The sequence below is a fragment of the Burkholderiales bacterium genome (genome assembly GCA_036262035.1).
Classification (GTDB): domain Bacteria; phylum Pseudomonadota; class Gammaproteobacteria; order Burkholderiales; family SG8-41; genus JAQGMV01.
In genome coordinates this window covers 1-210,433 of sequence record DATAJS010000027.1, presented here as the reverse complement: position 1 = coordinate 210,433, position 210,433 = coordinate 1, and the positions used below count along the sequence as shown (strand labels likewise).

Here is a 210,433-nt window from a genome sequence, read left to right as displayed (position 1 = left end):
GGTGGTCGAGCCGCCGTACTGCGCGCCGTAGTAGATGCCCGCGAGCATGATGAGCGCGGAGACCGGCGGCACGTTGAAGGTGATCGGCAGCAGCATCGCGATGGTCGCGAGCGGTCCGATGCCGGGCAGCACGCCGATCAGCGTTCCGAGGAAGCAGCCCACGAAGCAGAACCACAGGTTCTGCAGCGAGAACGCGACGGTAAACCCGAGATAGAGGTTGCTGAATAGTTCCATGGCTTAGTACCCCACGAACAACGGATACGGGAGGCCGAGGCCCCAGATGAAGAGCGCCCACGACGCGATGGTGAGGCCGACCGCGAGGATGAGCACCTCGACGAACTTGAACTCCTTGCCGGCGTACGCCGACACCAGCACGAGCGCGATCAGCGCCGGGACGAATCCCGCGTGCTCCATCAGCAGGCCGAAGATGATCGTGGCGATCGGCAGGATGGTGAGCGCGCGCACCGACCAGTTGCCGGGCAGCGGTTCGGGTTTGAGAAGGCCCTGGATCAGGCAGTAGATGCCGAACAGGATGATCATGCTCGACAGCACGATGGGGAAATAACCCGGCCCCATGCGCAGCGCGGTTCCCATCGGATAGTCCTGCGCCATGAACAGGCCGAGTGCGCCGGTGCCTATGAAGAACAGGCCCGACATGAAGTTCTTGTTGTCATGTAGCGCGACCTTCGTCCGCGCTTCCGCATGACTGGACATGAGTACCCTCCACTTGTGTGAAATAGTGACGCCGCTGAGCGACGGAACGCGATATTAGGTGGCCCGTCGGTCGAACGGCCATTAGGAAAAACCCTGTACAAGGGATAAAACTCCACGGTGCGGCGCAGCGGAAAAGTCCACCCCGCTCCTTCGCGGCGCCGCAGCATGCTGCGGCCGGGCCAGGGGCGCAAAGGCGCGCTTAGGCGCCTGCCGGCGCTACGTGTAATCGGTTAGATCGCCTTGGATTCGAGGCGCTTAGGCGCGGGACTTCGCGTCGAGCGTCGCTTTCACCAGCTCCGCGACGCTGCTGACTTCCATCTTCTCCATGGCCCGCGCGCGGTGCGCTTCGACGGTCTTGACGCTGATGCGGAGCTGTTCGGCGATCTGCTTGTTTTTCAAGCCTCCGACGACCAGATCCATGACCTCGCGCTCGCGCTGGGTCAGCGTCGACAGCCGTGCTGCGGCGCAACGGCCGCGGACGCCGGCGGTCGCAGCGGGTTCGCGCATCACGGCCGCCTGCTCGATCAGTCCGAGCAGCTGCTCGTCCTTGAACGGCTTTTCGAGGAAGTGGAAGGCGCCGTTCTTCACCGCGCTCACCGCCATCGGCACGTCGCCGTGGCCGGTGATGAAGATGATCGGCAAGGGCTCGCCGCGGCGGTTGAGCTCCTGCTGGAGCTCGAGTCCCGACAGTCCCGGCATGCGCACGTCGAGCACCACGCACGCCGCCATGCCCGGCTTGTATGCCGAGAGGAAGCGTTCGGCGGTCGAGTACGCGCTCACGCGATAGCCGGTCGATTCGAGCAGCCAGCGAAGCGAATCACGCATCGCTTCGTCATCGTCGACGACATACACCAGAGTGGCGGGAGCGGGCGCGTTCATGCGTACACCGATTTGAGAGAGAAGTGGAAAGTGACGCCGGGATCGCGGCCGTTGTGCGTGACCCACACATGGCCGCCGTGCGCTTCGACGATCGAGCGGCAGATGTGCAGGCCGAGACCGGTGCCCTGCGGTTTGGTCGAGAAGAACGGAGTGAAGAGATTCGCTTCCTGCTGCGGGTCGATGCCGCGGCCGCGATCGACGATCTCGATCTCGACCGTCTCGTCTTCGTACGCGCGCGTGCGTATCGTGAGCCGGCGCTCCTCCGACGGGTTGTCGTCCATCGCTTCGATTCCGTTGCGCGCGAGGTTGAGGATCACCTGCTCCATCAGCACCGGGTCGGCGTGCACGTACGGAATCACGTCGGAGAGATCGAGCGAGACCGTCGCGAAGAGTTGGCGCGCCTCCACCGACAGCATCGACGCGACGCCGGAGATCACCTCGTTGATGTCGCACGGCACGAGGTTCGGCGCGCGGCGCGCGACGAACGAGCGCACGCGCTGGATGACCTTGCTCGCGCGCTCGGCCTGCGCCGCGCCCTTCTCCATCGCTTCGAGGATCTCGGCTTCCTGCCAGTTGCCCGAGCGCAAGCGGCGCACGCAGCCCATGCTGTAGTTGGTGATCGCCGCCAGCGGCTGGTTGAGCTCGTGCGCGAGCGTCGTCGCCATCTCGCCGACGGTCACCAGCCGCGCGGTCATCTGCATCTTCTCCTGCTGCTGGCGGAACAGCGCTTCGCCGCGGCGGCGCTCGGTGATGTCGGTGGCGAGCTGCAATCGCACCATGCGCCCGTCGATCCAGCGCAATGGACGCGAGTGCACCAGATACCACTTGCCGCGCGCGGGGTCGTGGAACTCGCCCTGGTTCACGTCGCGCGGGATCGCGGGCACGTTGCTCGCGGGCGGGAACGCGCGGCGGAACTGCTCGTTCGCATAGACGACTTCGCCGGTCTCGAGGTCGGACACGTAGACCGCCGCGTCCAGGCCTTCGAGCACCGTGGCGAACCGCTCGTCGGCGTGGCCGAGCGCGGCTTTGAGCTTCGCGATCACGACGCCGAAGATGACGAACATCGCGAACTGGATCCCGCCGTCCCAGATGTGCAGCCACGGCTGGGAGTAGTTGTAGTGCATGTGCAGGATCGACAGGTACCACGCGGTGGTCGCGATGATCGACATCACGATCGCGGCGTGCGTGCCGAGCGCCCACGCGGTGATGAAGATCGGCGCGAGATAGACCATCGCGAAGTTCATCTCGTAGCCGGTGAAGAAATCGACCACGCCGATGATGCTCACCAGCAGCAGGCACGCGGCGAGCAGCCGCGAAGGCGGCACGGTCGAGAGATAGGCGTCTATACGGTTCACTGCGTGAACGAGTGTTGAGTGTTAAGTGTTGAGTGTTGAGTGAAAAGCGTGGGTGCCTGCCGCCACCAACTCAACACTAAACACTTAACACTGCTCGTTCTCGATCAGCGTAAGCGTCGATCGAGAAAGAGCTTGATCGTGCGAACGAGCTCGGCTTCGTGTCCGCCGAAGAAATGGTCCGCGCCGGCGACTTCGACCTGCGCCGAACCCTTCACGCGCGCGAGGACGGCGGCGCGCTCCCGCGCATTATCGCGCACCGCGGGGTAATCGCGCTCGCCGTACACGTCCAGGACCGGCACTTTGAAGCGCTCGCCGCCGCTGTAGGGCGCGGTGATCCCGATCGCGACCCAGGCGTCCAGGCCGTCGCCGCGCTCGACGTAGTGGTTCGCCATCCGAGCTCCGAGGCTGTGCGCCACGGCGGCGACCTTCGGATGGCCTTTCGCGCGCAGGAAGCGCACCGCCGCAGCGATGCGCTGGGCGGCTTCCGGAAAGACCGGCGGGTACTGATCCGCCTTGGCGTCGGCCGCCAGCACCGGCATCTGGATCGACAGCGTCGCGTAGCCTTCGTCCGAGAGCCGGCTGCGCAGCGCGTTGATCAGGTTCCAGTCGGGATGCACGCCCAGCCCGTGAATGACGATGACACCGGGGGCAGCCGGCTTGGACGGCGCGTAGATGCCGAGAAACTTGCGGCCCGACGGGAGCTCGAGCTGCACCGGATCCCCGACGATGATGGCCGGCGTGATCTCGTCGGCCCAGCGCTTCTCGCGCGCGTAGTCGGCCTGGGCGTAGGCGGTCGAGGCCGCCAAAAGCAACATCAAAAGCTTGAACACGGAGGACACGGAGGAAGGCACGGAGGACACGGAGGTTTTATGCGGCGTGGCGCCTTGCATGCGGCGAAAGGCAACGTTCGGAATTGTAGGTATTTGTTTTCCTCCGTGTCCTCCGTGGAGCTCCGTGCCCTCCGTGTCGATGCTTTTTATTTGCCTTTGAACGCAGGCGTGCGCTTGGCGAGGAACGCCGCGACGCCTTCGCGGTAGTCCTCGGTGTCGAAGCACGCGTAGCCTTCGTTCCACTCTTCCGGGGGAATGTCGACGCGGGGGAAGAGGCGCTCGACGAACTGCTTGTGCCAGCGCGCGACCAGCGGCGCGCCGGCGGCGATGCGCCCGGCGGTCGCGTACGCTTCGCGCTCGACGTCGGCGTCTTCGACGACGCGGTTCACGAGCCCCTTGCGGAACGCTTCGTCCGCGCCGAACACACGGCCTTCGAGCAGGATCTCGAGCGCGACGGCGCGGCCGACGAGCGAGAGCAGGCCCTCGAGCTCGCCGTAACCCATGGTGAGGCCGAGGCGCGCGATCGGCACGCCGAAGCGGCTCGATCGACCGCAGATGCGAAGGTCGCACATCGCCGCGATCTCGAGCCCGCCCCCAATGCACGCGCCTTCGATCAGCGCGACCGTCGGGTGCCGGCAATGCCCGACCGACTGCATCGCTTCGTGGATCAGCTCGCCGTAACCGCTCGCCTGCCGCGCGTTCGCGCGCTCGGTCGCGAATTCGGCGATGTCGGCGCCCGCGGCGAACGCCTTGCCGCCCGCGCCGCGCAGCACGATGCAGCGCAGGCCGTCTTCGGCGGACAGCGCGCGCATCGTGTCGCGAAGCGCTTGCCACATGCCGCGGTCGAGCGCGTTGAGCCGATCGGGCTTGTTCAGGGTCACGGTCGCGATCGCACCGTCGCGCGAGAGGAGCAGGGAGTTGTTCGTCACCGCCTTAGCCGTCACTTCTATTCCGCCTTGGCACCCGTCGCCTTCACGACCTTCGCCCATTTCGCCGTCTCGGATTTCAGATACGCCGAAAACTCGGCGGGCGTATTCCACAGCGCATCGACGCCCTGCGCTTCGAACTTCTGTTTCAGGTCGTCGCGCGCGAGAACCTGCTTCGCCACGGCGTTGAGCTTCTGCACGGTGTCCTTGCGCACGCCGGCCGGCGCGAGCAGCCCGTACCACGTGCTGTATTCGAATCCCGCCACACCCGATTCGATCAGCGTCGGCACCTCGGGCGCGGCATTGGAGCGCTTCGCCGTCGTCACCGCGAGCGCGCGCAGCCGCCCGCTCTTCGCGTGCGGCAGGGCGGAGGCGAACGTCGAGACCATCATGTGCACCTGGCCGCCGATCAGATCGTTGAGCGCCGGGCCGGTGCCTTTGTAGGGCACGTGCACGAGGTCGGTCTTCGTCAGCATCTTCAGTAGCTCCGCCGCGAGGTGCGTGCCGGAGCCGACACCCGCCGATGCATAGGTGTACTTGCCCGGGTTCGCGCGCGCGACCGCCACGAAATCCTTGAACGTCTTCGCCGGCACCGACGGATGGATCACCAGGATGTTCGGCTGCACCGCGACCAGCGTCACCGGCGCGAGATCGCGCAGCGCGTCGTACGAGAGCTTTTGATAGAGCGTCGCGTTGAACGCGAGGCTGATGTTGCCCAGGAGCAGCGTATAACCGTCCGCCGGCGCCTTTGCGACGATCTCGGTGCCGAGCGTGCTGCCCGCACCGCCGCGGTTGTCGGCGACGACGGGCTGGCCGAGCGCTTCGCCGAGCTGCTGCGAGATGAGGCGCGCGATGATGTCGGTGCCGCCGCCGGGGGCGAACGGCACGACGAGCCGGATCGGCTTGACCGGATAGCTCTGCGACTGCGCGGCCGTAGGGAGCGCGAACAGCGCCCCGATCACCCACAGCGTGCGGATCACGCGGCCTGTCTCTGCTCGGCCTGGCTGGCGCCGCTGAGATAGTCCATCGCCGCGGCCGCGCCGCCTTTGCGATGCGGCACGCCCGCGAGCTCGAGGCCCATCTCGACCCCGCACAGCGTGCCCATCAGCATGAGATCGTTGAAGTCGCCGAGATGGCCGATCCGGAAGACCTTGTCGGCGATCTTGCCGAGGCCGCTGCCGAGCGACATGTCGAAGCGGTCGAGCACGACCTTGCGGAAAGCGATCTCGCTGTGGCCGGCGGGCATCAACACCGCGGTGAGAGAGCTCGAATACTCTTCCGGGTTCTGGCACAGGATCTCGAGACCCCATGCGCGCACCGCGCGCCGCGTCGCTTCGGCGTGGCGGTCGTGCCGCTTGAACACGTTCGCGAGACCCTCTTCCTCGACCAGCATCTTCAGCGCTTCGCGCAGCCCGTAGAGCAGGTTGGTCGAAGGTGTGTACGGGAAGAAGCCGTTCTTGTTCGGTCCGAGCATCTCTTCCCACGACCAGTACGAGCGCGGGAGCTGCGCGGTCCTGCCCGCGGCGAGCGCTTTGTCGCTCACGGCATTGAACGAGAGTCCGGGCGGCAGCATGAGGCCTTTCTGCGAGCCGGCGACGGTCACGTCCACGCCCCATTCGTCGTGGCGGTAGTCGATGGAAGCGAGCGACGAGATCGTATCGACCATGAAGAGCGCGGGATGGCCGGCGCGGTCGATCGCCTTGCGCACTTCGCCGATGCGGCTGGTGGCGCCGGTCGACGTCTCGTTGTGCACCACGCAGACCGCTTTGATGGTGTGCGACTTGTCTTCCGCCAGGCGAGCTTCGATCGCCGCGGCATCGGCGCCGTGCCGCCAGTCGCCGGCGATGAACTCGGGAACGATGCCCAGACGCTTCGCCATGCCGTTCCAGAGCGTCGCGAAGTGGCCGGTCTCGTACATGAGCACGCGGTCGCCGGGGGAGAGCGTATTCACCAGCGCGGCTTCCCACGCCCCGGTGCCGGAAGCGGGGAAGATGACGACCGGGCTCTTCGTTTTGAAGACCGCTTTCAGGCCTTCGAGCACTTCCTGGCCGAGCTTCTGGAACTCGGGCCCGCGGTGATCGATCGTGGTGTGGTCGATCGCACGCAGGATGCGGTCCGGAACGTTGGTGGGTCCCGGAATCTGCAGGAAGTGGCGGCCGGCGTTGTGGCCCATGGCGGAGGTCCTCGCGGGGTGAGAGTGGCGGTCATGTTAACGCCGTACGAAGAGCGGCCGCAAGCCAATTTTGTATGCAAAGAAAGGTGTGAGCACACGCTCACATTCCTGCAGCACAGCAAGCTCAGGGCGTTACACCGGTTTGCGGCAGGCGTCGCGAGCGACTATTATGCATACAAAACTGCCATGACACCCGACCTCCACACGTCCTCCGCAACCGGTGCCGCGACCGAGCCCGCGCCGCGCCTGCTGCACGAAACGGTGCTCGACCGCCTGCGCGACATGATCGTGCACGGTGCGCTCGAAGCCGGCACCAAGCTGAACGAGCGCGTGCTGACCGAGACGCTCGGCACTTCGCGCACACCGCTGCGCGAGGCGCTCAAGTACCTTGCGTCCGAAGGCCTGGTGCGGCTGCTGCCCAATCGCGGCGCGATCGTCGCGCCGCTCGAACCCGAGCGCGTGAAACAGACCTTCGCGGTGATGGGCGCGCTCGAGGCGCTCGCCGGCGAGCTCGCGTGCCGCAACGCCACCGACGACGAGATCAACGAGATCCGCGCGCTGCACTACCAGATGCTCGCGCACCACGCGCGCGGCGAGCTCGCCGAGTACTTCCGCTGCAACCAGGACATCCACATGAAGCTGGTGGAGGCGAGCGGCAACGCGCCGCTGGCCGAGGTCTATCGCAGCCTCAACGCCAACGTGCGCCGCGCGCGCTACATCGCCAACTACTCGCGCGAGCGCTGGGACGAGGCGGTGGCCGAGCACGAAGAGATGCTGCGCGCGCTGGTCGCGCGCGACGGGATCGCGCTCCAGCGCATACTGCGAGAGCATCTCGCGAACAAGCTGGTGCTCGTCATGGAATCGCTCGAAGGGAGCAGGCAATGAACGACGCCGTGATACCGATCCGTCCGGTCAGGGCTACGCCCGATCGCACCGCGCTCGCTTCGAAGCTGAAGCGCGAGATCAGGGGCGAGGTCCTGTTCGACGCCGGCTCGCGCGGGCGCTATTCCACCGACGCCTCGATCTACCAGATCGAGCCGGTCGGCGTGGTGGTGCCGGTGAGCGACGAAGACGCCCTGACCGCGTTCCGCATCGCCATCGACGCCGGCGTGCCGGTGCTGCCGCGCGGCGGCGGCACCTCGCAGTGCGGCCAGACCGTCGGCGAAGCGCTGGTCATCGACGTCTCCCGGCACCTCAACAAGGTCGTGTCGTTCGACAAGGCCGCGCGGACCGTCACGGTGCAGCCCGGGATCGTGCTCGACCACCTCAACGCGTATCTCAAGCCGCACGGTCTGTGGTACCCGGTGGACGTGTCGACGAGCGCGCAGGCGACGATCGGCGGCATGGCGGGCAACAACTCGTGCGGCTCGCGCTCGATCCGCTACGGCAACATGGTGCACAACGTGCGCGCGGTCGAAGCGGTGATGGCCGACGGCGCGGCGTATCGCTTCGGTCACGTGCCCGAGGACCTGTCGAAGCTCGAAGGGGCGCAAGGCTATCGCGACCTCGTGCGCAAGATCCGCGACATCGCGATCCGCGAGTCCGAGGAGATCGAGCACCGCTATCCGAAGCTCCTGCGGCGCGTCGGCGGCTACAACCTCGACATGATGCTGCCGTCGTCGGCAGAAGCGCGGCGGGCAAGTTACTTGCCCCCCGCGCTAAATATGGCGCACCTGCTGGTCGGCTCCGAAGGGACGCTCGCCTATTCGCGCGCGCTGGAGCTCGATCTGTCGCCGCTCCCGAAACACAAGACGCTCGGGGTGTGCCACTTCCCGTCGTTCTACAAAGCGATGGAAGCCCCGAAGCACATCGTCAAGCTCGGTCCGGTCGCGGTCGAGCTCGTCGACCGCACGATGATCGGCCTCGCCCGCGACAACGCCGCGTTCCGGCCGATCGTCGAGCAGTTCATCCTTGGAGAGCCCGACGCGATCCTGCTGGTCGAGTTCGCAGGAGACGACCGCGACGAACAGTCGAGGAAGCTCAAACAGCTCGTCGAGCTGATGGGCGATCTCGGTTTCCCCGGCGGCGTCGTCGAGATCACCGACGCCAATCTCCAGCGCGACGTGTGGGAAGTGCGCAAGGCGGGTCTCAACATCATGATGTCGATGAAAGGCGACGGCAAACCGGTCTCGTTCATCGAGGACTGCGCGGTGCCGCTCGAGCACCTCGCCGAATACACCGACCGGCTCACCCAGGTCTTTCACAAGCACGGCACCGAAGGCACGTGGTACGCGCACGCCTCGGTCGGCACGCTGCACGTGCGGCCCATCCTCGACATGCGGCGCGACGGCGCGCACAAGATGCGCGCGATCGCGGAGGAAGCCGCCGAGCTCGTGAAGCAATACAAAGGCTCGTATTCGGGCGAGCACGGCGACGGTCTCGTGCGCTCGGAGTGGATCGAGCCGTTCTTCGGGCCGAAGCTCACCCGCACCTTCGAAGAGATCAAAGGCCTGTTCGATCCGAAAGGCTTGCTGAATCCCGGCAAGATCGTGAAGCCTTCGAAGCAGGACGACCGCACGCTGTTCCGCTTCAAGCCCGGCTACAAGGCCCGGCCGCCGCGCACCGTGCTCGACTGGAGCGAGTGGGGCGGTTTCGACAAGGCCGTCGAGATGTGCAACAACAACGGCCACTGCCGCAAGTTCGACGCCGGGACGATGTGCCCGTCGTACCGCGCGACGCTCGACGAGCAGCACCTCACGCGCGGCCGCGCGAACACGCTGCGGCTCGCGCTCTCGGGCCAGCTCGGTCCGGACGCGCTCACCTCGCAGGAAGTCTTCGACACGCTCGACCTGTGCGTCTCGTGCAAAGGCTGCCGCCGCGAATGTCCCACCGGCGTCGACATGGCGAAGATGAAAGTCGAGTTCCTGCACCACTACCATCAGCGCCACGGGCTTACGTTCAAGGACCGGCTGGTCGCCTACATGCCGCGCTACGCGCCGTGGGCGGCGAAGCTCGCGCCGCTGACCAATGCGCTGTCGGCCGTCGCGAAGAGCTTCGTCGGTTTCGCGCCGCAGCGCGCGCTGCCGAAGTGGCGGGGCGACCGTTTCAAAGACCGGCCGGCGCAGACGGGAACGCAGGAAGTGGTCCTCTTCGTCGATACGTTCAACCGCTACTTCGAGCCCGGGAACGCGCGCGCGGCCATCAAAGTGCTGGAAGCGGCCGGCTACACGGTCCACACGCCTGCGCCGAAAGACGGTTCGCGCCCGCTCTGCTGCGGCCGCACTTTCCTCGCATCCGGCCTCGTGACCGAAGCGCAACGCGAAGCGCAGCGCATGCTGGAGACGCTCAAACCCTATGTCGATCGCGGCGTCGCGGTGGTCGGGCTCGAGCCTTCGTGCCTCTTCGGGCTGCGCGACGAGTTCCTCTACATGCATCCGGACGGCGAGATGGCCGAGCTCGCGCTGAACGCCTATCTCTTCGAAGAGTTCGTCGCGCGCGAGATCGACGCGGGGCGCTTCACGCTCGATCTCAAGGCGGTTCCGCAGAAGAAAGCGCTGCTGCACGGCCACTGCCACCAGAAATCGTTCGGCGCGATGGGTGCGGTCGAGCGCGTGCTGAAGCTCGTGCCGGGTCTGCAAGTGGAAACGGTGCAGTCGAGCTGCTGCGGCATGGCGGGCAGCTTCGGCTACGACGCGAAGCACTACGACGTGTCGATGAAGATGGGCGAGCTCGCGCTCCTGCCCGCGGTGCGCAAGGCCGACGCCGACACGCTCGTCGTCGCCGACGGCACGAGCTGCCGGCACCAGATCCACGACGGGGCGCAACGCGAAGCGCTGCACGTGGCGCGCGTGCTGGAGGCGGCGCTGCCTTGACGTCATTCCCGACCGCGCGCGAGCGCGAAATGATCGGGAATCCATTTTGAATTTCAACGTCAAAATGGGTCCCCGCCTTCGCGGGGATGACGCTTACCGCGTCACCTTCGCGGGAATGACGATCCACTAGATGCCGCCGCTCCTCGAAGTCCAGGATCTCGACGTGCGCTTCGTCACCTCGCGCGGCGTGGTGCGCGCAGTCGAAGGCATCTCCTACGACGTCAACCCCGGCGAGATCGTCGCGCTGGTCGGCGAGTCGGGCTGCGGCAAGTCGGTCTCTTCGCTCGCGATCATGCGCCTGCTCGCGCCGACCGCGCGGGTGAGCGGCCGCGTGCTGTTCGAAGGCCGCGATCTCCTCGAGCTTCCGCAGGAAGCCATGCGAGCGATCCGCGGCCGCGAGATCGCGATGATCTTCCAGGAGCCGATGACCTCGCTCAATCCGGTGCTGACGGTCGGCTTCCAGCTCATGGAGCCGCTGCGCCTGCATCTGAAGATGGACGAGGCCGCCGCGCGTGCGCGCGCGGCCGAGCTCCTGAGGATGGTCGGCATCCCCGACGTCGAGCGCCGCCTCGACCAGTATCCGCACCAGTTCTCGGGCGGGATGCGCCAGCGCGCGATGATCGCGATCGCGCTCGCCTGCAATCCGAAGCTCGTCATCGCCGACGAGCCGACGACCGCGCTCGATGTGACGATACAGGCGCAGATCCTGCGGCTGATGAAAGACCTCTCGCGCGATCTCGGTGTCGCGCTCGTCGTCATTACGCACAACCTCGGCATCGTCGCGCGTTACGCCGATCGCGTGAACGTGATGTACGCGGCGAAGCTCTCGGAGCGGGCGGACGCGCGCGCGCTCTTCGCGAAGCCGCTGCATCCGTATACCGCCGGCCTGCTGCGCTCGGTGCCGCGGCTGGACCGGCCGCGCGGGCTCAAGCTCGAGACGATCGAAGGCATGCCGCCGAATCTTCTCGACCCGCCGCAGGGCTGTCGCTTCGCGCCGCGCTGCGCCGCGCAGGTGCCCGAGTCGCTGTGCGCGCAGCCGCCGCTCGTCGAAGCGGAGCCCGCGCACTGGTCGGCCTGCGTGCGCGCGCTGGAGATGGCGCAGGTCGGCGCCGAAGGGCTCGGCCTCGTGCAGCGTTCTTCAGCGGCCGCCGGGACCAAGACGATCGACCGGGGCGCACCGCTGCTCTCGGTTCGAAATCTCAAGACGCACTTCGAAGTGGCGACGGGACTGAAAGCGCTGTCCGGCGGCAAGACCGTCGTGCGCGCGGTCGACGGCCTCTCGTTCGACGTGTTCCGCGGCGAGACGCTCGGCCTCGTCGGCGAATCGGGCTGCGGCAAGACCACGGTCGGGCGCACGCTGCTCAGGCTCGACGATCCGACCGCGGGCGAGATGCGGTACGCCGGCGAGGACGTCACGCGCGCGCATGGCGCCGCGCTGAGACGCTACCGCCGGCAGATCCAGGTCATCTTCCAGGACCCTTATTCGTCGCTCAACCCGCGCATGACGATCGGCGACATCGTCGCCGAGCCCCTGCTCGTGTACAAGCTGCAGCCCGATCGCGAAGCCGCGCGGCGTCGAGTGACCGAGCTCCTGACTCAGGTGGGGCTCTTCGAATACATGGCGCAGCGCTATCCGCACGAGCTTTCGGGCGGGCAGCGCCAGCGCGTCGGCATCGCCCGCGCGCTCGCGATGGAGCCTTCGTTCATCGTGTGCGACGAGCCGGTCTCGGCGCTCGACGTGTCGATACAGGCGCAGATCATCAACCTGCTCGAAGACCTGCAGAAACGGCTCGGGCTCACGTATCTTTTCATCGCGCACGATCTGGCGGTAGTGCGCCACATCTCCGACCGCATCGTGGTGATGTACCTCGGCCGCGCGATGGAAATCGCCGACCGCGACGCGCTGTACGAGAACCCGCTGCATCCGTATACCAGGGCGCTGCTCGACGCGGTGCCGATCCCCGATCCGGCGGTCGAAGCGACGCGCGAGCATCGCGTCCTGGGCGGAGAAGTGCCGAGCCCGTTGAATCCGCCGCAGGGCTGCGTGTTCCACACGCGCTGTCCCCTCGCGAGCGAAGAATGCAAACAGGTCGTACCCGAGCTGCGTGAGGCGCAGCCGGGACACTACGTCGCCTGCATCAAAGTTTAAGGGCGTTATTTACCGCAGAGGACGCAGAGGACGCAGAGGAAGACCGGCGGTCACTTTCGACGAAGACGTCTTGCTCAAGAATGGTTTTGGTTTTCCTCCGCGTCCTCTGCGTCCTCTGCGGTTCATTTTTCAGCGCAGAGCGAACCGGCGCACCCGATCTACGTCGACTTCGATCCCGAGCCCCACGCCCGACGGTACGATCGCGTGACCGCGCTCGAACGTGAGCGGCTTCGCGAGCACGTCTTCGGCGAGATACGGGCTGGTCGGGCTCACCGCCCAGTCGACCGACGGAACTGCTGCGGCGATGTGCAGCACCGCGGCGGTGGCGATGCCCGACTCCGACATCTTGCCCGCGAGGTTCACTTTCATGCCGAGCTCGTGCATGAGCGCCGCCGCGCGGCAGACTTGGCGCATGCCGCCGAGCTTGATGGTCTTGAGGCTCGCGCCCGCGCCGGCGTGTGCCGAGTGATGCCGCTTCACGTCCGCGAGGCCGTGCAGCCCTTCGTCGAAGCCGATCGCGATCTTCGTCGCAGCCGCGATGCGCGCCATGCCTTCGATGTCGTGGCCCATGATCGGCTGCTCGAAGAAGTCGAGGCCGGCGCCTTCGAGCGCACGCACGTACTCCAGCGCTTCTTCGACCGACCAGCCCTGGTTCGCGTCCGAGCACACGAGCACGTCGCGCCCGAGCGCTTCGCGGACGAGCCGGGTGCGCTCGGCGTCGCGTGACGGCGCGCCGGTGCCGACTTTCACCTTGAACGCGACGTAGCCTTCGGCCTTGCAGCGCTTCGCTTCCTCGACATCGGCCTTGGGATCGCTCGCCGCGATCATGCGCAGCATCGGCACGCGCTCGCGGCGCTTGCCGCCGAGGAGCTCGTATGCAGGCTTGGCCGAAGCTTTGCCGAGGGCGTCCATCAGCGCGATCTCGACCGCCGATTTCGCCGCCTTGTTGCCGTAGAGCGCGCGGTCGACGCGCTCGTCGATGCCGTCGAGGTCGGCGAGCTCCGACCCTTCGACGTAGGGCGCGAGGTAACGGATCGCCGCGACCATGCTCTCCACCGTCTCGCCGGTCATGCTCGGCGCCGACGCGGCTTCGCCCCAGCCGACGATCCCGCCGTCGGTCGTGAGCTTCACGAGCACGTTCTCGGCCGAGGTGAGCACCACGCCCGCCATCTTGATCGGGTTGGCCAGCGGCAGGCTGACCGCGATCGGTTCGACGCTTTTAATCTTCATTTTTTCTCTTCTTTCGCGAGCTTCTCGACCGACGGCCCGAGACGCTTGTAATCGGCCTGGAAGAACTTCATGAAGTCGGGCGTGTCGCGGTAATCCACTTCGACGCTGGCTTTCTCCATCGCCTGCCTGTACAGCGGATCGGTCATGGTGCGGCGGATCAGGTCGCGCATCGCTTTCAGCGTCGGCTCGGGCACGCCGGCGGTCGTGAAGAGACCGACCCACAGGTACGCCTCGAGGTCGTAGCCGAGCTCCTTGAACGTGGCGACGTCGGGGAGGCTCGAATGGCGCTTCGCGCCCCAGGACGCGAGCGCACGCAGCTTGCCGCCCTTGATGTGCGGCGCGACCGCGGCGAGCCCTTGTCCGGTCGCCTGCACATGGCCGCCGAGGAGCTGCGTCACCGCCGGGCCGCCGCCCGTGGTCGGGACATGCCGCATGCGCAAGCCCGCGAGATCGAGGAACTGCGCGAAAGGCACGTGGGTGACCCCGTACGGACCCGAGCTCGAGAACGCGAGCTGGCCGTCCTTCGCCTTGGCTTCGGCGATGAACTCCTTCGCCGTCTTCCACGGGCTCTCGGTCTGCACCGTGAGGACCAGCGGATCGGCGCTGGTGAGCGCGAGCGGCTGGATCTGCTCGAGCTTGTAGGGCGCGTCGACGTGCTGCGCCTTGTTCTTCTCGACGACGAGATAGATGTTCGGCGTCGTCACGAGGATGGTGTAGCCGTCGGGCTTTTGCTGCGCGACGTAAGCGGTGCCGACCGCGGCGGTGGCGCCGGGTTTGTTCACGACCGGCGCGGGCTGCTTGGTGAGCTTCTCGATGACCGCCGACATCGGCTGCGCGGTGATCTGGTTCATGCCGCCCGGCGGGTTGGGCACGATGATCGTGATCGCGCGCGAAGGGTAGCTTTCCTGGCCGAAGGCGGCGGTGACTGCAAGGCCGAGCGCGACAGCAGACAGCAGGCGAATCATGTTTCCTCCAGTGTGTGATTGGACCGGCGATCGAGCGCCGCCGCCACGGCTTTGTTATGCGTGAACGCTAGCGTCCGCCCCGATGCGTGTCAACGCACCGTGGGCTAGAATCCAAAGCCTTTCCCGCCATGCCCGAAATCCTCGTCTCGCGCGACGGCGCCATCGCGACCGTAGCGCTGCACAACCCGGCCAGGCTCAACGCGCTGACCGTGGACATGTGGCGCGCGCTGAAGGTCGAGGTCGACAAGCTCTCGGCGGACGAGAGCTTGCGCTGCATCGTGATCCGCGGCAGCGGGCGCGACGCGTTCGCCGCGGGCGCGGACATCGCGGAGTTCGCGACCGCGCGCGACAACGAAGCGCAGGGCCGCGTGTATCACGAGGAATACGTCTACGGCGCGCTCAACGCGGTCGGGGAATGCAGGCATCCGACGATTGCGATGATCCACGGTCCGTGCGTCGGCGGCGGCCTCGAGATCGCTTCGCAGTGCGACTTGCGTATTTCGGGAGAATCGGGCCGCTTCGGGGTGCCGATCAACCGCCTCGGTTTCGCGATCGCGTACAGCGAGCTGCAGGCGATCCTGCCGGTGACGGGCCGCGCCGCCGCGCTCGAGATCCTCGTCGAAGGCCGCGTGTGGAATGCCGACGAAGCGCTCGCGAAAGGATTGCTCACGCGCGTCGTGTCCGACGACAGGCTGGAGGAAGAAACGCACGCGAGCGCAAAACGCATCGCCGAAGGCGCGCCGCTCGTCGCGCGCTGGCACAAGCAGTTCGTGCGCCGTCTTACGCCTCGGGCGGCACCGCTCGGCGAGGACGAGCGCCGCGAGAACTTCGCTTATTTCAGGACCGAGGACTATCGCATCGGCTACGATGCCTTTCTCGCTAAACGTAAACCTAAGTTCGTAGGACGTTAAGTTCAAAAGCTTCGACACGGAGGACACGGAGGTTCACGGAGGACACGGAGGAAAACAACGCGGGTGCGAGTGTCCTGACCCATCACGCGATACGACCTGATTGTTTTTTCTCCGTGCCCTCCGTGCCCTCCGTGCCTTCCTCCGTGTCCTCCGTGTTAACGCTTTAATCTAGGACCAGACCCATGCCCGGACCTCTCTCGCATATCCGTGTGCTCGACCTCTCGCGCGTGCTCGCCGCGCCGTGGACCGGGCAGAACCTTGCCGATCTCGGCGCCGAAGTGATCAAGGTCGAGCGCCCGGTGAAGGGCGACGACTCGCGCGCGTTCGCGCCGCCTTATCTCAAGGACGCGAGCGGCAAGGACACCAAGGAATCGGCGTACTTCTGTGCCGCCAATCGCGGCAAGAAGTCGATCACGCTCGACCTCACCAAGCCCGAAGCCCAGCAGATCGTGCGCGATCTCGCCGCCAAGTGCGACGTGCTGCTCGAGAACTACAAGGTCGGCGACCTCGCGCGCTACGGCCTGGGCTACGAGGATCTGAAGAAGATCAATCCGCGCATCATCTACTGCTCGGTCACGGGCTTCGGCCAGACCGGGCCGTACAAGGACCGCCCCGGCTACGACTTCATGGCGCAGGGCATGGGCGGCATCATGAGCATCACCGGCGAGCGCGACGATCTGCCCGGCGGCGGGCCGCAGCGGGTCGGTATTCCTATCGTCGACATCATGACCGGCATGTATGCGTCGATCGCGGTGTGCGCGGCGATCGCGCATCGTGCCGAGACGGGTATCGGGCAGTACATCGATATGGCGCTGCTCGACACGCAGGTCGCCATCCTCGCCAACCAGGCGATGAACTATCTCGCGACCGGCGAGGTGCCGGGGCGCATCGGCAACGCGCACCCGAACATCGTTCCCTATCAGACCTTCAAGACGAGCGACGGCGACATCATCCTCGCGTGCGGCAACGACAACCTGTTCAACAAGTTCTGCGATACGGCAGGTTGCCAGGACCTTGCGAAAGACCCGCGCTTTTCGACCAACGCGAAACGCGTGGAGAACCGCGAGGAGATCACGAAGCTCCTCAACGAAGTCTTCAGTAAGCGCACGACCAAAGACTGGGTCAATGCGCTGGAAGAGGCCGGCGTCGCGAACGGCCCGATCAACAACATCAAGCAGGTGTTCGAGGAGCCGCAGGTGATCGCGCGCGGCATGCGCATCGACCTGCCGCACCCGACCGCGGGCACCGTGCCGCTGGTGGCGAGCCCGATGAAGTTCTCGGCGACCCCGATCGAGCCCAAGCTGCCGCCGCCGACGCTCGGCCAGCACACCGACGAGATCCTGCGCGAGTTCCTCGGGATGGACGAGGCGAAGATCGCGAAGCTGCGCGAATCGAAGGTGGTGTAAGGCGGCCGTATCTCCGCCGCGTGGATCTCAACCGACTCACCGCTACCGAAGCTGCGCGGCTGATCGCCGCGCGCCGCATCAGCGCCGAAGAGCTCGTCGTTGCGTGTCTCGCGCGAATCGAGGAGCGGGAACCGGTCGTCCGCGCATGGGCGTTCATCGACGCGGACCGGGCCGTGCGGGAGGCGCGGCGCCTCGACAGGCTGAAGCGGCCGCGCGGGCCGCTCCACGGCATTCCCGTGGGCTTGAAGGACATCATCGATACGCGCGGCATGCCGACCGAGTACAACTCGCCGATCTACCGCGATCACCGGCCGCGGCGCGACGCGGAAGTCGTTTCGCGTCTTCGTGCGGCGGGCGCCGTGATATTCGGCAAGACGAAGACGAGCGAGTTCGCCTATCTCGAGCCCGCGAATACCCGAAACCCGCACAATCCGCGGCACACGCCGGGTGGGTCCTCGAGCGGCTCGGTAGCCGGCGTCGCCGATTTCATGATGCCGCTGGCCCTCGGCACGCAGACGGGCGGTTCGACGATCAGACCGGCGTCTTATTGCGGCGTGTTTGCGTTCAAGCCCACTTACCAGCGCGTGCCGGTCACAGGTATCAAGGCGCTGGCGCCCACGTTCGACACCGTCGGCGAGATCGCGCGATCGGTCGAAGATCTGGCGCTCCTCGACTCGGTGCTGTGCGCCCGCGCTGAACCGCGCAACACAACCCGGCGCGGCATCCGCATCGGCTTCTGCCGCACGCCTTTCTGGACACAGACCGAGCGCTCGACGCGAAACGTGCTCGCGAAAACCGCGCGCGCGCTCGCCGCTGCCGGATTCGACATTCAGGATGTCGCTCTGCCGCCCGAGGTCGAGCTCGTGAGCGACGGATTCTATGTCGTCACCGGTGCGGAGGCCGCGTGGGCGCTCGCCCGCGAATTCCGCGACCACCGCGAGCAGCTGAGCCCCGTCGCACGCAGGTTGATCGAGCACGGAGGCAGACTCGACGCCGACGAGGTGCAGCGCGTCCGCGCCGCGACCATGCATTGCGCCCTCGCGGTCGACCGGCTCTTCGACGGCTACGACGCGCTGCTCACACCGGCTGCGCCGGGCGAAGCGGAAAAGGGCAACGCCCTCGGCAACAATGTCTTCAACCGCCTGTGGACCGCGATGCACCTGCCGTGTCTCACGATCCCTGCCGGAACCGGCCCCGCCGGGTTGCCCGTGGGCATCCAGCTCGTCGCGCGCCGCGGCGCCGATCGCACGCTCCTCGGGCTCGGGCAGCGCGTCGCAGCGCTTATTTCGGAACGAGCTTCGGCGGGTCGGCCCCGAACAGCAGATCGGGCAGATAGGTGATGAGCGGCGGAAAGATCGCGCAGATGACGAGGACGAGCACGAGCGCCCCGACCATCGGCCAGATGAAGCGGTTCACCGAAGAGAGCGAGGTCTGTGCGATGCCCAGCGTCACGTAGAGCGTCACGCCGACCGGCGGCGTCACCGCACCGATCGCCATCGTCATCATGATGAGCACGGCGAAATAGGTCGAATCGAAGCCGAAGTGGTTCGCAATCGGGTACAGCACCGGGATCATGATGATGCCCGCCGCGACAATCTCCATCACGCAACCGATCAATAGCATGAGCGCGAGGATCAGGAAGAGGATCACGTGCGGGTTGTCGCTGACGCCGAGCAGGAACTCCCGCGTGAGCTGCGGCACGTTCTCGTTCGCGAGCAGCCAGCTGAAAACGCCGGCCGCGGCGATGACGAGCATCACCATCGCGGTCGTGAGCGCCGAATCGAGCAGCGCCTTGCCGAGCTGACGAAACGAGAGCTCGCGGTAGATGAACATCGAGACGATCAGCGCGTACACGATCGCGATCGCACCCGACTCGGTCGCCGTGAAAACGCCGCTGATGATGCCGCCGAGGATGATGACGGGCGCCATGAGCGCCCACGAGGCTTCGCGAACGGCAATCCAGGTTTCCTTCAGCGTGGCTTTCTTCTCGACCGGAAAGCCATACTTGATCGCGTAGAAGTGCGACATGATGATCAGCGAAATGCCGATCATCACACCCGGCACGATTCCGCCGACGAAGAGCTTTCCGATGGAAACGTTGGCGATGACCGCATAGATGATCGCGAGGTTGCTCGGCGGAATCATCGGGCCCATCGTCGCGGCGGCCGCCTGTATGGATGCCGCGAACGGCTTGCCGTAGCCGCGCGCGATCATCGCCGGGATCAGGATGGCGCCGATCGCCGACGCGTCCGCCGCCGAGGCGCCGGACACGCCCGAGATGATCATGCTGCTCAGCACGCATGCCATCGCGAGGCCGCCGCGGTAATGGCCTACGAGACAGTTCGCGAACGCGACGAGCCGCGAGGAAATGCCGCCGAGCTCCATGATCGTCCCGGCGAAGATGAACAGCGGCACGGCGAGCAGCGTGAAGCTGTCGACCTGCGCCACCATGCGCTGCGCGACCAGCATGAGCGGGAGGTCGCTCGCGAACGTGAGAGCGAGAATGCTCGAGCCCGCGAGCGCGAACAGCACCGGCATCCCAACCAGCAGGAAGACGACGAAGCTGGCGACGGCGATCGTCAGCAGCATCAGGCGGGTTTCCGTTCGACGAGCGTCCGCACGTGCCGCGCGAGGTTCAGCAGCACGTTGGCCAGCATGACGACGCCGCCCGCCGGCACCGCCATGTACACGTGCCCCATCTTGATCGGAAGCAGCAAGGCGTCCGATCTCATGCCGAACATCATGAACTGCCACCCGACCCAGATCAGGACCCCCGTGAACACGACGATCAGGAGCTCCACGGCGATCTGCACGACGAGCTTCGGCCGGGCCGGCAGGAGCTCGACGAGCGAATCCACGCCGACGTGGATGTTGGTGCCTACGCCGAGTCCTCCGCCCAGGAACGAGATCCAGACGAAGAGATAGCGCGAGAGCTCCTCGGCCCACACGATCGAGTCGTTCAGGACGTAGCGCCAGAAGACCGCCGCCGCGACGACGGCCACGAGCACGGCGAATTGCGCGATCACCACGTATTGCACGAGGAGATTGACGCGTCGAACGAGGCGTTCTGCGGTGGGCATCGTGACGCTCGTGTTCTTATGGACGTAACACGGCCGCGGCCTGCGGGCGCCGCGGCTCACAACCGGTGTCGGGAGCTACAGCTTGCCGGCGGCTTCGATCAACTGCATGCCGCCGATCGTCTTGGCGTAGTCCTGATAAACGGGCATGACGGCCTTCTGCATCGGACCGGTGTCGACCTTCTGCACCTTGACGCCGGCCTTCTGCAGCGATTCGATCATCTCGTTCTGCGCCTTGGCCGTGTACGCGCGCTGCCATGCAGTCGCCTCGCGGCCGGCCTCCAGGAGCGCCGCGCGCTCCTTCTCGTTCAGCCGCTGCCAGGCCTTATCGCTGATCAGCATGAACTGGCCGGTGTACATGTGATTCGTGAGCGACATCACCTTCGCGATCTCGAAGAGCTTGATGTCGTTCAGCGCCGCGGGAGGCGCCTCGCCGGCGTCGACCACGCGCGTCTGGAGCGCGGTATAGAGCTCACCCCAGGGAATCGGCGTCGGATTCGCGCCGAGCGACTTGAAGGTCGAGATCATCACCGGCGACTCCGGCACCCGGATCTTGAGCCCTTTGAAATCCGCGATCGTGGCGATCGGCTTGCTGGCCGTCGCGACCACCCGAATGCCGGTCGTGCTGTAACCGATCACTCGCGCGCCGGTCTTCGACAGCAGGCGTTTCTCGATTTCCTTGCCGACGGCGCCGTCCTCGATCCTGAACGCGTGGTCGAAGTCGCGCACGAGATACGGCAGCGCGGTGATCCCCGCGGAGGGCTCGAATGACTGGCACACGTTGGCGGTGCAGTTGCCCATGTCGACCGTGCCGACCATCATCTGTTCCATGATCTGGCGTTCGCTGCCGAGCTGTCCGCTCGGCAGGATGCGGATCTCGACCGATCCGCCCGTGCGCTTCTTGACGCCGTCCGCAATCAGCTGCGCGGCCTTGTGGACCGAAAATTCCTGGCTGTAGATGTGCGCGAAGCGCAGCACCTTCGTCTGCTCCGCGGCGTGCGTCGCGGGTACCGAAACCGGCAGCACGAGCGCAAAAGCAGCCGCGAGCCGCAGCCAACGAGTTCCTCCCGTCGTTCTCATAACGAAGCTCCTCCTTCGTGCAACAGTCATTCGATCTGGGACGTGCCTCCTCGACAACTTCTCGTTACGGTGATGATAAGGCGTTCTCGGGAACGTTACAGCCTAGACGAACTTCACGACCATCCCGGTGGCCAGCGCGAGCAGGAAGACCGCGAAGATCTTCCGCAGCGTCGCCCCCGGCAGGCGGTGCGCGACCGCCGCGCCGAGCGGCGCGGTCGCCACGCTGGCGGTCACGACGAAAAACAGACCGGGCAGGTACACGTAGCCCACGCTGTACGGCGGCAAGCCCGGCGCGCCCCATCCGCTGATCGCGTAACCGACCGCACCGGCCGCCGCGATTACCCCGCCGACCGCCGCGGCCGAGCCGATGCCTTCGTGGATCGGCACGCGGCGCTTCGCCAGGAACGGCACGACGATCGCCGCACCCCCGGTCGCGGACAGGCTCGATATGAATCCCACGACTGCGCCGAACGCAGACATCGCGGTGGCTGAAGGTAGCTCGCCGGTCGGCTGCGGCACGTGCGGCCTGATCATCTGGGTCGCGGCGTAGACGATGACCGCGGTGAACGCGATGCTCAGGAGCCGAGCATTGAGCGCTCCCGCGACGAACGCGCCCGCAAGAGTGCCGATCAGCACGCCGGTCACCATGAAGCGCACCACGCGCCAGTTCACCGAGTGGCGCAGATGGTGGCTGCGCACGCTCGACGCGGCGCTGAAGAGCATCGCGGCGACCGCGGTGCCGAGCGCCATATGAACCACGTGACCGGCCGGAAAACCCTTGGCCGCGAAGATGAACGCGAGCACCGGGACGGTGGCCGAGCCGCCGCCGATGCCGAGCAGCCCGCTGAAAAAGCCGACGAACGCGCCGACGCCGAGATAAGCCCACCACCAGTCGAACATTGTTTTGAAAGGCTTTGAAAAGCGATTGAACCGCAAAGGACGCAAAGGACGCCAAGGAAAAGCAAACCAAAATGGATTCCCGCTTTCGAGGGAATGACGGGCGTTATCGACCCGATTCGGCCTTCCTTGGCGTCCTTTGCGTCCTTGGCGGTAAATCACGCCTTCGAACCTGCGGAGCGCTCGCGTTGGCTTAAACTTGGCTCCTCCGAAGTGTACCCGTGAAGCAGGGCGAGGAATGAGATTAGGTGTGCTGTTGCCGCATCGCGCGGTGGTGATCCAGTCGACGCGGCGGCCGCCGCTGGAGGAGTGCTGGACCGTCGCGCGCGCGTGCGACGACGCGGGCATGGACATCTGGGTCGGCGACAGCATCGTCGCCAAGCCGCGCGTCGAGCCGCTGACCACGCTCGCGTACTGCGCGGCGATCACCAAGCGCGCGCGGCTCGGCACCGCGATCCTGCTGCCGGCGCTGCGACAGCCGACGGTGCTCGCGCACGCGCTGGCGAGCCTCGACCAGCTCTCCGGCGGCCGTCTCGTGCTGGGGCTCGGCGCGGGCTGGGGACTGCCCGAGATCGTGCGCGAATGGGAAGCCTGCGGCCGCACCCACAAGCGGCGCGGCAAGGACCTCGAAGAGCACGTCGCGACGTGGCGCAAGCTGTGGAGCGGGAAGCCGGTGAGCTACGAAGGCAGCGATTTCAGATTGACCGGGCACACCATCGGCCCGCTGCCGTGGACCGAAGCCGGCCCGCCGGTCCTGATCACCGCGGGCAACCGCGGCGAGATCATCCCGGCGCAGATCGACCGCGTCGGCCGTCTCGGCGACGGCGTGATCACCACCTATTGCACCGACGACGACGTGAGGAAGCTGCGCGAGTCGTGTAACGCCGCGTTCGAAAAGCACGGCCGGCCGCGTCCCGGGTTTCCGCTGTGCGTATACACGACGGTGCGCATCGAAAAGGATGTGGCGAAAGCCGAGGAAGTCACCGCCGACTTCCTGAAGAAATACTACGGCGGCGGCGTCAACTTCCGCGGCCTGATGGGGCTCGGCGCCCCAGCCGCGGTGATCGACACGCTGAAGCGTTACGAAGCCGCCGGCGTCACCGATCTCTGCATCCGCTTCGCCGGCACCGATCAGCTCGACCAGCTCGAGAAGTTCGCGCGCGATGTCCTGCCTGCCTTCGCCTGAGCTCCTGAGCCTGGCGGTCGCCGAGCTGACGCCGGAAGCGGCGCGCCTGCGCGATTCCGCGCACGGCGACGTCGTGAGCTATTCGCGCAAGGTCTTCATCCCGCTGACCAAGCTCTGCCGCGACGTGTGCAGCTACTGCACGTTCGCCGAGCGTCCGCGCGCGGGCCGCGGCGCGTATCTCACGCCGGACGAAGTGCTCGCGATCGCGCGCGCGGGCCGTGACGCAGGCTGCACCGAAGCGCTTTTCACGCTGGGCGACAAGCCCGAGCTGCGTTACAAGGCTGCGCGCGACGCGCTGAAGGCGCTGGGCGCGGAGAGCACGATCGACTATCTCGCGCGCATGTGTGAGCTCGTGCTGAAAGAGACGGGCCTGCTGCCGCACGCCAATCCGGGTGTGCTCGACCGTGAAGACCTCGTGCGCTTGCGCGAAGTCAGCGCATCGCAGGGGTTAATGCTCGAGAGCGCGTCCGAGCGCTTGTGCGAGCGCGGCGGTCCGCACTTCGGCTCGCCGGACAAGCATCCGCGTGCGCGCCTTGAAACGATCGCTCTGGCCGGCGAGCTCGCGATTCCTTACACGACGGGCATCCTCATCGGCATCGGCGAGACGCGCGCGGAGCGCATCGAGTCGTTGCTCGCCATTCGCGACCTGCACCAGCGTTACGGCCATATCCAGGAAGTCATCGTCCAGAACTTCCGCGCCAAGCCGGACACGCGCATGGCGGACGCCGCGCACGCGCCGCACGAAGAGCTGCTGTGGACGATCGCGGCGGCGCGCCTCGTCCTCGGCGCGGATATGAACATACAGGCGCCGCCGAATCTCTCGGCCGACGCATGCGGCGACCTCATCGACGCCGGCATCAACGACTGGGGCGGCGTGTCGCCGGTGACGCCGGACCACGTGAATCCCGAAGCGCCGTGGCCCGAGCTGGCACGGCTGCGTGCGGTGACGCAGGCCAAAGGCAAAGTGCTCGTCGAGCGCCTGCCGAGCTATCCGACGTACGTGCACGACGCCGCGCGCTGGCACGCGACCAGAATCGCCACCGCGGTGGTGCGTGCGGGCGATTCCGAAGGTTACGCGCGCATGGACGCATGGTCGCCGGGACTCTCCGGCATCGCGCCGGTCGCGCCGCGTCGAAGCCCGAAGCCTTCCATAGGACGCGGGCTCGAAACGATCGTGGCGAGCGCGCGCGAAGGCCGCGCGCTCGATGAAGACTCGATCGTCCGTCTCTTTGCGGCGCGCGACGACGAATTCCATTACGTCTGCGAGCATGCCGACGCGCTGCGCCGCGAGGCGGTGGGTGACATCGTGCGTTACGTCGTCAACCGCAACATCAACTACACCAACATCTGCGCTTACAGGTGCACTTTCTGCGCGTTCTCCAAAGGCCGGCGCGCGCATTCGCTGCGCGGCGATCCGTACGACCTGCCGCTGGAAGAGATCGAGCGTCGCGTGGCCGAAGCGTGGCAGCGCGGCGCGACCGAAGTGTGCATGCAGGGCGGCATCCATCCGCATTACGACGGCCGCACGTACCTCTCGATACTCGCAGCGGTGAAGCGCGCGGCGCCCGCCATCCACGTGCACGCGTTCACGCCGCTCGAAGTGACTCATGGGGCGTCGACGCTCGGCATGAGCATCCGCGATTTCCTCGGGGAATTAATCGGGGCGGGCCTCAACACGCTGCCCGGCACCGCCGCGGAGATCCTCGACGACGAAGTGCGCGCGCGGATCTGCCCCGACAAGGTGAACACCGCCGAGTGGCTCGGCGTGATGGAGACCGCGCACGCGCTCGGCCTGCGATCGACCGCGACGATCATGTTCGGCCACGTCGAGACGCCGCGGCACTGGGCGCGGCACCTGATACGCGTGCGCGAGCTGCAAAGCCGCACCGGCGGCTTCACCGAGTTCATCCCGTTGCCGTTCGTGCACATGTCGTCGCCGGTCTATCTCAAGGGCGAAGCGCGTAAAGGGCCGACGTTCCGCGAAGCGGTGCTGATGCACGCGGTCGCGCGTCTCGCGCTGCATCCGGCGATATCGAACGTGCAGGTGTCGTGGGTGAAGATGGGCGAGGAGGGCGTGCGCGCGTGTCTCGCGGCCGGTGCGAACGATCTCGGCGGCACGCTGATGAACGAGAGCATCTCGCGCGCGGCCGGCACCGAGCACGGCCAGGAAGCGACGCCCGAACGAATGGAAGGCATGATCCGCGCAGCCGGCCGGCAGCCGGAGCAGCGCACGACGCTCTATGGAACGCCGGCTGCCACTCAGGCGCAGCGTTCGTACGGCGCGGCCGCGCTCGAGCCGGTGCGCTTCACGGTGGGCGCATGAGCGGGAAAGCGACGATCGCGGTGCTCGGCGGCACCGGCGCCGAAGGCAGCGGTCTCGCGTTTCGGTGGGCTCTCGCCGGGCACGAGGTCATCGTCGGCTCGCGCAGCGCGGAGAAAGCGTCAGCCGCTGCAGCGGAGCTCAACACGCTGCTGGCGGGCAAAGGCGGGGTGCGCGGTGCGACGAATACAGACGCTGCGCGTGCGGCGCAAATCGTCGTGCTTACAGTACCGTATGCCGCTCAGCGGGCAACGGCCATCGAAGTCCGCGCCGAGCTCGAAGGCAAGATCCTCGTCGACGTCACGGTGCCGCTCGCGCCGCCGGTCGACCGCGTGCAGCTCCCGAACGGCGAATCGGCGGTGCTCGCGCTCCAGCGCGAGCTCGGCCCAGACGTCCAAGTCGTCTCCGCTTTCCAGAACGTCTCCGCGACCCATCTCAAGGACCCGGCGCATGAGATCGACTGCGACGTGCTCGTCTGCGGGGACGATCGCGACGCACGCGAGCGCGTGGTGGTGCTGGCGCAGGACGCGGGCCTGCGCGCGGTGCACGCGGGGGCGCTGGCGAACTCCGCCGCGGTCGAAGCGATGACCTCGGTCCTGATCGCGATCAACAAGCACTACAAGGTGCGGGCGTCGGGGATCCGCGTGACGGGCGTGCCGGCGGAGAAGCTGGCGCGTTCGTGAAGCGTGGAACGGGAAACGTGAAACGTAACCTGTCGCTCTTCGGCCTGGACGCTATTCCGGAAATCGAACGCGGCGCGCCGCTCGCGCGGCTGCTCCTCGACGCGATCGTGCGAGCGGAGCTGCGGCTCGAAACCGGCGACGTGCTGGTCGTCGCGCAGAAGATCGTCTCCAAGGCCGAAGGCCGCACCGTGAGCCTGTCTTCGGTCACGCCGTCGACGCAGGCGCTGGAGCTCGCGGCGACCACTCACAAGGACCCGCGCCTGGTCGAGCTCATGCTGCGCGAATCGCGCGAGGTGCTGCGCGCCAAGCCCAACGTGATGATCGTCGAGCACAAGCTCGGCTTCGTGATGGCGAGCGCGGGCATCGATCAGTCGAACGTGCCCGGCGCCGAAGATCGCGCGCTGCTGCTGCCCGAAGACCCCGATGCCTCCGCGCAGCGCCTGCGCACCGAGCTTATAGAGAGCGCCGGCGTCGATTGCGGCGTGGTCATCAACGACAGCTTCGGCCGCGCGTGGCGCAACGGTGTCGCGGGAATCGCGATCGGCGTCGCCGGCATACCTGCGCTCGTCGATATGCGCGGGCAGCCCGACCGAGAAGGCCGCGCGATGCAGGTGACGCAGATCGCGGTCGCCGACGAGATCGCGGCCGCCGCTTCGCTCGTGATGGGGCAGGCGCGCGAAGGCGTGCCCGCGGTGCTCGTGCGCGGCTTTCCGTACGCGAAGCGCGAAGGCAGCGTGCGCGAGCTGATCCGTCCGCGCGCCGAGGACCTGTTCCGATGATCGTCGCGCTCGCGGGCGGCGTCGGCGGCGCGCGCCTCGCGGTCGGCCTCGCGGCCGTTCTGCCGCCCGAGCGACTGACGATCGTCGTCAACACCGGCGACGACTTCGAGCACCTCGGCTTCACCATCTGTCCCGACCTCGACACGGTCACCTATACGCTCGCCGGCCTCAACAATCGCGAGCTCGGCTGGGGCCGCGCCGACGAGACGTGGAGCTTCATGGAGACCCTGGGCGCGCTCGGCGGGGAGACGTGGTTCAGGCTCGGCGACCGCGATCTGGCGCTGCACGTCGCGCGCACCCGGGCGCTCGGCGCCGGCGCGACGCTGTCGCAGGTCACGCTCGAAGTCGCAGGGCGGCTGGGCGTGCGTCACGCCGTCACGCCGATGAGCGACGACCCGGTGCGCACGAGGGTCTCGACCGACGCCGGCGAGCTTTCGTTCCAGGATTACTTCGTGAAGCGCCGCTGCGAGCCTCGAGTCACCGGCTTTCGCTTCGCGGGCGCGGAAGACGCGAGACCGTCGCCCGGCGTGCGCGCGCTGTTCGACGCCGACATCGCAGCGCTGATCGTCTGTCCGTCGAACCCGTTCGTGAGCATCGCGCCGATGCTGGCGATCCCGTCGATCTGCGAATGGATCGGGCGCCGGCGATTCCCGGTAATCGCGGTTTCGCCCATCGTCGGCGGCGACGCGGTCAAAGGACCTGCTGCGAAGATGATGCGCGAGCTCGGTCTCGCCGTCAGCGCGAGCGCGGTCGCGAAGCACTACGGGGCGCTCGTCGACGGATGGATCGTCGACGAGCGCGATGCCTCCGAAGCGCGCACGATCGAAGCCGCAGGCAAGCGCGTGTGCGTGACCGACACGATGATGACCGACGTCGCCAGGAGTGCGGCGCTCGCCCGCGCCGCGACCGATTTCGCCGGCACGCTGCGCCGATGAACACTTGCGTGGTCGTGCCGGTGCGCGGCATCGCCACCGGCAAGTCGCGGCTCGCCGGCGTGCTCGACGCTTCGGCGCGCGCGCAGTTCACGACCTGGCTGCTCGAGCACACGCTCGGCGCGATCGGCGCGTGGCGCGGCACGCTCGCGTCGTGCATCGTGGTGAGCACGTGCGCGCGCGTGGCCGAGCTATGCCGCATGCGCGGCACGAGGGTGCTGGACGAGGAGGGCGCCGGCGGCCTCAATGCCGCGGCGGCGCTGGGCGTGCGGCGCGCGTGCGCGCTCGACGCGTCGTCGGTGCTGGTGCTCGCGTGCGATCTCCCGCTGCTCGACGCGGCTGCGCTCGAGCGCTTTGCGGCCGCCGCGGCCGGCAGCGACATCGCGATCGCACCGGACCGCACCGGCCGCGGCACCAACGCGATCATGGTCCGATGCGGCGCGTCGTTCGATTTCCAATTCGGCGAGGACAGCTTCGCGCGCCATTCCGAGGCCGCGGCGGCGCGCAACCTCGCGCTGGCGGTGCATCGCGACGAGGCGCTCGCTTTCGACGTCGATACGCCCGACGACTACGCGCGCTGGCTCGACCTCGACGGACATGGGCCGAGGAGGCCGATGGTATAGTTCGCCACCTTCGGGCGGGCCCACAATAAACGAGGAGACATCATGAAGATCATGCCCATGGCCGTCTGCGCGATCGCGCTCGCGGCATCCGGCGCCGCGGCGCTCGCGCAGGACGCCAACTACCCGACGCGACCGATCCGCATGATCGCGCCTTCGTCCGCGGGCGGTCCGGTCGACGTCATCGCGCGGCTGGTCTCCGGAGGGCTTACCGAAGTGCTGGGCCAGCAGGTGGTGGTGGACAACCGCGCCGGCGCGGCGGGACTGATCGGCGCCGAAACCGTCGCGAATGCATCACCCGACGGCTACACCCTGCTGTTCGGTTTCTCCGGGCCGCTCGTCATCGTTCCCAACCTCGGGACCAAGACGCCGTACGACACGCTCAAGGACTTCGCGCCGGTGACGCTCGCGGCGCAGGCGCCTTACGTGCTGGTCGTGCACCCGTCGCTGCCGGTCTCCAATGTGAAGGAGCTGATCGCGCTCGCGAAGTCGCGCCCGGGCAAGCTCAACTTCGGCTCGGGCGGCAACGGCACCGGCATCCATCTCGCGGGCGAGCTGCTCAAGCTCACCGCCGGCATCAACATCGTCCACGTGCCTTACAAAGGCGCGGGGCCGGCGCAGACCGCGCTGCTCGCGCACGAGGTCGACATGCTGTTCAACGGCGCCGCGCCGGCGCTGCCTCACATCAAGGCGGGCAGGTTGAAGGCGCTCGCGGTCGGCGGGTCGAAGCGCACGCCGCTGCTGCCGGAGGTGCCGACGATCGCCGAGAGCGGGCTCGATTTCAACACGAGCGGCTGGTACGGCATCCTTGCGCCGCGGGGGACACCGCGGGCGATCGTCAACAAGGTCCAGGCCGCGACGGCCAAGGCGATCAGCACGCCGGCGCTCAGGGAGCAGCTCACCAAGCAGGCGTTCGAAGGCGTCGCCTCCTCGCCGGACGAGTTCAGCAAGATGATCCGCGCAGAGTGGACGAAGTGGGAGCGCGTGATCAAGGCGGCGGGACTGAAAGGACATCAGGGTTGAAATTCGAGACCGTCGAGGTTCCGATGCGCGGCGGCGGCGCGATGGGCGCCTACGTCGCGATTCCCGACAGCACTCCGGCGGGCGCGATCATCGCGATCATGGAGATCTGGGGCGTGAACGACACCATGCGTGAGCACGCGCGCGAGTTTGCCGAAGCGGGCTTTGTCACGCTGGTCCCCGATCTCTTCTGGCGCCAGGAGCCGGGGGTCGAGCTCTCCGACAAGAACCCCGAGCACGTGAGGAAGGCGTTCGACCTGTACTATGACTTCGACTACGACCTCGGAGTGCAGGACATGGTCGACACGTGGCAGTATCTCGAGAAGCGCCCCGAGTGCAACGGCAAGGTCGGCGCGGTGGGCTACTGCCTCGGCGGCAAGCTCTGCTATCTCATGTGCTGCCGCACCGACATCGACTGCGCGGTGGCCTATTACGGCACCTACATCGAGCACAACATCCGCGAGGTCGGTAACCTGCACCGGCCTTTCATGCTGCACATGGCGATGAAGGACCGCTGGGTGCAGGCGGAAGTGAACGACCTGCTCGAGCGCAGGCTGTCGCCGAACCCGCTGGTGACGATCCACAAGTATCCCGGCGCCGACCACGCGTTCGCGCGGCACGGCGGCAGGACTTACAGCAAGCCCGAAGCGGACCGCGCGCTCGGGCTTTCGATCGACTTCTTCAAGCAGCACCTGGGATAGAACGATGCGCTACTGGCTCATCAAGTCCGAACCGACGACCTACGGCATCGACCACATGCAGAAGGACAAGAAGACGTCGTGGACCGGGATCCGCAACTACCAGGCGCGCAACTTCATGCGCGACCAGATGAAGGTCGGCGACCAGGCGTTCTTCTATCACTCCAACACCGAAGAGCCCGGCATCGTCGGCATCGTCGAAGTGAGCGCGCCCGCGCATCCCGACGAGACCCAGTTCGACAGGAAGAGTCATTACTACGACCCGGCGTCGAAGCGCGAAGAGCCGCGCTGGCTCAACGTTCAATTCAAGTTCGTGAAGAAGACGCCGCTCGTCACGCTCGACGAGATGAAGAAGCACAAGAAGCTGGAGAAGATGCGGGTGCTGCAGAAGGGCAATCGATTGTCGATCACGCCGGTGGATCCGGACGAGTGGGAATACATCACCAAGAAACTGATGTAAGGCGACAAAGGGAAGGGAGGTTCACGGAGGGAAACCGCAGGTTTCCCTCCGTGTCGTTTACCGCCGCGTAGCGGGGGGCCCGTTTAGATGGGCCAAACAAAAAAGCGGCTCACGCCGCTTTTTTGGCCCATCTAAACGGGCCCCCCGCCTGTGCCGTCAGGTCTGGACTCTTGAACCAGGGGTCCAAGATGGTCGCCTTCCGAGCCCTTCAGGCGCTTCCCAGTAGGACGCGCACACCAGGCAACTGTAGTCGGCAACGCGAATTACCGCTATTGGTTCAGAGAATTTAGACCTATTACGAACACCGCAGGGGAAACTTGCGAGCGTCGAGCTTCAGAAGATGCCGAGGAAAACTAGAAGAGCTTCGTCTGATCGGACATCGCCTGATCGATCACCGCTTCCATGCGATTCATTCTACGCTTGATCTCACCCATGTCAAAACCGCCGCCGACCTTCGTCGTAAGCAGTTCATGTGCGATGTTGAGCGCAGCCATGATCGCGATGCGCTCGAGCCCGATGACTTTGCCGGCATCGCGGATCTCGAGCATCTTGCGATTGAGATAGTCGACGGCTTCGAGCAGACCGGCCTGCTCTTCTTCGGGACACGCGACACGAAACTCGCGGCCCATGATGGTGACCTGCAGGCTCTTGCTTTCGCTCACGCGTCGTCCTGGGCGGGGATTTGCGCGAGCAGCGATTCGAGACGCGCGGTGGCGGTGTTCACTTTCTCTTCGAGGCGTTTCACCTGATTCGAAGCGGAGGCGAGCTGCTGGCGCAGCTGCTGGTTGTCGGCGCGCAGTCGCTGGCACAGCTCGACGAACTGCGCAATCTTGCCCTCCAGCGATTTGAGGTCCGCATCCACCCTCGCACTATAGTTTCAAAAATTCATTACGGTCAACTGTTAACGCCCGAGTTTGAAAGTTGTTTGGAGCATTGTTACCTGGACGTGGGTGGGTGCTCACGTAGAGACGTTCGGTGGTACCATCGCGACGCTGCCGGCGCGGCTTTCCGCGAGATCGACGCCGGCGCACCGAGCCGGGTGCTCGCGTCGCAGCCAGCGACGCGGTTAAACGGGAAACAGGTGTAACGCCTGTGCTGCCCCCGCAACGGTAAGCGAGCGGCGGTCTTCGACCGCCAGGACGTGCGCATATGCCACTGGATTGCCGTGCAATCCGGGAAGGCGCGCCGCCCCGCCTCGCGAGCCCGTATACCGGCCCGCTCGGAACGTGGTGATGGGCCGCGGGTGGCTGGCCTCGATGCTTCGACCTTGCGGTCCCATCGCCTTGATCCGGACGGCGCGCGGCGGGCGCGCCACAGGCGAAGGACCTTTCATGACATACCGAACTGCGGCCCTGTCTGCGCTGGGCGCGCTCGCATGCGCCGCTCATTCAGCTGACCTGCCGCCCACGCTGCTCGAACCCGTCGTCGTCACCGACACCCGATTCGAGACGCGCGCGGTCGACCGGCCGGTCAACGTGACCGTCATCACCGAGGACGCGATACGCCAGAGCACCGCGCGCACGGTTCCCGATCTGCTCGCCGAGCAGGCGGGCATCATCGTTCGCGACCTCTTCGGCAACAACGCGGCGAACGCCACGGTCGACCTGCGCGGCTTCGGCGTCACCGGCGGCCAGAACACGCTGATCCTCGTCGACGGCCGGCGTGTCACCGATATCGATCTTTCGGGCGTGCAGTGGTCCGCGGTGCCGCTGCCCGCGATCGAGCGCATCGAGATCGTGCGCGGCGGCGCGAGCGTGCTGTACGGCGACGGCGCGACCGCCGGCGTGATCAACATCATCACCAAGTCTCCGATCGGGCGCGCCGACTCGCTGGCGCTGCGCGGCGCGGCCGGCTCGTACCAGACGCGCGAGGGCGTGATCGAAGGCAACTTCGCGCGCGGCTCATTCGGCATGAACGTGATCGGCACGCAATTCGAATCGGACGGCTATCGCCGCAACAACCAGCAGCGGCAGACGAACGCGATGGCCGACTTGCGCTGGTCGGGCGCATCGGACGATCTCTCGCTGAAGCTCGCCACCGACAATCAGGGGCTGCGCCTGCCCGGCGCGCGTACGGTCCAGCCGAGCATCGGCCAGAACCAGCTCGAAACCGACCGTCGCGGCACCAACACGCCGTTGGACTGGGGCCAGCGCGAAGGCAATCGCGCGAGCCTGGACTGGCGCAGGACGTTCGGTTTCGGCGAGCTCGATATCGGGGCGGGCTATCGCGACAAGGCGCAGCGCGCGTTCTTCGATTTCGGCGGTTTTCCCGATTACCGCGCCACGCGCCTCGACGTGTGGTCGCTCACGCCGCGCGTGAGGATCGACACGCCGCTCTTCGGCCGCGCCAACTCGCTGATCGTCGGCTTCGACTGGTATCGCTGGGACTACGAGCAGCGCCGCTCGAACTCGACCCTCAACATCGTTCAGCCGGTCAATGCGGTCGACGCGAAGCAGGACAATACCGCGGTGTACGTGCTCAACACGACGAGCGTCACCGACGCGCTCGCCGTGAGAGCGGGCGCACGCCGCGAGCGCCTGCGCATACGAGCGACCGACCGGTTCGATCCGTCGGCGCCGTGCAATTTCCCGGGCTTTTGCGGCTCCGGCGCGTCTCCCGGCTCGCGGCGCCTTTATCAGACCGCGTACGAGCTCGGCGCGCGCTACCAGGTCGTCCCTGCCGCCGCGCTGATCGCGAAGACCGCGCGCAGCTATCGCTTCGCGAACATCGACGAGCTCTACGAGACCTCGACCGCGTTCACCAACGAGTTCCAGTTCCTCCAGCCGCAGACCGTGCGCTCGCACGAAGCCGGCATCGAGCTTCGCCGCGGAACGACGACCGGGCGCGCGACGGTCTTCGTGATGGACGTGTCGAACGAGATCCACCTCGATCCTTTCACCACCGGCGTGGGCAACCGCAATCTGCCGCCTTCGCGCCGCCGCGGGATCGAGCTCGAGGCCGGCGCGCGGCCGCTGCCCGCGCTGGGCATTACCGCCAACTACATGTACATCGACGCGGAATTCCGCGAGGGTGTGCTCGCCGGCGGCTTCTTCACCCTGCAGAACGTGGCGATCGCCGGCAAGACGGTACCGCTGGTGCCGCGGCACAAGGCGAACGTCAGGGCGTCGTGGGATTTCACGTCCGCGACGCGGCTGAATGCGCTCGTCACGTATGTGTCCGATCAATTCATGGACAACGACGAGCCGAACAGCCTCGGGGCCAGGATCCCTTCGTATACCCTGGTCGACCTGAAGCTCGTCCATCAGCGCGGGCCGTGGACCATCACCGCCGGCGTGAACAACCTGTTCGACCGCAAGTACTACAACTATGCGGTGCGCAGCCAGTTCGTGCTCGACCGCTACAACGCCTACCCGCTGCCGCAGCGTAACGGCATGGTGAGCGTCGAGTACCGGTTGTAGCTTCGAAAAAAACCGGGGTCAGACCCCAAAAAGGCCGGGGTCAGACCCCGAAGTTTGCGAGGTGCGACCCCGAAGAGGCCGGGGTCGCACCTCGAACAAGTACAATGCTCGACGTGCAGACGATCACCAGCACCCAGCTCTATCTCCGCCTCATCGGCTACGTCAAACCGTATCGCGGAGTCTTCGCGCTGGCGATCCTCGGCATGATGCTCGTCGCCGCGACCGAGGCGGCGCTGCCCGCGGTGTTGAAGCCGCTGCTCGACGGCACGTTCGTCGACAAGGACCCGACGGTGATGCACCTGATGCCGTTCGTGGTCGTCGCGATCATCGTGGCTCGCGGCATCTCGGAGTTCATCGCGCAGTACTCGATCAACTGGGTCGGCAGCCGCGTCGTCATGGACCTGCGCGAAGCGATGTTCGCCAAGCTCGTCCAGCTCCCGACGCCCTATTACGACAACAACGCCGCGGGCAACCTGATCTCGAAAGTCACGTTCGACGTGACCCAGGTGACGAACGCGGCGACCAGCGTGCTGACGGCGATCTTCAAGGACGGCCTGTCGGCGATCGCGCTGGTGGGGTGGATGCTCTGGCTCAACTGGAAGCTCACGCTGCTCTCGCTCGTGCTGTCGCCGCTCATCGTGGTGGTCGTGAAGCTGATCAGCGTGCGCCTGCGCCGTTCGAGCCGCGACGTTCAGCGCTCGATGGGCGAGCTCACGCAGGTGCTGCAGGAGGCGATCGAAGGCCACAAGGTCGTCAAGCTCCACGGCGGCGCGTCGTACGAGACGTCGCGCTTCAGGGACGAGGCGAACCGCGTGCGCCGCTTCCTCATGAAGCAGTCGAGCGCGTCGGCGGTCAGCGTGCCGATCGTGCAGCTCATCGTCGCGATCGCGCTGGCGCTGATCGTCTCGCTCGCGACGATGCAGTCGAGCGCCGACCAGATTACCGTCGGGGGCTTCGCTTCGTTCGTGACGGCGATGCTGATGCTCAACGCGCCGCTGAAGCGCGTCACCAGCCTCAACGAGCCGCTGCAGCGCGGCCTCGCTGCGGCGGAGAGCGTCTTCGCGCTGGTCGACGAGGCCGGCGAGCCCGATAGCGGCACGATCGAGATCGCGCGCGCGAAAGGCGCGATCGCCTTCGAGCACGTGAGCTTCGCGTACCCGACCACCGAGCGCAGCGCGCTGCACGACATCGACCTCAGGATACGCGCGGGCGAGACGGTGGCGCTGGTCGGGCCTTCCGGCAGCGGCAAGACGACGCTGGTGAACCTCGTGCCGCGCTTCTATCACCCCAGCGCGGGCCGGATCACGCTCGACGGCATCGACCTCGAGCAGCTCAAGCTCGAGAGCCTGCGCTGCAATATCGCGCTGGTGAGCCAGGACGTGGTGCTGTTCAACGACACCGTCGCGGCGAACATCGCGTACGGCAGCATGAAAGGCGCGAGCGAGGCGGACATCGTCGCCGCGGCGCGCGCGGCGCACGCGCTCGATTTCATCGAAGCGATGCCGCAGGGCTTGCAGACGCTCGTCGGCGAGAACGGCGTGCGGCTGTCGGGCGGCCAGCGCCAAAGGCTCGCGATCGCGCGCGCGCTGCTGCGCAACGCGCCGATCCTCATCCTCGACGAAGCGACGTCGGCGCTCGATTCCGAAGCCGAGCGCTACATCCAGGCCGCGCTCGAAACCCTGATGCAGAACCGCACGACGATCGTCATCGCCCACCGCCTCTCGACGGTCGAGCGCGCCGACCGCATCCTCGTGCTCGAGCACGGCCGCATCATCGAGAGCGGCACCCACGACGAGCTGCTCGCCTCAGGCGGCTTGTATGCGCGGCTCTATCGGACGCAGTTCAATATCGTCGAGGCTTGAAGAGAGCAATCAACCGCCAAGGACGCAAAGGACGCAAAGGAAACCAACGCGGCGGGTGGTGCCCGTCATTCCCGCGACGGCGGGAATCCATTTTCATTTGCTTTCCTTGGCGTCCTTTGCGCCCTTTGCGGTTCAGGTTTTTTCAGCTCCAAGAACATCCTCCACCGCCTCGATGACCGTTTGCGCAGTCATCGTGGTCAAACACCGGCTCTCGCTCTCGAGGTGTTTGTCGCAACCTTCGTTGCGGCAGGGAACGCACGGGCTGACGCCCTGCACGAGGCGCACGTTGCCGCGCGACTGCGAGCCGACGAGCTGCCACGGGTTCGCATCGGCCGGCTGGCCGGCGGGCCACGGGCCCCATTTCACCGGGTTGCTGGGACCGAACAGCGCGACCGTCGGCACGCCCAGCGCCGCGGCGGCATGGGTGATCGCGGTGTCGGGGCCGACGAAGACGCCCGCGCGCGACACCACGTAAGCGACCGCGCCCAGCGAGAGCCTGCCGGAGAGATCGATCGCGTGCGGCGCGCGCGCCGCGACGGCCGCGACGTACTCGCGCTCGGCGGCTTCGGGGCCGCCGGTGAGCACGACCGCAAACCCGCGCTGGTGCAGCCACCGCGCGAGCTCGCCCCACGCCTCGATCGTCCACATCTTGTAGCGGAACTTGGGATACGGATGCATCACCGCGTAGCGCTGCGTCACGACGTCGCCGAGCGCAGCATGCGCCTCCCGCTCGTGCTCCGCATTCCACGACGGCCGGACTTCTCCCACCCGCGGCACGTCGATCGCGTCGAGCAGCGCGAGATGCATGCGCACCGTGTGGGTCGAGTCGTTGTCGAACGGCACCCACGCGTGTAGCAGGCGGCGCTTCCAGCTCTCCTTGCGAGAATCGACCAGCAGCCCCACACGGCGGCGTCCGGCGAGATAGGCGTATAGCGTCGGCCGGTCGCCGGGCACCAGGCTCAACGCCAGGTCGTAACGCCGCACGATGCTCGCGGCGAGCGCCAGGTGCTCGGATAAGCGCGGCCGTTCGGGCACGGTGATGACGCGGTTCACGTCCGGGTTGGACGCGATGAAACCCTGCGTGCCGGCGAAGACCAGCACGTCGAGCCTCAAAGCGGGCCACGCGCGCTTGAGCGAGCGCAGCACCGGGGTCGCGAGCAGCACGTCGCCGATGCGGCGCGTGACGACCACGAGCACGCTCGCGGGCGCGGCCGGCAGGGTGAGTCCCGCGCTCATGCGTAGCGGTCCAGCCCGACCATGGCTTCGGTCCTCTGCGACGCGAGGATCTCGTCGAGCTTGCGGCGATTATCAAGGAGCCGCGAGCGGTCGTTCTCGCGATGCCAGAGATGGAAGACCGGCGCGGCGAAGCGCGCGCTCTTGTGCTTCACCCCCGCGTGAAGAAGGCGGATCACGAGGTCGGAATCTTCGAGGCCCCACCCGGAATAGCGCTCGTCGAAGCCGTTCACACGCGCAAGGTCGCTGCGCCACGCCGAGAGGTTGCACGTCTTCACGCCTTCCCAGCGCGCGGGCTGCTTCACCCTGAACGCCCAGTCGGGCAGATGCGCGAGCGGCAGCGCGCGGTTGACGTCGCGCTTCGCCCACGCCGCGAGCCACTGCGGCGCGCCCCAGCGATGGATCGGCATGCGCCGCGCCAGCACTTCCCGCGTGAACGCTTCGGACAGCAGCAGGCGATTCGCGGCGAGGAAATAGCCCGGCTGCGCGAGCTCGAGATGGCGGCTCACGAAGAACGGCGGCGGCACGCAGTCGCCGTCGGTGAAGATGACGTAGCCGGCGTTCGTCTGCGCGAGCGCCCGGTTGCGCGCCGCTCCGGCACGAAAGCCTTCGTCTTCCTGCCAGACGTGGCGCACAGGGTGCGGCGCGCCGCGCGCGCAGGCTTCGACGACGTGCCGCGTCTCGTCGGTCGACCCGTCGTCCGCGACGAGCAGCTCGAAGTCGTGCGTATCCTGCTCGCGAAACCCTTCGAGCACCGCCTGCAACGCGTCGGGCCGGTTGTACGTCGTGACAATGACCGCGGCACGCTTCCCCGTCACCGCTTCATCCGTCACCGCCTTATCCGTCACCGCCTCACCCGTCACTTCTTTTCGAGCATCGCAAGCTTTACGTACCGGTAATACGACCCCTCCGCATTCGCCACCGCCAGCAGGAACCCCGCGCGCCCGTCGAGAAAGCCGAGCCGCAGCACGTACGTCCTCAGGAACGCCCAGAGCCCGTGGGCGATCCCGCGCAACACCCCGCCGCGGCCGCCGGCATCGCGCCTCATATGCGCCGAAGCGGTGGAGTACGCGTTCATCTTGCGCAGCATCTGGTCGAGGTCGACGATCGCCTCGTGCATGAGCGGCGCTTTCATCCTGCCGATGCTTCCCTGCACCACCAGCCGCTCGTGGGTGTGGTCGTCGGTGAAGCGGCCCGAATCGCGCCGGAAGAGGCGCACGACGTAATCGGGCCACCAGCCCGAGTGCTTCATCTCGCGGCCGCAGAAGCTGGAGCAGCGAGGCATCGCGTAACCGCGGCGTTCACCCGGCGAGCGCAGCACCGCGGCGATCTCGTCGCGCAGCCTCGGCGTCACCCATTCGTCCGAATCCACCGACAGCACCCAGTCACCGCTGGCGAGGTCCAGCGCGCGATTCTTCTGCGGCCCATGGCCCGGCCAGTCGTCGGTGACGTGCACGCGGGCGCCCAGCGAACGGCAGATCTCCGGTGTCGCGTCGGAGCTGCCGGAATCGACCACGACGATCTCGTCGCAGAATGCGAGCGATTCGACGCAGCGCCGGATCGTGCGCTCGTTGTCCCTGGCGATGACGATCGCGGACAGCGTCATGCGGCTTTGCGCGGCCCGAGCCCGCCGTACAGCAGCGCGCTCAGCCACGCGAAGAACAGGCCTTCGGTGTGATCGAGCAGCAGCGAGTTGAAGAGGCAGCCGATGGCGAAGGCGATGACGAGCGCGCGCGCGAGGTGGGTCTCGAGCGGGGTCGCGAGCCGCGAAGCGGCGTGCCATTGCACGGCGAACAGCGCCAGCAGCGCCGCCAGACCGACGAGCCCGATCTGCACGCCGACGTGGAGATACTCGTTATGTGGATTGACCGTCGTCTTGAGCGCGCTCCCGCTCGTGCGCTCGGCATACGCCCTGGGAAACGAGCCGGTGCCCGATCCGACGACCGGGTGCGCGGCGATGATGGCGAGCGAATTGCGATACCACTCGAGGCGCATCGTGATCGACTCCTCGTGCCTGACGCGATTCTCCTGCCACTGCCTCGCTTCGTTCAAGGTGCGCTCGACGCGCGCGGAGAACATGTTCGGCGTGAGCAGCAGCGCGGTCACGCCGAGCGCGCCCGCCACGCACAGCGCCGCGAGGCCGCGCCAGCCTTTCCACGCATAGCCCGCGTACACCAGCAGCGCGAACAGCACGACATACCCGGTGCGTCCGCGCACGAGGAGCAGCACGTCGGCCGCGGCGAGCGCGGCGCAGGCCCACCACGCGATGCGCGCGCGCACGCCGCGGGCGGCGAAACCGAGCTGAAGGAACAGGAATGCGCCGAACGCCATCAGGAAGTTGTGGGTGAGGTCGTTCTTGAAGACCGCGGCATTGTCGGGCTTGCCGGCGAACGGCCGGCCTTCGGGCACGAGGCCGAGCTTGAGCGCGAACGACAGCCCGAGCGTAACCACGAGCGACGCGGCCAGCGCATACAGGCCGAGCCTGCGCGAGCGCGCGTCCATGAACGGGACCAGCAGCAGCGGCAGCAGCGCGAGGTCGAGGTACTTCCCGAGGTAGCGTCCCGCGTCGCCGGCATAGCGCTCCCCGTACAGCGTGCCCAGCGCCAGCAGCGCAAAGAGCGCGAGCGCGCAGCGCACGACCGGATTCGAAAAAACCGCGGCGCGGGTTTCGCGGTCGGCGAGCGCAACCGCGGCTCCGAGCGCGGCGAGGGCGAGCAGGATGTTGTCGGCGGCGATCGAGATCGGAACGCTGAACCCGATCAGTATCGCGGGCCAGCGCGCGGCTCGCGCGATCGTCGCCGCCCGGTCAGCGGCCGCCATCGGGATCGCCTGCGGTCCTCAAGCCGGCTGCGCCGCGCCGTGCGGGTTGGCGCGGTATTCGGGGACCCAGCGCGCGAGGTCGCTGCGCACGGTGTGCTCGTCGGGGACGTCGGTGCGGTCGAGCCAGCTCGCAAGCCGGTCGAGCCACTCGCGGGTCTCGCGCTGCGCGCGCGCGATGCGCAGCTTGGGGTGGGGCGTCGGCAGCGAGGTCTCTTCGTCGGCGAGCACTTCCTCGTAGAGCTTCTCGCCGGGACGCAAGCCGGTGTACACGATCTGCACGTCGTGCTCGGCGAGGCCCGAGAGGCGGATCATGTCGCGCGCGAGGTCGGCGATCTTCACCGCCTCGCCCATGTCGAGCACGAAGATCTCGCCGCCCGTGCCCATCAGGCCGGCCTGCACCACGAGCTGCGCGGCCTCGGGGATCGACATGAAGAAGCGGCGGATCTCGGGATGGGTGACGGTGATCGGGCCGCCTTTGGCGATCTGCTCGCGGAAGCGCGGCACGACGCTGCCGGTCGACCCGAGCACGTTGCCGAAGCGCACGACGATGAAGCGCGTGCCGCCTTCGCCCTGCAGCGCCTGGCACACGAGCTCCGCGAGGCGCTTGCTCGCGCCCATCACGTTGGTCGGATTGACCGCCTTGTCGGTCGAGATCAGCACGAACTTCTCGACGGCGTGCGCGATCGAGGCTTCGGCCACGACTTGCGTGCCGCGCACGTTGTTGAGGATCGCCTGCCACGCATTCTCGTTCTCCATGAGCGGCACGTGCTTGTATGCCGCGGCGTGGAAGACGAGCGAAGGGTTGTACAGCGACATCACCTGGTCGACCCGCACCGCGTCCTTCACGTCGCCGATCGCGCAGTTGATGCGCAACGACGGGAAGCGCTCGACGAATTCCTGCTCCACTTGGTACAGCCCGAACTCGCTCGCTTCGAAGAGCACGAGGCGGCTCGGACCGTATTGGGCGATCTGGCGGCAGAGCTCGCGGCCGATCGAGCCCGCGGCGCCGGTGACCATCACGACGCGGCCCGAGATCCATTCGGAGAGCCCGTGCACGTCGAGCACCACCGGGTCGCGGCCGAGCAGGTCGTCGAGCTCGACGTGGCGCACCTGCGAGACCGTGACCCGGCCGCTGACGAGGTCCTCGAAGGAAGGCACCGTCAGGGTGTTGAGGCTCGCGGCGCGGCACGCTTCGACCGCCCTGCGCCGTGTCGAGTGGTCGGCCTCGGGCATCGCGATGATCGCGTTGGTGACGCCGAGGCGCTCCGCGTGCTGCTCGAGATCGGTGAACGCGCCGAGCACGCGCACGCCGTGAACCTGCCGCCCGCGCTTGCCGCCGTCTTCGTCGAACAGGCCGACCGGAAGCCACTGGGCGCGGCGCACCAATTCCTTGACCAGCGCCGCCGCGGCGTCACCGGTGCCGATGACGAAGACCGGCTCGCGCTCGGTCGGGATGAGGCTGTCGAGCCGGCGCTCTTTCCATGCCCGATACGCAATGCGGCCGCCCGCCATGATGCCGGCAAGGAAGAGGGGATACATGATCAGCACCGAGCGCGGCACGCTCTCGCGCGCCATCAGGAATCCCGCCGCCGTGACGATCGCGACGACGCCCACCGCGGTGACGATGCGCTTCAGGTCGTGCAGGCTCGCGAAGCGCCAGATGCCCCGGTACAGCCCGAACGCGAGGAAGATCGCCGCGTTCAGCGGCACGATCCACGGCACCCGGCTCGCGGCGCGCTGCAGGTGCTCCTCGGGAATGTCGAGGTTGAAGCGCAGCCAGTATGCGAGGTACCACGCCGCGACACACGCGAGCACGTCGTGCAGCAGCGCCAGAGCGATTCGCCAGTTGCGCTTCATGGCTCGCGCGACATCAGGCGGCCGCGCCAGGCGTGCTCGACGGCGAGCGCGAGCAGCGCGTAGCCGCACGCGAGCGCCAGCAGCAGGGCGGCGCATGCCCACTTCGGCAGCGCCAGCGCGAGCAGTGCGAGCGCGCCCGTCGTCGCCATGAGCGCGTACTCGGCCCACGCGGTGCGCGCGTGGCCCCAGCCGATCTGCACCAGCCGCTGGTAGTAGTGATCGCGGTGGGGAATCCAGAAGCGCTCGCGCCTGCTCACGCGCCGCGCGAGGGTGACGCTCGCGTCCACGATGAACGCCGAGAAGACGACCGCCGGAAACCACAGCGGCCAGATCCCTTTGCTCCATCCGAGCACGCCGAGCGTGCCGGCGAGGAAGCCGAGCGGCACCGAGCCCACGTCGCCGAGGAAGATACGCGCGGGATAGAAGTTGAGCGCCAGGAAGCCCGCGGCCGCGGCTGCGACGATGAGATTGGTGCGCGCGAAAGTGAGATCTCCCGCCGCAGCTGCGGCCGCGCCATAGATGCCGAAGCCGATGAGCGCCATGCCGCCGGCGAGCCCGTCGGAGCCGTCCATGAAGTTATACAGGTTGCACAGCCATGCGATCGCGACCGCGAGCACCGCCTGCGCCGCAAGCGGGATGTCCGGCGTTGCGACCGAGTGCACGAAGAAGCCCGCCGCGCCGATATGGACCGCGAGGCGCAGGCCCGCGGGGATGTGGCGGATGTCGTCGATGAGCGAGACCGCGGCGACCACCGCGAGCGCGCCGATCAGCGCCGCCGGCGCGGCAGGGCCGAACACCATGGATGCGACCCCTGCGGCGGTGAGCACCGCGATGCCGCCCGTTCTCGGTACGGGTGTGACGTGCAGCGAGCGCTCGTTGGGACGGTCGAGCGCGAGCCTCGCGGCTTTCCCGCGGGAGAGGAAGAAGGCGACGGCAAGGGAGACGACGAACGCGAGCGAGGGTGCGCCCGCGAGCGCTGTCAGGGTTTCAGACATGGTCGGTGTAGGCGCAGCCGAGGGCGAGCATAATACATCGGCCGCGCGGCGGCGCGCCGCGCCGGTCGCTACCGGAGCGGCTTTTGCAGGGCGCTCCCGGTGGAAAGCCCCGGTCAAACAAGGTAACCTACGCCGCTTTGTCCGTATCCCCCATGTCCACGACGCAAATCAGCGTGAGGGACCTCGACCTCATCGTCTACGACTTCGACGGCGTCATGACGGACAACCGCGTGTACGTCTCGCAGGGCGGTGAGGAAGCGGTGTCGTGCAACCGTTCGGACGGCCTCGCCGTCGGGATGTTGAGACAGGTCGGCGTTCCCCAGCTCATCATCAGCACCGAAGTCAACGAGGTGGTCGCCGCGCGCGCGAAGAAGCTCGGCCTCGACGTCATCCAGGCGTGCGAGGACAAGGCGCAGGCGCTGGCGCAGTTCTGCACGACCCACGGTTACGACGTTAAGCGCGTGCTCTACGTCGGCAACGACGTGAACGATCTGGCGGCGATGTGCCTCACCGGTTATCCCGTGAGTCCGGCGGACGGCCACGCTTCCATCCGGTCGATCGCGAAGCTCGTCGTCGGCGCCAAAGGCGGTGCGGGCGTGATCCGCGAGCTCGCCGACAAGCTGCTCGCCGACGGTGTCCAGCCGGCGCCTGCCGCCGCGGCCAGGATCGACGCGAACCTCGTCGAGCACGTGCGCGCCGAATTCGCCGACGCGATTCGCTTACGCGAGACGCTGATGCGCGACGACGCCCTGCTGTCCTCGCTGTGCGAGCTTGCGCACGCCATCGCGCGTGCGATCCGGGGCGGCGGCAAGGTGATCTTCGCCGGCAACGGCGGCAGCTTCGCCGATGCGCAGCACCTCGCCGCGGAGTTCGTCGGCCGCTTCATGCGCGAGCGCTCGCCGCTCGCCGGCGTCGCGCTGGGGACGAACAGCTCGACCGTGACCGCGATCGGCAACGACTACCGCTTCGACGACATCTTCGTGCGCGAGCTGCAGGCGGTGGCGAAGCGCGGCGACGTCTTTATCCCGATCTCGACGAGCGGCAACTCGGGCAACCTCGTCGAGGCGATACGCGCGGCGGAAGGAATGGGCGTGACGACGTGGGCGCTGCTCGGCAAGGGCGGCGGCAGGATCGCGGCGATGTGCCGCTCGATCGTCGTGCCTTCGAAGCACACCGCGCGCATCCAGGAAATTCACATCACGCTCGGACACATCGTATGCGGCCTCGTCGACGACCTGCTCGACGCCGCGAAAGCCTGAGGGAGGCAGCACTTGATATTCATCATCGCCGAGATCGGCATCAACCACAACGGGGACCTCGGGATCGCCAAGCAACTGATCGACGTCGCCGCCGACGCCGGCGCGAACGCGGTCAAGTTCCAGAAGCGCACGATCGACAAGGTCTATACGAAAGAAATGCTCGATTCGCCGCGCGAGAGCCCGTGGGGCAAGACCCAGCGCGAGCAGAAGGAAGGGCTGGAGTTCGACGCCGACGACTACGCCGAGATCGACCGCTACTGCAAAGAGAAGAAGATCGCGTGGTTCGCTTCCGCGTGGGACATCGACAGCCAGAAGTTCCTGCGCAAGTTCGACCTGCCGTACAACAAGGTCGCCTCGGCGATGATCGTGTACGAAGACCTGCTGAAAGAAGTCGCGTCGGAGAAGCGCCACACCTTCATCTCGACCGGCATGAGCACCGCCAAGGAGATCGACCGCGCGGTCGAGATCTTCAAGCAGGCGGGCTGCCCGTTCGAGCTCATGCACTGCGTGTCGACCTACCCGATGAACGACAGCGACGCGAACCTCTCGCGCATCAATACGCTGCGCGACCGCTACAAGGTGAACGTCGGCTACAGCGGGCACGAGGTCGGCCTGACGGTGTCGATCGCGGCGGCCGCGCTCGGCGTGACCTCGCTCGAGCGCCACATCACGCTGGACCGCGCGATGTACGGCTCGGACCAGGCGGCCTCGGTCGAGCCCGACGGTTTCCGGCGGCTGGTGCGCGCGGTGCGCACCACCGAAAAAGCCCTGGGCGACGGCGGCATCGACATGCAGCAGAAGGAAGTGCCGATCGCGGTCAAGCTGCGCAGCCACGTGCCGTGGCAGTCGAGCAACCCGTAGAGCGGTGGGCGTAACCGCGGCGATCATACCGGCACGCGCGGGCTCCAAAGGCATCCCCGCCAAGAACCTCGCGCCGGTCTGCGGCCATCCGCTGATCGCGTGGTCGATCCGCCAGGCGATCGAAGCGGAAGGTGTCGACAGCGTCTGGGTGAGCTCCGACGGCGACGAGATCCTCGCCGTCGCCGAGAAATACGGCGCGCGGCCGATCAGGCGCCCGCCGGACATCTCCGGGGACACCGCGACATCGGAATCGGCGTGGCTGCACGCGCTCGACGCGATCGAAGGCCAGGGCGTGCAAGTCGACTGGATCGTCGGCATGCAGGCGACCTCCCCGATCCGGGAGCCGAGCGACATCGCCGATGCGCTGCGCAAAGTGAAGCACGACAAGCTCGATTCGCTGCTGACGGTCGTCGAGGTCGAAGACTTCTTCATGTGGCGTGCAGGCGACGCCGGACCGGAATCGGTCAACTACGACTACCGCACCCGCAAGCGGCGGCAGGCGATCGAGAAGCGCTACCTGGAGAACGGGTCGTTCTACGTGTTTCCGCCGCGCGTCCTGCGCGGGGAGAACAACCGGCTCGGCGGGAAGATCGGCATGCACGTCATGGACAGGCATAAGATGTTCCAGATCGACAACGCCGGCGACGTCGCGCTGTGCGAAGCGATCATGCGCGGCTACGGGCTGGACCGGATGTGAGCGACTACCTCGAGCGCCTCTTCTCGCTCGCCGGCAAGGCGGCGATCGTCACCGGCGGCACGCGCGGCATCGGCGCGGCGATCGCCGAGGCGCTGGACGGCGCGGGCGCGCGCGTCCTCGCCGTGGGGCGTAACGCGCCCGCACACGCGATCGAAGGGGTGTCCTACGCGCAGTGCGACGTGCGCCACGACGATGCGTTCGCCCGAGCCTGCGACGCGTTTGCGAAGGAGCACGGCAGGCTCGACATCCTCGTGAACGCGGCGGGCATCACGCTGCCCGCGGCGCAGACGGATGACCCGATTGCCGCTTTCGCGGCGTTCGACCTCACGCTCGACGGCAACCTGCGTGCGGTCTACCGCTGCTGCGCGGCCGCGATCCCGCACCTGAAGCGTGCCGGCGGCGGCTGCATCATCAACGTGACCAGCATCAACTCGGTGCTGGGGTTCCCCGACAATCCGGGCTACGTCGCGGCGAAAGGCGGTTTGCGCATGCTGACCAAGGCGCTGGCGCTCGATCTCGCGGCGAGCGATATCCGCGTCAACAACATCGCGCCGGGCTATATCCGCACGGCGATGACCGAAGCGAGCTATGCCGATCCCGAGAAGAACGCCGAGCGCTGCGCGCGCATGATGATCCCGCGCTACGGCGAGCCGCACGAGGTCGGCGGGGCGGCGGTGTATCTCGCTTCGCCCGCCGCGAGCTATGTAACCGGGATCGATCTGTTCGTCGACGGCGGCTGGACCGCCAAGGGACTGTAGATGGCGCGCATCGGCTTCATGCAGGGCCGCCTCTCGCCGATGGTCGACGGCAGGATCCAGGCGTTTCCGTGGCGGCACTGGGAAGGAGAGTTCGACGCGGCGCAGGCGATCGGCATCCCGCTGATGGAGTGGACGCTCGACCAGGAGCGGCTGCGTGAGAACCCTCTGCTGACGAGCGCAGGCCGCGCGCGCATCGCGGAGCTTACACGCAGGACGGGACTCCGCGTGGAATCGGTGACCGGCGACTGCTTCATGCAGGCGCCGTTCTACAAGGCCGATGGGCCTGTGCGCGCGGCGCTCATGGACGACTTCACCGCGGTGATCGATGCGACCGCCGCGGTCGGCGCGAAGCTCATCGTTTTTCCGCTCGTGGACAACGGCAGCCTCGAGACCGCCGCGCACGAAGCGGCGCTGCGCGAGGGACTCGCCCACGTCGAGCCGCGGCTGCGCGGCAAGAACGTGCGCATCGCGTTCGAATCCGATTTCGGACCCGAGCGCCTCGCGCAATTCATCTCGACCTTTCCCGCCGACGTCTTCGGTATCAATTACGACATCGGCAACAGCGCTTCGCTCGGCTTCGATCCGGACGAGGAGATCGGGGCGTACGGCGAGCGCGTCACGCACGTCCACGTGAAAGACCGCGTTCGCGGCGGGACGACGGTGCCGCTCGGCACGGGCTCTGCGCGGTTCGAGCGCGTGTTTGCGGGACTGCGCCGCGCGGGCTACCGCGGAGATTTCGTGCTCCAGACGGCGCGCGCGGCCGACGGCAAACACGCCGAAGCGCTCGCGCGCTATCGCGACATGACCGAAACCTGGTGGGAGGCGAGTGGATCTCGGACTTGAAGGGCGCGTTGCGCTCGTCACCGGCTCGACGCGCGGCATCGGGCGAGCGATCGCGCAGCGTCTCGTGCGCGAAGGCGCGCAGGTGGTCGTGAACGGCCGCAGCGAAGACGGACTGCACGAAGCGCAGCGCGAGATCGGCGCGGCCGCGGCCGTCGCCGCCGACGTGAGCGACGCTAAAGCGTGCGCGAAGCTCGTCAAGGAGGTCGAGCGCTCGCTCGGCCGCCTCGACGTGCTGGTGTGCAACGTCGGCAGCGGCGCCTCGGTGCCGCCGGGCCAGGAAGACCCCGCCGAGTGGCAGCGCATGCTGTCGATCAATCTCTTTTCCGCGACGAACGCGATCGCCGCCGCGAAGCCGCTGCTCGGCGCGAACGGCGGCGCGATCGTCTGCATCTCGTCGATCTGCGGCCTCGAAGCGCTCGGCTGCCCGCTCGCGTACTCGGCGGCGAAGTCGGCGCTGATGAGTTACGTGCGCGGCGCCGCGCGCGAGCTGGGAAGATCGAACGTGCGCATCAACGCGGTCGCCCCGGGCAACATCGTCTTCCCCGGCTCGGTGTGGGAAAAGAAGCTCACCGACGACGGCGCGGCGGTGCAGGGCATGCTCGAGCGCGAGGTCGCGCTGCGGCGGCTCGGCACGCCCGAGGAGATCGCGGACATGACCGCGTTCCTCGTATCGAAGCGTTCGGCGTTCACCACCGGAGCGGTCTTCGTCGTCGACGGCGGACAGGTGCGCTCGTGAGCGTGCCGAAAGCATTCGACCTCACGGGCAAGACCGCGATCGTCACCGGCGGCGCGGGCCTGCTCGGCGTGCAACATGCGCGCGCGCTCGCCGAGATCGGCGCACGCGTCGCGATCGCCGACCTGAACGAAGCCGCGGCGACGCGCGAGGCGTCGCGCATCAACGAGGAAATGGCGCGCGAATGCGCGCTCGGCGTCGCGCTCGACGTGACGAGCGTCGAGTCGGCGCGCACCGCATTGGCGCGCATCGGCACGGTACACGTGCTCGTCAACAACGCCGCGATCGATCCCAAGGTCGGCGGCGAAGGCTTGATCGAAGCCTCGCGGCTGGAGAACTTCGCGCTCGAGCAATGGCGTTTCCAGGTCGACGTCGGTCTCACCGGCGCGTTCATCTGCAGCCAGGTGTTCGGCGCGTGCATGGCGGGGAACGGCGGCGGCGTCATCCTCAACATCGCGTCCGACCTCGCGGTGTTCGCGCCCGACCAGCGCATTTACCGCAAGCCGGGCTTGCCCGAAGAGCGGCAGCCGGTGAAGCCGGTCACGTACTCGGTGATCAAGAGCGGGTTGCTCGGGCTCACGCGCTACCTCGCCACGTACTGGCACGAGCAGGGCGTGCGCGCCAACGCGCTCTCGCCGGGCGGCGTGTACAACGATCAGCCCGACGAATTCGTCGCGAAGCTGTCCAACCTGATACCGCTCGGGCGCATGGCGCGCGCCGACGAATACCGCGCCGCGGTGCAGTTCCTGTGCTCCGATGCGTCGAGCTACATGACAGGACAGAACATCGTGATGGACGGCGGAAGGAGCGCCTGGTGACCGTAACGTCGGGCATCGTGATCGGCTACGGATCGATCGGCGCGCGGCACGCGGACAACCTGCTCGCGATCGCACCGGGCCTCGATCTCACGATCGTGACGCGCCGCGGGGACCTGCGCACCAACCGCATGCGCGTCGAGCGCGACCTCGCGCGAGCGCTGGCCGCCAAACCCGATTTCGCGGTGGTCGCCAGCGAATCGCACCGCCATGCGGAGCACATCGTCGCGCTCCTGCAGGCGGGTGTGCCGTGTTACGTCGAAAAGCCCGCGGTGACCGATTTCGGCCAGCTCGAGCGGGTGCGCGCCGAGATCGCGAAGCTCGGCCGCGCGCCGGTGACGCTCGCCGGCTGCAACATGCGCTACCTGGCGTCGTTGCAGCGCTTGCGCGCTCTCCTGCGCGAAGGCGCGATCGGCACCGTGGTGCGCGCGGTGCTGCAGGCGGGCGCCTGGCTGCCCGACTGGCGGCCGGAGCGCGATTACCGCACCGGCTACGGGGCGTCGGCGACCGGCGGCGGCGTCGTGCTCGATCTCGTGCACGAACTCGACCAGTCGCGCTGGCTGTTCGGCGAGTTCGACGAGGTCGCGGCGATGACCGGCAAGCTCTCCTCGCTCGAAGTGCAGGCCGAGGATTCGGCGTGCGTGCTCCTGCGCGCGCGCACGCACGGCCCTCTGGTGATGGTCGGTCTCGACTACGTCGCGCGCGCACCGGTGCGGCGTTACGAGCTCGTCGGCGAGAAAGGCACGCTCACGTGGGATTTGCATGCGAAGCTTCTCACGCACGCCGGTCCCGGCGGCCGCAGCGCGCACGATTGCGGTCCCGGCGCTTACGACATGGCCGAGACCTACGTCTCGGCGATGCGCGAGTTCCTGCAGTGCGTGGGCGCGGGCGCCCCGACGTCGCAGCCGCTCGAAGACGGCCTGAAATCGGCCGAGCTCGCGCTGCGCGCGAAAGCCTCGGCGCAGAGATGAGGACGATCGCGACGATCTGCGCGCGCGGCGGCTCGCAGGGCGTGCCGGGCAAGAACATCCGCGCGCTGTGCGGCAAGCCCCTCATCGTCCACACCATCGAGCAGGCGCTCGAGAGCCGGCGCCTCGACGCGGTGTACGTCTCGACCGATTCGGAAGCGATCGCCGAGGTGGCGAGAACCGCCGGTGCGGCCGTGCCTTTCCTGCGGCCTGCGGCGTTGGCGACCGCCACCGCGCCCAAGATCCCGGTGATCGAGCACCTCGTGGGCGAGGTGGAGAGAGCCGGCGAGCGCGTCGACCGCATCGTCGACCTCGATCCGACGTCGCCGCTGCGCGATCTCGCCGACATCGATGCGTGCATCGAGCTGCTGGACGACGCGACCGACGTCGTGATCACCGCGTACGAATCGGACAAGAATCCGTACTTCAACATGGTCGAGCGGCGTCCGGACGGCAGCGTCGGGCTCGTCAAACCGCCGGCGAGCGAGATCGCCGGGCGGCAGGCGGCGCCCAAGGTGTACTCGATGAACGCGTCGATCTACGTGTGGCACCGGCACACGCTGTGCCGCGGCCTCTGGAACGGCCGCACCAGGCTGCACGTGATGCCGCGCGAGCGCTCGATCGATATCGATTCGGAGATCGATTTCAGGCTGGTCGAGCTTCTGATGCAAAACAGGCGATGAAAGACGAATTCGATCTCACCGGTGAAGTGGCCGTGCTGACCGGCGGCGGAGGCATCCTCGGATCGCGCTTCGCCGATGCGCTCGCGCGCCGCGGCGCGAGCGTCGCGGTGCTCGACCGCGAGGCGGCCAAGGCGCAGGCAGTCGCGAACGATGTCGCGCGCGCGCACGGCGTGAAAGCGCTGGGGCTCGCCACCGACGTGGGCAGCCGCGACGCGCTGCGCGATGCGCGGCGCGAGATCGAAGGCGCGCTCGGCGCCGCCACAGTGCTGATCAACGCCGCCGCCACCAAGACCGACGGCTTCTTCGATCCTTTCGAGGAGTTCAAGGCCGGCGACTGGGACGAAGTCATGCGCACCAACGTCACCGGCGCCATGTATGCCGCGCAGGAGTTCGGCGGCGGGATGGCGAAGCGCGGCGGCGGCAGCATCGTCAACATCCTGTCGATCTACGGCGTGGTCGCGCCCGACCAGCGCATCTACGAAGGCTCGATGTACGAAGGCCGCCCGATCAACACGCCCGCCGTCTACAGCGTGAGCAAGGCGGCGCTGTGGGGCCTCACGCAATACCTCTCGGCGTACTGGGGCCACGCGAAAGTGCGCGTGAACGCGGTCTCGCCCGGCGGCGTCTTCAGCGGCCAGAACGAAACCTTCGTCGCTCGCTACAGCGCGCGAGTCCCTTTCGGGCGCATGGCGGAAGGCGACGAGATCAGCGGCGCGGTCGTCTTTCTCGCCTCGCGCGCCGCGTCCTACGTGACCGGCCAGAACATCGTCGTCGACGGCGGTCTCTCGGTATGGTGAGCCGCTGCTTCGTCATCGCCGAAGCGGGCGTGAACCACAACGGCTCGGCCGAGCTCGCGCTGCAGCTCGTCGATGCGGCGGCGCAGGCCGGGGCGGACGCGGTCAAGTTCCAGACGTTCAAGCCCGAGCGCCTCGTCGCACGCGGCACCCCGACGGCGGAATACCAGGCCGAGAATTGCGGCGCGGCCGATCAGCTCGAGATGCTGCGCGCGCTGGAGCTTCCGGACGATGCGTATCCCGATCTCATCCGGCGCTGCGGGGAGCGCGGCATCGAGTTCATGTCGACGCCGTTCGACGTCGAGTCGGCGCACATGCTGGCGAGGCTCGGCGTCGCACGCATCAAGGTCGGGTCGGGGGATCTGACGAGCCTGCCTTTCCTCGAAGCGCTCGCGGCGCTCGAGGTTCCGCTCATCGTCTCGACCGGCATGGCGACGCTGGACGAAGCGCGCGAAGCGATCGCCGCGGTGCGCGCGGTGTGGGGCGACGGCGCGCTCGCCGCTAAGACCGATGCCCTGACGCTGCTCCACTGCACGTCGAACTACCCGGCCAAGCCGTGGGACGTGAACCTTGCCGCGATGACCACCATGATGCGCACGCTCGACGTGCCGGTCGGCTATTCCGATCACACCGAAGGGGTCGCGGTCGCGATCGCCGCCGCGGCGCTCGGCGCGGCGGTGGTCGAGAAGCATCTCACGCTCGACAAGTCGCTGCCGGGTCCGGACCATCGCGCTTCGCTGGCACCGGACGAGTTCGCCGCGATGGTCGAAGGGATACGCACGGTCGGCGCCGCGATGGGCTCGCCCGACAAGGCGCCGACCGCGTCCGAGCTTCCGGTGCGCGATCTGGTCAGGCGCAGCGTCGCGCTCGCCAGGCCGCTCGCCAAGGGCGAGACGATCGCGCGCGACCATCTCACGCTGCTCAGGCCCGGCACCGGTATACCGCCGCGCGAGATGCGCAGCGTCGTCGGGCGCAGCGCCGCGCGCGCGCTCGAAGCGGGGACGCTGCTCGCATGGAGCGACGTGCTGCCGTGAGGCGCGTCGCCTACGTCAGCGGAACGCGCGCCGATTTCGGGCTGATGCGGCGCACGCTCGCCCTCGCGCAGGCGAGCGGCGAGATCGACGTGTCGGTCTTGGCCACCGGCATGCACCTGTCGCGCACCTACGGCTGCACCGTCGAAGACATCGAAGCGAGCGGCTTGCGCATCGCTGCGCGCGTTCCGGCGCGCCTCGAGGAAGGCACCGGCGCCGAGATGGCGCGCGCGATCGGTCACGAGATCGTCGGCTTTACCGACGCCGTCGCCGCGGAAGATCCCGACGCGGTGCTCGTCCTCGGCGACCGCGGCGAGATGCTCGCTGGCGCGGTCGCGGCGATGCACCTCATGAAACCGGTGATCCACGTGCACGGCGGCGAGCGCTCGGGCACGATCGACGAGCCGGTCCGCCACGCGATCTCCAAGCTCGCGCACTACCACTTCGTCGCGACCGCGGGCGCGCGCGAGCGCCTGGTGAAGATGGGCGAGCGCGCGGCGAACGTCTTCGTCACCGGCGCGCCGGGGCTCGACGGCATCGCCGAGAGCGCGACGTCCGGCCGTGCCGAGCTTTGCGCGAAAAACGGCTTCGATCCCGCGAAGCCGATCGCGCTCGTGGTGTTCCATCCGGTGGTGCAGGAGGCGGACGACGCCGGTGCGCAGGTGCGCGACGTCGTCGAAGCGGCGCTCGGCCGCGGGCTGCAGTGCCTCGCGCTGATGCCGAACAGCGACGCGGGCTCGCCCGCGGTGCGGGCGGTGCTGGACAGCTATCGAGGGCGCGACGACGTGCGCCTCGAGATGCACCTCGTGCGCGAGGCGTATGCGTCGTGGATGGCCGCCGCCGACGTCATGGTCGGCAACTCGAGCTCCGGCATCATCGAAGCGGCGAGCCTCGGACTGCCGGTGGTGAACGTCGGCTCGCGGCAAAGCGGGCGCGAGCGATCGGGCAACGTCATCGACGTGCCCGCCGAACGCGTCGCGATCGCCGGCGGTCTCGCCGAAGCGCTGAAGCGCGGACGCCGCGATTACGTCAACGTCTACGGCGACGGCCACGCGTCCGAGCGCATCGTGAAGCTGCTGGCGACGCTGCCGCTCGACGTCTCACTGCTCGCGAAGACCAATGCGTATTGAGCGCCTCTTCCTGATGGGCGCGGGCGGACAGGGCAAAGTCGCGCTCGACGCGTTCCGATTGGTACATCCGGACGCGGCCGTGGAGGTTCGCGACGACGACGTTGCTAAGGAAGGCGCGGACTTTCTCGGCCTTGCGGTGCGCACGCCGATCGCGGGCTTCGACGCACGCGGGGCGTCGTGCCACGTCTCCATCGGCGATAATCCGACGCGTGCGCGCATCGCGCTGGAGCTCGAGCGCGCGGGGTGCGGGCTCGTGACGATCGTGCACCCGCGCGGGATCGTCGCAGCCGGTGCGAGGATCGACCGCGGCGCGTTCGTCGCGGCGGGCGCGGTGATCGCGCCGGACGCGCGCGTCGGCGCGGGCGCGATCGTCAATCATCTCGCGATCGTGGATCACGACTGTGTGGTCGGCGACTGGTGCCACATCGCGCCGGGCGTGGTGCTCGGCGGCGAGGTCACGATCGGTGCGGGCTGTCTGCTCGGGAGCGGCGCGGTGGTGCTGCCCGGCGTGCGCATCGGCGACGCTGCGGTGATCGGCGCGGGCGCCGTGGTCACGCGCGACGTGGCCGACGGTGCGAAGCTCGCGGGCATACCCGCGAAAGACCTGAATGAGCGACGTTAACGATCTCCTGATAAAAGGCTCGGCCTCGGTGCGCGACGCCTTCGAGCAGCTCCAGCGCAGCGCGCTGGGGCTGCTGCTCCTCGTCGACGACGGGGGCAGGCTCCTGCGCACCGTCACCGACGGCGATCTGCGCCGCCTCATCCTCGCCGGCCACGACCTGCAGGCGACGCTTGCGCTGCTGCCGCAGCGGCAACCGATCGTCGTGCCGGACGATGCCGACGACGTGCAGGCGCTCGAGGCGATGAACCAGGGCGAGGTCGACGAGCTTCCGGTCGTCGACGCCGCCGGGCGGCCGGTGCGCGTGCTCTTCCGCCGCGAGCTCGACGCCAAGATCCTGCTCTCGACGCCGCACCTCGGCGAGCTCGAGATGGAGTACGTCGAGGAGGCCTTCCGCACCAACTGGGTCGCGCCACTGGGACCCAACGTCGACGCGTTCGAGCGCGAGCTCGCGGAATACGTCGGTGTCGGGCACGCGGCGGCGCTCTCGTCGGGCACCGCCGCGATCCATCTCGCGCTGGTGATGCTCGGCGTGGGCCGTGACGACGTCGTCTTCTGCTCGTCGCTGACGTTCGTCGCGAGCGCGAACCCGATCCTCTACCAGGGCGCAGCGCCGGTCTTCATCGATTCGGAGCCGGGAAGCTGGAACATGTCGCCGCCCGCACTGGAACGGGCGCTCGCCGACGCCGAGCGCGACGGGCGATTGCCCAAGGCGGTCGTCGTCACCAATCTCTACGGCCAGAACGCGGACATCGACCCGATCGCGAAGCTGTGCGACCGCTACGGCGTCGCGCTGGTCGAGGACGCGGCCGAATCGCTGGGCGCGACGTACAAGGGACGCCACAGCGGCACCTTCGGGCGCTTCGGCATCTACTCGTTCAACGGCAACAAGATCATCACCACCTCCGGCGGCGGCATGCTGGTGTCGAGCGACGGCGAGGCGATCGAGCGCGCCAAGTTCCTGTCGACCCAGGCGCGCGACCCCGCCGCGTGGTACCAGCACAGCGCGGTCGGCTACAACTACCGCATGAGCAACGTCCTGGCGGGCATCGGCCGCGGCCAGCTCAAGGTGCTCGACGACCGGATCCGGAAGCGGCGCGCGGTGTTCGAAGGTTACGTCCAGGGTTTGCGCGACGTGGACGCGCTCGGCTGGATGCCCGAGCCCGAGTTCGGCACGAGCACGCGCTGGCTGTCGGTGTGCACGCTCGACCCGCGCGCGACCGCGCTGACCCCGTCGTCGTTCATCGGCAAGCTCGCCGCGGAAGGGATCGAAGCGCGGCACGTGTGGAAGCCGCTGCACCTGCAGCCGCTGTTCGCGGGGTGCGGATACTACCCGCACGAGGACGGCCGGAGCTTTGCGGACGAGGCCTTTTCGACCGGCGTCTGCCTGCCGTCGGGATCGAACCTCACGCCCGCGCAGCAGCAGCGCATCGTGGATGCGATCCGCAGGCTGTTCGAAGCCGAAGCGCGGCATCAGCGCGCGGCGCGAAAAACCGGGGTTTGACCCCAAAAAGGCCGGGGTCAGACCCCGGCTTGGTATAATCCATTGTTTGCAGTGAACTTTCTTCCCCCGCCGTCCCCCCGCCACGGAGTCGAACACGCGTGAGCCTCATCCATCCGCGTCCCGGTCCCATCGAGTACGAGCCGTACACGCGTTCCAACGACGCCGAGCTGCCGACCAAGTACGGCCTGCCGCGCGACGTGCGCTTCTGTAAGAAGTGCGTCATCTCGAACCAGCGTCCCAATTCGGCGGTCGAGTTCGCCCATACCGCCGAGAGCAAGAAGTCGACGATCAACTTCGACGAGAACGGCGTGTGCGATGCGTGCCGGCTCGCCGAGCAGAAGCACGAGCAGATCGACTGGACCGAGCGCGAGAAGCGGCTCTGCGCGCTGTGCGACCGCTATCGCCGCCACGACGGCCAGTACGACTGCGTCGTGCCGGGTTCGGGCGGCAAGGACAGCTTCTACGCGGCGCACGTGCTCAAGTACCAGTACGGCATGCACCCGCTCACGGTGACGTGGGCGCCGCACGTCTACACCGAGTGGGGCTGGAAGAACCACCAGGCGTGGATCAACGCGGGCTTCGACAACATCCTCTTCACGCCGAACGGGCGCGTGCATCGGCTGCTGACGCGCCTCGCGGTCGAGAACCTGCTGCACCCCTTCCAGCCGTTCATCCTCGGGCAGAAGAACTTGGCACCCAAGCTCGCGCTCACCTTCAACATCCCGCTGGTGTTCTTCGGCGAGAACGAAGCGGAATACGGCAACCCGATCGCCGATACGACGAGCGCGAAACGCGACTTCTCGTACTTCTCCGCCGCGGACAAGTCCAAGGTCTTCTTCGGCGGCACTTCGGTCGCCGACCTGACCGCGCATTACGGCGTGGACGAGAACGACCTCATCGCCTACATGCCCGCCGATCCCGCGGAGCTGGAGAAGAAAAAGGTCGAGGTGCACTACCTCGGCTATTACCTCAAGTGGCACCCTCAGAGCTGCTACTACTACTCGGTGGAGCACGGCGGCTTCCAGGCGTCGCCCGAGCGCACGCCGGGCACCTACAGCAAGTACAACAGCATCGACGACCGCATCGACGACTTCCACTACTACACCACGCACATCAAGTTCGGCATCGGCCGCGCCACGTACGACGCCGCGCAGGAGATCCGCTCGCGCGACATCACCCGCGACGAAGGCGTCGCGCTGGTGCGTCGCTTCGACGGCGAATGGCCGGAGCGCTTCGCCGAGGAGATCTTCCGCTATCTCTCGCTGCCCGAGACCGAGTTCCCGCAGGCCTCGAAGATGTTCGAGCAGCCGATCATGAACCGCGCGTACTTCGACGCGCTCGCCGACCGCTTCCGCTCGCCGCACCTGTGGCGCCGCGACGACGACGGCACGTGGCGCCTGCGGCACGCGGTGTGGCACGAGACCGCCGCCTGACGCATCCATGCCGTCGGCACGGTTGATCGCGCGGCTCGACATCAAGGGCCCCAACCTCATCAAAGGCGTGCACCTCGAAGGCTTGCGCGTCGTCGGCTCGCCCGAGGAGTACGCTCGGCGCTATTACGAGGAAGGCGCCGACGAGCTCATCTACATGGACACCGTCGCGAGCCTCTACGGCCGCAACAATCTCACCGACATCGTGCGGTCGGCCGCGCGGCACATCTTCGTGCCGCTCACCGTCGGCGGCGGCGTACGCTCGGTCGACGACGCCAAGACGCTCTTGCGCGCGGGCGCCGACAAGGTCGCGGTGAACACCGCCGCGGTCGCGCGGCCCGAGCTCGTCACCGAGCTCGCGCAGCGCTTCGGCGCGCAGTGCGTGGTGCTGTCGATCGAAGCCAAGCGCGTGCGCGACGGCGCGTGGGAGGCGTACACCGACAACGGCCGCGAGAAGACCGGGCTCGACGTGGTCGAGTGGGCGCAGCGCGGCCAGGACCTGGGCGCGGGCGAGATCCTGCTCACCTCGGTCGACCGCGAAGGCACGCGCAAGGGCTTCGACGTCGAGCTCGTCCAGGCGGTCTCGCCGCGCGTGTCGGTGCCGGTGATCGCGAGCGGGGGCATGGGCAGGCCCGACGATCTCGTCGACGTGGTGCTGCGCGGCGGCGCGGATGCGGTCGCGATGGCCGACGTGCTGCACTACAGGCGCCACGCGCTGAAAGACATTCGCGCGCGGGCGCGCGAAGCCGGCATCACGGTGAGGGCGTGATGTCGGCGGTCACCGTCATCGACTATGGCATGGGCAACCTGCACAGCGTCTGCCGCGCGCTGGAACACGTCGGTGCGGAGCCCGCGCTCACCGAGAATCCCGATGACGTGCGCGCCGCGGAGCTTCTGGTGCTGCCCGGTGTGGGCGCGTTCAGGGACGGCATGGCCGAGCTCGGCAGGCGCGGGCTGGTCGAAGCGCTGCGCGCTTACGCGAAGACCGGACAGCCGCTGCTGGGCATCTGCCTCGGCATGCAGATGCTGTTCGAGGAGAGCGAAGAGTTCGGACGGCACGAAGGCCTGGGGTTGTTGAAAGGCGCGGTGCGGGCGATACCGAAGCAAGGCGCGGACGGCAAACCGCACAAGATCCCGCACGTCGGCTGGCGCGCGGTGCAGCCGGCGTGGGAAGGCGCGTGGAACGACACGCTGATGGCCGAGACCCCGCACGGCGCCGAGTTCTATTTCGTGCACTCGTATACCGCGATGCCTGTGCTGCGCGAAGACCGCCTCGCCGACGCCGATTACGACGGCTGCACGATCAGCGCGGCGGTGCGCCGGGGCAACGTCTACGGTTTCCAGTTCCATCCCGAGAAGAGCGGCCCCGCGGGCCTCGCGCTGCTGGAGCGTTTCGTCCGGACATGAGCGCCGAGACCTCGCTTCGTTTCATTGCGTGCGGCAGCGCGGGCGACGGGAGCTCAGCGCTGATCGCGCGCCTGATCTCCAACGCCAAGCGGCGTTATCTCATCGTCGATACGCCTTGGCACGAGCAGCACGTGCGCGACACGGCGACCGCCGCTCCGACCGCGCGGGTGGCGGTGATCCTGGTCGACGCCCGCGAAGGCCTGCTCGCGCAGACGCGCCGCGAAACCCGCATCGCGTCGCTACTCGGCGTGAAGCACGTCGTGCTCGCGGTCGACAGGATGGACGCGCTCGGCGGGGACCGCGAACCGTTCGAGCGGATCGAAAGCGAGTACGGCGCATTCGCACGCGACGTGGGCTTCGCGAGCGTGAAAGCGATACCGGTTTCGTCGCTGACCGGGGCGAACGTCACCGCGCGCGCCGCCGAGATGCCCTGGTACTCCGGCCCTGCGCTCGTCGAGCACCTCGACACGATCGACGTGCAGGAGCCGGCGATGGCGCGCGTCGCCTTCCGCTTGCCGGTGGAGGACGTGAGCCGCGGGCAACAGGATGTCCGCAGCTATCGCGGACGCGTGGCGCAGGGCACCGTGCGCGTCGGCGACCCGATTCGCGTCGTGCCGAGCGGCCGGCAGTCGCGCGTCGCATCCATCGCGCGCGGCTCCGGCGACGTGCCGTCCGCGAGCTTCGGCGAATCCATTGCGGTGACGCTGGCCGACGGTATCGACGTCGCACGCGGCGATGTGCTGTGCGCGGCCGCCGAGCCCGCGGCGGCCACCGACCAGTTCGAAGCGAAGCTCATCTGGATGGACGCGCACGCGCTCGTTGCCGGCCGCCGCTATCGCTTCAAGCTGCACGCGCGCGAAGTGGACGGCGCGGTCACGCTCATCAAGTACCACGTCGACGTGGACACCGGCGCGCATCTCGCCGCGAGGCAGCTCAAGCTCGACGAGATCGGCGTGGTGAACGTCGGCATCGACGAGCCCGTCGCTTTCGCGCCGTACGAGGAAAACGAGCGCCTCGGCTCGTTCATCGTGATCGATCGCGAAACCGGCCGCACGGTCGGCGCGGGCACGATCGATTTCCTGCTGCGCCGCGCGGCGAACATCCACTGGCTGCGGACGAGCGTCGACAAAAGCGCGCGCGCCGACATGAAGCAGCAGGCCGCGCGCTGCGTATGGCTCACGGGCCTTTCCGGCTCGGGGAAGTCGACCATCGCCAACCTGCTGGAGAAGCAGCTCCATAGCGAAGGACTGCACACCTTCCTGCTGGACGGCGACAACGTGCGCCACGGCCTCAACCGCGACCTCGGCTTCACCGAAGCCGACCGCGTGGAGAACCTGCGCCGCATCGGCGAAGTCGCCAAGCTGATGGTCGAGGCAGGCCTCGTCGTCATCGTCTCGTTCATCTCGCCGTTTCGCGCCGAGCGCGCGACGGCGCGCGCGCTCTTCGCCGAAGGCGAGTTCGTCGAGGTGTTCGTCGACACGCCGCTGGAGGAGTGCGAACGGCGCGATCCCAAAGGCCTGTACGCCAAGGCGCGTGCGGGATCGCTGGTCAACTTCACCGGCATCGACAGCCCGTACGAAGCGCCCGAGGATCCGGAGATCCGCGTGGCGACGACCGGCCGCTCGCCGGTCGAGTGCGTCGAAGAGCTGCGCGCCGTCCTGCGCAAGCTGACCGATCGGACATGAGCGCGCGTAAACCGTTCATCGTCTGCCCCGGGTCGGCCAAAGCGGGCACGACCAGCCTGCACGCGCTGATGGCCCAGCATCCGTCGGTCGCGGTGACGCGGGTCAAGGAAAGCGATTTCTTCGTCGATCCGAAGCTCTACGGCCGCGGCTGCGCGCACTACTGGGACAACTTCTTCGAAGACAAGCCCGATGCACGGATGTGCTTCGAAGCCGACCCGATCTACATGTACGCGCACGGCTGCATGCGGCGCATCGCCGAATGCGCACCGGAAGCGCGCGTCGTGGTGATGCTGAGGAATCCGGTCGATCGCGCGTATTCGCAGTATCTCTATCGCCAGACCTACGCGCGCTACGACGAGAGCTTCGAAGACATGTGCGCGCGCGAGGACGAGCGGATCGCCAAGAGCGTGGATGCCCGGCTCGAGTACGGCTGCCTGGACCGCAGCCGTTACGCGCCGCAGGTCCGCGAGATCCTCGCGCATTTTCCGCGCGAGCAGCTGTACGTGATCGTCTTCGAACGCTTCATCAAGGACCAGTCGGGGGAGTTCAACCGTCTCCTGTCGTGGCTCGGCCTGCCGGCGCTCGAAGTCGAGCCCGCACGCGAGAACGTCGGCGGCTCGGCGCGCAGCGTCGGCCTCGCGCGCCTGCTCTACCACCCCGGCTACCGCGGCTTGCGCGGCATGGTGGGCAGCCTCCTGCCGGACGGCGTGAGGCAGCGCGTCTTCGGCGCCGTCGCCGCGGCGAACGCGCGCGAGTCGACCCCGGAGGAGCGCGTGCCGCTGGACCGCGCGCTGCGCCGGCGCCTGCTCGACGCGCTCGCACCCGACATCCGAGAGGTCGAGGCGCTGACCGGCGCCGATCTCGGGCTGTGGCTCGACTGAACCCGTGTACGGCTCCTTAAGCGTCGCCCAGCTCTTCGGCCGCTTCTCCTCGAACGCCGCGGTGTACGGCGTCAGCCTCGTCATTACCCGCGCAGGCTGGATACTGCTGCTGCCGATCTACTGGACGCGGCTCTCGCCGGAGGACTACGGCATCATCGGGATCGCCGCGGCGATCCAGATGTTCCTGAACCCGGTCCTCAGCCTCGGCCTCTACGATGCGGTGCAGCGCTTCTATTTCGACTGGGCCGAAAACGAACGGCGGCGTCGCGTAGCCGCGCTGTGGATCATCGCGCTCGCGTGGAGCGCCGTCGTCTGCGGGACGTTGCTCGCCGCGGGCGACGCCCTCTTCGGCCGCATCTACACCCAGGTGCCGTTCTTCCCGTATCTCGCCGCGACGGTCGCGACCGCGTTCTTCGCGAACTTCATGCAGTTCCCGCTGGCGACCTTACGCATGCGCGAGCGCGCCGGGCTGTACGGGATCCTCAACGTCGCGTCGTTCGCGTCGCAGGCGGCGATCACGATCGCGCTCGTCATCGTCTACGACCAGGGTGTCGCCGGCTATCTGTGGGGCGTGGCTGCGAACGCCGCGGTCTGGGCGATCGTCGCCGTCGCGCTGATGGCGAAAGAGACGACGCTCTCCTTCCGCCTTTCCGACGCGCGCGAGCCGCTGCGTTACGCGCTGCCGACCGTGCCGCTCGCAATACTCGACGGGCTGAGCAGCCTGCTCGACCGCTACTTCCTGGACAAGCACGTTGGGCTGCGCGACATCGGCCTGTACAATCTCGGCAACCAGTTCGGAACCGCCTTCAGCATGTTCAACGTGATGATGAAGACGTCCTGGATGCCGTTCCTGTACCGCGTGGTGGCCGAGCGCAGCGACGCGCCGAGCATCGTGTCGCGCTTCGCGGTGTACTACCTCACCGTCCTTGCCGTCGTCGCGCTCGGCGTCGCCCTGCTCGCCAAAGACCTCATCGACATCCTCGGCGATCCGCGCTATGCCGGCGCCTATGCCTACGTTCCTGCTTTCGTGCTGCTCTATTACATCCAGGCGATCGCCGCGGCCATGGGCCGCGGCATGGACCTCGCCAAGAAGACCGCGCTGTGGCCGCTGGTGGCGATGGTGTCGATCGTCACCGCGATCGTCGCGCTCTCGCTGCTCGTGCCCGCGTGGGGCGCACAGGGCGCGGTCGCCGCGCTGGTCATCGCCGCGGGGGTGCGCGTGACCACGCAGGTGGCGCTGTCGGTGCACTACTATCCGCGTCCGCTCAGGCTGGGCCAGCTCGTGCTGATGTGGGGGATCGCGCTGGCCGCTTTCTGGCTGGGCTGCACCGTGCCGTGGCCGGGGCTGTGGAGCTCGATCGCGGGCAAGACCGCGATCATCGCGATCGCCGCGGTCGCTCTCGCGCGCGTCGGCTTCGGCGCCGCGGCCTTCGCCGCGGTGCTCGCGCGGCTGTCGTCCGCACGGGCGAAGCAGGGGTAGCGCGCTCGCGATGCTGCCAAAAGGGCTGTGGGCTCCTCACGAGCCTCGCGCGGTGGTCCCGGTCTTCGCCGATGCGCAGACCTTCCTCGATTTCGCGGTGCAGCCGACGTTCGCGCCGAGCGTGAGGAGCTATGCCCAGCCTCTGTACTGGGCGCTCAAGAAGAAAAAAAAGCCGCTCGCCGCGGCGATCGACTACTACAACCTGCTGCTGCGGCGTCCGCTGACGTTTCGCGCGGTGCTGGTGAGTCGCGAGGGCGAGCACCTCGCGCAGTGGCCTCTCGCCAAAAGCCTGCGGGTGGGCGATTTCTTTTCCGCGAACATCGGCGAGCTGATGGCGAAATCGGGCGTCGCCTCGCAGGACGCGCTGCTCATCGTGATCGCGAACCGCGGCCGGACCGATCTCTGGAGCTCGTCGCCCGGCAGCCTCAACGTGCGCTACGTCGGCCTGCGCTCGATCTGCGGGTTCAGGACGGGGCTCTTCGCGCGCACCCTGAACCCGGTGCACGGCGCCGCGCACTTCGGGTTCACGGGCCTCAATCCCCAGGTGCGCTTCGATAACGGCACGGTGCCGAGCGTGCTGCTCATGAATCACTCGTCGGAACCGGAATACGACCGAGCGGTCGCCCCCGTCATAAGGCTGCACCGCAGTCACGACGAATACCTCGAGGCGCCGTTCGGGACGATCGCGCCGCACGGCGCGCTCGAGCGCGCGATCGCAGACCTCTTTCCCGACGCCGAAGCGTTCCTCGGCGCCAGCGGCGGCGGCTACACCGTCACGCGCGCCAAGGGCGCGACGCTCGCTTCGCTGCACGTCATGCGCGCGCGCGACCGCTCGAGCATGGCGCTCGACCATTCGCGCCCCGCGCACACCAACGTGGTGGCGTACATCTGATGCTCAGGCTGGACGCGCTCATGCGGGACAAGCCCGGCTACAGCCTGCCGACGCAGTACCGCCTCGGCGCGCCCGGGCAGACCGTGCTCTGCTTCCACAATTTCTACGAGCAGCTCTTTCCAGGACAGGACACGCCGGTCGACCTGCACGTGCTCGCGTTTGCCGAGGACGGTTCGCAGGTGCACGGCGAAACGCTGCGCGTCGCCACCGGCGAAGCCGTGCAATACAGCGCGGCGGCTGCCGACGCGCGCGGCTCGGGGATGATCGCCGCGATGGCGGTGCCGGCGTTCGATCTCGCGCAGATCAACGCCGGCCGCCTCAGGATCAGGAGCGAGATCGGCACCGGCTTCTACGTGATCTGGAAGGACGCTCGCGGCCGTCTCGACACCATGCACGAGTGGATGCCGGTGCGTGCGACCGCGGGCGGCGAGAGCCGCTACTTCTTCGTCTTCGACGCGGCGCGCCATCTCCTTGCGCGCGTGGGCCTGGTGCTCACCAACCCGTGCTGCGCGCGCGGCGCGGACGCGACGGGCACGCTCGCGCTCTACGACCGCGCGGGCACCGTCCTGGGCCGCGAGCGCCTGCCCGCCGTGCCGCCGATGGGATCGAAGCTCGTGTACCTGGACGAGCTTTTTCCGGACGCCCGCACGTGGTTCGAGCGCCACGGCGCGCTCGGCGCGCGCATCGACGGCGTCAACCTGGTCGAGCCGCTCACCGCCGAGTTTCACCAGAGCGGCGACCTGCACCTGCACCATATCAACTGACGTGGCGCGCACCTCCCGTTCCGCGCACGCTAAAGCGGCGCTCGTCGTCGACAACCCGAAGCGCGATCTCGCCGGGCTGGTGCTCGTCGCACACGAGCTCGCCAAGCTCGGCGTCGAGCCCTACCTCGTGCCCATGTACCAGCAGGGATACGACGTGCCGCTCATCGCGCCCGATGCGGTGCTGGTGAACTACGCGCGCACCACCAATCGCGCGCTGCTCGCCGGCTACCGTGCGCTCGGCGCGCGCGTCATCGTCATGGACACCGAAGGCGGCGTGCTCTCCGAATCCGGCGTCGACAGCCCGGCGAACTGGGCGCAGCACCTGCGCGAGAGCGGCCTCGACGCGAACCTCGACCGCTATCTGTTCTGGGGCTCGCGCGTGCGCGGTGCGTTCGCCGAAGCAGGCGTGCTGCCGGACGAGCGGCTGGAACTCACCGGCTGCCCGCGCTACGACTACTGCCACGCGAGGTGGAGCGGCCTTCTCGCTTACCCGGAGCGGGGATTCATCCTGGTCAACACCAACTTCTCGGCGATCAACCCGCAGTTCACGCGCTCGGCCGAGGACGAGATGGCGATCTTCCAGAGCACCGGTTGGCCGCGCGAGTACGTGCTCGCGCTGTTCGAGGACCTGCGGGCGGTGTTTCCGCGCTACCTCGACGCCGTCGCCGGCATGGCGAAGCGCAATCCGCAGCGCAGGATCGTCGTGCGCCCGCATCCGTTCGAGGACGCGACGGTGTACCAGCGCCGTTACGCCGAGATCCCGAACGTCACCGTCGACGGCGCCGGCAACGTGCTCAATGTGCTCAACGCCGCGGACTGCATGGTGCATCTCAACTGCGGCAGCTCGGTCGAGACCGTGCTCCTCGGGAAGACCCCGATCTCGCTCGAGTACCTCAACACCGAGCGCATGCGCAGCCACGCCAGCCTTCCGTCGTCGATCAGCTGTCACGCGCGGGACGAGGGCGATCTGGACCGCCTCGTGAATACGCCGAGCGAGCGCGCGCAGCGCTGGGACGCCGCGGCGGTACGGGCCCGCTACATCGAGCCTTGGTTCTACGTCATCGATGGCGGCGCGTCCGCGCGCACCGCGGCCGCGATCGCCGCAACGGTGAACGAGAGCCCGAGGCGCGTTCGGACTTCGCTCGCACGCTCTGCGGCGGGCGGCGTTACGCGGCCGAGCCGGGGCCAGCTCGCGCAGGGCCTCGCGTCGCATCTGGTCGGCTCGCACGCGGTCGCCGCGCTGCGCGCGAGGGTGAGCCGCGCGCGCCGGCACAAGACGTTTTCGCCGTCCGAGGTCTCGGGGCTGCTCCGGCGCCTCGCGCAGGTCGACGGCGCGCCGCGCGCGCTGCGCGCCGAGCGTGCGCGGCATCCGCTCACCGGCGCGCCGCTCTCGAGCCTGAAGCTCTCGTTCGAGGCCGCGCGATGAGCCGCGGCACCATCGTCTTCGCGTCCCTCGCGATGAACCAGGCGGCTTTCTTCGAGCGCATCGGCGCCGCGATGGAGCGCGCGGGCTACGCGGTCGCTCATGTGGCTTTCCACGAGCGCAGCGTCGAATGGCTGCGATCGCTCGGCCGCCGCGCCTACAACCCCTATGCGATGCAGCCGGAGGATCCCGACGCGGTCGATCTCGCGGCGTACGGCATCCGCGACGCGGCGCTGCTGCTCTCGCACGAGAAAGCCGCGTACGAGCTCACCGACACGCCGGCGCTGATGCGCAAGCTCAAAGGGCACCTGCACGCGATGTCGCGGGTGCTCGACGAGGTGTCGGCGCAGGGGCCTGTCTACCTGGTGCAGGAGCTCGGCGGCTTCACGAGTGTGCTCGCCGGTCACTACGCCGCGCGCGCACGCGGCATCGACAGCTATTTCATGGAGACGTCGTTCTTCAAGGGCCGCGTCTTCATGACCAGAAACCGCTTCGAAGCGCCCGTCGTCGCCGGCGGCGCCGAAGGCGCGGGCGATGAAGTGCGCGGCTATCTCGCGCGCGCGCTCGCCGAGCAGAGCGTCGTCATCCCGAAGAAGGACGCGCATCACTATCGCAAGGCGTCGCGCAAGATCACCGACCGGCGCAACCAGCTCCGCCTGGTGCAGAAGGCGTGGGACAAGTACGTCCTGGGCAAGCGCGAAGAGTTCGAGCACGTCGTGGGTCACGTCGGCCGCCACGTGCGGATGTTCGCGAACAGCCTGCGTCAGCGGCCTTCCTATCGCCCGCTGGAGAGCGTCGCGCGCTGCGTCTACTACCCGCTGCACGTGCCCGCCGACTTCGCGCTGACCATACGGGCGCCCGAGTACCTCGACCAGTGCGCGCTCATCGATTACCTGTGCCGCGTCACGCCGCACACGCACCAGGTCGCCGTCAAGGAGCATCCGGCGCTGATCGGCGCGGTGCCGTACGCGCGCATGAAAGATCTTCTGGATCGCCACGACAACCTGGTGCTGCTCGATCCGGGCATCAACAACTACCGCGTGCTCGGCAAGGCCGACGCGATCGTGACCGTGAACTCCAAGTCGGGCGCCGAAGCGCTGCTGCTCGGCAAGCCGGTCCTCGTGCTCGGCGACGCGTTCTATCGCGACAGCGCGCTCGCGCGGCGCGTGGACGCGCTGCACGCGCTCCCGGCGGCGCTCACGCAGGTGCTGGCGAACCATGCGGCGATCGATCGCGCGGCGATCGAATCGTTCTTCCAGAACGTGTGGGATTCGTCGCTGCCCGGCGAGCTCTACGACGTCTCGGACGAGAACGTCGCGACTTTCTCGGGCTCGCTCGCTCGCGCGCTCGGCGAGGCTGCGCGGTGAGCCCGGGCGTCTCGATCGTCACGCCGGCCTACAACGCGGCGAAGTACATCGCCGAGACCGTCGCTTCGGTACAGGCGCAGACCCACACCGAGTGGGAGATGATCGTGGTGGACGACTGCTCGCGCGACGACACCCGCGCCGTCGTGCGCGGCCTCGCCGGGCGCGACGCGCGCGTGCGCCTCGTCGAGCAGGCGGTGAACGGCGGACCCGCGCGCGCGCGCCAGGCCGCGCTCGACGCCGCGCGCTATCCGCACGTCGCTTTCCTCGACGCCGACGACCTGTGGCTGCCGCAGAAGCTCGAGCGCCAGCTCGGATTCATGCGCGAGCGCGGCGCCGCGTTCACGTTCACCGAGTATCGCCGCATCTCCGACGACGGCGCGCGCGTCGGCAAGCGGGTGCGCGTGCCCGATCGCATGACGTACTCGCGCCTCCTCGGCAACACCGCGATCGCGACCTCGACGGTGCTGATCGACCGCGGTGCGACCGGCCCTCTGGCGATGACCGAGACCTACTACGACGATTTCGTGCTGTGGCTCGGCATCCTCAAGCGCGGCTTCGTCGCCGAAGGGCTGCACGAGGACCTGATGCGCTATCGCGTGCTGGCGAAGTCGGTGTCGCGCAACAAGGCTAATTCCGCCAAGCACGTCTGGCGCACCTACCGCGACGTCGAGCGGCTGCCGCTCGTGCGCTCGGCGTGGGCGTTCGCGGGCTACGCGTCCCGCGCGCTGCTCAAGTACCGCAGCTTCTGACGTGGCGACCGTCCTGGTCACCGGCGCGGCGGGCTTCGTGGGGGCGGCTGCGGTACGCGCGTTCGCCGCAGCGGGGTGGAGCGTGCGCGCGGCGGTCCGCGCCGGCGCGCAGCCCAATACCTCCCGCGTCGAATGGCGTGCGGTCGGGGACATCGCCGCGCCGCACGCGTGGGACGGCGTCACGCGCGGCGTCGACTGCGTCGTGCACGCCGCGGCGCGGGTGCACATACGCCAGGACAGGGCGCCCGAAGCTCGCGCGGCATTCCACGACGTCAATGTCGCGGCGACGCGCCGTCTCGCGCTGCAGGCGGCGAGCGACGGTGTGCGCCGCTTCGTCTTCGTCAGCTCGATCGGCGTCAACGGCACCCGCACGGGCGCGCGAGGCTACTCCGAGGCCGATCCGCCGCAGCCGCACAATGCGTACAGCAAATCGAAGCTCGAAGCCGAGCACGCGCTGTTCGACGTCGCGCGCGACACCGGGCTCGAGGTCGTGGTCCTGCGTCCGCCGCTCGTCTACGGACGAGACGCGCCGGGCAACTTCCGCATGCTCGCGAAGTGGATCGCGCGCGGCTGGCCGCTGCCGTTCGGCGCGATCGACGACAACCGCCGCAGCGTGGTCTTCATCGAGAACCTCACCGATGCGATGCGCGCGTGCGCGACCGACGCCCGCGCGGTGAACAAGGTGTTCCTCGTCGCCGATGGCGAGCCGGTGTCGACCGCGCAACTGGTGCGCGCGATGGCCGCGGCGATGCGGCGGCCGTCACGTCTGTGGAACGTGCCCAAGCCGCTGCTCGAGCGTGCGGCGGACGCGGTGGGCGCGCTGCGCCCGCTGCTCGATTCGCTGGTGATCGATACGGCGCGCCTGCGGCACGACCTCGGCTGGACGCCGCCTTACACGCTCGAGCAGGGCCTCGAGAAGACCTTCGCCGGCTAGGCGTTCTGCGCGCCGACGAACGCCGCGAGATCGCTATCCCAGTCGTGCAGCGCGACGCCGAAATCGGCGCTGAAGCGGCGCGTGTCGAGCACGCTGTTCGCGGGACGCGCCGCGGGCGCCGGAAACTCGGCGCTCGGTACGGGCACGATGCGCGGCGCCGGCCGCGCGCGGCGCGCCGTCATGCGTTCGAACAAACGCCGCGCGAAAGCGGCGCGCGTCACGCTGCCGGTGGCGGTGAGGTTGTAGGTTCCCGAGCGGTCCGCGCCGCGGTTCGCGAGCGCGCTCACGGTCGCGCGCGCGATCGCGAGGGCCCACGTCGGCGCACCGACCTGGTCGTCGACGACGCGCAGCTCGTCGCGCTGCTCCGCGAGCGAGAGCAGCGTCGTCACGAAGTTCCGGCGGCGCGCGTCGTACACCCAGTTGGTGCGGAAGATCAGATGCTCGGCGCCGGAGGCGAGGATCGCGTCCTCGCCGGCGAGCTTGGAGCGGCCGTATTCGTTGACCGGATTCGGTGGGTCGCTCTCGAGGTACGGGCGATCGGCGGCGCCGTCGAACACGAAAGCCGTGGAGTAGTGCACCAGCAGCGCGCCCAAGCCGCGGGCTTCCTCCGCCATGACGCCCGGGGCCGCGGCGTTGACCGCATGCGCGCGCGCGCTGTCCGATTCCGCGCGATCCACATCGGTGTAAGCGGCGGCGTTCACCACGATGCGCGGACGCGCGTCCCGCACCGCCGAGCGCACCGCTTCCAAGTCGGCGAGATCGAGGTCGGCGTGAGCGAGCGCGCGCGTCTCGCCCAGTTCGGGCAGGAGCCGCGCAAGATGCCAGCCGATCTGCCCGCCCGTGCCGAACAACAGGACGGTCACGGAAACAGCTCGGCTTCGGCGAAGCGCGTCGCGCGCGCGTCGCGATCGGAGAGCAGCGGGCGGCCTTCGAGCGGCCAGTCGATCGCGAGATCGGGATCGTTCCACGCGATGCTGCGCTCGTCCGCGGGCGAGTAGAACTCGGTCGTTTTGTAGAGCACCTCGGCGCGCTCGGAGAGCACGACGAAGCCGTGCGCGCAGCCGACCGGCACCCACTGCATCAGCCGGTTCCCGGCGGAAAGCCGCACGCCGGTCCACCGCCCGAAGGTCTTCGACGAGCGCCGCAGGTCGACCGCGACGTCGTAGACCTCGCCCACGACGACGCGCACGAGCTTGCCCTGCGGCTTCGCCAGCTGGTAGTGCAGGCCGCGCAGCACGCTCTTCATCGAGACCGAATGGTTGTCCTGCACGAAGCGTGCGTCGACGCCGGTCGCTCGAGCGAACGCCGCCTCGTTCCAGCTTTCGAAGAATGCGCCGCGCGCGTCGGCGAAGACGCGCGGGGCGAGGACGAGCACGCCCGGGATGTCGGTCGCTGCGACGTGCAGCGCGCTCATGCGCGCCGGCTTACACAGTACTGCACGTCGATCCAGCGCCGGTATTCGCCGCTGGTGACGCTGTCGACCCATGCGCCGTTGGCCAGGTACCACTCGATCGTCGCGCGCAGCCCCTCGTCGAACGCGACGCGCGGCCGCCAGCCGAGATCGCGCGCGATCGCCGAGCCGTCGATCGCGTAACGCCGGTCGTGTCCCGGACGGTCGGCGACGTGCTCGATCAAGCGCGAGCGCGGCGCGCCTTCGGGGCGCATCGCGTCGACGAGCGCGCACAGCGCGCGCACCACCTCGAGGTTGGCGCGCTCGGCGTTGCCGCCGATGTTGTAGGTCGCGCCCGGCGCCGCGTGCGCGAGCATCGTGCGCAAGGCTGCGCAGTGGTCGGAGACGTGCAGCCAGTCGCGCACCTGCGCGCCGTCGCCGTACACCGGAATCCTCCCGCCGCGCAGCGCGTTGAAGATCGTGAGCGGGATGAGCTTCTCCGGAAACTGGTACGGACCGTAGTTGTTCGAGCAGTTGCCGATGAGCGTGGGCAAGCCGTAGGTGTGGCGATACGAGCGCACCAGGTGATCGGCGCCGGCCTTGGAAGCCGCGTACGGGCTGTTCGGCGCGTAGCGCGAGCGCTCGGTGAACGGCCGATCGTCGGGCGCGAGCGAGCCGTACACTTCGTCGGTCGAGACGTGCAGGAAGCGGAACGCGTCGCGCTCTCCCGACGGCGCACGCGACCAGTATTCGCGCGCCGCTTCGAGCAGCGTGAACGTGCCGACCACGTTGGTCTGCACGAAAGGCGCGGGTCCGGAGATCGAGCGATCGACGTGACTCTCGGCCGCGAAGTGCACGATGGCGCGCGGTCGGTGCTGCCCGAGCAGTTGCGCGACCAGCGTTGCGTCGGCGATGTCGCCGTGCACGAAGACGTGACGCGGATCGCCGTCGAGATCGGCGAGGCTCGCGCGGTTGCCGGCATACGTGAGCTTGTCGAGATTGACGACGGTGTCGGTCTCCGCCGCCATCCACGCGCGCACGAAGTTCGAGCCGATGAAGCCGGCGCCGCCGGTGACGAGGATGGTCGGTTGCATGACGGATGTCTGGATGACGCGCCGGCCGCGTGCGCGAGTGGGATTTGTTCGCGCCAGGTGTTAACCTCCGCGGTGCTTTTTCAAGCATAACATACACATAGCATCGTCCTCAGTTTCGTACAGTGCCGCGCATACTGCTCGTGAAGACGTCTTCGCTCGGTGACGTCGTCCACAACTTTCCCGTGGCGAGCGACATCGCGGCGCGCGTTCCCGGCGCGAGCATCGACTGGGTCGTCGAAGAGGGTTTCGCCGGCCTGCCGCGGCTGCATCGCGCGGTGAGCCGCGTGATCCCGCTCGCGATACGGCGCTGGCGGCAGTCGTGGTGGCGCGCCGATACGCGTCGCGAGGTCTCGGCGTTTCTCGACGAGCTCCGGTCGATGCGCTACGACGCGGTCATCGATACGCAGGGATTGTTCAAGAGCGCGATCGTCGCGCGCGCCGCGCACGGCGTGCGCTACGGCTATGACTGGTCCAGCGCACGCGAGCCGCTCGCGCCGTTCTACGACCGCACCTTTCGCGTGCCGCGGGATGCGCCCGCGGTCGAGCGCAACCGCACGCTCGCCTCGCTCGCGCTGTCCTATGCGCCGCCGCCCGCGGTCGATTACGGCATCGCGTCCGAAGCGCACTCGCGCCTGGTGCGCGAGCGCTACGCGGTGCTGGTGCACGCGACGAGCGCCGAAGCGAAGCTCTGGCCCGACGAGCGCTGGGCGGCGGTCGGCAACCGTCTGCGCTCCGCCGGCGTGCGATCGCTGCTGCCGTGGGGCAGCCCCGAAGAGCAGCGCCGCAGCGAAAAGCTCTCGCGCTCCATCGAGGACGCGATGATCATGCCGCGGAGGCCGCTCGGCGATCTGACCGCGGTCCTCGCGGATGCCGAATGCGTGATCGGCGTCGACACCGGTCTCACGCATCTCGCGGGCGCGCTCGGTACGGTCACCGTCGGCATCTACACCGCGACCGATCCCGCGCTCACCGGGCTGTACGGCTGCGCGCGCGCGGCGAACGTCGGCGGACGGGGCCAGGTGCCGGACGCCGACGCGGTGCTGCGCGAGATCGAGCGCCTGAAAGGCGGCGGATGAGCGTCGCGCGCCTCGCCTACAGCGCGGTCGCGTATCTCGCCGTGCCCGCGGTGCTGGCGCGGCTCGCGTGGCGCTCGCGCGCCGAGCGCGGTTACGCTGCACACGTGGCCGAGCGCTTCGGCTTATACGGAGGGCGTGTAGCCTCGCGGCCGCTAGTGTGGGTGCACGCGGTGTCGGTCGGCGAGACGCACGCGGCCGAACCGATCGTGCGCGCGTTGCAGGCGCGCTATCCCGATCATCGCGTGCTGCTCACGCACATGACGCCGACCGGCCGGCGCGCGGGCGAAAGGCTGTATGGAGACGCCGTCGAACGCGCGTACCTCCCGTACGATCTCCCGGACGCGGTGTCGCGCTTCCTCGAGCATTTCAGGCCCGCTTTCGGCGTGATCATGGAGACCGAGATCTGGCCGAACCTCGTGCACGCGTGTCGCGCGCGCGGCGTTCCGCTGTTCCTCGCGAACGCCCGGCTGTCGGAGCGCTCGTATCTCGGCTATCGGCGGCTCGCGGCGCTCGCACGCGAGAGCGTCGAGCGTTTCACCGCGATCGCGGCGCAGACCGGGGCCGATGCGGAACGCCTCCGCGCGCTCGGCGCGCGCAACGTGACGGTCACCGGCAGCGTCAAGTTCGACGTCGCCCCGCCGCTGGAGCAACTCGGACTCGGCCGCGCGTGGCGCGAGAGCTACGGCGAGCGGCCGGTGGTGCTCGCCGCGAGCACGCGCGAAGGCGAGGAAGCGCTGGTGCTCGATGCGTTTGCCGCCTTGCCCGAGCGGCCGTTGCTCGTCGTCGTGCCGCGCCATCCGCAGCGCTTTGACGAGGTCGCGGCGCTCATCGAGCGCCGCGGGCTTGCGTACGTCAGGCGCAGCGCCGGCATTGCGCCGTCGCGGGACACCCGAATCGTGCTCGGCGACAGCATGGGCGAGATGCCCGCGTATTACGCCGCGGCGGACGTCGCCTATATCGGCGGCAGCCTGTTGCCTTTCGGCGGTCAGAATCTGATCGAAGCGTGCGCGGTCGGCACGCCGGTCTTCGTCGGGCCGCACACCTACAACTTCACCGAAGCGGCCGGGCAGGCGGTGGCGAGCGGCGCCGCGATCCGCGTCGCGGATGCGACGGCGCTCGCGCACGAAACGATGAACGTGGTGAAGGACGAAGCGCGGTTACGCGAGATGCGCGAGCGGGCGCTGGAGTTCGCGCGGGCGCATCAGGGAGCGACGGACCGGGTGATGCAGATGATTGCGGCGACGCTACCGTAGGGTGCGCGCGAGCGCACCGCGCCTTTCGCGGTGCGTTACCACGCACCCTACTTTCAGAACACGAATTTTTCGGGCTGCACCGCATTCTTCAACGGCGCGATGCACGTCTCGAACAGGTTGACCGAGTTGAACGCGCCGGCGTCGACCGCGGTGATGAGGCGCGCTTCCATCACCGGGGGCTCGCCGACGACCACGAGGAGCCGGCCGCCGGTCTTGAGGCTCGCCTTGAACGCGGCCGGAAGCACCGGCACCGAGCCGGTCACGACGATCGCGTCGTAGGGGCCGTGCTTGTCCCAGCCTTGCGCCGCGTCGCCGGCCTCCAGGGTCACGTTGGCGATGCCGTTCCTCGCGAGGCGCTCCGCGGCGGCCCGGGTGAAGTCCTCGTGAATGTCGACGCTGTAGACGTGCTGCGCGACGCTGGCGAGCAGCGCGGTCATGTAGCCGCTGCCGGTGCCGATTTCGAGCACCTTGTCGGTCGGCGCCAGCGTGAGCTCCTGCAGCATGCGCGCTTCGACCTTGGGCTGGAGCATGCGCTCGCCGTGACCGATCGGGATCTCCATGTCGGCGAAGGCGAGCGCCTTGTACTGCGCCGGCACGTAGTCTTCGCGGCGGATGCGAAAGAGGAGATCGAGCACGCGCTGGTCGAGCACTTCCCAGGTGCGAATCTGCTGCTCCACCATGTTGAAGCGCATGTGCTCGACGTCGCGCATCTCATCGATTCGGGCTGACATTTTTTCTAACCGGGGGAAGGGGTTACGGAACTTGAAATTATCCCATAGTTCGATTAGCGTTGACACTTCACGCAGGGGTCCTTGTTCAAGCCAGAACAGGGTGAGAAAGACCCTCCGAACCTGATACGGGTAATGCCGGCGTAGGGACGCGTGATGTGGACAGAAACCTCCGCATCTCCCCCCTGCGCTTCGTGGTACCAGAGGAGCGCACATGAACGCCAATCCCAAGTTTCTGAACGCCACCGCCCACGTCGACGACGCGGCGGTCAAACCGCTGCCCAATTCGCGCAAGGTCTACGTCGAAGGCTCGCGCCCCGACATCCAGGTGCCGATGCGCGAGATCACGCAGTCGGATACGCCCGCCGCGATGGGTGCGGAAAAGAACCCGCCGATCTTCGTCTACGACACCTCGGGCCCGTACACCGACCCGAATGCCCGGATCGATATCCGCTCCGGCCTGCCGGCGCTGCGCCAGAAATGGATCGAGGAGCGCAACGACACCGAAGAGCTGGCCGGTCCGACCTCGAGCTACGGCCAGGAGCGCCTCGCCGATCCCAAGCTCGCGACGCTGCGCTTCAACCTGCACCGCAAGCCGCGCCGCGCGAAAACGGGCATGAACGTCACGCAGATGCACTACGCGCGTCGCGGCATCATCACGCCGGAGATGGAGTACATCGCGATCCGCGAGACCCAGCGGCGCGACGCCCTGCCCGACCTGGTCACGCGCCAGCACAAAGGTGAATCCTTCGGCGCGGCGATCCCGAAAGTGATCACGCCCGAGTTCGTGCGCGACGAAGTCGCGCGCGGCCGCGCGATCATCCCGAACAACATCAACCACCCCGAGACCGAGCCGATGATCATCGGCCGCAACTTCCTGGTGAAGATCAACGCCAACATCGGCAACTCGGCGGTGTCGTCGGGCATCCAGGAAGAAGTCGAGAAGATGACGTGGTCGACGCGCTGGGGCGGCGACACCGTGATGGACCTCTCGACCGGCAAGCACATCCACGAGACGCGCGAGTGGATCATCCGCAATTCGCCGGTGCCGATCGGCACGGTGCCGATCTACCAGGCGCTCGAGAAAGTCGACGGCAAGGCCGAAGAGCTCACCTGGGAGATGTACCGCGACACGCTCATCGAGCAGTGCGAGCAGGGCGTCGATTACTTCACCATCCACGCCGGCGTGCGGCTGCCGTTCATCCCGATGACCGCGAAGCGCATGACCGGCATCGTCTCGCGCGGCGGCTCGATCATGGCGAAGTGGTGCCTGGCGCACCACAAGGAGAGCTTCCTCTACACGCGCTTCGAGGAGATCTGCGAGATCATGAAGCAGTACGACGTCGCGTTCTCGCTCGGCGACGGGCTGCGTCCCGGCTCGGGCTACGACGCGAACGACGAGGCGCAGCTCGCGGAGCTGAAGACTCTCGGCGAGCTCACCGACATCGCGTGGAAGCACGACGTGCAGGTGATGATCGAAGGCCCGGGCCACGTGCCGATGCAGCTCATCAAGGAGAACATGGAGCTGCAGTTGAAGTACTGCAAGGAAGCGCCTTTCTATACCCTCGGACCGCTGACCACCGACATCGCGCCCGGCTACGACCACATCACCTCCGCCATCGGCGCGGCGATGATCGGCTGGTACGGCACCGCGATGCTGTGCTACGTCACGCCGAAAGAGCACCTCGGCCTTCCCGACAAGGAAGACGTGAAGGACGGCATCATGGCCTACAAGATCGCCGCCCACGCCGCCGACCTCGCCAAAGGGCACCCCGGTGCGCAGATCCGCGACAACGCGCTGTCGAAAGCGCGCTTCGAGTTCCGCTGGGAAGACCAGTTCAACCTCGGCCTCGATCCGGACAAGGCTCGCGAGTTCCACGACGAGACCCTGCCGCAGGAAGGCGCCAAGCTCGCGCACTTCTGCTCGATGTGCGGCCCGCACTTCTGCTCGATGAAGATCACGCAGGACGTGCGCGATTACGCGGCGTCGCAAGGCGTCGCGGAAGGCGAGGCGCTGCAGAAAGGCATGCAGGAAAAGTCCGAGCAGTTCAAGCAGCAGGGCTCGGAGATCTACAGCAAGCTTTGAGAATCGTCATCCCGGACGTGTCCGCGTCAGCGGGCGCGATCCGGGATCCATTTTGACGTTCAAGTTCAAAATGGATCCTGGCTTTCGCCGGGACGACGGCGCATCGGAGGCGGCATGCGCATCGCAGGCGCGGCACTGATCGGTATCGCCCTCATCGCTCCCGCCCACGCCGCCGAGCCGTTCATCGGCGGCGTGGTGAAGGAGAGCGACGTCACGCTGCTCTTCGACTACCTGCGAGACGCGATGTCGGCGGCGTTTCAGGGCCGCGAGGCCGTGCCGCCGGAAGCGCTCGCGCGGCGCGCCGAAGAGATCGCGGTCGAAGCGAAGCGCCACGGCGAGATCGCCGCGCGCGCGGCGATCGACGCGATCGAGCGCGACGTGCGCGAAGCGATGCGCCGTCCGGAGCGATTGCCCGGAAGCATTTAGTGTTCCGTCATTCCCGCGAACGCGGGAATCCATTTTGGCTTGCGGCTTGAAAATGGATTCCCGACCGCGCTGCCGCACGCCGGGAATGACGAATCTCGCGTGAAGCGGTTTACCGACCGCGCTGCCGCGCGCCGGGAATGACGAATCTCGCGAGATCGCCGCGATGTTCGTCGCGTACAATCGCGCGCCATGGACGCCGTCATTCTGCTCAAGGCGCTGATACTCGGCGTCGTCGAAGGCCTCACCGAATTCCTTCCCATCTCCTCGACCGGCCACCTCATCCTCGCGAGCCAGCTGCTCGGCTTTCACGACGAGAAAGGCAAGGTCTTCGAGATCGCGATCCAGACCGGCGCGATGCTGGCGGTCGTCTGGGAATATCGCGAGCGCTTCACGCGCGCGCTGACCGGCATAGGGCGCGATCCGGTCGCGACACGCTTCGTCGTCAACCTCGTCATCGCGTTCATCCCCGCCGCGGTGCTCGGCCTCGCTTTCGGCAAGCTCATCAAGGCGCACCTCTTCAACGCGATCGCGGTCGCGGCGGCGTTCATCGTCGGCGGCATCGTCATCCTGTGGGTGGAGCGGCGCAAGCCGAAGCCCGCGCGTATCGACAGCGTCGATCAGATGTCCCCGCTCGACGCGCTGAAAGTCGGTATCGCCCAGGCGTTCGCGCTGATACCCGGCACTTCGCGATCGGGCGCGACGATCATCGGCGGCATGCTGTTCGGCCTGTCGCGCAAGGCGGCGACCGAGTTCTCGTTCTTTCTCGCGGTGCCGACGCTCATCGCGGCGGGCGCCTACGACCTGCTCAAGCATCGCGATCTCTTCTCCGTGGCCGATCTGCCGGTGTTCGGCGTGGGCCTGATCGCTGCATTCGTGTCCGCGTTCGTCTGCGTGCGCTGGCTCATCCGCTACATCGCGACGCACGATTTCACGGTGTTCGCGTGGTATCGCATCGTGTTCGGAGCCTTCGTGCTGTTCACGGCGTATGCGGGCTTGGTAACGTGGGCTGACTGATCGGACCTGTCATCGCGAGGAGCGATAGCGGCGCGGCGATCTCGCGGCGCGCGTTCCGAGCGCCTCGGGATTGCTTCGTCGCTGCGCTCCTCGCAATGACTGCAAACAAGTGATCTCACTCCATCGCTATCGCGAGCTCTTCGAAGTACCGCAGGTGCACGCGGCGCTCGGCGCGTCGATCGTCGGACGATTGCCGATCGGCATCGCGGGGCTCGCGATCCTGCTGTTCGTGCAAAGCCGCGCGCAATCGTTCGGGCTCGCCGGCACCGCGAGCGCGCTGTACGTGCTCGGGCTCGCGAGCATCGCGCCATTCCTCGGGCGTTTCATGGATCGCTTCGGCCCCCGGCCGATACTGATCGCGTGCGGTCTCGCGTACCCGGCGGCGCTCGCCGCGCTCGCCGCGCTCGTGCTCTCGGGCGCGCAAGCCGCGGCGGTCGGCGCATCGGCGTTCGTCGCAGGCGCTTCGCTGCCGCCGGTCAGCGCGTGCATACGCGCGCTGTATCCACGGCTCATCGAGCGCGCCGAACTGCTCCAGACCGCGTATTCGGTCGATTCGGCGGTCGTGGAGCTCGTGTTCATCGTCGGTCCGGCGATCGTAGCCGCATGCATGGCCGTCGGTTTTCCGGAAGCCGCGATCGCCATCGCGGCGCTCTCTGCAGCCATCGGCTCCGGCGTTTTCGCGCGCTCGCCGCCGGTCGCGCAATGGATGCCCGCGCGGCACGAGCGGCCGAAGCAGCGCGGCGCGCTGGGCAAGCCGGGGCTCACCGTGGTGTTCGCCACGACGGTGCTGTACTCGATCGGATTCGGATTGTTCGAAGTGGGCGTCACCGCGCACGCCGCAGCGATGGGCGCCCCTTCGGCGGCCGGCATCGCGCTGGCGCTCGCGAGCGTGGGCAGCTGCGCAGGCGCGGTCGTCTACGGGTCGCGGCACTGGGCGATGCCGCTACCGAAGCAGTTCCTCGCCGCGCTCGTCGCGATGGCCGCCGGCATGCTGCTGCTCGTCGCCATCGATCACCTCGTGCTCTACTCGCTCGCGGCGATCCTCGCGGGCGTCCCGATGGCGACGGTCATCGCGACCCAGTCGCTGCTGATCTCGAGGCTCGCGACGCGCGAGCGCCTCGCCGAAAGCTTCACGTGGGCGACGACGTGCCTGCTGGGAGGGGTCAGCGCGGGAATCGCGCTGGGGGGATGGATGGCGGAGGGACTCGCAGCCAGATGGCTGCTGATTGCGGCGGCGGGGAGTACCGCGATAGCGGCTGCGTGGGTGGCGGCGGCGTTAAAAAGTGACGAAAAAAGGTGACGGGTGAAACGGTGACGGGTGAACCGGTTTATCCGTCACCGCCTTATCCGTCACCGATTCATCCGTCACTTTTAACTCTGCGTCCAAGGCAATCCCGACGCCCGCCACCCGCCGACGGTATTGCGATGCCCTGAACCGTCCTTGTCCCCTTCGAACCCCTCGAGCACGTTGTAGGTCTGCGCATAGCCCGACTGCATCGCGAGCATCGCGGCGTTGTGCGAGCGGCCGCCGCTGCGGCACAGGAAGAGGAGCGGGGTATTCTTGTCGGGGACGGCGGATTCGAGCTGCTTCACGAAATCGGCGTTGGGACGGCTGCCGGGCCACTGCAGCAGCTCGACCTCGACGGCGCCGGGAACGCGTCCGACCCAGTCGAGCTCCGCTTTGGTCCTGACGTCGACCAGCCTGGCGCCGCCCTGCTGGACGACTTCGTGCGCTTCCTTCGGCGTCAGCGCGCCTTCGTAGGGGAGCCCCATCTCTTTCGCCCGCTGGCGGGCTTTCTGCAGCGTGTCTTCGGTGCTCATGGCGACTTCAGGCCTTCGTCGAAAAAGAAGGGGCGAATTTTAGCACCGGCACCACAACGAACCGTTGTGCACTAAAATGGAGCGTCCGGTTCGGGCGGTCGCACCATAACAGTGCGTTCGAGCGGTGCAGGTGTGCGCAACTCCTTGTGAGACAATGTGTTTCTCGCCGAATGGGGTGGTACGCTTCCTGCTCAAACGGCTTCCCCGTTAGCTATCCCAGCTTTCACACCGACATACCAACAGGAGAATACCAATGGCAGGTGCTGCCGACGTCATCAAGATGATCAAGGAAAACGAGGTCAAGTTCGTCGACCTGCGTTTCACGGACACCCGGGGCAAGGAGCAGCACGTGTCCGTACCGGCGAAAGCCTTCGGCGAAGACAAGTTCGCCGACGGCCATGCATTCGACGGCTCCTCGATCGCCGGATGGAAAGGCATCCAGGCGTCCGACATGCTGCTGATGCCGGACCCGGATTCGGCGAACCTCGATCCGTTCACCGACGAGCCGACGCTCCTGCTCACCTGCGACGTGGTCGAGCCTTCGGACGGCAAGGGTTACGACCGCGATCCGCGCTCGATCGCCAAGCGCGGCGAGGCGTACCTCAAGTCGAGCGGCATCGGCGACACCGCGTATTTCGGTCCCGAGCCCGAGTTCTTCATCTTCGACTCGATCACCTGGAACGTCGACATGTCCGGCTCGTACGTGAAGATCAAGTCGGAAGAAGCGCCGTGGTCCGCGCAGGAAGACTTCGAAGGCGGCAACATGGGTCACCGTCCGGCGGTCAAGGGCGGCTACTTCCCGGTGCCCCCGGTCGACTCGCTGCAGGACATTCGCTCGGCGATGTGCATGGCGCTCGAGGAAATGGGCGTCGAAGTCGAAGTGCATCACCACGAAGTCGCGGCCCCGGGCCAATGCGAGATCGGCACCAAGTTCAACAGCCTGGTGAAGCGCGCCGACTGGTCGCAGATCCTCAAGTACGTCGTGCACAACGTCGCGCACTCGTACGGCAAGACCGCGACGTTCATGCCGAAGCCGGTCGTCGGCGACAACGGCTCGGGCATGCACGTGCACCAGTCGCTCTGGAAAGGCGGCCAGAACCTGTTCAGCGGCAACGGCTACGCCGGTCTCTCCGAGCTCGCGGTGTACTACATCGGCGGCATCATCAAGCACGCCAGGGCGCTGAACGCGATCACCAACCCGGGCACCAACTCGTACAAGCGCCTGGTTCCGCATTTCGAAGCGCCGATCAACCTCGCGTACTCCGCGCGTAATCGCTCGGCCTCGATCCGCATCCCGTACGTCTCGAGCCCGAAGGCGCGCCGCATCGAAGTGCGCTTCCCGGATCCGACGGCCAACCCGTATCTCGCCTTCACCGCGATGATGATGGCCGGCATCGACGGCATCCAGAACAAGATCCACCCGGGCGATCCGATCGACAAGAACCTCTACGACCTTCCGCCGGAAGAAGCGAAGAAGGTTCCGAATGTCTGCTCGTCGCTGGACGAGGCGCTCGAGCACCTCGACAAGGACCGCGAGTTCCTGACGCGCGGAGGCGTGTTCTCGAACGACATGATCGACGCTTACATCGCGCTGAAGATGGACGAAGTGCAGCTCTTCCGCGCGACCACGCACCCGATCGAGTACCAGCTCTATTACAGCCTTTAATCGGGCCCTGTGCAGCAACCGGAGCGGGCCGTTCGCGGCCCGCTTTTTTTTGACCCGCGTGTCGCACGACACGTTTGTCGGGACTGACGAAGCGCTGCACCATGAAAGTGCGTTGCGACGGCGTTATCGGTGACATAGACTTGAAGCATGCTTCACAGAGCTCTTCTCGTCATAGCCGCTTCTTGTGCGTTGTCCGCACACGCTGCGGGCAACGTGATGTACGAGTGCATCGATGCGAACGGCGGCAAGCAGTTCACGAACGTGCCGGAGAATCCCAAGGCCTGCCGCGCGCTCAACATCCAGATGAACACCACGCCGCCGCCCGCCGCGCCCGGGCATGCGAACGTCGGCAAGGTCTCTCCCGCGCGGCCTGCCGCGACGCCCACCCCCGCGGGCTTCCCGCGCGTCGATCGCGAGACGCAGGCGAACCGTGACAGCGACCGCCGCCGCATCCTCGAGAACGAGCTCGCGAGCGAGCAGAAGCTGCTCGACGACGCGAAGCGCGACCTCGCCGCTCAGGAGAGCCAGCGACTCGGCGACGAGCGCAACTACCAGCGCGTGCTCGACCGCCTCGAGCCTTACAAGAAGAAGGTCAAGCAGCACGAGGACAACGTCGCGGCGATCCGACGCGAGATCTCGAGCATTCGCTAGCCGCCACTCGCGTGGCGTAGTTCCCCTCCATTCCGCTCACTGCCCAATGTCGGGCGCCGCGACTCGCGCGTGGCGCAGATATTGCTAAAGCCGTCGTCCGGCAGAAACCTCAAGACGATGGCTCTCAATGAACTCCCCGGTCTCGACCTCCTGGCGACGGCAGTCATGCTGATCGACGAGAGCGAGCGCGTGCGCTACATGAATCCCTCCGCGGAAAGCCTGTTCGGCCTGTCGAGCCGCAACGCCGAGGGCACGCCGATCGAAGCGATCTTCAAGGGCGGCGCGGAGCTCTCCGCCGCGATCGGTTACGCGCGCGACAACAACGCGAGCTATACCGAGCACGACCTCACCCTGTCGGCCAACGGCTCGGGCGCGCTGCACCTGTCGTGCACCGTCACGCCGGTCGAGCCGAACGCGTCCACGCCCGAGGGCGGCTACCTCATCGAGCTGCGCCACATCGAGCAGCAGCTCAAGATCGCGCGCGAAGAGCGCATGCTCGACCAGAGCCAGGCGAACCGCGAGCTGATCCGCAACCTCGCGCACGAGATCAAGAACCCGCTCGGCGGGATACGCGGCGCGGCGCAGCTCCTCGACCGCGAGCTCGAGCGGCCGGGACTGCACGAATACACCCAGGTCATCATGAAAGAGGCCGACCGGCTGCAGCTCCTGATGGACCGGCTGCTCACGCCTCACCGCCTGCCGCAGCGGGCGCCGGTGAACATTCACGAGGTGCTCGAGCGCGTGCGAAGCGTGATCCTCGCCGAGTTCTCGGGCCTCGCGATCAAGCGCGACTACGACACCAGCCTGCCGCCGGTCGAAGGCGACCGCGAGCAGCTCATACAGGCGACGCTCAACATCGCGCGCAACGCCGCGCAGGCGATCGCGGCGAGCGACATGGCAGGCGGCGAGATCGCGCTGGTGACGCGGGTGGCGCGGCAGGTGACGCTCGCGCGCAAGCGCTATCGGCACGCCATCGACCTTCGCATCATCGACAACGGCCCCGGCATCCCTGAAGAGCTCCGGGAACGCATCTTCTATCCGCTCGTATCGGGACGCGACGGGGGCAGCGGGCTGGGGCTCACGCTCGCGCAGAACTTCATTTCACAGCATCACGGCACGGTCACTTTCGAAAGCGCGCCAGGCAGGACGTTCTTCTCGATCCTGCTGCCGGTAAACGACGAGCAAGGGGGCTGATTCGCAATGAAACCGGTCTGGATCATCGACGACGACCGCTCGATACGCTGGGTGTTCGAGAAAGCGCTCACGCGCGAGAACATCGCTTTCAAGACTTTTTCCTCCGCGCGCGAAGCGCTCGCGGCGATGGACGACGAATCCCCGCAGGTCGTGGTGAGCGACATCCGCATGCCGGGCGAATCGGGGCTGGAGCTCCTGCAGCAGGCGAAGGAGCGCTTCGCCAACGTGCCGGTGATCATCATGACCGCGTACTCGGATCTCGAGAGCGCGGTGACCGCGTTCCAGGGCGGCGCCTACGAGTACCTGCCCAAGCCTTTCGACGTCGATCACGCGGTGGAGCTCATCCGCCGCGCCGTGGAAGAGAGCATGCGCCAGGAGACCAAGGCCGAGCCTCACGAGGCCGCGCCCGAGATCCTCGGCCATGCGCCGGCGATGCAGGAAGTGTTTCGGGCGATCGGCCGCCTCGCGCAATCGCATGCGACGGTGCTCATCACCGGCGAATCGGGATCGGGCAAGGAGCTCGTCGCCAACGCGCTGCACCGGCACAGCCCGCGCGCGGCGCGCCCTTTCATCGCGCTCAACACCGCGGCGATACCGAAGGAGCTGCTCGAGTCCGAGCTCTTCGGCCACGAGCGCGGCGCCTTCACCGGCGCGCAGAGCATGCGGCGCGGGCGCTTCGAGCAGGCCGAAGGCGGCACGCTCTTTCTCGACGAGATCGGCGACATGCCGCAGGAGCTGCAGACGCGCCTGTTGCGCGTGCTCTCCGACGGCAACTTCTATCGTGTCGGCGGCCATCAGCCGATCAAGGCCAACGTGCGCGTGATCGCCGCGACGCACCAGGACCTCGAAGCGCGCGTGCGGCAGAACCTTTTCCGCGAGGACCTTTTCCATCGTCTCAACGTGATCCGCCTGCGCCTGCCTTCGCTCCGCGAGCGGCGCGAGGATGTGCCGCTGCTCGCCAAGTACTTTCTGCAGAAGAGCGCGCGCGAGCTCAACGTCGAAGCCAAGCGTCTTTCCGAGCCCGCGCTCAAGTACCTCCAGGCGCAGGACTGGCCCGGCAACGTGCGCCAGCTCGAGAACGTGTGCCACTGGCTCACCGTGATGGCGCCGTCGGTGAACATCGAAGTGAACGATCTTCCCGGCGAGCTGCGCGCCGAGAGCAGCGCGCCCGCCGCGCAGAGCTGGGTGTCGGCGCTCGAGCGGGAAGCCGAGTCGCAGCTGAACCGCGGCGAGACCGGCATCATCGACGAGCTCACGCGGCAGTTCGAGAAAGCGCTCATCCTGCGCGCGCTGGCGCATACCGGCGGCCGGCGGATCGAAGCGGCGCACCTGCTCGGGCTCGGGCGCAATACGCTCACCCGGAAAATCCAGGAATTGAAGATCGACGGTGAGCGACCGTGATGTAAAAAGCGTTGAACCGCGAAGGACGCAAAGGACGCAAAGGTAATTCCGTTTTTTTGTTTAGCTTTGGTTGTCCTTTGCGTCCTTTGCGTCCTTGGCGGTTGAATACGCTTTTGGCATGCCCTATGACGCACCGACATCGAGCTCCGCGAGCATCGGCGCGTGATCGGAGGGCCGCTCCGCGCGGCGCGGCTCGATGTCGATCGTGCACGACCTGCACAGCTTCGCGAGCTGCGCCGAGAGCAGGATGTGGTCGATGCGCAATCCCATCTTGCGCCTGAACGCCATCATCCGGTAATCCCACCACGTGTACGAGCGCTCGGGCTGGTCGAACAGCCTGAACGCGTCCTGCAGTCCGATACCGAAGAGGCCGTGCAGCGCTTCGCGCTCGGGCCCGGTGAAGTGGATCTTGTCTTCCCACAGCGCCGGGTCGTGCACATCGCGCTCTTCGGGAGCGATGTTATAGTCGCCGCACACCGCGAGCTTCGGATGGCGCGACAGCTCGTCGATGAGCCAGGCGCGCAGCGCGTCGATCCATTTCATCTTGTAATCGAATTTCGCCGAGCCGATCTTCTCGCCGTTCGGGACATAGACGCAGATCACCCGCATCCCGGCGACCGTCGCCGAAAGCACGCGCTTCTGCTCGTCCTCCCAGCCCGGTATGCCGGTCGCGACGTCGTCGATCGGCAGCCGCGACAGGATCGCCACACCGTTATAGGTCTTTTGGCCATGAAAGATCGCCTCGTAGCCGGCGGTCTTCAGGGCATCACGCGGAAACCTGGCGTCCTCGAGCTTTGTTTCCTGCAGGCAGAGCACGTCGGGCTCGTGCTTCCCGACCCAGTCCAGGACGTGCTCGATACGCACGTTGAGGGAGTTGATATTCCAGGTGGCGAGTTTCATCGGATGGTGTAATTGTGCGTTATAGGCCTTCGCGAGTTCGCAAGTATTATCTCGTGGAAACAAGGACAACGCCGCGGCGCCGAGGGCGCCCGCGCGATTGTGCAGCAGGAGAACAGGGGAATGACCAGTAGCGAGATGCTCGCGGTGATGTTCACCGACGTGTGCGACAGCGCCAGCGTCTACCGGACCTTGGGCGATGCAGAGGCCCATAAGCTCAGCAGCCAGTGCGTGCGCGTGGTCGTCGAGGCCGCGCGCCGCAACGGCGGCAGGTTCATCAAGACGATCGGCGACGGTGTGATGCTCACCTTCGCGAATCCGCGCGACGCTTACCGCGCAGCGATCGGCATCCAGCTCGCCGCGCGCGAATCGCCTTTGCGCGTGAAGGTCGGGATGCACTACGGACCGATGATAGACACCGGCAACGACGTGTTCGGCGATACGGTGAACGTCGCCGCGCGAGTGCTCGGGCGCTCGGCCGCGAACGAGATCCTGATGACGCGCGAATGCGTCGACGCGCTGCGTCCCGAGCAGCGGGCCACGGTGCGTCTGCTCGACACGACGAACGTCAAGGGCCGTCCCGAATGGCTCGAGATCTACCGCGCGATCGGCGACAGCGATGACGCGACCAAGGTCGTGTCCTCGTCGAACGCGGGCACCGCCGCGCCGACGGCGCTGCTGCTCAAGTACAAGGACGAGGTCGTGCGGCTCGAGCTGACCGCCGGCGCGCTGCTGATCGGACGGGATCCCGGCTGCACGCTCGTCGTCGACACCGCGTGGGCGTCGCGGCGCCATGCGACGCTCGACGTGCAGCGCGGCAGGTTCGTGCTCGTCGACCACAGCGCCAACGGCACGTATGTCGTCGACGAGGATGCCGCCGAGCAGCATGTGAACCGCGAAGTCCACCCTCTCGCCCGCCGCGGCACGATCTCGATCGGCATCAGCGCTCAGGAAAATCCGGACGACGTCATCCGCTATCGCAGCGAAGCCGGTAACGCATGACGCGATCGTTCGTGTAAGCTAGACGCGGGTTCCTTCACTTTCCGGCACGGTGCTTGCGAGTGCGATGGCTCTCGACATCGCGCGAAAACCCCTATGCCTTACGGTGCGCAAACGCGTCGCAGCGTCAGCTCGCTGCCTTTCGCTCTCGTCCTCGCGGCAACGCTCGCGCCCCTGGCCGGTTGCTCGAACTGGACGATCGGCGGGACGTCCGGGCCCGTCGCTCCGCAGACCGATGCGATCGAGCGCTCGACCTTGCATCTCACCAAGGCGCCGCACGCGGCGGGCGAGTGCATCGTCGCCAATGCGCAGCAGGCGGGAGCGGCCGCGCAGCTCGTTCCGCTGTACGGCCTCGAATCGGTGGCGGTGACCGTCACCAACCGCGTGGCGGGCGATCAACTCGCGGTCTTCAGTCTCACGCCCAACGACAGCGGCGCGCATGCCGAGACGACGACGTGGGCGGGCGTGCGCGAGCGTCAGGAGCTCCTGCGCAAGCTCACCCAGGGCTGTTGATCGCGTAGGGAGAGTCCCTACAGGCTTTTCTCCGTCCCCCGCGTCTGCCGCCTGAACTCGTCGAGGCTGATGGTCGCGATGCCCTGACGGCGGTAGTGCGAGCGGTGGTGATAGATGCTCTTGTAGAAGTCGCAGCTTTTACAGATCGCCGCAAAATCGCCGCGCTGCTGCGCTTCGATGATCGCCATATAACGCGGATTGTCGGGCGAGACGATCTTTTCCAGCGGCTCTTCCGCGATGTTGCCGATCGCGAGCGTCGCGTCGACGTCGCGGCACGCGCAGGCGTTCACCACGCCGGTCGCCATCACCTGCACCGAGTCGAAGAGCTTCTCGCACGCTCCCATCTTGTACGCGCCGTCGGTGGGATTGATGTACATGTCGAGCCCCGCGACGTCGTCCTGGGTGATCAGCCCGCCCCAGTTGTTGTAGACGCCGGGCGCGAGCCAGATCTCGTGGCCCGCGGCGCGAAATCGCTCGACGGCCTGCAGCAGGTCGGTCGTCGCGCCCCTGGGACGCTTGAGGGTGGAGCGCAACCCGATCGCCACTTCGAACGATGCTTGCGGCATCACTTCCAGCAGCGCGTCGAGGTTCGCGAGCAGGCGCTTGTAGAGCATCGGCGTGCTGCCTGCGATCTTGACGAAGCTGTCGAGGTCGTGGCCGTAGACGCTGACGGTGAGGTGCCTGAGCTTCTTCAGCGAGGCGAGCCGTTTCGTCGCGTCGGGCTTCGGGATCGTGAGATTGGTGAAGAACTCGTAGCTCTCCACACGCTCGTCGCGCTCGAGGAAGTCGAGCTTCGCGGACAGCGTCTTGTCCATGAAGACGTCACCGGTGCACGGGGTGAGCTCGAAGCGCGTGTAGCCGAGCGCGAGCGCCTGCTCGACGGCGTCGACGAAGGTGTCGTACGACATGCTCACTTTCGGCGTCGACTTCTTGGTGTACGCGCAGAAGCGGCACTTCAGGTTGCACGCGCTGCTCGTCTCGATGTGGAAGAGCTTGCGGTCGCGCGGGATGAACTGCCGGCCGAGGGCGCGGTTGACGCCGATCTCGATGCGCACGAGCAGGTTCTTGAGCCGGGTTGCGAGAGCTGCGGTGTTCAAGGCTTGGCGGTGCTCGGCTTCGCCGGGTCGGGTTTGGCGGCAGGCGGTTGAGGTTTCTGCGCGGGATGCGCTTCGTGTTTCATGCCCGGCGGCGGCGTGCGCGGGTAGCCGGCGCTGTCGAGCGCGGCGTCCCATTCGGTGTCCAGATAGCCCTTGAGCGTGTGCGAGCCGACGGTCAGCACCGGCACCTCCAGACTGCCGGTGAGCTTCTTCAGCGCCGCGCTTTCCCGGGACGCGTTGCGCTCGGTATACGGCACGCCCCGCTTGGCGAGATGGTTCCTCGCGGCGGTGCAGGGCTCGCCGCAGTCGAACGCCCACAGGGTCACCGGGTGTTTCTTCATCGCCTGCTGAACGCTGTAGGGCAGCGTGGAGGTCTGTATGGTATTGCCGCCGACGGTCCGCTGCTCGACGTTCCTGGCGTCGGCCGGCGGCGGCGTGTCGCGCCACTCGACGCGCCCTTTTTCGTCGACCCAGCGGTACAGCTGCGCCGCAGAAGCGACGCCGGTCAGCGCGAGCACAACGAGCGCGGCCAGGGCGTGGGCTTTCATGAGCCCGAGTTTACGCTCACGCGGTTTCCACCATCCCGGAATGTCGCAACAGCGCGTCGATCTTGGGCTCGCGCCCGCGGAACGCCTTGAACGATTCCAGCGCCGGGCGGCTGCCGCCCACGCTCAGGATCTCGTCCCAGAAGAGCTTGCCGGTGACCGGGTCGAGCACCCCGTGCTCCTCGAACAGGCTGTAGGCGTCGGCCGAGAGCACTTCCGCCCACTTGTAGCTGTAATAGCCGGCCGCGTAGCCGCCCGCGAAAATGTGCGAGAAGTTGTTCGGGAACCGGTTGTACGGCGGCGGCAGGATCACCGCGACCTGCGAGCGCACCCGTTCCAGCAGCTCCAGCGGAGTGGTCGCGCCTGCCGGGTCGTAGTCGTAGTGCAGGTGCAGGTCGAAGAGCGCGAACTCGAGCTGACGCACGGTGTGCAGCCCGCTCTGGAAGTTCTTGGCGGCGAGCATCTTGTCGAACAGGGCGCGCGGGAGCTTCGCACCGGTGTCGACGTGGCGCGTCATCGGCTCGACGACGTCCCACTCCCAGCAGAAGTTCTCCATGAACTGGCTCGGCAGCTCGACCGCGTCCCATTCGACGCCGTTGATGCCCGACACGCCGAGGTAGTCGACGCGCGTGAGCAGGTGGTGCAGCCCGTGGCCGAACTCGTGGAACAGCGTGATCACCTCGTCGTGGGTGAACACCGCCGGCTTGCCGCCGACCGGCGCCGAGAAGTTGCAGTTGAGGTACGCCACCGGCACCTGCACGCCGTTCGCCTTGCGGCGGCGGGTGATCGCCTCGTCCATCCACGCGCCGCCGCGCTTGGTCGGCCGCGCGTAGAGATCGACGTAGAACTCGCCCACGAGCGCGCCCGCGCGGTCGCGGATCGAGTAGAAGCGCACGTCGCCGTTCCAGAGCGGCGCCTCGGTGGACGCGATGGTCAGCCCGTAGAGCGTTTCGATCAGCTTGAACATGCCGGGCATGACCGTCGTCTCGGGGAAGTACTGCTTCACTTCCTGGTCCGAGAACGCGTAGCGCGCGACGCGCAGCTTCTCCGACGCGTAGGCGACATCCCACGCTTCGAGCTTGGGCAGGCCGAGCTCGGTCCGCGCGAAGTCGGCGAGCTCGTCGAGGTCGCGCTGGGCGTACGGCTTCGCGCGCAGCGCGAGCTCGTTCAGGAATTCGAGCACCTGCTGCGGCGTGTCGGCCATCTTCGGCGTCAGCGAGTACTCGGCGTAGCTCGCGAAGCCGAGCAGCTTCGCCATCTCGCGCCGCAGCCCGAGGATCTCGCCGATGAGCGGGGTATTGTTCCATTCGGGCTTGCCGAACTCGGACGCGCGCGTCACGTACGCCTTGTACATGAGCTCGCGCAACGGCCGGTGCTCGGCGTACTGCAGCACCGGCAGGTACGACGGGGCGTGCAGCGTGAATTTCCAGCCCTGGTTGGTGTCGGCTTCCGCCGCTTCGCGCGCCGCCTGCAGCACGTCGTCGGGGATGCCGGCGACGTGCTTCGGGTCGGTGACCGTATGCGTGAACGCGTTCGTCGCGTCGAGCAGGTTGTCCGAAAAGCGCGACGAGAGCTGCGACAGCCGCTCGCGGATCTCCATGAAGCGCGCCTTGTCCTTGTCGGCGAGCTCGGCGCCGCCGAGCCTGAAGTCGCGCAGCTCGTTCTCGATCACGCGTCTCTGCGCGGGCGCGAGCCGATCGAACGCGGGCGACTCGCGCAGCGCCTTGTACTTGGCGTACAGCCCCTGGTGCTGCGAGATCTCGGTGTAGTACTGCGTGATCTTCGGCAGGTTCGCGTTGTAGACCTCGCGCAGCTCCGGGCTGTTCATCACCGCGTTGAGGTGTCCCACCTGCCCCCATGCGCGCGACAGGCGCTCGTTGGCGTCTTCCAGCGGCTCGACGAAATCGTCCCAGGTGGCGGGAACGTCCGACGCGACCATGCGCTCGGTGAGCTCGCGGTTCTCGGCGATGAGGGTGTCGACGGCGGGGGTGACGTGCTCGGTCTTGAAATCCGCGAAGCGCGGCAGGCCGGAGAAATCGAGTAAAGGGTTCATCGGGGTTCTTCGAGCGGATGGGCGGAGGCGGCGGCCGCAGGCCGGCGCGGTGTGCAGCTTCTAGGCAAATATGAGGCCGCCGCCGCGAGGTTCAAGCGGCTCGCGCCGTTTGTGCGGGAGCCAGGACTAAGCGACTGATTTTACTACATCAATCGCCGTTAGTGTGCGCTTACGTCAAACCCGGCGGGCGGCGTCGCCGTTGGCGTGACGGCGCGTATTGGCCGGCTCGAAGACGACCTGCCCGTCGATGAGGGTGTAACAGACCCGGCCGACCATCTCGTAGCCGAGGTACGGGGTGTTCTTGCCCTGGCTTTTGAGCGCCGCCGGCTCGACCCGCCAGTGCCGCTCGGGATCGAAGATGCAGACGTCGGCGGCGCTGCCGACCGCGAGATGGCCGGCGTCGATACCGAGCACCCGGGCGGCGTCGCAGGTGATGCGTGAGATCGCGGTCGACAGCGGGAGATCGCTTTCGGCAGCCCATTTGAGGCTCAGGGGCAGGAGGAGCTCGAGGCCGGTCACGCCCGGCTCGGCTTCGCCGAAAGGAAGCTGCTTCGCGTCGTCATCGACCGGGGTGTGGTCGGAGCAGAGCGCGTCGATCGTGCCGTCGGCCAGACCGAGTCGCAGCGCGGTGCGGTCGCGCTGGCTGCGGAAAGGCGGCATCACCCGGCAGTTCGGGTCGAAGTAGCCGATGTCCATCTCGGAGAGGTGCGCGTGATGCACGGCTACGTCGCACGTGACCTTGATGCCGTCGGCCTTGGCGCGGCGGATCATGTCGACGCCTTCGGCGCTGGAGATGCGCGCGAGGTGCACCCGCGCTCCCGTCTCGCGCGCGAGCAGGAGGATGATCGAGAGCGCAGCTGTCTCGGCGCACACCGGAATCGCCGGCAGGCCGAGCCGCGTGGCGACCTGGCCGTCGTGCGCGACGCCGTTACGCCCCAGCGCCTGGTCCAGCGCGCGCAGCCACACCGCGAACCCGAAAGTCGACGCGTACTGCAACGCAAGGAACAGCACCTGGTTGTCGGCGAAGGGTGCGTCGGCCTGGGAGAACGCGACGCAGCCCGCGTCGCGCAACTCGGCCATCTCGGTGAGACGTTTGCCCTGCAATCTCTCGGTCAGCGCACCGATGGGATACACGCGAGCGCCGTTGAGAGACTTCGTGCGGTACTTGAGCATCTCGACGAGGCCCGGCTCGTCGAGCGGCGGATCGGTGTCGGGCGGGCACGCGAGGCTCGTCACCCCGCCCGCGACCGCGGCTTCCATCTCGGAATCGAGCGTCGCCTTGTATTCGAAGCCGGGCTCGCGCAGCCGCGCCGCGAGGTCCACCAGGCCGGGACAGACCACCATGCCGGTCGCGTCGATCGTGCGGTTCGCGCTCCAGCCGTTCGGCAGCTCGCCGATGCCGACGACCCTGCCCGCGGTGATGTACACGTCGCGCGCGGCGTCGACGCCGTGCTTGGGGTCGATCAACCGCCCGCCCTTGATATGAATTTTCATGCTGAAAATTCAGTGTCGAGTGTTGAGTGTTGAGTGTTTAGTGAAAAGCGCATCGGCGGTGACTCACGGGGTTTTGACGTTAACTCGACACTAAACACTTAACACTCAACACTGAGCATTTTGGGCCGGTCAGTTTCCGCCCAGGATGCTCATGACCGCCATGCGTATGGCGATGCCGAACGTGACCTGCGGCAGGATCACCGACTGCTTGCCGTCGGCGACGTTGGAATCGATCTCGACGCCGCGGTTCATGGGCCCGGGATGCAGCACGATCGCGTCGGGCTTGGCGAGCGCGAGCTTCTCCTCGGTGAGGCCGTAGTACTTGAAGAACTCCTGCGCGCTCGCGAGCAGCGCGCCCTGCATGCGCTCGTTCTGGAGCCTGAGCATCATCACCACGTCGACGTCCTTCAGGCCCTGCCGCATGTCGTGATAGACGTGCACGCCGAGGCCTTCGACGTTGGTCGGCAGCAGCGTCTTCGGACCGATCACCCGGATCTCCGGCACGCCGAGGATCGCGAGCGCATGAATATGCGACCGTGCGACGCGCGAATGGAGAATATCTCCGACTATGGCGACCCGCAGGTTCGAGAAGTCGCGCTTGTAGTGGCGGATCGTGAAGACGTCGAGCAGCCCCTGTGTCGGGTGCGCGTGGCGGCCGTCGCCGGCGTTGATCACGTGGATCTCGGGCGCGACGTGCTTCGCGATCAGGTACGGCGCGCCGCTGGACGCGTGCCGCACGATGAACATGTCGGCCTGCATCGCCGAGAGATTCGCCACGGTGTCGAGGACCGTCTCGCCCTTGGTTTGCGACGAGATGTTGATCGCGAGATTGATGACGTCGGCGGAGAGCCGCTTGGCCGCGATCTCGAACGTCGTGCGCGTGCGCGTCGAAGGCTCGAAGAATAGATTGAACACCGCTTTGCCGCGCAGCAGCGGCACCTTCTTCACTTCGCGCTGCGTCACGCCCACGAACGACTGGGCGGTGTCCAGGATCTGGCGCAGGATGGCGGCGGGCAGCCCCTCCAGGGAAAGGAGGTGGTGCAGCTCGCCGTTCTTGTTCAGTTGCGGATTCGACGGATCAAGCCACATCCGGTGCGCTTCTCTCGTGCCAGGCGAGCGTCAGGCGCCCGCGCTCGTCGCGTTTCAGTTCGATCGTCATGCCTTCGGGGACGTCGAGGGTGTCTGCGGTCCATTGCGCGGCGATCGGCAGCTCGCGCCCGCCGCGGTCGATGAGCGCTGCGAGCCGTATGCTCGCGGGCCTGCCGTAATCGAAGAGCTCGTTCATCGCCGCGCGGATGGTGCGGCCGGTGTAGAGCACGTCGTCGACGAGCACGAGCGGGCGCCCTTCGACTTCGAACGGGATGTTCGAGCGCTTCACGTTCCGATGCAGCCCGATCTTCTCGTAATCGTCGCGATAGAACGAGACGTCGAGCGTGGCGAGGGGGGTTTTTACGCCGAGCGCGTCGTGCAGGCGCTCGGCCAGCCAGACGCCGCCGGTGTGGATGCCGATGAGGCCCGTGTCCGGCCCGACATCGGGCTGCATTTTATGGATCAGCGCCGAAAGGAGCTGCTCGGCGTCAGGAGGCGGGGTGGGCACGGTGGTTGATTCGCGCGAAGTGCGCGAAGGGTACCACACCTACGTCGGCGCCGACGCGAAAAAAGCGGCGAGGATCTCGCTCGCGGCGGCCGCATCGAGCGTCGCTTTCATTCGCTCGCCGTGCACGCCCGCTTCCTTCAGGCGCGACTCCGCGGCGGCGGACGTCAGCCGTTCGTCCACCAGGGTGACCTCGATCCCGAACCGTCCATGGAGCCGGTTCGCGAAGCGGCGGGCGAGGCGGCTCACCTCGTGCTCGGTGCCGTCCTGGTGCATGGGAAGGCCGACGACCAGGCGCGACGGCTTCCATTCGTCGATGAGCCTGCCGATCTCGGCGAAGCGCGTGGTGTTGTCCTCGGCGCAGACGGTGGCGAGCGGATGAGCGATGCGCAAGCCGAGGTCGCCGACCGCGACGCCGATGCGCTTCTCGCCGAAATCAAACGCGAGCACGGTCGTGCTCACTGGGCGAACACGAGCACGGTGGTGCTCACGGCGGTCACGCGTGCCCGGCGGCGTCCGAAAGGTTGGCGTAGTCGACGCCGAGGAGGTTCATCGCCGCGGGCAGGCGCTCGTCGGCGGGCAGGTCGAAGATCACCTCGGGCTTGGCCTGCACCGTGAGCCACGCGTTCTGCGCGAGCTCGTGCTCGAGCTGTCCCGGCGCCCAGCCGGCGTAACCGAGCGTCACCAGGATCTGCCGCGGGCCCTGGCCGCGCGCGACCGCTTCGAGGATGTCCTTGGACGTCGTGAGACCGAGATCGGGGGAGACCTTGAGCGTCGACTGCCAGTCGCCGACCGGGGTGTGCAGCACGAAGCCGCGATCGACCTGCACCGGTCCGCCGAAGTGCACCGCCACCGACTTCCAGGCGTCGGTATCGGGGGCGATGCTCACCTGCTCGAGCAGCGAGTGCAGGTTCATCTCGATCGGCCGGTTCACCACGATGCCCAGCGCGCCCTGGTCGTTGTGCTCGCACACGAACGTCAGCGACTTCGCGAAATGCGGGTCCGCCATCGCGGGCATGGCGATCAGGAAGTGGTGAGTCAGGTTTACCTTCTGCATGGGGTGGAAGTGTAGCGCAGGCGCAATCGCCTGCAGAAAAAGGGACCCTGCTTTGGCAGGCGGGGCGCCTGCGCTACTTACGCCAGAAAGCGGGGGTGAATATGACCAGCACGGTCAGCAGCTCCAGACGCCCCAGCAACATTGCGATCGAGCATACCCACGTTTGGAAGTCGGAAAGGACCGAGAAGTTCGCCGCCGGGCCGATTTCGTGCAGTCCGGGACCGATGTTGTTGAGCGAGGCGACGGCCGCGGAGAACGCGGTGAGCAGGTCGAGCCCCGACAGCGTCAGCACCAGCGTCGTGGTGACCAGCGTGGCGAGCCATGCGAAGAAGAACGCGAGCACCGCGAACACCACCTGGTTCGGCACCACGCGGTTCTGGATCTTCAGCGGCGAGATCGCGTTGGGGTGGGCGAGCTTGTTGAGCTCGCGCGCCATCTGCCGCGACAGGATGATCGCGCGGATCATCTTGATGCCGCCGCCGGCCGAGCCCGAGCACGCCGCGAACGTGCCGAGGAACATGAGCCACAGCGGCGCGAACACCGGCCACTGCGCGTAATCGACCGTCGCGTAGCCGGTGTTGGTCGCGACCGAGATCGTGTTGAACGCGGCGTAACGCAGCGCGTCCGCGAAGTCTTCGTAGACGCCGCGGCTCCACAGAAAGAAGCTGATGCCGGCGACGCTGAGCACGAGCACGAGCAGATAATAGGGCAGCTCGGTGTCGAGCTTCGCCGCGGCGAAGCTGCGCGACTGCCAGATGCGGAAGTGGGTCGCGAAGTTGATGCCGGCGAGCGTCATGAAGACGATCGCCACGATCTCGATCGGCAGCGAGTCGTAGAAGCCGATGCTCGCATCGTGCGAAGAGAAGCCCCCGAGCGAGAGCGTGGTGAAGCTGTGGATCAGCGCATCGAGCCAGTCCATGCCGGCCATCTTGTAGGCGAGCAGGCACGCCAGCGTCAGCGCGAAATACACGATCCACAGACCTTTCGCGGTCTGCGTCATGCGCGGCGTGAGCTGGTCGTCCTTCATCGGGCCGGGAATCTCGGCTTTGGTGATCTGGCGCCCGCCGACGCCGATCATCGGCAGCACCGCGACCACCAGCACGATGACGCCCATGCCGCCCAGCCACTGCAGCTCGGCGCGCCACACGTTGAGCGAAGGCGCGAGATCGTCGAGGCCGTCGATCAGCGTCGCGCCGGTCGCGGTCAGCGCCGACATCGCCTCGAAATACGAATCGGTGAAGGTCAGGCCGAGCGCCATCAGGAGCGGAAGCGCCGCGAACAGCGCGCCGCCGATCCACACCAGCGCGATGAAGAGGATGCCTTCCCTGAGCTGGAGCTCGCGCCGCGTGCCGCGCGTCGGGAACCAGAGCATCAGGCCGCTCACGAAGTTCACCGCGAGCGCGATCGCGAAGACGTCGGAGATGCCGTCGTCCGTCCACAGCGATACCCCGAGCGGGAGCAGATACGACAGGCTCATCGCCATCGCGACGAGGCCGAGGATCGGCAGGCTGGCGGTGATCCACATTTAGCGGGTCACAGGAAGCTCACGTTCACCTGGAAGAGCTTCTCGACCTTCGGCACGTTGCGCTTGTTCACCACGAAGACGATCACGTGGTCGTCGGGCTCGATCACCACGTCGTGGTGCGCCATGATCACCTGGTAATCCCACACGCCCGTGCTGTCGCCGCGCGCCGCTTCCTTCGCGGTGCGGCGGACGATCGCGCCGATGGTGGCGCCCTTGGGCAGGTCGAGCTCCTCGATCTTGCGGCCGACGACCTTGGAGGACCGGGCATCGCCGTGCGCGACGAGCTCGAGCGCCTCGGCCGCGCCCCGGCGCAGCGAGTGCACCGCCACGCAGTCGCCGCGCCGCACGCGCGCGAGCAGCGTGCCGATCGTCGTCTGTGCGGGCGAGATGGCGATGTCGATCTGGCCGCTCTGCACGAGGTTCACGTAGCTCGAGCGATTGATGAGCGCGATCACCTTGCGCACGCCCATGCGCTTGGCGAGCAGCGCGCTCATGATGTTGTTCTCGTCGTCGTTGGTGAGCGCGCAGTAGACGTCCATCTCGCCGATGTTCTCCTCGTGCAGGAGCTCCTCGTCGGAGACGTCGCCGGCGAGCACCAGCGTGCTGTCGAGGTCGGCGGCGAGCTTCTCGGCGTTCGCCTTGTTGAACTCGATGAGCTTGACCTCGTAGCGCTTCTCGATCTGCTTGGCGAGCCTGCGACCGATGTTGCCGCCGCCGCCGATCATCACCCGCTTCACCGGCTTGTCCATGCGCCGCAGCTCGCGCAGGATGCCGCGGATGTTCTTCGTCGCGGCGAGGAAGAACACTTCGTCGCCGGCTTCGACCACGGTGTCGCCCTGCGGGATGATCGGCGCCTCCTGGCGGAAGATCGCCGCCACTCGGGCGTCGATGTTCGGCATGTGGTTCTTCAGGTGCGAGATCGCGTGGCCGACGAGGGGACCGCCGTGGAACGCGCGCACCGCGACGAGGCTCACGCGCCCGTCGGCGAACTCCAGCACCTGCAGCGCTTCGGGAAACTCGAGCAGCTTGGCGATGTAATCGGTCAGGACCTGCTCGGGGCAGATCGCCGAATCGACCGAGAAGTTCTCGGGCGAGAAGATCTCGGGGTGCGACAGGTAATCGGCCGAGCGGATGCGCGCGATCTTGGTGGGGATGTTGAACATCGTCGCCGCGAGCTTGCACGCGACCATGTTGGTCTCGTCGCTCTGCGTGACCGCGAGGATCATGTCGGCGTCGCGCGCACCGGCCTCCTCGAGCACCGCCGGATGCGCGGCGTTGCCGACGAAAGTCCTGAGGTCGAAGCGGTCCTGCAGTTTCTTAAGCCGGTCGCCCGAGAGGTCGACGACGGTGATGTCGTTCTGTTCGGAGACCAGGTTTTCGGCGACCGAAGAGCCGACCTGGCCCGCGCCGAGGATGACGATTTTCAAGGCTGTCGCCCAAACCGCGAAAACTGCGAATTCTAGTCCTGCGCGATGCCCGGAGCCAGCGAAGGGTGCGGCATAATCGCGGCGCAATGGCCAGAACCATCCGCGTCTACGTTCCCGACGAAATCCCGCCCCACGGCATCTTCGAGGCGCCCGCCGAAGCCGCGCACCATCTGCTCCACGTGCTGCGGCTCGGCGAGGGCGACGTGTGCATCGTCTTCGACGGCAGGGGCCTGGAGTATCCCGCCACCATCGAGCGCATCGGCAAATCGGCGGTGACGCTGCGCGTCGCCGATCCGCGCGAGGTCGATCGCGAGTCGCCGCTGTCGGTCACGCTCGCCCAGGGCATCTCGAGCGGCGAGCGCATGGACTACACCGTGCAGAAAGCGGTCGAGCTCGGGGTGGCCGCGATACAGCCGCTCGCCACCGAGCGCAGCGTCGTACGTCTCTCCGGCGAGCGGGCGGTCAAGCGCGTGGCGCACTGGCAGGGCATCGCGGTCGCGGCGTGCGAGCAGTCGGGCCGCAACCGGGTGCCGGAGGTCGCGCCGGTGGCGAGCGTGACCGGCTGGCTCGCGCAATTGCCGCCGGATGCGCTGAAGCTGACGCTCTCTCCCGACGCGGCATCGAGCCTGCGTGACCTGCAACGACCCGAACGCTCGATCGCGCTCTTCATCGGGCCCGAGGGCGGGCTCTCACCGCGCGAGCAGGAAGACGCGAGCGCCGCCGGCTTCCAGGGCGTGCGCCTCGGGCCGCGCGTGTTGCGCACCGAGACTGCGGCGCTCGCCGCGCTCGCGGCGATGCAGGCGCTCTGGGGCGATTTCTGAACGTTAAGGAATCTGTGGAACTTTGTTCCAGAGATTCCTGACGCGTAAGGCTTTTCCTTACAGACGTTGTCGCATAATATCTGTTATTTACCGGCGAGCCTGGCATGCTCGTGCTCGACGTCAGCAGGAGTATTCCAAATTACGCAAAGACAGGACACGCCAGGGGGGGATAACGGCGCAGCCGGCTCGGCGGTGGCTCGGCGTCACCGCCTGTCGAGCCAGGATCGCTTCATCGACTGGTTCCAGTCGGTCGCCCCGTACATCCACGCGTTTCGCGGCAAGGTCTTCGTCATCGCATTCGGCGGCGATCTCGCGAGCGACGGACGCTTCTACGATCTGACGCACGACCTCAACCTGCTCGCCGCGCTCGGCGTGCATCTCGTGCTCGTCCACGGCTCGCGCCAGCAGATCGAAGCGCGTCTCGCCGAGCGCGGGCACCAGAGCCGCTTCCACCGCGGCCTGCGCGTGACCGACGACATCGCGCTCGCGGCGGCCAAGGAGGCGAGCGGCCGTCTGCGCGTGGAGATCGAAGCGTGGCTGTCGATGGGGCTTCCGAACTCGCCGATGGCGGGCGCCGACATCCGCGTCGCGAGCGGCAACTTCATCACCGCCAAGCCGATCGGCGTGCTCGACGGCATCGATTTCATGCACACCGGCGAAGTGCGCAAGGTCGACGCGGTCGCGATCCAGCGCCGCCTCGCCGACAACGAGCTCGTGCTGCTCTCGCCCCTGGGGTACTCGCCCACCGGTGAAGTGTTCAACCTCGCGCTCGAAGACGTCGCGGCGTCGACCGCGGCCGCGCTGCAGGCGGAGAAGCTCATCTTCATGATGGACACGCCGGGCGTGCCGAGCCGCCGCGGCGAGCTCCAGCGCGAGCTCACGGTGAAGAGCGCGAAATCGATCATCGCGCGCGCCGGCCACGCGGACACCGACGTGCATTTCTATCTGCCCGCGGCGGTCCGGGCCATCGAGCAGGGTGTTGCGCGCGCGCATCTCATCTCGGGGCACATCGACGATTCGCTGCTGCTCGAGCTCTTCACGCACAAGGGCGTCGGCACGCTGATCACGCCCGACCCGATCCAGACGCTGAGAAGCGCCCGGCCCGAGGACATCGGCGGCATCCTGCAGTTGATCGAGGCGCTCGAGTCCGAAGGCGTCCTCGTCAAGCGCAACCGCGGCCTGCTCGAAAGCGAGATCGGCCGCTTCGTCGTGATCGAGCACGATGGCATCGTCATCGCATGCGCGGCGCTGTACCCGTTTCCGGAAGAGCGCGTCGGCGAGCTCGCGGCGCTGGCGGTGCATCCCCACTTCCGCAGCCAGGGCGCGGGCGAGCGCCTGGTGTCCGAGATCGAGGCCCGCGCGAAACGCATGAAGTTGAAGCGCCTGTTCGTCCTGACGACGCGCGCCGAGCACTGGTTCGTCGAGCGCGGCTTCACCGAGACCGGGATCGAAGACCTCCCGGCGCCCAAACGCGAGCTCTACAACTGGCAGCGCCGTTCGGTGGTGCTGATGAAGCGGATTTGAAGGCGCGCGCTCCCCAGGAGAGGCGCGCGGCCGCACAGGCGCTGCGCAGCTATCTGCCGCTGCGCTCGCGGCTGCTGCTCGCGAGCGCGGTGATCCAGCTGCTGATGCTGGGTCTGCTGGTGTACAACGCGATCAGCGTGATGGACGACAAGCTCGTCGAGCGCGCGCGCATCCATCTCGAAGAGCAGAAGCAGCTCCTCAACGCGGCGCTCGCGCCCGCGCTCGTGCAGGGCGACCGCGGCCGGCTCCAGGAAGCGCTCGACGCCGCGCGCCGCGAGCAGGCGTTCAGCTATCTCGTCCTGTTCGACCGCAAAGGCAAGGCGGTCGCCGCGAGCGGCTGGGATCGGAAACGTCCGCTACCCGCGCGCGAAGACCTGCTGTGGGCGCGCGACGACGACGGCGTCTTCGACACCGACGTCGAGCTTCGCTTCGGCGCGGAGCGGCAGGGACGGCTCGCGATCGGCGTGCCGGTGCATTACCTCAAGACCGCGCGCACCGAGCTCATCCGCGAGAACCTCGCGGTCGGCCTGCTGCTGGTCATCCTCGGCACCGGCTCGATGGTCGCGGTGGCGTACTGGATCACGCGCCATCTCACCCGGCTTTCGGCCGCGAGCGCGCAGCTCGCGGCGGGCGACCTGTCGGTGCGGCTGCCGGTGCGCGGCAAGGACGAGGTGGCGCAGCTCACGCACGCGTTCAACACCATGGCCGAAGCGCTGGCGAGCCGCATCGCCGCGATCGCCGACGGACAGGAGAAGTTCAACGCGATCGCCGATTACAGCTACGACTGCGAGCTGTGGATCAGCCCCGAGGGCCGCCTCATCTGGATCAACCCGCGCGTGCACGACATGTTCGGCTACACGCCCGAGGAATGCATGCGCGTGTCGAACTTCCCCGCGCCGTTCATCGCGCCCCCCGACGCGGGCCGCGTGATGCGCCAGATCCGCAGGGCGCTGCGCGGCAACACCGGGCAGGACTTCGAGTTCCACGCGCTCCGCAAGGACGGCAGCGAGTTCTGGGCGGCGGCGGACTGGCGCGCGATCTACGACCGCGGCCGCACGTACCAGGGCATCCGCATCAGCATCCGCGACATCACGCAGCGCAAGGAGGCGGAGCAGCGTCTCGAGATGACCGTGGTCGAGCTGCGCGACGCGCAGGGCGTGCAGCAGGAATACCTCGGACGCGCGCAGGACGAGCACGCGCGGCTCGCCGCGCTGCTCGGCGCGATGGACGTCGGCATCCTGTTCGTCTCCGAGGATGATCGCGTCATCTACAGCAATCCCGCGTTCGGCCGCATGTGGCCGCTGCCGCCGTCGGCGAACACCGTCGGCGCGGCGCCCGAAGAGCTCCTCGAGATCTGCACGCCGGCGCTCGCGCGGCCCGGCGATCAGGCGCGCCACCTCCTGCGCAAGGGGCAGGGCATCGAGTCCTCGCCCGCGTACGAGCTGCAGATGGCGGACGGCCGCCTCGTCACGCAGCAGGGGCACGCGGTGCTGGACACGTCCGGGCGCCACGTCGGCTACCTGTGGCTGTTCGAGGACGTGACGCGCGAGCGCCAGACCGCCGACCAGCTCATCTATCTCGCCGAGCGCGACGCGCTGACCGGCCTCTACAACCGTCACCGCTTCAACGAAGAGCTCGCGCGCATGATCGCCGACGCGCAGCGCCACGGCTCGAGGCTCGCACTGCTGTTCTTCGATCTCGACGACTTCAAGTACATCAACGACACCTTCGGCCATCGCGCGGGCGACGCGATGCTGATCCGCGTCGCCGGCGAGGTCGCGGGGCAGGTGAGGCGCAACGAGCTCTTCAGCCGCCTCGGCGGCGACGAGTTCGCGATCCTCGTGCCCGACATCTCGGACGACATGCTGCGCATCCTCGCCGAGCGCATCACGCGCTCGATCGCGACGGTGCGCTTCCAGTTCGAAGGCGAGAACCTGCGGCTCACCACCAGCGTCGGCATCGCGGTCTATCCGGACCATGCGGACAACGCCGAAGACCTCATCGCGCGTGCCGACATGGCGATGTACCAGGCGAAGGAAGCGGGCAAGAACGCGTGGCGGAGCTACCGCAGCGAGCTCGACACGTCCATGCAGATGGTCTCGCGCCTGTCGTGGAACGACCGCATCCTGCACGCGCTCGAGAACCGCCTCATGATGCTCCAGTTCCAGGGCATCTATTCGACCAGCGACCGCTCGCTGTCGCATTTCGAGGTGCTGGTGCGCATGCGCGACAAGGACGACACGCAGCGCATGCTCATGCCGGGGCAGTTCATCCCGATGGCGGAGAAGTCGGGCAAGATCATCGACATCGACCGCTGGGTGCTGCGCGAATCGATCGAGATGCTCGCCGACTCGCGCTCGGTGCCGGCGCTCGCCGTAAACATCTCGGGGCGCTCGTTCGACGAGCCGACGCTGCCGCAGTACATCGCCGAGCAGTTGAAGCGCTGCGGCGTGAGCCCGCGCCGGCTCCTCGTGGAGCTCACCGAGACCTCCGCGGTGTCCGACCTGCACGACGCCCAGCGCTTCATCGAGGCGCTGCGCCAGACCGGTTGCGGCGTGTGCCTGGACGATTTCGGCACGGGCTTCTCGTCGTTCGCGTATCTGAAGCACCTGCAGGCGGACGCGGTGAAGATCGACGGCCTCTTCATCCGCAACCTGCCGCACGACTACGACAACCAGCTCTTCGTGAAGGCGATCGTGTCGGTGGCGCGCGGGCTGCACAAGACGACCATCGCGGAATGCGTCGAGGACGAAGCGACGCTGCAGATGCTCAAGGAGTTCCGCGTCGACTGCGTGCAGGGCTACCACCTGGAAAAGCCGTCGGGCGACCACCCGCTGCTGGTCGAGGTGATGGAACGAAACCTCGAGCTTCCCTTGGGGGCGTAAAAAAGCGATTTGAACCGCAAAGGACGCAAAGGACGCAAAGGAACGCGATTCGGTCGCGTAGGTTTTAATTGTTCTTGCTTGGTTTTCCTTGGCGTCCTTTGCGTCCTTTGCGTCCTTGGCGGTTAATTTGCTTTTCGCGTTTTCAGGTCGACGGCGGGACGTAGCCTTGTGCCTTATCCGCCCCCTCCCCGAAGAAATGCTTCTCCATCTGCTGCGCGAGGTAATCGCGCGCTTTCTTGTCGGCGAGGTTGAGGCGGTTCTCGTTGACGAGCATGGTCTGGAGTCCCATCCACTCCTTCCACGCTTCCTTCGAGACGTTGTCGTAGATGCGCTTGCCCAGCGGGCCGGGATAGGGCGGGAAATCGAGGCCTTCCGCTTCGCGTCCCAGCTTCACGCAATTCACCATTCTGGCCATACGTAATCCTTTAACGCTTCATCGTCTGCACGCCGCCCGCCGTGCCGAGCAGCAGCACGTCGGCGCCGCGGCGCGCGAACAGTCCGTTGGTGACGACGCCGGCAATCTGATTGATCTCGCCTTCGAGCGCGACGGGCTCGGCGATCTCCAGGTTGTAGACGTCGAGTATCCAGTTGCCGTTGTCGGTCACCGTGCCCTGGCGCCACTCGGGCTGGCCGCCGAGCTTCACCAGCTCGCGCGCGACGTGCGAGCGTGCCATCGGGATCACCTCGACCGGCAGCGGGAATTTGCCGAGCACATCGACGAGCTTGCTCTGGTCCGCGATGCACACGAAGCTGCGCGACACCGCGGCGACGATCTTCTCGCGCGTGAGCGCGCCGCCGCCGCCCTTGATCATCGAGAGAGTCCGGTTCACCTCGTCGGCGCCGTCGACGTAGACCTCGAGCTGCAGCACCGAGTTCAGGTCGACGACCTGTATCCCGTGCGCTTTCAGCCGCTGCGCGGTCGCTTCCGAGCTCGCCACCGCGCCGTCGAAGCGATGCTTGATCCTGCCGAGCTCTTCGATGAAGAAGTTCGCGGTCGAGCCGGTGCCGACGCCGATGATGCCACCCATCGGCACGTGGTCGATCGCCGCCCGGGCGACCGCTTGTTTCAGTTCGTCCTGAGTCATGAAACGATGTTAGCAGAGTAGCGCAGGCGCCTCGCCTGCTCGAACGCCGCGGCTGCGGCGAGGGCGCCTGCGCTAAACTTCCCGCGATGAAAAAAGCGGATTACCTCGAGCGCATCCTCAACGCGCGGGTGTACGACGTCGCGATCGAGAGCCCGCTCGAGGTCGCGCCGAACCTCACCCGGCGCCTGGGCAACACGGTCCTCCTGAAGCGCGAGGACATGCAGCCGGTGTTCAGCTTCAAGCTGCGCGGCGCCTACAACAAGATGACACAGCTCGCGCCCGAAGCCTTGAAGCGCGGCGTGATCGCGGCCTCCGCCGGCAACCACGCGCAGGGCGTCGCCCTCGCCGCGCAGAAGCTCGGCTGCACCGCCACCATCGTCATGCCGGTCACGACGCCGCAGATCAAGGTCGACGCGGTGCGCGCGCGCGGCGCCGAAGTCGTGCTGTACGGAGATTCGTACAGCGACGCCTACGAGCAGGCGCGCGAGCTCGAGTCGTCGCAGGGACTGACCTTCGTCCACCCCTACGACGACCCCGACGTGATCGCGGGCCAGGGCACGATCGCGATCGAGATCCTCCGTCATTGCACGACACCCATCCATGCGATCTTCGTTCCGATCGGCGGCGGCGGGCTCATCGCCGGCATCGCCGCGTACGCCAAACGCCTGCGGCCCGACATCCGCATCATCGGCGTCGAGCCGATCGACGCCGACGCGATGAGGCGCTCGCTGAAGACGGGCCGCCGCGTGAAGCTCGACCAGGTCGGGCTGTTCGCGGACGGCGTCGCGGTGAAGCAGGTGGGAAGCGAGACGTTTCGCCTCTGCAAGGGGCTCGTGGACGACGTGATCCTCGTCGACACCGACGCGATGTGCGCCGCGATCAAGGACGTTTTCGAGGACACCCGCGCGATCCTCGAGCCGGCGGGCGCGCTCGCGATCGCCGGCGCCAAGGCGTACGTCAAGGCGACCGGTATCCGCGGCGAGACGCTCGTCGCGATCGCCTCGGGCGCGAACATGAACTTCGACCGCCTGCGCTTCGTCGCCGAGGAAGCCGAGCTCGGCGAAGCGCGCGAAGCGGTCGTCGCGGTGACGATCCCCGAGCGCCCCGGCAGCTTCCGCACCTTCTGCTCGCTCGTCGGCGCGCGCAACATCACCGAGTTCAACTACCGCTACGCGAGCGCGAAGGCGGCGCACGTCTTCGTCGGCGTGCAGGTGAAGGACCGCGCCGAGGCCGACGAGCTCGTCGCGACGCTGAAGCGCCACGGTCTTGCCGCGCTCGATTTCACCGATAACGAGCTGGCCAAGCTCCACGTGCGCCATCTCGTCGGCGGCCACGCGCCCGCGGTCGAGAACGAGATTCTCTACCGTTTCGAGTTCCCGGAGCGCCCGGGGGCGCTCATGCGCTTTCTCGAGGCGATGGGCGGCGGCTGGAACATCAGCCTGTTCCATTACCGCAACCACGGCGCGGACTATGGCCGCGTGCTCGTCGGCATGCAGGTCCCGGCCCGCGACAAGAAAAAATTCGAAGCCTTCCTCCAGGAGCTCGGCTATCCCTATACCGACGAGAGCCGCAATCCGGCTTACCGCCTTTTTCTCGCGTAGCGCAGGCGCCTCGCCTGCTTCGGCCGCAGGCGAGAGCGCCTGCGCTGCTTTTTTGTTTCCGTCGTAGGCGCGTGGGCTGCTTGCGCGTTTAAGGTTCATCCAGGGGCTTCGGCCGTTCGTAAAACCGTGAGAAATTGCGCGTAACCATGAAGCGACTCGTCCGCACCCTGTTACTTGCCGCCGCTGTGGTCGCTACGGCCGCCGCCGGGCCCGCGAGCGCGGGCCCCGACGACGATTTCCTCGCCGCACGCGACGCTTTCCGCGCCGGGAATGCGCAACGGCTGGATGCCTATGCGGCGCGGCTGCGCGGATACGTGCTCGAGCCGTACGTCCAGTACTGGCAGCTTCGCCTGACGCTGGACCAGGCGACGCCCAGCGACGTGCGCAGCTTCATCGCCCGCCATGCCGACGTGCCGGTGTCGCGCAGCCTGCTCGCCGACTGGCTGAGGCTCCTCGGCCGCACCGGCCAGTGGCAGCAGTTCGATCTGGACTACGCGCTCTACAGCGGCGAGGACCTCGACATCACGTGCTACGGCATACAGTCGAAGGCGCGCGCCCAGCCCGAGGCGGTCGGCGAAGCGCGCTCGCTGTGGTTCATCGTCAAGGATCTGCCGGAGAGCTGCACGACGCTCTTCTCCGCGCTCATGCAGGAGCAGAAGCTCACCCAGGAAGACATCTGGGCGCGCGTGAGGCTCGCGCTCGAAGCCGGCCAGGTCTCGATGGCGCAGCGCGCGGCGATCTATCTCACGCCGGGCACCGCGCCCGACGCGCGCGCGCTCAACATGATCTTCACCAACCCCGCCGGCTACCTCGACCGCCAGCAGCAGGTCGACACGCGCACGCGCGGCGCGCGCGAGACGACGATGTTCGCGGTGGCGCGCCTGGGCCGCAGCTCGCCGCAGCAGGCGGCGGTGTACTGGATTCGCATCGAGCCCCAGTTCAGCGCGGCGGAACGCGGCTACGTCTGGGGGCAGCTCGCGCAGTCGGCGGCGATGCGCCACGATCCGGAGGCCCTGTCGTGGTTCGCGAAGGCGCGCGATCTGTCCGATACCCAGCTCGGCTGGAAAGTGCGCGCCAGCTTACGCGCGCGCAACTGGCGCGAGGTGCAGGCGGGGATCGACGCGATGAGCCCGCGCGAGCGCGAGCTCTCGACGTGGCGTTACTGGAAAGCGCGCGCGCTGAAAGCGACCGGGCGCGAGGAAGAGGCGGTCGCGCTCCTGAAACCGGTGTCGCGCGAGTTCAGCTTCTACGGCCAGCTCGCGCTCGAAGAGCTGGGGGAGAAGATCGGCACGCCGGCGACCGGTTTCAAACCCTCGCCCGAAGAGCTGCGCGCGATGAGCCAGAACGCGACGGTGCGCCGTGCGCTCCAGTTCTACCGCCTCGATCTGCGCGTCGACGCGACGCGCGAGTGGATCTGGCTCGTGCGCAACCTCGATGACAAGCAGCTCCTCACCGCCGCCGAGGTCGCGCGCCAGCACCAGCTCTACGACCGCACGATCAACACCGCGGACAAGACCGAGAGCGTCCACGACTTCAGCCTGCGCTATCCCACGCCTTTCCGTGAGGTGCTGCGCGCGCGTGCGGGACAGATGCAGCTCGACGAAGCGTGGGTGTACGGCCTCATCCGCCAGGAAAGCCGCTTCATCTCCGACGCGCGCTCGCGCGTGGGCGCGGGCGGGCTGATGCAGCTCATGCCCGCGACCGCGAAGTGGGTCGCGAACAAGCTGGGCCTGCGGCGCATCGGCGACGTGACCGAAGTCGACACCAACGTGACGCTCGGCACTTATTACCTGCGCCACGTGCTCGACACGCTCGACGGCTACCCGGCGCTCGCCTCGGCTGCGTACAACGCCGGGCCGGGACGCGCGCGCGCGTGGCGGCCCGACAGCGCGCCGATCGAAGGCGCGGTCTATGCCGAGACCATCCCGTTCAGCGAGACGCGCGACTACGTCAAGAAAGTGATGTCGAACGCGAGCTATTACGGACACAGCTTCAGCGGGCAGCTCCAGTCGCTGCGCGAGCGGCTGGGCATCATCGGGCCGCGGCAGCGGGCGAAGGAGCCGGGCCTGGGCGACACCCCGTGAAACGTGAAACGCAGGCCAGGGCGACGCCGTCGCAGCTCGTGCCATAAGCGCCCGTCGAGTTCATAATCTCGTTTCACTTTTCACGTTTTACGTTTCACTTTCCATGATCATCGAGGATGTCCTGGTGCTCGGCGGCTCCGGTTTCGTCGGCCGCCACGTCTGCCAGCAGCTCGTCGAGCAGGGTTATCGCGTCACGATTCCCACCCGCGACCGCGAGCGCGCCAAGGTCGATCTCATTCCCCTGCCGACCGCCGATGTGATCGTCGCCGACGTGCACGACGACGCGACGCTCGAGCGCCTCGTGCGCGGCAGCCAGGCGGTGATCAACCTCGTCGGGGTGCTGCAAAACGGGCGCGGCAAAGGAAGCTTCGCCGAAGCGCACGTGGGTCTCGCGCGCAAAGTCGTGGGCGCGTGCCAGCGCGCCGGCGTGCGCAGGCTCGTGCACATGTCGGCGCTCAACGCCGACGCCAGCGGTCCCAGCGACTACCTGCGCTCGAAAGGCGAAGCCGAAGCGATCGTGAAAGGCTCCGGCCTCGACTGGACGATCTTCCGGCCGTCGGTGATCTTCGGCCGGCAGGACCGCTTCCTCAACCTCTTCGCGAAGCTCGAGAGCCTGCTGCCGGTGGTCTTCCTCGCGAGCCCGAACGCGCGCTTCCAGCCGGTGTACGTCGGCGACGTCGCCGCCGCGTTCACCGCGAGCGTGCCGAGCCTCGAAAGCTACGGCCGCAGCTACGATCTCGTCGGCCCCAAGAGGTACACCCTGCGCGAGCTCGTCGAGTACGTGGGGCGCGTGACGGGTCATCGCCGGCCGATCGTCGGCCTCGGTCCCGCGCTGTCGAAGCTCCAGGCGTTCGCGCTCGAGCTCGCGCCCGGCAAGCTGATGAGCCGCGACAACGTCAAATCGATGACCGTCGACAACGTATCGGCGAGCCCGCTGCCTTTCGGCATGACGCCGACGGCGCTCGAAGCCGTCGCGCCGACCTGGCTTGCGTACCGGACGCCGCGCGCCCGCTACAACCTCTTTCGCGACCGCGCGAGACGTATCGCAAGCCGTGAGCCGTAAGCGGTTCGCGCAGGCATGAAGATCTACGAAGTCGGCGGCGCCGTCCGCGACGAGCTCCTCGGCCTGCCGGTGCAGGACCGCGACTGGGTGGTCGTCGGCGCGACGCCCGACGAGATGATCGAGCGCGGCTACAAGCCCGTCGGTAAGGATTTCCCGGTCTTCCTCCATCCCGAGACGCACGAGGAATACGCGCTCGCGCGCACCGAGCGCAAGACTGCGCCCGGCTATCACGGCTTCACGTTCCACGCCGATCCCGACGTCACGCTCGAAGAAGACCTGCAGCGCCGCGACCTCACGATCAACGCGATCGCGCGCGACGAGAACGGCGAGCTCATCGATCCGTACCGGGGCGCGGACGATCTCTCGCTCGGCGTGCTGCGTCACGTCAGCCCGGCCTTCGCCGAGGATCCGGTGCGCATCCTGCGCGTCGCGCGCTTCGCGGCGCGCTTCGGCTTCGAGATCGCGGCGGAGACCCTGGGCCTCATGCGCGAGATGGTGGCGAGCGGCGAAGCCGATGCGCTCGTGCCCGAGCGCGTCTGGCAGGAGCTCTCACGCGGCTTGATGGAGGAGCGGCCCTCGCGGCTCTTCGACGTGCTGCGCGAGTGCGGGGCGCTCGAGCGCATCGCGCCCGAGCTCGCCACGGTGTTCGAAGACGAAGAGCGGGCGCAGGAAGCGAACGACGCGCTCGACGAGACCGCCGGCGCGGAAGAGCCGCTGGAGGTGCGCTTCGCGGTGCTCGCGAGGACGCTCGACCCTTACGCGATCGACGCGCTGGCCGACCGGTTGAAGCTCCCCGCCGCGGTGCGCGATCTCGCGCTGCTCGCCTCGCGTCACGGCAACACGATCGCCGATGCCGACGCGCTGACCGCCGAGGCGGTCCTCGATCTGCTCAACGCGGCCGATGCGTGGCGCAGGCCCGAGCGCTTCACGCAGCTCCTGCACGCCGCGCTCACCGGCGAGCCCGAGCGCGGGCGCGCGATGCGGCTGCTCGAGCGCGCGCGGGAAGCGGCCGCTGCGGTGGACGCCGGCAAGATCGCGCAAGAAGGCCCGAAGAACGGTATACGCGAGCGCGTGAATGCGGCGCGCCATGCCGCGATCGCCAGGATTTCGAAACCGTAGGGTGCGTTGGCCGACAGGCGTAACGCACCGAGCAAGGCCCGACCACGACGATCAACCCAAGGAGCACCGATGATCGACCTTTACACCTGGACCACGCCCAACGGCCGCAAGGCTTCGATCATGCTCGAAGAGCTCGGGCTGCCCTACGACACTCACGCGATCAACATCGGCAAGAACGACCAGTTCACGCCCGAGTTCGTCGCGATCAACCCGAACAGCAAGATCCCCGCGATCGTCGACAGCGAAGGTCCGGACGGCAAGCCGCTGTCGGTCTTCGAATCGGGCGCGATCCTGGTCTACCTCGCCGAGAAGACCGGCAAGCTTCTGCCGACATCGGCGCGCGGCCGCAGCGTGGCGCTGCAGTGGCTCATGTTCCAGATGAGCGGCGTCGGTCCGATGTTCGGCCAGGTCCACCACTTCCTGCGCGCGGCGAAGGAGCCGGTGCCGTACGCGATCGACCGCTACACCACCGAGACGCGGCGGCTCTACGGCGTGCTCGACGCGCGCCTGAAGGCCCACGAGTATCTCGCCGACGATTACTCGCTCGCCGACATCGCGACGTATCCCTGGGTCGCGCGCTACGAATGGCACAAGACCAACCTCGAGGACTTCCCGAACGTGAAGCGCTGGTTCGACGCGATCTCCGCGCGCCCCGCCGTCCAGCGCGGCATGAAAGTCCCCGCTTAAGGGCGTATTGAACGCAGAGGCGCACAGAGGCGCGCGGGGGCGCACAGAGGAACGGCGTGAAGATCGTCATTCCCGACCCGCGATAGCGGGTGTGATCGGGAATCCATTGTGAACTTTGCTTCAACGTCAACATGGATCCCCGCCTGCGCGGGGATGACGCTCTTTTTCCTCTGCGGTTAAATTCGCCTTTGACGGCTCAGCGTCGCGCGTACTGCTGAAGCATCCGCACGATCGCCGCGGTATCGAGCACCGGCGTCGTGCGCAGCTCCGGGGCGCCGGTCACGGTGTTCGCCCACGCCATGTGGCGCTTCATGCGCTCCACGACGGCGGGCCATTCGCGCGCGGTGTGCCGCTGCGGGTCGGGCGCTGCGTGGCACTGCGAGCACGCGATGCTGAACATCTCGCCCGCTGGGGTCTTCAGCGCGGGATGCCCTGAGTCGATCGGTTTCTGCGCGTTCGCGTCGAGATAGCGCTTCAGCGTGCGCACTTCGTCGGCGCTCGGCGCTTTCACGCGCGCCATCATGTCCTTCATCACCGCGCCCATGTTGCCGTTGCCGCGCATGCGCCACACCATGCGGTCGACGACCGACGTCCAGCGCTCGCGCGTGTGCATGCGCGGATTCGGCAGGTAGTGGCACTGCACGCAGTACCGCGCCATCACGCGCGCGCCCGGTGAAGACGCATCCGGCAGATCGTCCGGCTCGACCGAGGGCGGCAGGATGCGCGTCATCATCGGGCCGTACGGGGAATGCGCCCACTGCTTTTGCGCTTCTTCGGCTTCGGTCGCGGTCGCCGCGTGCGCCGACGGCAAGAGCCAGGACGAGCCCTGCCACAACAACGCGATCGCGAGCACGAACAGGATGTAGCGCAGCACGCGCTTGTACACGTCGGGGCTCACGCGGCGCTGCACGCGCACGCCGAGCCATAACCCGAAGATGGAGATGACCGTCAGCGGCACGTTCGCGAGCACGTCGTGGAGCCGGATCTGCCCGGCGCCCGCGAGCGTCGCGGCCTGCACGGTCTTGCCGCCGATGAAGCACAGGTTGAGGATCTGAGTCATGACGACCGTTTCCAGCCCCAGCAGCGTGAAGTAGATGAGCAGCGGCGGCAGCGACTGGTTCACCGTCCCCGAGAAGAAGCCGCCCGCGACGCCGAAGATCATCGCAGACAATCGGCGGCGGCGCGCGAGCCAGCTCCAGTCGAGGTGGGCGAGCCGGTGCTGGTTGAGATACGCGATGATCGCCAGCGCGAGCAGGATGCGGACCGGCTCCTGCGGCGCCACGATGAGGAAGCACGCGCCGAGGAAAGCGCCGACCAGCGCCCACGCCGCGACCGGCCAGTAGCGTCCGATGCTCGCGCGGTAGTTGCCGCCGCGCAGAATGCTGATCAGGTTCACCGCGAAGTTGGGCAGGAGGTTGAGGATGATCGCGGTCTTCACGTCGACCATGAGCATGACCACCGGCGTCGAGATCGCCGGGAAGCCGAAACCGAGCGCGCCCTGCGCCACGCCGGCGAACAGCATCGTCACGGCCGCGGCGGCGTAGACGGTCGGGGATAGCGGGATGTCGATAGGTGCCTCCTCGTAGCGCAGGCGCCTCGCCTGCCGGGTCTGCAGGCGTGTGCGCCTGCGCTATAGCGTATGCGTGCGATCGCCGCGGGCGAATCCCGCGAGCGGGAGCGCGACGCCGCGCCCGACCGCGATCGCCTTGAAGAGCTCGCCCATCTCCGCGGGCGAGAGGAGCTTCTGCGCCTGCGAGGCGAGCGGCGCGTACGTCCGCGCGTCTTCCGCCGGCGTTCCCGACAGCAGATCGGTGATTCCGCAGTTGATCAGGAACTGCGCCTGCGACGTGTAGCCGAGCACGCTCGCGCCGCCTTCCAGCGCGGCTTCGGCGACTGCGGTGAAGTCGACGTGCGCGGTGATGTCCTGCAAGCCGGGGACGGCGAAGGGATCGTCGTGCGCGCGATGGCGGTAGTGGCACATGAGCGTGCCGGTCGATCGCTGCGGGTGGTAGAGCTCCGCCGCGGGAAAACCGTAGTCGACGAAGAGCAGCGCGCCGCGCGTGACGTTCTCGGTGAGCGTCTTCACCAGCTTGCGCGACGCGAGATTGATCTCGGTGCGGTAGCCGGGCGGCAGGCCGAGCGCGCGCGCGGCCTGGAGGAGCTCGCCTTGCGCCGGCCGCTTCGCGTACTCGAAGCGTCGGGCGCCGTGTACGGTGACGCCGACTTCGTCGACGCCGTCCTCGTGCGTCTCGATCAGGTGCGCGGGCACGGCGTCGAGCACTTCGTTGGCGACGACGAAGGCCTCGAGCGGGCCGGGCAGCGCATCGGCCCAGCGCACGCGGTCGGCGAGACGCGGCGCCGCCTCACGAATGCGCGCGTGCTGCCGCGCCTTGAGGTCGGCGGAAAGCTCGACGATGGTGTAGCGCTCGGGCAGCGTGCCCGTCGCTTCGAGCGCCGCGAGCAGCTCGACCGCGAGCGCGCCGCTGCCGCCGCCGAGCTCGACGATGTCGCCGATACCCTGATCGAGAAGCTCCGACGCCTGGCGCGCGATGCACCGGCCGAAAAACGGGGAGAGCTCCGGCGCGGTCACGAAATCGCCGGCTTCGCCCAGCTTCGCGCTGCCTGCGCTGTAGTAGCCGAGCCCCGGTGCGTACAGCGCGAGCTCCATGTAGCGCGCGAATGAAAGGAAGCCGCCGGCGCGGCCGATCTCGGCCGAGATCAGGGCGGAGAGCGCTTCGCTGACTTCGATCGCTGCGGGGGACGGAGCGGGGAGTTCTTGCAGGTGCGCAGGCAGCATCAGGCCGCCGATCATGACCGACTAGGCTAGAATAAACAAGATTTTATGACCGCAGCGCTCGACAACAAGGCGATCCTGATCACCGGCGGCGCGCGGCGCGTCGGGGCGGCTATCGCGCGCCGGTTGCATGCGGCCGGCGCGAACCTCGTGGTGCATTACCGGTCGTCGGCGTCGGAAGCGCGGGACCTCAAGGAGGCGCTCGGCGCAGCACGCGCAGGATCGGTTGCGCTGGTGCAGGCGGATCTGCTCAAGCCCGGCAATCTCCCGGCGCTCGTCAAGGACGCGGTGAAGGCTTTCGGGCGGCTCGACGGGCTGGTCAACAACGCGTCGAGCTTCTATCCGACGCCGCTGGGCGAGATCACCGAGCAGTCGTGGGACGACCTGGTCGGCACCAACCTGAAGGCGCCGCTGTTCCTGTCGCAGGCGGCGGCGAAAGAGCTGAAGAAGACCCACGGCGCGATCGTCAACATCATCGACATCCACGCCGAGTTCCCGATGAAGAGCTACGTCGTCTACAACATCGCCAAAGGCGGCCTGGTCGCGCTGACGCGATCGCTGTCGCGCGAGCTCGGTCCCGAAGTGCGCGTGAACGGCGTCGCGCCCGGGACGATCCTCTGGCCGGACGACGACGCGTGGAAAGACGAAGTCTCGCGCCAGCGCATCATGAACCAGACCGCGCTGAAGCGCATCGGCGAGCCGGACGACATCGCCAAGGCGGTCGAATTCCTGCTGACCGGCGGGCCGTACGTCACCGGGCAAGTGCTTGCGGTGGATGGCGGACGCAGCGTCATGCTGGGTTAGAGCAAAGCGTTTTAACCGCAAAGGACGCAAAGGACGCCAAGGAAACCGAACGCGGCGGGTGGTAAGCCCGTCATCCCCGCGAAGGCGGGAATCCATTTTGATTTCCTTGGCGTCCTTTGCGTCCTTGGCGGTTCAATTTTTTCGATCGAGAAATGACCACAGCTGCTGCAATCCAGAAACAGGCGTACGAAGCGAACAAGGTCGCGAAGCGACTGCGCCGGCTCGTCGGGCAGGCGATCGGCGATTACGACATGATCCGCGACGGCGACAAGGTGATGGTCTGCCTGTCGGGCGGCAAGGACAGCTACGGCTTGCTCGATGTGCTGCTGCACCTCAAAGCCCACGCGCCGATCGCATTCGACATCGTCGCGGTCAATCTCGACCAGAAGCAGCCCGACTTTCCGGCGCACGTGCTGCCCGAGTATCTCGAATCGCTCGGCGTGCCGTATCTCATCGCCGAGCAGGACACCTACTCGGTGGTGAAGCGCGTCATCCCCGAAGGCAAGACGATGTGCTCGCTGTGCTCTCGGCTGCGGCGCGGCGTGCTCTATCGCGTCGCGGGCGAGCTTCAGGCGACCAAGATCGCGCTCGGCCACCATCGCGACGACATCCTGCAGACCTTCTTTCTCAACATGTTCTTCGGCGGCAAGCTCAAGACGATGCCGCCCAAGCTCGTGTCGGACGACGGCAGGCACGTGGTGATCCGCCCGCTCGCGTACGTGGAGGAGACGGACCTCGCGGCCTATGCGGAGGCGAGGCACTTCCCCATCATTCCCTGCAACCTCTGCGGCTCGCAGGAGAACCTGCAGCGTAAGCAGGTCGCGGCGATGCTGAAGGAGTGGGAAAAGCGCTATCCGGGGCGCGTCGAGAACATCCTGAGGAGCCTCCAGAACGCCAGCCCCTCGCACCTCCTCGACCGAGCCCTCCACGACTTCACCAAGGTGGCGCCGACCGGCAGACCCGAGCCCGATGGCGACAGGGCCATCGACACCGACTAAGTCGCAAAAACAACGACTTGGACATCGGGGACAGACCCCGATTCGGTGGAAGCCCGGAGATTATTTTGTCAAACTGAATTTGACATGCTAATCTCGGCGAGATGAATTGCGCTGAGCGTCTCGTATCCCTCTTCGGCAGCCAAGCCGAAGTCGCGCGCCGGTTTCGCCTCGACCGCGCGGTCGTGAACAACTGGGTGAAGTCGGGCTACGTCCCCGCCCGCTGGGCGATGGAAGTCGAGCACGTGACCGGCGGCGACATCACCGCCGTCGAAATCCTCAACGAAGCCAACGCCCGCAAGCCCGTCCGCGTGAAATCGCGCCCCGACGGCGAAAACCTTTTCGGATCCCCCGGGAGTGACACCATGAACGAATTCGCACCCAAAAAACGCATCAGCTCTTTCCATCCGCCCCAGCGGACGCTCATGGGTCCCGGTCCGACCGAAATCCATCCGCGCGTGCTCACCACCATGAGCCAGCCGGCCATCGGCTATCTCGACCCGATCTTCGTCGAGATGATGGAAGAGCTCAAAGGGCTGCTGCGCTACGCCTACCAGACCAGGAACGCGCTGACGTTCCCGGTCTCGGGTCCCGGCTCGGTCGGCATGGAGTACTGCTTCGTCAACCTCGTCAGCCCCGGCGACAAGGTGATCGTGTGCCGTAACGGCGTGTTCGGCGGCCGGATGATCGAGAACGTCGAGCGCTGCGGCGGCATCCCCGTCGTGGTCGAAGCCGAGTGGGGCCACCCCATCGACCCGCAGAAGCTCGAAGACACGCTGAAAGCGAACCGCGACACGAAGGTCGTCGCGTTCGTTCACGCCGAGACGTCCACCGGCGTGTTGTCGGATGCCAAGACGCTGGTCGAGATCGCGCACAAGTACGACGCGCTCACCATCGTCGACACCGTGACCTCGCTCGGCGGCTCGCCGGTGCTGGTCGACGAGTGGGGCATCGACGCGGCCTACTCCGCCTCCCAGAAGTGCCTCTCGTGCACGCCGGGCCTGTCGCCCGTCACGCTCAGCGACCGCGTCGTCGAGTACGTGAAAGCGCGCAAGGAGAAGATCCAGTCATGGTTCATGGACATGAACCTGCTGCTCGGCTATTGGGGCGAGACCACGCGCACCTACCATCACACCGCGCCGACCAACTCGCTGTTCGCGCTGCACGAAGCGCTGCTCCTCATCCGCGAGGAAGGCGTCGACAACTGCTGGGCGCGCCACGAGCGTCATCACATCGCGCTGAAAGCGGGCCTGGAAGCGATGGGCCTGAAGTTCCTCGTCAACGAGAAGTACCAGATCCCGCAGATGAACGCGGTGATCTGCGCCGAAGGCGTCAACGAAGCCCAAGTGCGCAAGACGCTGCTCGGCGAGTTCGGCCTCGAGATCGGCGCGGGCTTGGGCCCCCTGGCCGGCAAGATCTGGCGCTTCGGCCTGATGGGGTACTCGTGCCGTCCGGACAACGTGATGCTCTGCCTGTCGGCGCTCGGCTCGGTGCTCGACGACATGGGCTACCCGGTGCATGTGGGAGATGCCGAAGCCGCAGCGCACGCGGCGTACGCGGCGATGCACGCGAAGGCGGCGCAGGCCAAGAAGAAAGCGGAAGCCAAGGCGGCGTAACCGCTTCGCGGCTACGCCGCCTGCGGCCGGTGAACGCCAAGGAGGGAAACCAAGGTTTCCATCCTTGAACCTCCTTTCCTTCGCCGATCTCCAGATCGGTTGCTCATCACCAACAAAAGGGCCCTTGCGGGGGCCCTTTCTGTTTTAGCCGTCGAGCTCCTGCGAAATCCCCAGCCTCTTCCAGATCTCCGTCGTCAGCGAAGCCTGATTCAACGTATAGAAGTGCAGCCCCGGCGCGCCCTCCTCGAGCAGCCGCTCGCACATCGCGGTGACGACATCGAGGCCGAAGGCGCGGATCGACTCGATGTCGTCGGCGTAGCCTTCGAGCTTCTTGCGGATCCAGCGCGGGATCTCCGCGCCGCACGCATCGGAGAAGCGCGCGAGCTGTGAGAAGCGGCCGATCGGCATGATGCCGGGAACGACGGGGATCGCGATGCCCATCGCCTCGCACTCCCCGACGAAGTTGAAGTACGAGTCGGCGTTGAAGAAGTACTGCGTGATCGCCGAATCGGCGCCCGCCTCGACCTTGCGCTTGAACGCCTGCAGATCGGCTTCGGCGTTCCTCGCCTGCGGGTGGAACTCGGGATACGCCGCGACTTCGATGAAGAAGTGGCTGCCGAACTCCTCGCGGATGAACGCGACGAGCTCGTTGGCGTAGTGAAACTCACCGGTCGTGGCGGTGCCCGAAGGCAGGTCGCCGCGCAGCGCGACGAGGTGGCGGATGCCGTGATTCTTGTAGTCCGCGAGGATCTCGCGGACGCTGTCGCGCGACGAGCCGATGCACGAGATGTGCGGCGCGGCGGCGTGGCCCGCCGCGCACAGGTCGAGCACCGCTTTCAGCGTGCGCTCTCGCGTCGAGCCGCCCGCGCCGTACGTGACCGAGAAGAACTCGGGCTTCAACAGGGCAAGCTGCTTCGCCGTCTCGGCGAGCTTCAGCGCCCCTTCGGCCGTGTTCGGCGGAAAGAACTCGAAGCTGAAGCACTTTCTGTGGCGTTTCTGAGAGTCCATGCATTTGTAGTGAAAAGTGAAACGTGAAAAGTGATCCCCTCACCCCGACCTCTCCCCGGCTCGGGGAGAGGGAGGGTTGGCGTTTCACGTTTCACATTTCACGTTTCACGGCATCAGTAGCGATAGTGATCGGGCTTGTACGGACCGCTCACGTCGAGGTTGAGGTACTTGGCCTGCGTCTCGGTGAGCTGCGTGAGCTGCGCGCCGAGCTTCTTCAGGTGCAGGCGTGCGACTTTCTCGTCGAGCTGCTTCGGCAGCACGTACACCTTCTTCTCGTACTTGCTGTTGTTCGAGAACAGCTCGATCTGCGCCATCGTCTGGTTGGTGAACGAGCTCGACATGACGAAGCTCGGGTGGCCGGTGCCGCAGCCGAGGTTCACCAGGCGGCCTTCGGCGAGCAGGATGAGGCGCTTGCCGCTCGGGAAGACGATGTGGTCGACCTGAGGCTTGATGTTCTCCCACTTGTATTGCCTGAGCGAGGCGACGTCGATCTCCGAATCGAAGTGACCGATGTTGCACACGATCGCGTTGTTCTTCATCTTGATCATGTGGTCGTGCGAGATCACGTTCACGTTGCCCGTCGCGGTGACGAAGATCTCGCCCTTGTCGGCGGCCTCGTCCATCGTGACGACGCGATAGCCTTCCATCGCCGCCTGCAGCGCGCAGATCGGGTCGATCTCGGTGACCCAGACCGAAGCACCCAGGCCGCGCAGCGACTGCGCGCAGCCCTTGCCCACGTCGCCGTAACCCGCGACGACCGCGATCTTGCCGGCGATCATCACGTCGGTCGCGCGCTTGATGCCGTCGACCAGCGACTCGCGGCAGCCGTAGAGGTTGTCGAACTTCGACTTGGTGACCGAGTCGTTGACGTTGATCGCGGGGAAGGGGAGACGGCCTTCCTTCTCCATCTGGTAGAGGCGGTGCACGCCGGTGGTGGTCTCTTCGGTGACGCCCTTGATGCTCGCCAGCGCTTTGGCGTACCAGCCGGGACGCTCGGCGTTCCTCTTCTTGATGGCCGCGAAGAGCGCTTCCTCTTCCTCGTTGGTCGGCTTGGCGACGAGCGAGGGATCTTTCTCCGCCTTGCTGCCGAGGTACGCGAGCAGCGTGGCGTCGCCGCCGTCGTCGAGGATCATGTTCGGCAGGCCGCCGTCGCGCCACTCGAAGATGCGATGGGTGAAGTCCCAGTATTCCTTGAGGCTCTCGCCTTTGAAGGCGAAGACCGGGATGCCGGCGGCGGCGATCGCCGCGGCGGCGTGGTCCTGCGTCGAGAAGATGTTGCACGAGGCCCAGCGCACTTCGGCGCCGAGCGCGACCAGCGTCTCGATCAGCACCGCGGTCTGGATCGTCATGTGCAGCGAGCCGGCGATGCGCGCGCCTTTCAGCGGCTGCTTGCCCTTGTATTCCTCGCGCACCGCCATGAGGCCGGGCATCTCGGTCTCGGCGATCTGGATTTCCTTGCGGCCGAACTCGGCCTGCCCGATGTCGGCGACGTAGTAGTCGCCCTTGAGAGTCTGGGGTGCTGCGCTCATCTGTCACTCCGATGGGTTGAATGACGCGGCGCGAACGGGATGCTGGAAGGGGCTCACCGCCGCGAACACGCGGTGAGCGCCGTTGGTACCGAGGACTCGAGAGCCTGCGGGGTCCCGAGCCTGGCGGAGAGAGGGTCTCCGTTGCAACGCTCCTCGGGAACGGCGGATTCTACATCAAACGACGGTCTGACCCCGGCCCTTTGGGGGTCAGACCCCGGCTTTTTCGCGGCGAAAACAAAAAAGCAGCGCCATGGCGCTGCTTTTCAGGAACCAGGGTCGGACCCCGATAACGCCGGGGTCCGACCCTGGGGACGCTTACTTGGAACCTGCGTCGTCCTTGAGGGCCGAGACCTTGTCGGTCGCTTCCCATGAGAACTCCGGCTCGTCGCGGCCGAAGTGGCCGTAAGCCGCGGTCTTGCCGTAGATCGGGCGGAGCAGGTTGAGCGAGTGGATGATGCCTTTCGGGCGCAGGTCGAAGTGCTTCTCGACGAGCTTGGCGATCTTCTCGTCGGCGATCTTGCCGGTGCCGAAGGTCTCGACCAGCACGCTGACCGGGCGCGCGATACCGATCGCGTACGCGACCTGCACTTCGCACTTCTTCGCAAGGCCGGCCGCGACGATGTTCTTCGCGACGTAGCGCGCGGCGTAGGCGGCCGAGCGGTCGACTTTCGAAGGATCCTTGCCCGAGAACGCGCCGCCGCCGTGGCGCGAGTAGCCGCCGTAGCTGTCGACGATGATCTTGCGGCCGGTCAGGCCGGTGTCGCCGAGCGGGCCGCCGATGACGAAGCGGCCGGTCGGGTTGATGAGGTACTTGGTCTCCTTGGTGACCAGCTCCTTGGGCAGGACCGGCTTGACGATCTCTTCGATGACGCCCTCGGTGAGCGGCTCCTGGGAGATGTCTTCACGATGCTGGGTCGAGATGACGACCGTGTCGATGTGGTGCGGCTTGCCGTCGACGTAGCGGACCGACACCTGCGACTTCGCGTCCGGGCGCAGCCAGGGCAGGCGGCCGTCGCGGCGCAGCTCGGCCTGGCGCTCCATGAGGCGGTGGGCGAGGTGGATCGGCAGAGGCATCAGCGTCGGCGTCTCGTCGCATGCGAAACCGTACATCAGGCCCTGGTCGCCGGCGCCCTGCTCGAGGTCGAGGCCCGAGCCTTCGTCCACGCCCTGCTTGATGTCGGCCGACTGCTTGTCGAAAGCGGTCAGCACCGCGCACGAGCGGTAGTCGAAGCCGATCGAGGAGTCGTCGTAGCCGATGCGCTTGATGACGTCGCGCGCGAGATCGCTGTAATTGACGTTGGCGTTGGTGGTGATCTGGCCCGCCATCACGACCAGGCCGGTCGCGACCAGCGTTTCTGCGGCGACCCGGCCGTGCTTGTCCTGCGCCAGCACCGCGTCGAGCACGGCGTCCGAGATTGCGTCTGCAACTTTATCGGGGTGTCCTTCGGAAACCGATTCCGAGGTGAAGAGAAAATCGCTCATGCTCGAAAATTCAAGGGGGTGGAAAGGGCGCATAGGATATCAGAAAGGTCTACGCCGCTGCGGAAAGGTCCACGCCGCTGGTCGCTACGCTCCCCGCGCAACGGCGTGCTTAGGCGCCTGGCGGCGCCACGTCCAATATGTACGATCGCTGCGAGTAAGTCGCTAAAATTGGGCAAATGACCTTCCTCCGCCTGCTCGGCAGGCTGCCCCTGGCGTGGCTGCACGCATTGGGCGTTCTGCTCGGCTGGCTGACTTACCTCGCTTCCCCGGTCTACGCGGCGCGCATGCGTGAGAACCTCACGCGGAGCGGTATTTATACCGACCCCCGCGAGCTCGAGCGCGCCCTGCGCGACTGCGTCGCGCACACCGGGCGCTCGATCGCCGAGATCCCCAAGGTCTGGTTCGACGACGAACAGCGGGTCACTTCGCTCGTCCGCTGCGGTACGTGGAACGTCGTGGAAGACGCACTGCGCGAAGGGCGCGGGATCATCTTTCTGACCCCTCACCTGGGCTGCTTCGAGATCTCTGCCATGTACACCGGGCAGCGGGTGCCGCTGACCGTACTGTATCGTCCGCCGAAGCAGCGCTGGCTCGAGCCGCTGATGATGAAGGGACGCATCCGCGGCAGGATGAAGGCCGAGCCGGCGTCGCTCAAAGGTGTGCGGGCTTTGTACAAGGCTCTGCAGCGCGGCGAGCCGATCGGCATCCTCCCCGACCAGGCGCCGCAGTTCGGCGAAGGCGCGTGGGCCGATTTCTTCGGGCGGCCGGCGTACACGATCACGCTGGTGGGGCGCCTGCAGAAGCAATCGAAGGCGCCGGTGATCATCGCGTTCGCGAAGCGCCTGCCGCAAAGCCGGGGGTACGAGCTCCTTTTCGAGCGCCACGACGGCGAGATCGACGAGCGCGAGCTCAACCGCGCGCTGGAGGACCTGATTCGCACGTGCCCCACGCAGTATCTCTGGAGCTATAACCGCTACAAGGCTCCCCGCGGCTCGGCGCCGGTGGTCGAACATGAGAGCAAGGCGTGATTGACCGCCAAGGACGCAAAGGACGCCAAGGAAAGCAACTGGACGGGTGCGCACGCCGCGCATTGCCGCCTTGTCGCCAGATGCGGCATGGCGAGGTCAGCTGCCCGGGGAATTCCTTTGCGTCCTTTGCGTCCTTGGCGGTCCATTAGCTCTTAACCCAAGCCATGATTCGAGTCGCTCTGGCCATTATCTGGCTCCTGCATTTCCTCCCGCTTGCGGTCCTCGCGCCGATCGGGCGCGGGTTCGGCATGCTGCTGTATGCGATCGCGGGCGATCGCCGGCGCGTCGCGCGCAAGAATCTTGCGCTCTGCTTTCCGCACTGGAGCCCGCAGGAGCGGGAGCGCGTATTGCGCGGCCACTTTCAGGCGTTCGGGCGCGCCGCGCTCGAGCGCGGCATCCTGTGGTGGGCGTCGCGCGAGCGCATCCTCAAAATCGTGCGCTTCGAAGGGCTGGAGAACTTCGAGGCGGTCCAGGGCCAGCCGGTGATCTGGCTCGCGCCGCACTTCGTCGGCCTCGACATGGGCGGCAGCCGGCTCGCGGCGGATTACGCCGCCGCGTCGATGTACCAGCGGCAGAAAGACCCCATCCTCGACCGCATCCTCTATCACGGCCGCACGCGCTTCGTGATGCCGCGCCTGGTCTCGCGCCAGGACGGGCTGCGCTCCATCGTGCGCGTGATCCGCGAAGGCCTGCCGTTCTACTACCTGCCCGACCTCGATTTCGGCGCGCGCGATTCGGTGTTCGTGCCGTTCTTCGGCGTGCAGGCGGCGACGATCACCGGGCTGTCGCGCCTCGCGAAGCTCGGCGGCGCGAAGGTCGTCCCGATCGTCACGCGCCAGCTTCCCGGCGGGGAGGGGTACGTGCTGACCTTCTATCCCGCGTGGGACAATTTCCCGACCGACGACGTCGAGGCGGACGTGCGGCGCATGAACGCTTTCATCGAAGACCGCGTGCGCGAGGTGCCCGAGCAGTATCACTGGCTGCACAAGCGCTTCAAGACGCGGCCGCCGGGCGAGCCGGCGATGTACACCAAATGACGGCCTGCACGATCCGGCCTGCCGGGCCGCGCGACGTCGCGGCGCTCTGCGCACTCGCGCGCGAGACCTGGCGCGCGCACTATCCGGCGATCATCGGGGAAGCGCAGACCGAGTACATGCTCGCGCAGCGCTACCGGCCGGAGATCGTCGAAGCGGAGCTCGATCGCGAGGACATCCGCTGGGTGGTCGCGCACGACGGCGAGCGCATGGTGGGGTTCGCATCGTTCCACGTGCAGGATGCGGGCGAGCTCAAGATCGACAAGCTCTACGTGCATCCCGCGCACCAGCGCCGCGGCATCGGCGGCGCGCTGGTCGAGCGCGCATGCGAGGTCGCGCGCTCGATCGGGGCGTCGAACGTGATCCTGGCGGTCAACAAACGCAACGCGAATGCGATCGCCGCGTATCGCAAGCACGGCTTCGACATCCGCGAAGCGGTGGTGAAAGATATCGGCGAAGGTTTCGTAATGGACGACTACATCATGGCGAAGAAGGTATGAAGCTCGAGTTCACCAAGATGCACGGCCTCGGCAACGACTTCGTCGTGCTCGACGCGACCGAGCAGCCGATCGATCTCACGCGCGAACAGCTGCGCTTGCTCGCCGATCGTCACTTCGGCGTCGGCTGCGACCAGATCCTGCAGGTCGAGCGTGCGCGCGATGCGGGCACCGATTTCTACTACCGCATCTTCAACGCCGACGGCGGCGAGGTGGAGCAGTGCGGCAACGGCGCGCGCTGCTTCGTGCGCTACGTTCACGAGCGCGGCCTGACCGACAAGCGCGAGATTCGCGTCGGCACCGCATCGGGGGTCATCGTGCCGAGGCTGGAAGCCGACGGCCGCGTCACGGTCGACATGGGCGTTCCGCGCTTCGAGCCCGCGGAGATCCCGTTCGAGGCGACGGCGCGCGCGCTCACGTATCCGCTCGACGTGGCGAATCGCACCGTCGAGATCAGCGCGGTCTCGATGGGCAATCCGCATGCGGTGCAAATCGTGTCGGACGTGCGTTCGGCGCCGGTCGAGACCGAAGGACCGCTGATCGAAGCGCATCCGCGCTTTCCGCGCCGCGTCAACGCGGGCTTCATGGAGATCGTCGACCGGCATCGCATACGCCTGCGCGTATACGAGCGCGGCGCCGGCGAGACGCTCGCGTGCGGCACGGGCGCGTGCGCGGCGGTGGTTGCCGGCGTCACGCGCGGCGTGCTCGACGGCTCGGGCGTCGTCGTGGAAACGCGCGGCGGCGAGCTCGGTATCGCGTGGGCGGGCGCAGGCCGGCCGGTGATGATGACGGGGCCCGCGGTAACGGTCTTCGAAGGCGAGCTGACGCTTTGACGATATACTCGCGGCAGCCGGCACATGCTCAGCACATCATGAAATCCGAAGTCACCTCAGAAGCCGTAGCCACGTTCCTCAAGGAACACCCCGAATTCTTCGAGCAGTACGCGGACATGCTCGCGGACATCTACATTCCGCATCCGCACGGCGGCCGTGCGATACCGATCAGCGAGCGCCAGATCCTCACCCTGCGCGAGCGCGGCAAGCAGCTCGAAGGCAAGCTGCGCGAAGTCATCCAGTTCGGCGACGAGAACGACGCGATCGGCGAGAAAGTGCATCGTCTCGCGATGGCGCTGCTCGCGGCGCGCGATCTCGCCGCGGTGACCGCGGTGGTGAACTACAACCTGCGCGAGGACTTCGCGGTGCCTCACGTCGCGATACGCGCCTGGAAGAACGACGGGCCCGTCGAGTCGGAGGCGCTCAATCCCGCGGGCGAGGCGACGCGCGAGTTCGCCAGGAGCCTGTCGAGCCCGCACTGCGCGCACCATGCAGCCGAAGGCACCTCGGCCGATCTCTTCGGCGATGCCGCCGAGCACCTGCGCTCCTTCGCGTACGTACCGCTGCGCGCGACCGACACGTTCGGGCTCCTCGCGTTGGCGAGCGAGGACATCGAGCGCTTCTATCCCGGGATGGGCACGGTGTTCCTGAAGCGCATCGGCGACATGGTGGGCACGGCTCTCCTGCGCAACCTGGAGCCGTGAAGGCGAATCCGCTCCTGACCGGGTACCTCGCGTACATCGCTCACGAGCGACGCCTCTCGGCCAATACGCTCGAAAGCTACGGTCGCGACATCGGGGCGCTGCTCGACTGCGCCGGATCGCAGCCGCTCGACAGGCTGCAGGTCCACGACGTGCGCCGCTTCGCGGCGAAGCTGCACGGCGGGGGGCTCGACGCGCGCTCCATCGCGCGCATGCTCTCGGCGTGGCGCGGCTTCTACCGCTATCTCGCGCGCGACCACGGCTACAAGGACAACCCGGTGCTCGGTATACGCGCGCCCAGGGCCGCCAAGCGGCTGCCGCAGGCGCTCTCGCCCGACGAGATGCACCGCCTCCTCGAGGTCGATCCGGACAGCGCGCTGGCGAGCCGCGACAAGGCGATGTTCGAGCTCTTCTATTCCTCCGGCCTGCGCCTATCCGAGCTCACCGGGCTCGCGCCTTCGGACGTGAACCATGCCGACGGCACGGTGCGCGTCACCGGCAAGGGCTCCAAGACGCGCGTGATACCGGTGGGCGCGCAGGCGCTGAAGGCGCTGGACGAGTGGCTGCAGACGCGCGCCGCGATCCCGCGCCACGAGCCGGCCGCGCTGTTCGTGAGCCGCACGGGCAAGCGTCTTTCGCCGCGATCGGTGCAGCAGCGGCTGAAAACGCTCGCGCTGAAGCAGGGCCTGACGACCGACGTGCATCCTCACGTCCTGCGCCACTCGTTCGCGTCGCACGTCCTGCAATCGAGCGGGGACCTGCGTGCGGTACAGGAAATGCTCGGCCACGCCAGCATCTCGACGACCCAGGTGTATACACACCTCGACTTCCAGCACCTCGCGAAGGTGTACGACGCGGCGCACCCACGCGCAAAACGCAAGAAAAACAGTGTTTAGTGTTGAGTGTTTAGTGTTGAGTAAAAAGCGGGGCATCGCTGAGCACACGGGTTTGACGCTAACTAAACACTTAACACTTAGCACTTAACACTTAACACTATGCATCTGCTTCCCGAGCTCTTCGAAAAGAACCGTCAATGGGCGGCGTCGCGCGTCGCGAACGATCCGGAGTTTTTCGCGCGCCTGTCCGGCCTGCAGGCGCCCCCCTACCTGTGGATCGGCTGCTCGGACAGCCGTGTGCCCGCCAACGAGATCGTGGGCCTGCTGCCGGGCGAGATGTTCGTCCATCGCAACGTCGCGAACGTGGTGGTGCACACCGACCTCAACTGTCTGGCGGCCGTGCAGTACGCGGTCGACGTGCTCAAGGTGAGCCACGTCATGGTGGTCGGCCATTACGGCTGCGGCGGCGTGCGCGCGGCGCTCGAGCGCAACAAGCTCGGCCTCATCGACAACTGGCTGCGCCACGTGCAGGACGTGCGCTCCGCCCACCGCGAGCTCGTCGACACCGTGCGCGATCCGGTGGGCCGGGTGGACCGCCTCTGCGAGCTCAACGCGCTGGAGCAGGCGGTGAATCTGTGCGAGACGACCATCGTGCTCGATGCGTGGGCGCGCGGGCAGCCGCTCGCGGTGCACGCGTGGTGTTACGGCATCGAGGACGGCCTCCTGCGCGACCTGGGCTACGCGGTCGACGATCCGGCGAGCATACGCCCCGCCTTCGACGCCGCGCTCGCGGAGGTCGCCGCGAGGCCCGACGGCGCGGCGCGCCGCCCGTGAGCGTCTCTTGGCGCGGCTGATCCTCAAGGCGGGACGCGAGAAGTCGCTCAAACGCCGCCACCCGTGGGTGTTCTCCGGCGCGGTGGCCAAGGTCGAAGGCGAAGCAAAGGCAGGCGATACGATCGAAGTGCGCTCCGCCGACGGCGAATGGCTCGCGCTCGCTGCCTACAGCCCGCATTCGCAGATACGCGCGCGCGCCTGGACGTTCAGCGAGGCGGAGATCGACGCGAGCTTCTTCACGCGCCGGGTCGAAGACGCCGCGAACGCGCGCACCGCGCTGGGCATCGACGGCGCGAGCAGCGGCATGCGCCTCATCCACGGCGAAGCCGACGGGCTTCCGGGCGTGATCGCCGACCGCTATGGCGAGACCGCGGTGGTGCAGCTCCTCTCGGCCGGCGCCGATCGCTGGCGCGACGAGATCGCCGACGCGCTCTGCGGCCTGCCCGGCGTCGAGCGCGTCTGGGAGCGTTCCGACGCCGACGCGCGCGAGCTCGAAGGGCTCAAGCCGAAGAGCGGGCTGCTGCGCGGCAAGCCGCTGCCGCACGCGCCGGTGATCGAAGAGCACGGCCTGAAGTTCAAGGTCGAGGTCGACGCCGGCCACAAGACCGGTTTCTATCTCGACCAGCGCGACAACCGCGTGCTGCTGCGCCATCTCGCGGCGGATAAGGACGTGCTCGACTGCTTCTCGTACACCGGCGGCTTCACGTTGAATGCGCTCCTCGGCGGCGCCGCTTCGGTGACGGCGGTCGACAGCTCGGGCCTCGCGCTCGACGCCGCGCGCGCGAACGTCGCGCTCAACGGCCTGCGCGATGCGCAGTGGATCGAAGCCGACGTCTTCCAGACGCTGCGCAAGCTGCGCGACCAGGGCAAGACCTACGACGTGATCGTGCTCGATCCGCCCAAGCTCGCGCCGACCGCGGCGCACGCCGAGCGCGCGGCGCGAGCGTACAAGGACATCAACCTCTTCGCGTTCAAGATGCTCAAGCCCGGCGGGCACCTGATGACGTATTCCTGCTCGGGCGGCGTCTCGGCCGATCTCTTCCAGAAGATCGTCGCCGGCGCCGCGCTCGATGCCAAAGTGGGCGTGCGCATCGAGCGATGGCTGCATGCCGCGCCCGATCACCCGGTGGCGCTGCACTTCCCGGAGAGCGAGTACTTGAAAGGGTTGCTCTGCCGCGTTGCCTGCTAGCTGTCATTGCGACGAGCAAGGCGACGAAGCAATCCCGGAGCGTCCGCTTCCGTGCGCCACGGGATCGCGTCGGCGTTCCTGCGGAGCCGCCTCGCGATGACCTACACACCGAGCCGCTTGAGATTTAGAAACTCTCTGCGAGTCTTCGGCCCGTAGGTGAGGTAGTGCGGCTCCGGACGCTCGGCATACGCCAGCCGCTCGCGCGCGATCGCGTCGCGCTGCGTGTACTTCTTCACTTCCGCGGCGCTCAATCCGTATACCTTCGCCGCGTTCAGCCCGAAGATCTTCGCGCGCAGTGTAGGTGTGATCTCGGCGTAGTCATGCTTGTCGCGCAGCTCGCGCGCAATCTGGAAGGTGCGGAACGCCTGGATCTGGTCCTGCGGCGAGCCGTACCAGATCGAGTCGGTGCCCCACAGCACGTTGTCTTCGCCGCAGTGCCTGATGAGCTTGCCCAGGGCGTGCGCGGCCTGCGTCGGTTCGCGCATGAGGAAGCGCCACGTGCTGCCGACCTCGGCGTAGACGTTCGAGCCGGGTTTCACGCCGTTATCCACGAGCGAGCGGATCAGCGTGTCGATGCCGTCGCGCTTCGCGGCGTGGTCGTACGGCCGTTCCGTCACGCCGGTGACGAAGCCCGAGTGGTAGATGAGGAAGTTCACGTCGGGGAAGCGCTTCGCGACGACGCCGATGTCGCTGCACTGGCTGTGCTCGTACGAGCGCTTGCCGAACGGCAGTCCCTTGTGCACGCAGATGTTCTTCACGCCCAGGCGCCGCGCTTTCTCGATGAAGCGTGTCCCGGCGTCGTCCGACAGAAAATAGCCGCGGCCGTCCGGTCCCCATTGCGTGTAGGTCTTCCACGCCGCGATCCCCCAGCGCTCCTTGAGCTCGTCCATCGCTTCGACGTCGCCGCGCTGGTTCGGGTTGACTCGCCCGTGGACCAGCAGCCGGTGCGTGCCCTGCAGCTTGTCGACGATGCGGCGCACCGCGTCGGCCGCCTGTATCGTCACCGGCTCGGCGTCGCGCGTCGACGGCACGAACGACAGCACCATCATGTCGGTGTCGCTGTCGAGAAAGACGTCTTTGACGAACTCGTCGGGCCCGAGGCACGCGAGATGAGCGTGAGGCCCCGGCTTCTTTCCGAGCTCGCAGGCCGCCTTGGGCGACCACTTGAACGCGTCCTCGGGCGCGCTCCTGACCCATGCGCCGGTCGGGTCGACGAAGTGGCCCTGCACGTCGAAGATGAGCTCGCCTTTGCCGCCGAGCGACTCGCGCGCGAGATCGAGGTCGAGCGCGGCGTCGCGCGGCACGTCGAAGAAACCGCCGGCATCCCCTCCCGCCGCGCGCGCCGAGTTGAACGCGAGGAGCGTGCTCGCGGCGCCGCACGCGGATACGAGGAAGTCGCGCCGTGTAAGCCCCAGGCGCTTCGCGTGCGCGCCCGCATCGGCGTGCGCCTGCCGGTTCGCCGCCACGTCCGCCCGCGTGAGCGGCACCGGCGCGAACTCGCCGTTGGAGGTAGTATCGAGCTTGATCGGAAGACGGGCACCTTCGGGGTCGACACGCTCATTCACAGAGGCACCTCATGATCACGGCCGAGATTCCTTACACGGTAGAGACGGGCGAGAAGCTCGTCAACGAGACGTTCGGACCGGGCAATATCCGCCGCCGCACCCAGGGTGCCTGGGAGAAGCGCACGATGAGCGTGGCGGACGGGCGCGCGTCGGAGCTCGACTTCGAGAAGAACGGCTTCGTGCTCGTGCCCGCGCCGACGCGGGTCGAGAGCTTCTTCGACGAGCACCAGTTGAAGAACGTCTACTATCGCGAAGCCGAGCAGCTCATCAAGGACATCTCGGGTGCTGCGCGCGTGGTGATCTTCGATCACACGCTGCGCTCGGGCGACGAGTCGGAGCGCGAGGAGAAGCTCGTGCGCGAGCCGGTGCTCTCCGCGCACAACGATTACACCGAGTGGTCGGGTCCGCAGCGCGTGCGCGAGATCCTGCCCGATGAAGCGGACGCCCTGTTGCAGCGGCGCTTCGCGATCGTGCAGGTCTGGCGCGCGATCAACCAGCCGATCGAAACGAATCCGCTCGCGCTCGCCGACGCGCGATCGGTCAGCATGGACGATCTCCTCGTGTCCGAGCGGCGCTACCCGCACCGCGTCGGCCAGACGTATCGCCTCAAGCACAACCCCGCTCATCGCTGGGTCTACTTCCCCCGCATGCGGCGCGACGAAGCGATCGTGTTCAAGGTCTACGACTCGGCGACCGACGGCCGCGCGCGCTTCACGCCGCACACGTCGTTCGACGATCCCACCACGCGCGCCGGAGCGCCGGCGCGGCAGAGCATCGAGATCCGGGCGTTCGCGTTTTTTTGAACGTCACCCGACCAGCTCGGTGTCCTCGTGGCTGTAGGCGGGCGCGCAGGCACACAGAATCCTGAGCGGCCCGTCGCCGCTGTTCTCGACGCAGTGCGCGGTGCCCGGCGGAATACAGACCGTGTCGCCGGCGTTGACCTCGAAGCGCTCGCCGCCGAGCGTCATCACTCCCCTCCCTTGCGTGAAGTGATAGATCTCCTCGGTCGCCCCGTGCCGGTGAAGCTCGGTCCGGGCGCCCGGCGACACCATGGCCTCGGCGAGGCTCACGTTGCGATTGCCGTGCACCGCCGGGTGCATGAGCTCGCGGATCTCGGAGCGGTCCTTGGTCACGTAGGGTTCGACTTCGGCAAGGCGCGTCTTCATGTGTAGAAACTGTGAAGGAAGGTTGGGTTCTTGCATGTTACGCGGCCTCGCATCCGGCGTGCCGCATACTGGAATGCTGTTCTATACTCGCCCGCAATGACGACGCAGCCCATGCCGACCGCACCCGCCGCCACGGTCGATCCCGATCAGGCACAGCCGCTCGATTTCGAGCGCCTGCCGCCGCACGTGCTGGTGAATGCCCAGCTCGCCGAGCTCGACAGGCTCGGTATCGCCAATCTTTATTTCCGTCCCCACGAAGGCGTGAGCAGCAGCACGCTCACGATCGACGGCCGCGAGTACATCAATTACTCCGGATACAACTATCTCGGTCTTGCGGGGCACCCGGAAGTCTCCGCCGCCGCGAAAGCCGCGATCGACCGCTACGGCACCACGGTGTCGGCGAGCCGCTTCGCGTCGGGCGAGATCCCGCTGCACGGCGAGCTCGAGCGCGAGATCGCGGATCTCATCGGCACCGAGGACAGCCTGGTCTTCGTCAGCGGTTACGGCACCAATGTGTCGACCATCGGCCATCTCTTCGACGGCCGCGATCTCATCGTCCACGACGAGCTCATCCACAACAGCGCACGCCTCGGCGGCGTGATGTCCGGCGCCAAGCGCTTCGTCTTTCCCCATAACGATTTCGACGTCCTCGACAAGATCCTGAGCGATCACCGCGGACGATTCAGGCGCGCGCTGATCGTGGTGGAAGGCGCTTACAGCATGGACGGCGACGTGCCCGACCTGCCCCGCATCGTCGCGATCCGCCGCAAGCACCGCGCGCTGCTGATGGTCGACGAAGCGCATTCGATCGGCGTGCTCGGCGCGCGCGGCGGCGGCATACGCGAGCACTTCGGCCTCGATCCGACCGACGTCGACATCTGGATGGGCACGCTCTCCAAGACCTTCTCGGCGAGCGGCGGCTATATCGCGGGGAGCGCGGCGCTCATCAAGGGGCTGAAGTACACCGCCGGCGGTTTCGTCTACAGCGTCGGCCTCTCGCCGCCGGACACCGCCGCCGCGCTCGCGGCGGTGCGCATCATGCGGCGCGAGCCCGAGCGCGTCACCCAGTTGAGAAGCCGCATCGCGCTCTTCGTCAAGCTCGCGCGCGAAGCCGGTCTCGACACCGGCACCAGCGAGAGCGCGGTGGTGCCGGTCGTCACCGGGGCATCGCTGCTCGCGCTGCGTCTCGCGGACGCCCTGTTCAAGCGCGGCATCAATGTCCATCCGATCCTCTACCCCGCGGTCCCCGACGCGAGCGCGAGGCTCCGGTTCTTCCTGACCGCCAGCCACACCGAGGCGCAGATCGCTGCGACGATCGCGCACATCGTCGCAGCGCTCGCGGAGCTGCGCGAGCCGCTCGAGTCACCCGTCTTCGCCTCCGCAGCCCGGTAGTGAGAGCGCACGCGCTGATCACCGGCGGTTCGAGCGGGATCGGCTATGCCGTGGCACGCCGCCTTGCGCGCGAAGGCATGAGCGTGTCGCTGATCGCGCGCGGCGAAGCGCGGCTGCGCGAGGCGCGCGACGCGCTGCTTCGAGACGGCGCCGCGGGCGAGGTCCTGACGATCGCCGCCGACGTATCCGTGCGCGAAGAGGCGCAGCGCGCGGTCGCGGACGCCGCCGCGGCGCTCGGCCCGCCCACGCTCGTCGTCACGTCCGCGGGCATCGCGGTGCCCGGTTATTTCGAGGACGTGCCGGTCGACGTGTTCGAGCGCACGATGGCGGTCAACTATCTGGGCACGGTGTACGTCGTCAAGGCCGCCGTGCCGCTCATGAAAGGCGCGGGCGGGCGCATCGTCATGATCTCCTCGGGCGCGGGTCTCATCGGGCTCTTCGGCTATACTCCGTACAGCCCCACGAAGTTCGCGCTGCGCGGTTTCGCCGAGGCGCTGCACGCGGAGCTTCGCCATCAAGGCATCGGCATCTCGATCGCCTATCCACCCGACACCGACACGCCGCAGTTGATCGAGGAAGAGAAGACCAAGCCCGCCGAGACGCGCATGATGACGGCGCGCGCCGGCGTCTGGAGCGCGGACGCCGTGGCGGAGCGGATCCTGAAAGGCGCCGGGCGCGGCGCGTTTGCAATCACCCCGGGTTTCGAGCTCACCGCGCTGTATCGCTTCGGAAGCGTGATCGCGCCGCTCGTGCAATGGAGCTGGGCGAGGGACGTCGCGCGCATGCGGCGCGCGGGCGAGCTCGCCCCCGACAAGTAAGAAGACATGATCAAGCTAGCCATAGCCGGCGTAGGCAACTGCGCCAGCGCGCTCGTGCAGGCGCTCGGCGCCGCGCGCAAAGGACCGCTCGAAGGATTGATGCGCGAGCGGGTGGGACGCTACGGCGTCGCGGACATCGAGGTCGTCGCGGCGTTCGACATCGACGAGCGCAAGGTCGGCAAGACCCTCGGCGACGCGGTCGTCGCCAAGCCCAATTGCGTGCAGACGCTCGAAGCCGACCTGTCGGGGATGCGCGCGCGCGTGCAGATGGGACCGGTGCTCGACGGCGTCGCGCCGCACATGCTCGAGTACGCGGACGACGAATCGTTCAGGCCGTCCTCGGAAAAACCGGTCGACGTCGCCGCGGTGCTGCGCGCCTCGGGCGCCGAGATCCTGGTGTGCTATCTGCCGGTCGGCTCCACGCAGGCGGTCGAGCATTACGCGCAAGCCTGCCTCGACGCGCACGTCGCGCTCGTCAATTGTGTGCCGGTGTTCATCGCGTCCGACGAGCGCTGGGCGAGCCGCTTCGCGGCGGCGGGCCTGCCGATCGTCGGCGACGACATCAAGAGCCAGCTCGGCGCGACCATCCTCCACCGCACGATCGCCTCGCTCTTCGACATGCGCGGCATCTCGATCGAGCGCACCTACCAGCTCAACACCGGCGGCAACACCGACTTCCTGAACATGCTCGCGCGCGAGCGCCTCACCTCCAAGAAGAAGTCGAAGACCCAGTCGGTGCAGTCGGTGCTGGACGAGCCGATTCCCGCGCGCGACGTGCACATCGGGCCGTCCGATTACGTGCCGTGGCAGAAGGACAACAAGGTCGCGTTCATCCGCATGGAAGGCCGCGGCCTCGGCGGCGCGCCCGTCGAGCTCGAGATGCGTCTTTCGGTGCAGGATTCGCCGAACAGCGCGGGGGTCGTGCTCGACGCGATCCGCTGCGCGAAGCTCGCGCTCGACGCCGACGTCTCGGGCGCGCTGATCGCGCCGTCGGCGGCGTTCATGAAATCGCCGCCGCGGCAGGCGCCGGACTTCGAGGCGCAGGCGATGTGCGATGCGTTCATCGCGAAGCATGCCTAGAACGTTCTGGAGCCGAGCCGCTTTAGGCTTCGTGGTCCTCGCCGCTTTCGACGCGGTCCTGCTCGGCTACGCCTGGTGGAACTTCGCCCACGCGCGCCCCGAATACTTCGCGACCGAGTGGCCGACGTTCAGCCGCGTGCTGACGCTGCACCTGGTGGTCTATTCGTGGCTCGCGGGGATCGCCGGCGCGGGATTGTTCGCCGGCTGCCTCGCGATCGCGGCGATGCAATTCGGCCGGCTGCGTTCCGCGGCGAGCGCCCGCGGCGTGCTGCTCGCCAAGGCGGTCGCGGCGGTACTGGCGGCGCCGCTCGGCATCGTCCACTTCTTCCACGTGTCGGTGACGCTGTCGATCGACAACGACCTGCACATGGCGTTGTCGTACGCGTTCTTCTTCGGCATGACGATACTCATCAGCGTCGACGTCGCGCTGTCGGCGATCGCGCGGCGCGCGGGCGCGCGTGACGTTTCGACCCGGCGCGCTCACACGCGAGCCGGGCTCGCGGTCGTCGGTGCCGCGGTGGTTTTCCTCGCCACGTTCATCCTGAAGGACGCCGCGTGGAATCCGTGGCAGGGCGCGACCCAGAAAGTCTTCGTCGTCGCCGAAGCGGCGTGGGTGGTGCTGTCGCACGTCTACGCGCTGATGTACGTCGCGCCGCTCCGCGCGCATTTCGCGGCGGCGCCGCTCTCGGCCGCCTCCGTGACGGCCTACGCGCGCACGGGCATCCTGCTCCTCGCCGCGCTCGCCGCGATGAACGGCGCACATGACGCGCAGGCGGCCCAGCCCGCGGCCGCAGGCGCCGCGATCGGCGGTACGGGACGCATCCAGCCCGCCGGCGGCGTGATCGTGGTCGCGGCGCCGCCGGGACGCAGCGTCGAGCAGGTGCTGGTGAAGGAGGGCGAGCGCGTGAAGAAAGGCGCGCTCCTGCTGACACTCGCCGACCAGTCGGTGCGCACGCTCGAGCGCGACCTCGCCGCCGAGCGCGTGCGCAACGCCGAGCGCCAGGCGGTCGAGCGCCGCAAGGCCGCGGAGCTCGAGATGCAGACCGCGAAGCTCACGCACGCGCAGGCGAGCGCAGACGTCGCGGCGATCAGGGATCTCGACGAGCGCACCTTTCCCGCACGCGAGCGCCGCACGCGCGAGAACGCGCTGGCGCAGGCCAAGGTCTCGCTCGAAGCCGCGGCGGTGAAGCTCGAAGACGCGAAAAAGTCCGCCGACGCCGAGCTGCGCATGGCGCGCACCCAGCTCAAGCTCGCCGAAGCCTCGCTCGCGGCGACGCGCATCACCGCGCCCGCCGACGCGAGCGTGCTCGAAGTGCACGTGCGGCCCGGCTCCAGCGGCGGCGGCCCCGCGATCACGCTCGCCGACACCAGCCGCATGTACGTCGTCGCCGATTTCTTCGAAGGCGACCTGCCCAAGCTCGCGACCGGCCAGCGCGTGAAAGTCGCGAACAGCGCGCTGGGCGCGACGCTCGAAGGCGCGATCGAGCGCATCGGCCGCGTCATCGATCCGGTGAACCGCCTCGCCAAGGTCTGGGTGAAGCTCGACAAACCCGCGCCGGCCGACCGCTACATCGGCATGCAGGTCGACGTGAAAGTGGAACCGAGGAGCTAGGGAGCCTTATGCTGCGCTCGTGCATCGCGTTCGCGTGGCTCAACCTCGCGCGCGGGGACCGCACGAGAGTCGCGGTCGCGATCGGCGGGGCGACGGTGGCGATCTTCATCGTGCTCCTGCATCTCGGCTTCCTGCGCGCGGTCGAGCACAAGGCGACGCAGGTGTTCGGCCTGTTCGACGCCGAAGTGGTGCTCGTTTCCGACCGCTACCAGTTCCTGTACCGCACCGGCGACTTCCCCGCCGCGCGATTGCGGCAGGCGCTCTCCGTGGAGGGCGTTGCCGACGCCGCCGCGGTGCGCCTCTCCGCGAGCCGCTGGCTCGCGACCGACAACGGCGACCAGTCGAGCCTGTTCCTGATCGGGCTCGATCCCAAGCCGGACTTCATCGCCGACACCGAGCTTCGCCGCGCCGCTGCGGCGCTGGGCGCGCCGCGGCGCGCGCTCTTCGATGCGCTGTCCGATCCCGACGTGCCGCGCGTGAACGTCGGCGAGAGCGGACGCATCGGCGTGCAGCCCGCGCTCGTCGCAGGCACGTATCGACTCGGCCTGCCGATGTACGCCTCGGCGACCGCCGTCGTCGCCAACGGCGATTTCAGCCTGTATTCGGGGGACGATCCGCAGCGCATCCAGCTCGGGCTGGTGAAGCTCGCGCCGGGCGCCGATGCGCAGAAGGTCGTCACCGCGCTGAAGTCCGCGCTGCCGGACGACGTGCGCGCGATGACGCGCACCGCGCTGATGGCGCAGGAAGCGCGTTACTTCGTCGAGGTGAAACCGCTGGGCATCATGATGCGAACCGGGCTCGCCATCGGGCTCATCGTCGGCGCGGTCGCGCTGTTCCAGGTGATGTCGGCGCAGATCGAGGCGCGGGTGCGCGACTTCGCGGTGCTGCGCGCGACCGGCTTTCCGGCGGGCTACACCTACGCCATCGGCGGGTGGCAGCTCGCGCTGCTCGGCGGCGGCTCGTTCGCGCTCGCGTGGCTCCTGGTGTGGCCGGTGTTCGCGGTCGTCTCGGCCAAGAGCCATCTCTTCCTGCCGCTCGACGCCTGGCTGCTGGCCGGCGGCGTCGCGCTGTGCATTCCCATGATCGCTTCGGCCGCGCTGCCGCTCCTGCGCGCGACGCGCGCCGATCCGGCGAAGCTCTTCGCCCGCGCATGAAGACCCCGCTCGGATTGACGCTCGTGCTGCGCGACCGCGCGCGCGCCGCTTTCGCGATCGCGGGTATCGCGGTCGCGGTGCTGATCGCTTTCGTCGAGATGGGTTTCATGAACGGGGTGGTCGATTCGCACCTGCGCATCGTGGAGGCCGCGCGCGGCGATCTCGTTCTGCTCGACATGCACCGCAGCCATCTCAACAAATGGGACGACCTGCTCGCGATCCGCGTGCCGCAGATCCGCGCGGTCGAAGGCGTGGCGAGCGTGTCGCCGGTGTACCAGGCGGGCATGACTTTCCGCGGCGCGCGTGAAGAAGCCGACCATCGCATCATCGTCTTCGCCTTCCCGCCCGATGACCCGCCGCTCGATCTCGGGTGGAGCGAGGACACGCTCGCGCTGCTGCGCCGCCCCGGCACGGTGCTGATGGACAGCCTGTCGCGCTCGATCTACGGCGAGCTTCACGAGGGACAGGACGTGTGGCTCGACGACAAGCCGATGCGTCTCGGCGGCTTCGTCGAGCTCGGCCCGACGATGGTCATCGACGGCGCGCTCGCGATGTCCGAGGCGACCTACCGCACGCTCGAGCCGGACGGCGGTCCGGAGATGGCGATCGTGCGTGTCGCGCAAGGCGCCGATCCGTTACGCGTGAAAGCGGCGATCGAGGCGCGCGCCGGCCCCGAGGTCGAGGTCTATACCAAGCGCGCGCTCGCCGACCGCGAGAGCGCCTATCTCATGCGCGTCGCGCCGCTCGGCCTGCTGTTCGGCGCCGGCATGGCGGCGGGACTCTTCGTCGGCATGGTCATCTGCTACCAGGTGTTGTACGTCGCGGTGAGAAGACGGCTCGAGGCCTACGCGACGCTCAAGGCGATGGGCTTTTCGAACCTGTTCGTGCTGCGCACGGTGCTCCAGCAGGCGTGGGCGCTGGGCGCCGGCGGTTACGTCGTCGGCCTGGCGTGTGCGGTCTATGCGTATCGCGCCCTGGCGGGGCACACCGGGCTCCTGGTGGAGCTCAACGTCGCGAGGGCCGCGGCCGTCGCGGCCGCGTGCCTCGCCGCGTGCACCCTCGCGGGGGCGCTGGCGGCGTTTCGCGCGATGCGCGCACCGCCCGCGGAGCTCTTCTGATGTCGGACGCCGCGATCCCGTTCGCCCGCACCCCGCGCGTGCTCGTCCGCGAGGTCACCCACCGCTATCACGCGGACGCGGCTATCCCGCCGGTGCTCGACGGCATCGATCTCACGCTCTTCCCCGGGGAGTTCGTGATGCTGCGCGGCCCGACCGGCTCGGGCAAGACGACGCTGATGACGCTGATCGGCGCGCTGCGCCATCACCAGCACGGCACCATCGAGGTCCTTGGACGCAAGCTCGACGGCGCGTCGCAGAAAGCGCTGACCGAGCTGCGGCGCGAGATCGGCTTCATCTTCCAGGACCACCACCTCTTCGACGCACTCACTCCGCGCGAGACCCTCAAGCTCGCGATGGAGCTGAGGCGCGATCGTTATACGAAGCGCGATTACGAAGAGCGCCCGATCGAGTGGCTGCGCCGCATGGGCCTGGGTGCACGCATCAACAACCGGCCGGCCGCGCTGTCGACCGGCCAGCGGCAGCTGGTCGCGGTGTGCCGCGCGCTCATCAACGAGCCGCTGCTCATCCTCGCCGACGAGCCCACCGCTTCGCTCGACGCCGCATCGGCCGAGGTCGCGCTCGCCGCGCTGCGCGAAGCGGTGCGCGAGCGCGGCGCCACGGTGCTCATGATCACCCACGACAGCCGCCAGCTCGCGCACGCCGATCGCGTGGTGAGCCTGCTCGACGGACGGGTCGAATCGGTCCAGGCGACGGGCTCGCGGCGGGCAGGGTCGGTGTAAGCATGCATGTCTGACGCCGACCTCGTCCTCGGCATCGATCTCGGCACTTCGGCGGTCAAGGCGGCGCTGTTCGACGCGCAAGGCGCGGTGCACGCGACCGCGCGCGCGGCGTACGAGACGCGCTTTCCCGCGCCGGGCCATGCCGAGCAGGATCCGCACGACTGGTGGCACGCGCTCGGTACGACCGTGCGCGAGCTCGCTTCAGCGGTCGAAGGCGGTGCGCACCGCATCAAAGGCCTCGGCATCGCCGCGCAGATGTGCGGCGGCGTCGCGGTCGACGCGGCCGGTGAGCCGCTGCACCCGTGCCTCATCTGGCTCGACACGCGCTCGGCCGGCATCGCGCGCGAGATCACGAGCGGCACGATACGCATCGAAGGGTACGGCCTGCTGCGCCTGCTCGGCTGGTTGCGGCTCGCCAACGGCGCGCCCAACCTCGACGGGCGCGACACCCTGTCCAAGCTGTTGTGGCTGAAACGGCATCTCGGCGGCGCGCCGGCGCGCTATCTCGACGTCAAGGACTGGCTGCTGCTGAAGCTCACCGGCCGCGCGGCGACTACGCCCGATGTCGCTCAGCTCACGTGGCTCATGGACAACCGCGTCGGCCGCCGCGACTGGTCGGATGGCTATCTCGATCGCTTCGGCCTCACGCGAGCGATGCTGCCCGAGATCGTCGAGTGCGCGGCGGTCGCGGGCGCGCTCACATCGGAGGCCGCGGCGCACCTGGGTTTGCGCGAAGGGCTGCCGGTCGCGGGCGGCGCCTCCGATCTCAATGCCGCCGCGCTGGCGGCGGGCGACCAGCGCGAAGGCGCCTACCACTTCTGCCTCGGCACCAGCTCGTGGTGGGGCGCGCACTCCAAACGGCGTCACGTCAGTCCGACGACCGGCATCGCGACGATGTGCGCCGCGCACCGCGATCGTTACCTCCTGGTCGCGGCGCAGGAGAGCGCCGGCGCGGCGGTGCGCTGGGCGGCTTCGACGTTCGGCTTCGAGGACGAGCGCGCGATCGACGCTGCCGCGGCCGAGGCATGCCCCGGCGCCGACACGCCGACGTTCGTGCCGTGGCTGTACGGCGAGCGCGTGCCGGTGAGCGTGCGCGAAGGGCGCGGCGGGCTCGCCGGCGCGTCGCTGCGCACCGATCGGCGGGACATCGCGTACGCGGTGCTCGCGGGTGTGGCGTTCAACGCGCGATGGGCGTACGAGTGCGCGCGGCGCTGCGTGGCCGCGAGCACGGCGGTAGTGCGGGTGACCGGCGGCGGCGCCACGAGCGCGGTATGGCGGCAGGTGCTGGCCGACGTCGTCGGTGTCCCCCTGCAGGCGGTGGAAGCGCCGGCGTACGCCGGCGCGCGCGGCGCGGCGATGACCGCGGCGACCGCCTGCGGCTGGTATGCGAGCCTCGACGAAGCCGCGACAATGGCGCGCTACGCCGACACGGCGCAGCCGGACCCGGCGCGCCGCGCGTGGGCCGACGAGCGATACCATCGCTACCTCGCGCTGGCCAGGCGCATCGCGCGCGACGCGAACAACGACTGAAGGACTGGAGATGCTCGACGGGCTGTATGCGCAGCGGATGAACCGCGTGTGGGATTACCTCGCGCGAGGCCTCGCCAGGAGCGGGCTCTCGCCGAACGCGATCACCGCCATCGGCCTCGTGCTCGTCGCCGCGGGCGCGGCGGCGTATCCGTTTCACCGCAACAGCCTCGTCTTCGGCGTATGGATTGCGCTCGCGTTCTCGTTCGACGCGCTCGACGGCGCGGTCGCGCGGCTCACCGGCAGGAGCTCGAAGTTCGGCGGCTATCTCGACGCGGTCGTCGACCGCTACCAGGAGCTCGCGGTGCTCGCGGCGATCGGGTGGGTGCACGACGCCTGGCCGCACGCGCTGCTCGTCGTCAGCGGCAGCTTCCTCACGAGCTACAACAAGGCGCGCGCCGCGATGGAGATCCCGATCGACAACGGCGACTGGCCCGATCTCGTCGAGCGCCTGGAGCGCATCCTCTTCGTGTGTGCGCTGCTGGTGATCGGCTACTGGGCGCCGGTGGTCGTTCCGTGGGGCCTCGTCGCGCTCGGCGTGCTGGCGCACGTCACCGCCGTGCAGCGCTTCTTCAGGGCGCGCTCGCGCATCGCCGGCGATGGCTGACATCGACCTCGTCTACACCTGGGTCGACGACCAGTGGCCCGGCTATATCGATCTGCTGCGCGCGCACGCCGGCGTGCACCACGACCTCAACCCGAACCGCACCCGCGACAATCTCGAGCTCATGCGCTACAGCCTGCGCTCGGTCGCGCGCTATATGCCGTGGGTGCGCAACGTCCACGTGCTGACCTGCCGGCCGCAGGTGCCGTCGTGGCTGAACGAAGACCACCCGCGCCTGCGCGTCACGCACCACGACGAGATCATGGAGCCGCGGATTTTGCCGACTTTCAGCTCGTTCGCGATCATCACGCATCTCACGCGGCTGCCGGGTCTGAGCCCGCGCTTCATCTACATCGAGGACGACATGCTGCTCGGCGCCCCGGTGACGATCGAAGACTTCGCCGACGAGCGCGGGCGCCTGCGCGTGTATCCGCGGCTGAAGCGCACCGCGCCTGCGCGGCTGCGCGACGATTCGAGCGTGTCGCCATGGAACGCGTCGCTCGCGCGCTGCAACCATCTGCTCGACGAGCGCTTCGGCCGGGCGCGCAGGCGCGCGGTCAACCACGTGCCGCTCCTCGTCGACTGCGAGCTGTGGAACGACATGCTCGCCGACTGGCCCGACGCGATCGAGCACACCCGCACCAGCCGCTTCAGGCGCGCGGGCAACGTCGCCCCCGAGTATCTCTACCCGCACTACGCGCTCGCGCGGCGCCGCGCGGTGGCGCAGACGCTGCGCACGACCTATCGCACGAGCTTCTACTTCCCGCTCGAGAACAGGCGCTGGCAGATGAAGCTGCAGCGGGTGGCCGCCGAGCGCCTGCGCCCGAAGTTCGTCACGATGAACGACAACTTCGACGCGAGCCCCGACGCGCGCGTCGTCAGTTACGTGCGGGGTATGCTCGAGCGCTGGTATCCGTCGCCGAGCCCGTTCGAGCTTCCGCCAGCAGGTGCGGCTCGTACAGCGCCAGAAATTCGGGAAGCCGCGCATTGACGTCGGAGCGCCACGCGCATTCCCGTCCCCACGCCGACAGCCCTTCCCGCAGCTCCGCCGAATCGAGCACCTGCGACAGGCGCTGCGCGAGGTCGTCGACGTCGCCGGGCTCGACCAGGCCCGCCGCGCCGACGCCCGTCAGCACGGTGCGATAGCCCTCGTTCGCCGCGGCCACGACCGGCAGGCCCGCCGCCATCGCTTCCGCGAGCACGAGCCCGTAGCTTTCGCCGTACGGCGAAGGCGCGCAGAAGAGGTCGGCCCGCGAGTACAGCGCGAGGCGCTCGGCGTCGGGCAGGGCACCGGTGAAGGTGACGCCGTCGGACACGCCGAGGCGCGCGGCGAGCGCGTGCGCTTCACCGCGCTGCTCGCCGTCGCCGCAAACCACCAGGCGCACGGCGGGATGCGACTGCTTCACGCGCGCAAAGGCCTCGATCAGCAGCAGCACGCCTTTGCGCGGCTCGAGGCGGCCGACGAAGAGGATCGTCGGGCCGCCTGCGCCTTCGCGCGTCAGGGCCGCATAGGGCGCGAGGTCGATGCAGGCCGGCAGCAGCACGCGCCAGCTGCGGCCGCTGGTGCGCAGGTGCTTTGCCGGCGCACTCGATACCGCGATCATGACGTCGAGCCCGCGCGACAGGCGGCGGCTCATGAGCGCGAACGCCGCGCGGGTTACCGCGCCGGAGAGTCCCGGCGGCGGAGTGTCGTGGAACGTCGCGACCGAATGCGTCGCGGGCTGGCGGCGAAAGATCTGCCACGGCACGAAAGGCGTCCAGATGGTGTGGAAGTGCGCCACGTCGAAGCGGCGAGAGCCGAGCTTCGCCAACTCGCTGCGTGACGCCCAGGTCACTTCGAAGCGCGTGCCGTGCATCCCCCACTCGCGTGCGCGCCCGATGCGCAGCAGCTCCACGTTCGGATCGAGCGCGGAAGGTTCGGCGCCGGCGGGCGCGACCACGGTCACCTCGTGCCCCGCACGCGCGAGCGCGGTCGAGAGATCGACGATGTGGCGCTGCACGCCGCCCGGCCGCGCGATGTCGTAGGGACAGACCTGCAGCACCTTCATGCGAGGCGCTTCCATACCGCGGCTTGCGTCTGCACGAAATCGCCGAGCGAATACACGACGAGCCACGCGATCGCCCAGTCGAGACGCCCGAGCGCGCCCAGGACGAGCACCGCGACCGGCAGCAGGTGATCGAGACCGCTCAGGAACGCGGTCGCCACTTCACCGCCGCTGATGCCCGCCTGCGATTGCGGGCGGTCGGCGCCGTGCCCGCCGCCTTCGACGTACAGCCGGCACGCGCGCGCGAGGATGGCGACGAGCGCGCACGCGAGCCCCGCGACGACGCCGCCGTCGCCGCCGAGCGCGGCGATGCCCGACGCGTCGCGCGCAGCGTCCGCGGCGACGCCGGCCGCGGCGTAAAAGCCCGCGCGATAGGCGAGGTCGACCACGAAATCCAGATACGCGCCGCGCGCGGAGGAGCGACCGGTCACGCGCGCGAGATCGCCGTCGACGCAGTCGAGCACGCAGAACGCGATCGCCAGCACGCCGACCGTCACCCACGCCTGCGCCCCGGCCGCGGCCGCGACGAACGGCAGCGCGAGCGCGATCGCGAGGCCGAGCAGCGAGACCGCGGTGGGTGTGGCGCCGACCGCGGCGAAAAGCGGCGTGATCATCAGCGACACCGGGCGATACAGCACCGCGATCGCCCACTCGGTCTTGAGCTCGTTCGCCAGCCGCGGGCGATAAGCGGCGGCGACTTCAGCAACGGTGGGAAAGCGCCGGCTCATGTGAGGCTTGAAAATGGATTCCCGATCACTTCTGCTATCGCAGGTCGGGAATGACCAATCCCTGCCGGACGCGCCGCTTTCGTCATTCCCGCGCAGGCGGGAATCCATTTTGACGTTGGCTGCACATCAGACCCGGAAGACGTACTGCTTGCCGTCCTCACGCTCGTTGTCCGGCGGGTAGCTCGCGCGCTTGTCCGCGAAGTAGCGCTCGCGGTGGTCGCCGTCGGCTGCGCGATTGTAGGTGAGATAGACGTTGCGGCGCTGCTCGGAGGTGAGGTTGGGCTGCGACTGGTGCGGCGCGTAGCAGTCGAAGAACATCACGTCGCCCGGCGCCATCGGATACGGCTCGAAGCGCACGCCCTTGAGCTGCTCGTCGGTGAGCGGCTTCCAGCGCTCGCCCAGCCACCCGCGCTTGTGATGGCCTTTGGACACTTCGAGGCAGCCGTTCTCGATCGTCGAATCGTCGATGGCGATCGCGACCGAGATGAAGTACGGCGCGTAATCGTCCCAGCCGGGCTGGATGTCCTGGTGGGGTTCGAAGCCGCCGCCGCCCGGCAGCTTGAAGTTGATCTTCTCCTTGAACAGCAGCGCGGGGCCGCCGAGCAGCGCTTCGATCGCGTCGAGCATCTTGCGGTCGCGCACCGCCTCGCCGAACGGCGTGCCGGGTTCCGCGAACTTCTCGATGCGCGACAGGATGCGCTTTCCCGGCTCGGTGCGGCTGTCCTCCAGGTACGCCATCTCCGCGCCTTTCGCGCGCGGCTTGGCGACCAGCGCGTCGATCCAGCCCGCCATCTGGCGGATCTCGTCGCGGCCGTACATCTCGCGCACGACGAGGATGCCGTCGCGCCTGAAATCCTCGATCTGTGCGTTCGTCAGCATGCGTAAGCCGCTTCGCGTTCCATGATCCGGGGATAGATCTGCTCGATCGCTCGCTTGAGGTGCGTTTCGTCGTCGATCTCGGTCCATGCGAGGTCCGCGACGACCGGGCAGTCGACGCGCACTTCGCGCGCTGCGGCGACGAGCGCCTGCTCGTATTCGAGGTGCTTCGATTCCCTGAAGACGCCTTCGGCGTGCGCGCACATCGCATCGAGACAGCGCCGCGAGATGCGCGTCAGCCCGACGAGCTCGCCGACGACGTCGCCGGTCAGCCTGGCGCGCTGCTTGGAAAGCCCGGTGAGCCGGCCGCCGTCGGCTTCGACATAGACCTCGTCGCCGGAGCGCGTCGGTCCCGAGACGAGCAGCGTGTCGGCGCCCGGTGCGCCGAACAGCACCTCGAGCGCACGTTTCTCGTAGACGAGATCCGATTCGGCCAGCACGAAATCCTCATGGATGAGCTCGCGCGCGAGCCACAGCGTGTACATGCTGCCCGACGCGGCGTACTCCGGATTGTGCGCGAGCTCGACGTTGGGCGTGCGGCGCGCGAAGTCTTCGTACCATTCGCGGAGATGCCCGGTGACGATGAGGGTTCGCTCGACACCGGCGGCGGTCAGCAGCTCGACCGAGCGCTCGATGAGGGCCCGGCCGCCCAGCTCGATGAAGCCTTTCGGGCGCTGCTCGCCCATCCCTTTGAGGCGCACGCCGCGGCCCGCCGCGACGATCACCGCGAGCTCAGGCGCGCTCATCGAGCCTCGGCCTTTGCGAAGTGCTCGCGGAAAGCGTTGCACAGCCGGTCGAGCTCCGGCGCGGGTATCTCGCCCATCGTGGCGATGCGGAAGATGCGGCCGTTGAAAGCGCCTTGCCCGGCGTAGATGACGTAGCCCTGTGCTTTCAGGCTGTCGTGCAGACGGTCGTAGCTTTCGCCTTCGGGCAATTTGAACCCGGTCAGCATCGACGAGCAGTCGGCGACCGGCACGAGCGTCTCGATGCCCAGGCCGGCGAGCGTGCGGCGAACCGTGGTGGAGCGATCGAGATAAAGCTTCTGCCGCGCGGTCACGCCGCCTGCGTCGGCGAGCTCGCGCAGCGCTTCGCGCAGGGCGAGCGTCACGTGCACCGCCTGCGTGTAAGGCGACCAGCCTTTGCGCTGCTCGCGGTAATACTCGAGGAGATCGAGGTACAGCGTGGTCGCCTGGCTCTCGCCCGCGTCGAGCGCGGTCTTCCTGGCGAGGACGAACGAGATGCCGGGCGCGCCGTGCAGACACTTGTTGGCCGTGGCGGCGACCGCAAGGGGCTTCAGCTTCGAGAAATCGAGAAGCTCACCGCCGAAGCTGCTGACCGCGTCGACCAGCAATCCGAGGCCGCGCTTCCCGCACAGCGCCGCGAGCGGCGCGAGATCGTTGAGCCGCCCGGTGGTCGTCTCGTTGTGCACGACCGCGACGTTGGCGATGCCCGGCTCGGCGCCCAGCGCTTGCTCGACTCTGGAGAGATCGATCGCCGAAAGCCATTCGTGCTTGAGCGCGACGTGAGGCTTGCCCTGCCGCGCCAGCATCGCGGCCATGCGCTCGCCGTAGACGCCGTTGCACACCACGAGGGTCGGCCGCGTCCTGGACGCGAAGGTGGAGAGCATCGCCTCGACCGCCGCGGTGCCGGAGCCGCTCAACATGACTGCGCCGTAATCGCCGGCGGTGTCGTAGACGCCCTCGATGCCGCGCAGCACGTTCAACGTGAGATCGGCGAACTCGGCTTCGCGGTGGCACAGATCCTCGCCCGCGAGCGCGCGCTTGACGCGCTGGGTGAGCGTGACCGGTCCGGGATTGAGCAGGATCATGAGCGTTCCAGTCGCGCGAGATGCTCGCGCAGTCGTTGGGTGACCTGCGGCGGAGTGACCGAAGGCCGCGGGAGATCGTCGGGCACGCCCGGCGCGACCGCGGCGGCGACGAAGGTCAGCGCGTCGCGCGGCCCTTTGAACACGCCGACGAGATCTTCGGGCGTCGTGACCCGGGTCGACTTCGGGTAGCCGCACGCCGCGGCGATCGCGACGAGGTCCACCGACGACGTCACCGTGAACTGCCCGCCGGTCGATTCGTGCATGCCGTTGTCGAGCACGATGTGCAGGAGATTCGCCGGCCGCTGGTAAGCGATCGCAGGCAGCCCGCCCAGGCGCATCAGCGCCGAGCCGTCGCCGTCGAGCACGGTCACGCGCACGTCGGGTCGCGCCAGCGCGAGGCCGAGCCCGACGCTGGAGACGCAACCCATCGCGCCGACGACGTAGAGCTGGTTCGGTTTGTCGCCGAGCGCATAGAGCTCGCGGCTGGTGTAGCCCGTCGTCGAGACGATGATGTCGCGGTCGGTCGCGGCCGATTGCAGGGCCGCGAGGTAATCGCGCTTGAGCGTGCGGGCCTCAACCGGGCGCGAGGTCTGGATCTGCGCGAGCGGCTTGCCCGCGGGAATCTCGGGCGGGGGCGACGATTTCACCGAGCCTTTGCGCATCACCAGCGCGTACGGCAGCCCGGCCTTGTCCATGTGCGCGGCGGCGCGCTCGAGCGCGGCTTCGACCTCGGTCGCTTCGGTCGGGAAGAGCTCCCATTTCACCCCGATCACGTCGAGCATGTCGGTCGTGATGCGCCCCATGAGCTCGTGCTGCGGCTCGTCGGCCGCGCCTTCGGGATCGCCGCGGCGGCTGACGATGAGCAGCACCGGCACGCGGTGGGTGTGCGCGAGCGAAGTCAGGGGGCTGACCGCGTTGCCGAGGCCCGAGTTCTGGAACATCGCCACCGCGCGCCTGCCGCCGATGTGCGAGCCGACCGCGATCGCGACCGCTTCGCCTTCGTTGCTCGCGGGCACGTAAGCGAGCGAGCGGTCGGCGATCACCGAGTTCAGGAACGGCGTGAGATAGGAGCACGGCACGCCGGTCCACAGGCCGAAGCCGCGGGCGCGGGCGGCGTCGACGAACGTCTTCGATTCGATCATCAGAACCCCGCCGCGTTGACGACGTCTTCGAGGCTGTCGACGTCGAGCCAGTTGCCGCTGGTATATACGACGCGCACGTCGTGGCCCGCGGCGGCGAGGCGATTGAGCAGCGCCGGCACCTTGGCTTTGCGGTTGCGCGGGTCTTCGTGCATTTCATGCAAGGCCGCGCGCACCGCCGGCAGCGCCTTGGCGGAGACGTAGAGCAGGCCCATCCACTCGCCGTGGATCGAGCCCTGCGGCAGGTCGCCCGACATGCGCTTCAGGGTCACCGCGCGGCTGTAGTGCGTGCGCGAATACGGGAGCGAGCATTCGACGTAATCGACGTCGCGATCGCGGTTCACGCTGTCCTGCCACTGGGTGTCGACCGGGATCACGATGTCGGCGCCGGTCTCGCGCAGGTTCTCGACCACGTACTTGCGGAACAGACAGTCGCCGTACGAGACGACGACGCCTTCGCCGTCCCAGCTTCGCGAGGTGAGCCCTTTCCACAGCGAGTGCAGCTCGCCGGTGTCGGCATACTCGTCGTTGTCGACGTAGTGCAGGTGCGGCAGGTCGACGGTTTCCTTCCTGTAGCCGCGCACCACGGTGATGTCGCCCACGCCCGCGCCGTGATAGCTGTCGACGATGTGCGCGAGCAGCGGCTTGTCGCCGATGCGCACCATCGCTTTCGGGCGCTCCTCGGTGAGCTCGCGCAGCTCCTCGCCGCGCGACGCGGCGAGCACCAGCGCGGCCGGGGCGCGCGCGCCCGACGGCAGGTAGCGGCGCTCGGCGGCTTCATAGGCGGCCGCGCCCTGGAGCCGGAAGATCTCGCTTACTGTCGCGACCTGCTGCTCGATCCGCGCGAGGCTTTGCGATTCGAAGAGCTCTTTGGCCGTTGCTTGCATCGCCCCGATCGCGCTGCGCAGCAGGTGGTTCGCCCAGATCACCATCGAGACGCCGTGGTCGCGATAGACGCTGGAGGGCGTCGAGTAATACTTGGTCGGCACGATGACGACGGGGCAGCGATTGCCCCATTCGCGCATGAACGCGAGGATCTCGTCGGGCACGCTGAGCGCGCTGTGCATCAGGATCGCGTCGGCGCCCGCCGCGTGATACGCGCTCGCGCGCTTCAGCGCTTCGTCGAGCCCGCGTCCGGCGATGAACGCTTCGACGCGCGCGACGATCGAGAAATCGTCGTCGCCCTGCGCGTCCTTGCCCGCCTTGATCTTGCCGCAGAACTCGTCGAGATCGGCCAGCGGCTGCTTCTCGCCCGCGATGAAGCTGTTGGTCTTGGGGAAGAGCTTGTCCTCGATGCACACCGCGGCGACGCCGCGCTGCTCGAGCTTCCTCACCAGGCGCTGGACGTTGTTGAAGTTGCCGTAGCCGGTGTCGCCGTCGAGCATGAGCGGCACGCTCGTCGCGTCGGCCATGAACTCGACGACGTCCATGACCTGCGTCCAGCTCGCTTCGTTGTTGTCGCGTACGCCGAATTGCGCGGAGATCGTGAGGCCGCTGCCCCAGATCGCGCTGAACCCCGCCTCCTCGGCGATGCGCGCGGACAGCCCGTTGTGCGCTTCGCAGACGAATTCGAGCTCAGCGGACGAGAGCAGCTTTCTGAATCGGGTGGTCTTCTTCAATGCGCACGTTCTCCTGCACGTTCACTACCTTGCCTTCGGCGTGAGCGTTGTCCTCAACGTTCACGACCTTGCCGAAATCCATACGGATTATGCGGTCGGCGGCGTCGAAATAGGCGTCGTCGTGGGTGACGACGATGACGGTCTTGCCCGCCTCGCGCAAGCCCGGGAGGATCTCGCGATAGAAGCTGCGGCGGTGCTCGGGATCCTGCTCGGCGCCGAACTCGTCGAGCACGTAGATCGGGCGGTCCTCGAGCATCGCGACCGCGAAGGCGAGCCGCTTCCGCTGTCCGGCCGACAGCGCGACCGAGCTGAACTCGCCGTCGCGGTACTCGGTCTTGCCCTTGAGGTCGAGGCGGGCGAGCCAGGCGTTCACTTCTTCCCGGGACGCGCCTTCGAGGCCGAGCAGCTCGCGGAAGAGGTGGAAGTCGCTGAACACCGTCGAGAACTTCTCGCGGTAGGCCTGGCGGTCTTCCGCAGCCAGCGGAACGCCGTTGTATTCGATGCCCCCGGCGCTGGCGTGATACAGCGCGGTCAGGAGGCGCATCAGCACGGTCTTGCCCGAGCCGTTGCCGCCCACGACGAACACGATCTCGCCGCGCGTCAGCGCGAAATCGACGGGGCCGAGGTGGAAGCTCTCCCCCGCGGTCTCGTTGCCGAACGAGAACTCGATGCCCTTGAGCTCGATCTTCTCGAACGGCGGCAGCGTGCGTCCGTGCTGCGCTTCGCCCGCTTCGCGCGTCTCCGCGATCTCGCGCTGGAGGTTCTGGAGGTTGTGGAGCGCGATGCGCGCCCGCGTGAAGCCGGGGATCGCGCCGACCACGCCCGACAGCGGTCCGACCGTCACCAGGATCGCGGTCATGAGCTGCATGATCACCACTGCGTCCAGCCGAACGAACCACGGCAGCGCGAACACCAGCGTGGCGATCATCGCGAACTGGAAGAAGTAGGTGGCGAGCTCGCCCGCGGTCGAGGTGCGCATCACCGCCTGGCCCTTGACGACGGTGTCGCGGTTCAGCGCGTCGATGTAGCCGCGGTAGTGAGTGAACTTCTCGCCGTAGAGCCGCAGCTCCTTGTAGCCTTCGAGCACTTCGCGGTGCCGGCGATGGCTTTCGTTGGTGAGGTCGTCGAGCGCGCGCTTGCGCGGCACGTTCTTGCGCTCCTGCCGGAAGTGCACCGTGACGCCGATCGCGGCGATCGCAAGACCGCACAGCAGCCCGACCGGCGACAGCCAGCCGACGTACGCGAACATGCAGGTCAGCATGACGAACGACGTCGCGAAGGTGAGCAGCGTCTCGTATGCGCTCGCGAGGTTGTGTACCGTCACCATCAGGTGGTAGTGCAGCGCGTTGGTGCCGACGCGCTCGACCACGCGCAGGTTGCCGCCGGCGAGCTCGTCGAGCAGGCGGTCGCGCAGCCGTATCGACATCCGCGTGGACACGAGGTGGCCGCGCAGCGCGCCGTAGTACCCCGACGCGATACCCAGCGCCGCAAGCCCGAGCACGAGCGGAAGGTAGAGGAGATGGCTTTCGCCGCGGCCGTATTTGGCGACCGCTTCGTTGAACAGGGCGAGCGTAAGGCTTTGCGCGAGCCCGGTGGCGAGCGACGAAGCGAGCAGGACGAGCCACTGCCGCCGGTCTTCCGCTGTGAAGTAGCGCTGGAGCTCTCTGAAGGTCTGGAGCATGAAGAGTGTTATTTTACGCGACCAAGTCGGCGCCAAGGCGGCAGCTTCACAACCGCTTCACAAGGAACGAAACACCCGGTGACCCCTCTCGTTCGCGTTCTCGACGCGCTCGCGGCCTGCGTGCTCGCGCTCGCGATCGCGGCGTCGCTCGCCCGGCCGCTGTTCTATTGGGACAGCTGGGCGTATCACCTGCCTTTTTCCGCGCTGCTCCTCGATATCGGAGGGGCGCGCACCCACTTCGTGCTGAGCCAGGAGATGCAGTGGCGGTACGAGGGTTTCCCGCTCGCGGCCGAACTCATCCAGGGGGTGTTATGGAAGGCCGCCGGGACGATCAATGCCACGGCGCTCATCAATTCGGCGGCGTTCGGGGCGTTGTGCATCGTCGCCGCGCGCGCGCTCAGGGCGAGCCTGGCGGTGCTCGTGTTCGGCGCGCTCGCCGTGCCGCTCGTCGCCATGCATGTCGTGTCCGCATATATCGATCTATTCGTGGCCGCGTGCATCGTCTTCCAGGCGCTCGCGGCGGTGAAGATGGAGGCGGCGGCGAGGCGGGACGACCCACGGCTGCTCGTCTGGTGCTGCGTGTATGTCGCGAGCGCCGCGCTCGCCGGCAATTCCAAGGTCACCGGGCTCCTGCTGAGCGGCGCGATCGGCGCGTTCACGGTCGGCTACATAGCCATCTGGTCATTCCCGCGAAGGCGGGAATCCATTTCCGCGCCGCCGGACCGGTGGCGATGGCGTCCGGCATTGCTTGCGCTAGCGCTCGGCGCCGTGCTCGCGGGCGCGAGCGCGTTCAGGAACGTGGTCGAGCACGGGAATCCCGCCTATCCCCTGGCGAGGACGGTTGCGGGATACGACCTGCCGGGCCCGGAGCCCGACTGGCCGAGCGCTCCGCCGTATACCAGCGCGCTCGGCCCGGCCGCGCGGCCGGTGAACTGGCTGGTGTCGATCACCGAGATCGACTGGAAACTGCGCGGCATCGAACCAAGGCTCACCCTCGACATGCACAGCGAAGCCGAAACAACCGACGGGCTGCCCGCGCGCACCGGCGGCTTCTGGGCGCCGCTCGTCATCGCGTCGATCGCTTTGGCCGTGTGGCTCGCCGCGCGCGCCTCGCGGCGCGATCGCACCGGGTTCCGCGAGCGGCGCTTCCTGCTGTGGCTGTTCGTCTTCGTCACGATCGCGACCGCGTTCATGCCGCAGTCGCACGAGCTGCGCTACTGGCTGCACTGGCCGCTCATGCTCGCGCTGGTCGTGGCGGCGCTTGCGCGATCGGCCCTCGGGCCGCGCGGCCTCGCCGCGCTCGCGGCCGCTTATTTCGTCGCGCTGCTCGTCACGCAATACCGGGTGGACTGGACGCTGAAACCGTGGCCGGTGATTACGCAGGCGGATGCGGTCGCGGGCCAGACGGGCGCTTCGTCCGTCGACGCGGTCCGCGCGCACGCGCCGGTGTGCCTCGGACCCGACTTCAATCCGCGGCAGATCGCGTACAGCGCGATATTCCAGGGCGGGAGTTACGTGGTGGAGCAGGGATGGACGAAGTGCGAGCGGTATCCGGCCTATCGCCCTTAGTGCGATAGCCGCGCAGCCGGGCGAGCCCCGACGCGTTTGCCCGGAGCGATAGCCGGCACTGCAGCGCCTTGATACGATGGGGTGTGAAGACAATGCGACTCGCGAGCATCGCCCTGACTCTGGTGGTCACTCTGCCGGCCGCATGCGCGGCGGCAGACCGGTTCACGCAAATCATAGAGCAGGCGGGCGAATCCACCGTCACGAAAGGCGGCTACATCGTCAACCAGAAGCGCGTCGCGATACAGGGCGAGCTTTCGAAACGTCCGCCGACGCCCGCCGAGCTCGGTGTGAAGCTGCCGCCGAAGGCAGTGCTCAAGTTGGAGGAGACCGCGCGCCAGATCGCGCAGTACCACCCGGTCTGGCGCGTGTACGACTTTCGCCTGACGATGCCGCGCTCGGAGCTCATCGGGTTTTTCGAGGCGCAGGGATTGGTTTTCGACAAGCACAGGAACGTCCTGCTGTTCCCGGGCGGGGCGTCCGGCGACGCGGAGTTCATCGACGGCTTGATCGGTGAGTCGATCAGCGCGTTTCGCATCTGGCGCAGGCCATGAGCCGCAGGCGAAGTGGCTCGAGGTCATGTACGTCGACCAGTCCGCGGATGATCAAACCTCCGGCGCACTTACACGCGGCTTCTCGAGCACAGCCACGCATGCTTCAAATGCCGTATCGCGACGGTGTTGTTTCGGCTCTCCGGGGTGCCGTCGCCGCGGTTGATCAGGGCGACGCTGGTTGACTTGAAGTAGCGCGCGTTGCGCATCGGCTCGTAGTTGATGCGCGCGGCGGGGATGACGAGCTTGGGCGCCTTGCAGTGTCCCGACAGCCACACATCGTCGACGAAGAACACCGCTTCGGGCGCGGCGCTGTAGTCGGTTACCTGGGAAACGTCGAAGAAATCGGGCCGGACGAGATAACCCGCCATGCCCTGGAGGATGTCGACTTCGACGGGCTGCTTGAGCCTCGTCGCCTTCAGCGGGACCGGCGGCAGGCCGCGCAGATCCGCCCATAACGTCGTCGGGCGGTCGGTGAGATCGTCGGGCACGCGCCAGCCGCCGAGGCCGATCGCGCAGCCCGGGTGCGCTGCGCTCGCGCGCTCGAAATCTTCGATCAGGTTGGGCGGATAGATGCGGTCGTCGTCGGCGACGACGATCTTCTGCCCGGGCGGAAAGCGCAGCAGCGACGGGATGAGCTTGGTTGCGGGGCCCCAGTCGTCGCAGCGGTGGATCTCCACCGAAGCCAGTGTCTCGAGGTACGGCGGGATCTCGTACTCGCGCTGCTCGCGGCGGCTGAACCGCGGCACATTGATGACGATGCGCGCCGGTGGGCGGGTCTGGCGCAGCAGGCTCTTGAGCGTTTCTCCCACGAGCGCCATGCGGCTCGGAATCGTCGTCATCGTGACGATCGCATCCGAGCGCTCGCTCGTCTCGGTCCATGCGCGGTCGAGGATCGTCAGGCTGAGCCTGCGCAGCGCGATCTCGTCCGCCAGGTCGCGCCAGAAGCGCACGCCTTCGACGTAGCTGTAAGCGCTCGTCGCGCCGAGGACCGCACCGGCCGCCGCAACCGCACCCCAGACGAAGCTCATGTGCGGTCCCGCGTGAACCAGCCGGTGTGCGTGCGCGTGTCCCACGCGACGAGACCGCCGGCGGCGCTGACATGGTGCGTCGAGCGCAACGCCGCGATGCGCGCGGTCGCATGCTCGCCTGCGTACGGCGCTTCCGCGTAGCGCTCGGGCGTGAGCGCGTCGATGCGCATCAAACTGGCCGCTTCGCCGTAATAGCGCGTGCTCGCCTGCATCGGTCGCAGCAAATCATCGCCCGCGCGCACGATCGCGCCCGCGTTGCGGCCGTAGCCGTGCGGCCGGTCGGCGTACAGGCGCCGGCGATTGACCGGATGCGGCGTCCAGTGACCCGAGAGCAGTGTCTCGGACCAGTAGATCGCGAGCGCCCGGCGCTGCTTCGCGCCTTCGTCTGCCTGCGAGGTGACCAGATACCAGACGCCGCCATGAAGCAAGAGCACGCTGTCGGCGCAGTCGACGCCTGAGAGCAGCCGCTGCGCCAACCGCCAGCGATCGGGCAGCCCCTCGCACACGTAGAGGTCCACGGACCGCGCTTGACTCGTCTCGGGCAGCAGGTACACCGCGCCGTCGTGCTCGAACACGAACGGAAACGACGTGTGGCACCCGGGATCGAGCGCGAGAACGGCTTCGCCCACGCGCAGATTTTCACCGACGCGCATGGCGGATATATGGGCGCGGTTCGATGGGCAGTGGAACTCTTCGACGAACAGCCAGCGCTCGCCGCGCGCAACGAGAAGAAAAGGATCGGCGTAATACGAGGCGTACGGGCTCGCCACCGCGAGAGTCTCACCGCTGGCCTCGTCGAGGAGCTGCACGCGGTAGCGCTCTTTCGCGCACCGCGACATGCCGTCGAGGAAGGCGAGGGATGCGGCTGCGAGGCTCACGCCGAGCGCAGCCGCGCGAACGGCGGCGGGTCGCCCGCGCGCCAGATGTCGCGGATCGCCGCGTGCGTCGCGACGTGCAGGCGCGTGAGCGATTCCAGCGTGGTGCCGAAGTCGGCGTTCTCGATGTACAGCGGGTAGGTGGCGGTGTACGTGCGCACGCAGCGATAGATGAGATCGTCGGCGACCAGCAGGCCGCGATAGCGCGAAAGATCGAAGAAGCCGCCGCGCTTCACGCGCGCGAGCAGCCTTTGCGCGCCTTCACGCGAGCACAAATACGCGCCGGTGCTGTGATGCAGCGGATGCCAGCGCCGCCACAGCCGGCCGCGGCGGTAGCTGCGCGCATACATCGCCTGCACGCGGTCGGCCTTGACGACGTAGAGCTGCAGGATGTCCCAGTCGGATGGTGCGCTCGCGACGAGCCGCGCGAAATCGATGTCGAAAGGCAGCGTCATGTCGTCTTCGACGACGACGAACATCTCGGCGCCGTCGGCGAGCGCCTGCTCGAGCGCTTTGAGATGCGAGGCGAGGCACGCGAGCTGCAGCGGCCTCAGATCGTGGCGACGCGGGAGCTCTATCCGCGGCAGGTCCGCAGGCGTGCACGCGCTCACCCGGTGGTGCCGCACGCCCGCGTCCTCGAGCTGCCCGCGCATCCATGCCGCGCGTTCGGTCTCGCGGTCGGGATTGATCCAGTAGTGCGGAAGCTCGTGCGGCACGCGCCCCGGCTCGCGGCGAGGTCGCGCGAGGCCGGAGAGCCAGTCGGAAAGCGTGCGGAGCATGTGGAAGCGGCGGGTCGCGTACGGCCGCCATCATACAATGCGCGCCATGCTTCCCGTGATCGTCTCGGCCGCGAGCCCCGAGTATTTCCGCTGCCTCGTGCAGCTCGCGCTGAGTGTTACGCGCACGCAGCCGCGCGGCACGCTGCGGCTCGTCGCGTACGATCTCGGCTTCTCACCGCGCCAGCGGCTTTATTTCGAGCGCCGTTTCCCGGCGTGGGAGCTGCGCACGTTCGACTTCGATCGCCATCCGCCTCACCTGCGGATACGCCATCGGCTGGTCAACACCAACGCGTGGAAGCCGGTGATCGTGCGCGAGGTGCTTGCCGAGAGCGACGCGCCTCTCCTGTGGCTCGACAGCGCGACGGTCGTGCTGCAGCCGCTGACGCCGGTCTTCGATTACATCCGGCGCACCAGTCTCTACACGCCGTTCGGCGGCGCGAGCTCGCTCGAAGCGCTCACTCATCCTGCGACGCTGGCGGCGCTCGGCGTGACGCGGCGCGTCGCGAGCGAGCGCCAGCGCGCGTCGGGAGTGTTCGGCGCCGATCCGCGCCGCGCCACGGCGCGCGAGCTGGTCGAAGGATGGGCGAACGCGTGTCTGGACGAGCGGATCGCCATACCGCCCGGGGCGGATCATCGCGCGCACCGCTTCGACCAGAGCGTGCTCAATGCGCTCCTGTATCCGCTCGCGGCGCGCGAGGGGCTGACGCTCACGACGGACGAGATCGACGTGAGCTCGGCGCAGCCCACGCCGCTCTACCGCACGCGCAACAAAGTGAAGAATTGGGTGCCGGTCGCCGCCGACCCGCTGGCGCGGGCGTGGTTCGCGGCGTATCGCGCGATCGACGTCGCGCTCATCCGGCGGAAATCGTCGCGCGCGGCCGGAACCGCGGCGCCGCGCGCCGACGCCTAGATCAGCGCCCGCAGCAGCTCCTCGACCAGCGCCATCTTGCCGTTGGACGGGCGCCACGCCGACGCGTTGATGGCGTGCAGCCAGTCTTCGCCGATCCACTCGACCATGTCCGCCTGCTTGTCGTCGCCGGGCCGCACGTTGCCGAGGCGGTTGTCCACGCGCGGCAGGCGGGCGCGATCGAGGCGCCGGTAAAGGCGCGGCCAGTTGCCGCCGCCGGTGTCGAGGCCCGGGATCGGCAGGAAATCGAGCTTCGCCACATTCACCTTCGCGGCGGACAAGAAGCAGAAGCCCGGCCACAGGTACCAGCGCTCGCCGCGCTCCTCGATCCGTCCCAGCAGGCCGTCGGCGCCGATCCTGTCGAGGAGGCTCGTCGTGCGGCACGGGAAGAGGTCGTGATCGATGAAGCCGACGTAAGGCAGCGCTCTCGGCGCGAAATGGCGCCGGCAGATCCAGTTCAGCGCCGCGCCGTGATGGCAGCTCGGGATGCCGGCGAACGGCGTGTCGGGAAGCTCGACGTAGCTCACGCCTTCGCCGCGGCACACGGCCCTGATCTCGTCGCGCTCGCGGCCCGGCGGGGAATTGTCGAAGACGGTATAGGCGTGCCGGTCGGTGAGGTGCTTGCCCAGGAGCTTCGCCTGATAGCGCACCACGAGAGCGTTGTTGAAGCACACCGTGGCGAGATCGAGCGCCGCGGGCGGGTGCTCCACCCTGACGGCGTGCGCGGGATCGCGGCGGTAGTAACGATGGAGCCCGGCGCGATCGCGCAGCGAGTCGAGCCAGCCCATGCGCCGGCTACGACGCCGCGCCGCGCAGCCGCGACCACGCGCGGGCGAGCCGCGCCGGCAGCGCGAACGGCGAGCGATAGGTGCCGCGGATGAGCGCGAGGTAGTGCTCGCGCAGGTAGTCGCGCGCGAGGCAGTGCTCCCACAGGTGGTCTTCGTGGATCTCGCTGTCGTCGCCTTCGAAGAGAAAGAGCGGCACGCGCGACAGATACGGGCCGGGGAGCTTCTCGGCCTGCAGCGTGCGCATGATCACCTCGTACGCGTGCTGGTGGCCGCGAAAGCCGGTGACGTCGTAGCGGCCGTTGCGGCGATAGCGCGCGAAGAGCCGCTCGATGCCGGCGCGGGTGATCACGTACGCGCCCGCAGACCAGTAGGCGCGCCGCCGCAGCGGATGCACCAGGCGCGCGCGGCGGAACAGCGCGTCGAGGTTCTTCGGCAGCTCCGCGATGCACAGCGCGATCGCGCCGAATTCGTCGGGCAGCTCGGCCGCGATCGCTTCGTACCCCCCGGGCCATGCGTCGTACGGCTCGAACGTGGTGTCGTCTTCCATGATCAGCACACGCTCGAGCCCCTGCTCGAGCGCGAGCGCCATCGCTTCGAAGTGCGACGCGATGGTCGCGGCGTTGTAGCGCGAGTTGGCGCGCGACGCGATCAGCGCATCGGTCGCGCGGGCGTCGGCGCCGTCGACCGCGCGCACGCGCACGTTCGCGATGCCACGCGCATCGAGCCGCGCCTGCATGCGCTCGCGCCGCGCTTCGGAGCGGTCGAGGTTGATCCAGTGAACGACGGGCAGCGCTTCGATCATGGCCCGTATGATACCGGCCGCCATGCGAAAATCGGCGCATGCATCGGACCGCATCATCGTGAGCGCGCTCGTCGTCGTGCCGCTGTATCGCGAGTCGCTCGATCCCGCCGAGACGATCGCGCTGACCCAGTGTTGCCGCCTTCTTTCGCGCCACGCCGTCGCGTTCGTCGCGCCCGACGGGCTCGATGTGGCGCGCGCAAAAGCCATCGCCGAACGCGAGGGCGCGGCCGCCTGCGTCGAGCGCTTCGCGGCGCCGTACTTCCGGTCGAGCGGGACGTACAACGCGCTGCTGCTCTCGGAGAATTTCTATCGGCGCTTCGAAGCGCACGAGTACATCCTCATCCACCAGCTCGACGCTTTCGCCTTCGCGGACGAGCTGGATCGCTTCTGCGCGCTCGGTTACGACTATATCGGCGCGCCCTGGCTGCACGATCCGTCGCGCGGACGGATCGTCGGCAACGGCGGCTTCTCGCTGCGCAAGGTGGAATCCGCGCTGCGCGTACTGCAGCTGCCGCAGTCCCGCGTGCCGCAGCGGCTCGCGCTGGCGTGGCGACGGCACGGCTTGCTGCGCAAGCGCTCGAGCGACTGGCTCGGCCGCACCGGTCGTCTCGACCGCATCATGCAGTCCGACGACTTCCTGCCGCTCGCCCTCACGCACCTCATGCACGTCAACGAAGACGGCTTCTGGGGCCAGAACTGCGACAAGCTGCCGTTCTTCACGACCGCGCCGTACCGCGAGGCGCTGGCGTTCTCGTTCGAGACCGACCCGGCGCTCGCGTACGAACGCAACGGACGCGCGCTGCCGTTCGGCTGCCACGGCTTTCCGTACATCGCGCCCGAGTTCTGGCGGCCGCACATCGAAGCGTGCGGCTATGCATGGAAACAGGCGGCATGAGCGGGCTTTCCATCGGCCTCGCGACGATCGCGACCGGGCGTTACGTCGAGCTGCTGCCGGGATTGCTCGAGAGCGCGCGGGAGCATTTCTTTCCGGACGCCTCGCTGTCGCTGTACGTCTTCACCGATGCGCCTGCCGTCGAACCCGGCGCGACCGCGCTCGCGGTGGAGCACGAGCCGTGGCCGCTGGTGACGCTGAATCGCTATCGCTACTTCCGCGAGTACGCCGCCCTTTTTCGCGGGCTGGACTATCTGTTCTTCGTTGACGTCGACATGCGCTTCGTGGCGCGCTGCTTTGATGCGATCCTGCCGGACGAGACCGAGCGCCTCGTGGCGGTCGAGCATCCGGGATTCTGGCGCGGCCATCGGGGCTTCGCGTCGCGCGCGCTCGACGCGTGCACCGGCGGGCGCTGGTCGGCGCGGCCGCTGCCGCACGCGAAGCTGCCGTTCGAGCGCGATCCGCGCTCGACCGCGTGCATCACCGACACGGCACACCGCTATTACTATGCCGGCGGCTTCAACGGCGGCCGCACCGGCGCGTTCCTCGACATGGCGCGGACGCTGCGCGACGCGATCGACACCGACCTCGAGAACGGCGTGATGGCGGTCTGGCACGACGAAAGCCACCTCAACCGCTACCTGCACGCGCACCCGCCGAAGCGGCTGACACCCGCGTACTGCTATCCCGAATCGCACTGGCCGCACCTCAGGCATCTCACGCCGGTCATCGTCGCGCTGGACAAGGATCACGCGTATTTCCGTCAGGCGGGCTGAAGCTCGAGCGGAATCCGGTGCCACGCCGCGGGAACGGTGTCGCGCATCGCGAGCGCGTTCATCGCGTCGTCGTTGAACCAGCGTTCGGGTGCGCAGACGATCTGGCCGCCGTGTGTCCCGAGCCACGCGCCCCACCACGAGTAGGTGCTGTTGCTGATGATGTGGTGCTTGCAGCGGCTCATGAGGTGGAGGTCGAGGCCGGGCTCCGTCTGCGACGCCGCGAGCTCGACGACCTGCGCGCTGTCGGTGTAGCGACTCCGGCACCATGCCGGATCGTCGGAGAACACGAACACCCGGGCATCGCTCACGCGCTCGCGGATGTGGTCGAGCGCCTGTGCGTAGTAGGCGTCGGTACAGACGAAGTGCAGCTCGCGCTCGGTCGTCAGGTAATCGCCGCGGCGCACGTGCAGCGCGACCGATACACTGTGCTCGATGTCCGAGACCAGGCTTTCGAACTCGCGCTCGCCTGGCAGACGCGACGGCTGCAAGTCCGCACGGATCGTCGCTTCATGGCCGCGCCAGTAGCGCGGGCTCTGGAAATAGCCGCGAAGGCTCGTGGCGCCGGGCAGCTCGTGAAAGCGCGGGTCGTAACCCCAGCCGTTCTCGCTGTGCCCGGCGGCATGCCGGTTTCCGCGCGTGTAACGCGCTTGCAGGCTGAAGAAGCCGAGCGCGCGTCTCACCGGCCCCGCGAACGGATGCCGCCAGCTCGTGTAGCGCGAGACCTCGAGTGAAACGTCGGTGCTCCGATCGAGCGCCAGCGACCGCGCCGCGGCGTACTGAAACAGCCAGTTGCCCAAACGGCCGTTGAGGACCGCAGTGATCATGAGTCAGCGGGTGTCCGCCACCGCTTTACCCGTCACCGCCTCACCCGTCACCGTTTTATCCGTCACCTTTTTCCGCGTCCGAATCTCCGGAACCGCAGCCAGTATCTCGCGCACCGTCCGCCGGAAGGCCACCGGCGAGCAGTCGGTCCGCACGCGCTCCAGCGCGGAATCCCGCACGCGTCGCCACAGCTCGCGGTCGTCGTGCAGTCGAGCGCAGAGCCGTGCGTATTCCGCGGGATCGGAAGTCGCGAGCACGTCGCGTCCCGGCGTCCAGCCGAGGAGCGTCGCGATGAGGTCGGTCGTCACGACCGGCACGCCGAGCGCCGCAACCTCGTGCACCTTGTGGGGGATGCCGGCGGCGATGCGGGTCGGCGCGATCATCACCCGATAGCGGTCGAAGACCGACGCCAGGTCGTCGACCGTGCCGAGCAGCTCGAAGACCTCCGGCGCGAGCGCCTTGATCGAATACGCCTCGACGCCGCCGACGACCGCGAGCTTCACCGGCGATCCCATGATCTCGCGCAGGCGCGGCAGGATCTCCGCGGCGAACCAGCGCAGGCTCTCGGCGTTGGGCGATTCGTCGTCGTAGAGCGCGCCGAGAAACACGAACCCCATGCGGGCGTCGAAAGACGCGGGCGTCGGGCGCGCGGGCAGCGCGTGGCCGAGCACCCACGAGCGCTGCACGCCGTTCGCTTCGAAGATCGCGCGCTCGTGCGGCGACACCGAGATCACCGCGTGCGCGGGACGGGTGAGCGCGATCTCCGCCGCGAGCTCGCGCTCGGCCTGGCCGGGCTGCGACGCCTCGCCGATGATCTCGCGCCAGACCGCCGCGCGCGGCGCGAACAGGGCCTCGGCGTCGTAGAACACCGCGGCGTCGCCGACGGCGTCGGGCACGCGCTTCAACGCGTCGGCGAAGGTTTCCATGTTGTGCGGGCGGCACACGATGACGGCGTCGAAGAGACCGCGGCGTTCGGCGATGAAGTCCGCGAAGGTTGCCGCCGAGTGCTCGACGAGCGTCTCGATCGCCGGATCGACGGTGTTGCGGACTTCCGGCCAGTCTTCCTCGGCCTGCGCCGTCGGAAACAGCGTCACCGCCGCCCCGGCCGCATGGAGCTCGCGCAGCAGCGCGTTCGCGCGCGGATAGCCGCCGCCGCAGCGGATGTGCGGCACGCGGTCCTCGACGACCAGCACGCGCAGCGCGGAGGACGGGCGCGCGCGCGCCGCCACGTGCCGCGTGGACGACGGATGCTGCCGGGCGAGCCAGGGTGCGTGACGCTCGCGGAACTTCTCCAGGTTGGAGGTCATCCACGACACCCCCTGCGACATCGAGCTCGAGCCGAACTCGTAGTGCAGGATCACCGCATCGGGCTCGTAGACGACGCGGTAGCCCGACTCCCAGAGGCGCACGCAGTAGTCGGTCTCTTCGTAATAGCAGGGCGCGTAGCGCTCGTCGAAGCCGCCGAGCCGTTCCCACAGCGCACGCCGGGTCAGGAGAAACGCGCCCGAGCAGTAATCGACGTCGCGGCGGGACATGAATTCGCCGTCGTTCGCCTTGTGCCCACGCCCGTAGCCCTGGCACCCGCCGTCGTTCCAGATGATCGAGCCGGCTTCCTGCAGCGTCGCGTCGGGGAGCACGATGCGCGCGCCGACCGCGCCGATGTCGGGCGCGCTTTCGAGCGTGCGCACCGCCGCTTCGAGCGTCCCCGGCACGAGCTGCGCGTCGCTGTTGAGGAGCAGGATGTGCCGTCCCCGCGCGTGCTTGGCCGCGAGGTTCACGCCGCGCAGGAAGTGCAGGTTGGTCGCGCTGTGGATGAGCTTCGCCCCGTCGACGGCGGCGAGCACCTGAAGCGTCTCGCGCCTCGAGCCGTTGTCGAGCACGATCACTTCGACCGGCAGCGCGCCCGGCTGCAGCGTCTCGGCGATCGACGCGAGACAGCCGTAGACGAGCTCGGGCTGGTTGTAGGTGATGACGATGATCGAGACCGCGGGATCGTCGCTCGACGGCAACGTGAGCTTCGCCGCGCGCGACAGGAAGAGCTCGAGCCGGATGCGCAGCAGCGTGCGCGTCGCCTCCTTGTGGCTCAGCATGATGTCGCTGTAGCGCTTCCTGAGCGCCTGCCAGCGCGATTTGAGCCGCCCGAAGGCCATGATCACTCGCGCGTCGCGACGAGCACGACGTTGGAGCCGCCGAAGGCGAAGGAGTTGGACATCACCGCGTGAGGCGGCGTCACGCGCTGCGCTACTCTTGCGACGTGGTCGAGATCGCACGCCGGATCGGGCGATTCGAGAAACGCCGTCGGCGGCAGCACGCCTTCCTCCAGCGCGAGGAGCGCGGCGGCCAGCTCGAGCGCGCCCGCGCCGCCGAGGAGGTGGCCGTGCATCGACTTGGTCGAGCTCACGCGCACGCCCGAGCTTCCGAAAACCGCTTTGATCGCTTCGGTCTCGACGATGTCGCCGACCATGGTCGCGGTGCCGTGCGCGTTGATATAGCCCACGTCGCCCGGTTGTACGCGCGCTTCGGCGAGCGCTTCGCGGATCGCGCGCGCCTGACCCGCCGCGTCGGGGCGCGAGATGTGCATCGCGTCGGAGCTGTTGCCGTAGCCGCTGATGTAACCGTGGATGCGTGCGCCGCGCGCTTTCGCGTGCGCTTCGTTCTCGAGCACGAAGGCCGCGGCGCCTTCGCCGAGCACGAGACCGAGGCGGCGCTTGTCGAAAGGCTTGCAGCTCGCGGCAGGATCTTGCGCGTCGGCCGGTGCGAGCGTGCGCAGCGCGTTCCACGCCGCCAGCGTCACCGGGGTCAGCAGCGCTTCCGAGCCGCCCGCGACCATCGCGTCGGCGCGCCCGGCGGCGATCGTGCGCATCGCCTCGCCGATCGCCATCGCCGAGGACGAGCACGCGGTCGAGTAGTTCGCGAAGGGACCGCGCAGGCCATGGCGCAGCGAGACGTTCGAGCCGGCCGCGTTAGCCATGCCGGTCACGACGGTGAGCGGGCGCAGGCGCGAGCCGCGAAACGACGTCTCGTAGGTGGCCTCGAGCGTCTGCGCGCCGCCCATGCCGGTGCCCCAGGAGACGCCGATGCGGTCGCGGTCGGCGGCGTCGAGGTCGAGCGCGCTGGCTTCGATCGCCTGCGCCGCGACGGCGATCGCGAACTGCGTGCCGCGATCGAGCAGGGACGCTTCCTGCGGCGCGATCCACATCGACGGGTCCCAGTCGACGGCCGCGACGACCTCCACCCCCGAGCTCCTGGCCGCTTCGGCCGGCAGCCGCGCGATACCGGAGCGGCCGGCTGCGAGCGCGCTGCGAAAATCGGCGAGCGTCATGCCGAGCGGCGACACGATGCCTGCGCCGGTGATCGCGACGCGTTTCATGGCATGCGCTGTATAGGGGGTCAGCTCTTGGCGGGGGCGGCGGCGACGAGCTCGGAGATCGAGCGTTCCAGGTCGCCGACGGTCTTCATGTCGGTGACGCTCGAATCCGGGACCCGGATGCCGAACTCCTCTTCGACCTTGAAGAGGAAGTCGACGAAGGCGAGTGAATCGATGTGCAGATCGGCGAGCGGTGTTTGCGGCTCGAACTTGCTCGTGTCTATCGCCAGCTCACGAGCGGCGAGCGCTTTCAACTGTTCTAGGACGTCCATGGCGCGATTATATAGATCGTTGAAGAGAGAACGACGGCCGCGAACAGCGTCGAATCGTAGATATCGAGGATACCGCCGTGAAGGGTCGTCACGGCCGGAAAATCCTTGACGCCGGCCCCGCGCTTGAGCGCCGAGGTATAGAGATCGCCGCAGAAGCCGGCCGCGACGATGAGCGCGGCCAGCGCGAGCGCGGCGGCCGGCGCGAGGTCGAGCAGCCCCCAGGCGCCCGCGGCGCCGAGGGCAAGGCCGCACAGCGCGCCGGCGACCGCGCCGGCGACGGTCTTCTTCGGCGAGAGGCGCGGCAGCAGCAGCCGGCGGCCGAACAAGCGCCCGAAGAGATAGGCGGCGGAGTCCTGGGTCTCGACGGTGGCGTAGAGCAGGACGATCCATGTGAAGCCGTTGTGAAGATGGGCGAGGTGCGAGAGGTGAGCGGCCGCAAGCAGGGGAAAGGTCAGCGTGGCGAGCCACGCCGCGATGCCCGAGGGCTTACCGCTGAAGGCCCGGACGTAGACGGGTCCCGCGATCGCGACCAGCGCCGCGGTCGCGATATACAGCGCCGCGGCCGAGTCGCCTTGCGTGCTCCCCCACCCCGCCGCGAGCAGCGCGCCGCCGGCGATCGCGAGCCGCCTCGGCGTGTCCGGGCGAAGATCGTAAGTCGTCGCGAGCTCGATCGCGCCGCGCCACGCGCCTGCGGCGACGACGAGCGTGAACACCAGCGGATGGAGCGCGAGCGGGACGAGCAGCGCCGCGGCGATGGCGAGGGTGCTGGCGTATACGGCCCACAGCTCGCGGGCCTTCGCGGGCTCGCGCAGGCCGTAGAGGCCGATGATCACGGCGCCGGTTCCGAATACGGCGAGCGCCCACGCGGCGACGACGGCGCCCGCGGACACGTTGCTTAAGGCTGCTCGGAGAGGAAGAGCGCGGCGATCGTCGCGGGCTCGGCGCCGCCGTCGGGTATCGCGCCGGTCGCGCGCCTGAAGTCGGCGAGCGCGAGCGCGTAGATGAGGCTCGCGTCGATGGTCTGGCGGCGCGCCGACGCGAACTGATCGGCGGCGTCGGCGAGCGATGCGGGCGCCTGGCGCCCGTTGTCGACGAGCATCTCGACGAGCTGCAGGCGCTCGCGCGTCGTGCCGAGCGCCGCATTCGCGCGATCGATCGCCGTCCTCGACGCGACGAGCTTCTCGAGCGCGAGCTCGGTCTCGACGCGCACGCGCTGGCGCGCTTCCTCGAGGTTGTCCTCCGCGGCGTTGACGCCGGCGAGCGCCTGCTGCTGCGCGCCCTTGCGCCGGTTGTCGCCGAGCGGCGTGTAGTAGTTGAGGAGGAGGCGATCGTGACCGACCGTCAGCGTGAGCTGGGAATCGACTTCGCGCTCGCCGACGAGCCCGCGCAGCTTCGCGGCCTGCACGCGGTTGGTGTAGCCGCGCAGCTCCGGCCGTCTCTTCATCGCTTCGTCGACGTACTCGGATAGCCTCCGGCGCTGGATCGTCGCGCTCGTGACGCGGGGCAGGTCGCCCGCCACCCCGCCGAAGCTCTCGGGCGCCACCCCGATCAGGGTCGCGAGCTGGAGTCGCGCCGCGGTGACGTCGATCGAGTCGCGCTCGGCGAGCGCGCGGGCGAGCGCCGCGCGGCTCCTGAGCTCGTCCGCGGCGAGCGAGGCCGCTTCCCCGGCGCGCGCGAGCTTAGCGGTGCGCTCGGCGACGTCTTCCAGCCGGCCGGCGAGCTCGCGATTGACGCTCACCTTCTCGCGCGCCGCGATCTGCGTCCAGACCGCGCTCATCACGCGGTGCAGGTGAGATTGCCGCGCGAGCTCGGTATCGCTCCTCGCGGCTTCGACGTCGGACTGGGCCGCCTGGAGGCGCAGCGTGTCGGGCGGCTCGCCGAAGTTGCGGTCGAGCGGCACGTCGACCTGGAGCAGCGGACGGTTGCCGAGCCTCGCCAGATCGGATCGGAAGTTGTCGGGCTCGCGCGTGACGATGAAACCCGGGCGTACGCGGATGCCGCTCTGGAACTGGCGCTCGGCATACAGCGTCGACGACAGCACGTTGAACGTCTGCACGTCGGCGGTGAGAAAGTTGTTGTTGATGCCCGGCTGCCAGATGCGGTCGTAACCGGTCCGCGAGCGCAGCGACCAGTCGAACGCCCCTTCGGCGATCAGCGCCGCGCCGGACGCGGCGTCGAGGGCGTTGCGCGCGCGCCCGACTTCGCCGTAGCGCTGCACCGAGAGCGCGTGCGCGACCACTTGCGGCAGGGCGAGCGTCGGCGCGGCAGTCTCGGCGGCGTGCACCGCCGGGCTCGCGAAAGCGAGCGCGGCGGCCGCGACGCCGATCGAACGGCGCAGCATGCGTGCGTGGAAAAGCGCGATAGCCATGGATGGTGCGGTGCTTGCGGACCGGCGGATTATAGTCGCGGCGCACGCCTGTCCCCGCTCGCGCGGTTGCTTCAGCGCCGTCGCGGAGGCACCGGATCGACGCCGCCCGGATGCCACGGATGACACTTCATTATCCGCCGCAATGCGAGCCACGAGCCTTTGATCGCGCCGTGCGTGTCGATCGCCTCGACGGCGTACGCCGAGCACGTCGGATAGAAACGGCACGACGGACCCAGCAGCGGACTGAGGAAATAGCGGTAAGCTTTGACGAGGCCGACGAGCAGGCGCTTCATCGCGTGCAGTATACAATTCGCCTGCGCCGCCAACACGTTGCCGCGAACTCCACGGCACTGGCTATCCTCCTTCATGGCACACGCCGAGCTCGTTCCCGTCACGATACTCACCGGCTTTCTGGGCAGCGGCAAGACCACGCTGCTCAACCGCCTGCTGCGCGCCGCTCACGGCGAGCGCATCGCGGTGATCGAGAACGAGCTGGGCGAAGTCGGCATCGACGGCGCTCTGCTGCTCGATGCGACGGGCGCCGAGATCGTCGAGATGGCGAACGGCTGCATCTGCTGCACCGTCCGCGGCGATCTCACGCGATCCTTGAGCGAGCTTGCAGGCAAGCGCGACCGCGGCGAGCTACGCTTCGACCGCGTGGTCGTCGAGACGACCGGTGTCGCCGACCCGGGGCCGGTCGCGCAGACGTTCTTCGTCGAGCCCGACGTGACGCAGCGCTATCGGCTCGACGGCATCGTGACCCTGGTCGACGCCGTACACGGCGCATCGACGCTCGACGCGCAGCGCGAAGCGCGCAGGCAGGTCGGCTTCGCCGACCGGCTGCTCGTCACCAAGACCGACCTCGCCGCCGAGTGCGACGTGCAGGCGCTCGCCGTGCGTCTGCGGCGCATGAACGCGCGCGCGCCGCTGAAGCGTTCGGTGCACGGCGCTGGCGATGCGAGCGACGTCCTCGACCTCGGCGGCTTCGAGCTCGACGGCGCGCTCGGGATCGATCCGCATTTCCTGAACGAGCCCCATGCGCATCGCCACGAAGACGACATCGCGTCGTTCGTCTGGCGCAGCGCCGCATCGCTCGACCTGACCAGGATCGAGGAATTCCTCGGGCTCGCGATCGAGCGCTTCGGGGACGACCTCCTGCGTTACAAGGGCGTGCTCGACGTGGAGGGCCGCACCGAGCGCATCGTGCTCCAGGGCGTGCAGAGGCTGGTCGGCTGCGATGCCGGGCGCCGCTGGGCTGAAGGGGAGGCGCGCGAGAGCGTCATCGTCTTCATCGGCCGCAACCTGCCGCGCGAGGCGCTCGCGAGGGGACTGAACCTTTGTGCGGCCGGCGCCGTGCAGGACCCGGCCAGCGCCCTGCGCGACGCCGCTTAACGCGCCCCATGTTCCAGCTTCGCGACGTACGGCACGCGTACAACGGGGTCGATGCGCTCAAGGTGCGGGACTGGCTCGCGGAGCAGGGCGAGCACTGGCTGGTGCTCGGACCGTCGGGCAGCGGCAAGACCACGCTGCTCCACATCCTCGCGGGGTTTCTCAAACCGAGCTTCGGCGAAGTGATCGTCGCGGGCAACGCGCTGGGCAAGCTCAAGACCGCGCAGCTCGGCCGTTTCCGCGGGCGCCACATCGGCATCGTGCTCCAGCGCCTGCACCTCGTCGGCAGCCTCACCGTCGCGCAGAACCTGCTGATGGCGCAGTTCTTCTCGGGCCTGGGCGAGAACCTCTCGCGCGTGCACGAGGTGCTCGACGACCTCGGCATGCGCCACAAGGCCGAAGCGTATCCGCACGAGCTCTCGTTCGGCCAGGCGCAGCGCGTGGCGGTCGCGCGCGCCGTCGTCAACCGCCCGACCGTGCTGCTCGCCGACGAGCCGACGTCCAACCTCGACGACGAGCACTGCATGCAGACGCTCGATCTGCTCGAAGCGCAGGCGAAGGCGTGCAGCGCGACCCTCATGATCGCCACGCACGACCAGCGCATCCGCGCGCGCTTCAAGAACCAGTTCATGCTGGGACCGCTGACGTGACGCTCGCCGGGATCAGCCTCGCGTACTTGCGCGCGCGCAATCTCTCGACGCTGCTCAACATCGTGCTGCTCGGCTTCGGCGTCGCCGCCATCACGCTGCTCGTGCTCACCGCCGCGCAGCTGGAAGACCGCATGCACGTCGACGCACGCGGCATCGATCTCGTCGTCGGCTCCAAGGGAAGCGCGCTGCAGATCATCCTGTCGAGCGTGTATCAGCTCGACGTGCCGACCGGCGCGTTCGGGTGGACGCAGGCGCAGCAGATCGCGTCGCGCCCGGAGGTGAAGCAGGCGCTGCCCATCGTCATCCAGGACAACTATCTCGGCTTTCGCGTGATCGGCACCACGCACGATTACATCAGCCATTACGGCGGCCGGCTGCGCGACGGCGCGCTGTGGAGCGGTCCGCTGCAGGCGGTGATCGGGGACGAGGTCGCCGCGCGCACCGGCATGCGCGTCGGCTGGTCGCTCACCGTGAACCACGGTCCCGGACACCAGACCGCGCTGGCGCACAACGAGAACCCGTTCACCGTGGTCGGCGTGCTGTGGCCGACCGGGACGGTGCTCGATCACCTCATCCTCACCGACGTCGGAAGCATCTGGCAGCTCCACGAGAACATGAAGACCGACAACCTCGTCGCCGAGCCGCGCGTGGACGGCGGGCGCGAGCTGTCGGCGCTGCTGATCCGCTACGCGACGCCGCTCGCGGGCGCGACGCTGCCGCGGGCGATCAACGCCTTTCCGGAATTGCAGGCGGCGTCCCCGACGCTCGAGACCGCGCGGCTCTTCGGCGTCATGGTGGTCGGCATGCGCGTGCTGCGGGGGTTCGCCATCGTGCTCGTGATCGCCGCGGGCCTGTCGGTGTTCATCGGGCTGTATACCGCGCTGAACGAGCGCCGTTACGATCTTGCGATCATGCGCGCGCTGGGTGCGAGCCCCGGCCAGCTCATGCTGCTGCTGCTCTTCGAAGGCGTGCTGATGGCTGCGGTCGGAGCCGCGTTCGGCATCCTCCTGGGGCACATCCTCACTTCGCTCCTCGGCTTCGCGCTGCGCTTCCAGCAGGTCGGCATCACCGGCTGGATCTGGAATCCCAACGAGCTGTGGATCGTCGCCGGCGCGCTGGTCGTCGGCATGCTCGCGGCGCTGCTGCCGGCGTGGCGGGCGCACGAGACCGACATCGCCCGGGTGCTCGCCAGGGGCTAGACGCGCAAGTCACTCGCGCCTGGGCTGGAAGCGCAGTCGCGCGAGCACCGCCAATGACGACGGCAGAAAGACCCCCAGCGTCAGCGCGATCGCCAACGGCAGTGCCGCAACCTCGAGCGCGCCTTTCAACGCACCCGGCAGCAGCGAAGCGGCGACCGCGACCAGCACTGCGGTGAGCACCAGCGTGATGCAGGGCGCGGTGAACACGATCGCGTTCACGGCGAGCCGCCTTCTGCGCGCTTTGTGCAAGTTGCCGCGGGCGCGTCTCGGCAGCAGCCATGCGAGCACCGGCCACGCGAGCACGAGGACCAGGAACGTGACCTGGCCGAAGAACAGCAGCGCGACCGCGAACAGCAGCGAAAACACCGCCGCGATCGTTCCCCAGACCGCGCTGCGCACGTCGACCAGATGCGCGTAAACGCCCGCCAGAGCGAGCATCGACGCGAACCCGAGCAGCCATACGAACAGGTCTTCGGCGAAGCCGAGCGACAGCGCGCACGCCACGGGCGCGGGCACCAGCGCCAGCAGATACAGTCCGGTGACGCGCCGCACGGCCTTTGCCGTGGTGGCGGGGATGAGGTGGCGGCGCGACATGAAGAGCCAGTAGCCGGTCGTGAGCGCGACCAGACACGACATGACCAGCATACCCATCTCGCGAGCGTCCGCGTTGCCGCCGGCGACGTAGGCGAGCAGCAGCGACAACGCGACAGCCGAAGCGAAGCTGAGCGGCAGAAACACGTGCACGCGCGTTGCCCAGACCGACGGCGAGTTGAGCAGCGCGCGCTCGTCGAAGCGCCGGAACCACGCCGGCCGCGACACCGCGATGCCGCCGCCCGCGGACCGCACGCGCGCGGCGAGATCGCTCAGCGTCGTCGAGACGGCGCGGCGCCGTATCCCGAGCATGACGACGGCCACCGCGGCGGCGAGCAGCGCGACGAGCCATCGCTTGAGGTGGCTGCCGGACGCGACCGCGAAATGGGGAACGTCGCCCTGCGCCATCGACTGATGGCTCTGGATGGCGATCAGACGGTCGCGCAGCAGGAAAGGCCGCAGCGCGCCGCCCTTGTCTCTCACGTCCAGGCAGATGAGGCCGGACAGATCGCACGCGACGGGCGTCACGAAACCCGACATCGATCCGGTATACAGGCGTCCTTCGGACTTCAGACCGAACATCGCGAGCTTCGCGTCCAGCTTCGCGCCTTCGGCCTGCGCCTCCGCGAGCGTGAAAGCGCGGGTGCAGCACCAGAATCCGTGCCGGGTATGGTACTCCAGCTCCTCATGCAGCGCGGCCGGCGTCATCACCTCGGCGATGCGCATGCTGAGCCCGCCGTACAGCGCCGCCGGCGGCGCCAGGAAGGTGAGCAGCGCGACGAAGCTGCACATCGCCGCGACCACGTAGTCGCGCAGCGGCCGCTCCCCGAGCGGGTACTGCCCCTGCACCCGCGCCCATACACCGGCCAGGGTCACCATCGCGAGCGCGAAGACGTCGACGACGTAGCGCAGCTCCCCTTCGGTCCATACGGTCTGCGTCGACATGTCGTGGCGCAGGCCGATCGCCGCGCTTGCGACCGTCAGCGGGACCGTGAGGCACAGGATGGGCACCAGCCGGCTGCGCCACAGCAGCGGCCAGCGCATGAGCATCCAGTGATCGACGTGCCAGACCGCGTCCGGTACGAGCCGGCTCGCATGCTCGACGGTTCGATCAAGCCAGGCGAGCACGGCGCAGCCTCACGTGAACAGACGCCGCACCGAGTGCGAGTTGTCGCGGAAATACGAGATGTCGACACCCTGTTCGAGCAGCGCGCGCAGCAGGGCGTGCGGATCGACGTGACGCTCGGTCGTCACCAGGTAGCACATGCCTTCCTCGCGGACTTCGGTGACCCCCGTGCCTTCCAGACGGCGCTGAAGGTCGGCGAGCGCGATCGACGTCCCGAGCTCGAACTCGTTGGTGGTGCGCTCGCCTGCGACGGCTTCCGCGGGGCCGACGAAGAGCACGTTGCCTTCGCGCAGGAACACCATCTGATCGCAGACCGATTCGAGCGAGTGCAGCTCGTGCGAGCTCATGAGGACCGCGATCGGGTAGCGATACGACGACGCGAGCTCGCGCACGTCCTGCAACAGGACGTTCTTCGCCTTGACGTCGAGGTTCGCCAGCGGCTCGTCCATGATGAGCACTCGCGGTTTCCACACCAGCGCCCGCGCGAGCGCGAAGCGCAGCTTGTAACCGCCCGAAAGCTGGTTCCACTTCTTGTCGAGGTGCTCGCCGAGGCCGAGGCGCTCGACGATGAAATTGACCTCGCGCTCGTTGTCCGCGCCGCGGATCCCGTGAATGGCGGCTTCGAAGTGCAGCGTCGCGCGCAAGGCGCCGCGCCACGGCGGCAGCTCCTGGGGCACGTAGGCGAGCTGCTCCTTCACGTGCACCCAGTCGATCGATTCGCCGCTCTCGCCGAGCGCGGGATAGGCGAGCGTGCCTTCGTCCTGCAGGAGCTCGCCGGCGATGATGCGAAGCAGGGTGGTCTTGCCGTGCGCGTTCTGACCGACGACGCCGGTGACCTCGCCGAGCCGGAGCGTGAGGTCGAGCCGCCCGAGCTTGAAATCGGAGCCGCGATACGCCTTGGTGATCCCCCGGGCTTCGACGGCGATCTCGCCCGCCGGGGAATCGCGCCGCAGCCGCTCGTTCGCCTCTTCGCGCTTCCTGAAGCGATCCTCGAGCACGCGGGCGCCGTTGCGCTGGTAGAAGTCGCCGACGATGCGCTCGATCAGGCCGAGCATCTCGGCGGCGACCTCGGGGTTCCGTTCGCCCGCGGCGGACACGGTGAAACCGAGCACGATCGCTTCGTCGCGCAGCTTGGGGTCGAGCGCGTAGCGCTCCGCGAACTCGGCGAACGCGCGTATCGGCACGCTGCCCCCGGCGATGTCTTCCTGCAGCGCCGTCGCGGACTGATTGATCCCGACGTCCATGTCTTCGGCGGTCGTGGTCATGCGGCGGCGGGCTCGAGCAATTGAGATTCGATCGCGCCGAGCAGGCCGAGCACCTGCCGCGCGAGCTTCTTCTTGCGGTCGACCACTTCGTCGAACTTGAGCTCTTCCCTGCGGTGCGCGCCTTCGATCTCGCGCAGCGTCATGCTGTAGACCGTCACTTCGTCGAGGTCCTCGCGGCCGGAGAAATCCTTGACGAGGTCCATCGCCTTGCGGATCGCCGCGGCCAGATCGCTCGTGGCGATGAGATTTCTCACTTCGAGCGAACGCTCGACGAAGTCGTGCGACTGATTCATGCGTGCGCCGCCGGGCCGGAAAGCGATCGAACGAGGCGCTCCACGCTTGCAGCGCGCGCGGCGGGCCGCAGGTCGAGGCACAGGCATGCGCGCAATCGCTCGAGGATCGCGCCGAGCTGGTTGCGAAGCTCGAACAGGCGCGACTTCTCGGCGTTGAGGTCGTTCGTGTCGAGGCGGTTCGCCGCGTACTGCGGGAACAGCGTTTCGATCTCGCCCAGCCGGGCGTCGATCTGCAGCGTCGCCTTCAGACGAAAGCCGGGGTCGAGAAACGAGTCGTCCAGATAACACGCGATGAACGGGCGGGGCGCAGCGAGCTCGAGCGCCGCCAGCGCGAGGACGGTTTCCTGAGCGACCCAGCCCGACAGCAGGCTCGCTTCCGACACGATGCAAACGGTTGCCGCGGTGCTGCGGACGGACTCGCGGATGAAGTCGCGCAAGTCCGCGCCCGGCCGCACCGCTTCACGGTCGATGCGCACGTCGACGCCGTGCCGGCGCAGCGCTTCGCTCAGCTCGATCGCGACCGCGGTGTCGCGCGTGCTGTAGGAGATGAAGACGCTCGTGATGCGATCGGCCGCGATGCCGGGCGCCGGCGCGGGCACGGCGGGCTCGTTGAGCGCCCTCCGCAGCTCGAGCAGTTGCCGCGCGAGCTTCGCGCGCGCCTTCAGGTAATCGTCGGCGGAGAGCTCTTCGAGGCGGCGCTGCGTATCGGTCTGGGCGAGGCGGCCGATCCACGCGATGGCCTCGTCGCGCAGGTCGCCGCGCTCGACAGGAATGGCCTTCGCCAGCGCCTGGCCTGCATCGCGCAGGCGGTTCGCGCGTATCAGCGATTCGATCCTTGCGTCGAGCTCGTCCATCTTCGCTCTTCTTCTGATCAGCACCGCGTCCGGAGCCTGCGCCCAGTCGAGAATAGTCGCCTCGCCCGTCTTTTGCCAACCCCTCCGGTTGGGCGGTTGTGCTATGGTTCCGCCGTCATGATCCGCCGCCGTCCGCCGACCGCAACCGCACGAGCGCTGCTCGGCGTGCTGTGCGCGCTGCTGCTCTTCGCGCAGCAGGTCGGCCTATGGCATTCGGTGTGGCACGCGGCGAACCCGCATGCGGCACAGCACGTCACCGATCGCGCGGCGGGCCATAGCAAGTCGCTGCCGCACGCCTCCAAGCTCTGCGCGCTCGACGCCGCGCTCGGGCAGGTGATCGGAGGCGGCGCGGTCAGCGGCTTCACGTTCGTGCTCGCCGACGCGCAAGCTCACGCGTTCCACAGCGAGCTTTCGCTTCCGGTATCGGCTCACGCGCTCCCCGCGCGCTCGCGAGGTCCTCCGGCCCTTTCCTGAACACGTGGACCGCGGCGCTTTTCGCCGCGGCTTTTCCTCATGTACACGGAGAGGCGACATGCCCGGATTCCGTTTCATCGCATCGGCGAGCGTTCTCACGCTCGCCTTTGCGACACCCGCTTTCCCGCAGGAAAGCGACCTCGCGCGCGTGCGCGAGGAGATGAAAGACCTCAAGAAGAATTACGAAGAGCGCCTGCAGGCGCTCGAAAAGCGATTATCGGACGCCGAAGCGCGCGCGGCAGCGAAGCCCGAGGCGGCCGCGCCGCCACCGCCGCAGGCGAGCGCGCCGCCGCCCGCGCCGGCTTCGCCGATACGCGACGCAGTCAACGCGTTCAACCCTTCGATCTCGCTCATCCTGCAGGGCACGTACGCGCGCACCTCGCAGGACCCGGCCAACTTCGTCATCAGCGGCTTCGTGCCTTCGGGCGGCGAAGTCGGCCCGCCGCCGCGCAGCTTCGGCCTGGGCGAGAGCGAGCTCATCGTCACCGCCAACATCGATCCCTATTTCCGCGGCGGGCTCGTCGCTTCGTTCACGCCCGACAACCAGCTCGAAGTCGAGGAAGCGTATTTCCAGACCACCTCGCTGCCGGCGGGATTCACGCTGAAAGGCGGCCGCTTCCTGTCGGGGATCGGCTACCAGAACGAGATCCACCAGCACGCGTGGGACTTCCAGGACGCGCCGCTGGCCTACAAGGCGTTTCTCGGCGGGCGCTACCAGCAGGACGGCGTGCAGTTGAAATGGCTCGCGCCGACCGCGCTGTTCCTCGAGTTCGGCGCGGAGCTCGGCAACGGCGCGGCGTTCCCCGGCAACGACCGCAGCAAGAACGGCGTCGGCTCGACCGCGCTCTTCGCGCACCTGGGCGGCGACATCGGTGAGAGCTGGGCGTGGCGCGCGGGCGGCTCGTACCTGCGCACCGGCTCGCGCAACCGCACCTACGACGATCTGGATTCGACGGGCGCGACGGTGACGAACAGCTTTTCCGGACGCTCGCGCGTGTGGGTGGTCGACGGGGTGTTGAAGTGGGCGCCGAACGGCAATTCGACGGTGCGCAACTTCAAGCTCCAGGGCGAGTACTTCCGCTCGCGCGACCACGGCGATTTTTCGTTCAACACCGGCGGCCCCGCGATGACCGATTTCCTGCGCACCTCGCAGTCGGGCTGGTACGCGCAGGGCGTGTACCAGTTCATGCCGCGCTGGCGGGTGGGCTATCGCTACGACGCGCTGCGCCGGGGAACCGTCGACATCGGCCTGGTGAACAGCGGGGCGTTGACGCTCGCGGACTTTCCCGCGCTCGCCATGCACGACCCGACGCGGCAGACCGCGATGGTCGAATTCAATCCCAGCGAGTTCAGCCGGGTGCGGTTGCAGTACTCCGCCGACAAGTCAGCCGTCGGCGGGACCGACAACCAGATTTTCCTCCAGTACATCCACAGCCTCGGACCCCACGGGGCACACCGCTTCTAGAGACGATCATGAAATCCTTTCACTTCATAGCCGCCGCGGCCGCCTTGCTCTTCGCCACGCCCGCGCTCGCGGCGCTCAACATCTTCGCCTGCGAGCCCGAATGGGGCGCGCTCGCCAAAGAGATCGCCGGCGACAAGGGCAGCATCTACGTCGCGACCACCGCGCTGCAGGACCCCCACCGCATCGAAGCGCGGCCTTCGCTGATCGCCCGCGCGCGCAGCGCCGACCTCCTGGTCTGCACCGGCGCGGAGCTCGAGATCGGCTGGCTGCCGCTCGTGCAGTCGCAGGCGGGCAATCCGAAGATCCAGGCCGGCCGGCCCGGTTACTTCGAGGCTTCGCGCCAGGTGACGATGCTCGAGGTGCCGTCGCGCGTCGACCGCTCGATGGGCGACGTCCATCCGTACGGCAATCCGCACGTGCAGCTCGACCCGCGCAACATCGCAAAAATTGCCGTGGCGCTCGCCGATCGCATGAGCGAGCTCGACAAAGGTGACGCGGCGCAGTACCAGTCGCGCCTCAAGGATTTCCAGGCTCGCTGGCAGCAGGCGATGGCGCGCTGGGAGAAGGAAGCCGCGCCGCTGAAAGGCACGAGCGTCGTCGTGTATCACCGCGATCTCACGTACCTGCTCAACTGGCTCGGCATGCGCGAAGGCGGCGCGCTCGAGCCCAAGCCCGGCATACCGCCTTCGACCGCGCACCTGACCGAGCTCGTCGCGACACTCGCGAAACAACCCGCGAAAGCGGTGATGCGCTCGGCCTACAACGATCCGCGTCCCGCGGAGTGGCTGTCGGAGCGCGCGAAGATCCCGATCGTGCTGCTGCCTTTCACGGTCGGCGGCACCGACAAGGCGAAAGACCTCTTCGGTCTCTTCGACGACACCGTGGCGCGCCTGCTCGTGCTCGCCAAATGAGCCCGCACACGCTCGACTGGACGATCCTCTGGCCCGCGTGCGTCGCGGGGCTGCTCATCACCGCGACGCACGTGCCGCTCGGGGCGCAGGTATTGAACCGCGGCATCGTCTTCATCGATCTCGCGATCGCGCAGATCGCGGGTTTCGGCGTGGTGTTCGCGGACTGGCTCGGCCTGGAGCCGCAGGGCTGGGCGGTACAGGCGTGCGCGCTCGCGGCGGCGCTCGCCGGCGCGGCGCTCCTCACGTGGACCGACAAGCGCTGGCCCGACGTGCAGGAAGCGACGATCGGCGTCACGTTCGTGCTCGCGGCGTCGGCTGCGCTGCTCCTGCTCTCCGCCAACCCGCACGGCGGCGAGCATCTGAAAGAGTTGCTCGTGGGGCAGATCCTGTGGGTGAGCCCGGCGCGCCTGCCGATCGTCGCGGCGGTGTATGCGGCGCTGCTCGCGTGGATGTTCCTGCGGCGCGGCTCGCACGGGCGCGTCGGGTTCTATCTCATGTTCGCGATCGCGGTGACGATCTCGGTTCAGCTCGTCGGGCTCTATCTCGTGTTCACGACGCTGATCGTGCCGGCGCTCGCGACGCGCAGGCTCGTCCGGTACCGGCTCGCGGCCGGTTTCGCCGTCAGCGCGGCGGGGTATTTCCTCGGGCTGGTGGTGTCCGCCTATACAGACCTCCCGACAGGGCCGGCGATCGTCTGCACGATGGTGGCGGTCGCGATCCCGGTTTTTGCCCTGAGCCCGCGTAGGGCTTAAACGCGCAAAGCTTTAACACGGAGGGCACGGAGGAACACGGAGGGCACGGAGGAAAAACAGGTGCGACACAATCGTGTCGTCCCGGACGGGGCCGCGGAAGCGGACGCGATCCGGGACCCATTTTGACGTTGAATCCTTTCGCAATGGATTCCCGCCTGCGCGGCGGGAATGGCGTTCGAAAACCTCCGTGTCCTCCGTGCCCCTCCGTGACCTCCGTGTTCCTGCTTTTGATCTTTTGCCTATAATCTTGAAATCACGGCGCCCGGCCCCATCTTCCTCGGGTGCCGTGCGCGGCACCCCTCCCGTTCCGAATCCATCCCGATGAGCGACACCACGTTTCACGGCACCACCATACTTTCCGTCCGCCGCGGCAATAAGGTCGCGCTCGGCGGCGACGGCCAGGTCACCCTCGGCAACGTCGTCGTCAAGGCGAGCGCGCGCAAGGTGCGGCGGCTGTATCAGGACCGCCTCCTCGCCGGCTTCGCCGGCGGCACCGCCGACGCGTTCACGCTGTTCGAGCGCTTCGAAGCGAAGCTCGAAAAGCATCAGGGCAACCTCACGCGCTCCGCGGTCGAGCTTGCCAAGGACTGGCGCACCGATCGTATCCTGCGCCGCCTCGAAGCGATGCTGGCGGTCGCGGACCGTGAGACGTCGCTCATCATCACCGGCAACGGCGACGTCCTCGAGCCCGAGCTCGGCCTGATCGCGATCGGCAGCGGCGGCTCGTACGCGCAGGCCGCGGCGCGCGCGCTGCTCGACAACACCGATCTGGCGCCCGCCGACATCGTCAAGCGCGCGCTCACGATCGCCGGCGACCTGTGCATCTATACGAACCAGCAGCACACCATCGAAACACTCGAATGACTCCGCAAGAAATCGTCCACGAGCTCGACAAGCACATCATCGGCCAGGCCGACGCCAAGCGCGCGGTCGCGGTTGCGCTGCGCAACCGCTGGCGCCGGCAGCAGATCGCCGATCCGCTGCGGCAGGAGATCACGCCGAAGAACATCCTGATGATCGGGCCGACCGGTGTCGGCAAGACCGAGATCGCGCGCAGGCTCGCGCGGCTCGCCGACGCGCCTTTCGTGAAAGTGGAAGCGACCAAGTTCACCGAAGTCGGCTACGTCGGCCGCGACGTCGACACGATCGTCCGCGACCTCGTGGAGACCGCGATCAAGGACGCGCGCGAGGCCGCCACGAAGAAAGTGCGGCACCAGGCCGAGGACGCGGCGGAGGATCGCATCCTCGACGCGCTGCTGCCGCCGGCGCGCGACTTCTCCGGGACGACGATCCCGAGCGAGACCGATACGTCGACGCGCCAGAAATTCAGGAAAAAGCTGCGCGAAGGCGAGCTCGACGACAAGGAGATCGAGATCGAAGTGTCGGCGGTGTCGCCGCAGATGGAGATCTTCGCGCCGCCTGGAATGGAAGACCTCACCTCGCAGATCCAGGGTATGTTCGCGAACCTCGGCCAGGGCCGGAAGCGCGCGCGCAAGCTCAAGATCAAGGAGGCGATGAAGCTCCTGACCGAGGAGGAAGCCGCCAAGCTGGTCAACGACGAAGATCTCAAGGTCAACGCGCTGAAGAACGTCGAGCAGAACGGCATCGTGTTCCTGGACGAGATCGACAAGATCGCCGCGCGCCAGGAGACGCACGGGGCCGATGTCTCACGGCAGGGCGTGCAACGCGATCTGCTGCCGCTGGTGGAAGGCACGACCGTGTCGACCAAGCACGGGATGATCAAGACCGATCACATCCTGTTCATCGCGAGCGGGGCGTTCCACCTGTCGAAGCCGTCGGACCTCATCCCCGAGCTCCAGGGACGCTTTCCGATCCGCGTGGAGCTGTCGAGCCTGTCGGTGGCCGACTTCGAGCAGATCCTCACCAACACCGACGCGTGTCTCGTCCGCCAGTACGAAGCGCTGCTCGCGACCGAGAACGTGAAGCTGGACTTCAGGCCCGATGCGATCCGGCGCCTGGCGGAGATCGCGTTCTCGGTGAACGAGAAAACCGAGAACATCGGCGCGCGACGGCTCTACACGGTGATGGAGCGGCTGCTGGAGGAAGTGTCCTTCGACGCGCCCAAGCGCTCGGGCGAGACGATCGTGGTCGACGCGGCTTACGTCGACGCGCGATTGAAAGATCTGTCGCAGAGCGAGGATCTCGCTCGCTATGTCCTCTAAAAGCAAAAGCAATTAACCGCCAAGGACGCAAAGGACGCAAAGGACGCAAAGGTTAACCCACGTCGCGTCGTCAGGCGCGCGCGATGTTTAGCTTTCCTTGGCGTCCTTTGCGTCCTTGGCGGTCAAAACGCTTTTTACGTAGGGTGCGTGCGAACGCACCGCGCCTTTCGCGCTAGCGGGTCACCACCACCGGCCGGGTTCCGAGCGCGAACGCGATGCGCTCCGCCGCGAGCCGCGCTTCGGATTGCGACGCGTAGGGACCGACGTGCACGCGGTACATGCCGTCGCGGGGATAGACGTGGGCCATCTGCGAGACCCACTCGGCGCGTGCCTTGGCGGTCGCGAGGAAGCTCTCGGCGTTTTCCTTCGAGCCGAACGCGCCCAACTGTAGATAGACGCCCGGCGCTTCCGCGACCGGCGCGGGCCTGGGCGCGGCGATCGGCGGTTCGATGCGGGCTGGAGCGGTCGCTACGATGGCCGGCGCGCTTTCCACCGGCACCTCCGCGAGCGGCTTCGGCGGCGGCAGCGGGTCGCGCGCCGCCGCGGCGATCGCGACGATCGGGTCGGAGCGCTCGGCGAGCTCGGAAGCCGTCGCCACGGGGGCCGCGATCGGCACGGGCGGTGTCGATGCAGTGGCGACAGGTGCGAGCGCCTGTGGCGTCGGCGCCACGCGCGCCGCGGCGTAGCGCGGCCGCGCTGCGGGCGCCGCCGCGATCATCGTCGCGCTCGGCCCGCTCGCGTCGGGCAGTATCGATTCGACCTCGACGACCGCGCTGCCGCCGGCGAGCACGCCGATGCGGTAAGCCGCCGTGTAAGAAAGATCGATCAGCCGGTTCTCGAGGAAAGGTCCGCGGTCGTTGATGCGCACCACCACCGACTTGCCGTTCGCGACGTTGGTGACGCGCGCGTAGCTCGGGATCGGCAGGATCGGGTGCGCGGCGGTCATCTGGTACATGTCGTACGTCTCGCCGTTCGACGTCTTCTGGCCGTGATAGCGGCGGCCGTACCACGTCGCCACCCCGCGCGCTTTATAAGGCTGGAGCTCGGTCATCGGCGTGAACGTCTGGCCGAGGACGACGTACGGCTTCATCGTGCCCCGGCTCAACGGCTCCAATTGGGGAACGGCGTCGGGAATGCTGTCGAGGTCGGCCGGCGGGTTGTCGCCGGGGCCGTCGTCGAGGTAGTAGCCGCCGCCGCGCGTGGTGCGCGGGCCGGACGGCGCTTTGGAGATCCGGGCGGGCGGACGAGTCGGGTGTGCGCGCTCGGCGCCGGGCTCGCGTTGCACAGGCGTGGAGCCGCAGGCGCTCAGCAGGGCGGAAGCGACGGCGGCGGCGACTGCGATTCTGCAGCGCGCGCCGACCGTCAGCTCGAAATTACGGGCATTCTTCGTTCTCACGACTCCCATTAACGGCACAACCGCAGGACGCGTTAACACGCATCCGCTCGTTCGTCCTTCGACTTCGCTTCGCTACGCTCAGGACGAACGGCTTTCGTCACCGCACCATGTCACCGGTTTTCGTCACCGCTTTACCCGTCACCGGTTCATCCGTCACGTCTGTACCAGCTTCTTGTGCGTCTGTATGCTCATCAGGATGCCGAAGCCGAGACAGATTGTCACGAGCGACGTTCCGCCGTAGCTAATGAGCGGCAGCGGCACGCCGACGACCGGCAGGATGCCGCTCACCATGCCCATGTTCACGAAGGCGTAGGTGAAGAAGGTGAGCATGATGGCGCCGGCGAAGAGACGCGTGAAGAGCGACGGGGCGTTGGCCGTGATCGCGGCGGCGCGTGCGATGACGAGCAGGAAAAGCACGAGCAGGATGCCGTTGCCGATCAGGCCGAACTCCTCGGAGTACACCGCGAAGATGAAATCGGTCGTGCGCTCGGGAATGAAGTCGAGGTGGGTCTGCGACCCCGACAGCCAGCCTTTACCCGCGATGCCGCCCGAGCCGAGCGCGATCGTCGACTGGATCGTGTGATAGCCGGCGCCCAGCGGATCCTGTGACGGATCGAGGAGAGTGAGTACTCGCTGACGCTGGTAATCGTGCAGCACCGACCACACCAGCGGCAGGCTCGCGCAGCCGGCGACGAAGAGCGCCGCGATGATCCGCCACGACAACCCCGCGAGGAAGATGACGAAGCTGCCGCTCGCGAAGATCAGGATGGCGGTGCCGAGGTCGGGCTGACGCGCGATCAGCCCCACGGGCACGAGCAGCAGCAGCACGCCGATCGCGTAGTTCTTCAGGCGCAGCGTCGCCTCGTAGCGGTCGAAGTACCACGCGAGCATGAGCGGCACCGCGATCTTCATGATCTCGGAGGGCTGGATGCGCGTGACCCCGATGTGCAGCCAGCGCCGCGCGCCGTTCACGATCTCGCCGAAGAGCGCGACGCCGACCAGCAGCAGCAGGCCGACCGCGTACACCGGCACCGACAGCCGCATGAGGTAATGCGGCGGGATCTGCGCGAACACCCACATCACGCCGAGCGCGACGAGCATGTTGGTGAACTGCCCGCTGGTGCGCGCGAAGCTGCCGTTCGATGCGCTGTAGAGCACGACGAGCCCCGCGATCATGAGGAGCAGGACCGCGCCCAGCAGCGGCTGGTCGAGGTGGGCGGTGAAGAAGCGGACGACGCGCCTAATATTGGGGTGCATCGTCGTCGTCCTTGACCGGCTTCTTCGCGTCCTTGCCGAGCAGCCAGTAATCGAAGACCTGCCGCGCGATCGGCGCCGCGGCGCGCGCGCCGAAGCCGGAGTTCTCGACGATCACCGCGACCGCGATCTTGGGATTCTCGGCCGGCGCGTAGGCGATGAAGAGCGCGTGGTCGCGATGACGCTCGGCGACACGGCTCTCGACGTACTTCTCGCCCTTGAGGCCGATCACCTGCGCGGTGCCGGTCTTGCCGCCGCTCGTGTACTGCGCGCCGGCGAAAGCGCGCGCGGACGTCCCTTCCTTGTTGACGCCCACCATGGCGCGCTTGATCGTCGCGATGTGCTCCTGTTTCCAGTCGAGGCTGCGCAGCGGCCTGGGCTCGATCGGCGTGCGCTGCCGGGTATGCACTTCCTCGACGTAGTTGACCAGGTGCGGCCTGAACATCACGCCGTCGTTGGCGAGCGTCGCCGTGGCCGCGGCGAGCTGGAGCGGGGTGTACGAGTTGTAGCCCTGGCCGATGCCGATGCTGATCGTCTCGCCCGCGTACCACTTCTTCTGCTCGGGCCGCTTGAAGCGCTTGCGCTTCCATTCCTGAGACGGCAGCACCCCTTCGGCCTCGCCGGCGAGGTCGATGCCGGTGCGGCTGCCGAAGCCGAGCGTGCCCATGAAGCGCGAGATGCCGTCGATCGTCAGGTCGTTGGCGAGGATGTAGTAATAGGTGTCGCACGACGCGACGATCGACTTGTACATGTCGACCATGCCGTGGCCGCCGACCTTGTCGTCGCGGAAGGTGTGGCCGCCGAAAGTGTAGAAGCCGGGGTCCGAGATCGCCTGGCCCGGCGTGCGCTTGCCGTAGGTGAGCGCCGCCAGCGCCATGAAAGGCTTGAACGTCGATCCGGGCGGGTAGGTGCCCGCGAGCGCCCGGTTCACCATCGGCTTGTCGGGCGAGTTGTTCAGCTCGTTCCAGTTCTCCTGGTCGATGCCGTCGACGAAGAGGTTGGGATCGAAGCCGGGCTTGCTGACGAAGGCGAGCACGCCGCCGGTGGACGGCTCGATCGCGACGAGCGCGCCGCGGCGGTCGCCGAACGCGTTGTAAACCACTTCCTGCAGCTTCGCGTCCAGCTTGAGGACGAGGTTGCTGCCCGAGATCGGAGAGCTGCGAGACAGCGAGCGCACCGCGCGCCCGCCCGAGTCGACCTCGACCTGCTCGACGCCGGTGGTGCCGTGGAGCTGGTCTTCGTAGCTGTACTCCAGGCCGGTCTTGCCGATGTAGTCGGTGCCGCGATAGTTCGAGCTGCGGCCTTCGGCTTCGAGCTTGTCGAGGTCCTTCTGGTTGACCCGGCCGATGTGGCCGATCACGTGCGAGAAGAGCTCGCCCTGCGGATAAGAGCGGAAGAGGCGCGCGCGCACGTCCACGCCGGGAAAGCGATAGCGGTTGGCGGCGAAGCGCGCGATCTCCTCGTCGGAGAGCCGCGTGCGGATCGGCAGGCTCTCGAAGCGCTTGCTCTCCTCGAGCAGCTTCTTGAAGCGCCGGCGGTCGCGCGGGCCGATCTCGACCAGCGTGGCGAGCTCGTCGATCGTCGCTTCGAGGCTCTCGACCTTGGAGGGCGTGATCTCCAGCGTGTACGCGGAGTAGTTGGTCGCGAGCACGACGCCGTTGCGGTCGACGATGATGCCGCGATTGGGCACGATCGGCAGGATCGAGATGCGATTCGCCTCCGCCAGGGTGTGATAGTGCTCGTGCATGACGACCTGGAGGTAGAAGAAGCGCGCGAAGAGCAGCGCGAACATCACCAGCACGAACGTCGAGGCGATCCCCAGGCGCACGCGGAAATGGTGGAGCTCGCGCTCCGCGTCGCGCATCTCGGTGCCGACGGTGATGTTCAGCTCAGACATGGTCGGGGTCGGGACGCGGACGCTGCGGCAGCTTGAGCAGGATGGACACCGGCGGCCAGATGAGCCCGGCGAACACGGTGCCGATGAAGTAACGATACCCGGGGAAGTCCGCCCCGCCCAGCAGCCGGATGCCGAGCACGATCAGGTCGTTGGCGAGGAACAGCGGGACGACGTGGAATACCTGCTCGGTCAGGCTGAACTGGCGGACGCGCCGGTGCAGCGCGATGCCCGCGAAGGCGAGGATCGAGTAGGCGAGCGCGTGCTGGCCGAAGAGCGTGCCTTCGGCCACGTCCATCAGCAGGCCCAGCGTGAACGCGATGGTGAAGCCGACGCGCCGGGGCTGCTGGATCACCCAGTACAGGATCACCACGGCCACGAAGTCGGGGCGCAGCCACTCGGTCCAGCCGAGCAGCATGTTGAGCAGCACCGCGACGATGAGCGTGAACGCGATGAACGCCGGTTTGACCGGCAGCAGGATTTCATGTTTTGCGACGATATCCACTAGCCCGGACCTCCCGCCGGCGGCGTGCCGCGCCGGCCCTTCTTGCCCGCCGGCTTTTCCGCCTTCTCCGGCTGCTCGGCCGGCCGCTCCGGCAGCGCCTGGTCGGCGTGTACGACCAGCACCTGCTTGTGATTGTTCACGCCCGCGAGCGGTTTGCAGATGATGCGCGCAAAAAGGTAGGCCGCGTTGCGCTCGACGTTCGAGACCTGCGCCACCGGCAGGCCCGGCGGATACACCCCGTCGATGCCCGAGGTGACGAGCTGGTCGTTGTTCTCGAAGTCGGCGTTGAGCGGCACGAACTTCAGCTCCAGCGCCCCGTCGTTGCCGGTGCCGGCGAGCACCGCGCGCAGACCGTTACGCGGGTTGAGCACCGGCACGAGGTGGCCCTTGTCGGTGATCAGCGTGACCTCCGCGAGCCACGGATAGACCCGGGTGACCTGTCCGATCACCCCGCGGCCGTCGATCACCGGCTCGCCCGGCCTGACGCCGTGCTGCGAGCCCTGGTCGATGACGATCTTGCGCGAGAACGGATCGCGCGCCGCGTAGAGGATCTCGGCGAAGCTCGTCTTGGCGGTCAGGCGCTGGCGCGCTTCCACGAGCTTGCGCAGCTGCTCGTTCTCCATCGCCAGCGTGGCGAGCTGCTGGAGCTGGGCCGCGCTGTGGAGGTTCTCCTGCGCGAGCTTCGCGTTCTCGGCGCGCAGCGAGCTCGAGCTCACGAAGAACTCCGAGGCGCGGCTGAAGATGCTGGCCGGGGCGCCGGCGATGCGCTGCAGAGGATAGATGACGACCGAAGCGGCCTGACGCACCGTGTCGAGGTACTTCAATCTCGCGTCGGCGACGATGAGCCCGAGCGAGAGCGTCAGGAAGATGAAGAGTCGTGCGAGAGGGCTTAAGCCGGTCCTGAAAAACGGCGGCGGCTGGTGTTCCATTTAGTCGTGAAACGTGAAACGTGAAACGTGAAACGCATCGTGGATGACCACCGGGCGCCGCAGACGCGTTGTCCAGTCAGGAACCACCGGTGCGCTGCGTCCTACCGCTCCCGACGTTTCACTTTTCACGTTTCACGTTTCACCGACGTCAGTCGTTCGTGAATATCGTCGCCAGCCGTTCCATCTTTTCGAGCGCCTTGCCCGAGCCCCGCACGACGCAGGTGAGCGGATCGTCGGCGATCACGACCGGCAGCCCGGTCTCTTCCATGAGCAGGCGGTCGATGTCGCGCAGCAGTGCGCCGCCGCCGGTGAGGACCATGCCTTTCTCGGCGATGTCCGCGGCGAGCTCGGGCGGCGTCTGCTCGAGCGCCGATTTGACCGCCGACACGATGCTGTTGAGCGGATCGGTCAGCGCCTCGAGGATCTCATTGCTGGAGATGGTGAAGCTGCGCGGTATCCCTTCGGCGAGGTTGCGGCCTTTGACTTCCTTCTCGCGCACCTCCGACCCGGGGAAGGCGGAGCCGATCTCTTTCTTGATCTGCTCCGCGGTGGTCTCGCCGATCAGCATGCCGTAGTTGCGGCGGATGTAGTTGATGATCGCTTCGTCGAACTTGTCGCCGCCGACCCGCACCGAGCCCTTGTACACGAGGCCGCCGAGCGCGATCACGCCGACTTCGGTGGTGCCGCCGCCGACGTCGACGACCATCGAGCCCGTCGCTTCGCCCACCGGCAGGTCCGCGCCGATCGCGGCCGCCATCGGCTCTTCGATCAGGTACACGCGCGAAGCGCCGGCGCCGATCGCCGATTCGCGGATCGCGCGTCGCTCGACCTGCGTCGAGCCGCACGGCACGCAGATGATGATGCGCGGGCTCGGCTTGAAGAGTCGCGAGTTGTGCACCTTGCGGATGAAGTGCTTCAGCATCTGCTCGGTGACGGTGAAGTCGGCGATCACGCCGTCCTTCATCGGACGGATCGCGGTGATGTTGCCCGGCGTGCGGCCGAGCATCTGCTTGGCGGCGATGCCGACTTCCTGGATGACCTTCTTGCCGTTGGGTCCGCCTTCCTGGCGGATCGCGACGACCGACGGCTCGTCGAGGACGATGCCTTTGCCGCGAAGGTAGATGAGGGTGTTGGCGGTTCCGAGATCGATCGCGAGATCGTCGTTGAAGTAGCTGCTCAGAAAACCGAACATAGAGGCTTCTGTGGATTGAGGATGGTGCGCCGCACTAATCGGCTATGATACCCTATCGGGCTTCGATTTTTAAGCCTTTTCCCCGCAAATGTCCTTCACGCCCGACGACGTAAAACGCGTCGCCCGCCTCGCCCGTATCGCGATCGACGAACGCGAGGCGATCGAGGTCCTCGGCCAGCTCGACCGCATCTTCGGCTTGATCGAGGAGATGCGGGCGGTGGACGTCAGCGGCGTCGAGCCGATGGCTCACGCGTACGACGTCACGCTGCGTCTGCGCGAGGACGCCGTGGCCGAGCCCGACCAGCGCGAGCTCTTCCAGAGCGTCGCGCCGAAGGTCGAGCACGGCCTGTATCTCGTTCCGAAAGTCATCGAATGATTCAGAGAGGAGAGAGGGGATAGCAGAGAGGAGAACGCTCGTGGGAACGCCCGGTTTTCTCCTATCGCCTCTCTCCTTTCTCCTCTCCTCGCAGCATGCATCGAGAAAGCCTGAAATCGCTGAGCGAAGCGCTGGCCGGCGGCAAGATATCCAGCGTCGAGCTCACGCAGCTCTTCCTGAAACGCATCGCCGGCTTCAACGCGCGCTACAACGCGTTCGTGACCGTCGACGAGGAGCGCAGCCTCGCGCAGGCGCGCGAAGCCGACAACGCGCGCGCCGCGGGCCGCGCGGGTCCGCTGACCGGCATACCGATCGCCCAGAAAGACATCTTCTGCGCCAAGGGCTGGCTCACCACGTGCGGCTCGAAGATGCTCTCGAACTTCGTGTCGCCCTACGACGCGCACGTCGTCGAGCGCCTGAACGAAGCCGGCGCGGTCACCCTCGGCAAGACCAACATGGACGAGTTCGCGATGGGCTCGTCGAACGAGTCGTCGTTCTACGGTCCGGTCCGCAATCCCTGGAACGTCGACTGCGTGTCCGGCGGCAGCTCGGGCGGCTCCGCCGTGGCGGTCGCGGCGCGGCTCGCGCCCGCGGCGACCGCCACCGACACCGGCGGCTCGATACGCCAGCCGGCGGCGATGGTCGGCGTCTCCGGCCTCAAGCCGACCTACGGCGTGTGCTCGCGCTACGGCATGATCGCGTTCGCATCCAGCCTCGACCAGGCGGGGCCGATGGCGAAGAGCGCCGAGGACATGGCCCTCATGATGAACTCGATGGCGGGGTTCGACGCCCGCGATTCGACGAGCCTCGAGCGGCCGCTCGAGGATTACTCGCGCGATCTCGCGAAGCCGCTCGCGGGTCTGCGCATCGGGCTGCCGAAAGAGTTCTTCGCCGCCGGCCTGCCAGCCGACATCGCGCAGTCGGTGGAAGCGGCGATCGCCGACTACCGCAAGCTCGGGGCGACCACCGTGGAAGTCGCGCTGCCGAACATGAAGCTCTCGGTGCCGGTGTACTACGTGCTCGCCCCCGCGGAGGCGTCGAGCAACCTCGCGCGCTACGACGGCGTGCGCTACGGTTACCGCACGCCCGAGTATCGCGATCTCGAAGAGATGTACGAGAAGACGCGCGCGGAAGGCTTCGGCGCCGAAGTGAAGCGCCGCATCCTGATCGGCACCTACGTGCTCTCGCACGGCTACTACGACGCCTACTACATCCGCGCCCAGAAGCTGCGGCGGCTGATCGCCCAGGATTTCGTCAAGGCGTTCGAGCAGTGCGACGTGATCATGGGACCGACGAGCCCGTCGACCGCGTTCAGGATCGGCGAGAAGTCGTCGGACCCGGTGCAGATGTATCTCTCGGACATCTACACCATCGGGGTCAACCTCGCGGGGCTGCCCGGCATGTCCATTCCCTGCGGGTTCGACACGCAAGGCCTGCCGGTGGGATTGCAGGTCATCGGCAGTTATTTCGACGAGGCGCGGATGCTGAACGTGGGTCATCAGTACCAGCTTGCGACGGACTGGCATCTGCGCGCCCCCGCCGGCGTTTAATGCGTGAACGAGTGAACGGGTGAACGAGTGAACGGGTGGGAAGTCGTAATCGGCCTAGAGACTCACGTTCAGTTGAGCACGCGGTCGAAGATCTTTTCGGGGGCGTCCACGGCGTTCGGCGCGGCGCCGAACACGCAGGCGTCGGCGGTCGACATCGCGCTGCCCGGCGTGCTGCCGGTGCTCAACAAGAGCGCGGTCGAGAAGGCGATCCGCTTCGGGCTGTCGGTCGGCGCGCGGGTGAACCGGCGCTCGATCTTCGCCCGCAAGAACTACTTCTATCCCGACCTTCCCAAGGGCTACCAGATCAGCCAGTACGAGCTGCCGGTGGTCGAAGGCGGCAGCCTTACGATCGTCGTCGGCGACGCCGAGAAGACGGTCAAGCTCACGCGCGCCCATCTCGAGGAAGACGCGGGCAAATCGCTGCACGAGGATTTCCACGGCGAGACCGGTATCGATCTGAACCGCGCGGGCACGCCGCTGCTGGAGATCGTCACCGAGCCCGACATGCGCTCGTCGGCGGAGGCGGTCGCCTACGCGAAAGCGCTGCACGGCCTGGTGCGCTGGATCGACATCTGCGACGGCAACATGCAGGAAGGCTCGTTCCGCTGCGACGCCAACGTGTCGGTGCGGCGGCCGGGCGAAGCGCTCGGCACGCGCTGCGAGATCAAGAACCTCAACTCGTTCCGCTTCCTCGAGCGCGCGATCGAGTACGAGGTGCGGCGGCAGATCGAGGTCATCGAGGACGGCGGGACGGTCCGGCAGGAGACGCGGCTGTACGACCCGGACCGCGACGAGACGCGCCCGATGCGGAGCAAAGAGGACGCGCACGACTACCGCTACTTTCCCGATCCCGACCTCCTGCCGCTCGAGATCACCGAGCCTCAGCTCGCCGAGGTGCAGGCTGCGCTGCCGGAGCTGCCGCAGGTGCGGCGCGAGCGTTACGCGAGTGAGTACTCGCTGACCGCCTATGACGCCTCGGTGCTGACGTCGAGCCGCGAGATCGCCGATTACTTCGACGCGGCCGCCGCCGGCGCGCCCGCCGCGACCGCCAAGCTCGTCGCGAACTGGGTCGCGGGCCCGCTGTCGGCGAAGCTCAACGATGCGAATCTCGACATCGGCGAAGCGAAAGTCGGTGCGAAGCAGCTGCGCAAGCTGGTCGAGCGCATCGCCGACGGCACGATCTCGAACAAGATCGCGCGCGAAGTGTTCGACGCGATCTGGGAAGGCGAGGCCTCCGGCGACGACGCGGCGGACGCGATCATCGACAAGCGCGGCCTCAGGCAGATCTCCGATTCCGGCGAGCTCGAGAAGATCGCCGACGAAGTCCTCGCGAAGAACGCGCAGCAGGTGGCGGACTACCGCGGCGGGAAGGAGAAAGCCTTCAACGCGCTGGTGGGGCAGGTGATGAAGGCGACGAAAGGGAAAGCCAATCCGCAGCAGGTGACCGAAATCCTGAAGCGCAAACTGACGTAGCGCGGCGCGCTACGTCGCGTTGCGCTTCGCGATTTCGGTCATCCCGGATGCGCCCGCGGCAGCGGGCGCGATCCGGGATCCATTTTGACGTTCAAGTCCCCGGGTCAAAAATGGATTCCCGCCTGCGCGGGAATGACGGCAGGGCCCGCCTAACGCGGGAATGACGGCAGGGGCCGTCTCCGCGGGAATGACGGGAGGGCCCGTCTCCGCGGGAATGACGGCGGACGGTGTACGCGGCTTGGAAGGTCAAAATGGGTCCTGGCCTTCGCCGAGGACGACGCCTATTTCTTCGCTGAAGCCGAAGTCGATTGCGACGGTGCGCTGCCGGGCACGGCGCCGGCCTTCAGCTCGTTGTAGCGCTTCTTGTAAGCGGCGAAGCGCTCGCGCAGCTCCTGCTTTTCCTTCTGCTTCATCTCGACGTTGTGCTCGGCGCGCTGCTTGTCGCCCGTCGCGCGGTCGAGCTCCGCCTTGAGCTGCGGACCGACCGGCTTCTTGTTCTTCTCGACCACGTCCACGCGCGCCCGCACGTCGTTGTAACGCTGCGTCGCGCCTTTTTGCGCGTTGGTGAGCTGCTCGATCTGGAGGTCGAGCACCTGGAGGTCGCGATCGCGCTTGAGGTCGATCTCTTTGTCGCTGCTGAAAGTGGCGAGCAGCGCGTTGTCCTGGCGCTTCTGGTCGACCGCCTGGCGGTCTTCCTCGACCTTGGTCTTGGCCGCTTCCTGCTCGCGCTGGCGGCGCTGGCGGTCTTCTTCGGCCGACTCGGTCGTGCGCCGGGTCACGCCGCGCGCATCCAGCTCCTTGGTCGCGCTGCTCTGGAATTCGGGCGGGACCTTGTCGCCGCAGCCGATCACCTTGCCGTTCTTGTCCTTCCAGCACACGATCTTCTGAGCGCAAGCGACACCCGGCCCCGCCAGCAGGGCGAGCACGGTCACCGTGCCCAGCACGGCGCGCAGTCGCGGTTTCAGATCATGCATCCGAAGAGACTCCATAGCGGTCACGGTACGCCTGGACGGCGTCCAGTCGGGGTTTCATTCCCCCTTCATTGGCCAGGTACGCGACGAGGTCGTCGAGGCTGGCGATGCTAATAACGGGGATACCGTAGGTTTGGCGTACTTCCTGTACGGCCGACAGCTCCCCGGTCCCCTTTTCCATGCGGTCGAGCGCGATGGCGACGCCGCACGGACGCGCTCCCGCCTGCCGGATGGTTTCGACCGATTCGCGCACCGAAGTTCCCGCGGAGATGACGTCGTCGACGATCAGGACGTCGCCCGTGAGGGGCGCCCCGATGACGTTGCCGCCCTCGCCGTGGTCCTTGGCTTCCTTGCGGTTGAACGCAAAAGGAAGGTCCTTACCCCATTCGTCGAGCGCCATGGATATAGCGGCAACCAGCGGGATTCCTTTATAGGCGGGGCCGAACAGCATGTCGTGTCCCAGGCCCGAGGTCAGGATGGCTTTCGCGTAGAATTCAGCGAGCCGGCGCAGCGCCGAGCCGTGGTTGAACAGGCCGGCGTTGAAGAAGTACGGCGACAGCCGCCCCGCCTTCGTCTGAAACTCACCGAAGCACAGCACCTTTTCCGCGAGCGCGAATCGGATGAAGTCCTGGCGGAAATCGGCTGACATCTTGCGGTCCCCTGACACGCTGTCCGCGTGGTGTAGCGCAGCGCGAACTGCTTGTAAATGCTGAGAATTATAACGCTGAACCTCAACGGCATCCGGTCCGCCGCCCGCAAGGGCTTCCATACCTGGCTCGCCCGTTCCCGCGCCGATCTCGTGTGCGTGCAGGAGCTCAAGTGCCATGCCGGCGATCTCACGCCCGAGCTCACGCGCGTCGGCCGGCTCAAAGGCTATTTCCATTGCGCCGAGAAGAAGGGCTACAGCGGGGTGGGCATCTATACCCGGCACACGCCCGACCGGGTCGTCGAAGGTCTCGGCATTCCCGACATCGACCGTGAAGGGCGTTACCTGCGCCTCGACTTCGGCAATCTGTCGGTGATCTCGCTATACAAGCCTTCGGGCTCCAGCGGGGAAGAGCGCCAGCAGGTGAAGTTCGCGTTCATGAAGCGCTTCTTCCCTCACTTGAAGGCGTTGCGCGCGGAAGGGCGCGAGATCGTGTTGTGCGGCGACTGGAACATCGCGCACAAGGAGATCGATCTCAGAAACTGGCGCGGCAACCGCAAGAACTCGGGTTTCCTGCCGGAGGAGCGCGAGTGGCTGACGCGAGTCTTCGACGAGCTCGGCTGGGTGGACGTCTTCCGCTGCGTCGACTGCCGCCCCGACCAGTACACGTGGTGGTCCAACCGCGGCCAGGCGTGGGCGAAGAACGTCGGCTGGCGCATCGACTACCACATCGCCACGCCGGGCATCGCAGCGACCGCGCGGCGCTGCGCGATCTACAAGACGCAGCGCTTCTCCGACCACGCGCCGCTCACCATCGATTACGAGTATGCGCTGGGCTGACGGTCTGAAGCCCTACCTGGAGCGGGCGCCGCTCGCCGCGCTCTTCCTCGGCATCTCGTCGGGTTTCCCGTTCGCGATGATCGGCGCGACGCTCACCACGCGCCTCGCGCAGCAGGGCATCACCAAGAGCGCGGTGACCGCGTTCGCGCTGACCTTCCTCGCCTACAACTTCAAGTTCCTGTGGGCGCCGCTCATCGACCAGGTGCGCCTGCCGGTCATCGGGCGCTTCGGGCAGCGGCGAAGCTGGCTGTGGCTCACCGGAGTGCTCGTCATCGCGGCGGTGGCGTTCCTGGGCTCGGTCGATCCTGAAGCCGATCTCTATCTCGTCGCGATTGCGGCGATCTGCGTCGGCGTCGCCGGCGCGACGTACGACATCATCATCGACGCCTATCGCATCGAGCTCCTCGAGCCTCGCCAGCTCGGAATCGGCTCGGGCATGTCGCAGTACGGCTGGCGCATCGGCGCCTCGGCGGCAGGCGCGCTCGCGCTGGTGCTCGCGGTCCGCTTCGGCTGGGCCGCCGCCTACGCCGCATGCGCGGTGTTCGCGCTCCCGGCGATGCTCGTCGGCGTCGTCATGGGCGAGCCGTCGCGCCACCGGCAGCCCGAGAAGGCGCGCGGCGTGGCCGAAGCGGTGATCGCGTACTTCAGCCCGCTGTTCGAGTTTCTGAGGCGCCAGGGCGCGCTCGTCGTGCTGGCCTTCGTGCTGATCCACAAGATCGGCGACACGCTGGCCAACCTCTCGCTGCGGCTGTTGTTCCAGGACCTGGGCTTCAGCAACGACGAGGTGGCTTTCTACGACGTCGGCGTGGGTTTCGTCGCGCTGCTCGTGGGGGTGTTCGTCGGCGGGATTCTCTACGCGAAGCTGGGCATGAAGCGCTCGGTGCTGATCAGCCTCATCCTCATGGCGGTGTCGAACTTCGGCTTCGCGGCGCTCGCCGCGGCGGGGCACACCAACTACGGCATGGCGGCGGCGGTGGCCTTCGAGAACTTCGCGAGCGGCATCGGCGGCGTCACCGTCGTCGCGTATCTGTCTGCGCTGTGCAACCTGCGCTTCACCGCGACCCAGTACGCCTTGCTCTCCGCGCTGGCAAGCATCGCCGGGCGCCTGCTCACCGGCACCAGCGCCGGCGCGCTGATCGAGGCGATGGGCTACGTCAACTTCTACGTGCTGACGACGGTGATCGCGGTGCCCGGTGTGGTGGTGTTCTGGCTGATGATGCGCAGCGGCTTGGCCGACCTGTCGGTGGGCAGCGCCGCGAAGGAGTGAAGAGATAGAGGTGATGAGATCGGGTTATCACCGTCACCTCATCACTTCTTCTGCCGGCCATTCCCAAAGTGATAGACGGCAAGCGCGCCCAGAAGATTCGGTAAGGTCACCACCGGTTTCCCGTTGGTCAGCACCTTCCTCTCCAATATCCGTATCCCCCGCTCCTCGCAGAACCGCTCGAAATCGGCGATCGCGCAGAGGTGGACGTTGGGGGTGTCGTACCACTCGTACGGCAGGTTGTCGGAGACCGGCATGCGGCCTTTGACCACCGCGACGCGGTTCTTCCAGTAGCCGAAGTTGGGAAAGGTGACGATCCCTTCTCGGCCCACGCGCAGCATCTCGCGGATGATCGTCTCGCTGTTCTTCATCGCCTGGATCGTCTGCGACAGCACGACGTAGTCGAACGAGTTGTCCTCGAATCCCGAGAGGCCGCGCTCGAGGTCGCTCTGCACGACGTTCACGCCGTTCTTCACGCACTTCAGGATCGAGGTGTCGTCGATCTCGACGCCGTAGCCGCGGGTCTGCCGCGTCTCCTTGAGATACCTGAGCAGCGTGCCGTCGCCGCAGCCCAGGTCGAGCACGCTCGATCCCAGGTTGATCCAACCGGCGATGGCTGCGAAGTCGGGACGATGGCGCTGGACGCCGTTGCCCCCGCTCACGCTTTCACCTCGGCGGCGATGCGGTCGAAGTAGGCCGCGACGAGGTGGTGATAGCGCTCGTCGTCGAGCAGGAAAGCGTCGTGGCCGTGCGGGGCGTCGATCTCGGCGTAGGTGACCTGCCCGCGGTTGTCGAGCACCGCCTTGACGATCTCGCGCGAGCGCTCGGGCGAGAAACGCCAGTCGGTCGTGAACGAGACGACGAGGAACGCCGCCCTGGCGCGGGCGAGCGCGGACGCGAGATTGCCGCCGTACTCCAGCGCCGGGTCGAAGTAATCGAGCGCCTTGGTGATGCGCAAGTACGTGTTCGCGTCGAAATAATCGGAGAACTTGTCGGCCTGGTAGCGCAGGTACGACTCGATCTGGAACTCGCTGTCGAACGAGTACGAGAGCTTGCCGTTCTTCAGCTGCCGCCCGAACTTGTTCGCCATCTCGTCGTCGGACAGATACGTGATGTGTCCGACCATGCGCGCGACGCGCAAGCCCCGCTGCGGTTTGACGCCGTGCTCGTAGTAGTCGCCGCCGTGGAAATCGGGATCGGTGACGATCGCCTGGCGCGCGACTTCGTTGAACGCGATGTTCTGCGCCGAGAGGTTGGGCGCGCACGCGATGACGATCGAGTGCCGGAGCTTGTCCGGAAAGCTCATCGTCCATTGCAGCGCCTGCATCGCGCCTAAAGAGCCGCCCATCACCGCGGCGAAGCGCTCGATCCCGAGCATCGAAGCGAGCCTCGCCTGCGCGGCGACCCAGTCTTCGACGGTCACGACGGGGAAGCGGCTCCCCCAGCGCCTGCCCGTCTTCGCATCGATGCTGCACGGTCCGGTCGAGCCGTGGCAGCCGCCGAGGTTGTTCACGCCGACGACGAAGAAGCGGTTGGTGTCGACCGGCTTGCCGGGACCGATCATGTTGTCCCACCAGCCGACGCTCTTCGGATCTTGCGCGTACCAGCCGGCGACGTGGTGGGACGCATTGAGCGCGTGACAGATCAGGACCGCGTTCGAGCGCTCGGCGTTGAGCGTGCCGTAGGTCTCGTAGGCGAGATCGTAGCCTTCGATGATCGCGCCGCCCTTGAGCGTCAGCGGCTCGTCGAAATGCGCGCTGCGCGGCGTGACGATGCCGACCGAGCGGCCGTCGGGTGACGTTCCGATGACGCTGTCCAAATCCGTGGAGCTCCCGCCCATAAAACGAAAAACCCGGTGAGCGATCACGCTTGCACCGGGTTCTAGAGAGACTGTCTCGTAATCTCTTTAGCCGTATTTGTAACGCGCCCGCAAGCTGATCTCAAATCGGCGCGTGTTGCTGCTTGAAAGTTACCGACTGCGTAAGGCCTTGTCAATTAAGGGTGACGGATGCGGCGGTGACGGATAGAACGGTGACGGGTGAGGCAGTGACGCCCCCCCCACCCTGGCCCTCCCCCGCGTGCGCGGGGGGAGGGAACGTTTTTCGTCACCGCTTCATCCGTCACCGGTTTGCCCGTCACTTCTTCACGCCGTCAGGCGTTCATCTTGTCCAGCAGCGCCCGCAGCCGCTCCGGGTCGTTTTCGCGAAGCATGCGCAGCGCCAGGGGCTTGGCCTGCGACAGGTTGGTCTGGAGGATGCGCTGCTTGACCTCGAGCAGATGCGCCGAGTGCATCGAGTACTGGCGCAGTCCCAGGCCGAGCAGGAGGCGGGTCAGCGTGAGGTCGCCCGCCATCTCGCCGCACAGCGCGACCGGCACGCGCGCCTTGTCGGCGGTCTTGAGCACGTGCGCGATGAGCGACAGCACCGCGGGATGGAGCGGGTCGTAGAGATGCGCGACGGCGTCGTCGGTGCGGTCGACCGCCAGCGTGTACTGGATGAGGTCGTTGGTGCCGATCGAAAGGAAATCCAGGCTGCGCGTGAAGATGCCGAGCGCGAGCGCCGCCGCGGGTATTTCGATCATCCCGCCGATCTTCACCTCGCGGTCGTAGGGCACGCCTTCGGCGTCGAGGCTCGCCCTGGCCTGTTCGATGTGCAGCAGGGTCTGCTCGACCTCGCGCACCGTCGCGAGCATCGGCACCAGGATGTTGATCTTGCCGTAATGCGACGCGCGCAGGAGCGCCCGCAGCTGTATCAGGAAGCGCTGCGGCTCGATGAGGCAGAGCCGGATCGCGCGCAGTCCCAACGCGGGATTGGTGACGAAGCGCTGCGCGGTCTCTTCGGTGTCCTTGTCGGCGCCGAGATCGTAGGTGCGGATCGTCACCGGCGCGCCTTCCATCTCCTGCGCGACGCGGCGATACGCCTCGAACTGCTCGTCCTCGTCGGGCAGCTCGGTGCGGCCGAGGAACAGGAACTCGCTGCGGAAGAGGCCGATGCCGGTGGCGCCGTTCTCGCGCGCCTGGCCGACGTCGTCGGGTCCCTCGATGTTCGCCTGCAGCTCGACCGCGATGCCGTCGAGCGTCGCCGCGCGCATGTAGCGCAGGCGCTTGAGCTTCAGCCGCTCGAGCTCGAACTGGCTCTGCCTGAGCTCGTATTCGGCGAGCGCCTGGCTGTCGGGGTCGACGATGACCACGCCCTGCGTGCCGTCGACGATGACGAGCTCGTTCTCGCGAATGAGCTGTCTCGCCTCGTGCAGCGCCACGATCGACGGGATGTTGAGGCTGCGCGCGACGACCGCGGTGTGCGAGGTCGTGCCGCCGAGATCGGTGATGAAGCTCGCGAAGTGGTGCTGCTTGAACTGCACCACGTCGGCGGGCGAGAGGTCGTGTGCGACCAGAATGAGCTTGCGGCCGTCGTCGGTCTGCGGCGGCGCGTAGCCGGGATGACCCAGCAGCGACTTCATCACGCGCTCGACGACCTGGATCACGTCGGTCCGGCGCTCGCGCAGGTACGCGTCCTCGATCTGGTCGAACTGCGCGAGCAGCGCGTCCATCTGGATCTTGAGCGCCCATTCGGCGTTGCAGCGTTCCTGCTCGATGATGCGCTTCGGCTGGACCGACAGCATCGAGTCGTTGAGGATCATGAGGTGCACGTCGATGAAGCCGACGAATTCCGCCGGCGCGGTTTTCGGCACCGTGCCGCGCAGCCGCGAGAGGTCGGCGCGCACGCTTTCGACCGCCCCGTCGAAGCGCTTCACCTCGTCGGCGATCTGGTGATCGGGTACGCGGTAGTGCGCGGCCTCGAGCTGCGCGTGCGAGATGAGGTGCGCGTAGCCGATCGCGATGCCGCCGGAGACGGGAATGCCGTGTAACGCGAAGGACATGGCGAGTGTTTAGTGTCGAGTGTTAAGTGTTGAGTGAAAAGCGGCGGCGAGGATGACGCACGGACAACTTAACACTAAACGTTCAACACTTGACACTGACGATAGTCATTCGTCTTCGCCGAAGCGCTCTGCGATGAGCGCGGCCACCGCATCCAGCGCATCGCCCTCGTCGGCGCCGTCGGTCTCGAGGAGCACGGTGGAACCCTTGGCGGCGGCGAGCATCATCACGCCCATGATGCTCTTGGCGTTGACGCGGCGGCCGTTACGGCTCAGCCAGACATCGGCTTCGAAGCGGCCTGCGACCTGGGTCAGCCTGGCGGACGCCCGGGCGTGCAGCCCGAGCTTGTTGATGATCTCAACTTCCCGTTGCAGCATTGTGCAGGGTGAGCGGCGGTATGCGCAGCACGCCTTCGCAGCCGCCGCTCACCGCCTTGGTCACGAGCGTGGCGAGCGGCTTCTCGCGATAGGTCAGCGCGCGGATCAGCATCGGCAGGTTCACGCCCGCGACGCCCTCGATGTGGTCGGGGACGAGCAGCTTCGCCGCGATGTTCGACGGCGAGCCGCCGTACATGTCCGACAGGATCAACACGCCGCTGCCGTCGTCGAGCTCTTTGAGCATCGCACGCGCCTGAGGCAGCAGGAGCAGCGGATCGTCCTGCGCGGTGACGCCGAGCTGGCGCAGCCGCGGCGGCCGTTTGTTGAGCACGTGGCTCGCACAATGGATGAGCGACTCGCCCAGCGTGCCGTGGGCGATGATGAGTATTCCTATCATCTCGTAGATTTTACGCTGTGGCGCGCTCGAGCGCGTCCAGCATCATTCCTGCGACGTTGAAGCCCGACTGCTGGGTGATTTCCTGGAAGCAGGTGGGGCTGGTCACGTTGACTTCGGTCAGATAATCGCCGATCACGTCGAGCCCGACGAGGAGCAAGCCCGCTTCGAAGAGCTGCGGCGCGAGCGTTTCGGCGATCTCGCGGTCCCTCGCGCACAGCGGCCGGGCGACCCCGGTCCCGCCGGCGGCGAGGTTGCCGCGAGTCTCGCCCGCTTTGGGAATGCGCGCCAGGCAATATGGCGCGGGTTTGCCGCCGATCAGCAGGATGCGCTTGTCGCCGTCCTTGATCTGCGGCAGGTAGCGCTGCGCCATCGTGGTCTTCGCGCCGTAGGCGGTGATCGTCTCCAGGATGACCGAGAGATTCGGGTCGTCCTGCCGCACGCGGAAGATCGAGGTGCCGCCCATGCCGTCGAGAGGCTTGAGGATCGCTTCCCCGTGCTCGGCGATGAAATCGCGGATGAGCGCTTCACGCCGGGTGACGAGCGTGGGCGCGGTGAACTGCGGAAACTTCGCGATCGCCATCTTCTCGTTGTGATCGCGAATCGCGCGCGGGCTGTTGTACACGCGCGCACCCTGCTTCTCCGCGATCTCGAGGAGATACGTGGCGTACACGTACTCCATGTCGAACGGCGGGTCCTTGCGCATGATCACCGCGTCGAACGACGCCAGCGGCACCTGCGCATGGGGATCGAAGTGGTACCACGCGTCGTCCTCGCTGCCGGTGAGGTGGATGCGCGCCGAGTACGCCGACACCACGCTCTTCATCCATGCGAGGTCTTCGGGATGGAACGCGTGCAGCTCGTGGCCGCGCTGCGCGGCCTCGCGCATCATCGCGTAGGTGCTGTCCTTGTAGAGCTTGAACTCGTCGAGCGGATCGACGATGAAGGCGATTTTCATTCGTATGTGAAGGGTGAATACGATGCAGGGCGAAGGGGCCGGTCTATGCGATTCCCTTCACCCTTCACTCATTCACCGGCTCCGCCGGTGCTTCGTCGAGCGCATCCTCGGTCATCTCCAGCTCTCTCTGGGCCGCGAGCAGCGCAAGGCGGGCGACCACGCCGTACGCGTAGAAGCGGTTGGGCGGGCAGTCGGGATCGTCGGGGTCGGGCGACGAGCACGGCGAAGCGAACGCGAGCGGCACGAAGTGCATCCCGGGCGCGTTGAGGTTCTCGTCCATGCCGCGCGAAGTGTGCACGCGATAGAAGCCGCCGACGACGTAGTGGTCTATCATGTAGACGACGGGCTCGGCGACCGCGTCCTCGACCGTCTCGAACGAATACACGCCTTCCTGCACCAGCACGTCGTGCACTTCGAGGCCTTCCTTCACCACCGCCATCTTGTTGCGCTGCTTGCGGTTGAGGCCTTTGACTTCCGACGGGTCTTTCACCGTCATGATGCCCATGCCGTAGGTGCCGGCGTCGGCTTTCACGATGACGAAGGGCTCGGCGTCGATCTTGTACTCGCGGTACTTGGCGCGGATGTCGTCGAGGATCTCGGCGACGTAGCCTTCGAGGCACTCCTCGCCCTTGCGCGCGTGGAAGTCGATCTTGCCGCAGCGCTCGAAATACGGATTGATGAGCCACGGGTCGATGCCGACCGCTTCGCCGAACTCCTCGGCGACCTGGCGATAGGCTTCGAAGTGATTCGACTTGCGCCGCACCGCCCAGCCCGCGTGCAGCGGCGGCAGCAGCGCCTGCTCGATGCCTTGCAGCATCTTCGGGATGCCGCCGGACAGATCGTTGTTGAGCAGCACCACGCAGGGATCGAAGTCGCCGACGCACAGACGGTTGCCCTTGCGCTCGAGCGGTTCCAGCCGCAATTTTGCGCCGTCGGGCAGCTCGACGTCGGTCGGCTTGTCGATCTCGGGCAGCATGCTGCCGATGCGCACGTTCATGCCCGCGTGACGCAGGATCTTCGCCAGCGTCGCGACGTTCTGGAGGTAGAACTGGTTGCGCGTGTGGTTCTCGGGGATCAGCACGCAGCCGCGCGCCTCGGGACAGACCTTTTCCAGCGCGGTCATCGCCGCCTGCACGCACAGCGGGTGGAAATCGGGGTTGAGATTATTGAAACCGCCCGGGAAGAGGTTGGTGTCGACCGGCGCGATCTTGAAGCCGCTGTTGCGCAGATCGACCGAGCAGTAGAACGGGGCGTCGTGCTCCTGCCATTGGCCGCGCAGCCAGTGCTCGATCGTCGAGCTCGCGCGGAGCAGGTGGCGCTCGAGCGTGGGCAGGGGACCGGAGAGCGCGGTGGCAAGTCGGGGGACGTTCATCGGAAGGTCCTACACGAGAATCGGCAATTGTAGCCTCCCGAAGCAGCCGCGCGGCGCCGGCTTCCCGGTCAACGCCAGGGAGGAAAACCGATGGTTTCCCTCCTTGAACCTCCTTTCCTTCACCCCGCACTGCCCTTAACGAAAAAAGCGGCGCCCGGAGGCGCCGCTTTTCCCCTGTTTCCCGCTTTTGTATTACGTATGGTATGCCGTCTCGCCGTGGCTGCGCACGTCGAGGCCTTCGCGCTCCTCTTCTTCGGTCACCCGCAGGCCGACGATCATGTTGGCGATCAGGTAGGCCACGTAGGCCACCACCGCGGTCCAGATCACCGTGACGCCGACCGCTTTGGCCTGCGTGATCACCTGTGCGGCGATCGAATAGTCCGCCGCCGTCGTCACCTTGGCGGTGACCCAGTCGGAGACGAAGCCCGGGCCGCCGAGCGCCGGCGAGCAGAACACGCCGGTCAGCAGCGCGCCGAGGATACCGCCCACCGCGTGCACGCCGAACACGTCGAGCGAATCGTCCGCCCCCAGCATACGCTTCAACTGGTTGACGCCCCACAGGCACACGATGCCGGCGGCGAGGCCGATCACGAACGCGCCGGGGATGCCGACGTTACCGGCCGCCGGGGTGATCGCGACGAGACCTGCGACCGCGCCCGAAGCCGCACCGAGCATCGAGGGCTTGCCCTTGACCATCCATTCGCCGAGCGTCCACGACATCACCGCGCACGCCGTCGCGAGGAAGGTGTTCAGGAACGCGAGCGCCGCGGAGTTGCCGGCTTCGAGCGCCGAGCCCGCGTTGAAGCCGAACCAGCCCACCCAGAGGAGCGAGGCGCCGATCATGGTCATCGGCAGGTTGTGCGGGGTCATCGCTTCGCGGCCGTAACCGATCCGCTTGCCGACCATGTAGGCGCCGACCAGGCCCGCCACACCCGCGTTGATGTGCACCACCGTGCCGCCCGCGAAGTCGAGCGCGCCCCATTGCCAGATCATGCCGGCGGTCGAGTTCAGCTTGTCGACGACGTCGGCGCCGGTGTAGGCGTCGGGGCCGGGCCAGAACCAGACCATGTGCGCGATCGGGGTGTACGAGAAGGTGAACCAGATCACCATGAAGATCAGCACGGCGGAGAACTTCATGCGCTCGGCGAACGCGCCGACGATCAGGCAGCAGGTGATCGCGGCGAACGTCGCCTGGAACGCGACGAACACGATCTCGGGAATCACCACGCCCTTGCTGAAGGTCGCGGCCGTGGCGAACTCGCCTTTGGTCGCGTCGAACACGCCCGACAGGAACAATCGTCCGAGTCCGCCTATGAACGAGTTGCCTTCGGTGAACGCGAGGCTGTAGCCGTAGACGCACCACAGCACCACGATCAGCGAGAACGTGACGAACACCTGCATCAGCACCGAGAGCATGTTCTTCGCTCTCACCATGCCGCCGTAGAACAGCGCGAGCGCCGGGATGCTCATCATGATGACGAGCGCGGTGCACACGAGCATCCACGCGACGTCGCCCTTGTTGGGCGTCGGCGCGGCTGCCGGCGCCGCGGTAGCGGCGGCCGGTGCGGCGGTGGCAGCAGCCGCAGCGGGAGCCGCGGGGGCGGCCGGCGCGGTCGCTGCCGGTTTGTCGGCGGCCTTGTCCTGCGCGTACGCCGGGAGCGCGCCGGCTACGAACGTGCAGAGCAGCGCCAGGATGGCGAATAGTCTCTTCATGTGTATCCCTCCTAAAGCGCTTCGGCGCCGGTCTCGCCGGTGCGGATGCGGATGACCTGCTCGAGCTCGAAGACGAAGACCTTGCCGTCGCCGATCTTGCCGGTGTTGGCCGACTTCTCGATCGCCTCGATCACCTGCTCGAGCATCTCGCTCCTGATCGCTGCTTCGATCTTCACCTTGGGCAGGAAGTCGACGACGTACTCGGCGCCGCGGTAGAGCTCGGTGTGGCCTTTCTGGCGGCCGAAGCCTTTCACTTCGGTCACCGTGATGCCGGTCACGCCGATCGCCGAGAGCGCTTCGCGCACTTCGTCGAGCTTGAATGGCTTGATGATTGCCGTAACGAGTTTCATGGGGTTCCCCGTTTCTCTGAGTGAGCCGGCGTCAGAACGTCTTCTGTACGAAGACGGTGCCGGTGCTCTTGCCGATGGCGCGCGGGAACGGCCCGAACAGACCGCCGCCCGCAGCGTCGCCGATGCCGCCGTAGCCCAGCACGCTGGTGTCGTAGGCTTTGCTCCAGAACGCGCCGACGCTGAAATCCCTGGGCAGCGCATAAGTCAGGCCCAGCTTCACGTCCTTGTAGCTGAAGATCTCGTCGTTATCCGGCGTGCGTCCGCCGAACGCGGCGGCGAAGTACGTCCCGTTGCGTGCATCGGTGCCGCGATACTTCTGCCAGCCCCAATGCGCATTGAGCGTGAGGCCCGTCAGCGGCTTGTAGTAATCGCCGATCGGAACGTTGGCGGAGAGGTCGAGATAGGTGGTGCCCGCGGTGTCCTTCACGCCGAAGGTGTGGTCCATGACGCTCACCGACAGCTTCGCGGACAGCCACTTCCAGCTCACCGCGCCGTACACCTCCCACGTGTCGGCTTTCGGCACGCCGATGCCGGGCGTCACGGCCTGCACGGCCGGGTTGATGTCGCCGGGGTACCAGTAATAGAGCGTGCCGAGATCGACGCCGACGTCGCCGAAGCTCATCTTGTAACCGCCGTAGAAGTCCCATTCCATGCTGCCGCCGCGGTTGTAGGTGCCCGCGATGGCGTTCGGCGGCGCCGAGAAGTTCTCCTTGAGCCAGCTGATGTTCGAGGCCCACGTGCCCAGGTAGATGCCGCTGGAATGCGCGTAGTCGAGACCGCCCTGGATCGCCGGGTCGCGGTCCGTCTGAGTCAGACCGCGGAAGATGTATTGGCTGAACAGTCCCACGTTGCCGGTGAACGTGTGCTCGGGCGGAGGATCGCCGGCGAAGCTCACCGCCGGTGCGACCGCTGACGCGAGCAGACCCGCTACCGCCATTTTTCGAATCATCTTGTCCCCTTTCTTGGATACGTCTGGATGGAAAGCTGCGGCGGCGGGTTCAGCACGGACCGTGCCAAAGAAAAAGACGCGTATAACCAAATGCTTACATCATTCGGACGCCGAGCTGACCGCGTCTTCGCACCGCCGTGGAGCGCGGGCTCCGAAGCGGTGCACCGAATGGGGGCGGGCAGTGCGCGATCCACCTAAAGGGCGTGTGGGACAATCGCTTATCCAAACGCTCAGCCCGGCCGGCCATGGACCAAAAAACCCTCAACGACGTGACCCAGCGCATCCGTGACGTGTTCGCCGCGAGCCCGGCGGCCGACCTGGAAAAAAACCTGAAGGCGATGCTGGGCAGTCTCTTCACGCGGCTCGATCTCGTCACCCGGGAAGAGTTCGACGTGCAGCGTCAGGTGCTGCTGCGAACCCGCGAGCAGCTGACCCGCCTCGAAGCGGAGGTCGCAGCCCTCGAGTCCAGGCTCGCCGCGCGCGACGCGGCGCCGGGCCAAACCGGGGTCTAGACCGCAGGCGTTAGCGACGCTTCGAGCGTCCCGTTCGTTGAACGCTCATAGCGACAACGAACGGAGGCGCGCGTGGCGCTCGCCGTGCTGCACAGCCGCGCCCTCGAAGGCATGCGCGCTCCCCCGGTCACGGTGGAGGTGCATCTCGCCAACGGGCTGCCGAGCTTCACCATCGTCGGGCTGCCCGAAGCGGAGGTGAAGGAAGCGCGCGACCGCGTGCGCGCGGCGCTCCAGAACGCTCGGTTCGAATTCCCGGTGCGGCACGTCACGGTGAATCTCGCGCCGGCCGACCTGCCGAAGGAATCCGGGCGCTTCGACCTGCCGATCGCCCTGGGCATCCTGGTCGCGACGGGACAGCTCCCCGGCGAAGCGCTCGACCGCTACGAGTTCGTCGGCGAGCTCGCGCTGGCCGGACACCTGAGGGCGGTGCGCGGCGCGCTCGCGATGTCGATCGGCGCGCGCGAAGCGGGACGGGCGTTCGTCGTGCCGGCGGAGAACGCGCCCGAAGCCGCGCTCGTCGAAGGCGCGGTCGTGCACCCCGCGCGGAACCTCCTCGAAGTCTGCGCGCATCTGCTGGGCTCGGAGCGTCTCGCGCCGCACGCCATGAAGCCGCTCGTGAGCGCGTGCGACCATGCCGACATGCAGGACGTGCGCTCGCAGCCTCACGCCAAGCGCGCGCTGGAGATCGCGGCCGCGGGGTCGCACAGCGTACTGATGGTCGGTCCTCCCGGCACCGGCAAGACCATGCTCGCTTCGCGCCTCGCCGGCATACTGCCGCCGATGAGCGAGCGCGAAGCGCTGGAGTCCGCCGTCGTACAGTCGCTCGGGTCGAGCGGTTTTCGCGCCGAGCGCTGGCGGCAGCGGCCATATCGCGCGCCGCACCACACCGCGTCCGCGGTCGCGCTCGTCGGCGGCGGCAGCGATCCGCGCCCCGGCGAGATCTCGATGGCCATGCACGGCGTGCTGTTCCTGGACGAGCTGCCCGAGTTCGAGCGCCGGGTGCTCGAAGTGCTGCGCGAGCCGCTCGAATCGGGGCGCGTGTGCGTCTCGCGCGCGGCGCGGCAGGTGGAGTTCCCCGCGGAGTTCCAGCTCGTCGCGGCGATGAATCCGTGTCCGTGTGGCTACCTGGGACATTTTTCATCGCGGTGCACGTGCACACCCGATCAGGTCCAGCGCTACCGCAGCAAAATCTCAGGCCCGCTGCTCGAGCGCATCGACATCCAGATCGAAGTGCCGGCGATGCGCGCGGAGGACGTTTTGAGTGCGCGGGAGGGCGAGCCGTCGAGCGCCATCCGCGAACGCGTCGAGCGCGCACGCACGCGCATGCTCGAGCGGCAGGGCAAGGCGAACGCGAAGCTCACGCTGGCCGAGCTAGACGAGCACTGCGCGCTGGAAGACGGCGCAGTCGCATTGCTCCGCAAGGCAATCCAGCGGCTCGCGCTGTCGGCGCGCGGCTACCATCGTGCGGTCAAGCTCGCACGTACGATCGCGGATCTCGCGGGCGCGGATACGATCGCCGCCGCGCACGCGGCCGAGGCCGTTCAGTATCGCAGGTTCGAGCGGCCGCGCTGAATCTAGGAACCGTCGTCGAATCGGCGCTTTGAGCGGCGAATGTTCCGGGCTCAGCGCCGTTTGGACGGTTGCAGGCTCGTGAGGTTTCCCATGAATTCCGCGAGATCCTGGCGTTCTTCCAGTTAAGGATCAGCGGACGCCCGAGCTCTGCTCCACGATAGTAAATCTCGAGATCGACCGCGTCTTCCAGCGTGGCTACGCTCCCATCGTGCATGTATGGCGCGGTCAGCGCGACGTTGCGAAGAGAAGGCGTCCGGAATTTCCCAATGTCTCGTGGATCAAGAGTCACGACGAACCGTCCAAGCTCAGCGAGTGCGGGCTCGTTCAATACGAGCTGATCTATGGACGCGCCCCTTGCCCGGCCTTCAACGAGCGTGCGGGTGAGTTCCGGCAGTCGCGTCGCAATGGCCGATGAGCCGACGCTGAGGCGATGAAACGCCTGATCGGTGAAGAGTGCGTACCTTGCGCCGATCTCGTGACAGGTGATGCATCGTCCCGTCCCTTTGAAAACCGCTAGGCCGCGTGCCGCGCTGGCATTCAGCGCGGCTCGTTCTCCCTTGTAGTAGTAGCGGTCGAACGCGGAATTGCCGGCGATGAGCGTGCGTTCGAAGGCGGCAAGCGCCCGGCCAATGTGGATCGTGTCGATTTCCTGCGAAGCAACCTTGCGACTTGGAAGACGCAGGCGCGGCGCTGGCGAACAAGGCGATCGCGAAGCTCGCGCTGTCCGGTCGCGGCTATCACCGTACGCTCAAGGTCGTGCGTACGATTGCCGATCTCGCAGATCAAGTGAAGGTCGGCGCGATCCAAGTCGCCGAAGCGAGCCAGTATCGGCGATTGGACCGAGCCCAGAACTGACTACGTGACGCGCGCGGCGAAGCCGAGTCTTGAAGAATGTCAAGAGATTCCTTGCGTCGATCCGTCTACGCCAATGTATTGGCGCTGTCGGGGTGATCGAGCAGGTAACCTCTCTTCTCGTAAGAGTGAGCTCGTAACACCCCCATCTTCGTCGCCGCCGCGGCAGCGTGAAATGACGGTGAGTGCCGCGAAGCGGCGTCGTTCCCTCCCACGTCTCGCTGGAAAAGCGATGCGAGATGCTTTCAACGACCGCGACCGCCGTGCTTCGTCGCGTTACGGGAACGCGCATGCTCGCGCTCGAGCAGGGGTACGACAGCTTCGGACGCCTGCAGCGGCTCTACTACCCTTCCGGGCGGGAAGTTGTTGCTGCGCGACCGTCGGTTACGCAAGCGCTCAGCCATAGCGTGCAGTTGTTCTTGTCGGCGCTCCGATCAAATCGAGACGGGTCTAGCCGCCACGGTGAATGCGTGGCCATCTGGACCCATGAACCGAAAGGGACCGGCGAGGCCGCGCCGCTGAATCTCCCGCGTGAATGTCTTCTGGCGCGGCATGATCTCGGCCGCCGCGACCGCGCGTGACGCGATCTCGCGGTGGTGCTGCTCGGCCCAAGTGTTGCCGCCGTGGAACGTGTAGGCGAACAGGTAAGGCATGTTGCGAATCAATGTTAGCCGCCGGAAGAGCCGAAGGTAGAACACAAGATCCTCCCCACGCTGGGCGTTCATCCCGATCTCGGGGTACGTCGGCTCACGTTCTACCGCGCGCACATGCATCAGGGTCCCGGGATGGCCCTTGTAGACGACCTCATCCCAGTCCGTCCAGTAGACCTCGCCGGTGGTCTGGAAATAGTGGAAGTGATCCTGCAGACAGCACGCGGTCGAATCGTCCTGCCGCATCGCCTCAAGCTGCACCGCGAGCCGGTCCGGATGGCTGCTATCGTCATCGTCCCACTGGCAGAATACGTCGCCGCGCGCCTCGGCCAACGATCGGTTGCGCAGCCTGCCAAGCTTGTTCCGCCCGTTGACGTGGACGACGCGGACGTCGTCATGGCCCAACTTGGCGACGTGCTCGCGGATCGCGGCAATCGGGGACAGCTCATCGGTCACGATGACGAGCTCCTTGTGGGGGTAGGTCTGACGAAGGTAGCAGCCGACGCTATGTTTGAAGTGGCCGAACCGATCGCCCGTGACCATTAGGCAGCTGATCAATGGAGCCGCGGAGAGCGCGACTGTTCGTGTCGGCCGCTCCATCTCGCCGAGCACCGCCGTCTCCGGTTCGGGGATCAAACGCGCGGCGAGCAGCGACTTCATCCACACAGAAAGCCCAAGCGAGTTTTACCAAGCTGTTCTGCACTACACGGCTAATCCTGACTCCCCGAACTTGTGCAGCTTCATTCTGTACTTCAGAGACGGCCGGAAGTGGGGCTTCGCGGCCACGCCAGGCCGCTTGATGTGGACCGAAGATCGGAACGGTAATCGGGTGACGCTGGTACGTGGCGGCGGCTTCTCGGACTACATCAGCCGAATCGTCGGGCCCACGGGGCGCTACATCAATCTCTCCTACGATGGGCGAAGCCGCATCTCGCAGGCGACAGACAACACGGGCCGCACCGTGACCTACGCTTACGATACCTCGGATAGATTAGCAACTATAACGAACGCCGACGGTAAGGTGCGCACCTACGTCTGGGACACGACCAACAACCGTGTCTCCTCGATCAAGGACGAGCGCAACAACACCATACTCACCAACCAGTTCGACACGGACGGCCGCGTATGGAAGCAGACGCTCGCCGATGCGAGCACGTTCACATTCGTTTACACGACCGTGAACGGCGTGGTGACGAAAACCGAGCTCACCGATCGTCGCGGGAGCAAGCGCATCGCCGAGTTCGATGCAAACGGTCGCGTCGTCAAGGACACGTTCGCGGCCACTACCGCGGTCGAGCAGGTAACGACGATTGCGCGCGATCCCACGACTGGCCGCGTAACGTCCGTCACCGATCCTCTCCTGCGACAGACTGACATAAGCTACGACAGTCTCGGCAACGTCACTCAGGTGAAGCGCCTCGCGAATACCGCTACGCCCGTGATCGCGTCGGCAACGTACGATCCGGTATTCAGCAATCCGCTCACGAACACCGACCCAAACGGAAACGTGACGAACTACACGTACGACGTGCGTGGCAATCTCACCGAGGTCCGCGATGCGCTCGACCATACGACGACGCTGACCTATGACACGGCTGGGCGGCTGTCGACCGTCAAGAATGCACTGAACGTAACCGTCGCGACAATCGGCTACACCGGAACGGATCTCACGAGCTTTACCGACGCGCTTTCCCGTACGACGACACTGAACTACGACTCACGAGGGCGGCTAACCGGCATTCGCGATCCGATGGGGCGTGTTACGACCGCGACCTACGATGTCCTCGATCGTCTGAGTACGGTCACGGATGCCCTGGGCGGCGCCATCGGCTGGTCCTACGATGCGTCTGGCAACGTGCGCGGCTTCTACGACCGGAAGTCGCAGGTCACGAGCTACGTCCCCGACGGCGTGAACAACCGGCCGGGAACGCGCAGCAATCCTTTGGGCAAGACGGAATTTCTCTACTACGAGCCGGGCGGAAAAATCTCTCGTCACCGCGAGCGCAAGGGCCAGGTCAACGGTGCGAATTACGATGCTCTCGGTCGGATCGCGCTGCGCGGCTTCGGCGCTTTGCCAGCCGCGCCGAACGCGTTCACCAGCACCATCGCCTATACGTGGGACAAGGGCGACCGGCTCCGGCAGATCGTCGACTCGGTCAACGGCACCATCACCCGCGACTACGACGACCTCGACCGGCTCACCCAGGAAACGACCGCCCAGGGCGTCGTCACCTACACCTATGACGCCGGCGGCCGGCGCAAGACGATGCAGGTGTCGGGCCAGCCGCTCATCACCTACTCGTGGGACGCCGCGGACCAGCTCAAGCTTATCGAGCAGGCGGCCGGGCCGAGCAACAACAACGTCGTACAAAGGGTGTGGTTTACGTATAACGCGGCCGGGCGGCGCGTGCGCACGATGTACGCCAACGCGTCAGGCGCGGGGGTGACGATCGACTACGGCTACGACGACGCCGGTCAGGTCACGAGCGTTTACTACAAGAAAACCGACGGCACGCTGCTCGGGACGCTCTTCTACACCTACGACGCGGCCGGCCGGCGCCTGACCCCGGGCGGCACGTTCGCCCAGGTGCGGCTGCCGGCGAACGACGCCACGGCGACCTACAACGCCAACAACCAGCTCGCGAGCTGGAACGGTGTCGCGCTCACCGACGACAACGGCAACCTTGCGAGCGAGGGCGGGCGCACTTACGTCTGGAACGCGCGCAACCAGCTCGTGGGGTTGAGCGGCGGGGTCAACGCGAGCTTCGCGTATGACGGCCTCGGGCGACGCACCGGCAAGACCGTCGGTGGCGCCACCACCCAGTACGTCTACGACGGCCTGAACATCGTCCAGGAGAAAGACGGCGCCGGCACGCCCATGG

The 210,433-nt window shown here is 67.5% G+C and carries 196 protein-coding genes, 1 other RNA gene, 2 pseudogenes and 4 riboswitches; of the genes and pseudogenes, 108 read left to right on the top strand and 91 right to left on the bottom strand.

Features of this window, described 5'->3' with window-relative positions:
• The 8 genes from VHP37_27280 to VHP37_27245 form a co-directional block, all read right to left on the bottom strand.
• Window positions 1-234: tripartite tricarboxylate transporter permease (locus tag VHP37_27280; GenBank protein ID HEX2830080.1), on the bottom strand; the 234-nt coding region annotated here is incomplete at its 3' end.
• Window positions 235-237: 3 nt separating this feature from the next.
• On the bottom strand, window positions 238-714 hold the full coding sequence (locus tag VHP37_27275) for a tripartite tricarboxylate transporter TctB family protein (protein ID HEX2830079.1): 477 nt from the start codon (window positions 712-714) through the stop codon (window positions 238-240).
• Between the two features lie 255 nt (window positions 715-969).
• The gene (locus VHP37_27270) at window positions 970-1,593 is read right to left on the bottom strand and encodes a response regulator (protein HEX2830078.1); all 624 of its coding nucleotides are present in this window, start codon (window positions 1,591-1,593) and stop codon (window positions 970-972) included.
• A complete protein-coding gene (locus tag VHP37_27265) occupies window positions 1,590-2,948 on the bottom strand; it encodes an ATP-binding protein (protein ID HEX2830077.1) in 1,359 nt (452 codons plus the stop codon). Before VHP37_27265 ends, VHP37_27270 begins: the two co-directional genes overlap by 4 nt.
• A 104-nt stretch (window positions 2,949-3,052) precedes the next feature.
• A complete protein-coding gene (locus VHP37_27260; protein HEX2830076.1) occupies window positions 3,053-3,763 on the bottom strand; it encodes a DUF3530 family protein in 711 nt (236 codons plus the stop codon).
• A gap of 161 nt (window positions 3,764-3,924) precedes the next feature.
• Window positions 3,925-4,707, bottom strand: coding sequence for an enoyl-CoA hydratase-related protein (locus tag VHP37_27255; protein ID HEX2830075.1), 783 nt, complete (start codon window positions 4,705-4,707; stop codon window positions 3,925-3,927).
• 17 nt (window positions 4,708-4,724) lie between these two features.
• On the bottom strand, window positions 4,725-5,684 hold the full coding sequence (locus VHP37_27250; protein HEX2830074.1) for a tripartite tricarboxylate transporter substrate binding protein: 960 nt from the start codon (window positions 5,682-5,684) through the stop codon (window positions 4,725-4,727).
• Window positions 5,681-6,877, bottom strand: coding sequence for an aminotransferase class V-fold PLP-dependent enzyme (locus VHP37_27245; GenBank protein HEX2830073.1), 1,197 nt, complete (start codon window positions 6,875-6,877; stop codon window positions 5,681-5,683). Before VHP37_27245 ends, VHP37_27250 begins: the two co-directional genes overlap by 4 nt.
• A gap of 186 nt (window positions 6,878-7,063) precedes the next feature.
• Here VHP37_27245 and VHP37_27240 point away from each other — a divergent pair, with 186 nt between their 5' ends.
• From VHP37_27240 to VHP37_27230, 3 genes are all read left to right on the top strand, one after another.
• Window positions 7,064-7,762 (top strand): GntR family transcriptional regulator, encoded by a 699-nt coding sequence (locus VHP37_27240; GenBank protein HEX2830072.1) that lies wholly within the window; start codon window positions 7,064-7,066, stop codon window positions 7,760-7,762.
• Entirely contained in the window at window positions 7,759-10,689 is a 2,931-nt protein-coding gene (locus VHP37_27235; protein ID HEX2830071.1) for an FAD-linked oxidase C-terminal domain-containing protein, read from the top strand. Before VHP37_27240 ends, VHP37_27235 begins: the two co-directional genes overlap by 4 nt.
• A 130-nt stretch (window positions 10,690-10,819) precedes the next feature.
• Window positions 10,820-12,838 carry an ABC transporter ATP-binding protein gene (locus tag VHP37_27230; protein HEX2830070.1) on the top strand — a complete coding sequence of 673 codons (2,019 nt, stop codon included), beginning with the start codon at window positions 10,820-10,822 and terminating at the stop codon, window positions 12,836-12,838.
• A 129-nt stretch (window positions 12,839-12,967) separates the two neighbouring features.
• Here the strand turns inward: VHP37_27230 and VHP37_27225 are convergent, their stop codons facing one another.
• Together VHP37_27225 and VHP37_27220 are read right to left on the bottom strand one after the other, a co-directional pair.
• The gene (locus VHP37_27225; GenBank protein HEX2830069.1) at window positions 12,968-14,068 is read right to left on the bottom strand and encodes an enolase C-terminal domain-like protein; all 1,101 of its coding nucleotides are present in this window, start codon (window positions 14,066-14,068) and stop codon (window positions 12,968-12,970) included.
• Complete coding sequence (locus VHP37_27220) at window positions 14,065-15,033, bottom strand: tripartite tricarboxylate transporter substrate binding protein (protein ID HEX2830068.1); 969 nt, start codon at window positions 15,031-15,033, stop codon at window positions 14,065-14,067. The genes VHP37_27225 and VHP37_27220 overlap by 4 nt, the downstream gene beginning before the upstream one ends.
• A gap of 128 nt (window positions 15,034-15,161) precedes the next feature.
• Here VHP37_27220 and VHP37_27215 point away from each other — a divergent pair, with 128 nt between their 5' ends.
• The 3 genes from VHP37_27215 to VHP37_27205 all read left to right on the top strand — a co-directional run bounded on the left by VHP37_27215 (window position 15,162) and on the right by VHP37_27205 (window position 18,690).
• On the top strand, window positions 15,162-15,944 hold the full coding sequence (locus VHP37_27215) for an enoyl-CoA hydratase-related protein (protein HEX2830067.1): 783 nt from the start codon (window positions 15,162-15,164) through the stop codon (window positions 15,942-15,944).
• Window positions 15,945-16,126: 182 nt separating this feature from the next.
• Window positions 16,127-17,350 carry a CaiB/BaiF CoA-transferase family protein gene (locus VHP37_27210; protein HEX2830066.1) on the top strand — a complete coding sequence of 408 codons (1,224 nt, stop codon included), beginning with the start codon at window positions 16,127-16,129 and terminating at the stop codon, window positions 17,348-17,350.
• A 20-nt stretch (window positions 17,351-17,370) separates the two neighbouring features.
• Window positions 17,371-18,690: an amidase gene (locus tag VHP37_27205; protein HEX2830065.1), complete on the top strand. Its 1,320-nt coding sequence runs from the start codon at window positions 17,371-17,373 to the stop codon at window positions 18,688-18,690.
• Here the strand turns inward: VHP37_27205 and VHP37_27200 are convergent.
• The 4 genes from VHP37_27200 to VHP37_27185 all read right to left on the bottom strand — a co-directional run bounded on the left by VHP37_27200 (window position 18,632) and on the right by VHP37_27185 (window position 22,407).
• Window positions 18,632-19,939, bottom strand: a complete 1,308-nt coding sequence (locus VHP37_27200) for a TRAP transporter large permease (protein HEX2830064.1) — start codon at window positions 19,937-19,939, stop codon at window positions 18,632-18,634. The two genes, VHP37_27205 and VHP37_27200, sit on opposite strands and share 59 nt — an antisense overlap.
• Window positions 19,939-20,430, bottom strand: coding sequence for a TRAP transporter small permease (locus VHP37_27195; GenBank protein HEX2830063.1), 492 nt, complete (start codon window positions 20,428-20,430; stop codon window positions 19,939-19,941). The genes VHP37_27200 and VHP37_27195 overlap by 1 nt, the downstream gene beginning before the upstream one ends.
• A gap of 75 nt (window positions 20,431-20,505) precedes the next feature.
• Complete coding sequence (locus tag VHP37_27190) at window positions 20,506-21,507, bottom strand: TRAP transporter substrate-binding protein (GenBank protein ID HEX2830062.1); 1,002 nt, start codon at window positions 21,505-21,507, stop codon at window positions 20,506-20,508.
• A 102-nt stretch (window positions 21,508-21,609) separates the two neighbouring features.
• Window positions 21,610-22,407, bottom strand: coding sequence for a sulfite exporter TauE/SafE family protein (locus VHP37_27185; GenBank protein ID HEX2830061.1), 798 nt, complete (start codon window positions 22,405-22,407; stop codon window positions 21,610-21,612).
• A 235-nt stretch (window positions 22,408-22,642) separates the two neighbouring features.
• On the opposite strand from VHP37_27185, the gene VHP37_27180 reads away from it, so the two are divergent.
• The 9 genes from VHP37_27180 to VHP37_27140 are packed head-to-tail and all read left to right on the top strand — an operon-like array spanning window position 22,643 to window position 31,102.
• Window positions 22,643-23,590: an LLM class flavin-dependent oxidoreductase gene (locus VHP37_27180; GenBank protein ID HEX2830060.1), complete on the top strand. Its 948-nt coding sequence runs from the start codon at window positions 22,643-22,645 to the stop codon at window positions 23,588-23,590.
• Entirely contained in the window at window positions 23,568-25,913 is a 2,346-nt protein-coding gene (gene cofH / locus VHP37_27175) for a 5-amino-6-(D-ribitylamino)uracil--L-tyrosine 4-hydroxyphenyl transferase CofH (protein HEX2830059.1), read from the top strand. Before VHP37_27180 ends, cofH begins: the two co-directional genes overlap by 23 nt.
• Complete coding sequence (gene npdG, locus VHP37_27170) at window positions 25,910-26,593, top strand: NADPH-dependent F420 reductase (GenBank protein ID HEX2830058.1); 684 nt, start codon at window positions 25,910-25,912, stop codon at window positions 26,591-26,593. Before cofH ends, npdG begins: the two co-directional genes overlap by 4 nt.
• 17 nt (window positions 26,594-26,610) lie before the next feature.
• On the top strand, window positions 26,611-27,372 hold the full coding sequence (cofE, locus tag VHP37_27165) for a coenzyme F420-0:L-glutamate ligase (protein HEX2830057.1): 762 nt from the start codon (window positions 26,611-26,613) through the stop codon (window positions 27,370-27,372).
• Entirely contained in the window at window positions 27,369-28,307 is a 939-nt protein-coding gene (cofD, locus tag VHP37_27160; protein ID HEX2830056.1) for a 2-phospho-L-lactate transferase, read from the top strand. Before cofE ends, cofD begins: the two co-directional genes overlap by 4 nt.
• Window positions 28,304-28,927, top strand: coding sequence for a 2-phospho-L-lactate guanylyltransferase (gene cofC / locus VHP37_27155; GenBank protein ID HEX2830055.1), 624 nt, complete (start codon window positions 28,304-28,306; stop codon window positions 28,925-28,927). Before cofD ends, cofC begins: the two co-directional genes overlap by 4 nt.
• 42 nt (window positions 28,928-28,969) lie before the next feature.
• Window positions 28,970-29,947: a tripartite tricarboxylate transporter substrate binding protein gene (locus VHP37_27150; GenBank protein ID HEX2830054.1), complete on the top strand. Its 978-nt coding sequence runs from the start codon at window positions 28,970-28,972 to the stop codon at window positions 29,945-29,947.
• Window positions 29,944-30,645 (top strand): dienelactone hydrolase family protein, encoded by a 702-nt coding sequence (locus tag VHP37_27145; GenBank protein ID HEX2830053.1) that lies wholly within the window; start codon window positions 29,944-29,946, stop codon window positions 30,643-30,645. The genes VHP37_27150 and VHP37_27145 overlap by 4 nt, the downstream gene beginning before the upstream one ends.
• A 4-nt stretch (window positions 30,646-30,649) precedes the next feature.
• Window positions 30,650-31,102, top strand: a complete 453-nt coding sequence (locus VHP37_27140; protein ID HEX2830052.1) for an EVE domain-containing protein — start codon at window positions 30,650-30,652, stop codon at window positions 31,100-31,102.
• Between the two features lie 137 nt (window positions 31,103-31,239).
• Here the strand turns inward: VHP37_27140 and ssrS are convergent.
• From ssrS to VHP37_27125, 3 genes are all read right to left on the bottom strand, one after another.
• A non-coding RNA gene (gene ssrS / locus VHP37_27135) (6S RNA) lies at window positions 31,240-31,418 on the bottom strand.
• A 37-nt stretch (window positions 31,419-31,455) separates the two neighbouring features.
• Window positions 31,456-31,764: a cell division protein ZapA gene (locus VHP37_27130; GenBank protein ID HEX2830051.1), complete on the bottom strand. Its 309-nt coding sequence runs from the start codon at window positions 31,762-31,764 to the stop codon at window positions 31,456-31,458.
• Window positions 31,761-31,964, bottom strand: coding sequence for a hypothetical protein (locus VHP37_27125; protein HEX2830050.1), 204 nt, complete (start codon window positions 31,962-31,964; stop codon window positions 31,761-31,763). Before VHP37_27125 ends, VHP37_27130 begins: the two co-directional genes overlap by 4 nt.
• 164 nt (window positions 31,965-32,128) lie before the next feature.
• Window positions 32,129-32,336: riboswitch (cobalamin riboswitch) on the top strand.
• A gap of 97 nt (window positions 32,337-32,433) precedes the next feature.
• On the opposite strand from VHP37_27125, the gene VHP37_27120 reads away from it, so the two are divergent.
• Window positions 32,434-34,521, top strand: coding sequence for a TonB-dependent receptor (locus tag VHP37_27120; protein HEX2830049.1), 2,088 nt, complete (start codon window positions 32,434-32,436; stop codon window positions 34,519-34,521).
• A 104-nt stretch (window positions 34,522-34,625) separates the two neighbouring features.
• The gene (msbA, locus tag VHP37_27115) at window positions 34,626-36,383 is read left to right on the top strand and encodes a lipid A export permease/ATP-binding protein MsbA (GenBank protein HEX2830048.1); all 1,758 of its coding nucleotides are present in this window, start codon (window positions 34,626-34,628) and stop codon (window positions 36,381-36,383) included.
• A 132-nt stretch (window positions 36,384-36,515) separates the two neighbouring features.
• On the opposite strand, the gene VHP37_27110 is transcribed toward msbA, so the two are convergent.
• Genes VHP37_27110 through VHP37_27085 form a run of 6 tightly spaced genes read right to left on the bottom strand, consistent with a single transcriptional unit; the run spans window position 36,516 to window position 43,288 of the window.
• Entirely contained in the window at window positions 36,516-37,619 is a 1,104-nt protein-coding gene (locus VHP37_27110; GenBank protein HEX2830047.1) for a glycosyltransferase family 9 protein, read from the bottom strand.
• Window positions 37,616-38,449, bottom strand: coding sequence for a glycosyltransferase family 2 protein (locus VHP37_27105; protein HEX2830046.1), 834 nt, complete (start codon window positions 38,447-38,449; stop codon window positions 37,616-37,618). Before VHP37_27105 ends, VHP37_27110 begins: the two co-directional genes overlap by 4 nt.
• Before the next feature lie 26 nt (window positions 38,450-38,475).
• Window positions 38,476-39,222: a glycosyltransferase family 2 protein gene (locus VHP37_27100; GenBank protein HEX2830045.1), complete on the bottom strand. Its 747-nt coding sequence runs from the start codon at window positions 39,220-39,222 to the stop codon at window positions 38,476-38,478.
• On the bottom strand, window positions 39,219-40,436 hold the full coding sequence (locus VHP37_27095) for an O-antigen ligase family protein (protein ID HEX2830044.1): 1,218 nt from the start codon (window positions 40,434-40,436) through the stop codon (window positions 39,219-39,221). The genes VHP37_27100 and VHP37_27095 overlap by 4 nt, the downstream gene beginning before the upstream one ends.
• 18 nt (window positions 40,437-40,454) lie before the next feature.
• Window positions 40,455-42,293, bottom strand: coding sequence for a nucleoside-diphosphate sugar epimerase/dehydratase (locus VHP37_27090; GenBank protein HEX2830043.1), 1,839 nt, complete (start codon window positions 42,291-42,293; stop codon window positions 40,455-40,457).
• Entirely contained in the window at window positions 42,290-43,288 is a 999-nt protein-coding gene (locus tag VHP37_27085; GenBank protein HEX2830042.1) for a glycosyltransferase family 4 protein, read from the bottom strand. Before VHP37_27085 ends, VHP37_27090 begins: the two co-directional genes overlap by 4 nt.
• Before the next feature lie 152 nt (window positions 43,289-43,440).
• Between VHP37_27085 and VHP37_27080 the strand changes: the two genes are divergently transcribed.
• The 26 genes from VHP37_27080 (at window position 43,441) to VHP37_26955 (ending at window position 68,995) form a co-directional block, all read left to right on the top strand.
• Entirely contained in the window at window positions 43,441-44,547 is a 1,107-nt protein-coding gene (locus tag VHP37_27080) for an SIS domain-containing protein (GenBank protein ID HEX2830041.1), read from the top strand.
• Between the two features lie 12 nt (window positions 44,548-44,559).
• A complete protein-coding gene (locus VHP37_27075) occupies window positions 44,560-45,408 on the top strand; it encodes an N-acetylneuraminate synthase family protein (GenBank protein HEX2830040.1) in 849 nt (282 codons plus the stop codon).
• Between the two features lie 4 nt (window positions 45,409-45,412).
• Window positions 45,413-46,105 (top strand): acylneuraminate cytidylyltransferase family protein, encoded by a 693-nt coding sequence (locus VHP37_27070; GenBank protein HEX2830039.1) that lies wholly within the window; start codon window positions 45,413-45,415, stop codon window positions 46,103-46,105.
• A complete protein-coding gene (locus VHP37_27065) occupies window positions 46,102-46,863 on the top strand; it encodes an SDR family oxidoreductase (GenBank protein HEX2830038.1) in 762 nt (253 codons plus the stop codon). The genes VHP37_27070 and VHP37_27065 overlap by 4 nt, the downstream gene beginning before the upstream one ends.
• The gene (locus tag VHP37_27060; GenBank protein HEX2830037.1) at window positions 46,864-47,706 is read left to right on the top strand and encodes a sugar phosphate isomerase/epimerase family protein; all 843 of its coding nucleotides are present in this window, start codon (window positions 46,864-46,866) and stop codon (window positions 47,704-47,706) included.
• Window positions 47,690-48,442, top strand: coding sequence for an SDR family NAD(P)-dependent oxidoreductase (locus VHP37_27055; protein ID HEX2830036.1), 753 nt, complete (start codon window positions 47,690-47,692; stop codon window positions 48,440-48,442). The genes VHP37_27060 and VHP37_27055 overlap by 17 nt, the downstream gene beginning before the upstream one ends.
• Window positions 48,439-49,257 carry an SDR family oxidoreductase gene (locus VHP37_27050; GenBank protein ID HEX2830035.1) on the top strand — a complete coding sequence of 273 codons (819 nt, stop codon included), beginning with the start codon at window positions 48,439-48,441 and terminating at the stop codon, window positions 49,255-49,257. The genes VHP37_27055 and VHP37_27050 overlap by 4 nt, the downstream gene beginning before the upstream one ends.
• On the top strand, window positions 49,254-50,225 hold the full coding sequence (locus VHP37_27045) for a Gfo/Idh/MocA family oxidoreductase (GenBank protein ID HEX2830034.1): 972 nt from the start codon (window positions 49,254-49,256) through the stop codon (window positions 50,223-50,225). The genes VHP37_27050 and VHP37_27045 overlap by 4 nt, the downstream gene beginning before the upstream one ends.
• A complete protein-coding gene (locus VHP37_27040) occupies window positions 50,222-50,905 on the top strand; it encodes an acylneuraminate cytidylyltransferase family protein (GenBank protein ID HEX2830033.1) in 684 nt (227 codons plus the stop codon). Before VHP37_27045 ends, VHP37_27040 begins: the two co-directional genes overlap by 4 nt.
• Window positions 50,902-51,702, top strand: coding sequence for an SDR family oxidoreductase (locus VHP37_27035; protein HEX2830032.1), 801 nt, complete (start codon window positions 50,902-50,904; stop codon window positions 51,700-51,702). The genes VHP37_27040 and VHP37_27035 overlap by 4 nt, the downstream gene beginning before the upstream one ends.
• Window positions 51,696-52,733 carry an N-acetylneuraminate synthase gene (neuB, locus tag VHP37_27030; GenBank protein ID HEX2830031.1) on the top strand — a complete coding sequence of 346 codons (1,038 nt, stop codon included), beginning with the start codon at window positions 51,696-51,698 and terminating at the stop codon, window positions 52,731-52,733. The genes VHP37_27035 and neuB overlap by 7 nt, the downstream gene beginning before the upstream one ends.
• Complete coding sequence (gene neuC / locus VHP37_27025) at window positions 52,712-53,860, top strand: UDP-N-acetylglucosamine 2-epimerase (GenBank protein ID HEX2830030.1); 1,149 nt, start codon at window positions 52,712-52,714, stop codon at window positions 53,858-53,860. The genes neuB and neuC overlap by 22 nt, the downstream gene beginning before the upstream one ends.
• A complete protein-coding gene (locus VHP37_27020; GenBank protein ID HEX2830029.1) occupies window positions 53,850-54,482 on the top strand; it encodes an acetyltransferase in 633 nt (210 codons plus the stop codon). Before neuC ends, VHP37_27020 begins: the two co-directional genes overlap by 11 nt.
• Entirely contained in the window at window positions 54,469-55,983 is a 1,515-nt protein-coding gene (locus VHP37_27015; protein ID HEX2830028.1) for an aminotransferase class I/II-fold pyridoxal phosphate-dependent enzyme, read from the top strand. The genes VHP37_27020 and VHP37_27015 overlap by 14 nt, the downstream gene beginning before the upstream one ends.
• A gap of 98 nt (window positions 55,984-56,081) precedes the next feature.
• Window positions 56,082-57,416 carry an N-acetyl sugar amidotransferase gene (locus VHP37_27010; protein HEX2830027.1) on the top strand — a complete coding sequence of 445 codons (1,335 nt, stop codon included), beginning with the start codon at window positions 56,082-56,084 and terminating at the stop codon, window positions 57,414-57,416.
• Window positions 57,417-57,423: 7 nt separating this feature from the next.
• Window positions 57,424-58,182: an imidazole glycerol phosphate synthase cyclase subunit gene (locus tag VHP37_27005; protein ID HEX2830026.1), complete on the top strand. Its 759-nt coding sequence runs from the start codon at window positions 57,424-57,426 to the stop codon at window positions 58,180-58,182.
• Complete coding sequence (gene hisH, locus VHP37_27000) at window positions 58,182-58,820, top strand: imidazole glycerol phosphate synthase subunit HisH (protein ID HEX2830025.1); 639 nt, start codon at window positions 58,182-58,184, stop codon at window positions 58,818-58,820. The genes VHP37_27005 and hisH overlap by 1 nt, the downstream gene beginning before the upstream one ends.
• Window positions 58,817-60,505: an adenylyl-sulfate kinase gene (cysC, locus tag VHP37_26995; GenBank protein ID HEX2830024.1), complete on the top strand. Its 1,689-nt coding sequence runs from the start codon at window positions 58,817-58,819 to the stop codon at window positions 60,503-60,505. The genes hisH and cysC overlap by 4 nt, the downstream gene beginning before the upstream one ends.
• Window positions 60,502-61,386, top strand: a complete 885-nt coding sequence (locus tag VHP37_26990) for a sulfotransferase (protein HEX2830023.1) — start codon at window positions 60,502-60,504, stop codon at window positions 61,384-61,386. Before cysC ends, VHP37_26990 begins: the two co-directional genes overlap by 4 nt.
• Before the next feature lie 4 nt (window positions 61,387-61,390).
• Window positions 61,391-62,866, top strand: coding sequence for a lipopolysaccharide biosynthesis protein (locus VHP37_26985; GenBank protein ID HEX2830022.1), 1,476 nt, complete (start codon window positions 61,391-61,393; stop codon window positions 62,864-62,866).
• 52 nt (window positions 62,867-62,918) lie between these two features.
• Window positions 62,919-63,758: a hypothetical protein gene (locus VHP37_26980; GenBank protein ID HEX2830021.1), complete on the top strand. Its 840-nt coding sequence runs from the start codon at window positions 62,919-62,921 to the stop codon at window positions 63,756-63,758.
• Complete coding sequence (locus VHP37_26975) at window positions 63,758-64,522, top strand: hypothetical protein (GenBank protein HEX2830020.1); 765 nt, start codon at window positions 63,758-63,760, stop codon at window positions 64,520-64,522. Before VHP37_26980 ends, VHP37_26975 begins: the two co-directional genes overlap by 1 nt.
• A gap of 1 nt (window position 64,523) precedes the next feature.
• Window positions 64,524-65,948, top strand: coding sequence for a surface carbohydrate biosynthesis protein (locus tag VHP37_26970; GenBank protein HEX2830019.1), 1,425 nt, complete (start codon window positions 64,524-64,526; stop codon window positions 65,946-65,948).
• Window positions 65,945-67,312: a hypothetical protein gene (locus VHP37_26965; protein ID HEX2830018.1), complete on the top strand. Its 1,368-nt coding sequence runs from the start codon at window positions 65,945-65,947 to the stop codon at window positions 67,310-67,312. Before VHP37_26970 ends, VHP37_26965 begins: the two co-directional genes overlap by 4 nt.
• Window positions 67,309-68,061: a glycosyltransferase family 2 protein gene (locus tag VHP37_26960; GenBank protein HEX2830017.1), complete on the top strand. Its 753-nt coding sequence runs from the start codon at window positions 67,309-67,311 to the stop codon at window positions 68,059-68,061. The genes VHP37_26965 and VHP37_26960 overlap by 4 nt, the downstream gene beginning before the upstream one ends.
• Window position 68,062: 1 nt before the next feature.
• Window positions 68,063-68,995, top strand: coding sequence for an NAD-dependent epimerase/dehydratase family protein (locus VHP37_26955; protein ID HEX2830016.1), 933 nt, complete (start codon window positions 68,063-68,065; stop codon window positions 68,993-68,995).
• On the opposite strand, the gene rfbD is transcribed toward VHP37_26955, so the two are convergent.
• From rfbD to rfbB, 3 genes are read right to left on the bottom strand one after another with little or no spacing between them, the layout of a single operon-like run.
• On the bottom strand, window positions 68,992-69,858 hold the full coding sequence (rfbD, locus tag VHP37_26950) for a dTDP-4-dehydrorhamnose reductase (protein ID HEX2830015.1): 867 nt from the start codon (window positions 69,856-69,858) through the stop codon (window positions 68,992-68,994). The two genes, VHP37_26955 and rfbD, sit on opposite strands and share 4 nt — an antisense overlap.
• A complete protein-coding gene (rfbC, locus tag VHP37_26945) occupies window positions 69,855-70,409 on the bottom strand; it encodes a dTDP-4-dehydrorhamnose 3,5-epimerase (GenBank protein ID HEX2830014.1) in 555 nt (184 codons plus the stop codon). Before rfbC ends, rfbD begins: the two co-directional genes overlap by 4 nt.
• Window positions 70,406-71,479, bottom strand: a complete 1,074-nt coding sequence (gene rfbB, locus VHP37_26940) for a dTDP-glucose 4,6-dehydratase (protein ID HEX2830013.1) — start codon at window positions 71,477-71,479, stop codon at window positions 70,406-70,408. The genes rfbC and rfbB overlap by 4 nt, the downstream gene beginning before the upstream one ends.
• A gap of 122 nt (window positions 71,480-71,601) precedes the next feature.
• Between rfbB and waaC the strand changes: the two genes are divergently transcribed.
• Both waaC and waaA read left to right on the top strand, forming a co-directional pair.
• Window positions 71,602-72,555: a lipopolysaccharide heptosyltransferase I gene (waaC, locus tag VHP37_26935; protein HEX2830012.1), complete on the top strand. Its 954-nt coding sequence runs from the start codon at window positions 71,602-71,604 to the stop codon at window positions 72,553-72,555.
• Complete coding sequence (gene waaA, locus VHP37_26930; GenBank protein ID HEX2830011.1) at window positions 72,552-73,808, top strand: lipid IV(A) 3-deoxy-D-manno-octulosonic acid transferase; 1,257 nt, start codon at window positions 72,552-72,554, stop codon at window positions 73,806-73,808. The genes waaC and waaA overlap by 4 nt, the downstream gene beginning before the upstream one ends.
• A 53-nt stretch (window positions 73,809-73,861) precedes the next feature.
• On the opposite strand, the gene VHP37_26925 is transcribed toward waaA, so the two are convergent.
• Window positions 73,862-74,539, bottom strand: a complete 678-nt coding sequence (locus tag VHP37_26925; GenBank protein ID HEX2830010.1) for a protein-L-isoaspartate O-methyltransferase — start codon at window positions 74,537-74,539, stop codon at window positions 73,862-73,864.
• Between the two features lie 63 nt (window positions 74,540-74,602).
• A riboswitch (TPP riboswitch) is annotated at window positions 74,603-74,704 on the top strand.
• Window positions 74,705-74,750: 46 nt separating this feature from the next.
• Here VHP37_26925 and thiC point away from each other — a divergent pair.
• The 4 genes from thiC (at window position 74,751) to VHP37_26905 (ending at window position 79,362) form a co-directional block, all read left to right on the top strand.
• The gene (gene thiC / locus VHP37_26920) at window positions 74,751-76,622 is read left to right on the top strand and encodes a phosphomethylpyrimidine synthase ThiC (protein HEX2830009.1); all 1,872 of its coding nucleotides are present in this window, start codon (window positions 74,751-74,753) and stop codon (window positions 76,620-76,622) included.
• 114 nt (window positions 76,623-76,736) lie between these two features.
• On the top strand, window positions 76,737-77,048 hold the full coding sequence (locus tag VHP37_26915) for a hypothetical protein (GenBank protein HEX2830008.1): 312 nt from the start codon (window positions 76,737-76,739) through the stop codon (window positions 77,046-77,048).
• A gap of 189 nt (window positions 77,049-77,237) precedes the next feature.
• Window positions 77,238-78,062, top strand: a complete 825-nt coding sequence (locus VHP37_26910) for an undecaprenyl-diphosphate phosphatase (protein HEX2830007.1) — start codon at window positions 77,238-77,240, stop codon at window positions 78,060-78,062.
• A gap of 109 nt (window positions 78,063-78,171) precedes the next feature.
• On the top strand, window positions 78,172-79,362 hold the full coding sequence (locus VHP37_26905) for an MFS transporter (GenBank protein ID HEX2830006.1): 1,191 nt from the start codon (window positions 78,172-78,174) through the stop codon (window positions 79,360-79,362).
• A 71-nt stretch (window positions 79,363-79,433) separates the two neighbouring features.
• Here VHP37_26905 and VHP37_26900 read toward each other — a convergent pair whose 3' ends face one another.
• Window positions 79,434-79,883: a rhodanese-like domain-containing protein gene (locus VHP37_26900; protein HEX2830005.1), complete on the bottom strand. Its 450-nt coding sequence runs from the start codon at window positions 79,881-79,883 to the stop codon at window positions 79,434-79,436.
• A gap of 253 nt (window positions 79,884-80,136) precedes the next feature.
• Between VHP37_26900 and glnA the strand changes: the two genes are divergently transcribed.
• The 4 genes from glnA to ntrC all read left to right on the top strand — a co-directional run bounded on the left by glnA (window position 80,137) and on the right by ntrC (window position 84,795).
• Window positions 80,137-81,549 carry a type I glutamate--ammonia ligase gene (gene glnA / locus VHP37_26895; GenBank protein HEX2830004.1) on the top strand — a complete coding sequence of 471 codons (1,413 nt, stop codon included), beginning with the start codon at window positions 80,137-80,139 and terminating at the stop codon, window positions 81,547-81,549.
• Between the two features lie 189 nt (window positions 81,550-81,738).
• Window positions 81,739-82,200, top strand: a complete 462-nt coding sequence (locus VHP37_26890; GenBank protein HEX2830003.1) for a DUF4124 domain-containing protein — start codon at window positions 81,739-81,741, stop codon at window positions 82,198-82,200.
• A 117-nt stretch (window positions 82,201-82,317) separates the two neighbouring features.
• Window positions 82,318-83,394: a nitrogen regulation protein NR(II) gene (glnL, locus tag VHP37_26885; protein ID HEX2830002.1), complete on the top strand. Its 1,077-nt coding sequence runs from the start codon at window positions 82,318-82,320 to the stop codon at window positions 83,392-83,394.
• 6 nt (window positions 83,395-83,400) lie between these two features.
• The gene (gene ntrC / locus VHP37_26880; protein HEX2830001.1) at window positions 83,401-84,795 is read left to right on the top strand and encodes a nitrogen regulation protein NR(I); all 1,395 of its coding nucleotides are present in this window, start codon (window positions 83,401-83,403) and stop codon (window positions 84,793-84,795) included.
• Between the two features lie 123 nt (window positions 84,796-84,918).
• On the opposite strand, the gene xth is transcribed toward ntrC, so the two are convergent.
• Window positions 84,919-85,695 (bottom strand): exodeoxyribonuclease III, encoded by a 777-nt coding sequence (gene xth, locus VHP37_26875; protein ID HEX2830000.1) that lies wholly within the window; start codon window positions 85,693-85,695, stop codon window positions 84,919-84,921.
• Between the two features lie 120 nt (window positions 85,696-85,815).
• Here xth and VHP37_26870 point away from each other — a divergent pair, with 120 nt between their 5' ends.
• Both VHP37_26870 and VHP37_26865 read left to right on the top strand, forming a co-directional pair.
• A complete protein-coding gene (locus tag VHP37_26870; protein ID HEX2829999.1) occupies window positions 85,816-86,694 on the top strand; it encodes an adenylate/guanylate cyclase domain-containing protein in 879 nt (292 codons plus the stop codon).
• Between the two features lie 93 nt (window positions 86,695-86,787).
• Window positions 86,788-87,204 carry a hypothetical protein gene (locus tag VHP37_26865; protein ID HEX2829998.1) on the top strand — a complete coding sequence of 139 codons (417 nt, stop codon included), beginning with the start codon at window positions 86,788-86,790 and terminating at the stop codon, window positions 87,202-87,204.
• A 17-nt stretch (window positions 87,205-87,221) separates the two neighbouring features.
• Here VHP37_26865 and VHP37_26860 read toward each other — a convergent pair whose 3' ends face one another.
• The 10 genes from VHP37_26860 to trkA all read right to left on the bottom strand — a co-directional run bounded on the left by VHP37_26860 (window position 87,222) and on the right by trkA (window position 97,996).
• Window positions 87,222-88,301, bottom strand: coding sequence for a radical SAM protein (locus VHP37_26860; protein ID HEX2829997.1), 1,080 nt, complete (start codon window positions 88,299-88,301; stop codon window positions 87,222-87,224).
• A complete protein-coding gene (locus VHP37_26855; GenBank protein ID HEX2829996.1) occupies window positions 88,298-88,849 on the bottom strand; it encodes a glutaredoxin family protein in 552 nt (183 codons plus the stop codon). Before VHP37_26855 ends, VHP37_26860 begins: the two co-directional genes overlap by 4 nt.
• Window positions 88,850-88,865: 16 nt before the next feature.
• Window positions 88,866-90,899 carry a M3 family metallopeptidase gene (locus tag VHP37_26850; GenBank protein ID HEX2829995.1) on the bottom strand — a complete coding sequence of 678 codons (2,034 nt, stop codon included), beginning with the start codon at window positions 90,897-90,899 and terminating at the stop codon, window positions 88,866-88,868.
• 174 nt (window positions 90,900-91,073) lie between these two features.
• Entirely contained in the window at window positions 91,074-92,393 is a 1,320-nt protein-coding gene (locus tag VHP37_26845) for a dihydroorotase (GenBank protein ID HEX2829994.1), read from the bottom strand.
• A 129-nt stretch (window positions 92,394-92,522) separates the two neighbouring features.
• Window positions 92,523-93,482, bottom strand: coding sequence for an aspartate carbamoyltransferase catalytic subunit (locus VHP37_26840; protein ID HEX2829993.1), 960 nt, complete (start codon window positions 93,480-93,482; stop codon window positions 92,523-92,525).
• Window positions 93,472-93,936, bottom strand: a complete 465-nt coding sequence (pyrR, locus tag VHP37_26835; GenBank protein ID HEX2829992.1) for a bifunctional pyr operon transcriptional regulator/uracil phosphoribosyltransferase PyrR — start codon at window positions 93,934-93,936, stop codon at window positions 93,472-93,474. The genes VHP37_26840 and pyrR overlap by 11 nt, the downstream gene beginning before the upstream one ends.
• Before the next feature lie 93 nt (window positions 93,937-94,029).
• Complete coding sequence (ruvX, locus tag VHP37_26830) at window positions 94,030-94,437, bottom strand: Holliday junction resolvase RuvX (GenBank protein ID HEX2829991.1); 408 nt, start codon at window positions 94,435-94,437, stop codon at window positions 94,030-94,032.
• Between the two features lie 46 nt (window positions 94,438-94,483).
• Window positions 94,484-95,044: a YqgE/AlgH family protein gene (locus VHP37_26825; protein ID HEX2829990.1), complete on the bottom strand. Its 561-nt coding sequence runs from the start codon at window positions 95,042-95,044 to the stop codon at window positions 94,484-94,486.
• 73 nt (window positions 95,045-95,117) lie between these two features.
• Window positions 95,118-96,569 carry a potassium transporter TrkG gene (locus tag VHP37_26820; protein HEX2829989.1) on the bottom strand — a complete coding sequence of 484 codons (1,452 nt, stop codon included), beginning with the start codon at window positions 96,567-96,569 and terminating at the stop codon, window positions 95,118-95,120.
• An 8-nt stretch (window positions 96,570-96,577) separates the two neighbouring features.
• Window positions 96,578-97,996, bottom strand: a complete 1,419-nt coding sequence (gene trkA / locus VHP37_26815; GenBank protein ID HEX2829988.1) for a Trk system potassium transporter TrkA — start codon at window positions 97,994-97,996, stop codon at window positions 96,578-96,580.
• A gap of 86 nt (window positions 97,997-98,082) precedes the next feature.
• Here trkA and VHP37_26810 point away from each other — a divergent pair, with 86 nt between their 5' ends.
• The 3 genes from VHP37_26810 (at window position 98,083) to VHP37_26800 (ending at window position 103,226) form a co-directional block, all read left to right on the top strand.
• On the top strand, window positions 98,083-98,817 hold the full coding sequence (locus tag VHP37_26810) for a 16S rRNA (uracil(1498)-N(3))-methyltransferase (GenBank protein HEX2829987.1): 735 nt from the start codon (window positions 98,083-98,085) through the stop codon (window positions 98,815-98,817).
• Window positions 98,818-99,009: 192 nt separating this feature from the next.
• Window positions 99,010-100,341: an amino-acid N-acetyltransferase gene (gene argA / locus VHP37_26805; protein HEX2829986.1), complete on the top strand. Its 1,332-nt coding sequence runs from the start codon at window positions 99,010-99,012 to the stop codon at window positions 100,339-100,341.
• Entirely contained in the window at window positions 100,338-103,226 is a 2,889-nt protein-coding gene (locus tag VHP37_26800) for an EAL domain-containing protein (protein ID HEX2829985.1), read from the top strand. The genes argA and VHP37_26800 overlap by 4 nt, the downstream gene beginning before the upstream one ends.
• A gap of 142 nt (window positions 103,227-103,368) precedes the next feature.
• Here the strand turns inward: VHP37_26800 and VHP37_26795 are convergent, their stop codons facing one another.
• Both VHP37_26795 and rpiA read right to left on the bottom strand, forming a co-directional pair.
• Window positions 103,369-103,641, bottom strand: a complete 273-nt coding sequence (locus VHP37_26795) for an oxidative damage protection protein (protein HEX2829984.1) — start codon at window positions 103,639-103,641, stop codon at window positions 103,369-103,371.
• Between the two features lie 10 nt (window positions 103,642-103,651).
• A complete protein-coding gene (gene rpiA, locus VHP37_26790; GenBank protein HEX2829983.1) occupies window positions 103,652-104,311 on the bottom strand; it encodes a ribose-5-phosphate isomerase RpiA in 660 nt (219 codons plus the stop codon).
• 86 nt (window positions 104,312-104,397) lie between these two features.
• On the opposite strand from rpiA, the gene ilvA reads away from it, so the two are divergent.
• The 5 genes and pseudogenes from ilvA to VHP37_26765 all read left to right on the top strand — a co-directional run bounded on the left by ilvA (window position 104,398) and on the right by VHP37_26765 (window position 110,862).
• Window positions 104,398-105,912, top strand: a complete 1,515-nt coding sequence (gene ilvA, locus VHP37_26785) for a threonine ammonia-lyase, biosynthetic (GenBank protein HEX2829982.1) — start codon at window positions 104,398-104,400, stop codon at window positions 105,910-105,912.
• Between the two features lie 146 nt (window positions 105,913-106,058).
• Complete coding sequence (locus VHP37_26780; protein ID HEX2829981.1) at window positions 106,059-107,996, top strand: transglycosylase SLT domain-containing protein; 1,938 nt, start codon at window positions 106,059-106,061, stop codon at window positions 107,994-107,996.
• A gap of 103 nt (window positions 107,997-108,099) precedes the next feature.
• Window positions 108,100-109,059, top strand: coding sequence for a complex I NDUFA9 subunit family protein (locus tag VHP37_26775; protein ID HEX2829980.1), 960 nt, complete (start codon window positions 108,100-108,102; stop codon window positions 109,057-109,059).
• Between the two features lie 15 nt (window positions 109,060-109,074).
• Window positions 109,075-110,178 carry a multifunctional CCA tRNA nucleotidyl transferase/2'3'-cyclic phosphodiesterase/2'nucleotidase/phosphatase gene (locus VHP37_26770; GenBank protein HEX2829979.1) on the top strand — a complete coding sequence of 368 codons (1,104 nt, stop codon included), beginning with the start codon at window positions 109,075-109,077 and terminating at the stop codon, window positions 110,176-110,178.
• 69 nt (window positions 110,179-110,247) lie between these two features.
• A pseudogene (locus VHP37_26765) lies at window positions 110,248-110,862 on the top strand (glutathione binding-like protein).
• A gap of 199 nt (window positions 110,863-111,061) precedes the next feature.
• Here VHP37_26765 and VHP37_26760 read toward each other — a convergent pair.
• Together VHP37_26760 and VHP37_26755 are read right to left on the bottom strand one after the other, a co-directional pair.
• The gene (locus VHP37_26760; protein ID HEX2829978.1) at window positions 111,062-112,387 is read right to left on the bottom strand and encodes a sulfite exporter TauE/SafE family protein; all 1,326 of its coding nucleotides are present in this window, start codon (window positions 112,385-112,387) and stop codon (window positions 111,062-111,064) included.
• Window positions 112,388-112,495: 108 nt separating this feature from the next.
• A complete protein-coding gene (locus VHP37_26755) occupies window positions 112,496-113,662 on the bottom strand; it encodes an SAM-dependent methyltransferase (protein ID HEX2829977.1) in 1,167 nt (388 codons plus the stop codon).
• 45 nt (window positions 113,663-113,707) lie between these two features.
• On the opposite strand from VHP37_26755, the gene VHP37_26750 reads away from it, so the two are divergent.
• The 3 genes from VHP37_26750 (at window position 113,708) to VHP37_26740 (ending at window position 117,074) form a co-directional block, all read left to right on the top strand.
• A complete protein-coding gene (locus VHP37_26750) occupies window positions 113,708-114,463 on the top strand; it encodes a pteridine reductase (protein HEX2829976.1) in 756 nt (251 codons plus the stop codon).
• 152 nt (window positions 114,464-114,615) lie between these two features.
• Complete coding sequence (gene ttcA / locus VHP37_26745) at window positions 114,616-115,461, top strand: tRNA 2-thiocytidine(32) synthetase TtcA (protein ID HEX2829975.1); 846 nt, start codon at window positions 114,616-114,618, stop codon at window positions 115,459-115,461.
• A 101-nt stretch (window positions 115,462-115,562) separates the two neighbouring features.
• Complete coding sequence (locus VHP37_26740; GenBank protein ID HEX2829974.1) at window positions 115,563-117,074, top strand: aminotransferase class V-fold PLP-dependent enzyme; 1,512 nt, start codon at window positions 115,563-115,565, stop codon at window positions 117,072-117,074.
• Between the two features lie 144 nt (window positions 117,075-117,218).
• Here the strand turns inward: VHP37_26740 and metF are convergent, their stop codons facing one another.
• From metF to metK, 3 genes are all read right to left on the bottom strand, one after another.
• The gene (gene metF / locus VHP37_26735) at window positions 117,219-118,082 is read right to left on the bottom strand and encodes a methylenetetrahydrofolate reductase [NAD(P)H] (protein ID HEX2829973.1); all 864 of its coding nucleotides are present in this window, start codon (window positions 118,080-118,082) and stop codon (window positions 117,219-117,221) included.
• Between the two features lie 113 nt (window positions 118,083-118,195).
• Window positions 118,196-119,611 carry an adenosylhomocysteinase gene (gene ahcY, locus VHP37_26730; GenBank protein HEX2829972.1) on the bottom strand — a complete coding sequence of 472 codons (1,416 nt, stop codon included), beginning with the start codon at window positions 119,609-119,611 and terminating at the stop codon, window positions 118,196-118,198.
• A gap of 67 nt (window positions 119,612-119,678) precedes the next feature.
• Window positions 119,679-119,772: riboswitch (S-adenosyl-L-homocysteine riboswitch) on the bottom strand.
• A gap of 154 nt (window positions 119,773-119,926) precedes the next feature.
• On the bottom strand, window positions 119,927-121,093 hold the full coding sequence (metK, locus tag VHP37_26725; protein HEX2829971.1) for a methionine adenosyltransferase: 1,167 nt from the start codon (window positions 121,091-121,093) through the stop codon (window positions 119,927-119,929).
• Between the two features lie 176 nt (window positions 121,094-121,269).
• Between metK and VHP37_26720 the strand changes: the two genes are divergently transcribed.
• The 8 genes from VHP37_26720 (at window position 121,270) to VHP37_26685 (ending at window position 128,045) form a co-directional block, all read left to right on the top strand.
• A complete protein-coding gene (locus VHP37_26720) occupies window positions 121,270-122,121 on the top strand; it encodes a lysophospholipid acyltransferase family protein (GenBank protein HEX2829970.1) in 852 nt (283 codons plus the stop codon).
• 164 nt (window positions 122,122-122,285) lie between these two features.
• Complete coding sequence (locus VHP37_26715; protein ID HEX2829969.1) at window positions 122,286-123,158, top strand: lipid A biosynthesis acyltransferase; 873 nt, start codon at window positions 122,286-122,288, stop codon at window positions 123,156-123,158.
• Complete coding sequence (locus VHP37_26710; protein ID HEX2829968.1) at window positions 123,155-123,655, top strand: GNAT family N-acetyltransferase; 501 nt, start codon at window positions 123,155-123,157, stop codon at window positions 123,653-123,655. Before VHP37_26715 ends, VHP37_26710 begins: the two co-directional genes overlap by 4 nt.
• Window positions 123,652-124,485 (top strand): diaminopimelate epimerase, encoded by an 834-nt coding sequence (dapF, locus tag VHP37_26705; protein HEX2829967.1) that lies wholly within the window; start codon window positions 123,652-123,654, stop codon window positions 124,483-124,485. The genes VHP37_26710 and dapF overlap by 4 nt, the downstream gene beginning before the upstream one ends.
• A 38-nt stretch (window positions 124,486-124,523) precedes the next feature.
• Entirely contained in the window at window positions 124,524-125,189 is a 666-nt protein-coding gene (locus VHP37_26700) for a DUF484 family protein (GenBank protein ID HEX2829966.1), read from the top strand.
• Window positions 125,186-126,082, top strand: a complete 897-nt coding sequence (gene xerC, locus VHP37_26695) for a tyrosine recombinase XerC (protein ID HEX2829965.1) — start codon at window positions 125,186-125,188, stop codon at window positions 126,080-126,082. The genes VHP37_26700 and xerC overlap by 4 nt, the downstream gene beginning before the upstream one ends.
• 99 nt (window positions 126,083-126,181) lie before the next feature.
• Entirely contained in the window at window positions 126,182-126,856 is a 675-nt protein-coding gene (gene can / locus VHP37_26690; protein ID HEX2829964.1) for a carbonate dehydratase, read from the top strand.
• 7 nt (window positions 126,857-126,863) lie between these two features.
• A complete protein-coding gene (locus VHP37_26685) occupies window positions 126,864-128,045 on the top strand; it encodes a class I SAM-dependent methyltransferase (protein HEX2829963.1) in 1,182 nt (393 codons plus the stop codon).
• 101 nt (window positions 128,046-128,146) lie between these two features.
• On the opposite strand, the gene VHP37_26680 is transcribed toward VHP37_26685, so the two are convergent.
• Window positions 128,147-129,610 carry an amidohydrolase family protein gene (locus VHP37_26680; GenBank protein ID HEX2829962.1) on the bottom strand — a complete coding sequence of 488 codons (1,464 nt, stop codon included), beginning with the start codon at window positions 129,608-129,610 and terminating at the stop codon, window positions 128,147-128,149.
• Between the two features lie 11 nt (window positions 129,611-129,621).
• On the opposite strand from VHP37_26680, the gene VHP37_26675 reads away from it, so the two are divergent.
• On the top strand, window positions 129,622-130,413 hold the full coding sequence (locus VHP37_26675; GenBank protein ID HEX2829961.1) for a CmcJ/NvfI family oxidoreductase: 792 nt from the start codon (window positions 129,622-129,624) through the stop codon (window positions 130,411-130,413).
• A 3-nt stretch (window positions 130,414-130,416) separates the two neighbouring features.
• Here VHP37_26675 and VHP37_26670 read toward each other — a convergent pair whose 3' ends face one another.
• The gene (locus VHP37_26670) at window positions 130,417-130,776 is read right to left on the bottom strand and encodes a cupin domain-containing protein (protein ID HEX2829960.1); all 360 of its coding nucleotides are present in this window, start codon (window positions 130,774-130,776) and stop codon (window positions 130,417-130,419) included.
• A gap of 111 nt (window positions 130,777-130,887) precedes the next feature.
• On the opposite strand from VHP37_26670, the gene VHP37_26665 reads away from it, so the two are divergent.
• Genes VHP37_26665 through VHP37_26620 form a run of 10 tightly spaced genes read left to right on the top strand, consistent with a single transcriptional unit; the run spans window position 130,888 to window position 141,812 of the window.
• Window positions 130,888-132,168 (top strand): aminotransferase class I/II-fold pyridoxal phosphate-dependent enzyme, encoded by a 1,281-nt coding sequence (locus tag VHP37_26665; protein ID HEX2829959.1) that lies wholly within the window; start codon window positions 130,888-130,890, stop codon window positions 132,166-132,168.
• On the top strand, window positions 132,168-132,986 hold the full coding sequence (locus VHP37_26660; protein HEX2829958.1) for an SDR family oxidoreductase: 819 nt from the start codon (window positions 132,168-132,170) through the stop codon (window positions 132,984-132,986). The genes VHP37_26665 and VHP37_26660 overlap by 1 nt, the downstream gene beginning before the upstream one ends.
• Window positions 132,987-132,992: 6 nt before the next feature.
• Complete coding sequence (locus VHP37_26655) at window positions 132,993-134,066, top strand: inositol-3-phosphate synthase (protein ID HEX2829957.1); 1,074 nt, start codon at window positions 132,993-132,995, stop codon at window positions 134,064-134,066.
• Entirely contained in the window at window positions 134,059-135,678 is a 1,620-nt protein-coding gene (locus tag VHP37_26650) for an HlyD family efflux transporter periplasmic adaptor subunit (GenBank protein ID HEX2829956.1), read from the top strand. Before VHP37_26655 ends, VHP37_26650 begins: the two co-directional genes overlap by 8 nt.
• An 8-nt stretch (window positions 135,679-135,686) precedes the next feature.
• Window positions 135,687-136,832: an ABC transporter permease gene (locus VHP37_26645; protein HEX2829955.1), complete on the top strand. Its 1,146-nt coding sequence runs from the start codon at window positions 135,687-135,689 to the stop codon at window positions 136,830-136,832.
• Window positions 136,829-137,950, top strand: a complete 1,122-nt coding sequence (locus VHP37_26640) for an ABC transporter permease (GenBank protein HEX2829954.1) — start codon at window positions 136,829-136,831, stop codon at window positions 137,948-137,950. The genes VHP37_26645 and VHP37_26640 overlap by 4 nt, the downstream gene beginning before the upstream one ends.
• Entirely contained in the window at window positions 137,950-138,690 is a 741-nt protein-coding gene (locus VHP37_26635; protein ID HEX2829953.1) for an ABC transporter ATP-binding protein, read from the top strand. The genes VHP37_26640 and VHP37_26635 overlap by 1 nt, the downstream gene beginning before the upstream one ends.
• A 6-nt stretch (window positions 138,691-138,696) precedes the next feature.
• Complete coding sequence (locus VHP37_26630; protein ID HEX2829952.1) at window positions 138,697-140,220, top strand: FGGY family carbohydrate kinase; 1,524 nt, start codon at window positions 138,697-138,699, stop codon at window positions 140,218-140,220.
• A gap of 10 nt (window positions 140,221-140,230) precedes the next feature.
• Window positions 140,231-140,824, top strand: a complete 594-nt coding sequence (locus VHP37_26625; GenBank protein HEX2829951.1) for a CDP-alcohol phosphatidyltransferase family protein — start codon at window positions 140,231-140,233, stop codon at window positions 140,822-140,824.
• A complete protein-coding gene (locus tag VHP37_26620) occupies window positions 140,817-141,812 on the top strand; it encodes a stealth conserved region 3 domain-containing protein (protein HEX2829950.1) in 996 nt (331 codons plus the stop codon). The genes VHP37_26625 and VHP37_26620 overlap by 8 nt, the downstream gene beginning before the upstream one ends.
• On the opposite strand, the gene VHP37_26615 is transcribed toward VHP37_26620, so the two are convergent.
• The 8 genes from VHP37_26615 to VHP37_26580 form a co-directional block, all read right to left on the bottom strand.
• Complete coding sequence (locus VHP37_26615) at window positions 141,700-142,869, bottom strand: glycosyltransferase family 4 protein (GenBank protein HEX2829949.1); 1,170 nt, start codon at window positions 142,867-142,869, stop codon at window positions 141,700-141,702. The genes VHP37_26620 and VHP37_26615 overlap by 113 nt on opposite strands.
• A complete protein-coding gene (locus VHP37_26610; GenBank protein ID HEX2829948.1) occupies window positions 142,866-143,594 on the bottom strand; it encodes a CDP-alcohol phosphatidyltransferase family protein in 729 nt (242 codons plus the stop codon). The genes VHP37_26615 and VHP37_26610 overlap by 4 nt, the downstream gene beginning before the upstream one ends.
• A gap of 126 nt (window positions 143,595-143,720) precedes the next feature.
• Window positions 143,721-144,473: a phytanoyl-CoA dioxygenase family protein gene (locus VHP37_26605; GenBank protein ID HEX2829947.1), complete on the bottom strand. Its 753-nt coding sequence runs from the start codon at window positions 144,471-144,473 to the stop codon at window positions 143,721-143,723.
• On the bottom strand, window positions 144,467-145,216 hold the full coding sequence (locus tag VHP37_26600) for a phosphocholine cytidylyltransferase family protein (GenBank protein ID HEX2829946.1): 750 nt from the start codon (window positions 145,214-145,216) through the stop codon (window positions 144,467-144,469). Before VHP37_26600 ends, VHP37_26605 begins: the two co-directional genes overlap by 7 nt.
• A complete protein-coding gene (locus tag VHP37_26595) occupies window positions 145,213-146,298 on the bottom strand; it encodes an aminotransferase class V-fold PLP-dependent enzyme (GenBank protein HEX2829945.1) in 1,086 nt (361 codons plus the stop codon). The genes VHP37_26600 and VHP37_26595 overlap by 4 nt, the downstream gene beginning before the upstream one ends.
• Window positions 146,295-147,440: a phosphonopyruvate decarboxylase gene (aepY, locus tag VHP37_26590; GenBank protein ID HEX2829944.1), complete on the bottom strand. Its 1,146-nt coding sequence runs from the start codon at window positions 147,438-147,440 to the stop codon at window positions 146,295-146,297. The genes VHP37_26595 and aepY overlap by 4 nt, the downstream gene beginning before the upstream one ends.
• Window positions 147,440-149,056, bottom strand: coding sequence for a phosphoenolpyruvate mutase (gene aepX, locus VHP37_26585; protein ID HEX2829943.1), 1,617 nt, complete (start codon window positions 149,054-149,056; stop codon window positions 147,440-147,442). Before aepX ends, aepY begins: the two co-directional genes overlap by 1 nt.
• Window positions 149,013-150,737, bottom strand: a complete 1,725-nt coding sequence (locus tag VHP37_26580; GenBank protein HEX2829942.1) for a cyclic peptide export ABC transporter — start codon at window positions 150,735-150,737, stop codon at window positions 149,013-149,015. Before VHP37_26580 ends, aepX begins: the two co-directional genes overlap by 44 nt.
• Before the next feature lie 78 nt (window positions 150,738-150,815).
• On the opposite strand from VHP37_26580, the gene VHP37_26575 reads away from it, so the two are divergent.
• Entirely contained in the window at window positions 150,816-152,306 is a 1,491-nt protein-coding gene (locus VHP37_26575) for a hypothetical protein (protein HEX2829941.1), read from the top strand.
• Between the two features lie 83 nt (window positions 152,307-152,389).
• Complete coding sequence (locus VHP37_26570; protein HEX2829940.1) at window positions 152,390-152,857, top strand: hypothetical protein; 468 nt, start codon at window positions 152,390-152,392, stop codon at window positions 152,855-152,857.
• 68 nt (window positions 152,858-152,925) lie between these two features.
• Here the strand turns inward: VHP37_26570 and VHP37_26565 are convergent, their stop codons facing one another.
• Genes VHP37_26565 through VHP37_26555 form a run of 3 tightly spaced genes read right to left on the bottom strand, consistent with a single transcriptional unit; the run spans window position 152,926 to window position 155,539 of the window.
• Complete coding sequence (locus tag VHP37_26565) at window positions 152,926-153,885, bottom strand: glycosyltransferase family A protein (protein ID HEX2829939.1); 960 nt, start codon at window positions 153,883-153,885, stop codon at window positions 152,926-152,928.
• Entirely contained in the window at window positions 153,882-154,763 is an 882-nt protein-coding gene (locus VHP37_26560) for a hypothetical protein (GenBank protein ID HEX2829938.1), read from the bottom strand. The genes VHP37_26565 and VHP37_26560 overlap by 4 nt, the downstream gene beginning before the upstream one ends.
• Entirely contained in the window at window positions 154,760-155,539 is a 780-nt protein-coding gene (locus VHP37_26555) for a glycosyltransferase family 25 protein (protein ID HEX2829937.1), read from the bottom strand. Before VHP37_26555 ends, VHP37_26560 begins: the two co-directional genes overlap by 4 nt.
• Window positions 155,540-155,585: 46 nt before the next feature.
• On the opposite strand from VHP37_26555, the gene VHP37_26550 reads away from it, so the two are divergent.
• Window positions 155,586-156,449, top strand: coding sequence for a hypothetical protein (locus VHP37_26550; protein ID HEX2829936.1), 864 nt, complete (start codon window positions 155,586-155,588; stop codon window positions 156,447-156,449).
• On the opposite strand, the gene VHP37_26545 is transcribed toward VHP37_26550, so the two are convergent.
• Both VHP37_26545 and VHP37_26540 read right to left on the bottom strand, forming a co-directional pair.
• Entirely contained in the window at window positions 156,446-157,234 is a 789-nt protein-coding gene (locus VHP37_26545; protein HEX2829935.1) for a hypothetical protein, read from the bottom strand. The two genes, VHP37_26550 and VHP37_26545, sit on opposite strands and share 4 nt — an antisense overlap.
• Before the next feature lie 7 nt (window positions 157,235-157,241).
• Window positions 157,242-158,060: a glycosyltransferase family 25 protein gene (locus tag VHP37_26540; protein ID HEX2829934.1), complete on the bottom strand. Its 819-nt coding sequence runs from the start codon at window positions 158,058-158,060 to the stop codon at window positions 157,242-157,244.
• Between VHP37_26540 and VHP37_26535 the strand changes: the two genes are divergently transcribed.
• Together VHP37_26535 and VHP37_26530 are read left to right on the top strand one after the other, a co-directional pair.
• Complete coding sequence (locus tag VHP37_26535) at window positions 158,059-158,931, top strand: DUF5672 family protein (protein ID HEX2829933.1); 873 nt, start codon at window positions 158,059-158,061, stop codon at window positions 158,929-158,931. The genes VHP37_26540 and VHP37_26535 overlap by 2 nt on opposite strands.
• Window positions 158,928-159,704, top strand: coding sequence for a hypothetical protein (locus VHP37_26530; GenBank protein ID HEX2829932.1), 777 nt, complete (start codon window positions 158,928-158,930; stop codon window positions 159,702-159,704). Before VHP37_26535 ends, VHP37_26530 begins: the two co-directional genes overlap by 4 nt.
• Here the strand turns inward: VHP37_26530 and VHP37_26525 are convergent.
• From VHP37_26525 to yidD, 7 genes are all read right to left on the bottom strand, one after another.
• Window positions 159,692-160,528, bottom strand: a complete 837-nt coding sequence (locus tag VHP37_26525) for an alpha-1,2-fucosyltransferase (GenBank protein HEX2829931.1) — start codon at window positions 160,526-160,528, stop codon at window positions 159,692-159,694. The genes VHP37_26530 and VHP37_26525 overlap by 13 nt on opposite strands.
• Window positions 160,529-160,531: 3 nt before the next feature.
• Window positions 160,532-162,676 (bottom strand): glycosyltransferase, encoded by a 2,145-nt coding sequence (locus tag VHP37_26520; protein ID HEX2829930.1) that lies wholly within the window; start codon window positions 162,674-162,676, stop codon window positions 160,532-160,534.
• A gap of 2 nt (window positions 162,677-162,678) precedes the next feature.
• Window positions 162,679-163,896 (bottom strand): beta-ketoacyl-[acyl-carrier-protein] synthase family protein, encoded by a 1,218-nt coding sequence (locus VHP37_26515; GenBank protein HEX2829929.1) that lies wholly within the window; start codon window positions 163,894-163,896, stop codon window positions 162,679-162,681.
• Between the two features lie 20 nt (window positions 163,897-163,916).
• Window positions 163,917-164,165 (bottom strand): acyl carrier protein, encoded by a 249-nt coding sequence (locus tag VHP37_26510; GenBank protein ID HEX2829928.1) that lies wholly within the window; start codon window positions 164,163-164,165, stop codon window positions 163,917-163,919.
• Window positions 164,153-165,055 (bottom strand): phosphatidate cytidylyltransferase, encoded by a 903-nt coding sequence (locus VHP37_26505; protein ID HEX2829927.1) that lies wholly within the window; start codon window positions 165,053-165,055, stop codon window positions 164,153-164,155. The genes VHP37_26510 and VHP37_26505 overlap by 13 nt, the downstream gene beginning before the upstream one ends.
• A 5-nt stretch (window positions 165,056-165,060) precedes the next feature.
• Window positions 165,061-166,533, bottom strand: coding sequence for a TolC family protein (locus VHP37_26500; protein HEX2829926.1), 1,473 nt, complete (start codon window positions 166,531-166,533; stop codon window positions 165,061-165,063).
• A gap of 71 nt (window positions 166,534-166,604) precedes the next feature.
• Window positions 166,605-166,826 carry a membrane protein insertion efficiency factor YidD gene (gene yidD / locus VHP37_26495; GenBank protein HEX2829925.1) on the bottom strand — a complete coding sequence of 74 codons (222 nt, stop codon included), beginning with the start codon at window positions 166,824-166,826 and terminating at the stop codon, window positions 166,605-166,607.
• Between the two features lie 73 nt (window positions 166,827-166,899).
• Between yidD and VHP37_26490 the strand changes: the two genes are divergently transcribed.
• Genes VHP37_26490 through VHP37_26480 form a run of 3 tightly spaced genes read left to right on the top strand, consistent with a single transcriptional unit; the run spans window position 166,900 to window position 169,771 of the window.
• Window positions 166,900-167,925, top strand: a complete 1,026-nt coding sequence (locus VHP37_26490; GenBank protein HEX2829924.1) for a GTP-binding protein — start codon at window positions 166,900-166,902, stop codon at window positions 167,923-167,925.
• 8 nt (window positions 167,926-167,933) lie between these two features.
• Entirely contained in the window at window positions 167,934-168,572 is a 639-nt protein-coding gene (locus tag VHP37_26485) for an ATP-binding cassette domain-containing protein (protein HEX2829923.1), read from the top strand.
• Complete coding sequence (locus VHP37_26480) at window positions 168,569-169,771, top strand: FtsX-like permease family protein (protein HEX2829922.1); 1,203 nt, start codon at window positions 168,569-168,571, stop codon at window positions 169,769-169,771. The genes VHP37_26485 and VHP37_26480 overlap by 4 nt, the downstream gene beginning before the upstream one ends.
• A gap of 9 nt (window positions 169,772-169,780) precedes the next feature.
• Here the strand turns inward: VHP37_26480 and VHP37_26475 are convergent, their stop codons facing one another.
• The 4 genes from VHP37_26475 to VHP37_26460 are packed head-to-tail and all read right to left on the bottom strand — an operon-like array spanning window position 169,781 to window position 173,900.
• Complete coding sequence (locus tag VHP37_26475; GenBank protein ID HEX2829921.1) at window positions 169,781-171,490, bottom strand: hypothetical protein; 1,710 nt, start codon at window positions 171,488-171,490, stop codon at window positions 169,781-169,783.
• A gap of 9 nt (window positions 171,491-171,499) precedes the next feature.
• The gene (locus VHP37_26470) at window positions 171,500-172,753 is read right to left on the bottom strand and encodes an ABC transporter ATP-binding protein (GenBank protein HEX2829920.1); all 1,254 of its coding nucleotides are present in this window, start codon (window positions 172,751-172,753) and stop codon (window positions 171,500-171,502) included.
• The gene (locus VHP37_26465) at window positions 172,750-173,046 is read right to left on the bottom strand and encodes a hypothetical protein (GenBank protein HEX2829919.1); all 297 of its coding nucleotides are present in this window, start codon (window positions 173,044-173,046) and stop codon (window positions 172,750-172,752) included. Before VHP37_26465 ends, VHP37_26470 begins: the two co-directional genes overlap by 4 nt.
• Window positions 173,043-173,900, bottom strand: coding sequence for a TIR domain-containing protein (locus VHP37_26460; GenBank protein ID HEX2829918.1), 858 nt, complete (start codon window positions 173,898-173,900; stop codon window positions 173,043-173,045). The genes VHP37_26465 and VHP37_26460 overlap by 4 nt, the downstream gene beginning before the upstream one ends.
• A 117-nt stretch (window positions 173,901-174,017) precedes the next feature.
• On the opposite strand from VHP37_26460, the gene VHP37_26455 reads away from it, so the two are divergent.
• The 6 genes from VHP37_26455 to hslU all read left to right on the top strand — a co-directional run bounded on the left by VHP37_26455 (window position 174,018) and on the right by hslU (window position 179,685).
• Window positions 174,018-174,374 (top strand): hypothetical protein, encoded by a 357-nt coding sequence (locus VHP37_26455; GenBank protein HEX2829917.1) that lies wholly within the window; start codon window positions 174,018-174,020, stop codon window positions 174,372-174,374.
• Between the two features lie 58 nt (window positions 174,375-174,432).
• Complete coding sequence (locus VHP37_26450) at window positions 174,433-175,839, top strand: hypothetical protein (GenBank protein ID HEX2829916.1); 1,407 nt, start codon at window positions 174,433-174,435, stop codon at window positions 175,837-175,839.
• An 8-nt stretch (window positions 175,840-175,847) separates the two neighbouring features.
• Complete coding sequence (locus VHP37_26445) at window positions 175,848-176,750, top strand: zinc ABC transporter substrate-binding protein (protein ID HEX2829915.1); 903 nt, start codon at window positions 175,848-175,850, stop codon at window positions 176,748-176,750.
• Window positions 176,747-177,502: a metal ABC transporter permease gene (locus VHP37_26440; protein HEX2829914.1), complete on the top strand. Its 756-nt coding sequence runs from the start codon at window positions 176,747-176,749 to the stop codon at window positions 177,500-177,502. The genes VHP37_26445 and VHP37_26440 overlap by 4 nt, the downstream gene beginning before the upstream one ends.
• Before the next feature lie 321 nt (window positions 177,503-177,823).
• Window positions 177,824-178,366 carry an ATP-dependent protease subunit HslV gene (gene hslV / locus VHP37_26435; protein ID HEX2829913.1) on the top strand — a complete coding sequence of 181 codons (543 nt, stop codon included), beginning with the start codon at window positions 177,824-177,826 and terminating at the stop codon, window positions 178,364-178,366.
• Window positions 178,363-179,685 (top strand): ATP-dependent protease ATPase subunit HslU, encoded by a 1,323-nt coding sequence (hslU, locus tag VHP37_26430; GenBank protein HEX2829912.1) that lies wholly within the window; start codon window positions 178,363-178,365, stop codon window positions 179,683-179,685. The genes hslV and hslU overlap by 4 nt, the downstream gene beginning before the upstream one ends.
• 172 nt (window positions 179,686-179,857) lie before the next feature.
• Here hslU and VHP37_26425 read toward each other — a convergent pair whose 3' ends face one another.
• The 6 genes from VHP37_26425 to VHP37_26400 form a co-directional block, all read right to left on the bottom strand.
• A complete protein-coding gene (locus VHP37_26425) occupies window positions 179,858-181,081 on the bottom strand; it encodes a septal ring lytic transglycosylase RlpA family protein (GenBank protein HEX2829911.1) in 1,224 nt (407 codons plus the stop codon).
• A gap of 153 nt (window positions 181,082-181,234) precedes the next feature.
• Complete coding sequence (rodA, locus tag VHP37_26420) at window positions 181,235-182,338, bottom strand: rod shape-determining protein RodA (protein HEX2829910.1); 1,104 nt, start codon at window positions 182,336-182,338, stop codon at window positions 181,235-181,237.
• On the bottom strand, window positions 182,322-184,232 hold the full coding sequence (gene mrdA / locus VHP37_26415; GenBank protein ID HEX2829909.1) for a penicillin-binding protein 2: 1,911 nt from the start codon (window positions 184,230-184,232) through the stop codon (window positions 182,322-182,324). The genes rodA and mrdA overlap by 17 nt, the downstream gene beginning before the upstream one ends.
• On the bottom strand, window positions 184,225-184,734 hold the full coding sequence (mreD, locus tag VHP37_26410; GenBank protein ID HEX2829908.1) for a rod shape-determining protein MreD: 510 nt from the start codon (window positions 184,732-184,734) through the stop codon (window positions 184,225-184,227). Before mreD ends, mrdA begins: the two co-directional genes overlap by 8 nt.
• On the bottom strand, window positions 184,734-185,663 hold the full coding sequence (mreC, locus tag VHP37_26405; GenBank protein ID HEX2829907.1) for a rod shape-determining protein MreC: 930 nt from the start codon (window positions 185,661-185,663) through the stop codon (window positions 184,734-184,736). The genes mreD and mreC overlap by 1 nt, the downstream gene beginning before the upstream one ends.
• 148 nt (window positions 185,664-185,811) lie before the next feature.
• Entirely contained in the window at window positions 185,812-186,855 is a 1,044-nt protein-coding gene (locus tag VHP37_26400; GenBank protein HEX2829906.1) for a rod shape-determining protein, read from the bottom strand.
• Window positions 186,856-186,943: 88 nt separating this feature from the next.
• Between VHP37_26400 and gatC the strand changes: the two genes are divergently transcribed.
• The 3 genes from gatC (at window position 186,944) to gatB (ending at window position 190,254) form a co-directional block, all read left to right on the top strand.
• Window positions 186,944-187,231, top strand: a complete 288-nt coding sequence (gene gatC, locus VHP37_26395; protein HEX2829905.1) for an Asp-tRNA(Asn)/Glu-tRNA(Gln) amidotransferase subunit GatC — start codon at window positions 186,944-186,946, stop codon at window positions 187,229-187,231.
• Between the two features lie 95 nt (window positions 187,232-187,326).
• Window positions 187,327-188,781 (top strand): Asp-tRNA(Asn)/Glu-tRNA(Gln) amidotransferase subunit GatA, encoded by a 1,455-nt coding sequence (gene gatA, locus VHP37_26390; GenBank protein HEX2829904.1) that lies wholly within the window; start codon window positions 187,327-187,329, stop codon window positions 188,779-188,781.
• A 27-nt stretch (window positions 188,782-188,808) separates the two neighbouring features.
• Window positions 188,809-190,254 (top strand): Asp-tRNA(Asn)/Glu-tRNA(Gln) amidotransferase subunit GatB, encoded by a 1,446-nt coding sequence (gatB, locus tag VHP37_26385; GenBank protein ID HEX2829903.1) that lies wholly within the window; start codon window positions 188,809-188,811, stop codon window positions 190,252-190,254.
• A 281-nt stretch (window positions 190,255-190,535) separates the two neighbouring features.
• Here the strand turns inward: gatB and VHP37_26380 are convergent, their stop codons facing one another.
• Together VHP37_26380 and pyrE are read right to left on the bottom strand one after the other, a co-directional pair.
• Window positions 190,536-191,228 (bottom strand): hypothetical protein, encoded by a 693-nt coding sequence (locus VHP37_26380; protein HEX2829902.1) that lies wholly within the window; start codon window positions 191,226-191,228, stop codon window positions 190,536-190,538.
• Window positions 191,221-191,874 (bottom strand): orotate phosphoribosyltransferase, encoded by a 654-nt coding sequence (gene pyrE, locus VHP37_26375; GenBank protein HEX2829901.1) that lies wholly within the window; start codon window positions 191,872-191,874, stop codon window positions 191,221-191,223. Before pyrE ends, VHP37_26380 begins: the two co-directional genes overlap by 8 nt.
• A 57-nt stretch (window positions 191,875-191,931) precedes the next feature.
• On the opposite strand from pyrE, the gene VHP37_26370 reads away from it, so the two are divergent.
• Window positions 191,932-192,711, top strand: coding sequence for an exodeoxyribonuclease III (locus VHP37_26370; protein ID HEX2829900.1), 780 nt, complete (start codon window positions 191,932-191,934; stop codon window positions 192,709-192,711).
• On the top strand, window positions 192,698-193,978 hold the full coding sequence (locus VHP37_26365; protein HEX2829899.1) for an MFS transporter: 1,281 nt from the start codon (window positions 192,698-192,700) through the stop codon (window positions 193,976-193,978). The genes VHP37_26370 and VHP37_26365 overlap by 14 nt, the downstream gene beginning before the upstream one ends.
• 41 nt (window positions 193,979-194,019) lie before the next feature.
• On the opposite strand, the gene metW is transcribed toward VHP37_26365, so the two are convergent.
• The 10 genes from metW to VHP37_26315 all read right to left on the bottom strand — a co-directional run bounded on the left by metW (window position 194,020) and on the right by VHP37_26315 (window position 203,953).
• Window positions 194,020-194,637, bottom strand: a complete 618-nt coding sequence (gene metW / locus VHP37_26360; protein HEX2829898.1) for a methionine biosynthesis protein MetW — start codon at window positions 194,635-194,637, stop codon at window positions 194,020-194,022.
• Entirely contained in the window at window positions 194,634-195,815 is a 1,182-nt protein-coding gene (locus VHP37_26355) for a homoserine O-acetyltransferase (protein ID HEX2829897.1), read from the bottom strand. The genes metW and VHP37_26355 overlap by 4 nt, the downstream gene beginning before the upstream one ends.
• A gap of 45 nt (window positions 195,816-195,860) precedes the next feature.
• Window positions 195,861-195,937, bottom strand: a riboswitch (SAM riboswitch).
• Between the two features lie 189 nt (window positions 195,938-196,126).
• Window positions 196,127-197,854, bottom strand: a complete 1,728-nt coding sequence (gene ptsP, locus VHP37_26350) for a phosphoenolpyruvate--protein phosphotransferase (protein HEX2829896.1) — start codon at window positions 197,852-197,854, stop codon at window positions 196,127-196,129.
• 105 nt (window positions 197,855-197,959) lie between these two features.
• Window positions 197,960-198,229, bottom strand: a complete 270-nt coding sequence (locus VHP37_26345) for an HPr family phosphocarrier protein (GenBank protein ID HEX2829895.1) — start codon at window positions 198,227-198,229, stop codon at window positions 197,960-197,962.
• Window positions 198,210-198,626 carry a PTS fructose transporter subunit IIA gene (locus VHP37_26340; GenBank protein HEX2829894.1) on the bottom strand — a complete coding sequence of 139 codons (417 nt, stop codon included), beginning with the start codon at window positions 198,624-198,626 and terminating at the stop codon, window positions 198,210-198,212. Before VHP37_26340 ends, VHP37_26345 begins: the two co-directional genes overlap by 20 nt.
• Window positions 198,627-198,636: 10 nt before the next feature.
• Window positions 198,637-199,581 (bottom strand): glutathione synthase, encoded by a 945-nt coding sequence (gene gshB / locus VHP37_26335; GenBank protein ID HEX2829893.1) that lies wholly within the window; start codon window positions 199,579-199,581, stop codon window positions 198,637-198,639.
• Window positions 199,582-199,645: 64 nt separating this feature from the next.
• Window positions 199,646-200,953, bottom strand: coding sequence for a glutamate--cysteine ligase (gene gshA, locus VHP37_26330; GenBank protein HEX2829892.1), 1,308 nt, complete (start codon window positions 200,951-200,953; stop codon window positions 199,646-199,648).
• Between the two features lie 192 nt (window positions 200,954-201,145).
• Entirely contained in the window at window positions 201,146-202,666 is a 1,521-nt protein-coding gene (gene amt, locus VHP37_26325; GenBank protein ID HEX2829891.1) for an ammonium transporter, read from the bottom strand.
• Between the two features lie 11 nt (window positions 202,667-202,677).
• Window positions 202,678-203,016, bottom strand: a complete 339-nt coding sequence (gene glnK / locus VHP37_26320) for a P-II family nitrogen regulator (protein HEX2829890.1) — start codon at window positions 203,014-203,016, stop codon at window positions 202,678-202,680.
• 31 nt (window positions 203,017-203,047) lie between these two features.
• Window positions 203,048-203,953 carry a TorF family putative porin gene (locus tag VHP37_26315; protein HEX2829889.1) on the bottom strand — a complete coding sequence of 302 codons (906 nt, stop codon included), beginning with the start codon at window positions 203,951-203,953 and terminating at the stop codon, window positions 203,048-203,050.
• A gap of 257 nt (window positions 203,954-204,210) precedes the next feature.
• Between VHP37_26315 and VHP37_26310 the strand changes: the two genes are divergently transcribed.
• The 3 genes and pseudogenes from VHP37_26310 to VHP37_26300 all read left to right on the top strand — a co-directional run bounded on the left by VHP37_26310 (window position 204,211) and on the right by VHP37_26300 (window position 206,904).
• Window positions 204,211-204,477: an accessory factor UbiK family protein gene (locus VHP37_26310; protein ID HEX2829888.1), complete on the top strand. Its 267-nt coding sequence runs from the start codon at window positions 204,211-204,213 to the stop codon at window positions 204,475-204,477.
• Window positions 204,478-204,549: 72 nt separating this feature from the next.
• Window positions 204,550-206,049, top strand: a complete 1,500-nt coding sequence (locus VHP37_26305) for a YifB family Mg chelatase-like AAA ATPase (protein ID HEX2829887.1) — start codon at window positions 204,550-204,552, stop codon at window positions 206,047-206,049.
• A 666-nt stretch (window positions 206,050-206,715) separates the two neighbouring features.
• Window positions 206,716-206,904, top strand: a pseudogene (locus VHP37_26300) (ATP-dependent protease).
• Between the two features lie 431 nt (window positions 206,905-207,335).
• On the opposite strand, the gene VHP37_26295 reads toward VHP37_26300, so the two are convergent.
• Window positions 207,336-208,211, bottom strand: coding sequence for a glycosyltransferase (locus tag VHP37_26295; GenBank protein HEX2829886.1), 876 nt, complete (start codon window positions 208,209-208,211; stop codon window positions 207,336-207,338).
• 139 nt (window positions 208,212-208,350) lie between these two features.
• Here VHP37_26295 and VHP37_26290 point away from each other — a divergent pair.
• Window positions 208,351-210,433, top strand: a 2,083-nt coding sequence (locus VHP37_26290) for a hypothetical protein (GenBank protein ID HEX2829885.1), incomplete at its 3' end; no start/stop codon positions are given.

What these genes read in the sequence shown, in the direction of transcription:
- VHP37_26925 (HEX2830010.1), bottom strand. Translation starts at nt 74,539, where the DNA reads ATGTCAGCCCGAATCGATGAGATGCGCGACGTCGAGCACATGCGCTTC.
- VHP37_26520 (HEX2829930.1), bottom strand. Translation starts at nt 162,676, where the DNA reads ATGGCCTTCGGGCGGCTCAAATCGCGCTGGCAGGCGCTCAGGAAGCGC.
- VHP37_26450 (HEX2829916.1), top strand. Translation starts at nt 174,433, where the DNA reads ATGCCCGGATTCCGTTTCATCGCATCGGCGAGCGTTCTCACGCTCGCC.
- VHP37_26510 (HEX2829928.1), bottom strand. Translation starts at nt 164,165, where the DNA reads ATGGACGTCCTAGAACAGTTGAAAGCGCTCGCCGCTCGTGAGCTGGCG.
- ptsP (HEX2829896.1), bottom strand. Translation starts at nt 197,854, where the DNA reads ATGTCCTTCGCGTTACACGGCATTCCCGTCTCCGGCGGCATCGCGATC.
- VHP37_26910 (HEX2830007.1), top strand. Translation starts at nt 77,238, where the DNA reads ATGGACGCCGTCATTCTGCTCAAGGCGCTGATACTCGGCGTCGTCGAA.
- VHP37_27185 (HEX2830061.1), bottom strand. Translation starts at nt 22,407, where the DNA reads ATGTTCGACTGGTGGTGGGCTTATCTCGGCGTCGGCGCGTTCGTCGGC.
- VHP37_27090 (HEX2830043.1), bottom strand. Translation starts at nt 42,293, where the DNA reads ATGAAGCGCAACTGGCGAATCGCTCTGGCGCTGCTGCACGACGTGCTC.
- thiC (HEX2830009.1), top strand. Translation starts at nt 74,751, where the DNA reads ATGAACGCCAATCCCAAGTTTCTGAACGCCACCGCCCACGTCGACGAC.
- neuC (HEX2830030.1), top strand. Translation starts at nt 52,712, where the DNA reads ATGGAGCGACGTGCTGCCGTGAGGCGCGTCGCCTACGTCAGCGGAACG.
- VHP37_26755 (HEX2829977.1), bottom strand. Translation starts at nt 113,662, where the DNA reads ATGCTGCCTGCGCACCTGCAAGAACTCCCCGCTCCGTCCCCCGCAGCG.
- VHP37_26365 (HEX2829899.1), top strand. Translation starts at nt 192,698, where the DNA reads ATGCGCTGGGCTGACGGTCTGAAGCCCTACCTGGAGCGGGCGCCGCTC.
- VHP37_26600 (HEX2829946.1), bottom strand. Translation starts at nt 145,216, where the DNA reads ATGAGCGCGCCTGAGCTCGCGGTGATCGTCGCGGCGGGCCGCGGCGTG.
- VHP37_26580 (HEX2829942.1), bottom strand. Translation starts at nt 150,737, where the DNA reads ATGCTCCAGACCTTCAGAGAGCTCCAGCGCTACTTCACAGCGGAAGAC.
- VHP37_26400 (HEX2829906.1), bottom strand. Translation starts at nt 186,855, where the DNA reads ATGTTCGGTTTTCTGAGCAGCTACTTCAACGACGATCTCGCGATCGAT.
- hisH (HEX2830025.1), top strand. Translation starts at nt 58,182, where the DNA reads ATGTCGGCGGTCACCGTCATCGACTATGGCATGGGCAACCTGCACAGC.
- VHP37_26545 (HEX2829935.1), bottom strand. Translation starts at nt 157,234, where the DNA reads ATGGGCTGGCTCGACTCGCTGCGCGATCGCGCCGGGCTCCATCGTTAC.
- VHP37_27235 (HEX2830071.1), top strand. Translation starts at nt 7,759, where the DNA reads ATGAACGACGCCGTGATACCGATCCGTCCGGTCAGGGCTACGCCCGAT.
- cofC (HEX2830055.1), top strand. Translation starts at nt 28,304, where the DNA reads ATGAACACTTGCGTGGTCGTGCCGGTGCGCGGCATCGCCACCGGCAAG.
- yidD (HEX2829925.1), bottom strand. Translation starts at nt 166,826, where the DNA reads ATGAAGCGCCTGCTCGTCGGCCTCGTCAAAGCTTACCGCTATTTCCTC.
- VHP37_26655 (HEX2829957.1), top strand. Translation starts at nt 132,993, where the DNA reads ATGATCAAGCTAGCCATAGCCGGCGTAGGCAACTGCGCCAGCGCGCTC.
- VHP37_27180 (HEX2830060.1), top strand. Translation starts at nt 22,643, where the DNA reads ATGAGATTAGGTGTGCTGTTGCCGCATCGCGCGGTGGTGATCCAGTCG.
- VHP37_26500 (HEX2829926.1), bottom strand. Translation starts at nt 166,533, where the DNA reads ATGGCTATCGCGCTTTTCCACGCACGCATGCTGCGCCGTTCGATCGGC.
- VHP37_26470 (HEX2829920.1), bottom strand. Translation starts at nt 172,753, where the DNA reads ATGACCACGACCGCCGAAGACATGGACGTCGGGATCAATCAGTCCGCG.
- VHP37_26775 (HEX2829980.1), top strand. Translation starts at nt 108,100, where the DNA reads ATGATCATCGAGGATGTCCTGGTGCTCGGCGGCTCCGGTTTCGTCGGC.
- VHP37_26540 (HEX2829934.1), bottom strand. Translation starts at nt 158,060, where the DNA reads ATGGCGGCCGGTATCATACGGGCCATGATCGAAGCGCTGCCCGTCGTT.
- VHP37_27020 (HEX2830029.1), top strand. Translation starts at nt 53,850, where the DNA reads ATGCGTATTGAGCGCCTCTTCCTGATGGGCGCGGGCGGACAGGGCAAA.
- VHP37_27225 (HEX2830069.1), bottom strand. Translation starts at nt 14,068, where the DNA reads ATGAAGATTAAAAGCGTCGAACCGATCGCGGTCAGCCTGCCGCTGGCC.
- VHP37_26355 (HEX2829897.1), bottom strand. Translation starts at nt 195,815, where the DNA reads ATGGGCGGGAGCTCCACGGATTTGGACAGCGTCATCGGAACGTCACCC.
- VHP37_27260 (HEX2830076.1), bottom strand. Translation starts at nt 3,763, where the DNA reads ATGTTGCTTTTGGCGGCCTCGACCGCCTACGCCCAGGCCGACTACGCG.
- VHP37_26780 (HEX2829981.1), top strand. Translation starts at nt 106,059, where the DNA reads ATGAAGCGACTCGTCCGCACCCTGTTACTTGCCGCCGCTGTGGTCGCT.
- VHP37_26525 (HEX2829931.1), bottom strand. Translation starts at nt 160,528, where the DNA reads ATGATCACTGCGGTCCTCAACGGCCGTTTGGGCAACTGGCTGTTTCAG.
- mrdA (HEX2829909.1), bottom strand. Translation starts at nt 184,232, where the DNA reads ATGTCTGAGCTGAACATCACCGTCGGCACCGAGATGCGCGACGCGGAG.
- rpiA (HEX2829983.1), bottom strand. Translation starts at nt 104,311, where the DNA reads ATGACTCAGGACGAACTGAAACAAGCGGTCGCCCGGGCGGCGATCGAC.
- VHP37_26625 (HEX2829951.1), top strand. Translation starts at nt 140,231, where the DNA reads ATGCTCGACGGGCTGTATGCGCAGCGGATGAACCGCGTGTGGGATTAC.
- npdG (HEX2830058.1), top strand. Translation starts at nt 25,910, where the DNA reads ATGAGCGGGAAAGCGACGATCGCGGTGCTCGGCGGCACCGGCGCCGAA.
- VHP37_26550 (HEX2829936.1), top strand. Translation starts at nt 155,586, where the DNA reads ATGCTTCCCGTGATCGTCTCGGCCGCGAGCCCCGAGTATTTCCGCTGC.
- hslV (HEX2829913.1), top strand. Translation starts at nt 177,824, where the DNA reads ATGAGCGACACCACGTTTCACGGCACCACCATACTTTCCGTCCGCCGC.
- ilvA (HEX2829982.1), top strand. Translation starts at nt 104,398, where the DNA reads ATGAAAAAAGCGGATTACCTCGAGCGCATCCTCAACGCGCGGGTGTAC.
- rodA (HEX2829910.1), bottom strand. Translation starts at nt 182,338, where the DNA reads ATGCACCCCAATATTAGGCGCGTCGTCCGCTTCTTCACCGCCCACCTC.
- VHP37_26595 (HEX2829945.1), bottom strand. Translation starts at nt 146,298, where the DNA reads ATGATCCTGCTCAATCCCGGACCGGTCACGCTCACCCAGCGCGTCAAG.
- VHP37_27215 (HEX2830067.1), top strand. Translation starts at nt 15,162, where the DNA reads ATGCCCGAAATCCTCGTCTCGCGCGACGGCGCCATCGCGACCGTAGCG.
- VHP37_26645 (HEX2829955.1), top strand. Translation starts at nt 135,687, where the DNA reads ATGCTGCGCTCGTGCATCGCGTTCGCGTGGCTCAACCTCGCGCGCGGG.
- VHP37_26490 (HEX2829924.1), top strand. Translation starts at nt 166,900, where the DNA reads ATGGCACACGCCGAGCTCGTTCCCGTCACGATACTCACCGGCTTTCTG.
- ntrC (HEX2830001.1), top strand. Translation starts at nt 83,401, where the DNA reads ATGAAACCGGTCTGGATCATCGACGACGACCGCTCGATACGCTGGGTG.
- VHP37_26380 (HEX2829902.1), bottom strand. Translation starts at nt 191,228, where the DNA reads ATGCATGATCTGAAACCGCGACTGCGCGCCGTGCTGGGCACGGTGACC.
- xth (HEX2830000.1), bottom strand. Translation starts at nt 85,695, where the DNA reads ATGAAACTCGCCACCTGGAATATCAACTCCCTCAACGTGCGTATCGAG.
- VHP37_26535 (HEX2829933.1), top strand. Translation starts at nt 158,059, where the DNA reads ATGCGAAAATCGGCGCATGCATCGGACCGCATCATCGTGAGCGCGCTC.
- VHP37_26445 (HEX2829915.1), top strand. Translation starts at nt 175,848, where the DNA reads ATGAAATCCTTTCACTTCATAGCCGCCGCGGCCGCCTTGCTCTTCGCC.
- metK (HEX2829971.1), bottom strand. Translation starts at nt 121,093, where the DNA reads ATGAGCGATTTTCTCTTCACCTCGGAATCGGTTTCCGAAGGACACCCC.
- gatA (HEX2829904.1), top strand. Translation starts at nt 187,327, where the DNA reads ATGCATCGAGAAAGCCTGAAATCGCTGAGCGAAGCGCTGGCCGGCGGC.
- gshA (HEX2829892.1), bottom strand. Translation starts at nt 200,953, where the DNA reads ATGAACGTCCCCCGACTTGCCACCGCGCTCTCCGGTCCCCTGCCCACG.
- VHP37_26720 (HEX2829970.1), top strand. Translation starts at nt 121,270, where the DNA reads ATGACCTTCCTCCGCCTGCTCGGCAGGCTGCCCCTGGCGTGGCTGCAC.
- VHP37_26615 (HEX2829949.1), bottom strand. Translation starts at nt 142,869, where the DNA reads ATGAAGGTGCTGCAGGTCTGTCCCTACGACATCGCGCGGCCGGGCGGC.
- dapF (HEX2829967.1), top strand. Translation starts at nt 123,652, where the DNA reads ATGAAGCTCGAGTTCACCAAGATGCACGGCCTCGGCAACGACTTCGTC.
- VHP37_26465 (HEX2829919.1), bottom strand. Translation starts at nt 173,046, where the DNA reads ATGAATCAGTCGCACGACTTCGTCGAGCGTTCGCTCGAAGTGAGAAAT.
- VHP37_26870 (HEX2829999.1), top strand. Translation starts at nt 85,816, where the DNA reads ATGACCAGTAGCGAGATGCTCGCGGTGATGTTCACCGACGTGTGCGAC.
- VHP37_26975 (HEX2830020.1), top strand. Translation starts at nt 63,758, where the DNA reads ATGCTCAGGCTGGACGCGCTCATGCGGGACAAGCCCGGCTACAGCCTG.
- VHP37_27270 (HEX2830078.1), bottom strand. Translation starts at nt 1,593, where the DNA reads ATGAACGCGCCCGCTCCCGCCACTCTGGTGTATGTCGTCGACGATGAC.
- VHP37_26990 (HEX2830023.1), top strand. Translation starts at nt 60,502, where the DNA reads ATGAGCGCGCGTAAACCGTTCATCGTCTGCCCCGGGTCGGCCAAAGCG.
- VHP37_26605 (HEX2829947.1), bottom strand. Translation starts at nt 144,473, where the DNA reads ATGCTGACGAACGCACAGATCGAGGATTTCAGGCGCGACGGCATCCTC.
- VHP37_26555 (HEX2829937.1), bottom strand. Translation starts at nt 155,539, where the DNA reads ATGCTCCGCACGCTTTCCGACTGGCTCTCCGGCCTCGCGCGACCTCGC.
- VHP37_27100 (HEX2830045.1), bottom strand. Translation starts at nt 39,222, where the DNA reads ATGACGCTGTCCGCGATCGTCATCGCCAGGGACAACGAGCGCACGATC.
- VHP37_26675 (HEX2829961.1), top strand. Translation starts at nt 129,622, where the DNA reads ATGATCACGGCCGAGATTCCTTACACGGTAGAGACGGGCGAGAAGCTC.
- VHP37_26710 (HEX2829968.1), top strand. Translation starts at nt 123,155, where the DNA reads ATGACGGCCTGCACGATCCGGCCTGCCGGGCCGCGCGACGTCGCGGCG.
- VHP37_27140 (HEX2830052.1), top strand. Translation starts at nt 30,650, where the DNA reads ATGCGCTACTGGCTCATCAAGTCCGAACCGACGACCTACGGCATCGAC.
- VHP37_26315 (HEX2829889.1), bottom strand. Translation starts at nt 203,953, where the DNA reads ATGGCGGTAGCGGGTCTGCTCGCGTCAGCGGTCGCACCGGCGGTGAGC.
- VHP37_26820 (HEX2829989.1), bottom strand. Translation starts at nt 96,569, where the DNA reads ATGTGGATCACCGCCAGCCTGCCGATCCTCGGCCTCGTCGCGATGGCG.
- VHP37_26670 (HEX2829960.1), bottom strand. Translation starts at nt 130,776, where the DNA reads ATGAAGACGCGCCTTGCCGAAGTCGAACCCTACGTGACCAAGGACCGC.
- VHP37_26810 (HEX2829987.1), top strand. Translation starts at nt 98,083, where the DNA reads ATGGCCAGAACCATCCGCGTCTACGTTCCCGACGAAATCCCGCCCCAC.
- VHP37_26715 (HEX2829969.1), top strand. Translation starts at nt 122,286, where the DNA reads ATGATTCGAGTCGCTCTGGCCATTATCTGGCTCCTGCATTTCCTCCCG.
- VHP37_26530 (HEX2829932.1), top strand. Translation starts at nt 158,928, where the DNA reads ATGAGCGGGCTTTCCATCGGCCTCGCGACGATCGCGACCGGGCGTTAC.
- VHP37_27245 (HEX2830073.1), bottom strand. Translation starts at nt 6,877, where the DNA reads ATGGGCCACAACGCCGGCCGCCACTTCCTGCAGATTCCGGGACCCACC.
- VHP37_26485 (HEX2829923.1), top strand. Translation starts at nt 167,934, where the DNA reads ATGTTCCAGCTTCGCGACGTACGGCACGCGTACAACGGGGTCGATGCG.
- VHP37_26665 (HEX2829959.1), top strand. Translation starts at nt 130,888, where the DNA reads ATGCCGACCGCACCCGCCGCCACGGTCGATCCCGATCAGGCACAGCCG.
- VHP37_26440 (HEX2829914.1), top strand. Translation starts at nt 176,747, where the DNA reads ATGAGCCCGCACACGCTCGACTGGACGATCCTCTGGCCCGCGTGCGTC.
- VHP37_26845 (HEX2829994.1), bottom strand. Translation starts at nt 92,393, where the DNA reads ATGAAAATTCATATCAAGGGCGGGCGGTTGATCGACCCCAAGCACGGC.
- VHP37_26850 (HEX2829995.1), bottom strand. Translation starts at nt 90,899, where the DNA reads ATGAACCCTTTACTCGATTTCTCCGGCCTGCCGCGCTTCGCGGATTTC.
- VHP37_27220 (HEX2830068.1), bottom strand. Translation starts at nt 15,033, where the DNA reads ATGATTCGCCTGCTGTCTGCTGTCGCGCTCGGCCTTGCAGTCACCGCC.
- VHP37_27110 (HEX2830047.1), bottom strand. Translation starts at nt 37,619, where the DNA reads ATGAGCGCGGGACTCACCCTGCCGGCCGCGCCCGCGAGCGTGCTCGTG.
- glnL (HEX2830002.1), top strand. Translation starts at nt 82,318, where the DNA reads ATGGCTCTCAATGAACTCCCCGGTCTCGACCTCCTGGCGACGGCAGTC.
- VHP37_27095 (HEX2830044.1), bottom strand. Translation starts at nt 40,436, where the DNA reads ATGGCGGCCGCTGACCGGGCGGCGACGATCGCGCGAGCCGCGCGCTGG.
- VHP37_26825 (HEX2829990.1), bottom strand. Translation starts at nt 95,044, where the DNA reads ATGCAGAAGGTAAACCTGACTCACCACTTCCTGATCGCCATGCCCGCG.
- VHP37_26640 (HEX2829954.1), top strand. Translation starts at nt 136,829, where the DNA reads ATGAAGACCCCGCTCGGATTGACGCTCGTGCTGCGCGACCGCGCGCGC.
- VHP37_27150 (HEX2830054.1), top strand. Translation starts at nt 28,970, where the DNA reads ATGAAGATCATGCCCATGGCCGTCTGCGCGATCGCGCTCGCGGCATCC.
- VHP37_26310 (HEX2829888.1), top strand. Translation starts at nt 204,211, where the DNA reads ATGGACCAAAAAACCCTCAACGACGTGACCCAGCGCATCCGTGACGTG.
- VHP37_27005 (HEX2830026.1), top strand. Translation starts at nt 57,424, where the DNA reads ATGCCGTCGGCACGGTTGATCGCGCGGCTCGACATCAAGGGCCCCAAC.
- aepY (HEX2829944.1), bottom strand. Translation starts at nt 147,440, where the DNA reads ATGATCGAATCGAAGACGTTCGTCGACGCCGCCCGCGCCCGCGGCTTC.
- can (HEX2829964.1), top strand. Translation starts at nt 126,182, where the DNA reads ATGCATCTGCTTCCCGAGCTCTTCGAAAAGAACCGTCAATGGGCGGCG.
- VHP37_26650 (HEX2829956.1), top strand. Translation starts at nt 134,059, where the DNA reads ATGCCTAGAACGTTCTGGAGCCGAGCCGCTTTAGGCTTCGTGGTCCTC.
- cofH (HEX2830059.1), top strand. Translation starts at nt 23,568, where the DNA reads ATGTCCTGCCTGCCTTCGCCTGAGCTCCTGAGCCTGGCGGTCGCCGAG.
- VHP37_26340 (HEX2829894.1), bottom strand. Translation starts at nt 198,626, where the DNA reads ATGATAGGAATACTCATCATCGCCCACGGCACGCTGGGCGAGTCGCTC.
- VHP37_27085 (HEX2830042.1), bottom strand. Translation starts at nt 43,288, where the DNA reads ATGTCTGAAACCCTGACAGCGCTCGCGGGCGCACCCTCGCTCGCGTTC.
- VHP37_26345 (HEX2829895.1), bottom strand. Translation starts at nt 198,229, where the DNA reads ATGCTGCAACGGGAAGTTGAGATCATCAACAAGCTCGGGCTGCACGCC.
- msbA (HEX2830048.1), top strand. Translation starts at nt 34,626, where the DNA reads ATGCTCGACGTGCAGACGATCACCAGCACCCAGCTCTATCTCCGCCTC.
- waaA (HEX2830011.1), top strand. Translation starts at nt 72,552, where the DNA reads ATGAGCGTCGCGCGCCTCGCCTACAGCGCGGTCGCGTATCTCGCCGTG.
- VHP37_26900 (HEX2830005.1), bottom strand. Translation starts at nt 79,883, where the DNA reads ATGAGCACCGAAGACACGCTGCAGAAAGCCCGCCAGCGGGCGAAAGAG.
- VHP37_26635 (HEX2829953.1), top strand. Translation starts at nt 137,950, where the DNA reads ATGTCGGACGCCGCGATCCCGTTCGCCCGCACCCCGCGCGTGCTCGTC.
- rfbB (HEX2830013.1), bottom strand. Translation starts at nt 71,479, where the DNA reads ATGCAACCGACCATCCTCGTCACCGGCGGCGCCGGCTTCATCGGCTCG.
- gshB (HEX2829893.1), bottom strand. Translation starts at nt 199,581, where the DNA reads ATGAAAATCGCCTTCATCGTCGATCCGCTCGACGAGTTCAAGCTCTAC.
- neuB (HEX2830031.1), top strand. Translation starts at nt 51,696, where the DNA reads ATGGTGAGCCGCTGCTTCGTCATCGCCGAAGCGGGCGTGAACCACAAC.
- VHP37_26620 (HEX2829950.1), top strand. Translation starts at nt 140,817, where the DNA reads ATGGCTGACATCGACCTCGTCTACACCTGGGTCGACGACCAGTGGCCC.
- VHP37_27015 (HEX2830028.1), top strand. Translation starts at nt 54,469, where the DNA reads ATGAGCGACGTTAACGATCTCCTGATAAAAGGCTCGGCCTCGGTGCGC.
- VHP37_27195 (HEX2830063.1), bottom strand. Translation starts at nt 20,430, where the DNA reads ATGCCCACCGCAGAACGCCTCGTTCGACGCGTCAATCTCCTCGTGCAA.
- cysC (HEX2830024.1), top strand. Translation starts at nt 58,817, where the DNA reads ATGAGCGCCGAGACCTCGCTTCGTTTCATTGCGTGCGGCAGCGCGGGC.
- VHP37_27035 (HEX2830032.1), top strand. Translation starts at nt 50,902, where the DNA reads ATGAAAGACGAATTCGATCTCACCGGTGAAGTGGCCGTGCTGACCGGC.
- VHP37_26460 (HEX2829918.1), bottom strand. Translation starts at nt 173,900, where the DNA reads ATGGACGAGCTCGACGCAAGGATCGAATCGCTGATACGCGCGAACCGC.
- VHP37_26515 (HEX2829929.1), bottom strand. Translation starts at nt 163,896, where the DNA reads ATGAAACGCGTCGCGATCACCGGCGCAGGCATCGTGTCGCCGCTCGGC.
- amt (HEX2829891.1), bottom strand. Translation starts at nt 202,666, where the DNA reads ATGAAGAGACTATTCGCCATCCTGGCGCTGCTCTGCACGTTCGTAGCC.
- pyrE (HEX2829901.1), bottom strand. Translation starts at nt 191,874, where the DNA reads ATGTCAGCCGATTTCCGCCAGGACTTCATCCGATTCGCGCTCGCGGAA.
- hslU (HEX2829912.1), top strand. Translation starts at nt 178,363, where the DNA reads ATGACTCCGCAAGAAATCGTCCACGAGCTCGACAAGCACATCATCGGC.
- VHP37_27210 (HEX2830066.1), top strand. Translation starts at nt 16,127, where the DNA reads ATGCCCGGACCTCTCTCGCATATCCGTGTGCTCGACCTCTCGCGCGTG.
- VHP37_27275 (HEX2830079.1), bottom strand. Translation starts at nt 714, where the DNA reads ATGTCCAGTCATGCGGAAGCGCGGACGAAGGTCGCGCTACATGACAAC.
- VHP37_26565 (HEX2829939.1), bottom strand. Translation starts at nt 153,885, where the DNA reads ATGAGCTTCGTCTGGGGTGCGGTTGCGGCGGCCGGTGCGGTCCTCGGC.
- VHP37_26610 (HEX2829948.1), bottom strand. Translation starts at nt 143,594, where the DNA reads ATGAGCCGGCGCTTTCCCACCGTTGCTGAAGTCGCCGCCGCTTATCGC.
- VHP37_27040 (HEX2830033.1), top strand. Translation starts at nt 50,222, where the DNA reads ATGAGGACGATCGCGACGATCTGCGCGCGCGGCGGCTCGCAGGGCGTG.
- VHP37_26840 (HEX2829993.1), bottom strand. Translation starts at nt 93,482, where the DNA reads ATGTGGCTTGATCCGTCGAATCCGCAACTGAACAAGAACGGCGAGCTG.
- VHP37_27240 (HEX2830072.1), top strand. Translation starts at nt 7,064, where the DNA reads ATGACACCCGACCTCCACACGTCCTCCGCAACCGGTGCCGCGACCGAG.
- VHP37_26965 (HEX2830018.1), top strand. Translation starts at nt 65,945, where the DNA reads ATGAGCCGCGGCACCATCGTCTTCGCGTCCCTCGCGATGAACCAGGCG.
- mreC (HEX2829907.1), bottom strand. Translation starts at nt 185,663, where the DNA reads ATGGAACACCAGCCGCCGCCGTTTTTCAGGACCGGCTTAAGCCCTCTC.
- VHP37_26455 (HEX2829917.1), top strand. Translation starts at nt 174,018, where the DNA reads ATGATCCGCCGCCGTCCGCCGACCGCAACCGCACGAGCGCTGCTCGGC.
- VHP37_26295 (HEX2829886.1), bottom strand. Translation starts at nt 208,211, where the DNA reads ATGAAGTCGCTGCTCGCCGCGCGTTTGATCCCCGAACCGGAGACGGCG.
- VHP37_26865 (HEX2829998.1), top strand. Translation starts at nt 86,788, where the DNA reads ATGCCTTACGGTGCGCAAACGCGTCGCAGCGTCAGCTCGCTGCCTTTC.
- cofD (HEX2830056.1), top strand. Translation starts at nt 27,369, where the DNA reads ATGATCGTCGCGCTCGCGGGCGGCGTCGGCGGCGCGCGCCTCGCGGTC.
- gatC (HEX2829905.1), top strand. Translation starts at nt 186,944, where the DNA reads ATGTCCTTCACGCCCGACGACGTAAAACGCGTCGCCCGCCTCGCCCGT.
- glnK (HEX2829890.1), bottom strand. Translation starts at nt 203,016, where the DNA reads ATGAAACTCGTTACGGCAATCATCAAGCCATTCAAGCTCGACGAAGTG.
- VHP37_26795 (HEX2829984.1), bottom strand. Translation starts at nt 103,641, where the DNA reads ATGGCCAGAATGGTGAATTGCGTGAAGCTGGGACGCGAAGCGGAAGGC.
- pyrR (HEX2829992.1), bottom strand. Translation starts at nt 93,936, where the DNA reads ATGCAGCCCGATGTCGGGCCGGACACGGGCCTCATCGGCATCCACACC.
- VHP37_26740 (HEX2829974.1), top strand. Translation starts at nt 115,563, where the DNA reads ATGAATTGCGCTGAGCGTCTCGTATCCCTCTTCGGCAGCCAAGCCGAA.
- VHP37_26750 (HEX2829976.1), top strand. Translation starts at nt 113,708, where the DNA reads ATGACCGCAGCGCTCGACAACAAGGCGATCCTGATCACCGGCGGCGCG.
- glnA (HEX2830004.1), top strand. Translation starts at nt 80,137, where the DNA reads ATGGCAGGTGCTGCCGACGTCATCAAGATGATCAAGGAAAACGAGGTC.
- VHP37_26700 (HEX2829966.1), top strand. Translation starts at nt 124,524, where the DNA reads ATGAAATCCGAAGTCACCTCAGAAGCCGTAGCCACGTTCCTCAAGGAA.
- VHP37_27190 (HEX2830062.1), bottom strand. Translation starts at nt 21,507, where the DNA reads ATGAGAACGACGGGAGGAACTCGTTGGCTGCGGCTCGCGGCTGCTTTT.
- VHP37_26630 (HEX2829952.1), top strand. Translation starts at nt 138,697, where the DNA reads ATGTCTGACGCCGACCTCGTCCTCGGCATCGATCTCGGCACTTCGGCG.
- VHP37_27080 (HEX2830041.1), top strand. Translation starts at nt 43,441, where the DNA reads ATGTCCACGACGCAAATCAGCGTGAGGGACCTCGACCTCATCGTCTAC.
- VHP37_27200 (HEX2830064.1), bottom strand. Translation starts at nt 19,939, where the DNA reads ATGCTGCTGACGATCGCCGTCGCCAGCTTCGTCGTCTTCCTGCTGGTT.
- VHP37_26370 (HEX2829900.1), top strand. Translation starts at nt 191,932, where the DNA reads ATGCTGAGAATTATAACGCTGAACCTCAACGGCATCCGGTCCGCCGCC.
- VHP37_27120 (HEX2830049.1), top strand. Translation starts at nt 32,434, where the DNA reads ATGACATACCGAACTGCGGCCCTGTCTGCGCTGGGCGCGCTCGCATGC.
- ttcA (HEX2829975.1), top strand. Translation starts at nt 114,616, where the DNA reads ATGACCACAGCTGCTGCAATCCAGAAACAGGCGTACGAAGCGAACAAG.
- metF (HEX2829973.1), bottom strand. Translation starts at nt 118,082, where the DNA reads ATGGACTCTCAGAAACGCCACAGAAAGTGCTTCAGCTTCGAGTTCTTT.
- ahcY (HEX2829972.1), bottom strand. Translation starts at nt 119,611, where the DNA reads ATGAGCGCAGCACCCCAGACTCTCAAGGGCGACTACTACGTCGCCGAC.
- VHP37_26915 (HEX2830008.1), top strand. Translation starts at nt 76,737, where the DNA reads ATGCGCATCGCAGGCGCGGCACTGATCGGTATCGCCCTCATCGCTCCC.
- rfbC (HEX2830014.1), bottom strand. Translation starts at nt 70,409, where the DNA reads ATGAGCGCGCTGCACGTCGCAGCGACCGACATCCCGGGCGTGCTCGTC.
- VHP37_26770 (HEX2829979.1), top strand. Translation starts at nt 109,075, where the DNA reads ATGAAGATCTACGAAGTCGGCGGCGCCGTCCGCGACGAGCTCCTCGGC.
- VHP37_27060 (HEX2830037.1), top strand. Translation starts at nt 46,864, where the DNA reads ATGGCGCGCATCGGCTTCATGCAGGGCCGCCTCTCGCCGATGGTCGAC.
- VHP37_27230 (HEX2830070.1), top strand. Translation starts at nt 10,820, where the DNA reads ATGCCGCCGCTCCTCGAAGTCCAGGATCTCGACGTGCGCTTCGTCACC.
- VHP37_26855 (HEX2829996.1), bottom strand. Translation starts at nt 88,849, where the DNA reads ATGAAAGCCCACGCCCTGGCCGCGCTCGTTGTGCTCGCGCTGACCGGC.
- VHP37_26760 (HEX2829978.1), bottom strand. Translation starts at nt 112,387, where the DNA reads ATGCTGTTCGCCGGCGTGGCGCAGGGCGCGCTCGGTTTCGGCTTCCCG.